The 189,888-nt window shown below is 48.4% G+C and carries 159 protein-coding genes, 1 tRNA gene and 1 rRNA gene (1 of these 161 cut by a window edge); 92 read left to right on the top strand and 69 right to left on the bottom strand.

Annotation, left to right across the window (positions count from 1 at the left end):
* Both BP71_RS27600 and BP71_RS27595 read right to left on the bottom strand, forming a co-directional pair.
* Nucleotides 1-68 (bottom strand): 16S ribosomal RNA (locus BP71_RS27600); the annotation flags it as partial.
* 268 nt (nucleotides 69-336) lie between these two features.
* Nucleotides 337-681 (bottom strand): hypothetical protein, encoded by a 345-nt coding sequence (locus tag BP71_RS27595; protein WP_496384798.1) that lies wholly within the window; start codon nucleotides 679-681, stop codon nucleotides 337-339.
* Between the two features lie 232 nt (nucleotides 682-913).
* Between BP71_RS27595 and BP71_RS27590 the strand changes: the two genes are divergently transcribed.
* Together BP71_RS27590 and BP71_RS27585 are read left to right on the top strand one after the other, a co-directional pair.
* Entirely contained in the window at nucleotides 914-3,187 is a 2,274-nt protein-coding gene (locus BP71_RS27590) for an ATP-dependent helicase (protein WP_496384797.1), read from the top strand.
* Nucleotides 3,188-3,273: 86 nt separating this feature from the next.
* Nucleotides 3,274-4,770, top strand: coding sequence for a DUF4301 family protein (locus BP71_RS27585; protein ID WP_496384796.1), 1,497 nt, complete (start codon nucleotides 3,274-3,276; stop codon nucleotides 4,768-4,770).
* A gap of 72 nt (nucleotides 4,771-4,842) precedes the next feature.
* On the opposite strand, the gene BP71_RS27580 is transcribed toward BP71_RS27585, so the two are convergent.
* Both BP71_RS27580 and fcl read right to left on the bottom strand, forming a co-directional pair.
* Nucleotides 4,843-5,316, bottom strand: coding sequence for an Lrp/AsnC family transcriptional regulator (locus BP71_RS27580; RefSeq protein WP_015813234.1), 474 nt, complete (start codon nucleotides 5,314-5,316; stop codon nucleotides 4,843-4,845).
* A 186-nt stretch (nucleotides 5,317-5,502) separates the two neighbouring features.
* Nucleotides 5,503-6,444 carry a GDP-L-fucose synthase gene (gene fcl, locus BP71_RS27575; protein ID WP_496384795.1) on the bottom strand — a complete coding sequence of 314 codons (942 nt, stop codon included), beginning with the start codon at nucleotides 6,442-6,444 and terminating at the stop codon, nucleotides 5,503-5,505.
* A gap of 94 nt (nucleotides 6,445-6,538) precedes the next feature.
* On the opposite strand from fcl, the gene BP71_RS27570 reads away from it, so the two are divergent.
* Together BP71_RS27570 and BP71_RS27565 are read left to right on the top strand one after the other, a co-directional pair.
* Nucleotides 6,539-7,555, top strand: a complete 1,017-nt coding sequence (locus BP71_RS27570) for a toxin-antitoxin system YwqK family antitoxin (protein ID WP_496384794.1) — start codon at nucleotides 6,539-6,541, stop codon at nucleotides 7,553-7,555.
* An 85-nt stretch (nucleotides 7,556-7,640) separates the two neighbouring features.
* Nucleotides 7,641-9,341 carry a hypothetical protein gene (locus BP71_RS27565; protein ID WP_496384793.1) on the top strand — a complete coding sequence of 567 codons (1,701 nt, stop codon included), beginning with the start codon at nucleotides 7,641-7,643 and terminating at the stop codon, nucleotides 9,339-9,341.
* A 1-nt stretch (nucleotide 9,342) separates the two neighbouring features.
* Here the strand turns inward: BP71_RS27565 and BP71_RS27560 are convergent, their stop codons facing one another.
* Entirely contained in the window at nucleotides 9,343-10,617 is a 1,275-nt protein-coding gene (locus BP71_RS27560) for a D-alanyl-D-alanine carboxypeptidase/D-alanyl-D-alanine-endopeptidase (protein ID WP_496384792.1), read from the bottom strand.
* A gap of 115 nt (nucleotides 10,618-10,732) precedes the next feature.
* The gene (locus tag BP71_RS27555; RefSeq protein ID WP_496384791.1) at nucleotides 10,733-12,217 is read right to left on the bottom strand and encodes an ArnT family glycosyltransferase; all 1,485 of its coding nucleotides are present in this window, start codon (nucleotides 12,215-12,217) and stop codon (nucleotides 10,733-10,735) included.
* 156 nt (nucleotides 12,218-12,373) lie between these two features.
* Between BP71_RS27555 and BP71_RS27550 the strand changes: the two genes are divergently transcribed.
* The 3 genes from BP71_RS27550 to BP71_RS27540 are packed head-to-tail and all read left to right on the top strand — an operon-like array spanning nucleotide 12,374 to nucleotide 18,052.
* Nucleotides 12,374-14,293 carry a RecQ family ATP-dependent DNA helicase gene (locus BP71_RS27550; protein WP_496384790.1) on the top strand — a complete coding sequence of 640 codons (1,920 nt, stop codon included), beginning with the start codon at nucleotides 12,374-12,376 and terminating at the stop codon, nucleotides 14,291-14,293.
* Complete coding sequence (locus tag BP71_RS27545; protein WP_496384789.1) at nucleotides 14,290-15,720, top strand: DUF5723 family protein; 1,431 nt, start codon at nucleotides 14,290-14,292, stop codon at nucleotides 15,718-15,720. The genes BP71_RS27550 and BP71_RS27545 overlap by 4 nt, the downstream gene beginning before the upstream one ends.
* A gap of 1 nt (nucleotide 15,721) precedes the next feature.
* Nucleotides 15,722-18,052, top strand: coding sequence for a CehA/McbA family metallohydrolase (locus tag BP71_RS27540; protein ID WP_496384788.1), 2,331 nt, complete (start codon nucleotides 15,722-15,724; stop codon nucleotides 18,050-18,052).
* 3 nt (nucleotides 18,053-18,055) lie between these two features.
* On the opposite strand, the gene BP71_RS27535 is transcribed toward BP71_RS27540, so the two are convergent.
* The 8 genes from BP71_RS27535 to BP71_RS27500 all read right to left on the bottom strand — a co-directional run bounded on the left by BP71_RS27535 (nucleotide 18,056) and on the right by BP71_RS27500 (nucleotide 28,162).
* Entirely contained in the window at nucleotides 18,056-18,379 is a 324-nt protein-coding gene (locus tag BP71_RS27535; RefSeq protein WP_496384787.1) for a DUF6787 family protein, read from the bottom strand.
* Nucleotides 18,380-18,385: 6 nt separating this feature from the next.
* A complete protein-coding gene (locus BP71_RS27530) occupies nucleotides 18,386-19,117 on the bottom strand; it encodes an RluA family pseudouridine synthase (protein WP_496384786.1) in 732 nt (243 codons plus the stop codon).
* A gap of 27 nt (nucleotides 19,118-19,144) precedes the next feature.
* The gene (gene panB / locus BP71_RS27525; protein ID WP_496384785.1) at nucleotides 19,145-19,963 is read right to left on the bottom strand and encodes a 3-methyl-2-oxobutanoate hydroxymethyltransferase; all 819 of its coding nucleotides are present in this window, start codon (nucleotides 19,961-19,963) and stop codon (nucleotides 19,145-19,147) included.
* Nucleotides 19,964-20,193: 230 nt separating this feature from the next.
* Entirely contained in the window at nucleotides 20,194-21,534 is a 1,341-nt protein-coding gene (locus tag BP71_RS27520; RefSeq protein WP_496384784.1) for a murein hydrolase activator EnvC family protein, read from the bottom strand.
* A 64-nt stretch (nucleotides 21,535-21,598) separates the two neighbouring features.
* Nucleotides 21,599-22,444, bottom strand: a complete 846-nt coding sequence (gene lolB1 / locus BP71_RS27515) for a lipoprotein insertase outer membrane protein LolB1 (protein WP_496384783.1) — start codon at nucleotides 22,442-22,444, stop codon at nucleotides 21,599-21,601.
* Nucleotides 22,434-24,215, bottom strand: a complete 1,782-nt coding sequence (locus BP71_RS27510; protein ID WP_496384782.1) for a tetratricopeptide repeat protein — start codon at nucleotides 24,213-24,215, stop codon at nucleotides 22,434-22,436. Before BP71_RS27510 ends, lolB1 begins: the two co-directional genes overlap by 11 nt.
* 121 nt (nucleotides 24,216-24,336) lie before the next feature.
* Nucleotides 24,337-26,769, bottom strand: a complete 2,433-nt coding sequence (locus BP71_RS27505) for a TonB-dependent receptor plug domain-containing protein (RefSeq protein WP_496384781.1) — start codon at nucleotides 26,767-26,769, stop codon at nucleotides 24,337-24,339.
* A 58-nt stretch (nucleotides 26,770-26,827) separates the two neighbouring features.
* The gene (locus tag BP71_RS27500) at nucleotides 26,828-28,162 is read right to left on the bottom strand and encodes an APC family permease (RefSeq protein WP_496384780.1); all 1,335 of its coding nucleotides are present in this window, start codon (nucleotides 28,160-28,162) and stop codon (nucleotides 26,828-26,830) included.
* A 104-nt stretch (nucleotides 28,163-28,266) separates the two neighbouring features.
* Here BP71_RS27500 and BP71_RS27495 point away from each other — a divergent pair, with 104 nt between their 5' ends.
* From BP71_RS27495 to BP71_RS27475, 5 genes are all read left to right on the top strand, one after another.
* Nucleotides 28,267-29,391 carry a sensor histidine kinase gene (locus BP71_RS27495; protein ID WP_496384779.1) on the top strand — a complete coding sequence of 375 codons (1,125 nt, stop codon included), beginning with the start codon at nucleotides 28,267-28,269 and terminating at the stop codon, nucleotides 29,389-29,391.
* Nucleotides 29,388-30,083, top strand: coding sequence for a LytR/AlgR family response regulator transcription factor (locus tag BP71_RS27490; RefSeq protein WP_496384778.1), 696 nt, complete (start codon nucleotides 29,388-29,390; stop codon nucleotides 30,081-30,083). The genes BP71_RS27495 and BP71_RS27490 overlap by 4 nt, the downstream gene beginning before the upstream one ends.
* Before the next feature lie 124 nt (nucleotides 30,084-30,207).
* Nucleotides 30,208-30,924 (top strand): dioxygenase family protein, encoded by a 717-nt coding sequence (locus BP71_RS27485; RefSeq protein WP_496384777.1) that lies wholly within the window; start codon nucleotides 30,208-30,210, stop codon nucleotides 30,922-30,924.
* Nucleotides 30,925-31,013: 89 nt separating this feature from the next.
* Complete coding sequence (locus BP71_RS27480; protein WP_496384776.1) at nucleotides 31,014-31,541, top strand: hypothetical protein; 528 nt, start codon at nucleotides 31,014-31,016, stop codon at nucleotides 31,539-31,541.
* A 3-nt stretch (nucleotides 31,542-31,544) separates the two neighbouring features.
* Nucleotides 31,545-32,240: a pirin family protein gene (locus BP71_RS27475; protein WP_496384775.1), complete on the top strand. Its 696-nt coding sequence runs from the start codon at nucleotides 31,545-31,547 to the stop codon at nucleotides 32,238-32,240.
* 5 nt (nucleotides 32,241-32,245) lie between these two features.
* Here BP71_RS27475 and BP71_RS27470 read toward each other — a convergent pair whose 3' ends face one another.
* The 3 genes from BP71_RS27470 to atpD all read right to left on the bottom strand — a co-directional run bounded on the left by BP71_RS27470 (nucleotide 32,246) and on the right by atpD (nucleotide 34,819).
* Nucleotides 32,246-32,794, bottom strand: coding sequence for a type II toxin-antitoxin system VapC family toxin (locus BP71_RS27470; RefSeq protein ID WP_496384774.1), 549 nt, complete (start codon nucleotides 32,792-32,794; stop codon nucleotides 32,246-32,248).
* A gap of 165 nt (nucleotides 32,795-32,959) precedes the next feature.
* Nucleotides 32,960-33,202 carry an ATP synthase F1 subunit epsilon gene (gene atpC, locus BP71_RS27465; protein ID WP_496384773.1) on the bottom strand — a complete coding sequence of 81 codons (243 nt, stop codon included), beginning with the start codon at nucleotides 33,200-33,202 and terminating at the stop codon, nucleotides 32,960-32,962.
* Between the two features lie 102 nt (nucleotides 33,203-33,304).
* Nucleotides 33,305-34,819, bottom strand: coding sequence for a F0F1 ATP synthase subunit beta (gene atpD, locus BP71_RS27460; protein WP_496384772.1), 1,515 nt, complete (start codon nucleotides 34,817-34,819; stop codon nucleotides 33,305-33,307).
* A gap of 273 nt (nucleotides 34,820-35,092) precedes the next feature.
* Between atpD and BP71_RS27455 the strand changes: the two genes are divergently transcribed.
* The 6 genes from BP71_RS27455 (at nucleotide 35,093) to BP71_RS27430 (ending at nucleotide 41,584) form a co-directional block, all read left to right on the top strand.
* Nucleotides 35,093-37,753 carry a tetratricopeptide repeat protein gene (locus BP71_RS27455; protein ID WP_496384771.1) on the top strand — a complete coding sequence of 887 codons (2,661 nt, stop codon included), beginning with the start codon at nucleotides 35,093-35,095 and terminating at the stop codon, nucleotides 37,751-37,753.
* A 40-nt stretch (nucleotides 37,754-37,793) separates the two neighbouring features.
* Entirely contained in the window at nucleotides 37,794-38,249 is a 456-nt protein-coding gene (locus tag BP71_RS27450; protein WP_496384770.1) for a hypothetical protein, read from the top strand.
* A gap of 33 nt (nucleotides 38,250-38,282) precedes the next feature.
* Nucleotides 38,283-38,993 carry an ABC transporter ATP-binding protein gene (locus BP71_RS27445; RefSeq protein WP_496384769.1) on the top strand — a complete coding sequence of 237 codons (711 nt, stop codon included), beginning with the start codon at nucleotides 38,283-38,285 and terminating at the stop codon, nucleotides 38,991-38,993.
* A 209-nt stretch (nucleotides 38,994-39,202) separates the two neighbouring features.
* The gene (locus BP71_RS27440; protein ID WP_496384768.1) at nucleotides 39,203-39,925 is read left to right on the top strand and encodes an RluA family pseudouridine synthase; all 723 of its coding nucleotides are present in this window, start codon (nucleotides 39,203-39,205) and stop codon (nucleotides 39,923-39,925) included.
* Between the two features lie 73 nt (nucleotides 39,926-39,998).
* Entirely contained in the window at nucleotides 39,999-40,733 is a 735-nt protein-coding gene (locus tag BP71_RS27435; RefSeq protein WP_496384767.1) for a hypothetical protein, read from the top strand.
* Between the two features lie 56 nt (nucleotides 40,734-40,789).
* Nucleotides 40,790-41,584, top strand: a complete 795-nt coding sequence (locus BP71_RS27430) for a hypothetical protein (RefSeq protein WP_496384766.1) — start codon at nucleotides 40,790-40,792, stop codon at nucleotides 41,582-41,584.
* A 69-nt stretch (nucleotides 41,585-41,653) separates the two neighbouring features.
* Here BP71_RS27430 and BP71_RS27425 read toward each other — a convergent pair whose 3' ends face one another.
* Together BP71_RS27425 and msrA are read right to left on the bottom strand one after the other, a co-directional pair.
* Entirely contained in the window at nucleotides 41,654-42,184 is a 531-nt protein-coding gene (locus BP71_RS27425; protein WP_496384765.1) for a hypothetical protein, read from the bottom strand.
* 140 nt (nucleotides 42,185-42,324) lie between these two features.
* On the bottom strand, nucleotides 42,325-42,918 hold the full coding sequence (msrA, locus tag BP71_RS27420; RefSeq protein WP_496384764.1) for a peptide-methionine (S)-S-oxide reductase MsrA: 594 nt from the start codon (nucleotides 42,916-42,918) through the stop codon (nucleotides 42,325-42,327).
* 245 nt (nucleotides 42,919-43,163) lie between these two features.
* Between msrA and BP71_RS27415 the strand changes: the two genes are divergently transcribed.
* A complete protein-coding gene (locus tag BP71_RS27415; protein ID WP_496384763.1) occupies nucleotides 43,164-43,709 on the top strand; it encodes a CopD family protein in 546 nt (181 codons plus the stop codon).
* Nucleotides 43,710-43,839: 130 nt separating this feature from the next.
* Here BP71_RS27415 and BP71_RS27410 read toward each other — a convergent pair whose 3' ends face one another.
* The 3 genes from BP71_RS27410 to BP71_RS27400 form a co-directional block, all read right to left on the bottom strand.
* A complete protein-coding gene (locus BP71_RS27410) occupies nucleotides 43,840-45,108 on the bottom strand; it encodes a M56 family metallopeptidase (RefSeq protein WP_496384762.1) in 1,269 nt (422 codons plus the stop codon).
* 5 nt (nucleotides 45,109-45,113) lie between these two features.
* Nucleotides 45,114-45,485 (bottom strand): BlaI/MecI/CopY family transcriptional regulator, encoded by a 372-nt coding sequence (locus BP71_RS27405; RefSeq protein WP_496384761.1) that lies wholly within the window; start codon nucleotides 45,483-45,485, stop codon nucleotides 45,114-45,116.
* Nucleotides 45,486-45,578: 93 nt separating this feature from the next.
* A complete protein-coding gene (locus BP71_RS27400; RefSeq protein ID WP_496384760.1) occupies nucleotides 45,579-46,817 on the bottom strand; it encodes a hypothetical protein in 1,239 nt (412 codons plus the stop codon).
* Nucleotides 46,818-47,005: 188 nt separating this feature from the next.
* Between BP71_RS27400 and BP71_RS27395 the strand changes: the two genes are divergently transcribed.
* Together BP71_RS27395 and BP71_RS27390 are read left to right on the top strand one after the other, a co-directional pair.
* Nucleotides 47,006-47,332: a hypothetical protein gene (locus BP71_RS27395; RefSeq protein WP_496384759.1), complete on the top strand. Its 327-nt coding sequence runs from the start codon at nucleotides 47,006-47,008 to the stop codon at nucleotides 47,330-47,332.
* Entirely contained in the window at nucleotides 47,329-47,988 is a 660-nt protein-coding gene (locus tag BP71_RS27390; protein ID WP_496384758.1) for an ATP-binding cassette domain-containing protein, read from the top strand. The genes BP71_RS27395 and BP71_RS27390 overlap by 4 nt, the downstream gene beginning before the upstream one ends.
* A gap of 100 nt (nucleotides 47,989-48,088) precedes the next feature.
* Here the strand turns inward: BP71_RS27390 and BP71_RS27385 are convergent, their stop codons facing one another.
* Together BP71_RS27385 and BP71_RS27380 are read right to left on the bottom strand one after the other, a co-directional pair.
* Nucleotides 48,089-48,757 (bottom strand): FAD-binding oxidoreductase, encoded by a 669-nt coding sequence (locus BP71_RS27385; protein ID WP_496384757.1) that lies wholly within the window; start codon nucleotides 48,755-48,757, stop codon nucleotides 48,089-48,091.
* A 64-nt stretch (nucleotides 48,758-48,821) separates the two neighbouring features.
* Nucleotides 48,822-49,427, bottom strand: coding sequence for a Crp/Fnr family transcriptional regulator (locus BP71_RS27380; RefSeq protein WP_496384756.1), 606 nt, complete (start codon nucleotides 49,425-49,427; stop codon nucleotides 48,822-48,824).
* 152 nt (nucleotides 49,428-49,579) lie between these two features.
* Here BP71_RS27380 and BP71_RS27375 point away from each other — a divergent pair, with 152 nt between their 5' ends.
* A complete protein-coding gene (locus tag BP71_RS27375; protein ID WP_496384754.1) occupies nucleotides 49,580-50,155 on the top strand; it encodes a hypothetical protein in 576 nt (191 codons plus the stop codon).
* A 119-nt stretch (nucleotides 50,156-50,274) separates the two neighbouring features.
* Here BP71_RS27375 and BP71_RS27370 read toward each other — a convergent pair whose 3' ends face one another.
* The 3 genes from BP71_RS27370 to BP71_RS27360 form a co-directional block, all read right to left on the bottom strand.
* Nucleotides 50,275-51,399 carry a T9SS type A sorting domain-containing protein gene (locus BP71_RS27370; RefSeq protein ID WP_496384753.1) on the bottom strand — a complete coding sequence of 375 codons (1,125 nt, stop codon included), beginning with the start codon at nucleotides 51,397-51,399 and terminating at the stop codon, nucleotides 50,275-50,277.
* Nucleotides 51,400-52,089: 690 nt separating this feature from the next.
* Nucleotides 52,090-52,467: a pentapeptide repeat-containing protein gene (locus BP71_RS27365; RefSeq protein WP_496384752.1), complete on the bottom strand. Its 378-nt coding sequence runs from the start codon at nucleotides 52,465-52,467 to the stop codon at nucleotides 52,090-52,092.
* 174 nt (nucleotides 52,468-52,641) lie between these two features.
* Nucleotides 52,642-53,526, bottom strand: a complete 885-nt coding sequence (locus tag BP71_RS27360) for a hypothetical protein (protein ID WP_496384751.1) — start codon at nucleotides 53,524-53,526, stop codon at nucleotides 52,642-52,644.
* Between the two features lie 116 nt (nucleotides 53,527-53,642).
* Here BP71_RS27360 and BP71_RS27355 point away from each other — a divergent pair, with 116 nt between their 5' ends.
* The gene (locus BP71_RS27355; RefSeq protein WP_496384750.1) at nucleotides 53,643-53,957 is read left to right on the top strand and encodes a hypothetical protein; all 315 of its coding nucleotides are present in this window, start codon (nucleotides 53,643-53,645) and stop codon (nucleotides 53,955-53,957) included.
* 385 nt (nucleotides 53,958-54,342) lie between these two features.
* On the opposite strand, the gene BP71_RS27350 is transcribed toward BP71_RS27355, so the two are convergent.
* The 3 genes from BP71_RS27350 to hpt form a co-directional block, all read right to left on the bottom strand.
* Nucleotides 54,343-54,426 (bottom strand) — tRNA-Leu (locus tag BP71_RS27350).
* Nucleotides 54,427-54,511: 85 nt separating this feature from the next.
* The gene (locus tag BP71_RS27345; protein WP_496384749.1) at nucleotides 54,512-55,912 is read right to left on the bottom strand and encodes an MBL fold metallo-hydrolase RNA specificity domain-containing protein; all 1,401 of its coding nucleotides are present in this window, start codon (nucleotides 55,910-55,912) and stop codon (nucleotides 54,512-54,514) included.
* Between the two features lie 40 nt (nucleotides 55,913-55,952).
* Nucleotides 55,953-56,480 (bottom strand): hypoxanthine phosphoribosyltransferase, encoded by a 528-nt coding sequence (hpt, locus tag BP71_RS27340; protein ID WP_496384748.1) that lies wholly within the window; start codon nucleotides 56,478-56,480, stop codon nucleotides 55,953-55,955.
* A 174-nt stretch (nucleotides 56,481-56,654) separates the two neighbouring features.
* Between hpt and BP71_RS27335 the strand changes: the two genes are divergently transcribed.
* Nucleotides 56,655-57,881 (top strand): tetratricopeptide repeat protein, encoded by a 1,227-nt coding sequence (locus BP71_RS27335; protein WP_496384747.1) that lies wholly within the window; start codon nucleotides 56,655-56,657, stop codon nucleotides 57,879-57,881.
* Between the two features lie 102 nt (nucleotides 57,882-57,983).
* On the opposite strand, the gene BP71_RS27330 is transcribed toward BP71_RS27335, so the two are convergent.
* The 4 genes from BP71_RS27330 to prmA all read right to left on the bottom strand — a co-directional run bounded on the left by BP71_RS27330 (nucleotide 57,984) and on the right by prmA (nucleotide 65,824).
* Nucleotides 57,984-59,345 (bottom strand): dipeptidase, encoded by a 1,362-nt coding sequence (locus BP71_RS27330; RefSeq protein WP_496384746.1) that lies wholly within the window; start codon nucleotides 59,343-59,345, stop codon nucleotides 57,984-57,986.
* 112 nt (nucleotides 59,346-59,457) lie between these two features.
* Nucleotides 59,458-60,108, bottom strand: coding sequence for a glycerol-3-phosphate 1-O-acyltransferase PlsY (gene plsY / locus BP71_RS27325; RefSeq protein WP_496384744.1), 651 nt, complete (start codon nucleotides 60,106-60,108; stop codon nucleotides 59,458-59,460).
* A 154-nt stretch (nucleotides 60,109-60,262) separates the two neighbouring features.
* Nucleotides 60,263-64,945, bottom strand: coding sequence for a hypothetical protein (locus tag BP71_RS27320; protein WP_496384743.1), 4,683 nt, complete (start codon nucleotides 64,943-64,945; stop codon nucleotides 60,263-60,265).
* 42 nt (nucleotides 64,946-64,987) lie between these two features.
* A complete protein-coding gene (gene prmA / locus BP71_RS27315; protein ID WP_496384742.1) occupies nucleotides 64,988-65,824 on the bottom strand; it encodes a 50S ribosomal protein L11 methyltransferase in 837 nt (278 codons plus the stop codon).
* Nucleotides 65,825-66,208: 384 nt separating this feature from the next.
* On the opposite strand from prmA, the gene BP71_RS27310 reads away from it, so the two are divergent.
* Nucleotides 66,209-66,358 carry a hypothetical protein gene (locus BP71_RS27310; protein WP_496384741.1) on the top strand — a complete coding sequence of 50 codons (150 nt, stop codon included), beginning with the start codon at nucleotides 66,209-66,211 and terminating at the stop codon, nucleotides 66,356-66,358.
* A gap of 78 nt (nucleotides 66,359-66,436) precedes the next feature.
* Here the strand turns inward: BP71_RS27310 and BP71_RS27305 are convergent, their stop codons facing one another.
* Nucleotides 66,437-68,251 (bottom strand): glycosyltransferase, encoded by a 1,815-nt coding sequence (locus tag BP71_RS27305; RefSeq protein WP_496384740.1) that lies wholly within the window; start codon nucleotides 68,249-68,251, stop codon nucleotides 66,437-66,439.
* Between the two features lie 331 nt (nucleotides 68,252-68,582).
* Here BP71_RS27305 and BP71_RS27300 point away from each other — a divergent pair, with 331 nt between their 5' ends.
* Both BP71_RS27300 and BP71_RS27295 read left to right on the top strand, forming a co-directional pair.
* Nucleotides 68,583-70,151 carry a glycoside hydrolase family 10-like protein gene (locus tag BP71_RS27300; RefSeq protein WP_496384739.1) on the top strand — a complete coding sequence of 523 codons (1,569 nt, stop codon included), beginning with the start codon at nucleotides 68,583-68,585 and terminating at the stop codon, nucleotides 70,149-70,151.
* A gap of 2 nt (nucleotides 70,152-70,153) precedes the next feature.
* Nucleotides 70,154-71,371, top strand: a complete 1,218-nt coding sequence (locus tag BP71_RS27295; RefSeq protein WP_496384738.1) for an NADH-quinone oxidoreductase subunit D — start codon at nucleotides 70,154-70,156, stop codon at nucleotides 71,369-71,371.
* A gap of 73 nt (nucleotides 71,372-71,444) precedes the next feature.
* On the opposite strand, the gene BP71_RS27290 is transcribed toward BP71_RS27295, so the two are convergent.
* Both BP71_RS27290 and BP71_RS27285 read right to left on the bottom strand, forming a co-directional pair.
* Complete coding sequence (locus BP71_RS27290) at nucleotides 71,445-72,455, bottom strand: aspartate-semialdehyde dehydrogenase (protein WP_496384737.1); 1,011 nt, start codon at nucleotides 72,453-72,455, stop codon at nucleotides 71,445-71,447.
* A gap of 178 nt (nucleotides 72,456-72,633) precedes the next feature.
* Nucleotides 72,634-73,227 (bottom strand): 5-formyltetrahydrofolate cyclo-ligase, encoded by a 594-nt coding sequence (locus tag BP71_RS27285; RefSeq protein ID WP_496384736.1) that lies wholly within the window; start codon nucleotides 73,225-73,227, stop codon nucleotides 72,634-72,636.
* 115 nt (nucleotides 73,228-73,342) lie between these two features.
* On the opposite strand from BP71_RS27285, the gene BP71_RS27280 reads away from it, so the two are divergent.
* From BP71_RS27280 to BP71_RS27265, 4 genes are all read left to right on the top strand, one after another.
* Nucleotides 73,343-74,554, top strand: a complete 1,212-nt coding sequence (locus BP71_RS27280; RefSeq protein WP_496384735.1) for an NADP-dependent isocitrate dehydrogenase — start codon at nucleotides 73,343-73,345, stop codon at nucleotides 74,552-74,554.
* 114 nt (nucleotides 74,555-74,668) lie between these two features.
* The gene (locus BP71_RS27275; RefSeq protein WP_496384734.1) at nucleotides 74,669-75,916 is read left to right on the top strand and encodes a BamA/TamA family outer membrane protein; all 1,248 of its coding nucleotides are present in this window, start codon (nucleotides 74,669-74,671) and stop codon (nucleotides 75,914-75,916) included.
* 73 nt (nucleotides 75,917-75,989) lie between these two features.
* On the top strand, nucleotides 75,990-76,202 hold the full coding sequence (locus BP71_RS27270; protein ID WP_496384807.1) for a type II toxin-antitoxin system RelE family toxin: 213 nt from the start codon (nucleotides 75,990-75,992) through the stop codon (nucleotides 76,200-76,202).
* Entirely contained in the window at nucleotides 76,199-76,408 is a 210-nt protein-coding gene (locus BP71_RS27265) for a prevent-host-death family protein (protein WP_496384733.1), read from the top strand. The genes BP71_RS27270 and BP71_RS27265 overlap by 4 nt, the downstream gene beginning before the upstream one ends.
* Before the next feature lie 16 nt (nucleotides 76,409-76,424).
* On the opposite strand, the gene BP71_RS27260 is transcribed toward BP71_RS27265, so the two are convergent.
* Nucleotides 76,425-77,951, bottom strand: a complete 1,527-nt coding sequence (locus BP71_RS27260; RefSeq protein WP_496384732.1) for an RtcB family protein — start codon at nucleotides 77,949-77,951, stop codon at nucleotides 76,425-76,427.
* Between the two features lie 182 nt (nucleotides 77,952-78,133).
* Between BP71_RS27260 and BP71_RS27255 the strand changes: the two genes are divergently transcribed.
* Nucleotides 78,134-79,360, top strand: coding sequence for a pyridoxal phosphate-dependent aminotransferase (locus BP71_RS27255; protein ID WP_496384730.1), 1,227 nt, complete (start codon nucleotides 78,134-78,136; stop codon nucleotides 79,358-79,360).
* 140 nt (nucleotides 79,361-79,500) lie between these two features.
* Nucleotides 79,501-80,577 carry a 2Fe-2S iron-sulfur cluster-binding protein gene (locus BP71_RS27250; RefSeq protein ID WP_496384729.1) on the top strand — a complete coding sequence of 359 codons (1,077 nt, stop codon included), beginning with the start codon at nucleotides 79,501-79,503 and terminating at the stop codon, nucleotides 80,575-80,577.
* A gap of 61 nt (nucleotides 80,578-80,638) precedes the next feature.
* Here BP71_RS27250 and BP71_RS27245 read toward each other — a convergent pair whose 3' ends face one another.
* The 9 genes from BP71_RS27245 to lipB all read right to left on the bottom strand — a co-directional run bounded on the left by BP71_RS27245 (nucleotide 80,639) and on the right by lipB (nucleotide 91,644).
* Nucleotides 80,639-82,510, bottom strand: a complete 1,872-nt coding sequence (locus tag BP71_RS27245) for a M56 family metallopeptidase (RefSeq protein ID WP_496384728.1) — start codon at nucleotides 82,508-82,510, stop codon at nucleotides 80,639-80,641.
* Between the two features lie 2 nt (nucleotides 82,511-82,512).
* Nucleotides 82,513-82,887, bottom strand: a complete 375-nt coding sequence (locus tag BP71_RS27240) for a BlaI/MecI/CopY family transcriptional regulator (protein WP_496384727.1) — start codon at nucleotides 82,885-82,887, stop codon at nucleotides 82,513-82,515.
* A 187-nt stretch (nucleotides 82,888-83,074) separates the two neighbouring features.
* Nucleotides 83,075-84,199: a DNA polymerase III subunit beta gene (dnaN, locus tag BP71_RS27235; protein WP_496384726.1), complete on the bottom strand. Its 1,125-nt coding sequence runs from the start codon at nucleotides 84,197-84,199 to the stop codon at nucleotides 83,075-83,077.
* Nucleotides 84,200-84,305: 106 nt separating this feature from the next.
* A complete protein-coding gene (gldG, locus tag BP71_RS27230; protein WP_496384725.1) occupies nucleotides 84,306-85,958 on the bottom strand; it encodes a gliding motility-associated ABC transporter substrate-binding protein GldG in 1,653 nt (550 codons plus the stop codon).
* Between the two features lie 145 nt (nucleotides 85,959-86,103).
* Nucleotides 86,104-87,000, bottom strand: coding sequence for a 3-keto-disaccharide hydrolase (locus BP71_RS27225; RefSeq protein ID WP_496384724.1), 897 nt, complete (start codon nucleotides 86,998-87,000; stop codon nucleotides 86,104-86,106).
* A gap of 225 nt (nucleotides 87,001-87,225) precedes the next feature.
* Nucleotides 87,226-89,613: a ribonuclease R gene (gene rnr, locus BP71_RS27220; protein WP_496384723.1), complete on the bottom strand. Its 2,388-nt coding sequence runs from the start codon at nucleotides 89,611-89,613 to the stop codon at nucleotides 87,226-87,228.
* A gap of 76 nt (nucleotides 89,614-89,689) precedes the next feature.
* Nucleotides 89,690-90,424: a 3'-5' exonuclease gene (locus BP71_RS27215; protein ID WP_496384722.1), complete on the bottom strand. Its 735-nt coding sequence runs from the start codon at nucleotides 90,422-90,424 to the stop codon at nucleotides 89,690-89,692.
* An 84-nt stretch (nucleotides 90,425-90,508) separates the two neighbouring features.
* Nucleotides 90,509-90,922, bottom strand: coding sequence for a hypothetical protein (locus tag BP71_RS27210; RefSeq protein WP_496384721.1), 414 nt, complete (start codon nucleotides 90,920-90,922; stop codon nucleotides 90,509-90,511).
* Entirely contained in the window at nucleotides 90,919-91,644 is a 726-nt protein-coding gene (gene lipB, locus BP71_RS27205; RefSeq protein ID WP_496384720.1) for a lipoyl(octanoyl) transferase LipB, read from the bottom strand. The genes BP71_RS27210 and lipB overlap by 4 nt, the downstream gene beginning before the upstream one ends.
* A 162-nt stretch (nucleotides 91,645-91,806) precedes the next feature.
* On the opposite strand from lipB, the gene BP71_RS27200 reads away from it, so the two are divergent.
* From BP71_RS27200 to BP71_RS27140, 13 genes are all read left to right on the top strand, one after another.
* Nucleotides 91,807-92,166, top strand: coding sequence for a YraN family protein (locus tag BP71_RS27200; protein ID WP_496384719.1), 360 nt, complete (start codon nucleotides 91,807-91,809; stop codon nucleotides 92,164-92,166).
* 80 nt (nucleotides 92,167-92,246) lie between these two features.
* Nucleotides 92,247-93,107: a sugar phosphate isomerase/epimerase family protein gene (locus BP71_RS27195; RefSeq protein ID WP_496384718.1), complete on the top strand. Its 861-nt coding sequence runs from the start codon at nucleotides 92,247-92,249 to the stop codon at nucleotides 93,105-93,107.
* A gap of 46 nt (nucleotides 93,108-93,153) precedes the next feature.
* A complete protein-coding gene (locus BP71_RS27190; protein ID WP_496384717.1) occupies nucleotides 93,154-96,063 on the top strand; it encodes a PVC-type heme-binding CxxCH protein in 2,910 nt (969 codons plus the stop codon).
* A gap of 271 nt (nucleotides 96,064-96,334) precedes the next feature.
* Nucleotides 96,335-96,916, top strand: coding sequence for an RNA polymerase sigma factor (locus tag BP71_RS27185; RefSeq protein ID WP_496384716.1), 582 nt, complete (start codon nucleotides 96,335-96,337; stop codon nucleotides 96,914-96,916).
* Between the two features lie 171 nt (nucleotides 96,917-97,087).
* Nucleotides 97,088-98,140 (top strand): FecR family protein, encoded by a 1,053-nt coding sequence (locus BP71_RS27180; protein ID WP_496384715.1) that lies wholly within the window; start codon nucleotides 97,088-97,090, stop codon nucleotides 98,138-98,140.
* Between the two features lie 225 nt (nucleotides 98,141-98,365).
* On the top strand, nucleotides 98,366-101,746 hold the full coding sequence (locus tag BP71_RS27175) for a TonB-dependent receptor (RefSeq protein WP_496384714.1): 3,381 nt from the start codon (nucleotides 98,366-98,368) through the stop codon (nucleotides 101,744-101,746).
* Nucleotides 101,747-101,776: 30 nt separating this feature from the next.
* Nucleotides 101,777-103,345, top strand: a complete 1,569-nt coding sequence (locus BP71_RS27170; RefSeq protein ID WP_496384713.1) for a RagB/SusD family nutrient uptake outer membrane protein — start codon at nucleotides 101,777-101,779, stop codon at nucleotides 103,343-103,345.
* A gap of 277 nt (nucleotides 103,346-103,622) precedes the next feature.
* Nucleotides 103,623-106,376, top strand: a complete 2,754-nt coding sequence (locus BP71_RS27165) for a DUF1553 domain-containing protein (protein ID WP_496384712.1) — start codon at nucleotides 103,623-103,625, stop codon at nucleotides 106,374-106,376.
* A gap of 44 nt (nucleotides 106,377-106,420) precedes the next feature.
* Nucleotides 106,421-107,902, top strand: a complete 1,482-nt coding sequence (locus tag BP71_RS27160; RefSeq protein WP_496384711.1) for a DUF1501 domain-containing protein — start codon at nucleotides 106,421-106,423, stop codon at nucleotides 107,900-107,902.
* A gap of 31 nt (nucleotides 107,903-107,933) precedes the next feature.
* The gene (rhaM, locus tag BP71_RS27155) at nucleotides 107,934-108,254 is read left to right on the top strand and encodes an L-rhamnose mutarotase (protein WP_496384710.1); all 321 of its coding nucleotides are present in this window, start codon (nucleotides 107,934-107,936) and stop codon (nucleotides 108,252-108,254) included.
* Nucleotides 108,255-108,301: 47 nt separating this feature from the next.
* Entirely contained in the window at nucleotides 108,302-109,807 is a 1,506-nt protein-coding gene (locus BP71_RS27150) for a c-type cytochrome domain-containing protein (RefSeq protein WP_496384709.1), read from the top strand.
* A gap of 122 nt (nucleotides 109,808-109,929) precedes the next feature.
* Nucleotides 109,930-110,853, top strand: coding sequence for a sugar phosphate isomerase/epimerase family protein (locus BP71_RS27145; RefSeq protein ID WP_496384708.1), 924 nt, complete (start codon nucleotides 109,930-109,932; stop codon nucleotides 110,851-110,853).
* A gap of 69 nt (nucleotides 110,854-110,922) precedes the next feature.
* Nucleotides 110,923-111,369 (top strand): barstar family protein, encoded by a 447-nt coding sequence (locus tag BP71_RS27140; protein WP_496384707.1) that lies wholly within the window; start codon nucleotides 110,923-110,925, stop codon nucleotides 111,367-111,369.
* Between the two features lie 79 nt (nucleotides 111,370-111,448).
* Here the strand turns inward: BP71_RS27140 and pnuC are convergent, their stop codons facing one another.
* On the bottom strand, nucleotides 111,449-112,063 hold the full coding sequence (gene pnuC / locus BP71_RS27135) for a nicotinamide riboside transporter PnuC (protein ID WP_496384706.1): 615 nt from the start codon (nucleotides 112,061-112,063) through the stop codon (nucleotides 111,449-111,451).
* Between the two features lie 206 nt (nucleotides 112,064-112,269).
* On the opposite strand from pnuC, the gene mfd reads away from it, so the two are divergent.
* Together mfd and BP71_RS27125 are read left to right on the top strand one after the other, a co-directional pair.
* On the top strand, nucleotides 112,270-115,617 hold the full coding sequence (gene mfd / locus BP71_RS27130) for a transcription-repair coupling factor (protein ID WP_496384705.1): 3,348 nt from the start codon (nucleotides 112,270-112,272) through the stop codon (nucleotides 115,615-115,617).
* A gap of 122 nt (nucleotides 115,618-115,739) precedes the next feature.
* Entirely contained in the window at nucleotides 115,740-116,999 is a 1,260-nt protein-coding gene (locus BP71_RS27125; protein WP_496384704.1) for an SUMF1/EgtB/PvdO family nonheme iron enzyme, read from the top strand.
* A 55-nt stretch (nucleotides 117,000-117,054) separates the two neighbouring features.
* Here BP71_RS27125 and BP71_RS27120 read toward each other — a convergent pair whose 3' ends face one another.
* A complete protein-coding gene (locus tag BP71_RS27120; RefSeq protein WP_496384703.1) occupies nucleotides 117,055-117,747 on the bottom strand; it encodes a ComF family protein in 693 nt (230 codons plus the stop codon).
* A gap of 72 nt (nucleotides 117,748-117,819) precedes the next feature.
* Between BP71_RS27120 and BP71_RS27115 the strand changes: the two genes are divergently transcribed.
* Nucleotides 117,820-119,181: a dihydroorotase gene (locus tag BP71_RS27115; protein WP_496384702.1), complete on the top strand. Its 1,362-nt coding sequence runs from the start codon at nucleotides 117,820-117,822 to the stop codon at nucleotides 119,179-119,181.
* On the opposite strand, the gene BP71_RS27110 is transcribed toward BP71_RS27115, so the two are convergent.
* From BP71_RS27110 to BP71_RS27100, 3 genes are all read right to left on the bottom strand, one after another.
* Nucleotides 119,164-119,589, bottom strand: a complete 426-nt coding sequence (locus BP71_RS27110; RefSeq protein ID WP_496384700.1) for a (deoxy)nucleoside triphosphate pyrophosphohydrolase — start codon at nucleotides 119,587-119,589, stop codon at nucleotides 119,164-119,166. The two genes, BP71_RS27115 and BP71_RS27110, sit on opposite strands and share 18 nt — an antisense overlap.
* Before the next feature lie 87 nt (nucleotides 119,590-119,676).
* Nucleotides 119,677-120,702, bottom strand: a complete 1,026-nt coding sequence (ruvB, locus tag BP71_RS27105) for a Holliday junction branch migration DNA helicase RuvB (protein ID WP_496384699.1) — start codon at nucleotides 120,700-120,702, stop codon at nucleotides 119,677-119,679.
* 101 nt (nucleotides 120,703-120,803) lie between these two features.
* The gene (locus BP71_RS27100; RefSeq protein WP_496384698.1) at nucleotides 120,804-123,629 is read right to left on the bottom strand and encodes a PKD domain-containing protein; all 2,826 of its coding nucleotides are present in this window, start codon (nucleotides 123,627-123,629) and stop codon (nucleotides 120,804-120,806) included.
* Nucleotides 123,630-123,901: 272 nt separating this feature from the next.
* Between BP71_RS27100 and BP71_RS27095 the strand changes: the two genes are divergently transcribed.
* From BP71_RS27095 to BP71_RS27085, 3 genes are all read left to right on the top strand, one after another.
* Nucleotides 123,902-124,933 carry a PorP/SprF family type IX secretion system membrane protein gene (locus BP71_RS27095; RefSeq protein WP_496384697.1) on the top strand — a complete coding sequence of 344 codons (1,032 nt, stop codon included), beginning with the start codon at nucleotides 123,902-123,904 and terminating at the stop codon, nucleotides 124,931-124,933.
* A gap of 100 nt (nucleotides 124,934-125,033) precedes the next feature.
* Complete coding sequence (locus tag BP71_RS27090) at nucleotides 125,034-125,822, top strand: NIPSNAP family protein (RefSeq protein WP_496384696.1); 789 nt, start codon at nucleotides 125,034-125,036, stop codon at nucleotides 125,820-125,822.
* Nucleotides 125,823-125,915: 93 nt separating this feature from the next.
* Entirely contained in the window at nucleotides 125,916-126,926 is a 1,011-nt protein-coding gene (locus tag BP71_RS27085) for a zinc-binding dehydrogenase (RefSeq protein WP_496384695.1), read from the top strand.
* 2 nt (nucleotides 126,927-126,928) lie between these two features.
* On the opposite strand, the gene murQ is transcribed toward BP71_RS27085, so the two are convergent.
* A complete protein-coding gene (gene murQ / locus BP71_RS27080) occupies nucleotides 126,929-127,732 on the bottom strand; it encodes an N-acetylmuramic acid 6-phosphate etherase (protein WP_496384694.1) in 804 nt (267 codons plus the stop codon).
* A 328-nt stretch (nucleotides 127,733-128,060) separates the two neighbouring features.
* On the opposite strand from murQ, the gene ilvD reads away from it, so the two are divergent.
* The 16 genes from ilvD (at nucleotide 128,061) to BP71_RS27000 (ending at nucleotide 144,243) form a co-directional block, all read left to right on the top strand.
* Entirely contained in the window at nucleotides 128,061-129,746 is a 1,686-nt protein-coding gene (gene ilvD / locus BP71_RS27075; RefSeq protein ID WP_496384693.1) for a dihydroxy-acid dehydratase, read from the top strand.
* A gap of 12 nt (nucleotides 129,747-129,758) precedes the next feature.
* Complete coding sequence (locus BP71_RS27070; protein ID WP_496384692.1) at nucleotides 129,759-129,971, top strand: hypothetical protein; 213 nt, start codon at nucleotides 129,759-129,761, stop codon at nucleotides 129,969-129,971.
* Nucleotides 129,971-130,141: a hypothetical protein gene (locus tag BP71_RS27065; protein ID WP_496384691.1), complete on the top strand. Its 171-nt coding sequence runs from the start codon at nucleotides 129,971-129,973 to the stop codon at nucleotides 130,139-130,141. The genes BP71_RS27070 and BP71_RS27065 overlap by 1 nt, the downstream gene beginning before the upstream one ends.
* A gap of 14 nt (nucleotides 130,142-130,155) precedes the next feature.
* On the top strand, nucleotides 130,156-131,916 hold the full coding sequence (gene ilvB, locus BP71_RS27060; protein WP_496384690.1) for a biosynthetic-type acetolactate synthase large subunit: 1,761 nt from the start codon (nucleotides 130,156-130,158) through the stop codon (nucleotides 131,914-131,916).
* A gap of 19 nt (nucleotides 131,917-131,935) precedes the next feature.
* A complete protein-coding gene (ilvN, locus tag BP71_RS27055; RefSeq protein WP_106595787.1) occupies nucleotides 131,936-132,469 on the top strand; it encodes an acetolactate synthase small subunit in 534 nt (177 codons plus the stop codon).
* Nucleotides 132,470-132,533: 64 nt separating this feature from the next.
* Nucleotides 132,534-133,580: a ketol-acid reductoisomerase gene (ilvC, locus tag BP71_RS27050; protein WP_496384689.1), complete on the top strand. Its 1,047-nt coding sequence runs from the start codon at nucleotides 132,534-132,536 to the stop codon at nucleotides 133,578-133,580.
* A gap of 101 nt (nucleotides 133,581-133,681) precedes the next feature.
* Nucleotides 133,682-134,938, top strand: coding sequence for a threonine ammonia-lyase IlvA (gene ilvA, locus BP71_RS27045; RefSeq protein WP_496384688.1), 1,257 nt, complete (start codon nucleotides 133,682-133,684; stop codon nucleotides 134,936-134,938).
* 78 nt (nucleotides 134,939-135,016) lie between these two features.
* Complete coding sequence (locus BP71_RS27040; protein WP_496384687.1) at nucleotides 135,017-136,123, top strand: hypothetical protein; 1,107 nt, start codon at nucleotides 135,017-135,019, stop codon at nucleotides 136,121-136,123.
* 14 nt (nucleotides 136,124-136,137) lie between these two features.
* Nucleotides 136,138-136,986: an AraC family transcriptional regulator gene (locus BP71_RS27035; protein ID WP_496384686.1), complete on the top strand. Its 849-nt coding sequence runs from the start codon at nucleotides 136,138-136,140 to the stop codon at nucleotides 136,984-136,986.
* 149 nt (nucleotides 136,987-137,135) lie between these two features.
* Nucleotides 137,136-137,405, top strand: a complete 270-nt coding sequence (locus BP71_RS27030; RefSeq protein WP_496384685.1) for a nucleotidyltransferase family protein — start codon at nucleotides 137,136-137,138, stop codon at nucleotides 137,403-137,405.
* Between the two features lie 201 nt (nucleotides 137,406-137,606).
* On the top strand, nucleotides 137,607-139,010 hold the full coding sequence (gene leuC / locus BP71_RS27025) for a 3-isopropylmalate dehydratase large subunit (protein ID WP_342086845.1): 1,404 nt from the start codon (nucleotides 137,607-137,609) through the stop codon (nucleotides 139,008-139,010).
* Between the two features lie 143 nt (nucleotides 139,011-139,153).
* Complete coding sequence (locus tag BP71_RS27020; protein WP_496384684.1) at nucleotides 139,154-139,447, top strand: four helix bundle protein; 294 nt, start codon at nucleotides 139,154-139,156, stop codon at nucleotides 139,445-139,447.
* A 12-nt stretch (nucleotides 139,448-139,459) separates the two neighbouring features.
* Nucleotides 139,460-140,056 carry a 3-isopropylmalate dehydratase small subunit gene (leuD, locus tag BP71_RS27015; protein ID WP_496384682.1) on the top strand — a complete coding sequence of 199 codons (597 nt, stop codon included), beginning with the start codon at nucleotides 139,460-139,462 and terminating at the stop codon, nucleotides 140,054-140,056.
* An 81-nt stretch (nucleotides 140,057-140,137) separates the two neighbouring features.
* Complete coding sequence (locus BP71_RS27010; protein ID WP_496384681.1) at nucleotides 140,138-141,706, top strand: hydroxymethylglutaryl-CoA lyase-like TIM-barrel protein; 1,569 nt, start codon at nucleotides 140,138-140,140, stop codon at nucleotides 141,704-141,706.
* Nucleotides 141,707-141,756: 50 nt separating this feature from the next.
* A complete protein-coding gene (leuB, locus tag BP71_RS27005) occupies nucleotides 141,757-142,827 on the top strand; it encodes a 3-isopropylmalate dehydrogenase (RefSeq protein ID WP_496384680.1) in 1,071 nt (356 codons plus the stop codon).
* A gap of 261 nt (nucleotides 142,828-143,088) precedes the next feature.
* Nucleotides 143,089-144,243 carry a 2-isopropylmalate synthase gene (locus BP71_RS27000; RefSeq protein ID WP_496384679.1) on the top strand — a complete coding sequence of 385 codons (1,155 nt, stop codon included), beginning with the start codon at nucleotides 143,089-143,091 and terminating at the stop codon, nucleotides 144,241-144,243.
* Nucleotides 144,244-144,384: 141 nt separating this feature from the next.
* Here the strand turns inward: BP71_RS27000 and purU are convergent, their stop codons facing one another.
* A complete protein-coding gene (gene purU, locus BP71_RS26995) occupies nucleotides 144,385-145,218 on the bottom strand; it encodes a formyltetrahydrofolate deformylase (RefSeq protein ID WP_496384678.1) in 834 nt (277 codons plus the stop codon).
* 164 nt (nucleotides 145,219-145,382) lie between these two features.
* Between purU and BP71_RS26990 the strand changes: the two genes are divergently transcribed.
* Nucleotides 145,383-145,868, top strand: a complete 486-nt coding sequence (locus BP71_RS26990; RefSeq protein ID WP_496384676.1) for a GAF domain-containing protein — start codon at nucleotides 145,383-145,385, stop codon at nucleotides 145,866-145,868.
* 62 nt (nucleotides 145,869-145,930) lie between these two features.
* On the opposite strand, the gene BP71_RS26985 is transcribed toward BP71_RS26990, so the two are convergent.
* The gene (locus BP71_RS26985; RefSeq protein ID WP_295929327.1) at nucleotides 145,931-146,227 is read right to left on the bottom strand and encodes a muconolactone Delta-isomerase family protein; all 297 of its coding nucleotides are present in this window, start codon (nucleotides 146,225-146,227) and stop codon (nucleotides 145,931-145,933) included.
* A gap of 271 nt (nucleotides 146,228-146,498) precedes the next feature.
* Here BP71_RS26985 and BP71_RS26980 point away from each other — a divergent pair, with 271 nt between their 5' ends.
* The 6 genes from BP71_RS26980 (at nucleotide 146,499) to BP71_RS26955 (ending at nucleotide 152,459) form a co-directional block, all read left to right on the top strand.
* A complete protein-coding gene (locus BP71_RS26980) occupies nucleotides 146,499-147,068 on the top strand; it encodes an RNA polymerase sigma factor (protein ID WP_496384675.1) in 570 nt (189 codons plus the stop codon).
* The gene (locus BP71_RS26975) at nucleotides 147,037-148,548 is read left to right on the top strand and encodes an outer membrane beta-barrel protein (protein ID WP_496384806.1); all 1,512 of its coding nucleotides are present in this window, start codon (nucleotides 147,037-147,039) and stop codon (nucleotides 148,546-148,548) included. Before BP71_RS26980 ends, BP71_RS26975 begins: the two co-directional genes overlap by 32 nt.
* Before the next feature lie 125 nt (nucleotides 148,549-148,673).
* Nucleotides 148,674-149,906, top strand: a complete 1,233-nt coding sequence (locus tag BP71_RS26970; RefSeq protein ID WP_496384674.1) for a serpin family protein — start codon at nucleotides 148,674-148,676, stop codon at nucleotides 149,904-149,906.
* A 195-nt stretch (nucleotides 149,907-150,101) separates the two neighbouring features.
* The gene (locus tag BP71_RS26965; RefSeq protein WP_496384673.1) at nucleotides 150,102-151,394 is read left to right on the top strand and encodes an LVIVD repeat-containing protein; all 1,293 of its coding nucleotides are present in this window, start codon (nucleotides 150,102-150,104) and stop codon (nucleotides 151,392-151,394) included.
* A 1-nt stretch (nucleotide 151,395) separates the two neighbouring features.
* Nucleotides 151,396-151,974: a hypothetical protein gene (locus BP71_RS26960; protein WP_496384672.1), complete on the top strand. Its 579-nt coding sequence runs from the start codon at nucleotides 151,396-151,398 to the stop codon at nucleotides 151,972-151,974.
* A 14-nt stretch (nucleotides 151,975-151,988) separates the two neighbouring features.
* Nucleotides 151,989-152,459, top strand: a complete 471-nt coding sequence (locus tag BP71_RS26955; protein WP_496384671.1) for an META domain-containing protein — start codon at nucleotides 151,989-151,991, stop codon at nucleotides 152,457-152,459.
* 23 nt (nucleotides 152,460-152,482) lie between these two features.
* Here the strand turns inward: BP71_RS26955 and BP71_RS26950 are convergent, their stop codons facing one another.
* Nucleotides 152,483-153,604, bottom strand: coding sequence for a glycosyltransferase family protein (locus BP71_RS26950; protein ID WP_496384670.1), 1,122 nt, complete (start codon nucleotides 153,602-153,604; stop codon nucleotides 152,483-152,485).
* Between the two features lie 2 nt (nucleotides 153,605-153,606).
* Entirely contained in the window at nucleotides 153,607-154,473 is an 867-nt protein-coding gene (locus BP71_RS26945) for a UDP-2,3-diacylglucosamine diphosphatase (RefSeq protein ID WP_496384669.1), read from the bottom strand.
* Between the two features lie 166 nt (nucleotides 154,474-154,639).
* Between BP71_RS26945 and BP71_RS26940 the strand changes: the two genes are divergently transcribed.
* The 5 genes from BP71_RS26940 (at nucleotide 154,640) to BP71_RS26920 (ending at nucleotide 160,269) form a co-directional block, all read left to right on the top strand.
* Nucleotides 154,640-156,103: an energy transducer TonB gene (locus BP71_RS26940; protein WP_496384668.1), complete on the top strand. Its 1,464-nt coding sequence runs from the start codon at nucleotides 154,640-154,642 to the stop codon at nucleotides 156,101-156,103.
* Nucleotides 156,104-156,239: 136 nt separating this feature from the next.
* A complete protein-coding gene (locus BP71_RS26935; RefSeq protein WP_496384667.1) occupies nucleotides 156,240-157,103 on the top strand; it encodes an SPFH domain-containing protein in 864 nt (287 codons plus the stop codon).
* Nucleotide 157,104: 1 nt separating this feature from the next.
* Nucleotides 157,105-157,287 carry a type II toxin-antitoxin system antitoxin gene (locus BP71_RS26930; RefSeq protein WP_496384666.1) on the top strand — a complete coding sequence of 61 codons (183 nt, stop codon included), beginning with the start codon at nucleotides 157,105-157,107 and terminating at the stop codon, nucleotides 157,285-157,287.
* Nucleotides 157,288-157,342: 55 nt separating this feature from the next.
* The gene (locus BP71_RS26925) at nucleotides 157,343-159,523 is read left to right on the top strand and encodes a S9 family peptidase (protein WP_496384665.1); all 2,181 of its coding nucleotides are present in this window, start codon (nucleotides 157,343-157,345) and stop codon (nucleotides 159,521-159,523) included.
* Nucleotides 159,523-160,269: a hypothetical protein gene (locus BP71_RS26920; RefSeq protein WP_496384664.1), complete on the top strand. Its 747-nt coding sequence runs from the start codon at nucleotides 159,523-159,525 to the stop codon at nucleotides 160,267-160,269. The genes BP71_RS26925 and BP71_RS26920 overlap by 1 nt, the downstream gene beginning before the upstream one ends.
* Nucleotides 160,270-160,628: 359 nt before the next feature.
* Here the strand turns inward: BP71_RS26920 and BP71_RS26915 are convergent, their stop codons facing one another.
* The 3 genes from BP71_RS26915 to BP71_RS26905 form a co-directional block, all read right to left on the bottom strand.
* Nucleotides 160,629-162,149 (bottom strand): M28 family peptidase, encoded by a 1,521-nt coding sequence (locus tag BP71_RS26915; protein WP_496384663.1) that lies wholly within the window; start codon nucleotides 162,147-162,149, stop codon nucleotides 160,629-160,631.
* A 91-nt stretch (nucleotides 162,150-162,240) separates the two neighbouring features.
* Nucleotides 162,241-163,224, bottom strand: coding sequence for a porphobilinogen synthase (gene hemB / locus BP71_RS26910; protein ID WP_496384662.1), 984 nt, complete (start codon nucleotides 163,222-163,224; stop codon nucleotides 162,241-162,243).
* Between the two features lie 144 nt (nucleotides 163,225-163,368).
* Nucleotides 163,369-164,055: a response regulator transcription factor gene (locus BP71_RS26905; RefSeq protein ID WP_496384661.1), complete on the bottom strand. Its 687-nt coding sequence runs from the start codon at nucleotides 164,053-164,055 to the stop codon at nucleotides 163,369-163,371.
* Nucleotides 164,056-164,225: 170 nt separating this feature from the next.
* Here BP71_RS26905 and BP71_RS26900 point away from each other — a divergent pair, with 170 nt between their 5' ends.
* From BP71_RS26900 to BP71_RS26885, 4 genes are all read left to right on the top strand, one after another.
* Nucleotides 164,226-165,245, top strand: coding sequence for an alpha/beta hydrolase (locus tag BP71_RS26900; RefSeq protein ID WP_496384660.1), 1,020 nt, complete (start codon nucleotides 164,226-164,228; stop codon nucleotides 165,243-165,245).
* A gap of 115 nt (nucleotides 165,246-165,360) precedes the next feature.
* Nucleotides 165,361-166,185 carry an enoyl-ACP reductase FabI gene (locus tag BP71_RS26895; RefSeq protein ID WP_295929348.1) on the top strand — a complete coding sequence of 275 codons (825 nt, stop codon included), beginning with the start codon at nucleotides 165,361-165,363 and terminating at the stop codon, nucleotides 166,183-166,185.
* A gap of 142 nt (nucleotides 166,186-166,327) precedes the next feature.
* On the top strand, nucleotides 166,328-167,140 hold the full coding sequence (locus BP71_RS26890; protein ID WP_496384659.1) for a hypothetical protein: 813 nt from the start codon (nucleotides 166,328-166,330) through the stop codon (nucleotides 167,138-167,140).
* A gap of 22 nt (nucleotides 167,141-167,162) precedes the next feature.
* Entirely contained in the window at nucleotides 167,163-167,312 is a 150-nt protein-coding gene (locus BP71_RS26885) for a hypothetical protein (protein WP_496384658.1), read from the top strand.
* 167 nt (nucleotides 167,313-167,479) lie between these two features.
* On the opposite strand, the gene BP71_RS26880 is transcribed toward BP71_RS26885, so the two are convergent.
* Nucleotides 167,480-169,021 (bottom strand): YifB family Mg chelatase-like AAA ATPase, encoded by a 1,542-nt coding sequence (locus BP71_RS26880; RefSeq protein WP_496384657.1) that lies wholly within the window; start codon nucleotides 169,019-169,021, stop codon nucleotides 167,480-167,482.
* 135 nt (nucleotides 169,022-169,156) lie between these two features.
* Here BP71_RS26880 and BP71_RS26875 point away from each other — a divergent pair, with 135 nt between their 5' ends.
* From BP71_RS26875 to BP71_RS26865, 3 genes are all read left to right on the top strand, one after another.
* The gene (locus tag BP71_RS26875; RefSeq protein WP_496384656.1) at nucleotides 169,157-170,167 is read left to right on the top strand and encodes an N-acetylmuramoyl-L-alanine amidase family protein; all 1,011 of its coding nucleotides are present in this window, start codon (nucleotides 169,157-169,159) and stop codon (nucleotides 170,165-170,167) included.
* Between the two features lie 121 nt (nucleotides 170,168-170,288).
* Complete coding sequence (locus BP71_RS26870) at nucleotides 170,289-170,624, top strand: PadR family transcriptional regulator (RefSeq protein ID WP_496384655.1); 336 nt, start codon at nucleotides 170,289-170,291, stop codon at nucleotides 170,622-170,624.
* Nucleotides 170,621-173,278, top strand: a complete 2,658-nt coding sequence (locus BP71_RS26865; protein WP_496384654.1) for an ABC transporter permease — start codon at nucleotides 170,621-170,623, stop codon at nucleotides 173,276-173,278. The genes BP71_RS26870 and BP71_RS26865 overlap by 4 nt, the downstream gene beginning before the upstream one ends.
* 14 nt (nucleotides 173,279-173,292) lie before the next feature.
* Here BP71_RS26865 and BP71_RS26860 read toward each other — a convergent pair whose 3' ends face one another.
* Together BP71_RS26860 and BP71_RS26855 are read right to left on the bottom strand one after the other, a co-directional pair.
* Complete coding sequence (locus tag BP71_RS26860; RefSeq protein ID WP_496384653.1) at nucleotides 173,293-174,141, bottom strand: TIGR01459 family HAD-type hydrolase; 849 nt, start codon at nucleotides 174,139-174,141, stop codon at nucleotides 173,293-173,295.
* Between the two features lie 41 nt (nucleotides 174,142-174,182).
* Nucleotides 174,183-175,223 (bottom strand): aminoglycoside phosphotransferase/kinase family protein, encoded by a 1,041-nt coding sequence (locus BP71_RS26855; protein ID WP_496384652.1) that lies wholly within the window; start codon nucleotides 175,221-175,223, stop codon nucleotides 174,183-174,185.
* A 135-nt stretch (nucleotides 175,224-175,358) separates the two neighbouring features.
* Here BP71_RS26855 and BP71_RS26850 point away from each other — a divergent pair, with 135 nt between their 5' ends.
* Nucleotides 175,359-176,363, top strand: coding sequence for a 1-acyl-sn-glycerol-3-phosphate acyltransferase (locus tag BP71_RS26850; protein ID WP_496384651.1), 1,005 nt, complete (start codon nucleotides 175,359-175,361; stop codon nucleotides 176,361-176,363).
* A 154-nt stretch (nucleotides 176,364-176,517) separates the two neighbouring features.
* On the opposite strand, the gene BP71_RS26845 is transcribed toward BP71_RS26850, so the two are convergent.
* Nucleotides 176,518-177,576: a VOC family protein gene (locus BP71_RS26845; RefSeq protein ID WP_496384650.1), complete on the bottom strand. Its 1,059-nt coding sequence runs from the start codon at nucleotides 177,574-177,576 to the stop codon at nucleotides 176,518-176,520.
* Between the two features lie 277 nt (nucleotides 177,577-177,853).
* On the opposite strand from BP71_RS26845, the gene aroB reads away from it, so the two are divergent.
* Nucleotides 177,854-178,888, top strand: a complete 1,035-nt coding sequence (gene aroB, locus BP71_RS26840) for a 3-dehydroquinate synthase (RefSeq protein WP_496384649.1) — start codon at nucleotides 177,854-177,856, stop codon at nucleotides 178,886-178,888.
* 86 nt (nucleotides 178,889-178,974) lie between these two features.
* Complete coding sequence (locus tag BP71_RS26835) at nucleotides 178,975-179,550, top strand: DUF4136 domain-containing protein (RefSeq protein ID WP_250767548.1); 576 nt, start codon at nucleotides 178,975-178,977, stop codon at nucleotides 179,548-179,550.
* Between the two features lie 165 nt (nucleotides 179,551-179,715).
* On the opposite strand, the gene BP71_RS26830 is transcribed toward BP71_RS26835, so the two are convergent.
* The 4 genes from BP71_RS26830 to BP71_RS26815 form a co-directional block, all read right to left on the bottom strand.
* Nucleotides 179,716-180,600, bottom strand: a complete 885-nt coding sequence (locus tag BP71_RS26830) for an NAD(P)-dependent oxidoreductase (protein WP_496384648.1) — start codon at nucleotides 180,598-180,600, stop codon at nucleotides 179,716-179,718.
* A gap of 24 nt (nucleotides 180,601-180,624) precedes the next feature.
* Nucleotides 180,625-182,238, bottom strand: a complete 1,614-nt coding sequence (locus tag BP71_RS26825; protein ID WP_496384647.1) for an acyl-CoA carboxylase subunit beta — start codon at nucleotides 182,236-182,238, stop codon at nucleotides 180,625-180,627.
* A gap of 113 nt (nucleotides 182,239-182,351) precedes the next feature.
* Nucleotides 182,352-183,317, bottom strand: coding sequence for an MlaD family protein (locus BP71_RS26820; protein WP_496384646.1), 966 nt, complete (start codon nucleotides 183,315-183,317; stop codon nucleotides 182,352-182,354).
* A 145-nt stretch (nucleotides 183,318-183,462) separates the two neighbouring features.
* Complete coding sequence (locus BP71_RS26815; RefSeq protein ID WP_496384645.1) at nucleotides 183,463-184,260, bottom strand: N-acetylmuramoyl-L-alanine amidase family protein; 798 nt, start codon at nucleotides 184,258-184,260, stop codon at nucleotides 183,463-183,465.
* A 74-nt stretch (nucleotides 184,261-184,334) separates the two neighbouring features.
* Between BP71_RS26815 and BP71_RS26810 the strand changes: the two genes are divergently transcribed.
* A complete protein-coding gene (locus BP71_RS26810; protein WP_496384644.1) occupies nucleotides 184,335-187,244 on the top strand; it encodes a putative LPS assembly protein LptD in 2,910 nt (969 codons plus the stop codon).
* A 74-nt stretch (nucleotides 187,245-187,318) separates the two neighbouring features.
* Here BP71_RS26810 and BP71_RS26805 read toward each other — a convergent pair whose 3' ends face one another.
* Nucleotides 187,319-187,714: a DUF1573 domain-containing protein gene (locus tag BP71_RS26805; protein ID WP_496384643.1), complete on the bottom strand. Its 396-nt coding sequence runs from the start codon at nucleotides 187,712-187,714 to the stop codon at nucleotides 187,319-187,321.
* Nucleotides 187,715-187,922: 208 nt separating this feature from the next.
* Here BP71_RS26805 and BP71_RS26800 point away from each other — a divergent pair, with 208 nt between their 5' ends.
* A protein-coding gene (locus BP71_RS26800; RefSeq protein ID WP_496384642.1) for an alpha-ketoacid dehydrogenase subunit alpha/beta crosses the window boundary here: on the top strand, nucleotides 187,923-189,888 show its 5' portion. 449 nt of this gene lie beyond the right edge of the window; only the first 1,966 of its 2,415 coding nucleotides appear in the window; the start codon lies at nucleotides 187,923-187,925; its stop codon lies beyond the right edge, outside the window.

Genomic DNA, 189,888 nt, shown 5'->3' with positions numbered 1-189,888 from the left:
CCCTCGCCTTGCATGTATTAAGCCTGCCGCTAGCGTTCATCCTGAGCCAGGATCAAACTCTCCATTGTAAATTTTGTTGCGATGTAACCTCCGAAGAAGCTCATCAATGTTTCTAACGAACCTATCTTCTTGCTCTCTTCATCATGTCAAAGAACGTTGCTCTGAATCTTTCAGAACTCGTGGTTGCGCCGTCTGCGCTACCGTTGTTCCCGATTGGGAGTGCAAAAGTGGCAGGTTTATTTTTAACATGCAAGCGCCCGCCACAAATATTTTTCCAACTTTTTTCAATAAATACCCTAACCAATTGACAAACAAATTGCTACAACAAAGAAATTTTTAAAGATTTTTGAAATATTCGATCACATGCATTTTCAAAAGGGCTTCCTGCTTCAAAACATCGCCTGGAGGCAGTGCGCGATCGAGCTTGTAATGCGGCCAGCCATCATTATCGGTGTATTCAAGACTATAGTAGGAAGACAAACTTAATACCTTACATATACCTATATGCATGAGATCTTGCTTTTGTTCTTTGGTGAACCGTTTGGCCCCCTGCCCCAATTCCTGGACCCCGATCAGGAAAAGGACTCCATTCAGGTCTCCCGGTTTTTTGCCGATCCGTGTTTCGAGGTTATCAAGCAAATGCTCCCATTGTGTTTCCAAGGGCTGGTCTTCAATATTCATTGTACTCATCGTAGCTTTCATCGGGCAACACCCGCGACATTATGTATGTTGTAGAAGATTAAAATTGTTGCTAGTTAACCAACAAGTCGGTCCTATTGTTCTGATCCGGGAATAATATTTGCGATCGCAACTTATTCATGGGCGCTGTAGATTACGGGGAATGCTTTTGATCCTTTTTTCTAACTTTGGCTTTTGCTATATATGAATAAGAAAATTGGAAAAGCATAAAATTTTGAGCCAAGACGATTATCTCTCGACCTTGAACGAGCCTCAGCGTGAGGCAGTGCTGCATGGAAGCGGGCCCCTGATGATTATTGCAGGAGCGGGTTCGGGGAAAACGAGGGTTTTGACCTATCGCATAGCGCGCCTGATAGAGACCGGTGTGGATCCTTTCCGGATTCTGTCACTGACATTTACCAATAAGGCATCCGGGGAAATGCGGAACCGGATTGAAGGCGCGGTCGGGACCGAAGCCCGTAATATATGGATGGGTACCTTCCACTCCGTATTTGCCAAAATACTCCGGATCGAAGCCCGATACCTTGGCTATACCAGCGATTTCTCTATATATGATACAGACGATTCGAAATCGTTGTTGAGAAGCATCATCAAGGAATTTAATCTTGACGATAAGGTCTACAAGGCAAATGTCGTATTCAACAGAATATCCGGTGCCAAAAACCGCCTTATTTCTGCGGAAGATTATATGAACAACGCGGTGATCCAGGCTGACGACGATGCTGCGAAGATGAAAGAGATCGGTCGGATCTATAAAACCTATGCAACCCGCTGCTTTCAGGCGAATGCAATGGATTTTGATGATCTTCTTTTTAATACGAATGTTCTTTTTCGGGATTTTCCGGACGTATTGTATAAGTACCAGCACAAGTTTCAACACGTGATGGTCGATGAGTTCCAGGATACCAACGTCTCCCAGTACCTCATTACGAGAAAACTATCGGCCGTTCACCGCAATATCGTGGTTGTTGGCGACGACGCTCAGAGCATTTACGCCTTCCGCGGGGCGAACATCGAGAATATTCTCAATTTCGAAAAGGATTTCCCTGATGTTCGGGTGATCAAGCTGGAACAGAATTACCGGTCGACGGGCACGATCGTCAATGCAGCCAATTCGGTGATTGCCCGGAACAAGTCGCAGCTGGAAAAGACCACCTTTACATCCAATGAAGAAGGATCACTAATCGATGTGATCAAGGCGAATTCTGACAACGAGGAAGGGAGGCTTGTAGCTACTGCCATTTTTGAAGAAAAGATGCAAAAAGCTCTCCGGAATGAGAATTTTGCCATTTTGTATCGTACCAATGCGCAATCCCGCTCTTTTGAGGAAGCCTTACGCAAGCTGGGTATTAAGTATCGCATTATCGGAGGCCAGTCTTTTTACCAAAGGAAGGAAATCAAAGATCTGCTTGCATATCTCCGGTTTACAGTAAATCAACGGGATGAAGAAGCATTCAAGCGTATTATTAATTTGCCTAAAAGAGGTATCGGTGATACAACGGTTGCAAAAATCGCTGTTACGGCTTCCGAAAATAATGTGGCGATCTGGGATGTGGTGGCAAATATCGGGCATTACGCGACGGGCCGGACAATTGCGCCGATAGAACAATTTGGAACACTGATCAAGAGCTTTAAAATACTGGTTGAAGAAGGAAAAGACGCGTACGAGATTTCTTCCCACATTGCCAAGGCATCCGGCATCCTGCGCGAGCTGTATGAAGACAAAACCGTAGAAGGCTTGTCGCGCTACGAGAACGTACAGGAGTTGCTCAACGGGATCAAGGAATTTGTCGACAGCGACGAGAGTGAGGACAAGACATTAAGTGCCTTTCTCCAGTCGGTTTCGCTGCTGACGAATGCGGATGAGCCGGACGATAATAATGATCATGACCGGGTGACCATGATGACGATCCACTCAGCCAAGGGGCTGGAATTCCGGAATGTATTCATCGTGGGGTTGGAAGAAGACCTGTTCCCAAGCCAGATGATGCTGGAAAGCCGGCAGGATCTGGAAGAAGAACGGAGGCTTTTTTATGTAGCGATTACGCGCGCTGAGAAGAAGCTTTCATTTTCGTATGCTGAAAGCAGGTATCAATGGGGCCGCATCAAAATGTGTGAGCCAAGCCGCTTTCTCCTCGAAGTCGATCAGCGTTTTTTGAATGTGAATAAAATGGTGCAAAGTGCTCTTGAGCGCGATTCAACTCCGCTTGTGACATCTTTCGCCAGAAACCTCGTACAACGCAAAACAGCAGAAGCCAGGCCGGTCGTGAGCGCCGCCGCCAGTGCACACGTACCGACTACCGACTTCGTGCCAAGTGATACATTCGGTCTTGTAGAAGGCGACAAGGTAGAGCATTTGAAATTTGGCTTCGGGGTCGTGACTAAAATGGACGTCAATGGCACTGACCGGAAGGCCACGGTTAAGTTTGATCTGGTGGGAGAAAAAACGTTGCTGTTGAGTTTTGCGAAGCTCAGGATCTTGAAATAAATTGAAAGAAATGGTTATAGTATGTTAATTTCAAGCTTTTTTATAATAAATCTTACCCTAAGCTTCACTGATTAAAACTATAAATTATGTTCATTGAAAAAGATATTCAACAAATAGAGGAACGCGGCAGCGATTTAAGCACCGTAGAAGGGCAAGTTCGTTATTTTGAAAAAGGGTTTCCTTTTTTGCAACTTTCCAAAGCCGCGACAGTGGGCGATGGTATTATCAGACTGACTGAAACTCAGATAGCACAGGTAATCAGTGAATTCGATAAGAGTGCTTCCGAAGGGGAAATAGCACTTTTGAAGTTTGTACCCGCATCCGGTGCGGCCACGCGGATGTTCAAATCACTTTTTAGCTTTTTACAAGAGGATAAAAAGGATAAATCGGTGGCAGAGTTTTTCGAGAAGCTGAAAGATTTTGCGTTCTACGATGATCTTAAGGCCGCATTGGCAACGGATGGCCATAGCATAGAGTCGGCCGACGAGAAAACGATCGTGTCCTACTTCCTCACAGCCAAAGGGCTGGGATATGGGGAATTGCCAAAAGGTCTCCTGAAATTTCACGGTTATACCGACCGTTCGCGAACGCCTTTGGAGGAGCATCTCGTAGAAGGGGCCAAATATGCCAACGCCGGGAGCAATGTGCAGATCCATTTCACGGTTTCACCCGAACATCGCGATAAGTTTGAAAAACTGGTGGTAGAGGTGCTGCCAAGCTATCAGAGCGAATACGGCGTACGTTATATTGTTTCTTTTTCGGAGCAGAAGAGCTCTACCGATACGATTGCCGTGAATCTGGATAATACCCCGTTCCGCGAGAAAGACGATTCGCTACTATTCCGTCCGGCAGGCCATGGGGCTCTACTTGAGAATCTTGGGCAGCTCGATGCAGACATTATTTTCATTAAAAACATCGATAATGTAGTACCTGACCGCATTAAAGCAGACACTATTACCTATAAAAAGGCATTGGCGGGAATTGTACTGCAGTGCCAAAAGAAAATTTTTGGCTATCTCGACCACCTCAGCGGACCGGCAGATGCGGCATTGCTTTCGGAAATCGACGCATTTTTCAGAAATGAACTTTGTGTAGTCCCTCCTGCCACATTCGATTCGTGGACCAATGAAGAGAAGCAACGATATTTTGCGGGTAAACTCGATAGACCTTTGCGAGCTTGTGGGATGGTAAAAAACCAGGGCGAACCTGGCGGCGGGCCATTTTGGGCAGAGAATGCGGACGGCTCTTCGTCCCTTCAGATTGTAGAATCGGCCCAGGTCGATGTCGACAATGCCGAACAGAACAGCATTTTCAAGAATTCAACACATTTCAATCCGGTAGACCTGGTGTGTGCCGTGAAAAATAAAAACGGGGAATTGTACGACCTTAAAAAATTCAGGGATCCGCTGACGGGTTTTATTACGGGCAAATCCAAAGACGGTAAAGAATTGAAGGCCCAGGAGCTGCCCGGCTTGTGGAATGGATCAATGGCCGACTGGAATACGCTTTTCGTGGAAGTACCGCTGATTACTTTCAATCCGGTGAAGACAGTTAATGATCTGCTTCGGGAGCAGCATCAGTAATAGTTTTGGTAACCAAATAAAAAACGGTCGGAAGCAATTCCGACCGTTTTTTATTCTAATGGCTTGTTCAAATCACGGTATCGGTAAAACTTTGCTTTCTTTGAAGGTAGACAGGATCACCATTGTTTGGGTACTTGCAACTTCTTCGATTTCGTTGATTTTTTCGAGCATCAACTTCTGATATGTGCTGATATCTTTTGATATTACTCTCAAAAGGAAATCGCCTGTTCCCGTAATGTGGTGGCATTCAATAACCTCTGGGATGGCGTGAATTTTCTCGACGAATGATTCAGTTACTGCCTTGCGGTGCCCAACGAGTGAAATCTGTACAAAAGTACTAACACCCAGTCCCACCTTTTCAGGTTCCAGCTGTGCATGATAGCTTTTGATGATCCCCGACTGTTCGAGTTTCTTGACGCGTTCCAAGGTCGGAGCCGGTGAAAGCCCTATTTCTTTGGATAATTGTGCGTTGGTTATTTTAGCGTTCGTTTGTAGGATCTCCAGTACTTTGCGGTCTATCTGGTCTAACTTAATAATGGCCGACATTTCTCTATGACTAAGGTTTATATGACATCCCCATTTCGGGGGCGCTGCAAAACTAATTAGTTTCCCGAAGATTCTTGTAATATTATACTGAAAATTTGTCTAAAAAAAGAATTATAGTAGGTGAAATATGATTTTAGTGTGGAATTATTAGGCTGTGCTTTTTGTAACCTATTGGAATAAGTTGGGTTACACGGCGTAAGTTTCGATTTTTTGGAGGAAATCCTGATAGGTACGGGTAATTCCTTCTTCCAGCTCAATGGTATGGTTCCAGCCCAGCGCATGCAGCTTGCTTACATCCATTAATTTCCTCGGTGTACCGTCTGGTTTGTCGGTATTCCAGTGAATCCGGCCCGTGTAGCCTGTTACTTTTTGAATCATTTCGGCCAGGTGTTTGATCGTTACGTCTGTTCCTACTCCGATATTCAGGAAACCCGCCTCGTTGTAATTCTGCATGAGGAAGTAGCAAGCGTCGGCCAGGTCATCGGCGTGTAAAAATTCACGGAGCGGAGACCCTGTCCCCCATAGTTCAACAACCGGCTTACCCTCCTCCCTCGCTTCATGGAATTTCCGGATCATTGCCGGCAAAACGTGTGATTTATTGAGATCATAATTATCATTCGGGCCGTATAAATTGGTAGGCATTACCGAAATGAAATTACAGCCATATTGTGACCGATAGGCCTCACACATCTTGATACCGGCGATTTTGGCAATAGCGTATGGCTCATTGGTAGGTTCCAGCAGCCCGGTCAGCAATGCATCTTCATGCAGGGGTTGCGGAGCCATTTTAGGATAGATACAGCTTGATCCAAGGAACATCAGTTTTTTGGCACCTGTGCGGTAGGCGCTGTCGATTACATTATTCTGGATCAGTAGGTTATCATGCAGGAACTCCGCACGATAAATATTGTTCGCCATAATGCCACCTACTTTGGCAGCCGCTAGAAATATATATTCCGGACGCTCCGCTTCGAAAAAAGCACTGACATCGGCTTGGTTACGAAGGTCGAGCTCGGAAGACTTTCTGAGAATGAAATTATTGAAACCTTCCTTTTCCAATTTCCTGAGAATAGCAGATCCTACCATCCCTCTATGTCCGGCAATATAAATTTTAGCGTTTTTTTCCACGGTGTTTTTTAAATTTGTGTATTGGAAATCAATATAGAAAAAACCAATTCGTTACAAAAGTAACAATCTTGCCCTGAAGAAAAATCCAATATTCATGCAAAGAATAGCGCTGGTCTGTGGCTTTTTTACTATCTGTCTGACGACACCCGTCTGGGCCCAACAGGGGCAACAGGATACTTCTACGCCTTCATGGCTGCCCAAAGAGCAGGTCAAAAAGGACACGGCAACGCGTTCCAAGGACCTAAAATCCTTCGTTTCCGGCCTTGATCCGGTGGTAGGTACTTCATTGCCAGGGGGTAAGGGAAAGTCCACGAACCTGTCCACATTGTTCGGAGAAACGATCCCTGATCTGGGTTTGAAGGTCAAGGAATACAAGAGCCAGAAGAAAGACCGCAAGGCGCGGAAGGAAAAATCCAAACTGGCCAAAGTACAATATCAGGGTATCCCGATGCAAAGTATGTCAGTCAAATACGGCAGTGGCGACCGGGCGACCGTTGAGCTTTTCCACGTGTTGAAGGAGTACAAGCCGATCGATCCCTATGCCCGGGCGACAGAAACACGCTGGTACGATAAGAAGGGAAAGAAGCTCAGCTCGGCGGTTATCAAGGAAAAGACACAAGCATTACCGCTGCACGGTTCATACAAAAAGTATAGTGGAGAAAATCTGATTGAAGAAGGTTTTTATTATATGGGCGTCAAAGACGGCCGTTGGGTTAAATACGATACCAAATACAATCTGATTGATAAGGCCATCTGGAACCGCGGTTTCCCGGCAGATTCCCGCATTACCTATTATGACTCTGCGCACACGCAGGTGAGGGAAGTAATGCCGGTTGCATTTGGAGAAGTAGAAGGCGAATACCTGCAATTTTATAAGGAGGGCCAGCTTGCCGTTGATGGTAAATATGATTCGGGCAAAAAAATAGGTCGCTGGGTGGAATATTACCAGTTCCGTCGCCAGCGCAAAAAAGAGATCCAATATCCGAAAACTGCCTGGGACGAAGAGTTTGAACCCTTCGTGTTGCGCGAATGGGACGAAAAAGGCAAGCTTCTGTACGACTACACTAAAGACCCCAGAGCCTCCGCTGAAGAGGAGACAACCGAAAATTAGGTTTCCCTATGGTTGAAAATCACAGTGCAGGTGCTTAATTAGCATGCCGGTAGGGCCCGAACCTGTCCGTTGGTAATCATCATCTATGTATTTGTCTTTCCTCCGTTTCGTCAGGGAAAAAAGCTGGCTTGCATTGTTATTATGTCTTGTACCCGTGCTGATCTACATCTGGGTATTTAAAGTCATTGCATTGAATGTCAATTATGTAGCTTTCGACGACATTGTCATCCTGGGTATAATTCCGGAGTTTGAAAAGGCTTCACTGGCAGAGAAATGGAAGCTTTTGACTACGCTTTTCCCGGAACATCGTCTGGTTTTCTCGCGGTCGGTGATCTTGCTTCTTCATAAGGCTTTCGGGACGGTGAACCTCGTGTGGCCGATGATCATCGCCAACACATGCTGGGCGCTTTGTACGCTGGTATTTTACCGTGCATTCCGTAAACTGAGCATTTCGACCTGGTACTTTGTGCCCGTCATATGGCTCTGGTTCAATATGCAGTCGTTCGAGAACATCTTCTGGGGCGTGAGTTCGCTGTGCAATTTCGGTGTGATCCTGTTTGTACTGCGCGCGCTCTATTTTGCGGTTTACCGCCCCGGGCGGCTTGCATTGTCGCTTGTCTTCGCTGTACTGGCTACCTTCACATACGGAAATGGATTGATGGTATTCCCGGTAATCGGATTGATCTTCCTCCTTGGCGGATACCGGAAGCAATTCTTTATAACGCTGGTAACGACGCTGGTCGTAGCGGTTGTTTATTTTATCGACTTCACGCCCATTACACAGAACCTCGATTTCTCGAACCCCACACAGGTGCGGGAAGGCTTTTTCGGTTTCTTCGGTTTCATCGGTTCCTGGGCTACGCTGACGGCGTACGGCACACCATCGTTCAGACTTTATACCGCCGTTGCAATGGGAATGCTGATGATCGCCACTTTGCTGCTCCTGTACCGAAAACAGTACACGCAGTTGTGGAATTCGACGTGGTTAAAAATGCCGTACCGCAACAATATGGCGCTTTTTGCGCTAGGCATCGCCATTTTTACCGGCATTACAGCCCTCGCGCTCACTTACAAACGTATTCCGACCGATACTTTTGAAGGTATGTTCAAAGGACGCTACCGGATGTACTCTGCCTTGTGGTGTATTGCATTGTATTTGGCATTTCTTGCTATTGTTCGGAATGAGGTCAGAAAAAAACTGGCTCCGGTTGCATTGATTGCAGCAGTGGTGATGAACCTGACAATCCTGCATAGCAACTTTGCGGATGCGGTAAATAACAGGCGGGTAGCCATCGCACAGGAATTCAACGCCCGTTACAATGCGGACTGGCTGGGGATCCGCATGTTTTCAATGAACCAGCAGCATTTTGAAAAAATACGATCGTATTATCGGTCCGAAGATCCCGTTGCAGAAAACTGGCAGCCCCGGAATGCCGGTGATTCTATTAAATGTGATAGTATTTATGTGCCGGACGAGATCGCATTAATTAGTAATCACATCGTGGTGGGGTTTCAGCAGGACTTTTTCAACGCGGAAAAAGATTATTCTGATGGAGGTTATGTAATTATGAAGTCTGCGGATCACGTGTATGTGTCACCGCCCAACCAAACTGCGGTGCCGCTGCGGACAACGCTCCGGCGGTTCATGTATTTTAATAGGGGTATACATGCAGGATTTCACACAGCCACGGTGGAGCCAGGTACCTACCGAATTTATCTCCTGATACGGAAAAAAGGCCGTAATCGTATTTACTGCACCGGCAAGACCTGGGAAGAAAAGGACTAGCTCAGAATTTGTTGTGCACACTAGTCAGGATGCGTTCGACTTCCTTGCGTACGTCTGCTGTTGGTTTTGTGAAATTGTTATTCATGAAGCTGAAAACAAGGACTTTACCTTTTTTCGTGATCATATAACCACTCAGATTGTAGACGTTGCTGAGGCTTCCGGTTTTCGCGAAAATAAATGGGGGTTCTTCCTTAAAAACATTTTTCAATGTACCGGTCTTGCCGCCTGCCGGTAATATTTTGAACAATCTTTCCCGCGGCACTTTCTGATGGATTTTTTGAAGTAATGCTACCATTGTTCGTGGAGTGAACAAATTGTAACGACTCAGTCCCGATCCATCCTTCCAAACCGGTTTGTCGGGCAAATCGGCCATGTAATGCTCGATAGCGTGTGTAATGGCCTTTTCTGTATTCAAAGGAAGCTTGTTGGCAGTAGCATAGAGAAGCATCAGCTGTTCTGCAAGCATATTGTCGCTGACTTGCATCATGCGCGCATACAACGAATCCGACGGAATACTGTTGACGCGTTGCAGTTCGATTTCAAGGGGAATATTAATGAGTTTGATCTCCTTTTTGAGCGTATCGCTGAGCAGCTGGAGCATTACAGGGTCGGTCATATGAACCGGCACATCCTGCATAAGACTTTTTGAACCGGATAATTTGGGATAATGGAAGATGTTTTGAAACTCCTCCCGCTCCACTCCCGTAACTGCGCTATCCGGGATCATCGATTTTTGCCAGAGCCGGGGGCTGGCATTGTATGAGCCCGATCCATTGCCGTTAAAACGCACAATATTACCATACACCGGCATAGCGGTCACTTCGGGTTGGTAGTAATCATTATAATCACTCCACGCCCATCCTGCGCCGAACCGTTTGTTTTCGAAATGGTAAGGTGTATAAAAGATCTGGTCTTTCCGGCTTTTCAGAAAATCGAAGACCTTGCTATGCGGCAGGTCTGGGTGGAGCAGCGACGGGTCGCCTGTTCCGCGGATGATCAGCAGCTCCCCCCATTCAAGATATTCCAGACCCGGTATGGAGTCGCCCAATGCCGATAATCCGGCGTAAAAGCTGAATAGTTTGGTATTAGAGGCGGGGGTAAAATATTTGTTATCCTGATAAGACGCCAATGATTTCTGTTCATTCAATCGCGCAATGGAAACGCCGGTATGTTGCTGACTTAAAACCGGTGACCGATTTATTTCGCGTTTCAGATAATGGGATGCCGAACAGCCTGACAATGCAATAATACTGATGAAGAAGAGCAGCGTGCGCATGGAAACGGGTTAAATTGAACTCTCAAAACAAAGGTAATATTTTCGTCGTATCGGCAAAGACAGCGCCCGGATTGGTTTCGGGCAATTTTCGAAAGATCAATGATCACGCGATCAATCACTTGGCGCGACCGGTTTTCCGGATCACCAGAAAATACTTGCCGGCCAAAGGTACCAGACTGTCCCGGCGCAGGTCGAATTGCGGCAGGCATGCCGAATCGGCAAAAACATACCGGGCTGAGTCGACCTGTGTAGTGAGGGACAGATGATGATACCGCTGAAAATTAGCGTGAATATCGGCGTGCTGGTATAAATCATGACAAATTCCGATTGTGGAGGCTTCCGGAACGAGCGCACCCAGTTTTTTCGCATTGGAAACCATCACATCGGGTTGAATGACGGTTAACTTTTTGGCAGTGGCACCCCAGGAGCCCAGTGTGCCGAGGCATAACAACGCGATGGCAGCTTCTTTTTTCAGGAACATGAGCGAATGCACCCTTTGTACCAGAAGCAATGCAATTAGCAATGCAACAAACGGAAGCGCCGGTAGAAGATAATGTGGATATTGCTTTACACTCACGAGCATAGGCGCAATACCCGAAAAGGCAACTACCGCAATGATACGGCTGTTTTTGGAGATGACATTGTCATATGTGATTTTCAATTTGAGGCCAAATGCAAGGGCATATACAGCCGCGAGTGCAAAAAAATGTGGATACAGATTTCGCATCAGCTCAATCACGAGCGTAAAATGGGCGGCCCAGCCAGTACCCGTTCTTTCCCGTTTTTGCAGGAGTGCCAGCAGCACCTGCCCATTGAAATAAGTGGCCATGAATTCGCGTGCCGAGGAGCTGACGAGTACGGCAGCGCCGCCCGCGGTCAGGGTAATGACCATGATCCCGGAAGCTTTCCAGGCTTTCTTTAAATCACGAGAAGGGTAAAAAATCGCGAAAATCATCGAAAATGCCAGCGGGTAGAGTCCCACGGGCCCTTTGGTCAGAAATGCGAGTCCCACAGCGATTCCTCCCCAAAACGGCCAGAGGTAACTGCGGACCGAAAATTTCTCTTCTTTCAGAAAAGCCAGCTGGCAGTAGCAGGAAACCAGACAGAACAGGCCCATGGTGCTGTCCAGAAAGTTGTTGGGAATGCTATACCAAACCGTAACCATACCATACCAGCACAGTACCGGTAACCAGCCAAGCGAAAGATACTCGTTTTCCGGGCCGAGGAATTTTCGCCAGAGTTGCGCGATCAGCAGAATATAACCGATCAGGATAAGGAGATTATACCCGTTTTCGACTGCCGGCGTGTCTCCCACAACCCTGAACAACAATGCCTGCAAGCCAAATTGTAACGGCGGATGGCCCGAGAAAAACCCCGCATTATCATAAGGGAGCCAAAATGAGTTGGCAAAAAACGGCCGCCAGAAAGAGCCGATTCCTTCAGACATATTCCTGGAAATAGCAGCATAGGTAACGCCGTCCATGAACATCGTATCGTCAACCGAGCGTGGCAGGAAAGTAATCAGGACGAAACTCAGGGTAAATAACCAGGGTAACCAATGAAGGTATTTGTCGCTTTTGCTAGTACTTGTTGTCGCCATGCGGAGTGAATTTGCCGCCAATTAACGGTTTTTATGTTTTGAAGAATGATCCACCGCGCTTTCTTTTTTATTTAACGTGCGCCAACCGGCTTTCGATAACGCATCTAATGCAATTACTTTGTACATCTATATGACCACACCGCAAACAGCATTCTGATGACTGATATCCGGTCTGTACTGAAACAATATTGGGGTTATGACGCATTCAGGCCTTTTCAGGAGGACGCCATTAAAGCGGTCCTGAGTGGCCTGGATACGCTGGTTCTGCTCCCGACCGGCGGAGGTAAGTCCATTTGCTTTCAGGTTCCGGTAATGGCCTCCGAAGGCGTCTGCATCGTGGTGACCCCGCTCGTTGCATTGATGAAAGACCAGGTCGAGCAGCTGAAACGCAGGGACATTCCCGCCGCGGCGATCCATTCAGGGATGAGCAAAACGGAGATAGACATCACGCTCGATAATTGCATTCACGGAAATACCAAATTTCTCTACGTGTCACCAGAGCGCTTACGCACGGATATCATGATCGCACGCGCAAAGCAGATGAAGGTTTGTTTGCTTGCGATCGACGAGGCACATTGCATTTCGGCATGGGGTTACGATTTCAGACCCTCCTATCTGCAGATCGCCGATTTCCGCAAGCTTTTGCCTAAGATACCCATAATGGCACTTACGGCAACCGCTACCGAAGAAGTAAGGGCGGATATCCTGGACAAGCTTGAAATGCGTAATGCGAGGGTTTTCAAGCAGTCGTTTGCCCGGGCCAACCTCTCCTATTCCGCATTTGCTGAGGAGAGCAAGGACCGAAAGTTACTGCAGATTCTTCGCAATGTATCGGGAACGGCCATCGTATACGTTCGCACCCGCAAGCGGACCCGCGACCTGGCCGACTGGCTGGCGCGACAGGGGATTTCGGCTACCAGCTACCATGCGGGGCTGCCATTTAAAGACCGGTCGGAGCGGCAAACTGCATGGATACAGAATCGCGTTCGGACCGTCGTCGCAACCAATGCGTTCGGGATGGGGATCGACAAACCTGATGTGCGTGCCGTCATCCATTTTGATCTGCCCGATAACCTGGAAGCATATTATCAGGAGGCAGGCCGGGCCGGGCGCGACGAAAAAAAAGCCTATGCCGTCGCCTTATTCAACAAGATCGATCTGAAAGAGCTTACGGACAGCATCGAAAGAAAGTATCCTCCGGCGGAAATGCTTCGTCGCGTTTACCAGGCGTTGGCGAACTATTACAAGATTGCCATCGGAGCCGGGGAGTTATCGGGATTTGACTTTGATATACAGGAGTTTACCGGCATTTTCGGACTGCCGGTGAATGAGACGCACTATGCTCTCAAACTGCTGGAAGAAGAGGGTTTTATACAACTCAGCGAACAATTTAATGATCTTTCGAAGATCCATTTCCTTGTCGATAACCGTCAATTGTACGATTTCCAGATACGCTATCAGGAGATCGATTCGTTTATCAAACTAATCCTGAGAATGTATGGCGGCGAATTATTCACTGACTACGTACGTATTTCCGAGACGGAACTCTCGCAAATTTTCTTTGCAAGTGTATCCGAGATCGAACGAAAGCTTCGGTTTCTGGCCGAACGGGAGGTCATCGACTACGAGCCCAGAAGGGATAAACCCCAGCTCACTTTTCTAACCCCGAGATATGATTCTTCTCTACTGCCGCTGAATGTTTTTGAAATACAAAAGAAAAAGGACCGGGACCTGCAGAAGGCGCAGGCGGTGATCCGTTATGCCTCTCATACCAAACGATGCAGGACATTGCTGCTACTGGAGTATTTTCACGAATTCGATGCGGACGAATGCGGAGTGTGTGATATATGTATACAAAACAGGAAGAATGAAGGCACGGTAGAAGCCGGTTTGGCCGACCAGATCACCTATTATCTGAATCAGGAAGGTCCGGTGCTGCCGACGCAACTCGGTCGCATGTTTGAAAATGTGCCCGGAGACGATTTTTTGAAAGCATTACAAGCATTAATCAACGAGGAGGCAATCCATTACAATGAAGCCGGGTTGCTGGCCTTGACTAACAAAACTCAACTTTGAAAACCTCTTTTTTTACCACAGCACTATTGATCCTGATTGCCGTTCAATGCGGCTTTGCCCAACAGATTCCCGGCCTCGAACTCAGTAACTACGGAGGATTGTACCGTGCAACTTATAATCCTTCGGTGATCGGGGGACCCAGGCATAAATGGCAAGTCAATGTCCTCACGCTCGGGGGGAGTATCAAATACCGCTATTTCCGGTTTATCGGTGAAAATTCCTTTTTGTATCCGTTGCTCGCTGCGCATTCAACCAAGGAGCTTTACGGCCGGTCGCGCACAATGGGCTCACTTACGGATAAGGGTCCGATCTCGGTCGTAGGTGAAATCCGCTGGCCTTCGGCGATGTTCGCGCTGGGGAAGTACCACGGGATTGCGGTGCAGTTGCGTACGAGGGGTTTTGTGCAGGGAAAGAATATCCCCGGTATGATTGACGATATGTATGTGAAAAGGCTGGATACAGGCAGCTTACCAGCGGTTCAGAACGAGGAATGGGGAAATTTCAGCCTCGTGCAGCAGAGCTTTTCGGATATCAGTTTCTCCTACGGCGCCCAGCTTCTGGACATAGAAGGGCATAAATTCCGGGTAGGTGTAACAGTAAAAAGGGTATTTGGAGCAAGAATCGCCTATGTGGTTGGTAATGCAGACCGTTTCAGTATCGCTCCGGCTAACGGTGACCCTGAGATCAGCGAGCTGCAAATCAATAATCTCTCCTATGAAAGCGGATATAGTACGCCTAACCGCAAAATGAGCATTGGTAACCTGATGAGTTCCGACAAATATGGTTCTGGCTGGGGTTACGACCTCGGGGTTTCCTATGAATTAGGGTCTGTGTGGAGTGGTCGCAAGGAGGTTTATAACGATAGTCCCGATTACCTGGTGCGGCTTGGCGCGTCGCTGACCGACATTGGCTCGATCAAATACAAAACTACGGACTCGAAACTAGTCCGGGGAAGCGAGAGCGATGTGGTAATCAGACAGAAGGAGCTCGAAACGATCAGCGACCGCGGTGCAGAAGGTTTTATGGGCCTTTTCCCGGGCGATAGCAGTGCCGCATTTGGGCAAAGCGTGAAACTGCCGCAAATGATACACCTCGAGGCGGACATCCAGGTTTTTAACGGCTTCTTTTTGAACCTGACACAGCGGAGCCGCTTCAAAAGTCGCAGCGGCAACCCATTAGATATCTACCAACCTAATACTTTTATGATTACGCCACGCTTTGAGGAAGAAGATTCCGGACTATCATTTCCGATATCTTTCATCAAGGGCAATAGTCGGCCGTCTATTGGCCTGGCAGGTCACTTCGGGCCTGTTTTCCTTGGACTCAGTAATGTGAATGGGCTGATGAAAAGCGGAGGCGCACGTGGGAGCATGATGTACATCGGCTTTACAGCGTGGAAAGCAAACCGGAAAAAAGACAAGGATTGATATGAAAACGACGTCTGCCCTATTCCTTTTAGCAGTTTTCTTTCCAATGATGCTGCTTGGGCAGCACGACCAACACAGCCGGCATGCAGCTGTTACGGGCATTGATCCCCAGCCTTTACTGGCCCAGGCTAAGCGCTTGCAGGAGGCTCTGACGTTTTCAGGCAATGCATTGCAGCCCAGGGACGTGGAGCGTCTGAAAGAAATCGGAAACGGGCCTTTTTCCGACAAAACCGTAGCCGGGATTCAGGCCATTCTCGATCCGTATTGCCTCAATGTAGTCCATATTAATCCGGAAGGAAGGGTCAGCGTTGAGAGGGGTGGCGCTCAGGCAAGTCTTATTCAAGGTGGATGGACATCTTTTCTGGTCAAAGTGCATAATGAGGCCGGCATTACTGCACGCCTCGAAGCAGCTAGTCCCAATGCTGCAAAGCCCTATCACTCTCCTTCTTTTGAATCGAAAGTAAAAAATGAACACGAACTGACTCCGGGACAGGTCGCCAACCGTTTTCTGGATATCCAGATTTACACAGGCAGGCCTTTGCAAGCCAATTTATCGGGTTTGAAACTCGAATATGCAATGGTGCAGATTTATTGCAAGGATTCCGGAAAGCGCGAGGCTGAAATTGCATATAATGTTGGGCAAGGTTCGCAGGATATCGGATTCAGAAATTCCACGCACATTTTGTTTGATGTAAAGCCAGCCGTAAAAGTAAAATTGAACGTGCAGGACGACGACGGGCAGCCGGCAATGGCTTCTTTTCTGATCACTGATGGGCAAGAACATGCATCGGGAAAATTCAAAGGTGTTCACCCGCTGCCATCGCGCAGGGTAGCGGCGACGGACGAGTACCCGGACTTTTTCTTCCAGCCCCAGATTTACCGCCAAAACGGGGAGCATATCATGCTTCCAGCGGGCAAATACAATGTGACCTTTACCCGGGGACCCGAGTACATTCCGCAAACTAAGGAAATTGTTATATCAAAAGGCCGTGAGTCAGTAGAAGTGTCATTTCGCTTGAAACGATGGATACAACTGACGAAGCTCGGCTGGTTCAGCGCAGATCACCATATCCACGCGGCAGGCTGTAGCCATTATGATAGTCCGACAGAAGGCGTGGATCCCAAAGACATGTTTCGGCAGGTACTGGGTGAAGATTTGAATATGGCCGCTAACCTCGCCTGGGGACCCAGCTGGTATCATCAGAAGACTTTTTTTACGGGAAAGGACCATCCATTGTCAGCAACGAAGAATATTATGCGCAACGACGTGGAAGTTTCGGGATTTCCTTCGTCGCACGCCGGGCATATTGTGCTTTTACGTATCCGGGAGGACGACTATCCCGGGACAACGCTGATTGAGCAGTGGCCAAGCTGGACCGCCCCTGTGCTCTCGTGGGCTAAGTCACAAGGTGGCGTCGTAGGTTATGCACATTCCGGCTGGGGTCTGCAGCCGATGGAGCCTACTGACCAGTTACCGAATTACGTAACACCTAAAATGGACGGGATTGGTGCTAATGAGTACGTTGTAACAGTCACGCAAGGCCTGGTCGACTTTTTCAGTGCGGGCGATACACCGGCGCCCTGGGAGCTTAATATGTATTATCATACGTTGAATTGCGGTTTCAGGACGAGGTTGAGCGGGGAGACCGATTTCCCGTGTATTACGGACGCCCGTGTGGGACAGGCGCGAAGCTATTTCAAACCACAAAAACAACTGGATTATGACGGCTATGTCGAGGCGATCCGGAAAGGCCGGAGCTACGTTTCGGACGGGAAGTCGCATATTATGGATTTCACCGTCAATGGCTTGGAAGCAGGTACGGAGGACAGCGAGGTAAGCCTTAAATCATCGGGAAATGTTTCAATCAGCGCGAAGGTAGCGGCATATCTTCCTGAAAAGCAGGACAGTATCGGAGAAAAAATCGTCCGGACACCTATTGATGTAACACCTTTTTGGGACATCGAACGCGCACGCGTAGGAAAATCCAGAACCGTGAAAATAGAGCTGATAGTCAATGGCGTGCCGGTGGATGCAACCGAAATTAAGGCCGACGGGCAGCTGAGTGAAGTGAAATTTTCCCCGAAAATCGCTGCATCGGGCTGGATAGCATTAAGAATTTACCCCAGCTCGCATTCCAATCCTGTTTTTGTAAAAGTTGAAGACAAGCCGGTGTTGCAGAAGCGAAGTGCGGAATGGTGTCTCGCGGCGCTGGAGCAGTGCTGGAAGATGAAGGAACCGAATATCAGGGCCGGGGAACGAAAAGCGGCGTCGGCCGCATATGACAAAGCCAGAGCTGTATACCGGGGATTGATTGAATCGGCGGGAAAGTAGCTGTTAATCGGGATTAGTTTCGGTGCCCTTGGGACGAAACAGCGCCCCTATCCGGCTGAACATTCTTTTTTCGAACTCCCAAAAAAATTTGAATTTGCCCCAAACCCAGCCCCAGGCCAGCAGTATCACCTGGTACAATGGCAGGATAATCAAAATATTGAATGCCCAGCGTATCCAGCCGGGTGAATCTGCCGTCAGTCCGGCCAGATCGAACAACCATCGTTTCACATACAAGACCGAAAAACCGGTACACGCAAAAACTAACAGAATGACGAGGACATCCCATCCGGTTCTGACGTTCCAGCGCTGTTTCAGTTTTTCGATCATCAGGCATTATTCGTGGAAAAAATCGAGGTGCTCGGGCTTGACAACTTCTTTGTCTAAAGTTAAAAATTCTTCCCAAAAAGGGTCATTGGGTACACCTGCACGGCAAATCAGCGGCTCTTTCTTAACGGGGTGCTCAAAATAAAGTCTGCGGGCATGCAGGTTAATGCTTCCGTCGGCGTTGCCTTTGGGATAGCCGTATTTGACATCGCCGCGAATCGGGCAATTCATCGATGCCAGCTGAACCCGGATCTGATGAGGTCTGCCTGTAACCGGCATTACTTCCAGCAAATGAAATTTATTGACTTCACCCAGCCACCGGTACGATAGTTCGGCGCGTTGTGAACCGGGCACTTCTTCGTCGTGCGCCGTAGTGATATTGCGGGCTTCATTTTTGATCAGCCAGTGTACCAGTTTGCCTTTCTTTTCTGCGGGTTTGTTTTTGACAACCGCCCAGTAGGTTTTTTGAACGTCGCGTTTGCGGAATATCTCGTTCATACGTTCCAGTGCCTTCGAAGTTCGTGCAAAAACGACTAGCCCGCTTACAGGACGATCGAGTCGGTGGACTGTACCGAGAAATACAGCACCCGGCTTATTATAGGTCTCTTTGATATAATCTTTGACCATGTCCAGCAGGCAGGTATCGCCGGTGACGTCGGCTTGAACCAGAATGCCAGGCTCTTTATTGACGATGATCAGGTGATTATCCTCGTAGACAACCCGAAATGGTTTTTTAGCCATATTGATAGTTTAATACTTTTTAAAAGGTTAATATGATTCCTGATCGTTCGGGAATGATTTTCCTTTTACATCTTTGATATAATTTGAAATAGCATCGGTCATGACCCCGTTCAGATCGGCATAATGGCGCAGGAAACGGGGTTTGAACGCCTTATTGATACCCAATAGGTCGTGAAGGACGAGGATTTGCCCGTCGGCGTGAGGTCCCGCTCCTATCCCTATGGTTGGAATCTGGATGCTTTCGGAAACCTGTTTGGTCAATTTCGAAGGAATTTTTTCGAGAACAATCGAAAAACAGCCTATTTCTTCCAGCAGTTTAGCATCTTCCAGCAGCTTCTGCGCTTCGGTTTCCTGCTTGGCCCGCACGGTGTACGTACCGAATTTGTAAATTGATTGTGGTGTAAGACCCAAATGACCCATGACAGGCACTCCCGCGCTCAGAATACGGGTGACAGAGTCCTTGATTTCGAGCCCGCCTTCCAGCTTTACGGCATGGGCACCCGACTCTTTCATGATCCGGATCGCCGAATTCAATGCTTCCCGCGAATTGCCCTGGTAGGAACCAAAAGGAAGGTCTACTACCACCAGCGCTCTTTTCACAGCCCTTACCACCGACGATGCGTGGTAAATCATCTGATCGATGGTGATCGGTAATGTCGTTTCATGCCCGGCCATGACGTTCGAGGCAGAATCCCCTACCAGGATCAGTTCTACCCCGGCGGCGTCCACGATTCCGGCCATGGAATAGTCGTACGCGGTAAGGCAGGATATTTTTTCCCCACGGTTTTTCATTTCCTGAATAACATGGGTTGTAATGCGCTTGATATCAGCAGTATGTACAGACATGGTGGTTATCGGGTATTGGTACTAAATATCTGACCGGTTGGAAAGTCAGGTGTTGTTGTTTGTGGTCAAGTGTGGTCGTATCTAGTGGCATTGTTGAGAGGAGAACATGGCCGGCTTGATTATTAGTTTCCTTGATATAACTGCAATTTCCGACAGGATCTGACCATGCATGACTATTCCCGACTATAATTGACCCTCTTCCCAACTTTGCACATCGAGACAGAACTGTATCACCTGTTTATCAGCCAGTTCTCCGGGTTCAGTCGGGAGGTGTTTTTCCAGATCTGGAATTGCAATTCAGAGGTTCCGTCGCTGTCGGTGGCCACCCGGCCGATATTTTCACGGGCTTTTACTTTCTGACCTGCACGAACCGCAACGCCGGTCATCTTCGCGTAGATCGTCATGTAATTACCGTGCTGAATAGCTACAACGCTACCCATTCCGGGCAGTTCGGTCACATCCAGTACCAAACCGTCGTAAACAGACCGTACAGCCTCTCCTGCTGTGGTCTGAATGTCGATACCAAGATTATCTACCATCACACCCTTCAGAACAGCATGTGGTCGCTGCCCGAAATGGCTGGAAACAAATCCCTTAACAGGCCACGGCAAACGGTTTTGAGACGCCGTGAAAGACGACGCCAAAGTCGTTTCCTCTTCACTCATACCACTGGAAACTACCGGCTCTTCCTCCTCCTTGGGGGTTTCTGCGATGGTGGCCTCCCCTTTCTTTTCGCGTTCTGCGTTCTCACGTGCAATGCGCTCTCGTTCTGCTTTGCGGCGCGCCTCTCTTTCCTCGCGTTCTCTGCGCTCTCTTTCAAGACGTTCCTTGCGCTCGCGTTCTGCGATCCGCCGGATGCTCGATTCCAAAAGGTCGGTAGCACGCTTATTCTCAGCAATCTGCTTCCGCAGCTCTACTTCTTTTTGCGATAGCTCCTGGATCACCTCATTCTGTTTGACTTTCAGGCCTTCCAGCTTGGTGTTTTCAGTCAACCGGGTATCCAGTACGGTTTTTTGTTGATTCTTTTTGGATGTAATTCGTTGTCGTTCAGCCATTACCTGTTTTTGCAGAACATCAATTTCCTGCGCCCTTCCCTGCCGGGCCTCTGTATATTGTTTCAGGTATTTATATCGCAGCACAAACTGATTAAAAGTACCCGCGGAAAACAAAAATACCAGTTGATTAAAATAAGCGTTTCGTTTGGAGGCCTCATAAATCATATGGCCATATTCTTCTTTGAGTACCGCGAGGCTGCTGTCCAGAGACTGGCGTCTCTTTTCGAGCACTTTTAATTCCCTGTCGAGTATTTCGAGATCGTCGGTCAGCAGGTCGATCTGCTTTTTATAGGTGTTGATTTGCTGGTTGAGCGCTTTGAGCTGCCCGAGGTTGACGTTCTTCTGGGAAGAAGTCTGTTTTAGAATGTTCTGTATTTCCCTTATTTTTCCCTGGTTTTCGGCTTTTTCGCGTTCCAGCTGCTCACGGGTTTTTTGCGCAAATGCACCTGCACATGCGCAGAGCACGAATGTAAGCACTAACCAAAAGCGACGTCTACCAGGGGTATGAAAGGGCATAATGTTGATTCTTGCGGCCAAAATACATGTCACGGCGGGCAAAGTTAAGCAGACTTTCTGTATTTTACCTTTTGCGCTTGTACCCTGATGGCACATTAAAGGGAAAACCAGGGCTTTGGTTAACCAATTCGACCTTGCTGTGTTTGAGACGCATGGTCGTTTCTTTCATTTGCTGGTCTTTGGAGAGTACGTTCAGGTTGATCAGGCTTGTAAACGGAAACAAATACGTTCCTACTTCTCTGAAATCCTCATAATCCAGTGTAAAGGTATTTTGTGTAGGAATCTCGGTTGCTTTCAGGCGGGATAGCTTTTGCGTACTTTCTGCTATATAATTATCCACTTCCAGTCTTTCGACGAGCTGTTTGAGGATATAAAAATCATTTTCCTTCACAAACTGTCCATTCTCTTCCATTTCAAAAGGCATATTACCGATGATGACCGATTGCAGCAGGTTAAAATTAAGATCGAAATTGTATTGTTTGCTCAGTTGCTCATAGTTGAATACAAAGTAATCGCGATGGATTTTATCCATAAAAACAATGGAATCCCTTGTAATGATGCCGCGTGCTACTTCCAGCCCCACGCCTGTCACGGAAAGCCAGATGATGCTGTCCTTTTTCATCCGGATATTGACGTTGGTATTGTCAAAATCCTGGGATTTACTTTTGAATGAAAACTTGGATTTAGCCGTCAGATAACTGAAATCCACCGAATTGACCTTTACGGGAGCGACGGTTTCCGAGGTTTCCGGGCTTATCGTCGTGGTATCTTTCAGTGGGGGGGCTGCGGTGATGACCGTTGTGTCCGTGGCCTGGTCTTGAGAAATGGTTTTCGAAGTACGTTGTTTATGACAAGCTGTAAACCATAATAAACTCATGGTAAGCAGCCCGAAAGTAATTTTATTGCTCATGTAATGCACCTGTTGCTATTTTTTTGTCAAGAAGTTCGGTGGTCTCGCCCATTCTTTTGGCTTTTTTCCATTGCGCCACCGCATTGTCCCGTTCGCCTAATTTGAACAGAACATCCCCATAATGCTCAACAATCGTGCCACTGACGCTGCTGCTGTCCAGCATCGCCTTTTCGAGGTACTCCTTGGCTTTTTTGTAGTCTTTCCGGATATACAACACCCATGCATAGGTATCCAGGTAAGTAGGATTGTTCTGGTGCTGCTGAACCAGTCTTTCCGACATTTTGAGTGCCAGATCCAGCTTTTCCTTTCTCAGCGACAGGAAATAGCTGTAATTGTTGAGGACGTGGTCATTGTCGGGATTGACCTTCAGGGCCATTTCGTAGGCAGAGTCGGATTTTACGTGCTCTCCTAAGCCATTATAGGCGTCGCCGAGTTGTGGAAGGATGTAGGGAGCCAGTTCGCCTTTGTCTCCCATGATTTTCTGGGCTTCCTCTAATGCGGAGATGGCCGGTTTGTAATTTTTCTTCATCAGGTTAGCCGTTCCATTGAAATACCAGAACATTCCCTGGTTAGGAAATATCTCCAGCGCCTTCTCCGAATGTACGAGCATGCTATCGGCCTGATTCAATTGGCCATCCAGTTGTAAAATGGCGCCCCAAACCTGAAACACGGAAGCGTCGAGGCTGGCGGCTTTGAGATACATATCACGGGCTTCGGCCTTCTTGCCCTGACGCATGAGGAGATCGCCATAGATGACGATGGCTTTGGATTCGCCTGGGTGTGTTTCGGTCAATTGCTTGGCCAAGACTACCGCCTCACTCATTTCTGTATCCGTTTTCAGCATCGTGAGGTAGCCGGTTAATACCCTTATTTTAGGGTCGGCATCTAGATTGGGGTTGGCAAAAACAAGTTTCAGTTCCTGATTGCATTTTTGCACATCACCGTTGCGGCGGTATATATCGGCAAGCAAAACATGGGCCTGGGCCTCATCCGGATTAATTTTGAGCGCTTCCTCTAACGGTGCCACAGCCTCTACAATCCGGTCGTTCGCAATCAGCATTTCTGCCAGCTCTACGCGGTAGCCCACTTCGCCCGGTTCGGCGGCAATCAGTTTTTTCGCCTCATTTAACGCTTTGTCGAGGTTATTTTGGCGAAGGTAAAGCTGTTGCTTCTGATGGGTTATTTCTTCTGTAACACCCATTGATTTTTCAAGCGTGTTGTAGGTTTCAATGGCCTTATCGAACTGGTCATTGAAAACGTATACTGCCGCCAGTTCTATACCATACTGGATATTCTCAGGGTTTTTAGCTACCAAAGATTCATAAATCTGCGCCGCTTCGGCGTATTTTCTCCGTTTGGCATATAACTCAGCAAGCAGCTGGGCATAATAAATGTTTTCTTTGTCGAGATCATAAGCCTTTTTTGATGCAGCGATAGCGTCGTCAAATTTTTCGAGTTTGACAAGCGCGGTGGCGACCATATAATGGCTTGCGGCGTCCTGAGGATTGGCTTGCGCCAGTTTTTCGAACACTGGTAACGCACGGTCGGGCTCGTCCTTCATCATATACTTCATCCCCTCCGCGGCCATGGACTCGCCTTCCAGCCTCATACCTACATTCTCGCCTTTCTCGGGTTGTTTTTCACGATCTTTACGACGTTGCGCATGGGCCGACGTCAATACCGAAGTGACCGAAATCAGGCAAACAAGAAGGGTCAGTTTTAAATATGCGGTCCTCATATATTCAGCGTTCGCCATCAGATCGTGCGACATGACCGGCTATTTCAGTGTAAATAACAAAGTTACCAAAATTTGTCTGTAAGATGGGGGCAAATCCTTAGGCAAATAAGATTACTAACGTGGAAATGTATATAATCTTATGCCAGGAAGCCCCTCAGCGAACGGAATACGCAGATTTTCCAAATCCGGGAACACCTGTGCCGGTCAGGACTTCGGCCCGGATGTCTATGGAGCCGGGAGCGTCGGAGTTGTAATATTTCAAACGGGCTTTGCCGTCCGGTCCGGTTTTTAGCATCGGGGCCCAGAAAATAGTTGAACGGTAATCGGGAACCGCCGGAGCTTCGCCGGAGATGTATTTAGGTGCATAAAATGCTTTGGGAATGTTAAAACCGGCTATTTTGGTGACGAGAACGCCCGGTACGATGTCCTGCGAATAGTCATAATTCGCATTACCCCTTTTGGTCAGGACCGAAATTACCCCGTTTCCTCCCCTGCTTCCGTAAATCGCGGCCGACGCTCCCTTAAGAACGTCGATAGACTCTACATCATAAACGTTCAGAGAAGTGATCAATGCTTTGTCGACCGGCATGCCATCCAGTACGAACAGCGGCTCTCCCCGGTTGCCGCGGATAGACACGCTCGCATTCATTCCCGCTCCTGTTACCAGCACGCCTGCCACGCGCCCAGCAAGCATATCGAGCACGCTCATATTCCCTGAGGCCATCTGAGGCGTCACTTTGAGCGTCGCATCTGCCGAATTGTACAGTTTCCGGGAATCCCGCGGGACTTCCTTTTTTGCCTTAATGGTAACTTCCTTTAAAAGACGCTCCCGGCTTTCGCGGATTTTTTTGGCTATTTCCTGATCCTGCTCGGCACGTTTCAGAAAATCGGCCAGTTGTTGTGCGTTGATAGTCATCGGTTTGAAAGGGATCTTTACTACCGATGCCTTTGGGACGTCAAACGGATTGATGATGAACGAGAGGCTTTGATTGCCCTTTTTATTCATTCCCTGCAGGCGGAGCTGAAGGGAGTCGCTAAAAGCCAGATTATATATTGTAAAATGCCCGTTTTCGTCCGCTTCCGAGGTCATAAATGTACTTAGGCTGTCATTGCTCAGGAAAAGGGATAATGCAGTTTTTTCGATGGGTTTTTTATTATTCTTCCGCACTTCACCTTTCAGCGTTACGCCTTGCTCGATAAATCTCGCCGGTGCCGGGATCGAATCCTGTAAGACATCCTCCCAGCGGAAACGCGTCCAGCCCTGCGTCATCATGAGGTAGTCGAGACGGATTTTCCTTTCTGAATAGGCCGGGTCAAAATAATAGGAAGGTTGTTCTATAAATCCCTTTAAATCAGATGACAGCAGGAGATAGGAAACAATATTCTGCTCATGTGGCTGTTGCAGGATTTGTCCGGCGTCGGTTACCGCTACGGAAAGGTTGGCTTCTACGGGCTTGCCGGCGGAATCAGTGACGGATACTTCTACTTCGGCAAGTTCGCGTGGCTTATAGTCGGGTTTCGACGGATTGATTTGCACGCGTAAGCTGTGGGAATGATTAATGAAGACCAGTCTTTCGCATACGGGCTTGTTCTGATCATTGAAGAGTGTTAAATGGGTGATGCCATCGGGTAATTCGGCGGTAGGTAGCTGCATGATCAACCCCCTACTGCCGATTTTGCCCCTTGCCACGAAAGCGATGATACCCCGCGCGTGGCCAACGATGTGGATCGGAATTTCGGTTTTACCGGGAATTCTTGCGTAAGCGATAACCCGCATTTTGGACGAGCTGGAGAGATTGTCTACCAGCATGGTGTACCCGGCTTCCTGCACTTTCGGAAAGTCAAAACTGGTCACTTTTCCGTCTTTTTCCTTCAAAAATGCCCGGAAGGATTCTCCCGCCTTAGGTTCAAACTGAAAGCGCCCCATGCCCAGGTGTTCGCTTTTGAAAGAGGCGACCGTATCCTTGTCCTGATTGAGTATAAAGCCCGTCACGTCCTGCCCTGTGCCGGCTGCGCTAACCGCTTTGAAGGCAACCCGGGTATTGATTCCTGCGACGAGTTGGCCGCCTTCCGGGAAAAACTGCAGGTCGGTTGATCCTGTCTGGGAGCCTGGTGAGCTACTTTCTTGATAATCAAAAATATAAATATCTTTCTGAAAGAAAAATGCTTCCTGGAAGTTGCGCATCCAGTTGGTATATGCCCGGATGGTGTACGCGCCGGGCGCAATGGAGTCGGTCAGGACAAATTCACCATGGCCGTTACCCCCGTTCATATGAACGCGGCGGAGCCCCGCATTTTTGCCGGAGCGTTGCTCAATGAGGTCCACGTACAGCAGATTACTGGCGCTATCGGCCAAATGGAGCGATCCTTCCGTGAGGTAGGCCTTAAACCAAAGGGTATCACCGGTGACGTAGTAAGGTTTGTCGAGATGAAGATATGCCTTTTCGGCTGGTAAAATTTGTCGGTAGTGTAGTAATTTGCTGGAAATGAACTGGGTGAAATCTTCTTCTGAGGCATGAAATGCCAATGTGGTAAATAGTAAGAGGGGAATGAGGCAGTAGTTGATGAAGTTTTTTTTCCTCAGCATATTGATGAGTAGTTTAATTTTATATGCAATTTAATTAAAAAAGAATTGCCGTGTAGTTTTACTGATTGAGCTTTCTCACGAGCAGAAATGCGGGGTAGCTGATAATCAGGAAAAGCAAGGCATACTTGCTTCCCGACAGATCCTGTACCACCGCACCAATCAGGAAAGCGATGGATAGTATGAGCATTAATATGGGTAGTACAGGGTACGCCGGAACTTTCCAGGGGCGGGGCAGGAGGGGCTCTTTCCGTCTCAGGGCGAGCAGCGATGCAAAACCGGAAGTATATCCGAGTACGAAAAAGAAAGTCGCGATATCGGAAAGTTTTTCGCAGGCATCTTTTCCAATGAGGATCAGGGCAATAGCGACGGAAGATGTCACGAGCATGGCCACGGCCGGTGTGCCGCCTTTGTTGACGGTCACGCCGGATTTAAGGAAAAGGCCATCACGGCTCATCGAGTACAATACCCGCGGATTGAACAGCAGCTGGGCGTTGACGATCCCAAGAATGGAAATCATCAGGAAAAGCGTCACGATTTTTCCGGACCCGTCGCCGAAAATCAACCTTATTGCATCGGCGGCCGCGAGCTTAGAGTGGGCTAACTGATCCATGGGCAAAACATACAGAATGGCCATGTTGCAGAGCATATATATGGCGATGATTACCAGAACGCCACCGATCATGGATTTAGGCAGGTTTTTAGACGGATCGCGATCCTCTTCCGAAAAATATGCCGCGGTGTGCCAGCCGTCATAGGTGTAGAAGATAGCTTGCAGGGAAAAGACTACGGGGGCAATCCAGGAGCCGGTTTCGATAATTTTGCTCGTGGTAATCCGGGCCTCCTCGGCACTCACTTCATCGCCATAGAGATAGCAAATGCCAACAAACAGGAAAAGACCGACTCCTTTCAGCAGGCTCATGATGTTTTGGAAACTACTCGCCAATGCGAGCCCGATCCAGTGGATCGCTGTCAGTACCAGCAATATTGCGGCGGCTACATAAGGCTCATAGCCGTTCAGGGAAGGGATCAGAAGGGCCAAATATTCGCTCATGGTGTATACGCCAAAACCCAGCGCAGAACAGGTACCCAGCCAGCTGTTGATACCCACGACAAATCCGGCGTAGTTCCCGAACGCGCGCTGCGCATATACGTACCATGCGCCTGCCCGCGGAACCGAGGTCCCCAGCTCAATGGTACAGAGAGTGCCGAGGAATGCGTACAGGCTTACAGCGACCCATAAGGCCATGATCAGCCATGCATCTCCCAACTGAGCGGCAATAGGGCCAGGTTTTCGTAAAATGCCGGTTCCAATAGTGCCGCCGACCGTAACGGCAATGCCGAAGCCGACGCCCAGAATTTTAAAAAGTTCGTTTCGGGTAGCAGGTTGCTGCATAGGAAGTGAAAATGTGCTTTTCGAAAATAGGAAAGTTTTTCTGAATGTAACTCCTATATTCGTCATCAAATACTTGCGTACCCACAATCTGCTTTACAACGACCATGTTTCGGGCTAAGAACCTTTGGATCATTCACTTGCTGGGCTGGGTGTTGTTTATGAGCTTGCCGCTGACCATCGTGTCGAGGGAGGCCAGCGCCGGCTTTGAGGTTCTTGTGCTGCGTTCCTGGTCATTCTGGCTCTTCTTTCTGATCTACTCGGCGCTGTTCTACGTCAATTTGCTGGTACTGATACCACAATTGTTTCTGAAACAGCGATATGTGTTGTACGGAGGTATTTTTATTGCATTGTTTGCGCTTACGTTCTTTTTTCAGCCTTTTGAGAAGTTGATATTCAGGAAGTTCCATCAGGGGCAAATGCAGGAGCGCGAACTCCCGCCGACTCCTCCGTTCGGAATGGAGCGTGGAGACCGGCCTCCGATACCTCCACCACCCATTTTCGACCGATCGCAAAGCCGCAGGGAGGCACCGCACCGCGCAGTGGATTTTGTGAGCCTTACGCTGTTTATTGTCGTGTGGGTGATCGCAATGGCCATACGTATTTCCGAACAATGGAGGCAATCCGAGCGCCGTGCGATCCTCTCGGAAGCAGAAAAAGCACACGCGGAGCTCTCTTTTTTCAAAGCGCAGATCAATCCTCATTTTCTTTTCAATACGCTGAACAATATTTATGCTTTGGCGGTCAGCAACAGTGGCCATACTGCGCCAAGTATCCTGAAATTGTCACAGATGATGCGTTATATTACCGAGGAGGCAATGGAAAATTATGTTCCGTTGGAAGATGAGCTTGCCTGCCTTGAAAATTATGTTGAATTGCAAAAGCTGAGGCTGAATGCGAAAACAACACTTGATTTTGAGCTAAAAGGAAACCCGGAAGGGATTAAAATCGCACCATTGATCCTGATGACTTTTGTGGAGAATGCGTTTAAATATGGTGTAAGCAATCACCGGGAGTCCGTGATCCGCATTGTGGTGAAAGTGGTTGAAAAGGAGATATTGTTTTTTTGCCAGAACAGGATCATCGAACGAAGAACGGATGAGGAGCGCACCGGTGTAGGTATCGTGAATACGCAAAAGCGCCTGGATTTTCTTTATACGGGGCTTTACAACCTCGATATCCGGAACGATGGGGAGACATTTACCGTGAATTTAAAGCTGACAGGACAATGAAATGTGTCGTGATCGATGACGAGCCGCTGGCATTGCGTATCCTGGAAAAATACATCGGATCGTATCCTGTGCTGGAATTGCGGGGTATTTTCGATGATGCGGTGGAAGGTGGCCGTTTCCTGAAATCCAATCCGGTGGACCTGCTTTTTATTGATATCAATATGCCCGATTTGTCGGGCCTGGAACTGGTTTCCCGGCTGGAAATACGTCCGATGGTCATTTTCACGACGGCATATAAAAAATTTGCTTACGAAGGGTTCGAACTGGAGGCCCTGGATTATCTCCTGAAACCGATCACGATTGAACGTTTCGAAAAGGCGGTGCAAAAAGCAACCGAACGATTTGAATTAAAAAAGGTGAAGCAGGGTGAGGGTGCTGAGTCTATCGTGGTGCGTTCGGAATATAAGGCCATTAAAATTGCGTTGAATGATATTGCCTTTATCGAAGGGATGGAGGATTATATCAAAATCCATCTATTGGGTTCCAGACACCCCGTCCTGACGCTCATGTCGCTGAAAGGTATCCTTGAAAATCTGCCGGATCATGGATTTAGCCGTATACACCGGAGCTATATCGTTCCCAATGCGCAGGTTAAATCCATTCAGAATAAGAAGGTTATGCTACTTTCGGGGGTAGAGCTACCGGTCAGTGACAGCTATCTGGATTTCATTGAAAAGTGGAAAAGCCAATAGTTTTTCCAATGGTTCGGCCCATTCACCGGTAAAACCGGGCCATTGACCGATACATTGGCGGCACTGCGCAACAAAGAAGATGAGGAATACGATAATGTATTTAAACTCACAGAACTGTTGCATTATGGAACGCAAGGAATTTTTAAAAAGGGGATTTTCAGCATTGGGCCTGGCGACGATCGTACCGATGATCAGCTGCTCGAACGACAGCGTGGACCCCGTCGAAACCTCAACTGATACAACCGGCTCTACCTCCGGTACTTGTACTACCACAGCATCCGAAACAGAAGGTCCGTTTCCAACCAAATCGCCTGCGAGCCTGGTTACAAACGACATCACTTCGGACAGACAGGGGACAAAACTGACGGTCAAGATTACGATTCAAAACAAAAACAATAGCTGTGCCACATTGGCGGGGGCTTTGGTGGATATCTGGCATTGCGATGCGGCCGGAAACTACTCCGAATATGGCGGTACCGGCATGCAGTCTACCAACTACACGGCGGTGCACTTCCTGCGGGGCAGGCAAACAACCGATGCCAACGGTCTCGTCACATTCACGAGCATTTATCCAGGCTGGTACTCGGGCCGTGCACCGCACATTCATGTACACGTATATAATGCGAGCGGGAAATCGCTGCTCGTCACCCAGATCGCATTTCCGGAAGACGTCAGTAAAGTGGTATATGCGCAGGGGGTGTATGCAAGCCATGGACAAGCGGATACGACCAACGCAAAGGATAATGTATTCGGAGACGGCGTTTCTACCGAAATGTCAACAGTCACGGGCAGCGCTTCCGCAGGGTATGAATTGACGCACACGATTGTTGTAAGTGCGTAAACAAGTTTGTATCGGCTTTCGGCCATCGATTTGTTCTAAGCGTTTTTATGACATTAAGAGAACGACGACAGCCGACTTGCGCCATAACTATGAAAATGATCCGACTTTGTTATCGCAAAATCATTGATGCTGAATCCCGCAAAGCTTGGGATAAGGCGGTGTTTGATGATACGCATATGGAATTTTACATGCAGGCGCAGCGGATGGATCCGGACGGGAAATATCCGACTTTTCAGGAGCTGTCGGAGCATATTCCGCGGGCTGACCAACTGCATTACCTGACGAGTACGGCTGCCATGGGTTATATACAACAGCTTGGAGATGTGATTCCGGACATAGCGAATGCTTACGGCAAGTTATGCCTGCCATTCAAAAATTTCAGATTTGAGATCATCCAATCGCATATCGAAAATAAGTCGCATCATCGTGTGGCGATCTGGTTTTATAGCGAACCGCTTATATGGCTAGAAACGGTCGGGGAGAGGCTCCTGGTTTCGTACCAGACGACGGATGACGTCTCCAATGGAAAGGAGCTGGAAACGGACATGATACTACTAATTCCCTTTTTAAGCATTTCCCATTTTACTTTTCGGGAAAACCCACCCGACAAAGCTTAACCTATGCTGACACAGACAGATGCGCGGATCTACCTCGCCGGATTGCGGGGCCAGTTTCAGACGGGAGGTTTCCGTAGTTTCAGGACCTTCAATTTCGAGGAATACAATGCAGTCGGGCGGGAGCCGTTTGGAGGCCTGCTGGCATTCAACGATGAGACTTTGTTACCTGAATGTGAAAACACTTTTGGGACGGATACAGCCTGTCAGGTGATATTGCTGCCGATGATCGGAGCCATTGAGGTAACAGGTGCGGGTCGGGAACCAGAGTTTGCCAACTCCGGCGAAGTTTTATCCCTGTTTTTAAATCCGGGCGAGACATTCCGGATTGGCAATCCCTATGCGGGGGAGGCGGTTAACTATTTGCAGATCAGGATCAGGGACGAAAGAAATATACGCGCCCCATATGTCAATGCTTCATTTGATCTTTCTGTTCATAATACGCTGCTGCCCCTGCCTGGGATTCCCGGAAACCCCGCTCATTTTTTCATCGGAAAGTACGGAGGCCGGCAAGAAGGCATTTTTACAAGTGGGGCCGCCGGATGCAGCGCATTTGTCTTCGTGATCGAGGGAGCGTTTGAAGTACAGGATCGCCTGCTCGAAAAACACGATGGCCTTGCCTTGCACCACACACGGGAAATCGAATTTGAAGCGCTTTCAAATGATGCGATTATTCTGTTTTTCAGCTTAACAAAAATATGATTTTGCTAAGACTGATATCGCACGAATACTTGTTCTTTCACTATTTCAAATTGCTTGTCTGTGGAAAGTAGAGGTGTGCTGAGGAACATGGCGGTGGCTGCGACGACGGCGTGAGTTAATTTCAGGTTATACTGTCGTTGGATATAGATGGTGAGCTCCTTAATGGCGGAATCAGCATCCACAATAGTGCATTCGGCAAGGAACATTTCGACCCAACGCTGTTCGTCTTCAGATATATCCGAGCAGGCCCTCAATTCGAGTTCGCTCAAAAAAGACAGGTAAACCTCCGTGTCCTGTAATAATTTGCCCAGGTCGGAGTCTCCTTGAAAAAGGAGGATAGCGATATTGGTATCAATCAGGATTTTGCTTCCGTTCATCCCACATTCGATTCTTTGTTCCCCAGGGTTCTGATTTTGATTCAGCACTCCCACATATTTCCTCGCATTGAGCCTTTTTCCCTTGTCAGCTGATCGAGAAGCAGGAAAGAGTTTGGCCCAGTCGGCAGCTGGGAAAATATCAGCAAAGCTTTGCCCTCTTTTTAGTGTCAGCGTCATGGTATTTCTGAAATTTTGACACGAACCTAACGATAAGAAGATGTTCAGAACCGTTGTAATGATCCCGGAATCTCATTTGGTTATTTCACGGCGGAGCGGACCTTCGGTCATTAAAAAAGCGGATACCGTTTTCACAGCATCCGCTTTTTGCAATAGTTATATTTCTTAAAGAACGGCTTCGGCGAGAACCAATACCTTGTTGTTCAGTACTTCCACAACACCACCATCGATCAGGTAGTTTTGTTTGGTTGCACCGGTATCGACAACCACGTCGCCTTTGCCCAGCGTGCTTACCAACGGCGCATGACGGTTCAAGACCTGAAACTGTCCTTCGGTACCCGGTAATGTAACGGCAGTTGCCTCTCCGGCAAATACCTTTTTATCTGGGGTAATGATTTCTAAATGCATGATTCGAAGTTTATGAGTCTATGAGTTTATAAGTCCATGAGTTTAAGGGTGTTTGAACCGCGCGGCGGCCGCTCATAAACTTTGAACTTTAAACTCCACAACTTATCTGCTTGCTTCCGCCAGCATTTTTTCTCCTTTTGCCTGAGCGTCTTCGATGGTTCCAACCAGGTTGAAAGCCATTTCAGGAAGATGGTCATAAGCACCATCCATGATCAGGTTAAATCCTTTGATCGTATCGTTGATGTCAACCAAAGTTCCTTTCAAACCGGTGAACTGTTCAGCAACGAAGAAAGGCTGTGACAGGAAGCGTTCTACACGACGAGCGCGGGATACAACCAGCTTGTCTTCATCGGAAAGTTCTTCCATCCCAAGGATCGCGATGATGTCCTGCAATTCTTTGTAACGCTGAAGAATGTTTTTCACGCGCTGTGCACAGTCGTAATGCGCTGCACCGAGTGTTTCTGCATTCAGGATACGTGAAGCGGAGTCAAGTGGATCCACCGCAGGATAGATACCTTTTTCAGATACCTTACGGCTCAATACCGTAGTGGCGTCCAAGTGAGCAAAAGTGGTTGCAGGTGCAGGGTCAGTCAAGTCATCCGCAGGTACGTAAACCGCCTGTACGGAAGTGATTGAACCGCGTTTGGTAGAGGTAATGCGCTCCTGCATCTGACCCATTTCAGTGGCCAGCGTAGGCTGGTAACCTACCGCAGATGGCATACGTCCCAAAAGAGCGGATACCTCAGAACCTGCCTGGGTGAAACGGAAAATGTTATCGATAAAGAAAAGAATGTCGCGGCCTTGTCCTTCGCCCTCTCCGTCACGGAAATACTCGGCCATCGTCAAACCTGACAAAGCCACACGCGCACGTGCGCCAGGAGGCTCGTTCATCTGGCCGAACACGAATGTTGCCTGCGAATCTTTCAGTGTATTGTAATCTACTTTCGAGATATCCCAGCCGCCTTCTTCCATGCTGTGCTTGAATTCCTCGCCATATTTGATGATACCCGCTTCGATCATCTCACGCATCAGGTCATTACCTTCACGTGTACGCTCACCCACACCGGCGAATACCGAAAGACCGGAATATGCTTTTGCGATGTTGTTGATCAATTCCTGGATCAATACGGTTTTACCTACACCCGCACCACCGAACAAACCGATCTTACCACCTTTTACATAAGGAGCAAGGAGGTCGATTACCTTGATACCCGTGAAAAGTACTTCGGTGGCAGTTGCCAGCTCTTCGAATTTCGGAGCTGAGCGGTGAATGGAAATACCGTTTGAAGTATCAAGGGGTTTAAGACCGTCAATCGCTTCACCGATTACGTTGAAGAGACGTCCTTTGATACCTTCGCCGATTGGCATTTTGATAGGTGAGCCAAGCGGAGTAACCTTCATGCCGCGTTGCATACCTTCTGTACTATCCATCGCGATAGTACGGATACGATCTTCACCAAGGTGCTGCTGACATTCAAGAACAACTTTCTGACCGTTTGGTTTGATGACTTCCAACGCATCCAGGATCGACGGGATAAGTCCGCTGTCCTCGAATGATACGTCTACAACCGGGCCAATTACCTGCGTAATTTTTCCTACGTTTGCTGCGTTTGCCATTATATAATTTTGATTATCTCGGATGAGGTTTTTTTCAGACCGCAAAAGTAGGAGATAATTTGGTCAGTACCAATAGTTGACAAAGTGAATTATTGGATATTTTTTAGAAAATCGCCCATTTTTTCCGAAAACTGTGTTTAATATTCCCGGAAATTGGATTGCAAGGCTATTTGGAGGGAACTTTTTGTGAATATTTTGACAATAACAGGTTCGGCAATCCATCTAATTCCAATCTTCGCGTCGCAAACAGCGCAATAGTTTTAAATAAAACCTATGAATGAATTTTTCTTCTGGAAGGTGTGGTCGGCGTCCGAACGGCGAATGACGCTTGCGGCACTCCTGGCCCTCTCTCTTGCATTGCTATTTTTTGTCATTTATTGTCTCGATCCGCTCGGTAATGTCGTGCGGTGGAATGTAGTAAGTGAGCTTTCGGAGGTCAATGCGGTGGTGGATATCTTGCAACTGGGGCAATGGCAATACGGGATCACCACTCCCTCACATCTGGTGACGGAAACCTTTATGTCGTCCGTGATGGAGATCAACCCGCTTATGGTGAACTTGTTCTGGGCGGGAGCTTTGATTGGCCTGTCGCTGATCCTGGCTGCTCTGACAACCATTCCGAGGTTCTGGTACCTGGCAGGCATGGTACTCTTTATTTTGTTCCTTGCATTTGCCCGTCTCGAAATGCTTCATGTTTTCGGGGCCGAGAACAGGGTTTTGTTTCTGGCAGCAACGGTGTTGTATGGGGGTATTACCTATTACTTTCATGCATTCCGGCCCGATCTGGGGATCAGTGTGCGCATTTTGGGTGTGTCCGCGGTTTCCCTGATTATGGTTTTACTGGTGGTATCCGGAAGTACCGTGTCGTTACCTGCCTTTACTGCGGCAGTATATTCCTTCCCGATCTGGCTGGCAATTACCGTCGTTTTTCTATTGGTTTCCGCAACTGAAATTATGGCCGGACTGGTTTGGCTGAGCACCAGCGGACAAGCGGGTAGAGGACGGTCCGGACTGGTGCAATTCGTTGTTGTAAGTGTGCTATACCTTTTATTATTGTTGCTTATCTACCTTCAGAATACCAGGCAGATAGACTGGAACATGACATTGATCAGCCCGGTGTTTCTGGCGCTTGCCTCCGGTATATTAGGAATATGGGGATTTAAAAGGCGGGCGGATTCGACGGAGGGAGTTATGCCGTTTCGTAGCGCGGGTTTCTGGTTCTATCTGGGCCTTTTTATCGTGGCAGCTTCTTTTGCAGCATTTGTTGCGGGTACTGCCAACGATCCTGTTTTGGAAACGCTCGAAGATGTGACTGTACAGGGGCAGCTGGCAATGGGTCTGCTGTTCCTGTTTTATGTATTGGTCAATTTTTATGAGGTATTTCAACAGAAACTGGCTGTTTATAAAGTACTATACAAACCGCTCCGTTTTGGGTTGACGCAAACCAGGCTATTCGGTTTCGCGGGTGTGGTAGTCTTATTCTCGATTCAGAGACTGCTGCCTGTCAACCAGGCCATCGCGGGATATTTCAACGGACTGGGGGACCTCCACAGTGAAACACAGGAGTTTGCCCTGGCGGAACAGTACTATAAGCTGGCACTGCAACAGGAATTTCAGAACCATAAATCGAATTATGCATTGGCCTCGCTCGCATTGAAACAGGGGGACCGGAACGCGGCGGCATTCTATTTCAGGCAGGCATTGCTGAAAAACCCTTCCCCGCAGGCGTATGCAGGGCTGGGTGCCATACTGACACAGGAAAACCTCTTTTTTGACGCCGTCTACAGTCTGCAGGAGGGTATCCGCCGTTTTCCCCGCAATGGTGAGCTTCTTAACAATCTGGGCATGCTGTATTCCAGGACCAATGTTGCAGATTCGGCTTACTATTACCTGGAAAGGGCGAAGGCTGGTGCGACCCGGCCTGAAATCCCTGCCACGAACCTGCTGGCCATTCTGGCTAAAAGTACAGACGCAGGCCTGCTCGACTCGCTCGCAACGGATACCGAAAAGCAAACCTATCTTTCATGGCAGGCGAACTGGTTGGCGGTGCAAAATCTGAGGCAGCACTTTTCCAAAGAGGCTTTTGACAAACAGGTTGTTCCAACGGACTCTCTGCTGAGTGTCTCGTCTTTCTCCTATTTGCTCAACTATGCGACGAACCAGGCGCGCCATGACAGCACTCCTGCCGCTCTGCTGCCGAAACTGGCAGCAAAGAACCCGGTATTGTCGCAGGATTTATCTTTGGCAGCGTTGTACGCAGAATTTTATAGTGGCAATAAGCTGAAAGCACTGGAAACATTGTCGGGGTGGGCAGCAGAAGAGGGAGAAAAAAGCGATTTATATCACAAAATATTAGGACATTGGCTTTTGCAGCTAGGCCTGTATGATAAGGCCATAGAATCTTTGTCTGTCGTGGAAGGTATTGAAGGAACGATAGGTATGGCCGTCGCCAATGCGTTATCCGACAAAAAGGAAGTGGCCGTGGTAATGCTCGACAAGATCCAGAGCCAGGAGAAAAGCGAGGCGATCGAGCAGCTGAAACAGACGTTGTTTTCGGGGGTAAAACCTAAATCCAGTTCTGATTCGCTATTTTCAATGGTTTCAAAAACACCTTCGGAAGCAAATTTCGAAAGGGCGTTGAATGCAAATCCATTCGATGCGCGGATTGTGTCGGCGGCTTCGGAATTTTACAGAGGGAAAAAGCAGGTTAAACAGGCTTACAAAAAGGTTCTGGACGCATTGCGCTACAATGAATATGCGTCCGAACTTTGGGAGCAATATGCTTTTCTAAGCCTGGAACAAGGGTTGCTGGGACAGGCGGCCGAGGGCGAAGAAAAGGTAAAACAATACGCATTACCTGCCGGTTATCAGCGATTTCTGGCGCGCTATCAGCCGATGCGGGCACTTATCGAAAAACAAAGGGCGGAATTTTGATGATTTAATATTTTAGCCATCTCAAAATTATACTTCATCAATGACGGCTTTGTCCTGGAAATCCAATTTCAATGAAACGGAATGCCGGATTTTCCGGGGTAAAGTCATTGCCGGCATTTTGAAAACATCCTTTTGGAAAAATGACGGCCAAGGCGAACTTGACGGCCATATGCTCAGGTTTAAAACCAAAGGTCTTTTCAAACGGCACACAGAAATACGCGACATTGAAGGTGCCAGGATCCTTGGGAGCATCGATTACAACCTTTTAGGAAGTTCCGCCCGGATCGTTTACAATGAAATGCATTACCAATGGCGGTTCGAGTCGTGGATACGACGAAAGTGGCTTGTAAGTAATGGAAAAGAGGAGGTTTTGTTTGAGCCCACCGGATTCTGGAAAAGAGAAGGGCGCTTCACTAATGAAGAGATACCGCCGCCGATCATCCTGGCTTCATTCTTTGTGCAAGCTTATTTTAGAAAAATTTCCGCTGCATCGTGAACATTCACATTCCCAACCGAAAAACTTCTCTTCATGAAAATCATAGAAACCACTGAAATCGCCAAGCGCTACGTTATGGGCAGTGAGATTATCCAGGCACTCAAATCCGTAACGATTTCGGTTAATAAAGGGGAGTATGTAGCCTTCATGGGGCCGTCAGGCTCAGGAAAATCCACAATGATGAACATCATCGGCTGCCTGGATACACCTACCACGGGCAGATATATCCTGAACAACAAGGATGTGAGTGATATGACGGAGAATGAGCTGGCAGAGATCCGTAACAAGGAGATCGGGTTCGTATTCCAGACTTTCAACCTGCTGCCCAGAATGTCGTCGCTGGATAATGTTGCATTGCCACTCATTTATGCGGGATTGAGCAAGTCGGACCGGACGGAAAAAGCGATGCTGTCGCTTAAAAACGTAGGACTTGAAAACCGGGCGGGCCACAAGCCCAACGAACTTTCGGGCGGGCAACGCCAGCGGGTTGCGATTGCGCGTGCGCTCGTGAACGACCCGAGTATTTTGCTGGCAGATGAGCCGACAGGTAACCTGGATTCTAAAACTTCCTACGAGATCATGGATCTGTTCGATCAGTTGTACAGTAAGGGAAATACGATCGTGATGGTGACCCATGAAGAGGACATCGCGCACTATGCGCACCGGATCGTGCGTCTGCGGGACGGGCTGGTCGAGTCCGACACGATCAACCCGAATCCTACGAAGGTGAGCGCATTGGTTTGATGTCGGTGGATTGATTCATACTAGCGTGTCGTTTATCATGGACACGATCGCGGGTTGATAGTTGAAATGGTCAAATTGGCAGAGCGTAAAGAAGTTTACAGAAACAAATAGTATAGTTATCTTTGTTGCGGATAGAGGCCAACGGCCGAGCTAATCCGGATGAATGGCCGAATGAGGCGCATCATCCGGATTATTTTTATGGAAACATTATGAAAATCAATTTTAAAGACATCATACTATTTGAGGACGAAGACTTTTTGCTGGTCAATAAGCCACCTCACCTGGCTACGCTCGACGAACGTACGGCAGACCGGGGAGGGAGCGTGCTAAGACTTGCAAAGGAGTACAATCCCGAGCTACAGGCGGCACACCGGTTGGACAAAGAAACTTCGGGTGCATTGGCATTTGCGAAAAATCCTGCGGCTTACCGGCACCTGGCCATGCAGTTCGAGCATAGGGAAGTGACAAAACGGTACCACGCTGTTGCAAATGGGATCCATGACCTGGAAAATATTTCAGTATACCTGCCGATTTTGCCACTAAAAAATGGCACAGCCGTAAAGATCGACAGGGCGGAGGGAAAAGAAGCGGAAACAATTTTTAATACGCTTCAGGTTTACCGGGGTTACACTTTAGTGGAATGTATCCCCATAACCGGGCGCATGCACCAGATCAGAATCCACCTGTCGTGCCTGAAAGCGCCTATCGTCTGTGATCCGCAGTATGGAGGGAAGGAAATTTATCTGTCTAGCCTGAAACGGAAGTTTAATTTGAAAAAAGATACGGAAGAACAGCCTCTTATTCAGCGTGTTGCGCTGCACGCGCGGTCGCTTTCATTTGCAGTAATGAACGGAGATCCTATACGTATTGAGGCTCCCTATCCGAAGGATTTTGAAGTATTGGTGAGGCAGCTCAGCAAGTTTGGTGTGTGATAGCATGGTTTTTGATATTGTTTAAAGTTACATACGTTTAACCTGAACTTTTTCATTTCAAACACCTGAAACTATGCGGATACACGCATTACCAAAACAGTCGGCACTCGTACCGGTTGTCCTGGCCTTAGTACTGGCCCAGGCGGCACTGGCGCAAACCGGCCGCAAAAATGATGTCATCATCAAAAGGGACAGCTCACGGATTCAGGCGCTGATCACGCAAATGAGCTATGAAAAGATCAATTATCGGGATTTGGGAACGCCCGACAGCGCAAAAACCTACATTTACCTGGATCAGGTAGCGAGAGTCCTGCTGAAAAATGGCAAGACGATCAACGTCAAGGATTCCATTCCCGCAACACACCTGCCGCCCGACAGCGTGGGTCAATATGCGGACCTGAACAACCTGCCGGCGGATCCATTTGAAAAGAGCATTGTGATGGCCAACTCCGACCAGTTGCGGGACAAATATAAATATCATCAAGACAGGTCGATAGACGGCAAGCAGGGTGCCATCGTTTTCACTTCGGTTGCAGTAGCTACATTGGTTGCCGGTATTATAGTAGCATCCACGGGCGATAGCCCGGATAACACGACAATCGGGACATCGCTTGCCATCGCGGGGCCGGTGGTTGGTGTTACACTGGGATTGATCGGATTTAAAAACTACAAACTGCATAGACGGAAAGCAGAAAAGATAAAGGGAGAACTGGAGAGAAGAAACCAATCTCTCACCACGCTAAGAATTACGCCGCACATCGATCCGTTCAATAAGTCGGCACAGCTGGGGCTGAGGTTGTCGTTCTGATTGCGGTAAATTGATTACTTTCATGGGGTTAAATAGTCAGAACAACTCCTTCCCAAATGAAAGTAATTTTACCAAAGCTGAAAAATCAGCTTCTAGCCATGTTAATGCTATTATTGGTTACAAATGCGTATGCGCAAACGCCGCGTAAGGCCGACGTGATATTGCTTCGTGACGAGTCCAAACTGGAAGTTTTAATTCAGGAAGTGGATGATCAAGTTGTTAAATACAAGAAAATCAGCGACCCGGAAGGGCCGCTTTTTTCCGTTAAAAAGAGCGAGATCACATCGATCCGCTACGGGAACGGTGAGGTAGAAACGTTCGAGGCTACATTGGAAGTCCAGAATTACTATTCACCCACCAAGCCGTCACCCGCAACCTCGCAGGAGCCTAAGCCTGCCCGAAAAGTGACCAGCGGACCGGTGAAGCCTTCGGTACAATTTGCAGAAGACGTGCGGAGTTCGTCACCCGAGCATTTGCGCAGCATGTACAAGTACTATAAAACGCGCTCGAAAACCGGGATGATCATGGGAATTGTAGGTACCTCGGTGGGCGTTATTGTGGCAGGTATCGGCACCGGCATTGTAGTCAGCGCGATGGACGACAATGGGAATTATAAAAGCTATCAGGATGAATTGAGGGCTCGTAAAGGGGCTTATATGATGCTCGGAGGCTTTGCAGGAGCGGCTACATTCGGTACCGTTGGTTTCGTGAAAGCCGGTAAAAACGGTTCCAAAGCGAGCCGTATCCGCCGGGAGCTGACCCGTCGCGGAGAGCCCCTGACATTTAGCATCAGACCATCTTTCAATCCAATGTTATGTAGCGGAAACCTGACGTTAGCAGTCCGGTTCTGACAAGTTGAAACATAAAAAAGCGGACGTCGTATAACTCGACGCCCGCTTTTTTGAATGTTTTGGAATTTCTTAGAATTTGAATGCGATACCAGCTTTCAATGGTGAAGCATTGTAACCTACTTCTGCAAATACACCCATATTAGGCTTGAAATAATAACGGGCACCTGCAAATACACCAAAGAAAACTCCGCTTCCATAACCGTCGTTATAAGAACCTGACCAGCCATCGGGATCGCTGAATGAGGAAACACGGTAGCCGAGAGCAGGACCAGCGTACAAATCAAGATTGTCAAGTTTCAGGAAGTGCTTGCCATAGTGGTAAGAACCTCTTGCTGCAATTGTAAAGAAATTATATCTCCATTTGTAACCGACATAACCGTAGTTCCAGGTCGTAAAGTCAGCCTGACCACCCACGCTGATGAAGTCGTGGATACCACCTTCGAAAGAAGCACCTACACCGACGCCGCCGCCGCCGTAAGTACCACCGAGGTTGATACCTGCATTTAATAATTTATCTCCTTTTTCAAATTGGGCGAAAGCCTTTTCGGATGCTGCGGTAAAAAATGCGGCAACGACGATCATGAATAGAGTCTTTTTCATCGTAATAGATTAGTTATTGTGAAATAATAATGGCACAAATTAAAGCCTTTATTTCAATGCTTCAAAACTTGTGCCATTTATAGTTATTATCCGGGTACAACCATTTTATATGTGGCCCGGGTATCTTTATTTAATCCAAATCAGATGTGCTTGCGGAGCTTGTCCTTAAACACCTTTTTAAATTTATCCAGTTTGGGGGCGATCACGAACGCACAATATCCCTGCTCGGGATTGTTGGCAAAATAATTCTGGTGATAGTCCTCGGCCGGGTAAAACTTCTGAGCCTTGGTGATTTCGGTTACAATCGGGCTAGCATAAGCGCCCGATTTGTCCAGTTCGGCTTTGGCGGTTTCAGCCAGTTGCTTTTGCGCATCATTGTGATAGAAAACCACCGAGCGGTACTGGGTGCCGACATCATTGCCCTGGCGGTTCAGCGTGGTTGGGTCGTGGCTGCGGAAAAACGCTTCCAGAAGATCCGCGTAGCTGATCACTTTGGGGTCGTAGGTTACTTCCACACATTCGGCGTGGCCGGTGTTACCTGTGCAGACCGCTTTGTAGTTGGGGTTCGGGTCATGACCGCCCGAATAGCCGGAAACCACCTTTTTGACCCCGTCCAGGGATTCCATTACGGCTTCCGTACACCAGAAACACCCTGTCCCAAATGTTGCGATTTCAGTGTTCGCAGTATCGACATTAGATTCGTCCAATGCAGTTGAGGCTGTTTCTTTGTCCATTTTGCTCTTGTGTTTTTTGTCCGACTGTGCGCATGATATCACGACCATGCAACACAAAAATATAAACGTGAAAATAGGGATGGTGGTTCTCATCGTGACGATACGGGTTATTGGCTGTTTCGGTAACGATTACAATGCGAAGAAAGTTTTATCACTGTATTCGTATAATATTTACGAAATTTGAAAACCAAAAGATCGGAAACACTTCTTTAAAATTGACTGGCTGCCAGTCATTTGATTGACCCATGACTTACCTTCATTTCAAGGCCCTTCATATCATTTTCGTAGTCAGCTGGTTTGCGGGGCTCTTTTATATGCCGAGGTTGTTTGTGTACCACACAGAAGCCAACGACAAACCGAGCCCGGAGCGGGAAATCCTGATCGCACAGTTTACTAAAATGGAAAAGCTGCTCTTCAATGCGATCATGACGCCGGCGTGCTGGCTTGCCTTGTTATGCGGCTCCGCAATGCTTTACATCACGCCGGGATGGCTGGATCAGGGGTGGATGAAGCTGAAACTGGTTTTCGTGCTGGGACTGTTGGCCTACCATTCGTTTACGCGGAAGATCCTGTTGGAATTGCGGCAAGGCAAATTCAGGTTTAGTTCCTTTCAATTGAGGCTCTTCAACGAGGTGGCGACCATTTTTCTTTTCTCGATCGTTTTCCTGGTCGTTTTGAAAAACACGGTCGATTGGCTCTGGGGCGTACTGGGATTGATCGCGTTTGCGATCGTGATCATGACTGCGGTGAGGTTTGCCAAACGCATGCGGGAGAAGAAATCAGCTAGCTAATCTGTTTGACAACTAATCGCAAAGCCCTCCGGAACGGATTGTTCAGAGGGCTTCACGGAGATTTAACTCAGCATAAACATTACTAATATTTCGTTTTGTAACTAAATATTAGTTGATTCGGCAAAAAAATTTAGCGCTTTTTGTATTCATAAAACACATGGCCGGCAGACAGGACCTCATCCGCCGCGTAATGCTGCCATGCCCCGATTTCGCCGGTTTCGGATTGTTCTATCTGTAATTCGATCAGCGAAGGCCGAGCATTTTGATTGTCGCAATAAAGCTTGACCTCATTGCCGAGGCTATTGTTTTTCCAGGTACCTGTCAAATGCGCTGTGTTGCTGTCGTCATGCATTTCAAAATGGCCGTCAGCCCGGAGTTCCAGTTTGGAAAGACAGACTTTTACATCCCCGGAGCGCTCGGGAAAGTCACGAGGTGTTTTTCCGTCATTGTCATTCACGGTAATGCGGTTCATGTTCTCCCAGATACCTACGAGGTTCTTGTCGAGATACTGGGTCAGGGCGGCTTGCTGATCCAGTGCCTTTTCGCATGAAATGAACAGGAGCATCAGGGTTGCCAGTGGGACAACTGCGAGAAAGCGCAGCCGATGCGCGGCTTTGGTTGGTGTTTGATGTAACATCATAATACGAGATTTGATTTGACCATAAGAGAAATATTGAAGGGCTGAGATTTGCGCAGAAGAGGCCATGTCCACCAGCAGGTGTGTATAGCGAAATGTCCCGGCCTGGCCAGCGGCATGGGCATCGGCAATGAATTCATGATTCATCGCCACCGATTCCCGCCAGAACCGCATCAGTGGATTAAACCAGAATAATGCGCTAAGCACCCTGACCAGCAGCCAGTCGGCGGTGTGCCTTTGGCGACAATGCACGAGCTCATGCGCTACACAGATGCGCAGGGAAGCATGATCCGTTTGACGACGGCTGAGAAAAATGTAATGTAAGAAAGAAGAGGTTTGCACTTCGTCATCGACCATTACAATGAATGCATTCCCGACTTTCCTGGCCGGATATTTCCGGATCAAACGGGTGACAGAATAGATGTCGGCTACCAATTTGAACAAATGAAAACCGGCAACGGCGACGTAAATGACCCACAGGATATTTGATATGTACGCCCATTGAAATCCGGAGGAGTGGATTGTCGTATGTAGGGTAGCGGGAGTATGGCTTTCAAGATCACGCATAAGAATCCGCGCCTGAGACCAGTCGTTCGCGAAAAGAGAAAAAGGCAATATCGGGGCCACCATGCTGAAAAGCATAGCAAACAGAAGATAAAATCGGTTTGCTAAGAGAAAAGTGGTGTTTTGAAAACCAATCCTATACAATCCGATGAACGCGATCAGACAGAGATTGGCTTCAAAGAGGTAGGTGCCGGCCATGCAACTCAGGGTTTTTTAGGGTAGTAAGAGTCAATTAATTGCTTCAATTCGTCGACTTCATCGGCCTGTAATACATTTTCCTGTACCATAAACGACACGATATTCTTCGGGGAGCCCTGGAAGTAATGCTTGACCAGGTTGGAGAAAGATTTTTTCGCGTATTCCTCTTTGCTGATGGTAGGGAAGTAGACGTGCGTCTTACCGTAAGCTTTATGATCGATAAAACCTTTTTTTTCGAGAAGCCTGACAATCGAGGAAACAGTGGTATAAGGCGGCTTCGGCTCGGACATTCTTTCGATGATGTCATGCACCACGCCTTCGTTCAGATCCCACAGAATCCGCATGACATTTTCTTCGGAGTGATTTAGTTGTTCCATGTCTCAAAGTTATAACTAAAATTTAGTTATCAAACTATTTTTTAGTTAAAATTGAAGCCGGAAAATGTCTTTGCAACTGCGTTTAAGCCAGTACTAAAACGCAAAACCCAAGGCAAACCTGGAAGAGAATTGTCGTTGAGATAGCCGCAAAGGATAAGTCAGATCCATTGAAAACTGATTGAAACTGACCGCGGTATCGATATAAATATTTCGGAACAGGCGCTGCTGGAAGCCCACCGAAGCGGATGCAGCCCAATAGCGTTCATTCACGTCGTTGTGCCAGTTCCGGGTGATCCCTCTGGTATGGAAATTCGAAATTTCGGCGGCAGTGTAGAAGCCGGATAGGTTGTTGCCAGACTTGCCGAGGCGGATCTGCCGCTTTTGAAGAAAGTAATATCGCCCCTGCAATCCTACTTTCAAAGAAAAACCCTTGAAGGCTGCCTTGTCCCGATTGTATAGTTCGCCGTTGACATTGATGTCCAGAGAAAAAGGGCTATTTCCGAACCTGGCTTCCCGCGCAATGCCTGCCCGGAGCATTTGTTGCCCGACGCCAAGGCTCAACTCGGGAAATCGTAGTTTCCATTGGTTTTGTTTTTCTTCATCACAGAGCAGTACCTCGCAGAATTGGGCCGGTGTAGCCGTCCGCCAGTCGCCTAGTGCAAGCCCGACGGTCATCTGGGTTGAGAATACGAAATATTGGCGTGGAGAGCCGTCGTAGTTTTCCACACTGAATTTTCTTTTCGCGGTGTTGTCGACATAGTAAGCACCCACGGAGATATCAATATGACCGAGGTTGGAAAAGCGGCTTTGAAAGCCGGGTACCAGGCCGATAATGCGCCGGACCGGGCTGTCGGGGATGGCATTACCGAATAACATAAGCGGTTGTTCATAAGACCCGGCGAGATAGGCGCCGCTGAAGTTGTTGGCATTGAGCCCATGGCGAATTCGTTGATTCATCGTGTAGTACCACCGGACTTTGCCTCCAGCCCAATAGTTGCCGTTCCGCATTTTCGTAAACGTATTGGCGTACATACCATCCATGGCATCATTGGTTTTGACAAAAAAAGCAGCTTCCAATGATAGCACTGGCAGAAGCTTGTATTCATAACCTGCAGCAATCCCGATTCCGCGAACATCCGAAGTCGTGTACCCCGCCTTGACAATGTGCCTCGTGGGTACGCGCGTCATAAAAAATTGCCCGTATCTGTCTATGAATTTTTGTCGGACCGTCAGTGTATCCGGCTCTTCGCTGTAAGTAATGCTAAGTGTGTCCTGGCCGATAACCGGCAGACCATACGTTAGTATCAGCGACAGTAGTAGAAGGTATCTCATTGAGGAAAGACGGTAGTAAACGGCCGGTGATACAAAGAGGCATGTTTTTGTTGAAATGGTTGTATGAAAAGTGAGAAATAGAAAAGCGTTCATGGTGTGGGAGCGTGGTGTTAAAAAACCTTAACCGGGTACCAATTGGAATTCGCCCGGCTATTTTAGCGTAGGCCTATGCATAAATACATCGCGGGATGAAGATCAAAATACAATTATTAGCCACCTTTTACAGCTCCTTCGGTTTTTACCTGTGGGTTATTCCACTTGTTGCGTGGCTTGCCCTCGGTGCTCCTGTGGGCCGGAATCTCTATGTATTACTGCCGGCGTTGGTGCTCTACAAATTGTTTTTACAAGGCGTTACCGTATACATTCTCCAGCGGAGGTATGCATATCGGTTTTTCTTTTATGCCAATGCAAATCTCTCGCGTACAATCCTGTTTGGAGTGGCGTTTGTGGTCGATTTTGCAGCATTTTTTTTGTCGGTCAGCTTTATTCAGCTAGCTAGCGACCTTTGGAAATGAAAAACCGCACGCTCGAAGCTGACAGTATGTGGCTGGAATACGGTGGCAGGAAAATCCTGCAAAGTATTTACTTAAAAATGGAAGCCGGCCAGGTAACTGGGTTACTCGGCCGTAATGGCACCGGCAAGACCAGTCTGATGCGGATGATCTTCGGCACGCTGCGGGGGCAAAGCCAGTCTGTGAGGATCGATGGTGAATTCGTTTCGCATCCTTACCGGCAATCCGGATTGATCAGCTACTTGCCCCAGCATCATTTTTTGCCGCCGGACTTGAAGGTGAGTGAGGTATGTAAGTTATACCGGGTTGATTTTGAAGCCTTATGTCGCCATTTTGATAGCCTGGAAAGGTATCATCAGACTCGTGTAAAAGACCTCTCGGCGGGTAATGCACGGCTGATCGGTACCTTGTTGGTCCTGCTGTTACCGGTTGCTTTCACATTGCTTGATGAGCCCTTTGCAGCACTTTCGCCGATCAGCGTGGAGCAAATGAGCAAGGTAATCACGGAACAGAAGGCGCGAAAGGGCATTCTCATTTCCGATCACGCCTACGAATATGTATTGGACCTGGCCGATGAAACTTATCTGATTGTCCCGGTGGGAAGGAGTATCCTGTTGAAAAACGTGCGTTCCGAACTTGCAGAGTTTGGCTACATCTGAGACTCCTGATTGTGACGCATTCTTTTGAGCGTTTCTATTATGGCATTTGGGGATCTTTTGCATAACTCTCCGATCAGCACCGATACGTTGTGAGAGCGGCTTATTTTTCAAAAACCAATGCATCAGCCTTCGCTCCCAGCTCCTCCAACGCATTTAGGATGGCTTCCGTAAAAGCATCCGGGCCGCAGACGTAGAAAGGTTGGTCGAAATCCGTGATGTGCTTTTGCAGGAAATCCTTGTCGATGCGCCCGTGGTAGTAGCCTTCCGCGTTTGCTCCTGAAATTAGGTTGAAGAAATGGTCACCGAGCATTTGTGCGAGTTCTTCCTGGAGGATAATATCGGCGGTGGTGCGATTGGAGAAAAATAGCTGGTTGTTTCCGAGTTGTCCTTTTGTGTATAAATCCCGGAAAATGGCTAAAAATGGTGTGATGCCCGCTCCTCCGGCCAGAAATACGCCCTTGCCTTTGTATTCAATGGCTCCCCAGGCATCGCTGATCTCGAAGCTGTCGCCCGGCTGGACTTTCGTCAATGCGTTCGTCACCCCATCGTGATCGGTGTAGGACTTGATGGTGAATTCCAGTGTGTCGGCGGAAGGTAGCGACGTGAATGTAAACGGCCGTTTTTCAGTCACCCACTCATTTGTCAGAATCGAAAAATCCGTGGCCTGGCCGGGTGTGTATGTAAAACCCTCCGGTTTCTCGACGGTGTAGGAATTTACATTGTGCGTAACCGGCTTTTTGGCTAGCAGCTTGACAGGATAATCGGCCATGATCTCAGATTTGGAAAAAGGATAATATTAAGCAACTGCAAAATACACACTACCGCGAATGCAATCAAGAGCGATTTTTATCCATTTGAACCGTTTTCAGGCAGCGGCTGAAAGTGGCGGGCGTGGTCCCGAGATAAGTGGCAATGTAATGGTCGGGAATGCGGCGGAAGAGCGATGATGGCTGGTTTACATAGTGCGCAATGCGTTCTTCGACAGACAAGTATTTGAACACCTTAACCTTATCCGTAAAATTGATCAGATGCTGTTCGAGTAATTTCACTGCAAGCTTACCCATATAGGCGTCTTCCTCCACAAGTTTGCGGTAAGATTCATAGGAAATCGCATAAACGGTAGTGTCTTCCAGCGTTTCCAAAACTTCATTTGAAAGTTTTTGCAATAGAAAACTTTCGGCAATGCAAACGATATCTCCTTCTGAAACCAGCAGCGAAGTAATATCCTCGGATCCGCGCAGATAATACGTGCGCATAACGCCCTTTTCGATAAAATAAAGCGATGGGCTTATCTGGCCCAAATCAACCAGCACCCTGCCTTTCGGGATCGTAAATCTTCTCAGGTTCTGTTGGAATTTCTCCTTGATTTCATCCGAAAGCATGAATTTGGAAGCTTCCAGCAGATGGTGTAATGGCTTTATTTCTTCGGAGAGCTTCATGGCGATATCGAAATGGGAATGATAAAGGGTAGAGGCAATTGTTGTACGACAATGTAAAATCTTGTCGTACAACAATTTAAACTGATGTCTGCTGACAAGATATAAAATATTGGGTTTGAAGTTACTTTGAATGTATCAAAATCCTGCTAATCATGAACTTCCCGCTAATGAAAGCCGCCGCTCTGTTTGGAATGATCCATTGCATAATGCCGCTCGCACAGGCCCAGGACAAAGGTAAAGGTGAATTAAGTGCTACCGTGGGAATTTATCCGGTGGAAGATATTGTGACGGCAACTTTTTTGGTGATCCTGGGCGACCTGTTCGATGCGCATGAGGGAAGGGACCCCAGCAATCCGGTCTTTTTTCTTACTTATAAATACCACGTATCTGAGCGATTTGCAATAGGGGGGACGACCGGGTACAATCATGATTCGAAATCATGGGACCACTACAATTATGACGGATGGAGGCAGCGGACTTTAACCTCGGCCGTGGAGGGTACGATGTATTGGGCCAAGCGTCCGGGATTTGATTTTTACTCGACTGCCGGTGCGGGGCTCTTTTTTAGAGAAAGAGCTTATTATGAAACACAGAAAAAAACCGATGCGGGGCCTGCCATGTACATAGCACCGGTTGGGATGCGGTTTGGCAAGGATTTTGGCTGTTTTATGGAAATGGGGTACGGATACAAAGGCATTTTGAATGCGGGACTGAATTTTCGTTTTTGATAAGTCCGGAGAACGTCGATTTGTTTACAGGCTATTCCAAAAATGGAAATTCCAGACGGCTGTATGCCGTCCGGAATTAATAAACACATATTTATCAATTTGCAAACTATTTTTATTTCTCACTTTGCGATCACAACTTCATGCCTGCTGTAAGAACCATCGTCAAACAATACACGCACAATATAGGTACCTTGGCCATATGAAGAGACATCGATAGCCTCAGCGTTATCGGGGCCTTTTTTATAAACCACCCTGCCTACGGCATCGAAAATTTCGATCGACTTAATTTTCAGATCTTGCGGAGGCTTAACGGTCAGGATATTTTGCACGGGATTCGGATAAACGATGACCGGCATAACTTCGAACATCAGGCTGCGTATTGCGCTGTACGCGTCAGAACCGTCCAGGTCGACCATATGGAGGCGATAAAGATTAGCTCCTCTAAAAGGAACGTTATCGGCTACTTCGTAATTTGTGATCTGTTTTTCACCTCCGTTTGCATTTACTCTGGTGACGTTGTTCCAATTTTTGCCGTCTACGCTTTTTTGAACTTCAAAATATGCCGCATTGATCTCTTCGGAGGTGGACCAGGATAACTGTGCCGAGTGGCCTTCTTTTTTTGCATCAAAATTGACCAGCTTGACGGGCAATGTGATTCCGACTACCGAAGTACCGGCAGATCCTCCCGCTGATATCGGACGACGTTTGGGATCAGCTACGTTTGTCCAGTTACTACCTTCCTTGTTTAGGGCCAGTCGGGGATAAAACTTCGTGCTTTGAGAAACCGGCCCTGAAAAATTAATGGTAAATGTCGCCAAAGTCGTGAAATCATTAACATTGATGTCCTGTTGCCCAGCTTGCCCGGGTGGTGCTGACCGGGCGAGGGTCAAACCCAGCTCCGTTTTGCCTTGTGATGGATTGCCGGGAACTCCTAACTGAACGCCCACCTGACTCATAGCGTTAGCCGGGTTGCCGGATCCGGACCCGCCGATGATTGAAATGCCGGCAGGGAGTTCAAAATCCAATCTGATGTTTATGGCTTGCCAGTTGTCGTTTTCCGGTCCGTCATACAATGTGCCAGTGGCAGCGCCTTTTGCGGCCAGATCGAATTTCCAGGACAAGCCGTCCGCGCTTACTTCTTTATTTTGGAAGTCGATATCTATGGTTTGAGATCTCGCTTCTTTTACGAGAATGCCAAAAGCCAGAAAGGCGATGACATATTTATGTTTAGCCAAAAATTTCATATCGTAATTGATTTAGAATTTAAAACACTGTTGCTGTCTGGCATTTTGTGATTGTGAACAATGCGTATTAGTAGCTGCGGCTGAGCAAAAAGAAGTCAACATTACATTCCCCTGATCGGCTCATTGCGCCTGGTGGAATGAGTTCGCCGGTATGGTTCCAGCGACCTACAACAAATATGGATTGGTGCGGTTGAGGTTTGAAATAGAATAGAACTGCACCTGTTTCGTCATAGCTTTCGACAGTTCTATACCAAGCAGATAGGAAATTTTCTTGTATAATGTGTGCTCATAAAATGATGTTTTTTTAAACGTTCCTTATCTTATTGTTCAGGTAATCTTGCTTTTGAAAGCGCTCTCTTCTTGCGGGAGCAAATCGTGGTAGTGCGATTTCAATAATCAGGAGTCATCTCGTTTACTTAAAAACCAGCTTTTCAGAGCGATGGTCATCAATGCGGTACCGAACACTATATGATCATCTTCATAGCTTCGCTTACGGCGGAGGATTAATAGACCGAAATATGAATTGAAGCAATGAACTCACCGCAAATTGATGAGCAAGCAGACAGCATGGGTGGACGATCGGTCAAATCCGGATTGTCTAACATGGGGAAGGCAGCCGAAGAGATAAGCCGGAAGATGAAGGACTTGCAAATTCCGTCGAAGAGAGGGTTTAAGGAAGGTATTGTTGCGTTAGCTTTTGCCAACCAGCAACCCTGAGATCAATATGCCATTGATTTTCAACCCATCAATATTACAGCCCGACAGTTCCACTCCACTCAGATCGCAATCAACAAACTTGCTCTTATGCAGATCGCAATGATCGAAATGCAGCGGGCGTTGCTCGGCATTCGGGTCGTACATAGGGTGGTCGGGCGGGCATACCCCTATGTTTGTGAACATCGCCCCGCCCAGTTGCGCCCCTTCAATACGGAGGTCGCTCAGATTAGCGTCCACAATCGATACATTACTCATATTCACGTCGTTGAAAGTGGAATTGGAAAGCATGACACAATGGGCGCTAATGACTACGCATTCGCTATCGAGCTGAATTTCCTTTACATTTTCCATGAGACCGATGGTTTTTGGGTGAATGATCTGCTAACTGACCAGTGCTTGGCTTTGGCGGTTGGCAAATGTAAAAGTAGCCGCGTTACAAGCAAGCTGAAAGGGGCAGAAGAGACGAATTTGGCGTGTGATCAGGACAAAGTTTCGGTTTCTGCAGGTTCGTTCTCGAACCGGGGTTTAATCAAAACCAGCATGAAAAGTGCGATGCCTAATGCAAATCCTACGAACGTCCAGGCCATTTTTGTGACCGTTTCGGGTTTCAACAGGCTCCTTTTGGGGTTGCAGGATCATGAAATCATTGTTGACCCGTTTTTTCAATGCGTACTGGACTGCTATACGGAAATGCGCGCGATCATCCGATGCGGGCTTATGTTCGAAATGATCCAGTTTATAAAAGTCGTAAACCCGCATTTTTCCCACACATTCATCAAAAAACTTTCTTATACGTCTTTCCTTGACCTGTTGGCTGTTCAGGTTGCTGATCCGTTTATGAAACTTCACGCCGTACCAATACAGCGGTGTCATGGTAATAAACTGGTCTTTGTGAGTTAAAATAGGATTTACAAAGTAAATATCAATGTCAAGGTTCTGATTGTACCTGCCGTTTTTCGTAAGCGCATAATGTACTCCGCCAATGAATTTGTGGACCGCAAATTCATTGATCCGGTAATACCGAACGCGCTCGTATTTACGGATTTCCTTTACGTTTTTTATTTCGAGCAATTTGCCTGTGGAGGTCGTCAGCAAATATTGAGAAGGGATTAGCATCGCTGCCATTGAAACCCAGGCAATACCCTGCATTTGCCAGCTCCCTTTGTCTTTTCCCGCTTTGAATTCGAGCCTGTCGAACCGTGGTTTTAGCAATAGCAGAATAGGTATCCAAGGGAAAATGGCCGGAATCCAGTAGTGCCATATATCTTCACTCAATTCGATAATAGGGTATTTATCCAGAAAGAGCCACCAACGTATGAAACCGAGAAAAAGTAGCGTCCCCCACGCTACAATGGAAAAGGGAAGCAGAATGTGCTGGAGTTTTGAAAGGTAGTTTGGATTGAGCTTCATTGGGCAATAAAAGCTTTAAGAATAATACGTTTTACTCTCGTTCGGAGGTTCTCTTATATTTGTCGAACGATAGATGACCTCATTCAAAAAGCTGTTTTACTATTCTGGTTGGGTTTGTGTGTCTGGCATCCAAGATCAGTACAAGCAACACGGTGTATGTAAAAATTTCGGCACGCAAACCCAGCGCTATTACTGCAATCCGGAAGACGGGCGAACTCGCTGAATATAATTTCCTGAATCGTGATTATTATGAGGCCGTCACATATTGGGACGCTGGTCTGCATTGGTTTGTCAACTACAACAAACAGCACAAGGCCCTGCTGACTAGCGGGGACGCGTTTAGCCGTTGGCCTTATTTTATAATGGCGATGCACACAAGCTCCGCGAAGATGAAGAAGTATGGCAAGACGTTGCGCAGCCTGGCAAAGTAGGTGCTTGGGCCTGTAAAAATAAATTTCACGGATTAAAGCCAAAATTGTGGATGCAGCGAGCCCAACCAGTGCATTACCGGTCGATATGGCAACTTCTGCTATAAGCCAATTTGGAGGGCATGTATAATCTGAAAAACTAGTCCGTTGAGAACAAGAAATAATACTGGGATTATGCCCAGAGAATTCTCTCATTCATTGTTTAGTCGTCAAAAAGGTGAGTCGCCAAAGTTGAATCCGATTCAGTAAGGTAGCTAAATGGAGTATCAAAGCTGACAAATTATTCGGCTTTGCTGTCCCTTTCCATCCCATAAGTATGTGATTTTTTTGTCCCGCTATTTGTCCCGAAAAGCAAAAACGCCGTTCCTGATATCAGAACAGCGTTTTGTGCCGAAGGCGGGACTCGAACCCGCACAGGATTGCTCCCTCACGCCCCTGAAACGTGCGTGTCTACCAGTTTCACCACTTCGGCTTGAAATTCGGTGGGCAAAGATAGTAATCTTGTTTTGGACTTTACAAGCGTTTCCGGTGTCGGTCGGAGAAAAAATCCGAAAAATTTAAATTTTTACACCTTCGTACAGCGCCGGAATGTGGATTTTTCGATAACCGGCCTTTTCCAGCTTCAATTTGAATGCAATCTGTGTCTCATATTCACCGTGGACCAGAAATACTTCCTTCACGCGGTCGGGCGTCTGGCAGGAAAGGAAATCCAGCATCTCGTTGTAATCGCCATGGCCGGAGAATGAATCCATACTTTCGACCCGACATTTCACGTCGAAGCGCTCGCCGAAAATATTCACTTGCCTGTCGCCGCGCTTCAATGCGCCTGCAAGCGTGTTCGCTGAGGCGTAACCCACGAGCAGGATCGTGGAGTTCGGGTCGCCGATGTTATTCTTGATGTGGTGCTTGATCCGCCCTGCTTCGGCCATTCCGGAGGCAGAAATTATGATGCAGGGCTCTTTGCGGTCGTTGAGCGCGATGGATTGCTGCACGTCGGATATATAATTGAGATAAGGAAAGGCAAATGCATCGCCATCCTTTTCGATGTAATCAAGGATCTCAGGGTTGAAGCATTCATCGTGCTCCTTCATAATGGCCGTGGCCCGGATTGCGAGCGGACTATCGATGTACACCGGGATCTGCGGAAGCTGTCCGGAGCTCGAAAGCTGGTCGAGGGCGTAAATGAGCTCTTGCGTGCGGTCGATCGCAAAAGCGGGGATGATGAGCTTACCACGTCGACGGACGCACGTTTCCTGCACGATGCGCAGCAAATGTGCGTGCATATCGATCTCCTTTTCATGCAGGCGGTCTCCGTAGGTGGATTCACAGATGATGTAATCCGCTTGTGGAAATACCTCTGGCTTGCGGAGAATGCGGTCTTCGGGGCGACCGATATCGCCGGTAAAAGTGACCTGTTTGAATGTGCCGCCATCGGGAATGCTCAAATGTACGGCGGCGCTGCCGAGCAAATGGGCGGCGTCGGTCAATATCACCGACACTTCGTTGTTTTCGCCCAAAAAGAACGTCTGTCCGTAACGCACCGTTTTGAAAAGATTCAATGCGTGTGCCGCATCCTCGGCATTATACAATTCTTCGAGCAATGGGCGGCCCTGCTTTTTACGACGGTTATTAATGCGTTCGAGGTCTTTTTCCTGGATATGAGCGCTGTCAAGCAGCATTATCCGGCAGAGGTCGGCCGTTGCGGCGGTACAGTAAATCGGCCCTTTGAAACCCTTGCGAACGAGGCGGGGGAGGAGGCCCGAGTGATCGATGTGCGCGTGAGAGAGGATTACATAATCGACTTCGGAGGGTTTGAATCCGAATTCCTGATTGAACTCATCGGTCTGGATGCCCTGGAAGAGCCCGCAATCGAGTAATATTTTAGTTCCTTTTTCGGTGGTAATGAGGTGCTTGCTTCCGGTAACGGTGCGTGCGGCGCCAAAAAATTGGATCAGCATGATTGTTGGGTTGTGGAGTTGTTGAATAAAGAAGATGCGGTCAGGCGAGTACGTAGAGGGAGTCGAGGTTGCGGCCGATCCCATCATAGTCGAGCCCGTACCCGACGACAAATTTGTTGTCGATCTCAAAACCGACGTAACGCATATCCACCGGCGTTTTCAATGCTTCCGGCTTGTGTAATAATGTGGCAATTTCGACAGATCTGGGACCCATTGACCTCACTTTGGTGATCAGCTGAGACATTGTAAGCCCTGTATCGACGATATCTTCGATGATAATCACATCCCGGCCCTCGATATTTTCCTCCATGCCGATGATCTCCCGCACAGCCCCGGTGGAAGTCGTTTGAACGTAAGAGGAAACTCGAATGAAATTGATTTCGCAGGAGAGCGAAACTCTTTTGACGAGCTCGCCGGCAAAGAGAAAAGCGCCGTTCAGGACAACAATAAAAACCGGGCAGGAGCCCATATAGTCGGTAGTGATGCCGGCGGCTAACTCGCCAATGCGTTTTTCGATGGTTTCGCGCGAAATAAAAGGGACAAATGTTTTATCCAGAATGTTAATCATAATTTTGAAGTGCGAATCAAATTCCCTTGCAAGACTGCCTTTGGTTCCCGGGAAGCCGGCCGCCGGGACTCGTCAAATACTCTGAGGATCAATATTAACTCTTTTTTCAAAAACCCGGCCGATGACAAACGCAAAATATAAATCGGGCGTTAATAGGACAGATTTACCCCTGCTATGAAAAGGTCAGTTGTTAACATTATCATATTCTGCTGTTTAACTGTAATTACCAGCCACATTGCCATTGCCCAATTGTATTCTTCGGCCGAGCTGGACAAGAATTACGATATGGTCCTCAAAAATCCCAGTGTACAGATCGAGTCGACCGAGGCGATCAACAAGTTGTACAATTATCAGTTTTACGAGGCGGATGCAGAATTCCGGTGGCTCAAATACCGGTATCCCAAGCATCCTATGCCTCATTTCCTGATGGGCCTGGCTGAATGGTGGAAGATCGTGCCCAACACTGAGAATGAATCGTACGATAAAACTTTTCTCGCTCAAATGGATTCGACCATTACACTGGCCGAGGAGCTTTATGATAACGAAAAGAATAAAATTGAACCTGCATTCTTCCTCGCGGCTGCCTATGCATTTAAAGGCCGGCTGTATGCGGAGCGTGAGAGTTGGGCGAAAGCTGCATTTGCAGGCAAGAAGTCGTTAAAATATTTCGAGCAATGCAAGGGTAACGGTGACCTTTCACCGGAATTGCTCTTTGGCGACGGCCTTTATAATTACTATGCCGAATGGGTACCTAAAGAATATCCGATCCTGAAACCTATCCTGGCTCTTTTCCCCAAGGGCAACAAAAAACTCGGCGAACAGCAGCTTGAAAAGGTAGGAAACAATGCATTTTACACCCGCGTAGAGGCCCGTTACTTTCTTTTGCAGATTTACAGCATGGAAAATGAGTACAGCAAGGCCTACGAAATGGCCAAGTACATGTGGCAGACCTTCCCGAATAACCCCTATTTCGAACGCTACTTTTGCCGGACGGCATTTGTCACGGGCAAAATGGCCGAAGCAGAGCAGGCCGCCCAGAACATCATTACAAAAATTGGACAGGGAATGCCAGGCTACGAGGGCGTGAGCGGGCGCAATGCAGCTTATGTACTGGCCTATTACAATATGAATTACCACCGTAACTACGAGGCTGCCGGTGAGTATTACAAGAAGGCTATCGACTACTCTACGCAAACCAATTCCTTGAACGCTGGTTATTATGTTTCCTCGTTGTTAGGATTAGGCAAAATCGCGGAGCATAAAAAGGATTATGATGAGGCACTGAAATACTATAAACTAGCCGATGACCGTGCCGATAAAAAGTCCAGCCAGGATAAGGAAGCGAAGGCTGCGATCGCGAATTTGAAGAAGATGAAGCGAGAGCAGCGGAGAAGGCGGTAGAGTGGCGTCCTCGTAAATGCTTCGACCGCAAATGCTTCGACTTCGCTCAGCATGACATAGCGTTGTCACCCTGAGCGAAGAAGGGCTTTGTAAGATGACACCTTATCGTTTCAACTCCGCATAATGCTTGAAAAACAGCGGAATAGTCTCAATTCCTTTGTAATAGTTGAACAATCCATAGCTCTCATTCGGCGAATGCAGCGCGTCGATATCTAGCCCAAAGCCCATTAGAATGCTTTTGCAGCCCAATTCCTGCTCGAAAAGCGCCACGATGGGAATACTGCCGCCTCCCCGGGTAGGGATGGGTTTCTTACCAAAAGATTCTTCCATGGCCAGTTCGGCTGCACGGTACTCGACCGAGTCCGTTGGGGTTACATAGGGCAGCCCTCCGTGGTGAGGCACTACTTTCACCTTGACCGAAGCCGGTGCAATAGATTCGAAATGTTTGGTGAAGAGTTCACAGATCTCGTCGTCCGTCTGATGGGGAACCAGGCGCATAGAGATTTTCGCACTCGCTTTGGATGGAAGCACCGTTTTAGCGCCTTCGCCAATGTAACCACCCCAAATGCCGTTTACGTCGAGGGTAGGGCGGACGGAAGTGCGCTCAATGGTCGTGTAACCCGTTTCTCCTGCGACGTCGTCGATGGCCAGGTCCCTTTTATATTCATCGAGGTCGAACGGAGCCGCATTCAATGCTGTGCGTTGTTCGGTAGTCAGTTCTTCTACTTTGTCGTAGAAGCCTGGAATGGTAATGTGGCCATTTTCGTCTTTCAGCGAAGCGATCATCTCACACAATACATTAATCGGGTTCGCGACGCCGCCGCCATACACGCCTGAATGCAGGTCGCGGTTGGCGCCTACCACCTCCACCTCGACGTAGGTAAGTCCACGCAGCCCCGTTTCGATGGAGGGCACATCGTTGGCAATGATGCTGGTATCGGAAATCAGGATCGTATCGCATTGCAACATTTCCTTATATTCGCGGACAAATGTCCCCAGATTCGACGACCCGATTTCTTCCTCGCCTTCGATCATAACCTTTACATTACAAGCGAGTGTACCCGTTGCGAGCATAATTTCGAGGGCTTTTATATGCATATAGAATTGCCCTTTGTCGTCACATGCGCCACGCGCGTAAATGCGGTCGTTCTTGATGACAGGCTCGAACGGGGGAGAGTTCCAGAGTTCGTAGGGATCGGCAGGCTGAACGTCGTAATGGCCGTACACCAGCACGGTCGGCAATGCGGGATCGATTATTTTTTCACCATAAACGACGGGGTGGCCAGCGGTTTCATAGATTTCAGCCTTGTCCGCACCTGCTTCTGCGATACGGTCGCGGACATATTCCGCAGCTTTGAGCATGTCGGGTTTGAACTTTGAATCGGCGCTTACAGACGGAATCCTTAGTAAATCGAGTAGTTCGTTCAGGAAACGGTCGCGGTTTTTTTCAATATATTCCTGCATTGTTTGTTGTTGTTTTTAGTCGGATCAATTTATGAAACGGCCGTCAATTTAAAAAAATAACCCCTAAGGTTGCGCCTTAGGGGTTCGGATTAACGGGGTTAGATTAGTCTTGTTAACTTCTGGCCTTCGATTTCGCGAAAATGTTCACGCGGTTTTCGTTGCCGTTGAGCAGGCGTACGATGTTTTTCTGGTGCGTAAAAACGACGAGAACAAACATCACAAAGCCAAAAACAACCAGCAATGGCTCAGGATGCCCGAAAGCGCCCGTCCACGAAAGTACCGGAAATGCCAATGTCGCGAGGATCGAGCTCAGCGACACGTATTGAGATGCAATTAGTGTCAGAATAAATATAGTAATGCAGACGGACGCCAGCTCGGGATGGATGGCGAGTACCATTCCAAGGAGTGTGGCAATTCCTTTACCGCCTTTAAAGTGCACAAATATGGGAAAGATATGGCCTATGATCGCGATGATACCAAAGATGATCTTGTACATCAGCAACTCGGTTTCACCGATCTCGTTCATGTAAAAAAGCATGGAAGCAAGGCAGGTGGCCGTCCAGCCTTTGAGTACATCGATGAGCATTACAACAGTGCCAGCGCGTTTGCCTAAAACCCTGAATGTGTTGGTGGCACCCGCATTACCGCTGCCGTGTTTCCTGACGTCGATTCCAAAATATCCAATGCCGTACCAAACAGAACTTGGGATGGAACCCAGCAGATAAGCAGCAACAATCGCAACTATTAATAAGGCAACACTCATTTTGTACTATTCAAAGATAAATTTAAATTACAAAAAGCTTTTCTCAAAAATACGATAGTTGGAGGATTTTACAAGCAAAAGTGACGCGAAACTATAATTCTGTATACAGATTTTCAAAAATTAGCAGAAACTATTGTAAATGCTACTAGCCGCATCAGAATCCTTCTGTGGGTTCCGCTTTTTTCTTCTTTTCTTCACTGGCAGAGGGAGCCGCTTTCTTCTTCGCAGTGGCTTTGACGAGCTTGGCTTTCTTAAGGGCAGGCTGATAAAAATCATCAAAGCGGTTAACAAACATATCCTTCTCTTCAGTTCCAATGTTCACCAGGGTCATGTCTTTGGACTTCACGTTTTTCGACTTTGCTGTGATCTCATCGTTAAAATCCAGCAGTGATGAAACGACACCGAGTTCGCCTGCTTTATAATCAAAATAATACCAGATATCGGGGGAAGCTTCCAGGTAGAGGCTGAATTCATCACCTTCCACACCCCTGCGGAGTTCGAGGACACCGGTCATCTGCGCATTGATGTTGTTTCGGCCAAAATGGGCTACGCCGATCGGCCCCTGTGAATAGTACGCATTATGTGCGGGAGACCAGTGGAGATTGACGTTGGACAGTACCATCGGTACATCCAGTGCCGGCGATGCTTCAAATATTGGCTTGTAGCCAGCGGCTGTCAGTTTCACATATGCATCCGTTGCTTTCGGGCCGATCAATGCGGAAAGCTTCCGGTTCAGTTGCTCGGCATCGTCGTCGGCTGCCGTGCTGTTTTGCTCTGCGAGGTTGGTTTCAACGATTTTAGCTGCCAGTGATGGTGCTATCGGCTCCAAAGCAGGCATTTTCATCAAAAGCATTGTATTGAAACGGAATTTCGAGCTATCGACCTGCACTTCGGCGCTGCCTACGGTTTGCAACCAGTCGGCGGCGGTCAGTTTGAATGGCCCGGCGAATGTCGCGAGTCCGGTTTTGTCGTCGAATGTCAGTGCATTGCCTTCGTCGATCAGTCCGTCGGGACCCGGCGGCGGATTAACGCGGAATGCCTTGCTGTCTTCGTCGTAGCTCAGATTACCCTGTGCCTGGTAAATATCTTCGTCCCCATCCGAATCCTTGGGCGAAAGGAAGCTCATATACATTCCTTTGGCCTCGTTGTAATGCAAGCCCACTGAAAGCGGGATTTCGTGCTCATTTTTGAGGTCTTTATTGATTTTAATAGAAACCGATTCCCCGGGAGAATCCTGATACACGATCCATGAGCTCTGGAAATCCTTTCTAAACTTGATTACCGGCTTCACAAAACCATCCAGTTTCAGCGACGGCTCGTACGCAACGAGGTTGATACCTCCTTTGTACTGGATGCGTGGCGAAAGGAACAGGTTTTCTGTCTCTTTGATATCGGCCCTCGCGGTTGTGTAATATTTGATTCCGGCTGCGGGCTTGTCCTTCGCTTTGGTCCGCTTTCCTTCTTCGCCTGCTCCGACTTCCACGAGTTCGAAGTTCTGCATTTTAATGTTGAATGTATCCTTTCGGGCGGTAATGTACTGGTAGGTAGCTGAGCCCTCGAAATGGTTGCGGGAATCGATGCGGATATCGGCGTCACGCAGATGGTGCGAGACATTCAGGGTATCGATTTCTATACGTGCTTTTTTCAGCGGCACAATCTTACCCTTGCTATCCACGGCCACCATACCGCCGTCGGGGATAATTTTCACGTCGGCAGTTTGAATGTACGGTACACCTTTGATATTCAGTGTTACCTTTTGAATGTCGTAAATCGCTTCCGAGCCGTTGAATGTAAGCCCTTCCTGATCGGGGTCGGTGGAGGTGTAGGACGAGGTTTCGCCAAGTCCTTTCATCAGGATCGTTTTCTTCGTCATATCCCATTTTGCGCTCCCGATCAGCGTCTGGTAGGACGCGGTGGGGATTTGCATGCCCGAAGAATCATTGCCGAAACCCGATTCGTCGGTCACAAAATTGGCGATACCTGTTTTAAAGTTAAAATCGACATTCACATTGTTGCCGGTCAGCAGCTTTTTAGTCGACTTCACATCGCCGCTATTGATTGCAAATGCGGATTTATTGGCCAGAAAACCATCCTTGTTGAACTTAATATCGGGTGAAGAAAGCTCGGAATCGGCCCGTTTCAACTTGCCATTACCATACAGCCCTGTTGAGCGGAGCAGCAAACTGCCTTCGAGATTAGTCGTACCCTGGTGGAAGGAGAAAGATTTGCCTTGGGTGTTGATAAACATGCTATCGGCATTAGGATACCATTTCAACGCATAATCTTTCAAAACCACACTTGGAAAATAGCCTTTGCCGATGGTAGCTTCTTTAATACTTGCCACGTCGCCGGTTGCCATCAGCGAATCGGAGGTTAGGAGGATGTTCTTGGCAGTCATCGACGCCGAAAGGTATTTCAGAATGGCTTTGGAATGCAAACCGCTGTTATCCATTGTCAGCGTGTCAGTAAACTTTGCCAGTGCTTTCCCTTCGTATAGCTTAATATCCGTCACCGGGGGTTTGTATTCGAAGCCAAGCGAGTTATCGGGCATGCTTTTCAGGATCGTTTGAATAGGCGGAATAATGCCATTGGAATTAAATGTACCATCGAAAATGACATCCCGCTGGTCCAGACCATCCATATCGATCTTTGGGATTTTAAAAAACACTTCCCGCGGGTACAGCACCGTTCCTCGCTCGGGTTGGTCGAAATACACGATCATACCATCCGGAACGACAAGCCTGGGCGATTTCTTAATGCCTTTCTGAATCCCCGACTTGTTTTTCGGATCACTGAGATAGAATGTACCTCCTTTTTCGTACTTCACATGACCTCCGACTTCGCCTTTCTGGCCTTTGGCAAACTTGTCGCGCGGCGTAAATGTGATCGAATCGGATGGGGCTACATTCACAAAGAACTGGTTGTAGTCAAACTTGATGTTTTGACCACGGAACTGGTAATTGGAAGCCACCATCTGCCCATTCAGCGTGAAATTGCGGTTTTTGCCGATGAACAACTTTTTGTCTGAGGGAATGGCATAGATTTTCAACGAGTCGCTGACGATGAAACGGGAGACGCCAAGGACGGTCAGCATCGTATCGGGCAGGTAAATCGTTGCATTAGCCACCTCTTCGTTGGCTGCAAACTGGCCGCTGACCTGGAAGTTGTCATAATCGGCTTTGTCCAGATTGGCGAGAACATAGAGTACCCCTTTTTTACTCAATGCATACTCATCGGTAGCTTTGTTATAGATAAAGTATTCATCAAGGGTCAGCCGTTGCAATGCATTGCGGATGATCGTCGGATTCTGCTTGAACTGAGTGGCCAGTTCTTCCGGCAAAAATGACGTCTTTTTGGTAGTTTGGGCATAGCTCGCAGCCATAATCAGCGGCTGAAAGCCAAATTCCTTGCTGATCTCCCTGAAACGCTCTTTTTTGAAATAGTCGAACGATTCGAGGCGGACGGGTACATCCTGCTTTCCATTGATGCGCAGGAATTCGACCTTGTCGTTCGGGAACCTCCAGCGCATGGCCTGTGCCCAGATGTTCATTTTGTGATAGGAATCGCGGTAGGGTAGCGGCCCGTAGTCGGTTTTGTCCATCCGGCCGAGTTTCACAAGTCCTTCGTCGTCATTGTATTTAAAGGTAACGCCCTGGTGAATCAGCGAATCTCCACCCAGCGGCATCGAGTACAATGCAAATGTGGCTGTGAAAACGGAATCTTTCAATGCAAATCTTTTGCTTCGAACCGTGAATGCGGGTTTCTCCTGGTATTTGACTTTGATGGTTGAATATTTGTCGTTCAGCGCGGAGCTGTAACGGTCGAGGCCGATGAGCGAATAACCACCCTGGTAATCGATATTCTTGCGGATCTCTTTCAGTTTCGCGTCGATATCGTTGGAAGCGAAACGGGGGTACAATGCGGGTTGGCCCTTGATACGTTTGATGCCCCGGTATTCCAGCGAACCTTTGATCGTTGCCGCCAGGTAAGTCTCGGAATGTAAAGTAGCGTTTTCAGCGAGGAGTTTGGGGTGATTAATATTGAATGAATAGCTGTCCAGATCCGCGTAAATGCTCGAATCCCCGGCTGTCTGCCAGGTAAACTTCCCGTTTTTACCTACAAAAACGCCATCACGCAGCGACACACTCCCATTCGTCGGGCCAAAGACGACGGAATCACCGCCTGCTACCATCGCAAAAGTGGCATTTTCCAGGTCCATCAATGCGCCTGCAAGAACAGGCAGTGGATTGGACTTCGGGGCGATTACGAAATTTGAATCTACCGGCGTGTTCCAGCTGTCGTTGGCAATTTCCGTCTCTTTGGTGACGGCAGAGTCACTTTTTGTATCAAACCGGTATTTGAAGTTTCCGCCCAGCAGGTAGAGAGTATTGTAATTGCTTGCGTACAACTTGTTGCTTTCGGCAATCGGAAGGGCAGTTTGAAGCACTTTTTGAAAAGTCTTGCCGTCATATTTTTCGCCCGAACTAGCTGCGACATCCAGGAACCCGTCGAGCTTTTCCGGTGACCGCCTGGCAACAGATTGCGTATTGCGGATCAGCAATGCGAGCACGGAGCCCGCCTTCTGGCCTTTGGCAATCTGCGTTTTGATAATCCCGATGAATTTCGCCTGCTGGGATGGATTTACCGCCGACATCCAGACGCTGTCGAGCTGGGCTGTGGACCGGATAAATTGCGGATTCCTGGTTCCGTCCATCAGTTTCCGTAGCTGCACCATAAACTGCCCGGGCTCGTCCGCCAGTTTGAGGTTCTGGGCAGTCGCATTTTTTCCGATAAAAATCAGCAGGTAAAGCAGTAGAGCAAAGCGAAATATTTTCATGGGTTGTAGCTGTCAGCGTTCAGCAATTAGCTATGGACTTAATTATTGGTTCTTTTCAAAAACAACGGTTGCCCATTGGTTCCGTGTATTGGACCTGAGTTTTTTCAAACCGTTTTCCAATGCACATTTTTCAATATCAGCCTGGTCGGTTTCATAAAATCCGCTGGTAACAAGCCAGCCGCCAGGTTCCAGGTGCGCCACGTACGTCGGGATTTCCGCCAGCAGGATGTTCCGGTTGATATTCGCCAGTACACCTCCGAAAAGTTTCCCTTCCGGTACATGCTGGATCGTTCCCTGGAACACTTCCGAATCGGCCGGAAGCGCATTCATTGTGAAATTCTCGCGGGTATTTTCCACGGCCCATTCGTCGATATCGAAACCCAGCAGCCGTGTTGCTCCTAATTTATAGGCCAGAATCGCCAGAATTCCCGTTCCGCAGCCGACATCCATGATCGAAAGACCCACGTGAGGCAGGTTAAGTTGCTCGTTCATCACCAGCCACGTGGTTTCGTGATGCCCGGTGCCAAACGACATTTTGGGTTGTATCAGCAAATCATATTTAAAAGAGGGATCGGGCTCATGAAAAGTTGCCCGTACACGTACCTGGTCACCTACCTCGATCGGCTCGTAGCTTTTTTCCCACTCCTCGTTCCAGTTTCTCCTTTCTAACGATTTCCAGGTTGCCGCTATTGTCGTTAATTCCAGGTATTTGGCCTTTAAATCATGGATAGCATCAGCATTGAAATCGTCTTCCTGAATGTAAGCCAGCAAACCCTCGTCGGTCTCTACAAACGACTCAAATCCGGCCTCTCCCAGTTCTGCCATCAATATTTCCGAAAATTCGGGATTCACTTTCAAATCAAGCTCTATGTAATTCATTGTAATAATTATGGATAAAAATTCGTCAAGTGAAGGTGTTGAAAAATTTCAGGAATGCAAGGGCACAGGGATTGTGTGAATCTAATTTGGTGACTTGTATCCCTCAACTAATACCGGTTATTTTAAATTGCATTTTAAAATAACGGGATTATTTTAAATGTTCAATCGATTACTTGGACCTGAAATTACGACGCTAGTGCCGGACACACCTGCAATAGCTTTGTTTGAGTCCCCGTCAAGCGGGAAAAATGACGCTGGTCAAAAAGCTTCTGACTAAATTCCCTCATCCAGGTAATTACGTGGATCAGGAATCCGATCTTAATCGATTGGGATGCGGAACTTTACCTTCAGGAACCGGACGAATCGACCATTATACTAGACGAAATGCAGAGAATGCCTTCGCTTCTTTCTCTTTTGAGTTCCTTAATTGATAGAAAGCGCGTTCCAGGCAGGTTTGTTCTCCCAGGCTCCGCGTCTCCCGGTCTATTGAAAAACAGTTCGAAAACACTCGCTGGTCGCATATCTCCACTTTGACCGGGCACTTAACAAGGCTATTGAAACAGAAAAAGCCATCAACATGGCTGTTAATGGCTTTCTAGTTTATGATTTACGTCACGGTTTGCGCCTCTTGGCAGCCAGATCATGCGCGGTATCATAATAAGACCGCAAATTCATCCAATCAAACACATCGGAAATGTTTTCAACGCGGTTACGTTGCATGATGCGATCGCGGCGCTGCATTCTCACGAATTTGAACAGGATATCGGCGAGCTGGTCGGCGGCCTGGGAGAAGTTCTGGGATTTGCGGTTGATGACGTAAATTCCCCGGTTTTCGTAATCCCGCATGATTTGCATAATGTAATCGCCAAACCCGGAAAGGTCGCTGGTCACGGTCGGAACGCCCCGTACCACGCATTCCAGAGGAGTGTAACCCCATGGTTCGTAATAGCTCGGGAAAACGCCCAGGTGGCATCCGCGGACGAATTGTCCGTAATCGAGGCCGAACAGCGGGTTGGTGGATGATATGAAATCCGGGTGATAGACGATCTTGACGCGATCACGCTCGTTGTTGACGAGGTTGGCCCGTTTGCAAAAATCGGTAATGCCGTCTTCCTCTTTCAGGTCGTGTGTTACAAACGCCGGGAGCTTATCGGTTTTCCAGCTTTGGATAGTCCTTCTCAAACGGAGCCGCCAATATTCATCCACAAACTCGTTCAGATCTGGCATTTTATGATCGGCGCCCGCGGCGGTTGCCAGGAAAAGCTTTTCTCCGACTTCCTTTTCGATAGCCGTACAGGTTTCCTGCAACTCGTTCAGCACGGCACGCGACTGTAATACATCGGGATTGACCGAATAGTAAGGTTGTTTGGTCACAATAAACATCACCACCGTCATATCCATATTAGCCTGCACCATTTTCCAGTTCAGCCGCGCCAGGGCTTCCAGGGTGAGGTCGTAACCTTTGTTGCTATACTCGTATCGACCGGACGTAAAAAAGTACAAGGTCTTATCCAGATCGAATGAGTAGCTGGGAAAGAAATGCCCCAGGACAAATTCGTGGATACGTTCTTTGTGTTTTAAGTGCAGGTTCTGGAATTCATGGACAGCCTGGAAGCGGACGACATTCAGTCCGTTCGGAGTGACGAGGTCGGGCATACGGCCTAAGAATACTTCACATTCGCGTGCTGTCACGTCGCTTACCGTGGTCAGTACATGGGCACTTAATGCAGCCTGCCGCTCGACGGAGCACTGCGCAAGGATTCCATAATTTTTGGCTTCCTGTTCCCAGTCGAAGAATGGCAGCTTGTTGTAGAAACCGGAAACGTTCTGCGCCAGGTAGCGCCCCAGCATGGTCGCGTGGGTCGTAAACGTGGTCGCGATTTTTACGTTTTCGCGTTTCAGTTCAGGCAACCCGCTGCTGGCCATCCATTCATGAAATTGCGCGAAAATTTCTTCCCGCTTTGCATTCTCGTCCGCATATTCTTTCAAAAAAATGCGAACAAGCTCACCAAAGCAAAGTGTTTGATTGACAAGTGGTTCAACATTAATCGTCGGAATGCGGTTGCGCTCCCAGAGACTGAATTTGATCGCGTCGAGCTGGGGGGCAATGCTGTCCAGATCAAACAGGACCACGCGCGGCTTGCCCGTTACGAGCCAATAGCCGTAGTGCACACCGTAACCGATCTCCCGCATTCTTTTTACGATCCTGCCGGCGGGGGAGTCGTCGAGGTCGTGGATTACTTCAAATTCGGAAGACGCCTTTTTTTCAAAATAAGGACCGAGCAAAAAGTAGTTTTCATCCCACTTTTCGACCATGGCAGGCACCTTTGTCCTTATGACAGTATATATCCCTCCAACTTGATTACAAACCTCCCATGCAATTTCGAACAGGACGTTTTTCTTAGTGGTTTTGACAAATGGTTCCAATATAGGGTACAGTTTTAAGCGTTACTAGGGCATTTCAGAAAAAGGACGCTGCTCCGGTTATGTCACAAAAATCCTTGTTATTGCACAATAAATATGCAGAAAAATAATTCACAATTACAATAGTTGAATGTTTGTTGGCCTGGCCGCTGCACCTGTTTAAAACATCATTCCAGCGTCAAAATATAACTAAGTCAAGAAAGCGGCAGGCGTGCAGATTTTGATACCCACATCCAAATCAAACCGTTATTGCGCGAATTTAAGACGGTTGTCGGCTAACTTTGTTCCAAAATACGTTACTTTGGTTGGATTAACATTTTGCATTGGTCAGATAGTGAAAAAAATTAAAATTGTTGCGCTTTCCTTTACTGTGATCATGTTTTTGCTGGAAAGTTGCATGGCACAGACCGCTGAAACGGAGACAGATCTGCCCCCTAAAAGAGAATTCAGAGCGGTATGGATAGCCACTGTCGACAACATTGATTGGCCAAGCAGCAAAAATCTACCTCCGGAAGACCAGCAGGAGGAGTTCTCTTCCCTGCTCGATTTTCACAAACGGGTAGGTATGAATGCGGTGTTTGTACAGGTTCGTGCGGCCGGGGATGCATTCTACGCGAAGAGCCCCGAACCGTGGTCGGAATGGCTGACGGGCCAGCAAGGCCGGAAGCCCGACCCCATGTGGGACCCGCTCGATTTCATGATCGCCGAAGCCCATAAGCGTGGCCTGGAGTTTCATGCGTGGCTGAACCTTAACCGGCTTGTACATAAGTCTTCCAAAAGTGTTTCTTCTGAGAATATCAGTCGCATTCACCCCGAATGGATCCTGAGTTATGACGGTTACAAACTGTTTGATTTTGGCATTCCCGAAGTGCGGAAATTCATAACCGATATGACTGTCAATGTCGCCAAGAATTACGACGTCGACGGAATCCATTTCGACGACTACTTTTATCCTTATGCAGCGCCTGGACAGGTAATCCAGGATGATGCGACTTTCCGGAAATATTCCGATGGCTACACCAACAAGGCCGATTGGCGGCGACATAATGTAGATTTGCTCGTAAAGCAGATCCATGAAGCGCTGCAGGCACTGAATCCACGCCTTAAATTCGGAATAAGCCCCTTTGGCGTGTGGAGAAATAAGGATCGCGATGCGGAGGGTTCCAAAACTTTCGGGGCATTGGCGTCTTATGACGACCTTTTTGCTGACAGCCGCAAATGGGTCAAGGAAGGCTGGGTCGATTACATTGCTCCGCAGGTTTACTTTTCATCGGGTTTTTCGCGGGTACCTTATAAGAATCTGGTCGATTGGTGGACAGAAAATCGTTTTGACCGTCACCTCTATATTGGAATGGGCGCTTACCGTGTAGGTTATAAAGATAGGGATGCACATTGGTCGAACCCGGCTGAAATACCTAATCAGGTCCGATACTTCCGCGAAAGCGAAACGGACGGAGCGATTTTTTTCAGCTCCCGCTCATTGCGGGGCAATAGCCTGGGTTTTGTGGACTCGTTGCGCAGGGATTTTTTCAAGTATCCGGCACTTGTGCCTACTATGCCCTGGAAAGACCGCGTTCCGCCACTGGCGCCCAAAAGTTTGAAAGCGACCCTGCTCTCACGCGGCATCGAGCTCACCTGGGAACAACCGGATGCCGCTGCGGACGGCGACAAGGCCTGGTATTATGTGATTTACCGCTTTCCGCCAGATGAAAAGGCCACTGCGCATGACCCGCGACGGATACTGGGTATGTGTTACGAGGGAGAAAAGTTTGTGGATATGACTGCGGAATCGGGTAAAAGATATGTATATTATGTTACAGCAGTTGATCGCCTGCATAACGAAGGTCGACCCATCGGCCCTTTACGTGTGGAAGTCCACGATCAGAAGCTAGTCAGGTTTTAGGTATGAGCAATTCTATCCAATACGATTATAAGCCCGAGCATTTCATTGCCTCGGTACCTACTAAATACCATTCTGAGAATCTTCGGACCGAGGAAATGGTGTTGAATATGGGTCCGCAGCATCCGTCTACGCACGGCGTCTTGCGGCTGGAAGTCGTGACCGACGGCGAGGTGGTGATCGACGTAGTGCCGCATGTAGGTTACCTGCACCGTTGTTTTGAAAAACATGCCGAATCATTGCCCTTTAACCAGATCATTCCCTACGTGGACCGGATGGATTACGTTGCGGCGATGAACTCTGAGCATGCCTATGTAATGGGTGTGGAAAGAATGCTGGGGATTGAAAATGATATCCCCAAACGTATTGAATACATTCGTGTGATGGTGGCAGAGCTAAACCGGCTGGCATCGCATTTCGTCGCTCTGGGTACGTACGCGATGGACATAGGCGCATATACGCCCTTCCTGTGGATGATGCGTGATCGCGAGCAGATCCTGCGCCTGCTCGAATGGACATGCGGCGCGCGGATGCTATACAATTATATATGGATAGGCGGGCTGTTTTACGACCTGCCCGTCGGTTTTGAGGAGCGGTGTACGGAATTCATTAAATATCTGAAACCTAAGCTGATCGAATTGCAACAGCTAGTAGTGGATAATAAGATCTTTATTCAAAGAACTGCCAATGTGGGCGTGCTGCCATTGCCGGTTGCCATTAATTACGGCTGTACCGGGCCGATGCTCCGCGGTTCGGGCCTGCGGTACGATTTGCGCAAGGTAGATGGGTATTCGGTGTATCCGGAACTGGATTTTGAGATACCCATTGGCGAAGGGAAATTAGGCACGGTAGGAGACTGCTGGGACCGGACGTGGGTACGTGTGGCGGAATGCTGGGAGTCGGTGAAAATCATCGAGCAATGCCTGGTGCAATTGAAAGGCGATTACAAAAGAACCCGTGATTTTGACCCACAGGCTATCGTACCAAAGAAGATCCGGCCGAAAGCGATGGATTTTTACGTGCGTGCCGAAAACCCGAAAGGCGAACTGGGCTTTTTCTTCCGCACTGACGGCCGTTCGGACGTCCCGGTACGATGTAAGGCGCGGGCATGCTCGTTCAATAACCTTTCGGTGATCGGGGAAATTTCAAAAGGGGCATTACTCGCCGATCTGGTAGCTGTTATCGGGTCTATTGACGTGGTAATGGGTGAAGTCGACAGATAATCAATATAAATCAGTGTATAAATGAAAAGAGCCGCATGTATCGGCTCTTTTCATTTAAATAACTCCTGAAAACTTACGCTTCGGCAGCTACACCTACCAGGTCGTGTTTCGCCAAAAACTCAGCGATTTGAACGGCGTTGGTAGCAGCTCCTTTGCGAAGGTTATCAGCTACGATCCACAGGTTCAGTGTCTTAGGCTGAGATTCGTCGCGACGGATACGGCCTACGAAAGTCTCGTCTTTGCCGTGAGCCGTCAATGGCATTGGGTACAATGCATTTTTCGGATCGTCCTGAACGATAACGCCTTCGGTTTCAGCAAGGATCTGGCGTACTTCGTCCAGGTCATACTCGTTCTCGAACTCGATGTTAACAGCCTCGGAATGACCGCCGATCGTAGGAATACGAACAGTAGTAGCGGTAACTGCAATGCTATCGTCGCTCATGATCTTCTTCGTTTCGTTCGTCATCTTCATTTCCTCTTTGGTATAACCATTATCGAGAAACACGTCGATGTGTGGAAGCACATTCAGGTCGATCTGGTGCGGGTATACTTTGCCTTTGCTGTGATCGCCGGCACGTTCCGAGAACAGTTGGTCAACGGCAGCCTTACCGGTTCCGGTTACGGATTGGTAAGTGGAAACAACCACACGTTTGATTTTATATTTTTTGTGCAAGGGATTCAGAACCACTACCATTTGAATGGTGGAGCAGTTCGGATTTGCGATAATCTTATCTTCTTTAGTCAATTCGCTTGCATTGATTTCCGGAACAACCAGTTTTTTGGTCGGGTCCATGCGCCATGCGGACGAATTATCCACCACGGTAATACCTGCTTCCGCGAATTTCGGTGCAAGGGCCAATGAAGTGCCGCCGCCAGCCGAGAAGATCGCAATCTCAGGTTTGGCAGCAATCGCATCCTCGAAGCCGATCACCTTTATCTGTTTACCCTTGAATGTAACTTCCTTACCGACAGACCTTTCAGATGCGACGGCTAATAGCTCCGTCACCGGGAAATTACGCTCTTCGAGCACTTTGAGGATTTCGCCGCCCACCAGACCGGTAGCGCCTACTACTGCGATTTTCATTCTTGCATTAAGATTAAAAATGGATAGAATATGATTTACTCCTTGTAAACAGCGTACGCCGCCGTTGCGAAAAGTGCCGCAAATTTACGCAGTTTTTTAGAATGATAGGAAAATTTGCCTGTTTAATGCATTAAAATTCAGGAAGGAACGGCCAAAGCCCACATTTCAGACAAGTTTACTAGGCTTTTGGACTTCTGAAATCACATAGCTTTTCAGGTGTAATGCACGCATCGAGTGGAATATCAAACTCATCAATATCCACTATTTCATTCACTTCCTCGAACAATGAAAGGCCCATTCTGATGCAATCGGGGCGGGTTTGGGATAGAAACCGGTCATAATAACCTCCGCCATAACCGACGCGGTATCCTTTACGGTCAAACGCCAGGAGGGGGACCAGGACAATGTCTATTTCTTCCGGCTGGATTTTTTGCGAAGTCAACGGATCAGGCTCCGGGATCCGCCATTGGTTTGTGATCAAATGCGTGTAGGGTGTGACAAGGAAATGCTCCATTTCGCGTGTACCGGGGATAATGTAAGGCGCGGCAATGCGCATTGAGGGGAAGGAAACGCGGAGTGACTCGATAATGTAAAAGGTGTGGATTTCTCGCGAACCTAGCTGCGGCAGAAATGTATGAAGTGTTTTGAACTGATTATTCTGAACAAATTTTTCGACTTCCTGCGCGATCAGGGCATTTTTTTTGATCAGCCATTGTTCGTCGGCGTCCTTTCTTTTTTGTAAAAATTCCTTTCGTAGTGCATCCTTTTTCATCCGGTACTATCGTCTTTTTGGGTATGTAAGTGGAGGAAATTTCGCCTTTTTATTCTATTGTTCGTACTTTCACGGTCTGATTTCAAAATCTTTAACTATTGTATAGAATTAAGACATGAGCAAAATTAAAGTTGACAATCCCGTCGTAGAACTGGATGGCGATGAAATGACCCGCATTATCTGGAAGTTTATCAAGGAAAAGCTCATCCTCCCTTACATCGACGTAGATATCAAATACTACGATTTGGGTGTTGAGTACCGCGACGAAACCAACGACCAGGTAACTATTGATGCAGCCAACGCCATTAAAGAATACGGTGTGGGTATCAAATGCGCAACAATCACTCCTGATGAAGACCGCGTAAAAGAATTCAACCTGAAGCAAATGTGGAAATCGCCTAACGGAACCATCCGTAACATCCTCGATGGTACTGTGTTCCGTGAGCCGATCGTGATGCAAAACGTTCCAAGATTAGTTACCAACTGGACTGCACCTATCATCGTAGGACGTCACGCATTTGGCGACCAATATCGCGCTACGGATTTCGTCGTACCCGGAAAAGGCAAACTGACGATCAAATTCGAAGGTGAGGACGGGCAAGTGATCGAGCACGAGGTGTACCAATTCAAAGGTCCCGGTGTAGCAATGGCTATGTACAACATCGACGAGTCGATCCGTGGCTTTGCACGTTCATGCTTCAATGTAGCATTGGATAAAGGATGGCCTCTCTACCTTTCTACCAAAAATACAATCCTTAAGAAATACGACGGACGCTTCAAGGATATTTTCCAGGAAGTATACGAGCAGGAATACAAAGGAAAAGTTCATTACGAGCACCGTCTGATCGACGATATGGTTGCTTCTGCATTGAAATGGGAAGGTAACTTTGTATGGGCGTGTAAAAACTACGATGGTGACGTTCAGTCGGATACTGTTGCACAAGGCTTCGGTTCGCTGGGTCTGATGACGTCCGTACTGGTAACGCCTGATGGCAAAACCATGGAAGCGGAAGCTGCACACGGAACCGTGACCCGTCACTACCGCGAGCACCAGAAAGGTAAGCCAACTTCGACCAATCCAATTGCGTCCATTTTCGCATGGACTCGCGGATTGGCGTTCCGTGGCAAACTAGACGGCAACCAGCCACTGATCGATTTCGCTAACGCACTTGAAAAAGTGTGTATCGAAACGGTTGAAAGCGGGCAGATGACCAAGGATTTGGCAGTCGGCATCTATGGAAACGATGTGAAACACGGTGAGCATTACCTGTACACAGAGGAATTCCTGGAAGCTATCGATACAAACCTGAAGGCTGCATTAGCATAAAAGCCATATTTCATAGTATAAAGCCACTGGTTTCGCAAGAAGCCGGTGGCTTTTTTTGTGGCAGGTATTATTTTATTATATATTACTAGGAATGTGCCTAATAAACCCGACCCAGTGATTAAGACTTTTTACATAGTGAGCCTTTTAATCGTACTGACCATGAATGGTTTGAAGGGTATGAACTATGTTTCGGGAAACGCGCTGATGCGTGCGGACACGGTTTCCGGAGAGGATTCTGTTCGTAAAGCGGTTCAAAAGGACCTGATTGACATTTTCAGGCAGTGGAAAACGAAAGATAAGTCCGACTCGGCGGTTCGGGTGCCCAAAATTAGGTCGGGGAAGCCGATATTTTCTTTAGTACCGGCTGGGGGGTACACGCTTTCATCGGGTCTGACCGGATCGCTCAATGCGAATATCGCCTTTTACACCAGCAGCCCCAAAACGACCAATATTTCCAGCATTACGACCAATTTTATCTACACCGAATACAAGCAGATGACCATCCCGGTGCAGGCAAACATCTGGTCTCGAAATAATAATTACAACTTTCTCGTCGATTGGCGGTTTTTCAAATATCCTCAGGACACATACGGCCTGGGGTCGGATAGCAGATTAAGCGAAGCGACGCGGCTTGAATACAAACACATCCGGCTCCACCAGTCAGTGCTGAAGCGGATCGGAAAGTCCTTTTTTGTAGGTGTTGGATTCGCTTATGACAAGCGCTGGCAAATCAAGCAGGTCAATAAAGAAGAACAGAACAAGGATGTCGATGCATATGGGCTGGGTCATAAGTCATCTTCGACAGGGCCGCTCATGACGGTGGCTTATGATAGCAGAACAAACTCTATTAATCCCTTAAAAGGGTTTTATACCAATGTCCAGTTCAGGCCGAATATGACCGCACTGGGGAGTACCAATAACTGGCAGTCGGTGGTAATTGATGTACGCAGGTATTTCAACTTACCCTATGGCAGCCAGAACACCCTTGCATTCTGGAATTACAACTGGCTCACCATCGGGAAGCCACCCTATCTCGACCTTCCCGCTACCGGCTGGGATCCTACCAATAACATTGGTCGTGGCTACATTCAGGGTCGCTTCCGCAGTACCAATCTCCTTTATTTTGAATCCGAATATCGATTTGCATTAACCAAAAACGGTCTTTTCGGCGGTGTACTTTTTGCGAATGCGCAGAGCGTTTCGGACTGGCCTTCTAAAAGCTTTCGCAAGATTGCCCCTGCGGGAGGGCTGGGAATTCGAATAAAGGTCAATAAGACTTCCGGAGCGAATATTGGTATTGACTACGGGTTTGGAATGGATGGCTCACGGGGGTTGTTTGTGAATTTGGGAGAGGTGTTTTAACTTTATAAACACACTATGCTTCCATATGTACAGGCTGATTTTCACGGATCGGGCATTGAAGGGCCTGTAAGTTATTCCCCGAAAAGATGCTGCGAAACTTATCAAGCACCTCGAAGAGCTGGCTGCCTCTCCGCTTACAAAAAGTAATGTTAAATGTCTGAAAAATCACCCACTTGCCATTTTTCGTTTAAGAGTAGGTGATTACAGAATTCTCTTTAACAAATACGTTGAAATTGAGATCGTCGAAGTGATAGATGTTGGCCACCGAAAAGATATATACGAATGAACCTACATGCGCAAATCATTGAGGAAGACGGCAAGCCGAAGTTTGCATTGCTCCCAATCGAGGAATATGAAAATATAATTAATGAATTTTCAGACTTCGATACTGTAGAGGATCTGGCGGACTACCTGAAGGCAGTGAAAATCAATGCTGAAAATAAGAACTGGCATAGCCTGAACGATGTTAAAACACAGCTGGGAATTGATTGATTTTAGCTTAACAACATCAATCCTCCCGCCCTTCTTTCCTATTCGCGTCGGCCATCCGTACGATCCTAGGCGAGAACTTCGCCAGCACTGTCACCAAGTCGGTTTGGGCAGCAATCACGTCGTCAATGTTCTTGTAAACCATTGGAGATTCATCGAGGTCCCCTCCAATCAGTTGAATACCATTGTCTTGCAAAATTTTGTTCATCTGACTCCGGGTAGTTGTGGTAAACGCTTTCGTGCGCGACATGACGCGTCCTGCGCCATGCGACGCGGAGTTTAGAGAGGTTGCATTACCTTTTCCCCGGATCACATAACCCGGTTGGCTCATAGAACCGGGAATGATGCCGAGCTCATCGGAATTGGCAGGGGTGGCGCCTTTGCGGTGGACGATTACCTCGCGGCCGTCAGCCAGCTTTTCTTTCCAGGCGAAATTATGGTGGTTTTCGATGATTTTGAGCGGTTTTTCGCCGAGCGATTTCGCCATTTTGTTATGGATTTCATGATGGTTCGCCGACGCATAATCGCCGGCAAGGTTCATCGCAATCCAATAGGCCTGGCCTTCCTCGCTATTGAGGTCGAGCCAGGCGAGGTGGGCTGCCTGCTTAGGCAGTACTGTTCGTTGCATCGCCAGTTTAGAATAGTAGTTGGCAATGTTTCCGCCAAAGCCGCGGGAGCCGGAATGTGAGAGTAATGAGAGATATTCGCCTTGTGGTAAATTCAAGAGCGAATCATTTTCAAATACTTCTACAACACCCCATTCTACAAAGTGGTTACCGGTTCCGGACGTGCCGAGTTGCCGGTATGCTTTATCTTTGAGCCCCCGGATGATTTTGGTCGCTTCCCACTCCGGCTGGTCCATTACGCTTTCATCGTATTTTCTAGCCATTTCGCCACCCATCCCGAATTTTGTGTTTTCGATCAGGATCTTTTTCAGGAAATGTGGTTCGCGTTTGAGGTAGTCAGTCGGAATGTCGAAAACGGACATACACATCCGGCACGCTATGTCGACGCCTACGGCGTAAGGAATCACTTTGTCGGATTCCGTGGCGAGTACGCCGCCGATGGGCAGGCCGTAACCCTGATGTGCGTCTGGCATTAATGCGCCAGCGACCGAAATGGGTAAGCTAACGGCCGTTTCCATTTGTAGTAGTGCACCTTCTTCGATGTGCTCTTTGCCAAAAACGGCGTAATGCAGTTTATCGTCCCGAAGGTTGAAAGTGTTTTTTTGTTGAGGCTCCTTTTCTTCCAAAGTCAGTACTGCCTCCTCATTGAGAAGCAACTCCTTGCCATGGTCCGTCAATGTGATTTCGGTCCCGCTCCTTTTGAGGTCATAAACCATCTGGGCCAGGTTAGTCACCTTATTTTTAGAAAAGGCATATTTTTTCGGAGCATTGAGCATTTTGACGAGCATCAGAAAGACCTTCTCCTTCGGATATTTCGCACGCTCGTGCAAGCCGTTCGCTACGCGCAGGAATGCTGAATGCAGATTTTCAGGCACATTGGCCAAGAAAATGATTTCTTCAATGGTGATGGGTGTATCCATGGACAAATATCGTTGTTAGGCCTGCGATTTCAAGCGCATACGACTCGCCGTATGCTAACTGATGCGAGGCCAATAAATCTTTCATTGCATAATACAATACAACTCCTAAAAAACCCGTACCTTTGCGGGCAATTTGTTGATACAGTTCGCAGTACCTTCTTTAACTAAATTAAAACGTTGCAATGTCCGCAGTAGCAGAGCAAACCCAGGTGGAGCCCCGGTTGGCCGACCGCATCAACGCCCTCGAAGAATCTTCGACGCTGGCGATGACCAAAATGGCCCGTGAATTGGCCGCCCAGGGCCACAAAGTGATCAGTCTGAGCGTAGGAGAGCCAGACTTCAAGACGCCCGCACACATTTGCGAGGCTGCCAAAAAGGCCATCGACGATGGTTTTCATGGTTATTCACCGGTAGCAGGTTATCCTGATCTGCGAAAGGCCATTGCTGACAAGTTAAAGCGCGACAATAATATAGATTGGAAGCCAGAAAATATCGTGGTTTCGACTGGTGCCAAGCATTCACTGGCTAATGTGATCCAGGTGCTGATCAATCCAGGTGATGAAGTAGTGATTTTTGCACCTTATTGGGTGAGCTATTCCGAAATGGTGAAACTGGCGGAAGGCAAGTCGGTGATCGTGGATGGCGCATTTGAAAATGACTTCAAAGTTACTGCTGTCCAGTTGGAAGCAGCGATCACACCACGGACGAAAATCGTGATGTACGCATCGCCGAACAACCCGACAGGCGCTGTTTATTCCGAAAAAGAATTAAGAGAAATCGCGGCCGTGCTGGAAAAGCATGAGGATATTTATGTTCTGGCTGACGAAATCTACGAATATATCAATTTTACGGATGAGGGCCATTTCAGCATCGGGTCAATTCCCGCGTTGAAAGACCGTGTTATTACTGTGAACGGTGTCGCGAAAGGGTATGCTATGACTGGCTGGCGTATCGGGTTCATCGCAGCGGCCAAATGGATCGCCGAAGGTGTTGAGAAATTGCAGGGACAGGTTACTTCGGGAACCAACTCCATCGCACAGAAAGCGGCAACAGCGGCATTCAACGGACCTAAGGAACCCTCTATTGAAATGGCGAAGGCTTATCACCGCCGCCGAGACCTGGTGGTAGGCTTGTTGAAAGAAATTCCCGGTTTCAAAGTAAATGTACCTCAGGGTGCATTCTACGCATTTCCGGATGTGAGCTACTATTTCGGGAAGTCGGACGGAGAGACTGATATCAAAGACTCGGACGATTTCGCAAACTGGTTGCTGAACAAATCATACGTTTCAACGGTAGCAGGTTCCGGTTTCGGAGCGCCTAACTGCATCCGGATCTCCACTGCGGCTGCGGATGAAGCGTTGCAGGAGGCGGTACAGCGTATCAAAGATGCGGTAGCTACTTTAAAATAATCGAAAATGAAATCATAAAGGCCTCATGGGTGTTACCTGTGAGGCTTTTGTGTTGAAAATTGAATAAGTACTTGTATCTGCACACCATCATACTAAAATAAAAAGGCCGGCAACCAACTGCCGATAGCCGACCGCCAACAATGAGCAAATATTATTTTTTAAAAGTCAAAGAAGTAGAGAAAGAGACCGAGGAAGCCGCGACAATCCATTTCTGGCATCCCATCAATGAAGTAGTGCAATACCGGCCGGGACAATTCCTGACATTGTTGTTGCCTTTTGAAGACAAAAAGATCCGGAGATCGTACTCAATGTCGAGCTCGCCCTATACGGATGTGGCGTTGGCCATTACGATTAAACGCGTTCCGGGAGGCTATGCTTCCAATCTGCTGCTCGACACGATCAAGGAAGGGGATGTATTGGAAACCTTAGAGCCAATGGGCCATTTCTTTCCGAAACAGGCAGATGATCAGATTCGCCAGGTCGTGTTCATCGGTGCAGGAAGTGGCATTACGCCGTTGTTTTCGATTTTGAAGTCCATTTTAATGGTAGAACCCGAAAGCGAGGTTTTCCTGATTTATGGAAGCCGGAAAGAGGATACCATTATTTTCAGGGACAAAATTGTGGCTTTGGAAAAGAAATACGGGAGTCGCTTTAAAGTCGTTCATACTTTAAGCCAGCCAGAGGAAGGTTGGGTAGGTGAAACAGGCAGATTGAATAAAAGCCATGTGCTGAAAATGATCGAAAAGCTCCCTGCCCTGAATAAAAAGGAGGCGGAGTACTTTATTTGCGGGCCGGAAGATATGATGGAGGAGACGCATAGGGCACTTTCGATCCTGGCGGTGCCCGACGGTAAAATCAGGAAAGAGAGCTTTGTCACGGCCACATCTGCGAAACCAGGGGAGGTAACAGTGGAAACGGAAGGAGAAGATGACGATTCGCCAAAAACGCGCGAGATCACATTGTTTTATGAAGGAGCTGAATATAAGCTGTCTGTAAAACCGCATGAGACTGTGCTTGAGGCGGCATTGAATATGGACATTGATCTGCCTTACTCCTGTCAGGCGGGCATGTGTACGGCGTGTATGGGCAGATGTACGTCGGGTAAGGTACAGATGGATGAGGAAGACGCGCTTTCGGAGGCGGAAGTACGCGAAGGATTCATTCTCACCTGCGTGACGCACCCCATGAGCGATGACGTGGTGATTGAAGTTGAATAGGACCCGATCTTGATATATTATATACCAAAACGGGCAGCGATATCATCGCTGCCCGTTTGTTTTACTCGTCTTTTTTAGGTGGCAACGGCGGTTTGGGCGCCGGGGCCGGTTTGGCTGGTAGAGCAGGCACCGCTTTTGCTGGCGGTGGAGGTGTACCCACACGTATGCGTCCTGACCGGGCTACACGTGCCACACGCGGGCGCTCATCAATACCTCGCATTTTCTGGTAGCTCAATGTTTCCAGTCCGATATTCTTGCCGAGTTCACTGATCTTGTAGTGTACCTCTTCGATTTCCCGATCCAGCTTACGTACCGGCTCTTCGGCTCTGAATGCTTCTTTTTTTGCATTTGCGATTTGATTATTCAAATCTGAAATGACCTGTTCCTGTGCTTTGATCTGCTGCTCGAAATCTGCCAGTTGCTTGTCCAGATCTGCCTCGCTGAGCTTCGAATCCTTGGCATCCTGATTAAATATGACGGACCGTTTTTCCATTAAATCCATTCTCAATTCCGCCGCGCGTTGTTTTTTCCACTCAATTTTCTGGATTTCACGTTCAAACCGCTCCGTCTCAAAGCTCTGCTTTTCTTTTTCCAGATTTAACTCTTCCAGCCGTTGATGCAGCGGTTTCAATTCTTCATGCATTGCCCTGATTTTCCGGCTGAGCTCCCAGGTCTTTCGATCCAGCGTGTCATTGCCAGGTTCCTCAAAATGTATTTCAATTTCTCTGATGTCGGTATCGACTTCTGCCAGCCGTGCTTCTATATTTTCGTTAATATCCTCTTCGATAGCTACTTCGGCCATCTCCTCCATTTCTTGTTCTCTGCGGATCTGCGTTTTGGCGGGCTTCCGCTTTTTATCGACCATATGCTTTGCCGCTTTTTTCTCCTTGTCCTTTTCGACTTTCTGAGCCACTGCATAGGCTGAAATACCAATCACCAATCCAATCGCGAAAATCATCGCAGGTAAGCTTGAAAACGTCCGGGCTGGTTTTGGGTTTAGCCCCAGAACGCGCTGCACACGGTGCAGCAATAATGGTTTCCTGGACGCGAAAGCCATCGCCAATCCCGGAGCAGCCTGCCATTCAGCTACTTTCACAAGGGCATGAGCCAGCGACATTTTGTCTCCGCATACCGCCAGGGCAATGTCATCACAGCAATGCTCACGTTCCGCGCGGACTTTTTCAGACAGCCACCAGATGGCCGGATGGAAGAAAAATATTACCTCCACGAACGATTGCAGCATGTTGATCAGATAGTCGTTTCTCCGTATATGTGCCAGCTCATGTGCGAGGATCGCTTCGACCTGGGCGGTCGAAAATCCTGAGAGCAGGCCAATCGGGATGAGTACCACCGGACTAAATGCACCGATGACCATGGGTGTCAGCACTTTGGCCGTTTCACGGAATTCAACTGCTTTGGAAATATTCATTTTAGCGATGATCACTCCAAACCTCGCCCGCCATTCTTTGTCCATCACGACTTTGGCATTCAGGCGGAGCTGCTCAGTAAATATCCAGCCACCGGCAAACCGTAGCAACAGAATACCGGAACCGATGAGCCAGCAAATGACCAACTCATGTAAATGGGCCGTCAGCCACATTTGTATTTTAAATGTAATGGGAAGGTCCCGTGAAACTTGCTCCCATGTGCGGGATGCGGATAATGCAGAGTAGCTTGCCAGATACTTGGCATTTGAAATGGCGGTAATGGTTTTAGGGTAGTAATATATGAATGTTGCGGCCGAGGCGACGAACTGCGCGAATAGGAAGCCTACGCCAGTCAGGTAGCGGGTGTTGGCCGATTTTTTTCGCAGTAGATAGAAAACTGCGACGGCAATCAGCATCAGCAGTGTACCCTGCCAGATAGAATGGATGAGTGTCCAGCCAAGGGCGGAGACAGCTGGTCCGGGCAATAGATCAGAGAATAATTTCATGGCTAACGATTATTTTCCAGGTTATTTAATAACGCACGAATTTCATCCAATTCCTCCTTCGAGGTCGAGTGATTCCCCAGTGCCTGCATGACCATCTGCGCGGCGGAACCCTGAAATAGTGTTTCCACCATTTTACCTACAAGATTTTGTTGTGTTTCTTCCTGGCCGAGAAGCGCCACGTAAATGTGCGATCGTCCTTGCTCCGTGCGGTAGAGCAACCCCTTGTCGTGCATGATCTGCATAAGTTTCAAGGTCGTGGTATAACCCACATCCTTGGTTTCGGAAAGGGCATCATGCACGGCACGTACGGTACTTGGACCTGCCTGCCACAGGTAGTTCAGGATTTCCAGTTCAGAGTCGGTGGGCTTGATATACATGGTGATTTTAATTACGATAATCTTCGTACCAAATGTCTACGAAAAAAATCGTACATGCAAGCCTTTACTACGATTTTTTTCGTAATAACATGAAAATATCGAATAACTGGTTGTTTATGAGTGTTTTGGTAATAAAAAAGTCCGGCATTGCGGCCGGACCTAGAAATGTATTTTGCTGAATGATCTGCTAAACGTAGGTGTTCAGCATCACTGGCATCACGAGCATCAGGATGTCTTCGTTTTCCTCCTGATCTACCGGAATGATGAGCCCGGCACGGTTTGGAGCGGAAAGTTCGAAGGTAATGGTCTTGCTGGAAAGATTGCCTAGCACCTCAATCAGGAACTTCGCATTGAACCCGATCTCCATATCGTCGCCATTATATTCGCACATCAGGCGCTCATTGGCTTCATTGGAGTAATCGAGGTCTTCCGCAGAGATAACCAGATCGTTCAGCGCCATTTTCAGGCGAACCTGGTGTGTCGTTCTGTTGGAGTAAATGGAGATACGTCTCAGAGAGCTGAGGATTTCCATTCTGTTTATCGTAAGCGTGTTCGGATTATTAGTCGGGATCGCGTTTTCATAGTCGGGAAAACGCTCGTCGATCAACCGACAGATCATGCGAATGTTACCAAAGCTGAAAAATGCATTAGAAGAGGTGAACTCCGCCTTTACCGGCACGTCTTCAGATGGAAGACAGGATTTCAGCAAGTTCAGTGCCTTCCGCTGGATGATCATCGACGTATCGATGTCCGATTTGATATCGGTGCGGCGATAGCGAACGAGGCGGTGACCGTCGGTTGCTACAAATGTTGCACTCTCTGCACCCATTTGCACGAAAACCCCTGTCATAGCCGGGCGAAGATCGTCAGTACTGGTGGCGAAAAGCGTATTGGATATGGCAGCCCCCAAAGATGACGAAGAAAAATCGACAGACTGGCCCCGGTTTACAACCGGTGTCTTTGGAAAGTCGATTGGGTTTTCTCCCGAAAGTTTATAGCGTCCGTTGTCGGAGATAATTTCAGTACCAAATGTTTCACCATTCACCTGTAGTGTAATGGGTTGCTCGGGCAGTCCGCGCAGGGTATCGAGCAATAATTTGGCCGGAATGGCAATTGCGCCTTTTTCGGATGATTCCACTTCAATTTCCGTAATCATAACGGTTTGAAGGTCGGATGCAGTAACGGTCAGCGAATTTCCTTCGAGTGTGAGAAGGAAATTTTCTAGGATTGGGACAATTGGGTTCGTTGAAACGACACCGTTTATAGCCGATAGCTGTTTGAGTAGAACTGATGACGAAACGACAAACTTCATAATTCGTGACGTAAGTGTTTAGTTGATAGATTTATATAAGGAAGATTCCGGAAAATCATTTTGTAGGGAACAAAAGTATGAAAAATTACCATAGCCCCGGCCGGTCTCACCCAAATTTTCGGGTTCTTAGAAAATATCTGATGGCTCCGAAAATACCAATTAGTACTACGGGAAGCAGCAGATTCAACGCCTGCCAGAACTTCCTGTTTTCCTGAATCTCGATTTTGTCCAAAGCCCTTATCGAGATTTGCTTGCCGCGTGCATTGATGAGACCGTTGGCGTCGGTCATATAATCGACCACATGTAACACGAAATCCTTGTTTCCGAATGTCTGTTTCGTTACCCGATCATAGCCAAGCGGTAATGGGGCATTCCTTTTATAATCATAGTCGTTGACGATCAGGTCGCCGTCGGAGCAAATAATGACTTTTCCGGCGTTACCGCTCGCCTTGAACTTCGCTGCCCGCGGATCGCCCGGCAGAATGCGGTTTTGAAAAAGCGAGTTGAATGTTCCCTCCAATAATATGCCGGCAAGTTTCACACCCGACCGGTATTCCGATGGTTCCGGATCTTTACGTGCCTCATTATAACCTACGAGCGCGGGTGTGTTCAGGACCTGCGTGTAGGGCGAGGACATTAACAGCGGTGTTTTTGCAATGCCTCCCGCGCCGCCGACGGTGTCGATCGAGCTCAGAAATCTTGTATATACGGCGTTTAGATTCCGCGTAGTGGTATGTTTTCCAAAATTGTTCAAAAGCGGGAAAAATCGCCATGGCATTGGCCTTATTTCCGGATTGTCACCGACATTACCGACATTCAGCAGGATTTGCGCACAATTGAGATCTTTAACCAGATTCGTATTCAGCCTGATACCCCATTTGAAAAACAAATCGCCGAGATTGAGATCAAGCGGTTGGGCATAGCTGCCGTCCAGGCTCACGCTATCCACGCGTGCGCCGTCCACGAAAAAAAGTGCTTTACCGCCTCCCACTACATACTGATCCAGCTTGTATTTGTCTTCTTCCGAAAACGCGCTGTCGGGTTTCATAATGATCAGTGCGTCCAGCCCTTCATACGATTCAGGATTGTTCATGTCCAGAAACACGTCATAGCTCTGCTGAATGGTCGCGATAATATCGCTGAGGCGGGCGGGCGGTATTTTGGTATGGCTTACGACAAAGCCGACCTTTTTCCGCTCGGGATTCGCGAGTACACGAATGGCCGAGGCCAATTCAAATTCAACACCTTCGTAAGACTGGTTCAGCTGTTCTTCCGGGGAGCTTGTTTTATTGCCTTTCAGCAACTGAACGGGTACCGAGAGCGTATCTGTCTGCACGATCACACCTGGAAAAATGATTTTTTCGGTACGCTTACCATCCTCATTCGCGAAAACGTTGGTCGGGTTCAAACCCCGGTCGATAAGGTTCACGTACTGTTTCTGACGCTGCTCCTCGCTGGTGGCGTCCGAAGGATCGGAGTAGTTGACGATCAGATGCCCGTTGGCATAGGACTTGAATTCCTCCAAAGTCTCCCGCGTGGCGCTTTCGAGGCGTTCGAAGCCGGCGGGAAAGTCCCCGAAAAGGTACACATTCACGATCACGTCCTTTTCCAGGCTTCCCAAAAGCTGTTTGGTTGCTTCGGAAATGCTGTAACGCTTGTCCTCGGTAAGGTCCCACCTGAAAAAAAACGACGAAGCCAGCCAATTGACCCCGGCCAGGACAACCACTAGCATTACAAACCGGGTAATGGTATTTTTCATTAGCACAAAGGCTATCGGGAGATTTTTAAACAAAAAATGGACGATTCAGACGTTTGGGGCGCGCCGCCAGGCGTTTGAATGTCCATTCTTGCAAAAATATAAAAAACCGAAAATCAATGAGGTTTTATTGTTCCTTCATCTCAGGTTATTTCTTTTTATAGGTACAGGCCGAATTGTCGGACGCCACGTAATACGACTTGTAGTTCGTGGCTTTGGGATCCATGCAGCCTTTCAGATTGAGCAGTTCGATATTGCGGAAATCGATAGGGTGGCTTTCGGCTTGCAATGCAATATACCCGCTACCGAGTCTGGTACCGTCTTTTTTGATCCATTCGGCCTCATTGCCGACTTTGCCGTCCTTGAAAGTATGGTTTTTACCCACATAACCACCTCCAACACGCGGATTGGTATAAACAAGCACAGTGTCCCGCTCGATCAGGTGATAAATGATCGAATCGCCGAGGACGATCGCCTCCGCGGTCACCCATTGGTCGCCATTGTAGGTTTTCGAAGTTGAATTAATGCAATGCGCTTCGGCCAGTTTGCCGTCGATATCGACGATCGTCCCTGGCGTGCAGAGGTTGCCGGTATTGCGTTCGCCGGCGTTCAGGCCACCGAGGTATTGCATTTCAAGGGAAATCGGGAAATCCTGGTCCAATCCCAGGCTTGCTGCAGGTTGCGAATGCAACATAATGCCGCTGTTGCGCACATTCCAGGAAGCTCCGCCGGGCACCTGGTTACCGGTGAAGCGATATTGTAAACGGATCTTGTAGTGCGAATAGGGCTTATTATAATACATATGGCCATATTCCATAGTGAACTTATCATACTCCTTATAGTTCACCCTGATCATATTATCCTCGACGAGGAAGGTATTTTTATAATTGTCGTTGACCTTATGGCCTGCAATTTTCACGTCCCAGCCGGTTAGGTCCTTACCATTGAAGAGGGATTGCCAGTCTTCTGTGTCGGCTGCTTTTTGGGCTTTGGTTGTCAGGGATAATAGGGAGATGAGGAACAACAGGAAAGTTTTAGGAGCCATGGAGCAAGTTTTTGCAGGTAATACCATTTGATAAGCGAAATAGGGGATATGGACAACAATTGGAAGGTACATCAGGCAGTTTTCTACCTTCGGGACGGTGCCTTAATTATAACAGAAGACCAGGATACATGTAAAGTAGCCTGGATAGAAGGAACGCAGCCACTCGCCGAGCGTGTCGATGATCTGAAACGGCGAGTAATTGCAGCAAGTTTAGTCCAAAATTAACTACCGCCTCCGCCGCTTCGGTTTCGGCGAACTGTCTCCGCTTCCGCCACCACCACTCCTTTTCACCCTGCCTGAGCCACGTGGCTCTTTTGGCTTGCGGTCGCGCGGCCTTCTGTCATTGTCCCGACTAAACCCGGGTCGGCTGAATTCGCTTCTTCGACCCGGCTTTGTTCCTGCAAGGTACAGATCCATGCTCCGGCGTGCCAGGTTGGTATCCTTTACCTTCACTTTTACGGCATCTCCAAAAGTGTATATCTTTTTGGTATTCTGTCCGATAATGCGGTAGTTATCCTTATCGAGCTCATAAAAATCATCGCCTAGGTCGGTCATCCGGATCAATCCCTCGGAAGCTGTTTCTGTGATCTCCACGAAAATGCCGAATTCAGTCACGCCGGTAATGATGCCGTCAAACTCCTTGTCGCGGTCCATCATGCTCATAAACTCGACCTGCTTGTATTTGATCGACGCCCGTTCAGCCTCGGCAGCAAGTCGTTCACGTTCGGATGAATGCTTCGACGCCTGTTCGTAGGCCTCCTTATCCACGTTGCCACCACCGTCGAGATAATGTTGTAACAGCCTGTGCGCCATTACATCAGGGTAGCGGCGGATCGGTGAGGTGAAGTGCGAATAACGGCGGAATGCCAGTCCAAAGTGACCGATGTCCTCGGTACTGTACCGTGCTTTCGCCATTGTGCGAACGGCCAGGGATTCGATCAGGTTTTGCTCCGGCTTACCTTCTACCTTCGCAAGCATGGCATTCATGGATTTTGCGATTTTGCTTTCCTCTTCCAGTTCCAGTTTGAGGCCGAGTTTGGCCACAAAATTCGCGAACGTCTGCAAGCGGTCGGGGTCGGGTGCCTCGTGGATGCGGTACACCATCGTGTTTTTCACCTCGCCTTTTGAAAGCGAAAACACATATTCTGCCACTCGTTTGTTAGCCAAAAGCATAAATTCCTCAATCAGCTTGTTCGAATCGTGCCTTTCTTTCTGGTAAATGCCCAGCGGCTTACCTTCGGGGTCCAGGCGGAAACGTACTTCCGGTGTTTCGAAGTTGATAGCGCCTTTTTTGAAGCGCTCTTTCCGGAAAACTTTGGCCAGGGTATTCAGCGTAGTAAGTTCTTTGGGAAAATCGCCTTCACCGGAATCCAACACGGCTTGCGCCTCCTCATAGCTAAAACGCCGGTCGGAGTGGATCACGGTTCGGCCGAACCATTCTTTTAATACCTTGCCTTTTGAGTTGATCTCAAAAATGGCGGAAAATGCGAGGCGGTCTTCATTAGGACGTAGTGAACAGAGGTTATTCGAAAGTTTCTCCGGAAGCATCGGTACTGTCCTGTCGACCAGATAAACAGAAGTCGCGCGGCGATAGGCTTCTTTTTCGAGCTCTGTTCCGGGCAACACGTAATGTGAAACGTCCGCGATGTGCACGCCTACCTCTACTACATCCTCGCCGAGGTATCGGACCGATAACGCGTCGTCAAAATCCTTGGCGTCTACGGGGTCGATCGTGAAAGTCAGTATGTCACGGATGTCACGACGTTTGGCGATGTCTTTTTTGGCAATCTTGTCCGGAATTTTTTGTGCTTCTGCCTCTACAATTTCAGGGAAATGATACGGCAGACCAAATTCGGCCAGGATCGCGTGCATTTCGACATCGTTATTGCCAGCCTGGCCCAGTACGGAAACAATCTCGCCTTCTGCCTGGCTTCGCCGGGTGGGCCATTCTGTCACTTTTACGATGACCTTATCGCCGTGGCGGGCTTCGCCGATTTCGTCCGGTTCGAGGAAAATCGGGTCAAAAAGCTTCTTGTTATCAGGCTGTACCACAGCGAAACGAGGATTCACTTCAATGATACCGACAATTTCGGCACCGGACCGCTGTACGATCTCTGTAACCCGGCCTTCGGTTCTGTTTTTGCCCGAATCATTCCTGGACTTTGAATTCCGGCTGTTTCTCGAAAGAGGCTGCACTTGCACGATATCCCCGTCCCAGGCGCCATTCAGCAGTTCCGAGTCGACATAAATATCATCGTCGCGACCATCTATGACCACAAACGCAAAGCCCTTATTAACTCTGTCGACGCGACCTGTCAGGCCTTTTGGTGCAGCCTTCTGAAGAACAGCTGCATAGGTGCCGTTTTTGTTATAAATCAATCCGCCGTCCTGTTCAAGTTCATGCAGGATTTCGTTGAAAAGCAGCCTGACCTTCTTGTCGTGTACTCCAAAATGGTCGTGAACATCGAACGGACGAAATGAATGTTCGCTGTTCAGATCAAAAAATGCGGCGATATCCGCCTTTAAATTATCTATATAAGAAACGATATGATGAGGCGTCACAGCCTCTCTTTTTTCCGGATGGAGTTTCTTTTTGTTTTTCTTTTCTCTCATGTATTCTATAAATAGCTATTTGTTCCGCCAAATGCGAAACTTCACCCCGACGGCCGAAAGCCGGCAGCCGGAGTCATCATTCAACCCTCACGATGTTTTCGGGAGGTACCTGATCGAGGCCATTCAGACGCAGGTAAAGCTGCGCCAGAACGACCACGTCTTCTCTGCAATATCGGGAAATTTTAGCCAGATCATTTTCCTCGTAATAAACCTTTGTCACCTCGCTTCCGCTCATTTCGTTTTTGCTTCCGGGAATGTCAAAAACAGCGGCGAGCAAATCAAGGGATGTGAAGCTTTTGTAATCCCCGAATTTCCAGAGATCCATGGTGTCCTGGTGGAGAAGTTCCCAGGGCTTTTTGCCTGTAATCTGTAACGCTTTGGGGATTTCGATTTGGTGGATCAGCATCCGCCTGCAGATAAACGGAAAATCAAATTCTTTGCCATTGTGGGCGCAAAGGATCAGCTGTTCAGCCGGGTATTTTTCAATCAAAGCTTTGAATTGCAGCAGCAATAGCGCTTCATCGTCTCCGGAGAAGCTACTTACCTTAAACGCAATTTCATCCTTTTCGTTCCAATAGTATCCACCGAATGCCATGCAGATGATCTTGCCAAACTCTGCATAGATCGCGCCGCGGTCATAGAAATAGTCGGCGCTGTTTGTAACATCGTCTCCCTTTTTCAGGCTGAGCGCCTTTTTGTCCCAGAGCTTTTGCATACGCTCGGGAAGCAGGTCGTACGACTTTTGTGCGCAAACGGTTTCAATGTCGAGCAGCAGGAAGTTCTTGGTTCGCTTTTTGAAATCTTCTATCATAAGTGTGTGAAGTTTAGAGTGATGGTTCTCAATATTATGTAAAATATTGAAACCCGCAATGCGGCACCTCACACAAAATGATAGTTACTCGTGCAATACGCCTTCCAACCCCGGCGGATCGATCGTCATCATATTTTCCTCCACAATGCTGTCGGGCACGAAAATGAATTTTTTGTCGTAGATCTGACTGCCGATAAAGTAGCTGACCCAAAACTCGTTGTTCAGATGAAAAACGTCTGGCATGATCGGCTCTACAACGACATGCTCACCCGCGGGGATTTCCGGAAAGAAATGCCTTAATGTTGAAGTGCGTTGTTCGGTACTTGTCCCCGATTCGCTGTTGCTGTACCCTTTTGAAGTCACAAAGACGCTGGTGATCGCCTCGTCGTTACGGTTGATCACGATCACGTTCCACTCTTCGGCATTCAACTCGTTGACATTCCGTACGATCGCCACCTGTATTCCCTTGACGGGATGAAAAATAATATCTTTCTTCATGAATCTGCTTGCAATTCCATACTGAACAAATGTGCCAGATGGTTTCTTAATTTATTTGAAACTTCCTCTAAATCCACCTCGTGTCCCAGTTCGGCCGCCAGTGAAGTCACAGCTTTGTCATCGATACCACATGGAATGATATTTCCGAAATAGGAGAGATCCGTGTTCACATTCAATGCAAAACCGTGCATCGTGACCCATCTGCTGGCCTTGACGCCCAGTGCACAGATCTTCCTGGGATTTTTCTGTTCATCAAAATCGAGCCATACGCCTGTGAGGCCTGTAATGCGGCCGGTTTCCAGCCCGTAGTCGGCCAGGGTAAGGATAATGGCTTCTTCGAGCGTCCGCATGTAAATGTGGATATCCGTGAAGAAGTTGTCGAGATCGAGGATCGGGTATCCCACCAGCTGGCCGGGACCATGATAAGTAATGTCGCCTCCGCGATTGATTTTGTAATATTTGGCTTGTTTTGCGGCCAGATCGTCCTCATCCAGCAGCAAATGATCGGCTTTCCCGCTCTTCCCGAGCGTATATACATGTGGGTGCTGGCAGAAAAGCAGGAAATTGGGCGTCAGCTGCTGATTTTCTACCTCTAGTCCCCGGTTCTGTGTTTTAACCGAAATCGTTTCCGCAAAAATTTTTTCCTGGTAATCCCAGGCCTCCTGGTAGTCGATCAATCCCAGGTTGCGGAAAAGTACTTTTTTATTGATCAGGGCATTCATGGAAGCATTGTCAAAATTTTTTCAGGATAAACCGTGACTTTCTGAAAAGTCCTGCGTCTAATGCATAGTCCGATATATCTTCAATCTTAACACAAATGTATCGGGTAATTGTTCGGAAAGCTTGTTATACGAACAAACTCATGTTATTAGAGCGAATAATTTATGGCCCAACACAACGAAACAGGCCGCTGGGGGGAAAGTAAAGCAGCATCCTTCCTGACTGAAAAAGGATTTCAGATCATGGCAAAAAACTACCGCAACTTCCATTCGGAGATCGACTTGATCGTGGAGAAGGACCAAATGTTGATTTTTGTGGAGGTAAAAACGCGAACGGGAACCGCATTCGGGATGCCCGAAGAATTTGTAAATGCATCCAAAGCTAAACTGGTCATGCGGGCGGCAGAGAACTATATTTTCGACGTCGATTGGCAATTCGATGTCCGTTTCGACATCGTTTCCATCCTCGTCCTCCCTGACGGCTCCACCGAAATCCGTCATATCGAAGACGCATTCAGCCGTTAGCTTCGCTCAACGGCATAAGTAGAAACCAAATCACAGCAGATTTTGAAGATATTCTTTAAGTGTTTCAAAATCTGGGTATCATGAGAGAAGATTGGATACTGAACCGACGGGAGATGATCAGGAGTTCTGCTTTGCTGCTGGCATCGGCGACATTACCCCGATTGGCTCCCAAATTTCAGCTGGGCGCCTGTGATTGGTCAGTAGGCCGAACCCTCAATCCGGAGGCATTTGACCGGGCGAAACAGATCGGATTGCAGGGCATTCAGGTGAGCTACAATACCGGAAAGAACGAAAAAGGCCTTGCTGTACCGGAAACCTTGCAGAGCATCCGGGATGCATCTGCGCGGACGGGCGTAAAAGTATCGAGTCTGGCGATCGGCGAGCTGAACCGGGTGCCCTACAAATCACAACCGAAAACCGAAGAATGGGTCTGGAACAGCGTGGATGCGGCAGGGGCCCTTGGGGTGAAAGTAATTTTGCTGGCTTTTTTCTCCGAAGGTGACCTTCGCAATGATGACGCCGGAAAAAAAGCGGTGATAGGACGTTTAAAAAAAGTAGCGCCTCATGCCGAAAAACAGGGCATTACATTGGGCATCGAATCCTGGCTCAGTGCTCAGGAGCATCTCGACATTATCCAGGCCGTAGGCTCGCCAGCCGTGAAGGTGTATTACGATTTTAGGAACTCAACCGACGCCGGCCATGACATTTTCAAAGAAATCCCGATGCTGGGGAAGGATATGATCTGCGAGATCCATATGAAGGAAAACGGACAGCGGTTAGGCGAAGGACCGTTGGATTGGCCGCGTGTCGCGAAAGCAGTGAAGGATATTGGTTATGAGGGCTGGATGCAGATCGAGGGTGCCACACCGCAAGGTGCCGACATTGTCGAATGCTATCAGCATAACCGCAGGTATCTCGAAGGGCTGTTTTCATTTAAATAACCATACTCATTAGGCCGTAACCGGCCCGTTGATCTGCATTCCACTTATGCATCATTCCATTAATGTATTGTCTTTCAGTCGTACTGCCTATCTGGCTGGCACGCTGATCCTTGGCGCGTTCGCATTCCTGGCCGTTCCTTCTTCAACAGAACAGCCCCGGAAATCTTCCATCACACCCGCGATCGCAGAAGACTCCTCGCGCTTGTATGTGCCCGATGACCTGGAAGCAACACTGTGGGCCGAGGCGCCGATGTTTTACAACCCTACCAACATGGATATCGATGCCAAAGGCCGGGTTTGGATCACTGAGGCTGTCAATTACCGCGACTTCAATACCAAGCCGGGCGAACGCCTCAGTCACAAACAAAAAGGTGACCGGGTGATGATTCTGGAAGACAAGGATGGCGATGGCAAGGCCGAATCTTCCAAAGTGTATGTCGAAGATTCACTCCTGACAGCGCCCCTGGGCATCGCCGTAATAGGAAATAAAACGATCGTCTCCTGCGCACCTAACCTGCTCGTGTACACGGACGCGGATGGAGACGACAAGCCCGAGAAGCGCGAAGTATTCCTGACCGGTTTCGGTGGTTTCGATCACGATCATTCCCTGCATTCAATGATCGTTGGCCCGGATGGCCGTTATTATTTCAACACCGGTAATGCAGGGCCGCATCGGGTCACCGATAAGAGTGGCTGGACATTACGTAGCGGTAGTCTCTACACCGGTGGCACACCCTACAATAAGAAGAATGAAGGAAACCAGAAATCGGACGATGGTCGTATTTGGGTAGGCGGGCTTGCACTGCGCATTAACCCGGACGGGACCGGTCTGAAAGTCCTCGGACATAATTTTCGGAATAGCTACGAGGTCTGTCTGGACAGCTACGGCAATATGTGGCAGAATGATAATGATGACCAGGTAATTACCTGCCGGGTTTCCTTTTTGCAGGAAAACGGCAATGCCGGTTATTTTTCGGCAGACGGTACGCGTTACTGGCAGGCCGATCGCCGCCCGGGGCAGGATATGTTTACAACGCATTGGCATCAAGAAGACCCGGGCGTAATGCCTGCGGGGGATAACTCCGGTGCCGGCTCACCAACAGGGATTGTGTTTTATGAAGGGGATGAACTGGGGAAGAACTATCGTGGCACGTTGCTGAGCTGTGAGGCCGGGAGAAATGTAGTCTTTGCTTACCAACCTCAAAAAAAGGGTGCGGGCTTTGCATTGCAACGCCGCGACCTCATCAGCTCGTTTCCAAATGTTTCGGAGCGTTACGAATGGTACGAAACAGACCAGGATTACCGCAAATGGTTCCGGCCGTCCGATGTGGCAGTGGGCCCCGACGGAGCCATTTACATCGCCGACTGGTATGATCCTGTCGTGGGCGGGCATGCGATGAAGGACAAAAAGGGGTATGGTCGCATTTATCGCATTACTCCGAAAGGCAAAAAACTCACTACACCCCAACTGGATTTCAAAACCGCCGCAGGACTTATCAATGCATTGAAAAACCCTGCGATCAATGTCCGTGCACTGGCTTTTGAGGGATTGAAGGCAAAGGGCAATGAAGCGGTGCCCAACGTAAAAGCACTGATTGCCTCGGAAAACCCTTATCACCGGGCCCGTGCGATTTGGTTATTGGCGCAAATGGGTGAAAAAGGCAAAGCAGAAGTCGTTCAAATGCTTTTATCACCCGATGCCTTACACCGGCTTACTGCATTCCGCGCATTGAAATCCATTGGAAACGAGGGACCCTATCTGGAAAGAATGTCCAAAGATCCCGATGCGGCCGTTCGCCGGGAGGTGGGTATTGCATTGCGCGATGTGCCTTATGATCAGTCATTTGCAAGTACATCCAATTTGATCAAAGCCTATGATGGCAAAGATCCCTGGATGTTGGAAGCGATTGGGACAGCTGCCGATGGTAAGGAGGACAAAGTCTACATGTACGTACGCGAGGCATTTAAAGCGGATCCACCGAACTGGACACCGCAGCGGGCGAATCTGGCGTGGCGCCTGCATCCGTCTTTCGCTGTGGAAGAGCTGAAAGCCCGTGCGGGATCAGCCAAAGTGTCCGCGCCCGAGCGCCGGAAGGCATTGACGGCCATTGGTTTTATCAAAGACAAAAAAGCCGTGGAAGCGATGATCGCATTGTCCAAATCGCCGTTGCCGGACGTGGCGTCCCAGGCCTCCTACTGGATCAATTTCCGCAAAGGCAACGATTGGGCCGACCTTATGGACTGGGATCAGGCCACGGCGCAGGTCATGACACCCGCCTACAAGCACATGCTCGATCTGAAAAAGACGGTAGCCGATAAAAACCAACCCATCGCGCACCGCATTGAAACCGCCCAAAAAATGGCCGTGGACAAAGACGGGGGCAATATCCTGGTGGATATGCGCGTGCAAGGGCAGCTTCCCGATACGATAGCCCGTTCTGTCAGTGACATTATATTTAAAAATCCCGATCAGAATGTCCGCGTTGTCGCCAGCCAGTTCTTCCCCAGAAATGGAAAGGTTTTGAAAACGGATTTTATCTCAAGAATGAATGCTGATCCGGTTCACGGTGAGAAGATTTTCTCAACAACTTGCGCCGCGTGCCACAAGCATGGCAAGACAGGTGCCGAAATCGGGCCGGATCTGACAACTATTCACAAAAAGTTTGATAAAGCAGGTTTGCTGGATGCGATCGTCAATCCCTCGGCCAGTATGGTTTTCGGTTATGAAAGCTACACTATCGTTACCCAAAAGGGCGAAACCTACTTCGGTTTTCTCATGAGCGACGGGGCGAATGTAGTGTTGAAAGATGCGGCAGGACAACAGCACACCATCAAGGCGAATCAAATTAAGTCCCGCGAAAAAATGCCATCCTCGCTCATGCCTGAACCGACAGCGCTGGGCCTCAACGAGCAGGATCTGGCTGATTTGACGGGGTACCTGTTGAATTTTAAGTGAAATCTATTGCGTAAGCGTGCAAGCTGTTAATGTCCTCCAGAGCGCGATCGAAGGATAGTTGCACGATGCAAATGCAACACAAAATAAGCCATTCAGTGCCGGGCGGCCCAACTATTACCACAACCCGACGGATTTCCAATCGTCAGTCGGCCCTGCCGCGCATTATCAGTCGGTTTTCCAGGTCGTGAAAATCCTATAACTGGATAATAAAAATAATTAATATAACTTTGCCAGATTCCTATTTCTCTGATCCCTAACAAACCAAGCTGTAATGGTGGATAACGACAAAGCCGACCACCTTCTCCTGGCATTGCAAAATGGCGATGCGGATGCTTTTACGGCCATTTACAAGTCATATTGGTACGAAATGTTCCTCGTTGCCTATCGTAAGCTTCACAACAAGGAAGCAGCGGAAGAGATCGTACAGGACATCTTCCTGAGGCTCTGGCGGGAAAGGGAAACGTTACGCATTCAGAATCTGAACTACTACCTCTTCTCGGCGGTACGATACGAGGTTATCGATCATATCCGCGCCAAAGGCCCGACGATCGAATATCTCGATTGCTATGAATCCTCTCATGTCCAGGATTTAAATACTGAAAATCAATTGGCGCTCGACGAATTGTTGCGCGTTCTGGATGAAAGCCTCCATGTTTTGCCCGAGAAAACGCAAGAGATTTTTCGCCTTCACAAATTAGAATACTGGCCTGTCGCACGCATTGCGAAACACTTCGGCCTGTCGGAAAAAGCGGTGGAATACCATCTGACAAAGTCGGTCCGGCTGGTCAGGCAGCATCTCAAAGAGGTAATGGTGCTGCTGTTGGCACAGTTTGCGGCTTCGGGCCTGTTCTGACGCCCTCCACTTTCCATTCTGGCATTATTCAAAGAAGTTTTCAGCCCCTCCGCAGACTTTGATGGGATTATTCAAATATTTTTTAAAATCTATTTAGGGGTTTAAGGTGTTTTTCCGGCTTACCATGAGAAGACCCTGGTCTGTTTTACCTGATTTTGAAACCACGCATCAATGAACCATAACGAATGGCAGGCTCTGCTCTTGAAATACCGGGAAGGGAAATGCACCAAAGAAGAAATTTTGAAGATCCATTTGTGGTACGAAGGCATGAATGCCGACGTGCTCGCAGCTCTTGGCGACCAGGAACGGGCGGAAATGGAGGACCGGATGCTTCGTAACCTAAGGCCTGAAACGGCTGGGATCGAATACGCGGAGCCTTTCACACACCGGAAATGGTGGCAGAGGGTGACGGTGCATGTCGCCGCCGCCGCGGTGGTGCTGATGGCGGTCGGTTACTGGACGTTGCTGGGAAAAAAGGGTATTCAGCCCGATGTAAGGCAGGAAAAAATGTTTGTACAAGCTCCCCAGGGGCAGCTAATGACCGAAGCGAATCAAACCGGATTGCCTAAAAAAGTTACGCTGAGCGATCAAAGTATTGTAATCCTGGAACCGGGTAGTACCATCATTTATCCGGCGGCATTCAAAGGCGATAAACGCACGGTACAGCTCATAGGCGACGCTTTTTTTGAGATTACCCGCAACCCCGACCAGCCTTTCCTCGTGTACAGTGGCAAAATTATCACCCGCGTGCTGGGAACCAGTTTCAGGATCAAAACCAACAATAAGGATAAAGCCCTGGAAGTGGAAGTAGTAACCGGAAAAGTGTCTGTGTTTGAAAACCGGGAGGCATTCAGCGAAAGTGATTCTCTTGAAAGTCTGGACAATGGTGTCGTGCTGACGCCTAATCAGCGGGTTACCTATTTTGCGGAGAGCAGACACCTGATGACGGGCCTGGTACCCGAGCCGGTGAAGGCGATTACAACAGCAGATGAAACGAGTCTGATTTTTAACGACGAAAAACTGGAAAAGATAGCTGCCAGCCTGGAAGAGGCCTACGGCATTGAGATCGTATTCGCGAACGATCAGGTGGCGCATTGCACGTTTACCGGCGACCTGGCTGAAATGCCGCTGTACGACAAGCTCGCCCTGGTTTGTAAATCCAACGGAGCTAATTACGAAGTGAAAGGAACACGTATTCTCATCAATGGTCACGGCTGTGACTGAGTTTTTTAAACCTAAACCCTGAGCTATGACACTATAAACCTACCCGACCGATCTAAAAACAAAGAAACCGATAGTGTACCACCACTACCGGCTTCGGTAAAATGCCCGCTCACGAGATCCTGGACAGACGGTGAGCAGACAGGTGTCCTGTTTTTCACAAATAGAACCTTCAAAAATATGCAAAAAAACATACAGTTAAAATGGTGTGCATCACTATGCATGGTCATGAAAATAACATTTGCCCAAATCCTTTTTGCAGTGATTTTCACGACGCTCACCTACGCTGCGAGCGAAGGGAGGGCGCAGGAAGTCATGGAGAGAATGGTGACGATCCATGCACAGAATGCAGAGCTGCGAAATGTCCTGCGTGACATCGAGGAGCAGGCTGACGTGAAGTTCGCGTACAGCCAGAGAAATATCCGGGCCGAGCGGACTGTGGATGTCCATATCAACCGGCAAAAATTGTCGACAGCATTGAATACACTGCTCGATCCCCTGCACATCGCCTATGAGCTTACTTCAGGCCGGATTCTCTTGACCGCCGAAACGGGCGCCATTCCCGAAACGCAACAGCCCGAGCCATCCGCGCCTGAAAATGTGGCTGTCGCTGCGGCGATCAGGGGGAAAGTGGTAGACGAAAACAATGCGGGCCTCCCCGGCGTGAGCGTGATCATTAAAGGAACGCAGAAAGGCACGACAACGGATCAGGAGGGTACATTTGCGATCGATGTGGAGCAGAGCGGCGCGGTACTGGTTTTCAGTTTTGTAGGTTACAAGCCGCAGGAAGTGGCGGTGGGTAGCCAGACTACCTTGTCGGTAACGATGCAACCCGACAATCAGTCGCTGGAAGAAGTAGTGGTGGTAGGCTATGGTTCCGTGAAAAAAAGTGACCTTACGGGCTCTGTATCAAGTATTAAAAGCGATGCGATCCGGGAAATGCCGGTGACGTCGGTAGATCAGGCAATTCAATCGCGTGCACCGGGTGTGCAGGTGACCCAGACGTCCGGGGCTCCGGGTGGCGGCATTTCGATCCGCGTCCGCGGCGCCAACTCGATCAATAGTGGAAGTGAGCCACTGTATGTAATCGATGGCTTTCCCATTTACCCCGATAATGGTGCATTGGGCACCAGTGCCAACCGTCAGCCCACCAATGCGATGGCGACGATCAACCCTAACGAAATCGAATCCATCGAAATACTGAAAGATGCGTCCGCGACCTCCATTTACGGATCGCGTGGGGCCAACGGGGTGATTCTGATCACGACCAAGAGAGGCAAAGAAGGCCAGAGCCGGGTGGATTATGACGGTTCCTATTCTTTCCAAACCATCGCACGGGAAGTAGATGTACTGAACGGAAGCGACTATGCCCGTTACATCAACATGCTGGAACGCAGCCAGGGAGGCAGCCCACGCTATACCGATGCGCAGATCGCGCAGATCGGGGCCGGAACCAACTGGTGGGATGTAGTTTCGCGTACAGGCAGGCTCTCCAACCATCAGCTGTCTTTCACGGGTGGAACGAAAGGGATGCGCTATGCATTTGTGGGTAATTATCTGGATAACAAGGGGATTATTAAAAATACGGATTTCAACCGCTATGGTTTCCGGATGAATCTTGACAATGACTTCCTGAAAGGCAAGGCGACGCTGAGCAATAGCTGGTCGTTCAATCGCTCAGGCAGCAGCAATGTGCCTACCGACAGGGGCGGTCCCGGCGGGATTGTGATCTCCGCATTGGGCCTCGATCCGACCGGCCCGGTGTATGACCAGAATGGACAGTATCAGTACGCAAGCTATGATCAGCGCTTCCTCACTAACCCGCTCGCTGAGGCCGTGGAGGGGTATGACCGTGATAACACCAACCGGCTTTTCGGGACTTCTGCATTAACGGTGAATATTCTGGAAGGACTGAAATTCAGAACGAGCCTGGGGCTCGATATTGTGAACGCACGCAGGACTACTTTTTACAATAACTACACTTACCTGGGCCGGCAGAATGGCCGGGAGTTGCAGAAAGCAAACCGAAGTTCCAACAACGTTCTCAATGAGAATATTTTAACTTACAACAAGGAGATCGCGAAAGGGCATTATCTGGATGTGACGCTGGGGTATACCTATCAGAAGGAGATCAACTATTTCGAATCCAATGCTACCCGCGGATTGCCTTCCGACGATGTGGATGCGGTGAATATGGAAAACGGCAGTCGTCCGCTTGTACCGGCATCCGGACGCATCGAATGGGAGCTTATGTCGATGTTGGGGCGGATTAATTACAACTTCAAGGATCGCTATCTGCTTACCGTAACGCTCCGCCGCGATGGCTCCTCCAAATTTGGCCCCAATAATAAATGGGCGACATTCCCGTCCGCTGCAGTCGGCTGGCGTATTGTGAATGAGGAATTCTTCAAGAATTCGGGACTGGTCAATGTCTTTGACGATCTCAAGATCCGCGCAAGCTATGGCCTTACCGGTAATTCGCAGATTCCCGTATACCGTTCAGTCGCTGGTTTGGAGCCTTACAATTATGTTTTCGGCGGCACACCTGCATTGGTTTCAGGCTATGGACCCAACCGTATTTCCAATTCCGATCTGAAATGGGAAAGCACCTCGATGCTCAATGTCGGGCTGGACTTTGCATTGTTCAACAACCGGCTCAATCTGACGATCGATGCATTCAAAAACAAAACGAGAGATCTGCTTCTCGACGTTTCGATCCCGCAAAGTACAGGTTTCAGCACTATTATGCTCAACTCAGGATCGCTTAGTAACAAAGGACTGGAGTTTGCTGCGAATTACAAACTGGTAAGTACCAATGCGCTCACCTGGGATGTAAGCGGTAATGTTTCGATGTTGCGTAACAAGATTCTGGATCTGGGTAAAAGTACGCCGTTCTTTTCCAACAGTACCAGCGGTCACCTGGGTGTGTTGGGCAGTTGGGTGGAAGCAGGCAATCCCATCGGTGTGTGGAGAGGCTACAATTATGTCGGATTGTTCCAGTCGGACGAGGAGGGAAAAAGTTATTCTGCGAAAGCGGGCTATCCCAAATATGAGGACGTGAACAGCGATGGGAAATATACGACTGACGATTTCCGCATTATCGGAGACCCGAATCCCAAATTCACCTGGGGCTTCAATTCAAGTGTGAAATACAAAGGGTTCGACCTGTCGATCTTTTTCAGGGGTGTGCATGGGAACAAGGTCAGGAATCTGCAGCAATCCGAAATGGGCGATGGCGTTCAGAAAATCAACCAGATCGCCAACATCCTGACCGACTCGTGGACGCCGGAGAATCCGAACGCACCCCGTCCGGTGATCGATGGCCGTCGGGATTTCATTGCTTTCCGCAGGTCTTCATTCTTCATTCAGGATGCTTCATTCGTTCGTTTACAGAACCTTTCGCTCGGGTACACGCTGCCTGTCAAGAGCGCCTACATCCGCAATGCACGTGTGTATGTGAGTGGGCAAAACCTGTTTCTGATCACTAAATACAAAGGTTTTGACCCCGAGGTAAATAATCAGGGCCAGGATAACCTCAACCGCGGCGATGACTACGACGCCTACCCGCGTGCCCGTATGTTTACGTTGGGCGTAAACCTCGGTATTTAATTTGTCATTCATAAAGTAAATCAGACTATTATGAAAAAATCATTGCTATATAAAACCAGACTGGCGTGCCTTTCCGCAATGCTGTTCACCCTTGCAGGATGCTCCGATTTAGAGGAGAAACCCGACTTTATCAATCCTGACACCTTTTACAAGTCGGCGAGCGAGCTTACACTGGGCGTCAATGCGATTTACGATGACCTGAATTCCCAATACTCAGGCTACTTCTACGATCGTTATGTATTTGAATGTCTGATCGGTTACCAGGTGGGATGGGAGAAAGGGCCGCTGCAATACAACCTGGGCAATGTGAACCCGGCCGATGAATATATCGAGGCCTACTGGGGTATTTGCTACCGCTCGATCAACCGGGCGAATGCGATCATCGAAACCGCCGACGCAATGAAAGACCCTACGAACGAAGCATTGATCAAGAGACTGAAGGGCGAAGCGCAGTTCCTGCGGGCATTCTACTATTACAGCCTGCTGAGCTACTTCGACAATGTGCCACTGACAGTCAAATCGACGCAAAACATCGCTGAACTACCGTCTAACAGCGGAGGAAAAGCAGCGGTGATCGCACAGATTTATGCTGATACCAAGGCGGCGGTGGAGGTATTGCCTGCCAATTACAGCGGCGCTGATCTGGGCCGTGCGACTAAATGGGCTGCGAAATCTATCCTGATGAAAACGCAGCTCTGGGACGAGAAGTGGGCGGATGCGAAGGCGACAGCGGAAGACATCATCAATAATAGCGGCCTGACATTATTCGAAGATTTCTCTCACAATTTTGATCTTAACCACGAAAATATGGGTGAGAGGATTTTTGAGGCGCAGGTTTCAGCAACAGCCAATCCCAGTGAATATAATGTACATTCGATGCATTTCAATCCGGAGGACTTTCCCAGTGAACTTGGCGGGTCGGGATGGAGTTGGCTGAGCGCCACCCAGGAATTCCGTGCGGCATATGATCCCAAGGATAAGCGTATAGAGGGTACTTTTATCGAGAGTTACCCGACGGGTCGTTTTGGGAAGATCAATGGAGCCTTCCCTATTGTACACTGGAGTCCGAAGGCTGATTATAACCTTTCGCGGTTCGGGGGTGTCGTCAAATCTGATGCCAATCCCAAAGACCCGGCGCAGATGATTTTTGGCAAAGCCTGGGCGGCCAAGATCGTGGAGCTGGACCGCAGCAACGCGGCAACGGAGAAAAACACCATTTACATCCGATTGTCAGACATCCTGTTGGGGCATTCCGAAGCCTGTAATGAGAGCGGGCAGGGCGACGCGTTTGCCTCGGTGAATAAGGTACGGACACGTGCAGGGCTGAGTGCACTGAAAGGATTGAACCAGTCGTCGTTGCGCGATGCAATCATTCATGAGCGTATGCAGGAGTTTGTTTTTGAGCAGGTAATGTACCCCGAACTCCGCCGGAAAAGCAAACCGGGTGGAGTGCAGGACTATCTCGGAAAGGAGATCAAACATTTCGCGGAAAAATATAATCTGGACCGCGCGCCCAAAGCTCGCGACTATGTGCTTCCGCTTCCGTTGAAGGAACTTCTGGGTAATTCCAACGTAAAGCAAAACCCGGTTTGGGAATAGCGGACATCATGCAGTACGGTGTCGCACCATTAGGGTATTTTTAAATAAATTAATCCTTTGTAACAGAGTGACAGCAGGATAAACGAAGTGTACTCCTGGCTCAAAAAGGAAAGCTGGAAACGTGCGACACCGTACATTGGCGGATGAATTTTTTTAAAAACTTCATTTATCATAAATGATATTTTGGAATTTTTTATAAACTAATGTTTAGTATAAATAAACATGTTCATACATTTGTACAATTTGGAAGTGAAAACATCATATAAGGTTCGAATCAATGCGCAGTAAATTTTTGATCGGTTTAGTTGTGGTAGCGTTGCCGGTGGTGTACTATTCCTGGTTCGGATTGCCCTGGCAAAATAAGATTGATTACAATGCCCAGGTCAAGCCGATCCTGAACAAGCATTGCATGGGCTGCCACGGTGGAGTGAAAAAGGCGGGGGATGTCAGCTTTCTGTTCGAACACGAAATGCTGGAACCCGGTAAGTCCGGTAAGATTCCGGTCGTGCGGGGCGATGCGGGTGCCAGTGAGATGATCCGTCGCATCCTGACAGACGATCCCGATGAAAAAATGCCAAAAAACGGCACGCCGCTCAATAAGGAGGAGATTGGGATTTTAAAACAATGGATCAACGAGGGCGCGGAATGGGAAACACATTGGGCATACAAAAAGATTGAAAAGCCGGATGTTCCGTCGTTAAATGGATTCAGTAATCTCTTCGGGCTATTGAATAGAGACGATAAGAAGTGGGCGAAAAATGAGATTGACCATTTCGTAGCGGTAAAGCTCAAAGAAAAGGGACTGTCGGTTTCACCCGAAGCAGACCGCGCCACCTTGTTCAGAAGGGTCAGTCTGGACATTACGGGCCTGCCGCCTACCGAAAAGGAGGTGCAGGACTTCCAAAACGACAAATCACCGGATGCCTACGAGAAAGTGGTGGATAAGCTTCTGAAATCCCCGGGCTATGGGGAGAGGTGGACCTCTATGTGGATGGATCTGGCACGATATGCTGATACCAAAGGCTACGAAAGCGACGGAGGGCGCACGATGTGGCGTTACCGCGATTATGTAGTAAAATCTTTTAATGAGGACAAGCCGTTCGACCGGTTTACGATCGAACAGCTGGCGGGTGATCTGCTTCCGGAAGGAAAAGACGGTTTTCCGAAGGAGGAGAATGTCATTGCGACTGGTTTTCATCGTAATACCATGACCAACAATGAGGGAGGGACTGATGACGAAGAGTTTCGTACTGCAGCATTGATCGACCGGGTCAACACGACCTGGGAAGTATGGCAGGGTACTACATTCGGCTGCATTCAATGCCATAGCCACCCCTACGACCCGATTCCACACGAAGATTATTATAAGTACGCGGCCTTTTTCAATAATTCGCGGGATGAAGATGTATGGGATGAGTGGCCGAAGTTGCGGTTTTACAAAGGGGAGGATTCGGCCCGGGTGGAGCGTGTGAAAGAGTGGGTCAGGAAATATAATCCGAAGGAACTGGAAGAAAAAACGCAGTTCATGCGGGTGATGGAACCGAAGATCAACGCCCACAACTTCGTGAAGGGCGATCAATCGACAGTATTACAGATTTCTTATTATGGCGTAAAGAATCAGGGCAATGCCCGCATACCGCAGGTTAATCTTTCGGGTGTTGACAATGTATTGATGAATGTGGGTACCAGGGCTGAAAATGCTGCACTGACCCTGCGCCTCGATAAGCTTGATGGTCCGGTTATTTCGACTATCAAACTACCGGTTCGGGATAGCGTGCTTATTGCCCCGATCACGAAGACGACCGGAAAACATGATGTATACCTATCACTAAACAGTCCGAAATCACCCGACGAATGGGTGCGAATCAGCTGGGTATCCTTTCAGCCGGGATTGCCGGGAGCAGGGCAGCCGGGGTATGATCGGATCGTCGCCGATTATGCAACAGCACTGACCCGCCCCACCGAAAGTATGCCGGTTGTGTGGGAAGGGAAAGGAGATTTTGCCAGGAAGACCAATGTATTCGTAAGGGGTAACTGGATGGTAAAAGGCCCGGAGGTAAAACCAGATGTACCCAAACTGCTGGCTCCATTGCCTGCAAACGCTTCCCGCAACCGGCTTGGGCTGGCACAATGGATGGTAAGCCGCGACAATGCATTGACAGGCAGAGTGATTGTGAATCGTTTTTGGGAACAACTTTTCGGGAGGGGTATAGTGGAAACTGTCGAGGATTTTGGCTCTCAAGGGGCTGAACCCTCGCATCCGGAGCTGCTCGACTGGCTGGCATCATCTTTCGTAGACGATTACCATTGGAGCGTGAAAAAACTACTGAAAACCATTGTCATGTCGGCCACCTACCGCCAGAATTCGCGTTCTGACGAAAACCGGAAAGAAAAGGATCCGTATAACGTTTGGCTCTCACGCGGGCCACGCGTACGCCTCAGCGCAGAACAGGTACGCGATCAGGCGCTCGCTTGCAGTGGATTGATTTCCAATAAAATGTATGGCCCGAGCGTCATGCCGCCTCAGCCGGACAAGATCTGGCAATCACCCTACAGTGGTGAGAGCTGGGTGGTGAGCGAGGGGGAAGACCGCTACCGAAGGGGAGTGTACACTTATTGGAAAAGAACAGCCCCTTATCCATCGATGACGACGTTCGACGCGCCAAGCCGGGAATTCTGCCAGTCGCGGCGAATCATTACCAACACGCCTCTGCAGGCATTGGTAACGCTTAACGATCCGGTTTACCTGGAAGCGGCTGAAAAACTGGCTTCAAAAATGAAAACGAGGGGCAAGACACCAGAGCAACAATTAAAAGAGGGGTATCGTCTGCTCACATTTAAGCCTATTGAACAGAAAAGCCTGAATGTACTGATGAAGATCTACCGCGAAGCATTGGCTGAATACAAAAAAAAGCCGTCGGAAGTGGACAGTATCCTCTTATATGGCAAGGAAAAATCCCCGGAGCTGGCCGCATTGACCGTCTCCGCGAACGTTCTCCTGAATCTTGACAACGTAGTTACAAAAGAATAAACACATTCATTAACCAAGGCCGGAAGGCCTTGGACCTTGGATATATGGAAAAGTTACTGAAAGAACTACAACATGCGGACCTGCACCGTCAGACACGGAGGCATTTTCTCCAGTCGGCAGGTTTCGGGCTCGGTGCGTTGGGACTAGGTGCAATGCTTGGCTCGTGCGGCTCATCGAAGGCCAGCGAGGCGACAGGTGCTTCAGATGCTATGGCAGCTGCGGGTATTCCGCAGTTTGCACCGAAAGCCAAACGCGTTATATATATTCACATGGCAGGTGCGCCTTCGCAGCTGGAACTATTTGACTATAAACCTGAACTGGAAAAATACCACGGTAAGGATTGTCCGGCGGAGTTTCTGGAAGGTAAAAAGTTTGCATTCATCCAGGGGGTGCCCAAAATGTTGGGCCCCCAGGGGAAATTCAAACAGTATGGCCAATCTGGTGCCTGGCTTTCGGACTATCTGCCCTACTTGCAGACTGTTGCTGACGAGATCACTTTCCTGAAAGCCATGCACACCGACCAGTTTAACCACGCACCTGCGCAACTGCTCCTGCATACGGGTAGCGCACGCCTGGGGCGGCCGAGTTTGGGTGCTTGGGCAGTGTACGGGTTGGGCTCGGAAAATCGTAATCTGCCGGGCTTCATAGTGCTCGCTTCCGGCGGCCGCCAGCCCGACGCGGGCAAAAGTGTGTATGGCAGTGGCTTCTTGCCTTCAGTCTACCAGGGCGTGCAATGCCGTACCGGAGGAGATCCGGTATTATACGTGACCGATCCGAACGGAATGAACCGGAATATCCGGAAGCAGACCATTGACGCCATCAACGAGATCAACCGCCAAACCTACGAGGATGTGCAGGACCCGGAGATCCTGACCCGGATCAGTCAGTACGAAATGGCATTCCGCATGCAGATGTCGGTGCCGGAGGTAATGGATGTCTCGAAGGAGCCACAATTTATTCTGGATATGTATGGGGTAAAACCGGGCGAAGGAACCTTTGGTATGAACTGTCTGCTGGCCCGTAAGCTCATCGAGAACGACGTGCGCTTCGTACAGCTGTTCGATTGGGGTTGGGACGGACATGGTACCACTGCTTCGGATAACATTGAAGGCGGTTTGAGAAATAAATGTCAGATTTCAGACAAGCCCATTGCTGCTTTGATCCAGGATCTGAAAATGCGCGGATTGCTGGAAGAAACACTCGTGGTATTCGGGGCGGAATTTGGCCGGACACCTATGCAGGAGAACCGCAATGGCGTAGTAATGCCCTACATGGGCCGCGATCATCACCTCGAAGCTTACACCATGTGGATGGCCGGGGGCGGTGTAAAGCGGGGACATAGCCATGGCGAAACCGACGAACTGGGGTACTATGGTGTGAAAGACCGCGTGCATGTGCACGATTTGCAGGCGACGATCCTGCATTTGATGGGTTTTGACCATGAAAAATTTACCTACCCGTTCCAGGGCAGGAATTTCAGGCTGACAGACACAGAAGGTAAGGTCGTAAAGCAGGTAATCGCTTAAAGCAATTTTTTAGCAGTATTTAATCCAAATCATGGCGCAGGAAACAGTAAAGGCATTCCGGATGCAGCTCAAACCCGGATTTGAAGCAGAATACAAAAAGAGACACGATGAAATATGGCCCGAACTGAGCCAACTTCTCAAAGAAGCTGGAATTGTCGAATACTACATCTTTCTCGACGAAGCAACGCTCGCTCTTTTTGCGTTTCAGAAAGTGGGAAGCAACGACACCACGGCCAGTCTGCCCGCTCTGCCTATCATGAAAAAATGGTGGGACCACATGGCCGACATCATGGAAGTAAACTCTGACAATTCGCCGGTGGCTATTTCATGTCCCGAGGTTTTCAGATTGTAATGCATTGATTTTGAATAGATCCTAATCCCTAAATATTGATTTCCGGTATGCTCATTCCTCTTCTTCAGGCGTCGCTCTGGGCGCTTTTTATCGGGCGGTTCCACCCGGTGCTGGTGCATTTACCCATTGGTTTTCTGTTGATTGCAGCCATTATTGAAATAGGCCGAAGGACAGGCAAAATTTCGGTGAGCGAATCTACGGTGGTATTTGTACTGTTCTGGTCGGCGGTGAGCGCTACTTTTGCCTGTACCGCAGGTTATCTGCTGTCATTGGGGGGAGGGTACGACGAGGATCTGCTGGGTGCGCATATGTGGAAAGGCATTGGCGTAGCCGTATTTGCCTGGGTTGCATGGCTTGTCAAATCGGATAGGCTCGCCGGGAAAATTTCTTTTGGTAAGGCAGTCTACCTGCCCGCATTCGCAGTGGCCGTGGTGCTGACCATGACCGCGGGCCATGATGGCGGCTCCCTTACCCACGGCGACGGTTACCTCACGCAATATACTCCCGAACCTTTCCGCAGTCTGGCCGGAATGGATCCTATCGAAGAAAAAGCGAAAGAAATCAAGCCTATTACCGACGTGCAGCAGGCTGTGGTTTACAAAGATATCGTACAACCGATCCTCGAAGCGCGCTGTACGCAATGCCACAATGCCAGCAAGAAAAAAGGTGACCTGCGCATGGATGAGCTCGCATTGCTGATGAAAGGTGGTGAAAACGGTCCTGCGCTGGTTCCGGGCAAAGGCGCGGAAAGCGATATGATCAAACGCTGTCTGCTCGATGAGAGCGATGACAACCATATGCCTCCTAAAGGTAAACCGCAGTTGAGCACCGAGCAGATCGCATTGCTCTCATGGTGGATCGATCAGGGGGCGCCTGCTGACAAAAAAGTATCGGAAATGACTGTGAGCGATCAGGTGAAACCTGCGCTGGCATCACTGGGTGGCGGTTCAGCGACCGGAGGATCCGGTAAAGCCAAACAGAAGGAATCCGCGATCGCGACATTGAAAGTATCTCCTGCGAAAGAAGCAGATATCCAGGCATTGCGCAAAGCGGGGTTGATCGTCAATACATTATCACAAGACCAGAACCTGCTGGAAGTGAGTGCCGTAAATGCGCCGCAGTTCAGTGATAAGGACATTGCATTGCTTTTGCCTGTCGCCGAGCAGGTAACCTGGCTGAAATTGGGCGGTACCAAAATCACTGACGGCGCATTGAAGGAAATAGCGAAGCTGAAAAACCTTACCAAACTGCACCTTGAACACACGGACATTACCGACCAGGGTATCGCGCAGATCAAAAGCCTGCCGCATTTGGAATACCTAAATATAATCGACACTAAAATCGGCGATGCAGGATTGAAAAATGTTGCAGCACTGAAAGGCTTGCGCTCGATCTACGTCTGGCAGTCGGCCGTCACAGACAGCGCCGTAGCACAAACAGCCAGGCAGAATGCAGGACTCCAAATCGTAAACGGATTCAGTGAAGCCGAAGTAGCACAATTCCTGAAAGCCGGCGACAGCACTGCCACCAAGCCGGTTGCGACAAAGAAATAGCCAAGTGTGGTCAGGAATAATTAAGTGTTGTCAGGAATAGTCATTAATTGGCTTTACCACAATACCTGAGCCAATGACAATTCCTGACAAAATATTCACTCATTCACTCATTTAAAATTAAAATGACCCGCCGGGATTTCATTAATACCGCCACAGCCGCCACCGGTGCGCTGACAGCATTAGAGAGCGTGGCCGACGCTGAGGCAGCACCGGCTCGTTTCGAAAATAAGCTTTCATTGAAAGTACTGGGAACGAATTGGGGTTTCCAGGGTACTACCGACCAGTTTTGCGCAGCCGTCAAGAAAGAAGGCTACGACGGTATCGAAATGTGGTGGCAAGGATCAAGAGACAAGCAGAAAGAACTGTTTGATGCATTGAAAAAGCATGATCTCGAAGTAGGTTTTCTCTGTGGCTCGGGCGAGCGGGATCATAAGGCACATTTGAATGCATTTAAATCCCAGATCGACGCCGCTACCACACAATGGCCCGTGAAGCCGCTTTACATCAACTGCCACAGTGGCCGCGACCATTTTACTTACGAGCAAAACAAGGCGTTTATAGATCATACCACGGAAGCGACCTCAAAAAGCGGTATCCCCATTTATCATGAAACCCACCGCGGCAGGATGCTCTTTGCCGCACATATTGCACGTAACTTCATTGAGAAAAACCCCGCGTTGCGGCTTACACTCGACATTTCGCATTGGTGCAACGTACATGAAAGCCTTTTGCAGGATCAGGAGGAAACCGTAAAACTCGCGCTCTCGCGCGTAGGGCATATACACTCGCGTATCGGGCATGAGGAAGGGCCGCAGGTGAACGACCCCCGCGCGCCTGAATGGGAGGCTGCGGTGAAAGCACATCTGGCCTGGTGGGATACAGTGGTGGAATACAAAATCAAGAGCGGTGAAACACTCACCATTCTGACTGAGTTTGGCCCGCCGAATTATCTGCCAACAGTGCCATTTACACATCAACCTCTTGCGGATCAATGGGGTATCAACGTGCATATGATGCATTTGTTAAGAAAGCGGTATTTGAAATAAAAGACAGGGTTCACGCTGGTTTTACACTTCCATTTTTCTCTAATTTGTGGAGTTAAAACAAACTGCATTATGAAGAACACACACTTCCTGCTGGCCCGGGAAGAATCCGATGTCCGAAAAACATTCTTGGGCGAGTTTATTGCCCATATCAATGGGAGCAAGGCGATGTCCCTGAAAGAATTTCACGACGAGATAGCCAACGCGATGCACTTCCCCGACTATTCCGGGAAAAACCTAGACGCGCTCGATGAGATGCTGAACGATCTGGAATGGATCGACGAGAAGAAAGTGATCATTTATATCGATCATTCGGCGGACTGGCTTTCAAAGGAAAAGGGCGACGAGAAGATTCTTACCATCATTGATATTTTTGACGCGACCGCCGAAGACTGGAAATGGCTCGATGAAGAGGAAGAAGGTGTGGCAAAAAAGGAACTACAGATCGTTTTCCAGGACTCGGACCGCATCCGTACGCTGCTCGAAGACCAGGAAATCCCATTCGATACGCTGGATTGAAAGATGTCAACCTGTGGGTCAGGTATGGTCAACATGGTCAGGTATAGTGAGGTTTTGGTGGAGATTTTGAACAAACCATTCATGACCACAAATGACTCTTAACATCGTGCCGCCACCGAACGTAGCCGATGACTGCCAGAATAAGGAACACCGCGTACAAAATGGCGGTGAGGTGCAGGTCTTTGTAAAAATACATGACCACGTAGGCAGCATCAGCGATGATCCAGATGATCCAGTTTTCGAGGTATTTTCTCGCCATCATCCATTGGCCGATCAGGCTGGCCACGGTTAGTGCGGAATCCGCGTAGGTGAGGCTTGCATTGGTAAATCTGCCGAGCAGAAAGCCCCAGGAAAGGGTTACAGCCACGAAAATCAACCCAAAGATCGGGTAAAGCCTGGCCGGCGTAAAGGTAACCTGAACGCCATCATGATTTTGTCCGCCGAATTTCCACATCCACCAGCCGTAAATGCTCGTCAGGAAATAATAGGCCTGAAGGCCCATATCCGCATACAACCGCACCTGCCAGAAGACAATCCCATAAAGCACCGCGTTGATAATGCCAAAAAACCAGCCCAGGACATTCTGCCTGGTGTTGAGATAAACACAGACAGCCCCGGTGATGAAACCCAGGATTTCGAGTGGAGTGGTCAGCAGGCCAGCGAGGGAAATGGATTGATTAAGCCAGTCGGTCATAGGAGAGAATATTCTGAAAAGGTAAAAATAAAATGATATCCGTGATTTTTGCGCACATTGATTTCAGGCTATTTTTGTAACCTGGTTCAGCGGAGCAACAAAATTCGTTGGGCCGTTGTTATCTGTTTTGCCGGTCGGGAAAATTTCCGAAACGGCTTTTTGCGTTTAAATTCACTGCGGCCGCGGCCGCACAGCATTGATAATAATTGGAAGTTAAAGACTTATTAACACTATACGGAGGCGACAGTTACCTGGACGTGCTGAGTGCACAGATCGCCTCGAAGGATGCCGAAGCGGCCCACGTGCAGATCAAGGGATTGGTAGGTAGCCTCGACGCCGTGATCGCCGCGGCGGTACAACAACGGAAAAAGGCGCCGGCACTCTATATTCTGAGTGATCGGGAGGAAGCAGCCTATTTTCAGAATGATCTTCAAAACCTGCTTGGATCTACGGAAGTCCTATTTTATCCAACTTCCTACAAAAGGCCTTACCACTACGAAGAGGTAGACAATGCCAATGTACTAATGCGGGGCGAAATCCTGAACAAGCTCAGCGCCGGTCGGTCGACGCCCATGCAGATTGTCAGTTATCCCGAGGCATTGTTTGAGAAAGTTATCAACAAACGGTCGTTGCGCGCGAACACTTTTTCCGTGAAGGTGGGGGAAAAGCTTGATCCCGCGTTCCTGACGGAGTTTCTGAACAGTTATGGCTTTGAAATTACCGACTTTGTGTTCGAGGCTGGACAGTTTTCCGTGCGCGGGGGTATTCTCGACGTATTTTCGTTCGCGAATGAGCATCCGTTCCGGATCGAGCTTTTCGGCGATGAAGTAGAGAGTATTCGTTCGTTCGACCCGGATACCCAGCTGTCTATTGAGAGTGCAAAACAAATTAATATCGTCCCTGACATCCAGCAGAAGCTGTCGCACGAAACCCGTGAATCCTTTCTCAATTTCTTTCCTGAGGAAACGATCTTATGGTTCAAGGATGCGGAACTGACACTCGAAGTGATTGAAAAGTGTTTTGAAAGGGCAGAAAAAGCGCTGGAAGAGGTAACCAGCGGGGGCGTGCAAATCGTATCGAATCCGCAGGATCTGTTTGAAACGCGCCGCGGTTTCCTGAACCAGATCAAGAAATTTAAAACTGTCGAATTTGGTAAGAAATCCTATTTCAAAACGGAAAGTAAACTACCTTATTCGTCCAAACCGCAGCCTTCCTTCAATAAAGACTTCAAAAGACTGCTCGATGATTTATCCGAAAATCAATCGAAAGGCTTCGTCAACATCATCGTAGCCGAACAACCCAAGCAGCTCGACAGGCTGGAAAGGATTTTCGAGGACCTCGACCCTTTCGTGAAGTTTCAGCCTATGCACATCTCGCTCCGGGAAGGGTTTGTGGACGAAAACCTCAAAGTAGCCTGCTACACCGATCACCAGATTTTCGCCCGTTTTCACAAATATCGGTTGAAGGAGAAATTCAGCAAGTCCAAGGCAATGACCTTGAAAGAGCTGAAATCATTGCAGGTAGGCGATTTTGTGACGCACGTCGATTACGGGATTGGCCGGTTTGCCGGAATGGAGCGGAAGGATGTGAATGGCAAGGAGCAGGAAGCGGTCCGGCTGATTTACCGGGATAATGATTTGCTGTATGTGAGTGTACATAACCTGCACAAGATTGCCAAGTACACCGGTAAAGAAGGTACACCTCCGGCTATGAGCAAGTTGGGGTCGGGTGAATGGGAGGCCAAGAAATCGAAGGTCAAAAAGCAACTGAAAGATATTGCGCATGAACTGATCGCTTTGTACGCCAAGCGCAGGCAGGCACCTGGTTTCCCGTTTTCTCAGGACAATTACCTGCAAGTGGAGCTCGAATCATCCTTTATTTATGAAGATACACCGGATCAGGCCACGGCGACGTCCAATGTCAAAGAGGATATGGAAAAGGCGCATCCGATGGACCGGCTGGTGTGTGGTGATGTAGGGTTTGGTAAAACAGAAATTGCGATCCGGGCTGCATTCAAGGCGGTATGCGACAGCAAGCAGGTGGCGGTACTCGTGCCGACTACCATTCTCGCGATGCAGCATTTTAAGACTTTCAGCGATCGTCTGGCTGATTTTCCCGCTCGTGTGGGTTATATCAACCGTTTTAAGTCGACGAAGGAGATCAAAGAGACATTAAAAGACGCGGAGGAAGGGAAGATCGATATTCTGATCGGCACCCACCGTATTCTGAATAAGGATGTGAAGTTTAAGGATCTTGGCCTGCTCGTCGTGGATGAGGAACAAAAATTTGGTGTAAAGGCGAAGGATAGGCTGAAAGAAATGCGTGTGAACGTGGATGTGCTGACCCTTACGGCGACACCGATCCCGAGGACGCTGCATTTCTCCCTGATGGGCGCCAGGGATCTTTCGGTGATTGCAACACCACCGCCGAACCGTCAGCCTGTTACGACTGAAGTACATACGTTCAGTGAAGAATTCATCCGTGACGCGATCAGCTTTGAAGTGCAACGTGGCGGGCAGGTTTTCTTCGTCCATAACCGTGTGAACGATATCGAATCTATTGCAAATATCATCTTGCGGCTCGTTCCTGAAGTACGCATCGGCGTGGCCCACGGGCAAATGGAGGGCGACAAGCTTGAAAAGGTAATGATGAACTTCATCGACGGCGATTATGATGTTCTGGTGTCGACGAATATCATCGAATCGGGAATCGATATCGCGAATGCGAATACGATCATCATCAATTCTGCACATATGTTCGGGTTGTCCGACCTGCATCAGATGCGCGGGCGTGTGGGGCGTTCAAACCGCAAGGCGTTCTGCTATCTGCTTACCCCATCTGTTTCGACATTGGCAAGCGATTCACGGAAACGTTTACAGACGTTAGAAGAGTTTTCCGACCTGGGTGACGGGTTCAAGGTGGCCATGCGCGACCTGGACATTAGGGGCGCAGGTAACTTGCTGGGTGCAGAACAGAGCGGATTCGTAAATGATCTTGGTTACGAGCTCTACCATAAAATGCTTGACGAGGCGGTGCAGGAGCTGAAAAGCAACGAATTTAAGGACCTGTTTGAAGGGGTTTTCAGTCTGCCTAAAAAGCTGGTGCCGGACACACAGATCGAGACCGATTTTGCGACGCTGATCCCGGACGATTATGTCAAAAATATTTCAGAACGGCTGTCGTTATATACCCGCCTCGATAACATCGGGACAGAAAAGGAGTTGGATGAATTTGAGAAGGAAATCGTCGATCGCTTCGGCCCTATACCGTCAGAGGTTCAGGATTTGCTAAAAACGGTGCGTTTACGCTGGGAGGCAGAGGCTTTGCAGCTTGAAAAACTGACTTTGAAAAGCAATACGATGAAAGGCTACTTCGTTACTTCGCAGAATGACGAATTCTTTCAGTCGGCGAAGTTTGGGCAGGTGATCGATTACATTAAAAAACACCCCCGACGGATTTCACTTAAAGACCAGAAAGGCAAGCTGATATTGATTTGTGAGGATGTAAAAACGATTGATCAGGCACGCCAGGTTTTGATGGAGATGACCCAATAGGAGAATGGCACCATTGACCTGATAATTGATTTTTTTAAAAAATACCGATTGATTTCATACATTTGCGGTTTCGCATACTATCAAATACCAAACACTTAAGTCACTTTAAAGCAATGATTTGCATGCAAAAGATGGGTACCCGGTCGATCGTGTTGATTCTGATTGTGTTATTGGCGGCTACTGCGTGTAGTAAAAAGAAGCCAACCAGCTTGAAACCTGGTAAAACAAGTTCTAAAACGGGCTTGGCTTACAATGGCAAAGACGGGTTTGAAGTAAAGCAATACAAGGCTTTGCCTGCCGGTCCTGACCTTGTATACATCGAAGGAGGACGTTTTACGATGGGATCACTGGAAGAGGATGTGATGACCAGAAGGGACAATCCGAAAAGAACCGTCAGCATCCAGTCTTTTTACATGGACCAGACGGAAGTGGCTAACGTCCACTATCTCGAATACCTGAATGCAGTCCAGAGAGATTCTTCCGAAGAGTTTTACAGCAAGGCACTCCCTGATACGAATGTTTGGTTTAATGAACTGTCATTCAATGACTCATATGTGACTATGTACTTGCGTCACCCCGGTTTTCGTCTCTACCCTGTTGTAGGGGTGTCATGGGTTCAGGCTAATGACTACTGCGCATGGCGTACCGCGGCTGTAAGCCAGGCCAACAACACAGCTGGTGCAGCTGCTTCGAGTGGCAAGAAGAAAAGAGGATTCTCTTTTGGCAAGAAGAAGAAAGCAGAAGGCGAGGCGGTAGCTGCTGCGGAAGCACCTGCTCCTCAGCTAAGAATCGAAAGTGGTTACGTAATGCCTCCATACCGACTGCCGACAGAAGCAGAATTCGAGTATGCAGCGATGGCGATGATCGGAACTCAGTATTCGGATGAGAACCAGGCTAACTCAAGAATTTATCCATGGGATGGTTCCACAATGCGTCAGCCTCGTGGCCGCAAGCAGGGAACGATGTTGGCAAACTTTAAACGCGGTCCTGGTGACTATGCAGGTATTGCAGGGAAATCCAATGATGGCGCGATCATCACACAGGAAATCCGTTCATACCCCGCTAACGACAACGGACTGTATGATATGGCCGGAAACGTAAGTGAATGGGTATATGACGTATACCGTCCGCTTTCCAACAGCGATGTAAATGACCTTAACTCTTTCCGTCGTGACGGATATCAGGATGAGGCTAAGAATTACGATACGAAGAACAGTAACTCAATGGTTGACGACAAACTGCGAGTTTATAAAGGTGGTTCATGGTCGGACGTCGCTTACTGGTTATCCCCAGGAACACGTCGCTACATGGATCAGGATTCTGCGACAGCAATGGTTGGTTTCCGTTGCGCAATGATCGCTACCGGAAGCCACAAAGAATAGCATTGACATTATTAATGCCAAAGGCCATCATGATCGTCATGGTGGCCTTTTTAATTTAATGCTGGGCTAATGCGATAGTAAGAATATGAAAACGTCTGCAACCGCCCGTCATCAATGTTCGTGCACACTCCTCGAGGGTAGCGCCGGTGGTGAGGACGTCATCGATAAGGATGATGCTTGCTGGTGAAAAACCCTGTTCGACAGTAAAAACCCCTTTTACATTCTCCCTGCGTTCGAATTTGCTTTTGCCGGTCTGGGTAGCCGTGTGCCGGATCCTTTCCAGCATAGTTCCAGACCATGGAATACCCGTTGCATTCGAAAGTCCCTCCGCCAGCAGATCGCTTTGGTTATAACCGCGAAGTTTCTTTTTTTTCCGGTGCAAAGGCACACTTAGGATGATTTCCGCATCAGGAAGGTGTCCGGAGGCCATTAATTCTTGTCCGAACATGTATCCGAGCAATATTCCGACTTCCCTGCCACCCTTGTACTTCAGGGCATGCAACAACTTCTGAACTTTGCTTCTTTTGGTAAAAAGCAGAAAGCAGTACGTTGAGATCACCTCGGGCAGGTTTACAAACTTGAATTGCAACGACTCGCCATTGAGCATCTCATAGCCCGCCCGTGGCAAGGAAATACGGCACACGGTGCAGATTGTTTTTTCGTTCCCCTCCAGAACCTGATCGCAGCTTTCGCAGCACCGTGGAAAGATGAGATCGGCAAAGTCGCGGAGGAATTGTTTCACATTCATTTTATAAATTTTCAATGGGTGAATTTCAACCGGTCTGAATACCTTTGCACGACAAAAATCAAATCGCCGCACATGACAACACTGATCGTAAATGCACAGGTCGTAAATGAAAACCAGGTTCAGTATTTAGACGTGATAATTGAAAATGGTCACATTAAAAAAATCGGGAAGGATTTGCAGCACTTGGCAGCGGACAGGATTGTTGACGCAAAAGGACTTTACCTGATGCCCGGGGTGATTGATGACCAGGTGCATTTCCGGGAGCCGGGGCTTACACATAAAGCTAATATCTACACCGAATCGAAAGCTGCTGTTGCGGGTGGAGTGACTTCTTTCATGGAGATGCCTAATACGGTACCCAATACGCTTACACAGCAGTTGCTGGAAGATAAATACCAGATTGCCGCCAATACCTCTCTGGCTAATTACTCCTTCTTCATGGGCGCCTCCAACGACAATTACGAAGAGGTAATGCTTACGGATCCTACACAGGTTTGTGGGATCAAGATATTCATGGGATCGTCGACCGGGAATATGTTGGTCGATGCACCCGAGGTGCTTGAAAAGATATTTGCGAATGCTCCCTGCATTATCGCGACACATTGCGAAGATGAGCCAACCGTAAAGTCCAGAATGGCTTATTTCAAAGAAAAGTATGGAGACAATGTACCTTACGATATTCATGCATTGATCAGAAATGAGGAAGCTTGCCTGACATCGTCTTCATTTGCAAGCGCACTGGCTCACAAGCATGGCACGCGGCTGCATATCCTGCATATTTCCACCGGAGACGAAGTACATTTGTTTGAAGTAGGTACCCGGAGCAATGGAAAGATCTTGCTGGCGGATGGCAAACCGAAGCTGGTCACCGCTGAGGCCTGTGTACACCACTTGTGGTTTGATGCGGAGGATTACCGAACGCTTGGCAACAAAATCAAATGTAACCCGGCCATTAAGGCACCTCATCATAAAGAGGCGATCTTACAAGCGGTTCTTGACAACCGTATCGACGTAATCGCGACTGATCACGCGCCTCATACCATCGAAGAAAAGGCGCAGCATTACTGGCAGGCACCGTCGGGGCTACCGTTGGTGCAGCATACCTTGAACGTCATGCTGGAATTGAGCCGTAATGGCAAGATTTCGATAGAGCGCGTTGTTGAAAAAATGAGCCATGCCGTGGCTGATTGCTTTGATATCAGAGATCGGGGATATATCCGGGAAGGCTATTGGGCCGATCTGATCCTGGTGGACCTGAACGCAACTACGGTGGTAAGCCCTGAGAATGTCTATTCCAAATGCGGCTGGTCGCCTTTTGAAGGTACGGAGTTCCATTCACAGATTACCCATACATTCGTATCGGGGCACTTGGTTTATGAGAACGGGCAATTCGATGAAACCGTGAAAGGAAAGCGGTTATTGTTTAGTCGCTAGGTAGTCGTAATAAAAGCGGATCACGTTCAGGTCTGCTTCTGTCCAGTCGAGCGATGGGAGATCGGCGGGATCCAGCCACAGGATTTGTTCGTGTTCGGTGAGCGTGAAATCTATCGTATCGACCTTGCATATAAATGGCACAAGGATAATTTCGCGCCAACCCTGGTCTTTTGAGGTTTCAGGAAGCTTGTGGATGATTTCGACGGTCACGTTGAGCTCTTCCATGATTTCGCGGAACAATGCCTGCTCATCTGTTTCGCCTTTTTCGAGTTTTCCGCCTGGAAATTCCCATTGGAGGGGGAAGGATAGTGCCGCGCTCCGCTGCCCGGCGAGTACTTTTCCATCATGTTCTATCACAGCACAAGGCACTCTCACAACTAACTTTTCGGAAACCAGTACTTCGATCATAGAGGCGGTTACACTAATTTACCGCAAAATTACTATTTCTATTCCTATTTTGTATCCAATTGTTAAAACTTCTTAAAAAGTTAAAGTTCAGAATAATTCGCCTGAACGGTGCCGCGGCAAAATGCCTAAATGTTTGAAGGCCTTCTCAGTAACTTCGCGCCCCCGGGAGGTGCGTTTCATGTAGCCTTCCTGGATCAGAAAGGGTTCGTAGACTTCTTCGATGGTTTCCGCTTCCTCTCCGCAGGCTGTCGCGATGGTCGACAAACCGACCGGGCCACCTTTGAATTTCTGTATGATGGTACTGAGAATCCGGTTATCCATTTCGTCCAGGCCATTCTGATCTACATCGAGTGCCTGTAACGCCATTTCGGCAATGGCTACATTGATTTGTCCATTTCCCTTCACCTGCGCAAAATCCCGGGTACGGCGTAGCAGGTTATTGGCAATGCGGGGCGTTCCCCGGCTTCTTCTCGCGATTTCGTAAGCTGCATCTTCTTCCAGCGGCGTTCCCAGTATCGCGGCTGAGCGTTTGAGAATGGATGACAGCAGTAGTGCATCATAATATTCCAGCCTGGCATTGATCCCGAATCTTGCACGTAAGGGAGAGGTAAGCATTCCTGCGCGTGTCGTCGCACCGATCAATGTAAATGGGTTCAGCCCGATTTGAATGCTTCGTGCATTGGGACCACTGTCGAGCATAATGTCGATTTTGTAATCCTCCATAGCCGAATAAAGATATTCTTCAACGACCGGATTCAGCCGGTGTATTTCATCGATAAACAACACATCGTGCTCCTGCAGATTGGTAAGTAATCCGGCGAGGTCGCTGGGCTTATCCAGCACGGGGCCGGAGGTGATCTTGATACCCGAACCCAATTCGTTTGCAATAATGTTGGAAAGGGTGGTTTTACCCAAACCCGGCGGGCCGTGTAGTAAGACGTGGTCCAGTGCATCCCCCCGCTGGCGGGCTGCCTGTACGAAAATTTTCAGGTTTTCAAGAATTTTATCCTGTCCGGTAAAGTCTTCGAAAGACAATGGCCGCAAGGCGCGTTCAATGTCTTTATCCGTATTAGAAAGGTTCTCTTTATCTCCGGACAGATAATCCTGGCGCATAGTCGGTTGAATAGACAGTGAAAACCAGCCGCCCATGGTGAGGGGCAGCTGGTTGTTATTATTTAACCAAAAATAATCGTTTTAATTAGCAAAAGGAAGGACTATCGGATGATCATCACCGAGCCACGCTTCACGACCGGCGCCCGTTCGGGATAGTAGAGTGCCTCATAGGATAGTACGTAGGGATAGCTTCCCGGCTGCACCTTGAGTCCTTTGTAGGTGCCATCCCACCGGCCCTCGATATCTGTTGTGGCGTAGATCACCTCTCCCCAGCGGTTGTAAATCCGCATCGAGAACTTCGTGTAGTAGGCTCCGAATATTTCGAGTATTTCATTATGACCTTCTCCGTCGGGGGTAAATGCATCGGGGATAAAGAAGCGGGGCTCGCATTTATCCTCAACCTTGGTAGATTGTTCGGTTACGCAACCTTCTTTATTGGTAGCCCTCACAATGTAGGTACCCTCCTGGTTCACCGTAACCGTTCGGGTTGTGTCACCTGAATGTGGCCAGAGATAGGAGTAAGGGCCTTGTCCCGCAGCATCCAGTATCACGGATTGGCCATCGGGGATACATATCGCATTTTCAGGAGCGAGGTTCAGGATGGGTGATGGCAACTCGCCAACTGTTAACGTGTCCGAATTATAGCAATCGTTGCGATCTTTTACCACCACGAAATAGGATCCGGGCTGGCTGATAGTCACCTCACGGGTGTCTTCACCTGTACTCCATTTGTATTCGATCCAGCGGTCGCTGCCCACACGGAGGACAATGGAGCTGTCCCGGCATAATGTTGTGTCAGGGCCAATAGAAAAGGCTGGTGGTTTGCGCAATGTAATTTCAATGGTGTCAGCCGCATAGCAATCTCCTTGCGGGCCGTTGAAAGCGATGGCTATGTAACGTCCGGTGGCGGTGGCATTATAGGTTTTTCCACGTCCGACAACCCTTCCGCGGTTAATCCACGCGTATACTTCCGCCTTAACTTTCATATCCAGAGGCACATAGGCGCCGCAGGTGTCTTTGTCGGGGCCCAGATCGATGTTCGAAGGTGTTTCGTAGATCGTAATTTCCTGTACAATGGTAGTATCCGTACATTTATTAGTAGCCCGCATTGCGACTTTGTAGATACCTGGTTCTGTATACGTGTAAGTCGCCTGCTGCTGCTTAGAAGGTGCTGTAAAAGACCCATTTCCGAGAAAATCCCATGAATACTGATCTTCGATAGGGTCGCACATCGGGCTGGCCTGGAATGTGGTCGGTTCATTGGTACAGAAACCATCTGCTTCAAATCCGGGCCCCTGAGACTCCTGGGTGAAGTCCTGAACCATATTGGGAAGCCCTAACTGGCTGTTCTTACCACCCAGATTGACCCCGTCTCGTTCATAGTCAACGCCGGTCAGCGAATTTCCTTCCGGCTCCCCTATGACAGCCAAATATTCACTCCCCTGGATGGCCATATAAATCCTTCCATCGGGCCCGAACTGTAATGCTCCGTATTTCTGAGTTGAAGAACTGTCAATGGTGATGGCGGTCTCGGTCAGCAGACTATCAGGCAAAGTCAGATCGTATTGTTTCAGATACGATTTCGTGCCATTTTCTCCCTGGAACGATACGTACATTTTCTCTCCGCTTGGAGAAAACTCAATTCCGTAGGCAATAGGTGGTGCAGGGCCGAGATCCATCGTTTTGTCGTAAGTCAATGTGCCGGTGGAGTCGTTGAAGCTGAATAATTCGACGTAGTTTCGGGCCGGGCCGGGGATGACGACCGCAAGCCTGCGCTGACCGGTGGTGCTGTCTGGCGATGAGAACTTCATGTAGCCTTCGGCCTTGTGCAGGCTGTCATGCGCCATCCCGAGTTCAGGCGCATTCACTTCCACGAGCCCGCCTTCGGTCGCGTGGAAAATGCGGAATTTGTTGGTGCCATAATCGTGGGAAACTACCCAGTAAGTGCTGTCGCGATCATTACGCACAGAAGCAATACGCTCTGTTGTAGGTTGCTGCAATGTGGTATTTTGCTCGATGATCGCTCCTAAGCCATTGTTTCTCCGCATATCTACCACGCTGACAGTCAGTAGTTTTTCTCCGTTGATATCCGAGGTTGTGAACACATTATACAGATATTCACAGCCCTTACAGGTCGGTTGCGGAACGATCAGAACAGATTGCGTAGAGTTCGGGCTCCCTTTCATCGGGACGCACGTTCCCGTAAAACAGGGCATAACATCCCCGTTTTTGTTCCAGATCGTAATTCCGTCGGAATAGAAGAGCAGCTGACCTTTCGTGTTGGAGATGGACGAGGTTCCTTCGGGTGTATTCAGCTTTCCATCCGTGAGCGGTGTGGGCGGGCTATTCGAGAAATCCAGACCTGCATTGCCTCCGAAATACCACTTGGCGCCTTCCTGATTGGTGGGCTCCATACAGATCTTAACATTGATACGGTCCTGGATCTTACAGCCATTGGGAAGGATTACTTCTACTGAATAGCATCCGGAACTGTCGACCTTCAACGTTTGGGTTGTATCGCCTTTGGGGTACCACACGTATCGGGCACCATCCGGTGCTCCATTGGGATATGGGTCAAGAATGAGTGTATCACCTTTGCAGATCGTTGTATCGGTTTTCCACTGCTGGAACTGAGGGGGCAATTCTCCGATATGAACTACTTTTGAGACCAGTTCCGTGGATCCGCTTTTCAATGTACGGGTAAGGGTGACGTTGTAGGAGCCGGGAGCCATGTAGGAGTGCTGAGGGTTACGCCGGGTGTCGGTAGCACCGCCTTCCCCGAAGTTCCATCGCCATGCGGTGGCCGTTGAAAGTGTATCTCTGAAAGAAGTGGAATCAGCTTCGCAATCGGGGTTCTGCATACATTGCCCCTGTACCAGAAAAGGCGTTTGAGCTTGTGCAAATGCGGCAGATAGCAGCAAGAGCAAGGACAGAATGTAAAAAAAGTGCTGGTACCTATTATAAAATCGCCCCATGTTTCGTTACTTGTTCAAACACCCCTAGCCATCTCTTGGAATATTCAGATTACCCGACAATACTAACGAAAATAAAATGTTAAAATTTTGTGCGGGATTGTCGTGAAAACCACTCTAATTTGAATATTAATACGCAATTTGAGGATATTTTGTGAAATTAATCAGGTAAATTTTTTGTGCCGGAAAAGGGAATACTCTTCAGAAACCGGCAAGCCGATAAATCTATGATCAAGCGTTTACTTACTCTCTTCATACTGACACTGCTTTGCCTGAAAGGTTGGAGCCAGGATCCGCAATTTTCGCAGTTTTATGCGAATCCGTTATATCTGAATCCGGCTCTGGCCGGAGGTGCCCTTGCGCCCCGTGCTACCATCAATTACCGCAACCAATGGCCTTCACTCTCAGCGAATTTTGTGACCACCTCGATTGGTGCGGACATGTTTTTACCTAATCTGAACAGTGGCGTAGGGGTTTTGGTTACCATGGACAGCCAGGGACTGGGAAATCTCAAATCGACTGAGGCGGCATTGCAATATTCCTATCAGATACAATTTAATGAGCTCACATCGCTTCGTCTGGGAATCCAGGGAGGGATTGCTTCGAGAACGCTGGATTACTTCGGCCTTACGTTTGGTGATCAGTATAATAACGGCGGATTAACCGGGCAGCCATCAGAGGACCCGTTTGCCAAGGGTGGCCCCAACGTGTTCTATGCCGATTTTGGTGCCGGTGCGATGCTTTATTCGGATTGGTACTGGGCAGGCGTTTCCGCCCATCACCTGAACCGGCCCGACCAGGCTTTTTCTGATCTTTCACAGGCCCGTTTGCCGGTAAAGGCAAGTTTACAGGCCGGGTTACGCATTCCTTTTGCCGGATATACTTTTCTGGGAGATGAAATTGACAAGGAAAAGACGATTTCTCCCGCCATTATGTATAAAAAACAAGGCAAGTATGACCAATTCGATGCAGGAATGTATGTGACTATTGAGCCGCTTGTGATCGGGGCATGGTACCGGGGTATTCCGTTTAAAAAATATGCGCAGAATATCAATAACCATGAATCCCTGATTTTTCTTGCGGGATATCGTCAGGATAAGTTCTCGATCGGATACAGCTACGACCTAACCATCTCTACGTTAGGCGCAGGAAGTGGCGGGGCTCATGAAATATCCCTTTCATACATATTCGCTCCCCTGGAATCCAAGCCAAGACGTTCCAAAAGCAGCAAGCGGCAGCTCTCCTGCCCGAAATTCTGACGTTCTAAGAAAAAAATTAGTAGCAGCGGGCAATAGGGTAAACTTTGTCAGAGGGAGTCTTTTCTGGTGGTTATCCACTATTAAAAAGACATCCCAATATATGTCCAGCTTCCGAACCTTTACTTTACTTAGCGTTCTAACACTCCTGACAACCGCATTGAGCGCTGTTGCAGCACCTCCCAAGCGGGAATTTTACGAGATTAAAATCTACCATCTTAAGAATGCGGAACAGGAATCCCGTGTCGAGGTATTTCTGAAAGATGCATACATCCCGGCGGCACATCGCGCGGGCATCAAAGACGTAGGTGTTTTCAAGCCGGTTGCTTCTGACACAATGGCCGGCAAGTTAATTTACGTGCTGACACCTCTGAAGTCACTGGACCTGTTACTGTCGTTGCCCAAAACGCTGGATAAGGATCAGGCCTATGTGTCGGCAGGAAAAGACTACATCGATGCGAACTACAAAAATCCGCCTTACGCCCGTTTCGAATCCATCATCTTGCAGGCGTTTACAGAAATGCCGGTTCATTCAAAGCCTAATCTCGATGGCCCGAAAAGTCAGCGCGTTTACGAGTTGAGAAGTTATGAGGGCCACACGGAGAAGATTTATCAGAACAAAGTAAAAATGTTCAACGCGGGTGGTGAGGTCCCGCTGTTCGTGCGGTTGGGCTTCAATGCTGTTTTCTATGGTGAAGTCATATCCGGCAGCCACATGCCAAACCTGATGTATATGACGACATTTGCGGACAAAGCGTCACGGGATGCGCATTGGAAATCCTTCACGGAAGATGCGGAATGGAACAAACTGAAGGTGAATCCGGAATATCAGAACAACGTATCAAAAAACACCAGCTTCTTCTTGTATCCCACCGAATATTCGGATATATAGCATCTGAAACGGTTCAAATCATTCTGAAATGATGAATTGGGCAAGATCCGTTTTGGACAGGCTGATTCGTCATTTTTTGTTTAAATCAATATTATGAAAGCTGCAATATTAAAGAACCTTCATGAGCCTTTGGTGATTGAAGAAATGCAAAAGCCCAATCCCGGCCCCGGTGAAGTACTTGTTGAGGTGAAGGCAGCATCGCTCAACCACCGGGACGTATGGATTCAGAAAGGACTTTATCCCAGAATAACAACACCTATTATTCCCGGCTCGGATGGGGCAGGTGTTGTGACAGAGGTAGGTGACGGGGTGGCGAAAAGCTGGATTGGAAAAGAAGTCATCATCAACCCGTCTCAAAATTGGGGTGATAACCCTGATTTTTATGCAGAAGATCACAAAATCCTGGGCCTTCCCGATAATGGTACATTTGCCGGTTATGTGAAAACGGAAGCGAGGTACCTCGCAGAGAAACCAGCACATTTGTCGTTTGAAGAGGCAGCTGCGCTTCCGATGGGCGGTCTCACAGCCTGGCGCTCGCTGGTGACACGCTGCCGGTTCAGGCAAGGTGACCGGGTACTGGTGACTGGCGCAGGTGGCGGAGTGGCATTATTCGCAATCCAGTTTGCAATCGCGGCAGGAGCAGAGGTATGGGTCACTTCCGGCTCGGACCAAAAAATTCAGAAAGCCATTGAAATGGGAGCCAAAGGAGGCATCAACTACAAAAACCCTACCTGGTTCCGCGACCTGCTTGTGAAGGCGCGTGGGCCAAAGACCGGATATTTCAATGTGATTATCGACAGCGCAGGCGGTCCCGGATTTGCAAAACTGATCGATATTGCCGCGCCGGGTGCCCGCATTTGTTTCTATGGCGGTGGAACGGGCAACATTACCGACATTGTTCCGGCGAAAGTATTTTTCAAACAGCTCAATATATATGGCAGCACAATGGGTACCGAGCAGGAGTTCGCCGATATGGTGCAGTTTGTCAGTGAAAAGCGGATCGTGCCCATAATTGATAAAATATTACCGCTGGAAGAAGCCGAGCAGGCGCTCCGTTATATGGACTCCGGCCAGCAATTCGGCAAGATCGTACTTTCAGTATAAGGCTATTTCCGGATCGATTCGATCGCGGCGCGGACGCTTCCATGCTCATCGAGCAGCGATTGTGCCTCGTCGGGCGAGATATTCAGTTCATCAATGATCATATTCAACGCCCTGTTGACCAGTTTTTCATTGGTGAGCTGCATGTCCACCATTTTGTTTCCCTTCACCTTCCCCAGGCGGATCATGACCGAAGTAGAAATCATATTAAGGGCCAGTTTCTGAGCTGTACCGGATTTCATTCTCGTGCTCCCGGTCAAAAATTCGGGGCCAACCACTATTTCCACGGGATATTCGCAGGCTTTGGCCACTGCCGAGCCGTCGTTGCACACCACGCAGCCGGTCAGCAAACCCGCACCGCGCGCTTCATTCAAACCGCCGATCACGTAAGGCGTGCGGCCTGAGGCAGCTATTCCTATTAATGTATCATTTTCGTTGGGCGCGTAAGCCGCAAGATCTTTCCACGCCTGGTTCCAATCGTCCTCGGCGTTTTCAACAGCCTTGCGAATGGCCGTGTCGCCTCCGGCGATAATTCCGACCACCAGATCGAACGGAACGCCAAATGTAGGCGGGCATTCCGACGCGTCCACGACACCCAACCTACCGCTGGTTCCGGCACCGATGTAAAACAACCGGCCGCCATTCTTCATCCTCGGGACGATCTGCTCTACGAGCGCTTCGATCTGCGGGATCGATTTCCGGACGGCATGAGGCACAGTCTGATCTTCGGCATTGATGGAAGTCAGCAGGTCGTGAACACTCATTTTTTCAAGATCATTATAGTTCGAAGACGATTCGGTTGTCAGCATTGCGGTTCGTGGTTTTTGGAATTCAAAATTAAATGTTTTCCGATAACGATCCTGCACCGGGAAGAAATTTGGTATTTATCATAGATTTATAACAAAAAATCCTCTCAATGTTTGGAAAATAAAAAGATAGCCTCCTAATTTGTAACACCAAGTTAAAAACGGCGAAATTTCGCTAGACTTAAATGTTACGCTAAAATGAAATCAACAATTATCGTCCCGGTCCTAATTATCGTCACGCCAAAAGCGTGAGTGGGATGATAACACATATCTGGCACCTCACTCACACCAAAGAGTGGGGTGTTTTTATTTTAAATACAATCATTCACCAATGGCGACAGAATTAAACAGATTTTCGAAGACCCTGACCCAGGAAGTTACCAATCCGGCCGCACAGGCAATGCTTTATGGTATTGGTTTGAAAGAAGAAGACTTTGTTAAACCACAGATCGGGATTGCCAGCACAGGTTACGAGGGTAACCCCTGCAACATGCACCTGAACGGCTTGTCGGTGTACGTGAAGCAAGGCGTAACTGCCAATGACATGGTGGGTTTGATCTTCAATACGATCGGAGTTTCGGACGGTATGACCAACGGTAACGACGGTATGCGTTACTCGCTTCCGAGCCGTGACATTATCGCCGATTCGATCGAAACAGTCGTTGCTGCGCAGTGGTACGACGGCGTGATCGCGGTGGTGGGTTGTGATAAAAACATGCCTGGTGCTATTATGGCGATGGCGCGCCTGGATCGTCCCGCGATCATGGTTTACGGCGGTACCATCCGCTCGGGACATTATAAAGGACAAAAACTCGACATCGTTTCGGCATTCGAAGCGTTGGGTAAGAAATTTGCGAATAACATTTCTGACGAAGATTATAAAGGAGTAATTCAAAATTCAATTCCCGGCCAGGGAGCTTGCGGCGGTATGTATACTGCCAACACCATGGCTTCTTCGATCGAAGCAATGGGACTGAGCCTGCCGTTCAGCAGCTCTTACCCGGCTACGCACGAAGGCAAGCAGGAAGAATGCAAGAAGATTGGCGCTACCATGAAGAACTTGCTCGAACTGAACATTACGCCGAAAGATATTATTACCAAAAAATCGCTGGAAAACGCATTGACAGTGGTAATGGCGCTCGGCGGCTCAACCAATGCGGCATTGCATTACCTCGCGATCGCACGTGCGGCCGACATTCCGCTGACTTTGGACGATATTCAGGTGATTTCAGACCGGACACCGTTTATAGCGGATTTGAAGCCTAGCGGTAAATATTTCATGGAAGACATCCTGGAAATCGGCGGTGTTCCTGCGGTAACCAAATATTTGTATTCCAAAGGCCTGATCCACGGAGACTGCATTACTGTAACTGGTAAGACGGTAGCAGAAAACCTTGCGGAAGCTCCTGATTTGAACTTCGAGACCCAGAAAATGGTGTTCCCGATTGAAACACCTATCAAGCAATCCGGCCACATTCAGGTACTTTACGGTAACCTGGCGCCAGATGGGGCGGTTGCTAAAATTACCGGTAAGGAAGGTCTGACATTCGATGGCGAAGCGAAAGTGTGCGAGCATGAATCGGAGATCATTGAAATGCTTTCCAAAGGCGAAATTAAGGCAGGTCACGTGGTGGTGATCCGTAATGCAGGTCCAAAAGGCGGTCCGGGCATGTCGGAAATGCTGAAACCAACTTCTGCCGTAATGGGCGCAGGCCTGGGCGACAAGATCGCGCTGATCACCGACGGTAGATTCTCGGGAGGTACCCACGGTTTCGTGGTAGGACACATTACCCCGGAAGCATTTGACGGCGGCCCGATTGCCCTCGTGAAAGACGGCGACCGCATCAGCATCGATGCCAACACCCGCGTACTGACCCTGCACATTTCCGATGAAGAAATGGCAACCCGCAAAGCAGCCTGGGTACAACCCGCGCCGCGCTTTACAAAAGGTATGCTGGGAAGATATATCAGAACCGTGAAATCAGCCAGCGAAGGTTGCGTGACTGACGAAGCGTAAAATTAAAGCATTATGTCGGAGGGGAAATTCAAACTGGATAGAACAGCCTTCCATGCCGGAACGCATTCGGAAACCGAAAAGTATTATGCCCAAAGTCAACCCAAAAGCCTGAAAGAAAGGCTGGAAGTTGCGCAGTACCTCAATAGCATAGCTTTTCAGTTTGATTTGCAAAACCCGCCCAGAATGGATAGAAGTGTTTTTTCAATGAGGAAACATCCGATGTAATGGGAAATATTTTCAATGATGATTTTCAGGATTTCTTGAAGTCATTCAACGAATGTGAAGTGGAATATATCCTGGTCGGCGGTTACTCTGTGATCTTGCATGGTTACTCCCGGACAACCGGCGACATGGATATATGGGTTAGAAAAACGAGTGAAAATTCATCCGACTAAACAATACAGAGGTCATGGGATTTAATGAAAATCAAACTGCAACAATTCAGGCTTCGGAACCGGTGGTTTCGGTGGCCAAGCCGGAGTTGATCAATGGGTCGCATGCGGTGATCCAGTCACTGATCGCGGAAGGGGTGAAAACCATTTTCGGCTATCCGGGCGGCGCGATTATGCCGGTGTATGATGCGATCTATGACTATCAGGATCAGGTCAACCACATTCTCGTGCGCCACGAACAAGGTGCTGCACACGCGGCAGAAGGGTTTGCACGCATTACGGGAGAAGTGGGTGTTTGTCTGGTAACATCAGGCCCTGGCGCTACCAACCTTGTAACGGGTATCGCCGACGCGATCATCGATTCTACGCCGATGGTCTGCATTATCGGTCAGGTTGCTTCGCATCTGCTGGGTACCGACGCATTCCAGGAAACGGATGTGATGGGGATCACCATTCCGATCACCAAATGGAATTACCAGGTCACCAATGCCGATGAGATACCCGAGATCATTGCAAAAGCATTTTATATAGCAAAATCAGGCCGTCCGGGTCCTGTTTTGATCGATATCACCAAGGATGCGCAGCAGAAGCTGATGACGAAGCCTTTTGTACATAAAAAGGTGGAAACATTGCTGAGCTATCACCCGCGCCTTGCTCCGAAAGAAGACCAGCTCGCGGCCGCTGCGAAGCTGATCAACCAGGCGAAACGTCCGTTCCTTTTTGTAGGCCACGGCGTACAGATTTCCGGTGCGGAGCAGGAGCTGATCAAATTCCTTGAAAAAACAGATATTCCGGCTGCTTCGACATTGCTCGGATTATCTTCGATTTCAGTCGACCACCCTAATTACGTAGGCTGGCTGGGAATGCACGGTAACTATGGTACCAACGTGCTGACCAACCAATGCGACCTTATTATCGCCGTTGGAATGCGTTTCGACGACCGCGTAACCGGTGATCTGAGCCGTTATGCGAAACAGGCGAAGGTCGTTCACATTGAAATTGACCCTGCCGAGATCGACAAGATCGTGAAAGCGGACGCGCCGGTTGTTGGAGATGCTAAAATCGCTTTGGAATTGCTGCTCCCACTCGTGAACCAGAATAGCCACGAAGCGTGGAATGCGGAGTTCAAAAAGTACGACACGATCGAAGACCAGAAAATCACCCAGCCGGAACTGGCCCCTACGACCGAAAAGATCAAAATGGCAGAGGTAATCCGCACACTTTCTGATAAAACAAAAGGTGAGGCGGTGATTGTAGCAGATGTGGGCCAGCACCAGATGATGGCTGCGCGTTACTATCAGTTCAAAAAGCCAAGTTCTTTCATTACTTCGGGCGGTTTGGGAACAATGGGTTACGCATTGCCGGCATCGTTCGGAGCGAAAGTGGGTGCGCCCGACCGTGAAGTGGTGGCCATTATCGGTGACGGATGTTTCCAGATGACGATCCAGGAGCTTGGTACCATCGCTCAAAGCGGTTTGCCGGTAAAGATCATCATCCTGAACAACAACTTCCTCGGAATGGTACGCCAGTGGCAACAGCTTTTCCACCAGAAACGCTATTCGTTCGTGGAGCTGCAAAACCCTGATTTTATCACCATTGCCAAAGGTTTCGGAATCGATGGCCATACCTGCGGAAAGCGCGAAGACCTGCATGCGTCGCTGGACAAAATGCTGGCTTCCGACAAGCCTTACCTGCTGGAAGTGTTGGTAGAAAAAGAGGAAAACGTATTCCCGATGGTGCCAACAGGGGCTTGCGTAGCGGATATTCGTTTGGAATAATATAAAAGAGGAAGATATTATGACATCATACACCATTTGTGTTTTTACTGAAAACACGATAGGCATTCTTAACAAGATCACGACGATTTTCACCCGGAGACGGATCAATATCGACAGTCTGACCGTTTCGGAAACCGAGCGTAAGGGTATTTCCCGGTTTACGATCGTCATCCGTCACGAGTCGCGCGACGCGGTGGAGAAACTGGTCCGCCAGATCCGGAAGATCATCGAAGTGCTCGCTGTTTTCGGGTATCTCAATGAGGATATCGCGTACAACGAGATCGCATTGTTCAAGGTTTCTACGCCAATCGGCGCTAAGCCGCTCGATATCGAGACGATCAACAAGACTTACAAGGCTTGGGTTGTGTACTGGCACCTCACGTACGTGATCATCCAGAAGACCGGTACGGAAGAAGAGATCTTTGAATTTTTCGACTATATCAAACCCCACGAAATCCTTGAATTTGTGAGATCGGGAAGGGTTGCGGTAAGCAAATCGCCTCAGACTCTGGTAGATTATCTGCCGGAAGCCGAGTGGGAGTATTACCAATAGTCTATAAAGTTTTAGTAGTATTGCTGTTTAATTCGTAGTAAATCAATAATCCAATCAATAATCAATGGCAAAATTAAATTTCGGCGGGGTCGAAGAAGAAGTAGTAACCCGTGAAGAATTTCCACTTGAAAAAGCACGTGAAGTACTTTCTACTGAAACTATCGCTGTAATTGGTTACGGCGTACAAGGCCCAGGCCAAAGCTTGAACATGCGTGACAACGGTTTCAATGTAATCGTTGGTCAGCGTAAAGGTGGTAAGTCTTGGGACAAAGCCGTTGCTGACGGATGGGTACCAGGCGAGACGCTTTTCGACATCGAAGAGGCGCTTGCAAAAGGAACTATCATTTGCTATCTTCTTTCTGACGCTGCTCAGATCGAACTTTGGCCGACTGTTAAAAAACACCTTACTGCCGGAAAATCACTGTATTTCTCACACGGCTTCGGTGTAACTTATAAAGATCAGACCGGTATCATTCCTCCTGCTGACGTAGACGTATACCTCGTTGCTCCAAAAGGATCGGGAACATCGTTGCGCCGTCTGTTCGTAGAAGGAAAAGGCTTGAACTCTTCTTTCGCGGTATTCCAGGATGCAACTGGCAAAGCGCGTGAAAAATGTATCGCAATGGGTATCGGTGTAGGTTCAGGCTACCTGTTCGAAACCGATTTCTACCGTGAAGTAACATCTGACCTTACAGGTGAGCGTGGTACTTTGATGGGTGCTATCCAGGGTATTTTCGCTGCACAATACGAAGTGTTGCGTTCAAATGGCCATACACCATCAGAAGCATTCAACGAAACTGTTGAAGAATTGACTCAATCGTTGATGCCATTGGTTGCTGAAAACGGTATGGACTGGATGTATGCTAACTGCTCTACTACTGCGCAGCGTGGTGCTTTGGACTGGTGGAAACCTTTCCGTGATGCTACCAAGCCTGTTTTCGAACAACTTTACAATTCTGTAAAAAGCGGCGAGCAAGCTACAATCTCCATCACCCGCAACTCACAACCTGATTACCGCGTGAAACTGGAAGCTGAATTGGCTGAGCTCCGCGAATCAGAAATGTGGCAAGCTGGTACGACTGTACGTGGTCTGCGTCCAGAGCGTAACTAATTTGCACTTACTTTCGACTTCCCGGGTTCTCCAAAACCTGGGAAGTCCGATAAAAATACCGGGCTTTACGATCCATCGTAAAGCTCTTTTCTTTCATACTCATGAGCACTTCACATTCCGTTCCGACTCTCGATAACATATTCCTCGCCGCCGAACGCCTCCGCGGCGTGATTAACCACACACCAATCTTTTATAATGCACACCTGTCGGAGCAGTATGGTGCGAACATTTACCTGAAAAGAGAGGATTTGCAGACTGTGCGTTCCTACAAGATCCGCGGCGCCTACAACAAAATGGCTAGTATGACGCCGGAGGCCCTCGCGGGCGGGGTGGTATGTGCGAGCGCAGGCAACCATGCGCAGGGCGTCGCATATGCGTGCCGCAAAATGGAGGTGAAGGGAGCGATTTTCATGCCTACTACCACCCCGGCGCAAAAGGTGAAACAAGTACGGTTGTTCGGTCAGGAATGGATCGAAATACATTTGGTAGGCGACACTTACGACGATGCTTACCACGCCTCGATGGCCTACCGCGAGAGTACTAATGCTGTTTTTGTGCATCCATTCGACGATTTGCAGGTGATTGAAGGCCAGGGAACGGTGGGCCTTGAAATTTTCAAAGATGCAGATTTCAAGATCGACTACCTGTTGATGGCCATTGGCGGAGGCGGACTGGCGTCGGGCATTTCAACCGTTTTTAAACAACTTTCTCCCAAAACCCAGCTTATAGGTGTCGAGCCGGAAGGCTCGCCCACGATGCACCGCTCGATCCAGGAAGGGCATGTGGTGACGCTGGATAATATCGATAAATTCGTCGACGGAGCGGCTGTGAAGCGTGCGGGTGACATTACTTTCGAGGTTTGCAGCAAGAGTTTAAACCAGATCCTGCTGGTGCCGGAAGGAAAGGTGTGCTCGTCGATCCTGCAACTTTACAACGAAGAGGCGATTGTAGCCGAACCGGCTGGTGCATTGACGGTGGCTGCATTGGACCTGATCCGCGAGGATATCAAAGGTAAAAACGTGGTCGTGCTCATCAGCGGAGGCAACAACGACATTACACGCACAGAGGAAATAAAGGAGCGGTCACTCCTTTATGAAGGTTTAAAGCATTACTTTATCATCCGCTTCCCGCAACGTTCAGGGGCATTCCGAGAGTTTTTGAATGTACTCGGCCCGAATGACGACATTGCGCGTTTTGAATATGTCAAGAAAACCAACCGCGAGCAAGGTCCTGCATTGGTAGGCATTGAACTGAAAAACCGGGAAGACTTCGCCCCGCTGATCGAGCGAATGGATGCTAACCGGGTGGTTTATGAGTATCTCAATGATCAGCCGGACTTGTTTCAGTTTATGGTTTAAATATTAGGGGTATTTTTTATGAGCTCGGGTTTACGACGAGGATTGCATTGTTTACTTATCGGCACGCTGGTTATTTTGATGGCCGTTTCTCGCAGTTTTGGGCAGGGAAAGCTGCTGGATAGCTATATCGTTTCGCCCAAAGGTGACACGGTCAGGGGATCTGTTCGTTATGACGGCTGGGGTACCAGCCCGATGACCATCGATTTCGCAAAAGAGAAGGAGGGTGGAATCGAAAAGGTGGGTCCGGACATGGCGGCCAAGTTTTACATTGCGCCGCTCAACGAGCATTATGTCAGCAAAAGGATTGGGATACTGGACATCGATTTGAGCAAAACCTACGAGCTGGCACCGTCTTTCGAGGCTAAGGACTCGATAACTGTTTATTTACGCGAAATAACCTCAGGTTCGAAAGCGACCCTACTGGAATACCTGGATCCGACCGAACAGTCGCATTTCTTTCTGGAAAAGGACGGGAAGCTGACGGAACTGTTCAATTATCCTTTTTACAGACTAACCGGCGGGAAAAAGTACCTTATTCAATACGACGAGTATGTGCGCCAGTTACCGGTATTGCTGAGCGATGGTGCCGACAATGGCCCTGTTCGTGGCTATTCTGCAAAAGAATTGGGACGCTATGTCGACCGGTACAATGGGGTGAATACCTCGGGAAAGCAGAACAAAGGCCCTGCTGCCGAGTCGGAAATGGAGATAGACGCGTATGTGATGGGGGGTATCGAAGCCTGGGAGGAAACCGATGTTAACCTGGGAACAACACCGACATTCGGGGTGGGGGTGCGTGTAAACCTGCCGAGAAGATTTCACAACCGCTATTTCAAAATACTGTTTGCGACGATACCGGGCGTTTCTGTGAGCAAGGTATACAATTACATCCCGGACGAAAAAATCAGTTTAAACACCTTGGAGGTTGGGGCAGGAACTTACATGGGTTCTGGTGATTTTCGGCCTAACATTGGTTTTGAGTACAGCTTTCCCTTGGATAGCTGGCGAACTTCCATTTTGGGGCCGCATGTTGGGGTTTCTTTTCGGAGACAATTCAGCCTCGAAGTCTCCCATTTCGCGAATTTATCATCATTGGTTTCAGACGAGGTTGCGTTTTTCAACCGCCCACGCATCAGTTTGAACTACTATCTGAATTTGAACAAACTTTTTAAAAGCGGGAAATAGCCCTCCGTCCTCCAATGCTCCGCGTACCATCCGATATCAGCTCCCAGGAGTTCGAGTCCCTGAAAATTCAGGACATGACTTTCGTGGCCTATCGGAATGAGGTGTATCCTTCCAAATATGATGTCTTTTTCGAGGAGCATGCGGTGATAGTGGTGCTGGAAGGCGAAAAGAAATTCACCAGCCCGACGCAGGAAGTGCATGTGGAAAAGGGCGATATCCTGTTCATTCAGAGGGGTTTTTACCTGATGTCTGAATCCATACACGAATCCTATAAAAGTCTTGTATTCTTCTTCGATGAAAAACTCCTGAAGGAATTCGTTGGGCTGCATCCCGAGCTTTTCGATGCACAAACTAATGCAGGGACGGTCGAATACCCGATTCTGCTTTTGAAGTCGGATGACAACTTCGAGAAATTCATTCAATCCGTATTCCCCTATTTCCGCTCGCGGACGGAGTTGAAAAACCACTTTTTGCGCCTCAAATTCCAGGAGCTGCTGCTGCATTTGATGGAACTGGATAATTCAAACCAGCTGCGGGGTATTTTGTACAGTCTATATAAAGGCGAAAAGGTCGATCTTTCGTTTTTAATGAACAGTTACTACCTGAAACCGCTTACATTGAACGAACTGGCCAGGCTGTCAGGCCGCAGCCTTTCGGCATTCAAGCGTGATTTTCAAGATGAGTTCAATACTTCGCCGGCATTATGGCTGAAAAACAAGCGACTGGATTACGCGGATTTTTTGCTGAGGAATAGTACGAAGAACGTTTCAGAAATCAGTACGGAGATTGGTTACGAGAGCGTCTCGCATTTTATCAAGACCTATAAGGAGAAGTACGGAACGACGCCGAAGCGACAGGGGTGAATATTTGACCTACAATGATATGAAGCTACCTAAACATGTACTTATAAGGAATTGATACAGGCAGGGGAGAAATTGCATCCGGCCGTTCCATTACATTGGATGAGTTCAAAAAGAGAACGCTGAGAGCGGATGGGCAGTCACGAGGTATAATGGATAAGCTAAGAAAATCAAAGCAAGGTCTATTTTCGCGTTACGCGCTTAAATCAATGGCTCTTTTCGGCTCCTATGCAAGGAATGAAGCCCGTCCTGACAGCGACGTTGACATTGTTGTCGAGTTTACCAGTCCAGTAGGTTTTGAGTTTGTTGACTTGGCGATAGAATTGGAGAGAATCCTGGGACCAAACGTTGACCTTGTAAGCAGGCGCGGTATTAAACCTAGTATGTTGCCTTTTATCGAGAAGGATGAGCTCATTGTTTGATACTGGGCAGACTCCAATAAAGATTTCCGCTCAAACCATTCCTTCAAACCAAAATCACTATTTTTTGAACTGTTATCGTTATACATATTCCTTTAAATATGCGGTAATTTGTAGTGTCGGTTCTCCTTTTGAGAAAAGCATTGAGTATCAGCTCTTTCTTGGAAGCCAGAACGACAAGGCGAAATTCTAATTTTAATCAAAATGAGTAATCAAGCGAGTACCCTTTTCGACAAAGTGTGGGATGCCCACGTTGTCCGTAAAATTGAGGACGGCCCCGATGTTTTCTTCATCGACCGCCATTTTATCCACGAAGTAACAAGCCCAGTTGCTTTCCTAGGACTCGAAACCAGAGGCATTGGTGTAATGTACCCCGAGCGCACTTTCGCAACGGCGGACCACAACACACCGACCATCAACCAGCACCTTCCGGTAGCCGATCCGCTTTCTGCCAACCAGCTGAAAGCCCTCGAATCGAATGCGGCGAAATACGGCATTTCGCACTGGGGTTTGGGACATGCCCGCAATGGTATTGTGCACGTGGTTGGACCCGAAAATGGTATTACGCTTCCGGGCATGACCATCGTTTGTGGTGATTCCCACACTTCTACCCACGGTGCATTCGGCGCGATCGCGTTCGGTATCGGTACTTCGGAGGTGGAAATGGTGCTTTCGTCGCAATGCATTATGCAGCCTAAGCCTAAGAAAATGCGTGTAAATGTAAATGGCACGCTGGGCAAAGGTGTAACGCCGAAAGACGTGACGCTTTACGTTATCTCGAAACTGACAACTGCCGGCGCAACAGGTTACTTCGTTGAATATGCAGGTGATGTGTTCGAAAATATGTCGATGGAAGGCCGTATGACCGTCTGCAACATGAGTATCGAAATGGGTGCACGCGGTGGTATGATCGCTCCCGATGAAACTACATTTGCCTACATCAATGGCCGCGAGCAAGCTCCGAAAGGCGAGAAGTGGGACAAAGCATTAGCTTATTGGAAAACATTGAAAACAGACGAAGGCGCTGTTTTTGACAAAGAATATAACTTCGATGCAGCCGATATCGAGCCGATGATCACTTACGGTACCAACCCGGGAATGGGACAAGGTATCAGCAAAGCGATCCCAACTTCGGATCAGGTGGAAGGTGGCAAAGCTACTTATGACAAGTCGCTGAATTACATGGGTTTCCATGAGAACGAGAGCATGCTAGGCAAGAAAATCGACTACGTTTTCATCGGTAGCTGCACCAATGGCCGTATCGAGGACTTCCGCGCATTCGCTTCTATCGTGAAAGGCCGCAAAAAGGCGGATAATGTAACGGCTTGGATCGTTCCGGGCTCGCATATTGTGGAGGCACAGATCAAGGAAGAAGGTATTTTGGATATTCTGACAGAAGCTGGTTTCGAGCTGCGTCAGCCGGGCTGCTCGGCTTGTCTGGCGATGAACGACGACAAGATCCCCGCCGGCAAATACGCGGTAAGTACTTCCAACCGTAACTTCGAAGGTCGCCAGGGCCCGGGTGCACGCACGTTGCTTGCGAGCCCGCTCGTGGCAGCCGCAGCAGCGGTAACGGGCGTCGTCACGGATCCGCGGACGTTGCTTTGAAGGGGCCTTACGCAATAGGCTATAAGCTTTAAGCTATTTGGATCACACACTTGTTTATGAGAGATTTCAGGAAGTATGAAGTATGGCGGATAAGCCAGAATTTGTTCTTGATGTTTACGCCTTGACGCACAGGTTTCCGCAGCATGAGACTTTATGGCATCACTTCTCAAATAAGAAGAGCCTCTGTATCAATTCCAACGAACATTGCAGAGGGCTGCGGCAGAACAACAGATTCGGAATTCGCAAGGTTTATACACATTTCATTAGGCTCCGGCCATGAAGTTGAATATCTCTTACAGCTCTCAAAGGATTTGAAATACCTTTCAGAAATTGATTATTCGTCACTGAATGAAAGAGTTAATCTTATCAAGAGAATGCTGTATCACCTGGAAAAAAGCATTACAAAAAAGGCCGTAAGCTTTAAGCTTACGGCATAAAGCATTATAAAAATGGCTTACGATAAATTCACCATACTGAAAAGCTCGGCAGTTCCTTTGCCGATTGAAAACGTAGATACCGACCAGATTATCCCTGCGCGCTTCCTGAAAGCGACCAAGCGGGAAGGTTTTGGCGACAACCTGTTCCGCGACTGGCGGTACAATGGCGACGACACGCCAAAGCAGGATTTCGTATTGAATAACCCGATTTATTCCGGAAAAATCCTCGTAGGAGGCCACAACTTCGGCAGCGGTTCCAGCCGTGAGCACGCTGCGTGGGCGATCTACGATTACGGTTTCCGTTGCGTGGTTTCCAGCTTCTTTGCGGATATTTTTAAAGGTAACTCTCTGAATATCGGTATTTTGCCTGTACAGGTCAGTCCTGAATTCCTGGACAAGATATTTCAGGCTATCGAAGCGGATCCCAAAGCCGAATTGGAAGTAAATCTTCCAGCGCAGACGATCACGATCGTGTCAACAGGTGAGAAAGAATCTTTCGATATCAATGGTTATAAAAAACATAACCTGACAAACGGATTCGATGATATTGATTATCTGCAGGCTATGAAAGGAGAGATCAAGGAATTTGAAGGAGAGAGAATATTTTAATGGACTGTCGGCCATCGGCTATCGGCTGTCGAACTCGTTTTCGATAGCCGACTACCGACTGCCGACGGCCGACAGCCACTCATGAACAGCCGCTATATTGAAATAATGGACACGACACTCCGCGATGGTGAACAAACCAGCGGGGTGTCGTTTTCCGCATCAGAAAAACTGACCATCGCCCAGATCCTTTTGCAGGAAGTGAAGGTAGACCGCATTGAAGTAGCCTCGGCACGGGTGTCGGAGGGTGAGTTTCAGGCAGTTAAGAAAATCACCGACTGGGGTGGTAAAAATGGTTTTCTGGATAAAATTGAAGTACTCACGTTTGTCGACGGCGATGCGTCCATCAACTGGATGGTGCAATCCGGCGCGAAAGTGATGAACCTCCTCACAAAAGGGTCTCTGAACCATTTGACCCACCAGCTAAAAAAATCGCCGCAGGAGCATTTCGAGGACATTCGTAATGTGATTGAACTCGCAGAGCTGAAAGGCATTCAATGCAATGTGTACCTGGAAGACTGGAGTAACGGGATGCGTAGTTCAAAGGATTATGTTTTTGAATCGCTCGACTTTCTGGCAACCATGCCTGTCAAACGTATCCTGTTACCTGACACCCTCGGTATTCTCACGCCTTTTGAGTCCTACACGTTTGTGAAGGAGATTGTGGATCGATACCCGAAACAACATTTCGAATTTCACGCGCATAATGACTATGACCTGAGCGTGGCAAATGTAGTAGAAGCACTTCGTGCGGGCGCGCATGGGCTGCACCTGACCGTAAATGGCATGGGCGAGCGCACGGGAAATGCGCCGCTGGCAAGTACGATCGCGGTATTGAACGACCTCGTGCCTGAATGCACAACGTCGGTGAACGAGAAGTCGCTGTACTCGATCAGTAAGCTCGTCGAGACTTTCTCGGGTATTCGCATTCCTTCTAATAAGCCCATTGTAGGGGAAAGTGTTTTTACCCAAACTGCTGGAATTCATGCAGATGGTGATAAAAAGAATAACCTGTATTTCAGCAAACTGATGCCTGAGCGTTTCGGTCGTCAGCGTTTGTATGCATTGGGGAAAACTTCCGGGAAAGCAAATATTGAAAACAACCTGCGCGACCTGGGTATTTCGCTTTCTGATGCCGACCTCAAAAAAGTAACGCAGCGGATCATCGAACTCGGTGATCGTAAGGAGGCGGTAACACCAGAGGATTTGCCGTATATCATTTCCGATATCCTCGACAGCGATGCGATCGAGGAGAAGGTAGTGATCACCAATTATGTATTGACGCATTCCAAAAATCTGAAACCTTCTGCCACGTTGCAGATCCGTTTTGGCGAAGAGGTTTTTGAGGAAAATGCGCAGGGTGACGGACAGTATGATGCATTTATGAATGCATTGAAGAAAATTTACATTAAAAAAGGCATCAGCCTGCCCATGCTGACCGATTATGCCGTTCGGATTCCTCCGGGTGGCAGGACCGACGCATTGTGCGAAACGATCATTACCTGGGAAATCAATGGGAAGGATGTTAAAACGCGAGGTCTGGATTCAGACCAGACGTTCTCTGCGATCATGGCAACGCAGAAAATGCTGAACCTGATCGGCGTCCCTGAAAACAGGATTACACCCGAACCATTAGCTGATGCATTGTCGTAAGACAATGCATTTATTATTCATATTTTACTGATTATCAATTAAACCGATTAATGAAAAAGCATATCCTTATCGTTCCGGGTGACGGAATCGGCCAAGAAGTTACAGAAGTAGGAAAGGCAGTATTGGTTAAAATCGCAGAGAAATTCGGTCATGAATTCACTTACGACGAAGCGTTGATGGGCCACGTTGCCATCGAAGCCACCGGTAACCCGCTTCCCGACGAGACGCTTGAAAAGATGCGCAATTCAGACGCGATCCTTTTCGGCGCCGTTGGCCACCCCAAATATGACAATGATCCTACTGCCAAAGTTCGTCCGGAGCAAGGTCTGCTGAAAATGCGGAAGGAGCTGGGTCTGTATGCTAACCTGCGTCCGATCAAGTTGTTCGATGAGCTACTAGGTGCATCTTCTATCCGTCCCGAGATCCTGAAAGGTTCTGATATCCTTTTCTTCCGGGAGCTGACAGGCGACATTTATTTTGGTGAAAAAGGCCGCAAAAACGATAACAATACTGCTTTTGACATCGCTGAATATAGTCGGTATGAAGTGGAACGGATCGGTCGCAGGGCATTTGAAGCAGCTCGTACGCGCGGCAAGCGTCTTTGCTCGGTGGATAAGGCAAACGTTCTTGAGACCAGTCGTCTATGGCGTGAGGTCATTCAGGCATTGGCCCCTGAGTATCCCGATGTGACGGTTGAGCACCAGTTTGTGGATTCGGCTGCGATGATGTTGATCAAAGATCCACGTCGTTTCGACGTGGTAGTAACTGCCAACCTGTTCGGTGATATTCTGACAGACGAGGCCAGCCAGATCGCGGGGTCGATGGGAATGCTTGCTTCGGCATCTGTTGGAGACAGCACAGGAGTTTATGAGCCAATTCATGGCTCTGCGCACGACATTACAGGTAAGGGTATCGCAAACCCCTTGGCATCAGTACTTTCGGCTGCATTGCTGCTCGATATTTCATTTGGTTTGAAAGAAGAATCGGATGCGATTATTTCGGCGGTTGACCAATTACTGAAAGATGGTTTCAGAACAAAGGATATTGCCGATGCTTCGACTCCGGCGGACAAGATTCTGAACACCCAGGCGGCCGGTGCAGAGCTTTTGAAAAGAATTTAAAAAAAATCAAAGTTTTGCCAAACAATATTTGTTGCAATCAAAACTTGTGCTTTCTTTGCAGAAGAAACTCGCGGCCAGCGAAATTTCGCAACTCAAATATGAATCAGCAAAATAACCTCAATCTCATTCTCCAACAGCTACCGTGAGACCGGGAAAGGTTATGTTTTGATAAGTTACAAACCCTTTCCCTGACACGGAAAGGGTTTTATATTGCTTGAAATATTGTTAAATTCGTGTCCCATAAAAAATTAATACCCACCAATGAGTAATCGAGTTCAGATCTTCGACACTACTTTACGAGACGGCGAGCAGGTACCGGGCAGCCAATTGACCACCGAGGAAAAGATTGTTGTTGCCACGCAACTCGAGAAACTGGGGGTAGATATTGTTGAAGCCGGCTTCCCGGTTTCAAGTCCCGGCGATTTTCGTTCTGTGGTAGAGATTTCCAAAGCGGTTCGTGAACCGATCATCTGTGCGCTTTCACGGGCGGTACAAGGCGATATCGATGCGGCGGCGGATGCATTGCAGTATGCGAAACGGGCGCGAATCCACACCGGGATCGGCTCTTCAGATATTCACATCCAGCATAAGTTCAATACTACTCGTGAGAAAATCATCGAAAGAGCGATTGCGGCTACGAAATATGCTAAAAGCAAGGTAGAGGACGTAGAATTTTACTGCGAAGATGCCGGTCGTGCCGACCTTGTTTTCCTTTCGCAATTGGTAGAGGCGGTGATCGGAGCCGGTGCAACGGTGGTTAACATCCCCGACACGACAGGCTATTGCTTGCCCGACGAGTACGGAAACAAAATCAAATATATTTTCGAACACGTTTCGAACATTCATAAAGCGACTATCTCTATCCACTGCCATAACGACCTCGGCTTGGCTACTGCGAATTCTATCGCGGGTATCAACCAGGGCGCACGCCAGGTGGAGGTAACGATCAATGGTATCGGCGAGCGCGCCGGTAATACTTCATTGGAAGAGGTGGTGATGGCTTTGAACGTGCATAAAGAACTGGGTCTGGAAACGGGCATCAATACGCAGTACATTTATCCGACCAGCCAGCTGGTTTCGAAAATGATGCGCATGCCCGTGCAGGCGAACAAGGCGATTGTTGGGCGTAATGCATTCGCCCATTCGTCAGGTATTCACCAGGACGGCTTCCTGAAAAACAATCTCAATTACGAGATCATGAATCCACAGGATGTGGGTGTGGATAAGTCGGATATCGTGCTGACAGCACGCAGCGGCCGTCACGCATTGAAGCACCGCCTGGAATTATTAGGGTTCAGCTTCGAAAAGGCGACACTGGATGAATTGTACACGAGGTTCTTGGAAGTGGCCGATGTGAAGAAAGAAGTAAACGACGGGGATTTGGTTGAACTGGTGCGTACAGCGGAAACAGTTTAATTAGAATATTATTAGAATTAGTTAACAGCTTGAATCTGAATTTGATGTTTTAAAGAATTTTTTGTAAGATTACATATTCAATAACATCCATCAGATTGCAAAAAGCCCTCGGTGATTCTGACTAAGGGCTTTTTCTTTGTTTTACAGGATAATGGTACGGTTGTTATGAATAAAAACACGATCGTTAAAGACCAGTTTTAAAGCCTTCGAAAGCACTGCTTTTTCAGTATCTCTTCCCAATGTCGCCATATCCGCTGCGGTCAGCGTGTGGTCCACACCTTTTACGTCCTGCGCGATAATAGGCCCCTCATCCAGATCGTTATTGACAAAATGCGCGGTAGCACCTATGATTTTCACTCCACGCTCGTAAGCCTGCCGGTAAGGGTTTGCCCCGATAAAAGCCGGAAGAAAGGAATGATGGATATTGACGATCCGGTTTGGAAAACGATCGACAAACTGGGGCGTGACAACACGCATGTATTTGGCAAGGACCAGGTAATCAGGACGGTAAATTTCGAGCGTCCTTAAAATAGCATCTTCATGTTCTTCACGCGATTTGTTTTCATGCGAAATAAAATGAAAAGGAATCCCGAATTTCCCAACCAATGGTTGTAGTGTATTGTAATTGCTGATAACGGCCATGATGGTTGCATCCAGTTCGTTGAATGCGTATCTAATCAATAATTCCCCCAGACAATGGTGTTCCTTGGTTACCAGGAGTACAATGTCTTTACTCTTTTTGGGGTTGATACGAAGGTTAAGGCCGGCCGGCAGTTCGGATTGTAATGCGTTCAGGAGCTCAGGAATATCCGTATCCCCTTCAAATTCGGTTCTCATAAAAAAGTAACGGGAAGGGCTAACATATTCGTCATTGCTGATGATATTCTGATTGTGGGCAAATAGAATGCGGGTAACATGGTAGATCAAACCCTTGTGGTCTGGTCCATCCATTAACAAAATGTGTCTCTGACTCATGAAGGCCTGATTAATCAGTTTAAGAAAATGGGTTTCTTAATGCGGATCAAATATAATGAGTTCGGGCAACAGCCTTTACTAAATACTGCCTTGTTTTGGGTTTGAGTTGTAACAATTCGAAGGATATCTGTGTTAATTGGGTCACCGACAATTACTCCTGAGTTATGGCAGAAACATTATCGATACCGATGGACACAGACAGGTTTACTGTCTATAGCACACTTTTTCCGCAAATTGAAGCTCTGATTAGCGAGGAAAGTGACCTTACAGCCAACCTGGCCAACATCACCGCTGCGTTAAAGGAGGCATTCGGTTTTTTCTGGGTGGGTTTTTACTTCGTGAAGGAAGGCCAGCTTGTACTGGGACCTTTTCAGGGGCCCATTGCATGTACACGAATTCCCTTCCACAAGGGTGTATGTGGAGCTTGTTATACTCGCGCTGAAACGATTGTTGTGCCCGATGTAGACCAGTTCCCGGGACATATCGCATGCAGTTCCGCTTCGAGATCTGAGATCGTAGTGCCGGTGTTTCATCGAAATGGCACCGTAGCGATGGTATTGGATGTGGACAGTGATCAGCTCGACGATTTCAGTGAAGCAGATCGGGAAGGACTTGAGAAAATTACCGGCCTCATTACCAGGAAGCTTTAATTATCCCTAAATAAAAAACCTCGCCTGCAGAAAGGCGAGGTAACGAAGTATCTGAAATGATATCAGTTTAATGAAAACATGGGCAACCGGAGTGCGACAACATTATTAAACATCAGTTTCGATATTTTAGGATCCATGTAATCGATCAGCGGGAATTCTGAAACGAGGGACATTACTTCAAATTCACTTTCCGCTCTCACCACGCACCAGAGTCTGGAGTAATCATCGGACAAAGCGTAGGACATCAATCTTCCCTGCTCCATCAGTTCATTAATCTTTTTTCTCTGAGCAGGTATTTTTGCTGTGAAATCTTCCGACATGACAGCCGGAAGCTGGATTTCAACCATATATTGGCTCATGGGCGATAGAAGTTTGGGTTACAAAAATACCTTCACGTATAAAATGTACTAATTAAAGGATATGACTAACCGATTAGTTCCTTAATGTAATGTACCGAACATTTGGCAATAGTTTTTACGACGTTCCAACCATTTTGATAATGAGCGTGTCAGGCCTAATACGACGAGCTGCGAAGCAGGAGTCGGATCATAACGCAACAGTAATCGACTATCTTATGGGTAGAGGTGCTGATTTTACTTACAAACCGAACGAAGCACCCCTAACCTTCGGATGACGTTTAACGAACAGGAATTGGTGAAAGGCTGCAAGCAGCGCAACCGGATCGCCCAGAAACAGCTATATGATGTTTTTGGGGGTAAGTTGTTCGCTATTTGCCTCAGGTACACCAAAAACCGCGCGGATGCGGAGGATGTATTGCAGGACGCTTTCATCAAGATTTATGAAAATATTGATTCTTTCAGAGCCGACAGCCCGCTCGAATACTGGATGCGTTCGGTGGTAGTAAATACCGCTCTGAATCATTTACGGCAACAGAAGTATCTGAAAGAACTGGATGATATAGATATACACCACAATGGCATCGCAGACAGAGAGTTTACGCTAGGTAATTTTCAGATGCAACAGTTAATGGAGCTGATCCACGAGCTGCCGCCGGGCTGCCAGACGATCTTCAATCTGTATGCTATTGAAGGTTATCAACACAATGAGATCGCCCAGATGTTGGGTATCTCCGAAGGGACTTCCAAGTCACAGTATTCGCGGGCGAGGAGTTTGCTTCAACAAAAATTGGAAAAGGAAAAAAGATTTGATGATGGATCCGTCCGACATAAACAGTTTTGAAAATCAGTGGAAAAAGGCCTTTCAGGAGGCTTCCGAAGCTCCCCCGCCATCCGTATGGGAGGGTATAGAAGCGCGCCTTGACAGGGAAGAAGGGAAGGTTGTTCCGCTTTGGTGGCAGTCTGCCAGAATATGGTACGTGGCCGCATCGATAGCAGCTCTGCTAATAGTGGGAGCCGGTGTCTGGTATTCTCGTCCGGATGCTGACACAGAGCAGGTTATTGCAAATAGTCCGGTGAAAAATACGAATGCACAAGAAAAGGGGCTTGCAGGGAATGAACCGGTAGAAAAAGGAGAAACCGGAGTTGCAAAATCAAGTTTACCAGCCGGCCAGAATGGGTTGTCGAAGCAAGCGGAGCCCTCAGGGAGCGATATTAACAGCGCATCACCAGAAGTTGCAGTGGCCGCATTGGATAAACAAAAGAGGAAAGAGGGAAGGATTAGACAATCCCACGTTGCGAGCGGGGTTGCTGCGGATTTTTATCAAAAGCCGACTGCGCCCGTTATTAATAGTGGAGTAGCAAAGACCGGGAGTTTAACTACTTTACCTGAAAATGTGATTGTAAGCGACGCTGTACCAAATCAGCAATTGGCTGTGACTATCCAGAAAAGCCAGCCGGTTCAGGCGCTCAACGCACTGCCTTATAATGATCTCGATGTACATGTTCAGAAGCGTTACGTTTTCTTCCGTCCTGAAATACGGATAGAGGAGCCGGTTAAGCTTCCCAAGAAGAGAGAATATTGGGCGGGTGTAGGTATTATGCCCGCATCCTTCAACCCCGACGTGAAATTGAAAGAAGCACCGATGGTATTTTCCAGCCAGAGTGTAGCCAACAAGCGTTCGGTGTCCGGGAATAGCGAGTCAGGGATTTCTTATGCCCTACAGACGCAGGGCGGCATGAGGCTATCGAAGCATTGGTCGGTGGAGGCTGGTTTGAGCTACCTGCAGGGTAATTCGGATTATCAGGGAGGCGGATATGTTTATAATGCATATAACAGTGTGTCGGCCAATGTGCTGGAAAACGCCCTGGCTGGCTTGTCCTCGCCGTCTGCCAGTCCTTCGTTTGCGGATAAGACTTCAAATTTTGACAATGGGGCCTTATATATTGATGTCGCTAAAAAAGTAAGCAACAACTATCAGTATTTGCAATTGCCGGTTCAGGCTGGTTTTACCTTGAACCCTGACAAGCGATTTAACTATTCTTTGCTTGGCGGTATGATGGCCAATTTCTTTTTGACAAATGAATTGGAATCAGCATCTGGTGAGATGATCAAAACTACGGCAGACGATGAAATTTACCGTAGTATGAACTGGGCCGCGACAACCGGTTTGAGATTCAATTACAAGCTTTCGTCCAAATGGGCGGCTAATTTGACCGGTTCTTATCAACGGGCCATCTCTTCTGGTTTCAAATCAAATCAAAGTCTCGAATCACATCCCTATTTATATGGGGTATCGTGGGCTGTTCGATATTCTTTTTGATTTAATTCAAAAAGAATTCCAACCAATGGCCGTGTAATTGAATCTTCGGATTGTGGGTTGAATGTGGGGAATCCGGTTGCTGAATAAAATGCCGGAAAACAAAAGTACTCTTGCATCTATTAGCCATGAAAATTTCCAAAGGATCAATCATCACTTTTACGCTGGCCGCCACCGTCATGCTGGGCTGCTCCAGCGATGGCAATGTTGGTCCCGGTAACGAAGTTAACCCGGTAGAAATACCCGCAGCAGTATCGAACGGGACAACTTCCTTTGCGTTTGATTTTATTCACGCACTGCAGAAAACACAACCGGCCGGAGAGAATTTATTTGTTTCTCCGCTGAGTCTACACATGGCATTGGGAATGCTTTTGAATGGTGCGGAAAAAGAAACCGCGGCGGAAATCCGCAAGACTCTTAAAATGGATGAAGTTGAGCTATCTGAATTGAATGCGGCCTATCAGACATTAATTAAAGACTTGCCTGTGGCGGATTCAAAAGTGAGTCTTGGTCTGGCCAATTCACTTTGGCATCGGAACGATTTTACGGTCGAAAATGACTTTCAATCTGTTCTGAAAGATTCATTTGAATCAGATATCACCGGGTTACCTTTCGATAATGCTGCCAAAGATCGTATTAACAACTGGGCGAGTGATAAGACGAAAGGGAAGATCAAGAAAGTGATCGATCAGATTAGCAACGATCAGGTAATGTTCCTGATGAATGCGTTGTATTTTAAAGGAGATTGGAAATATCAGTTTGATTCGAAGAAGACGCTGGATACGCCATTTAAGCTTGAAAGCGGGCAAAACAAGAATGTGAAAATGATGTTCGCGACCTCCGATTTCAAAGTTGGTTCAGGCGGCAATTATGATGCCATACAGCTGCCTTATGCGAATGGGCAATTCAATATGACATTACTGATTCCAAGAGGACAAAGTTCGGTGGATGAAGTTATAAATTCTCTCTCCGGGCCGGGATGGGCTCAGCTGGCTGGCGGAATGAAGGGGCGAGAAGTAACTGTTGGTCTTCCCAGATTTACCCTGGACTACTCGGGTAAATTGAATGAGACTCTAAAAGGAATGGGGATTCAAAGAGCATTTGACGAGCAGGCGCAATTAGGTAAGATAAATAAAAACGCCGCTATACACGTGGATTTTGTGAAACAGGACGCGTTCCTGGGAATCGACGAGCAGGGAACGGAAGCAGCCGCGGTGACTACGATCGGAGTCGTTCTCACTTCCGCCCCGCAGGATCCACCCCGGTATGTCTGTGACAGGCCATTTGCGCTGGTGATCAGCGAAAATACTTCGAATACGATTCTCTTTATGGGCAGGATCAAGAATCCTGAAACAAAATAAAAAACCGGCCTTTCGGCCAACGAAAATATCAAAGATAAAAAATACCGGTTCGCCGGTATTTTCGGGGTGCGTTATCGTCCGATGGCTTTGCTTTCGGACGATTTTGTTTTGTGTTCCAACTAATTACGTAAAGCCAGTGTCCTGCATTTACCGAAGTAGAAATGTGATTTTTACGAGCCTCTAAAACCTGACTTTATGAAAACTAAACTTTTACTATTGATCGTCCTGGCGTGGACATGCTGGTCATGTAACGACCAATGTAAGGAAACACGCGTGGTGCGCCGGTTTAGCAATGTGACACATTCACTGATGGAGCTCAGAACAATGGTCAAGGCAGAATCGCCGAGAACATTGGAACAACCTGGAAAAATGTACGTAAAAGGAAGGTATTTGTATGTCAATGAGATAAAAAAAGGTATTCACATCATCGACAACAGTAACCCGGCAAGTCCTCGGTTTGTTGCTTTTATTAACATTCCTGGTAACGGTGATATAGCTGTTCGCGACAACATTCTTTATGCCGATAGTTTCTCCGATCTCGTTGCGATGGATATCAGCGATCCGGCCGCGACCAAAGAAGTGGGCAGAGTAAAGAATGTGTTTAAAACTGGCCTTTTCGATGGAGGTTCCTGGTCGCTCAACGAGTCGGTTGGCTCTATCAACGATACGAATGTAGAATGGGTAACAGAAACGGTGACAGTAAATTGTGAGGATAATGTTACCCCCAACTGGTGGTGGGGAGGTGGTATCTGGGCAATGGCTGATAGGGCATTTTTGAGTGGCTCCTCATCGGCTTCTCCGCAGTCGGCCGGAGGCACAAACGGGCAGGCAGGGTCGATGGCCCGCTTTGCATTAGACCGGAATTACCTTTACACAGTTGGACAAAACCAGCTCCACCTTTTTAATATTGCCAAACCTTCTCAACCTGTCGACTTTGCCACGGTGAATCTTGGTTGGGGAATCGAAACGATCTTCCCTTACGAAAATAAGCTTTTTATCGGTTCTTCCACCGGGATGTTCATCTATGACAATACCAATCCCGCAGAGCCTAAGCAGCTTTCCACATTCCAGCACGGCCGTGCCTGCGACCCCGTAGTGGTGCAGGGGGATATTGCGTATGTTACCCTCCGTACAGGTACTGCATGTGCCGGCACACAAAACCAACTCGACCTGGTCGATGTGAGCTCGCCCGAATCGCCTCAGCTGATCAAAAGCTATCAGATGGAGAATCCGCACGGATTGAGTATCGACTTTCCTACGCTGTATCTCTGCGAGGGTGAGCATGGACTGAAGGTTTTTGATGTGGCTGACAAATTTTCGGTTGATAAATATCAGCTCGCGCATTTCAAAGATATGGACGCCTATGATGTCATTTCGCTTGGAAAAACACTGCTACTGATCGGCAAGGATGGTTTTTATCAATATGACTGTACCAATCCGAAGGACTTGAAATTACTGAGCAAAATCCCGGTTGGAAAAGCGATTTGATATGAAGAAGATCGTATACCTGTTATTCCTGCTGGCTGCAACGGTTTCGCATGCACAGCAAGCCCGGCGTGTAAAGTTTGTCAATCACACGGAATTCGGGGGATTGTTCGGAAGGGTGAAGTATGTCAATCCCTATTCAGGGAATCAGGAACAGGTCGACAGCAAAACCAGCCTCACTGTTCAGACATTCAATGGTGTTCAATTGAACGGAAAGTTCTCCGCAGGCGCGACACTGGGAATGGACTGGTACAAGTCAGCGTTGTTGAACCCGGTTGCAGCCGGACTAAGGTATGACTTCCTGGGTAGGAAAAATGTCCAGCTCTTTGGGACCGCCGATGCGGGCTATGCATTTGCCTGGTTTCACGACGATTCGGAGGGCTTCGATACGAAAGGGGGCCTCATGCTAAATCCCGGCGTAGGAATGAGAGTTGGAAAGGCTGGATCAGCTGCATTTACACTTACCGCCTCCTATAAAAGGCAGGAGGCTCACGTCAAGAAAATGCCACTGGGAGATCAGAAGGAGCGGTTTGAAGATCGCGTCTATAACAGACTAGCTTTGAGATTAGGGATCAGTTTTTAAATAGATGATTAGCCATGAAAAAAATAGCTTCTTCCATTGCATTCTCGGTGTTACTGATATCCACAGCATTTCAATGCGGAGATGATGTGAATTGTTGCGATTTACCGCCATGCTCGGAGATTGCCTCTTTAAACGGCACCTGGCGCCTTCAACACTTCCAGAATATATCGACGGGCGCTATTGACGCCGACCCGGGAGTAGAGGGAAAAAGTGTTGTTTACACGTTCCAGGACAATCAGGCACAGGGAACGGTCACCGGACACACTTTCGTGAACACCGTCAGCGGCGGCTACACGTTAGGCCCGGAATGTTCGATCAAAATCAAAGCTTTTGGCGGAAGCAAAGTTGGTGAGCCCGAATGGAGCGGAAAGGCGTGGTTTCCGTCGGACTCGGCGTCATCGGGGTTTTACTCGGTTTCTGGCGACAAGCTGATTATCCGGTTTAGTAAGAATCCGGAGCAATTTGTGTTCAAAAAGGAAAAATAGGGAAGGTGATCAGACGGTGGGAGCTATACCTCCGGTTGTACCTTCCTTCCGATTTGTACCGATCTTTCGAATTCACTGACCTCTTTGACAAACATTGCTTGTCCGCGATGATACCATGCCCGGAATTTTTCTGACTGATCGACGTGCTTAGGGAGGTAGTCGAAAATTACGGAGAGGTCAAACGTCCGGGACGTGACGCCCGCTCCTGAAATAACGCCGTCAATGGCATTGCATTCCTGCTCAAAGTGATTAGGGACTGGAACCAGCATAACGGGTTTGCCCAGGTACATGGCCTCGCAAACCGATTCAAACCCCGCTGTTGTCACCAGTGCACGGCATGTGGCGAGCATTCTCAGGTATTTTTCACTATTGATCTGATGGAAAGTCAGCGTATCGTCAAATGCAAATTCCTCCGAAGCATCTGGATTATCCCAGAAAGAATGCAGCTGAACATCCCTGTGGTTCAGATGCCATTCGATGATCTGCTTGCTCAAACTGTGATGTGTCATGTAAATCAGAATGAATTCACCCTTTTGGGGAATCAACCGTGTTACATCTTTTCTGAGAAGAGGTGGTACTACGGTTATTTTCAGGTCAGGAACAGATGCGATTTCCCGGAATGACAAAGCCAGCCGTTTGGTGGCCAGCCACGAAGTGGATTTAGAATTGAGATTGATCAGGAACTGACTGAGCCGGCTGTTTTCAGGAAAGATAAACTTGGGATGCAGCAAAAGATACTGATGTGCAATGCATATCATCGGGATTCCGGATCTGTAAATGAGATTGTATAGTCCGCCGTAAGTGTCATAAAAGCTGATGATCAGATCGGGATTGATCTGACGAACAGTCTGATGAATGCTATGCAGGCTTTTTAAGTATTTCGGCAAATGTGCAATGTGAGTGGCAATCGTGCGACCGACGTTCATCCCCCCTCCCTGCGCTTGATAAATGATATTCGGAGCTTCAAAATGATGGACAGGTGCAAAGATCTGCTCCTGGAAAAATGAAGGGATATTCCGGCCCGGAGATGTTCCTACCATCGCCCCTACAACCTTATGTCCTGCACCGCGCAGGATCTGACCGAGTGAAATGGCTTGTGTCAGGTGCCCCCGGCCTTCTCCCTGAACCAGAAAAAGGATTCTCATAATTATAGATAGCGCTGGTTTCTCCCGGTGAGAAACCCGGTGAAAGCCACCTGCTTCTCCATCCCAGGAAAATTGTCAACGACTGTTTTAGTACTTGTTTTCTTAGCCGGCTTTTGGACGATTGTTTGCTGATCATAATAGAGCAAGCTCCATTGACCGTCAAAGTCTTCCACCAAGGCACTCAGAGTCTCCACCCAGTCTCCCGAATTCATATAGGTAATACCGTCGATGTTACGGATAGCGGGGTGATGGATATGCCCGCAGATCACTCCATCGCAGTTGCGGGAGCGCGCAAGCTCCGTTAGTTTCTCTTCAAAGTCTGTCATGTAGTTGACAGCCATTTTAACAGATTGCTTTACCCTTTGGGAGAGCGAATAGTAAGACAGCCCTCGCCATTCGCGATATCTATTGTAAAATTTATTGACCCAAAGCAGGAATGTGTAGCCAATATCGCCCAGGTAGGCCAGCCATTTGAGGTGTGTTGTAATCGAATCGAAGACATCGCCATGGGTAACATAAAACCGTTGTGGCCCTGATGTGAGAATATAGTCTTTTCGGATCTGAAAGTGTTTTCCAAGGCGTAGCGGGATGATCTGATCCAGGAAATCATCGTGGTTCCCACGGATGTAAATCACTTTCGTTTTATTTTCCTCTATCATTTTCAGGACGCGTTTGAAAAAAAGCGTATGTTTTCGTTTCCAAACGCCGTATTTTTTCAGTTGCCACGCATCGATGATATCGCCATTCAGGATCAGCTTTTTGCAGGTGTAGCTTTTCAGAAAATTGGTGACTTCTTCTGCCTTCGATCCGCCTGCCCCCAAGTGGATGTCCGAAATGATAATTGTCCGAAAGTGAGTTGTATCTCCCATGATACAAATTTTCTCATTTCGTATTAACTGGATATTATTCTCAGGTTATCAGTAAGTTAAGTTTCGATCATAAACTAATGCTACGAATTAATTTCAGAGGTAACCAGCGGTAGATATGCGCGAAAAACGTCATATTTACTTTTTGTTGTTACTAACTCATCAACCTATGAAAAGACTCCTTACCCTTCTGTTGTTTTGTGGTACGCCGGTTTTAGCTCAAAAGAACTATTTGCCGCACGAAGTCGAAAAAGCGGCCGAGCCGGCAGGTGGCTTGGTAACCCTCAATCAATTCATCAGTTCCAATCTCCGGATTCCGTTTCAGACGGCGGTGAAGGGAGTGAACGGGAGGGTTTATTTGAAGGGAGTCGTGGAGCCTGATGGCCGCATGAGTCAGATCGAAGTTACAAGAGGGCTGGATACATTGTGTAATGCGGAGGCAGTGCGGGTGCTAGCCATGTACAGGGCGTGGAAACCTGCGCTGTTAAAAGGGAGCAAAGTGAGGCAGGTAGTTTTCTATCCCGTGACGTTTAAGGCCGCAGCGCAGAGTAGCTACGACAGTACCAGAAGTCTGTTCGTGGATTACTATGATCAGAATTTCGAGCCTGCACCGGATCCGGCCGTGGCTCAATACCGTCGTATCTTACCTGTTAACAACCAGGGATTTGTTGCCGGCGATGTAGGATATGAAGAGTCCAGAAATAAAAAGTGGCGAAAATTGGGCGAAGCGAATTTTGTCAGAAAGGAGGTGAAATTTAAATCGAGGTACGTAAATCCGAAAGGAGACTCGCTCATTGCCTATCACATTTCTGCCCGGGATTTCAATGAAGCCAGTCACGCGACAGAAGCCACTTTTCACCAGGATGGAAGAATACTTTCCTACACGGAATATGAATTGCATGGTAAAGCCTCCCTCACCAAGGATTATGACCTGAACGGGATGGTGAGAAGGCAGCAGCTTTTCACAGATTCACTGGTTACAGACGTTCTTTGGGACGAAAACGGCCAGATCCGAAGCCATATGGAAATTCCCATTGTGAAGGCAGGGGAACGCGGAGAACCGTTTTTGCTGAACTCATGGGGGACCGACGGCACGCAATGGACGAAAGATGGGAATGGCTATTGGCGATCAGTCGGAGAAACACCGGATGGTGCCCCGCTTTTTGAGCAGGGCAAGGTCGTCAATGGCTTGAAAGATGGTAAATGGACCGGGAAACTGGCCGACAGCACACTTTTTTATGAGGAGGTGTATGATGGGGGGCTCATGAGCAGCGGATTTTCTTTTCCGTTCGGGGAGAAAGTCTCTTATACCAAGGCTACGATCAATCCGGTCTTCAAAGGCGGGATCAGCGAGTTTTACAAGTTCCTTGCGATGAATATCAGATATCCTGGCGAAGCCGCGAGAAGAGGGGCGTCAGGAAGGGTCATGCTTTCGTTTGTGGTGTGTGAAGATGGTTCGATGTGTGACTATAAAGTAGAAAGCAGTGTCGGATTTGGCCTGGATGACGAGGCGCTGCGGGTGGTGAAAATGATGAATGGGAAGTGGGAGCCGGGTGTCATGCGGGGCCGGAAAGTGAGGGTCAAGTACAATGTTCCCGTTAATTTCCAACTCCAGGGCAGCTACGCCAGGTAATATTGTCCATTCAAGCCACTCATCCTGTCCCGGAGCCGTCAGTCGGCTCCGGGACTTTTTTATCCAAATTAAGAAGGATAGTTGATTGTGATTCGATAATATTGTGATATCATTTTAATATCAAATTCCGAAAGCTATGATTGAAAAAGAATTACGCTCCATGTCTGGCTATCTGCTATTTGTGATTGGCCTGGTGATGTTGTTTGGTGGGTTTGTGACTATTGTCACAGGCGGCGACCCGCTTGCCGGAGGCATTATTTCCGCAATCGGTTTCATTATCCTGATCGGGTTGACGGTGATCAACCCCAACGAGGCTGTCGTAACGACATTTTTCGGCGACTATATGGGGACTATGAAGCAGAATGGCTTGCGTTGGGTAAACCCCTTGTTCAGGAGAAAAAAAATCAGTTTGCGCGCCCGCAACCTCAATGGGCAGAAATTGAAAGTGAACGACAAGCTGGGTAACCCGATAGAAATTGCTGCGGTAGTTGTTTGGCGGGTGGGCGACACAGCCAAATCATCATTCGAAGTGGATGACTACGTTAAATATGTGGAAATACAGTCGGAAGCGGCGGTGCGGCATTTGGCGGGTATCTATGCCTACGATTCTATGGAGGATGAGGAAGCCAATACTCAGGAAGTAACTTTGCGCGACGGCAGCGGTAAGATCAACGAAATGCTGGAAGCTGAGCTGACTGAGCGGCTGAGCAGGGCAGGTATCGACGTGTTGGAATCGAGGATCAGCCACCTTGCCTACGCACCGGAGATTGCCGGCGCCATGTTACAGCGTCAGCAAGCATCAGCAGTGGTTGCAGCCCGGAGACAGATCGTAAATGGGGCAGTGGGAATGGTGGATATGGCATTGGCAATGCTTTCTGAAAAAGGAATCGTGCAGTTGGACGAAGAGCGGAAGGCGGCGATGGTGAGTAACTTGCTGGTAGTTTTGTGTGGTGAAAAAGCGGCGACACCCATTCTGAACGCCGGTACCTTGTATCCATAATATGGCGGAGAAAAAAGCATTTGTATTGCGGATCAATCCTGATATGCTTAGGGAACTGGAAACCTGGGCACAGCAGGATTTTCGCAGTTTGAACGGTCAGATCGAATATTTGCTCAGCGAGGCATTGAAAAAACAAAGGCGCTCAAAATCAAAGGGAAGCAATGGAGACGATGTAAAAGAATAATTAAAATGTTAAAATTGCACTCATATAGTTGTCGTACTAATTTTCCAAGGCTCATATGAAGCAAATATTCAGGACACTTTCATTAACAATCTTATCGTTTCAGCTTTTTGCGCAAATTCCCGACACTTTCCAATGGCTGCCCGATGGCAGTGGCTACCGGGATTTAAGCGACGGGCAGATCGTCGAAGTGACACTTCCGGCTAATCAGGAAAAAATAATCGTTTCCGAAGCGCAATTAACACCGTCTGGTTCAGCCGCGTTACCTGTCCGCAGCTACTCGATTAATAAGGCTGGTGATAAGGTTTTGATTTACACCAACACCAAAAAAGTGTGGCGCTATGACACCCGTGGAAATTACTGGGTGCTGGACCTCGCCTCAAAATCGCTGAAACAATTGGGAAAGGGCTTGCCCGAATCATCGCTGATGTTCGCGAAATTTTCACCGGACGGTAAAAAAGTAGCCTACGTGAGCAGGCATAACGTGTATGTGGAGGATGTTCAGACCAATGCTGTCAAACAACTTACCACAGATGGTACCGATCGCGTGATCAATGGCACTTTTGACTGGGTCTACGAGGAAGAATTCGACTGCCGTGATGGTTTCCGTTGGAGCGAGGATAGCAAATCCATCGCCTACTGGCAGCTCGATGCGCGCAAAATCCGTAACTTCCTGATGATCAATACCACAGATTCCATTTACTCCTTCAATGTTCCGGTGGAGTATCCGAAAGTTGGCGAAACGCCTTCTCCCTACAAGATTGGAGTAGTGGATATCGCTTCGGCCCAAACCAAATGGATGAATATTCCGGGTGACCCGCAGAATACCTATGTGCCGCGAATGGAGTGGTCGGGCATGCCTAATGAGCTCGTGATCCAGCAGCTGAACCGCAAGCAGAACGAAAGCACATTGTTTTATATCAATGCCACAGACGGAAGTGCCAAACCATTCTATACCGAAAAGGACGAGGCGTGGATCGACATTAAAAGCCGCTGGGAAAACGACCCGATGGGTTGGGACTGGATCAATGGCGGCAAGGAATTCCTGTGGGTAAGTGAAAAAGATGGCTGGCGTCACACTTATCGCGTGAGCCGCGACGGCAAAAAAGAAACGCTGATCACCGCAGGTAATTTTGATATGATCAACCCGGTGCGGATCGATGAAAAGAATAATACCTATTACTTCATGGCCTCGCCCGATAATGCTACGCAGAGCTATTTGTACAAAACTTCTCTGGACGGCAAAGGCACGCCGGTACGTATTACCCCTGTCGATCAGGCTGGAACGCATGCTTACGACATTTCGCCGCTCGCTAAATTTGGTCGTCATCAGTTCTCGAACGCCAAAACATCGCCTTTGGTAGAATGGATTTCGTTCCCTAAACATGTTTCGATAGATCCCAACAATTCCATCGCACAGTCAAAAGACAAGGTCAATTCGTCAAAAGCGGATATCGAGTTTTTCAAGGTTAAGACCGAAGAGGGCGTGGAAATCGACGCGTGGATGGTAAAACCTACCAATTTTGACGCAAACAAGAAGTATCCGATTGTGTTCATGGTTTACGGCGAAGCTGCGGGAAGTACTGTAAAAGACGTCTGGGGAACCGGCAGGAACCGTTTGTATGCAGGCAGTATGGCTGATGACGGGTACATTTACGCTTCCATCGACAACCGTGGAACGCCTTCTCCCAAAGGAGCTAAATGGCGTAAGGCGATTTACCGCAACATTGGCCGCATCAATATCAAGGATATGGACGGCGCTGCTACTGCCATGTTCAAACAATTTGCATTCATCGACACCAGCCGCGTTGCGGTACACGGATGGAGTGGCGGCGGTTCGTCAACATTGAACCTGCTTTTCCAATATCCGCAGCATTTCAAAACCGGTATTGCTGTCGCAGCGGTGGCCAATCAACTTACTTACGATAACATCTATCAGGAGCGTTATATGGGTATTCCGCAAGAAAACCGCGAAGATTTCATCAAAGGGTCGCCGATTACCCATGCGAAAAATTTACGGGGTAATCTGTTGTACATCCATGGGACCGGCGATGATAACGTGCATTACCAGAATGCGGAAATGTTGGTCAACGAGCTGATCAAAGCCAACAAGGTATTCCAGTTTATGCCTTATCCAAACCGCACGCATAGCATTTCAGAAGGTGAAGGTACCTCACGGCATTTACAGTCACTGTTTACAGATTATTTGAGAAAGAACTGCCCTCCGGGAGCGAAATAATGCTGGGAAAGATATTACGCGCAATAGGCCTGGCGGGACTGATCCCGCTTGGCTGCCTTGGGCAGCTGAGCGAGGGTACGAAGGCCGGGATTAACACGGGCACAGGGCTCAACGCTCCGAAATCTGGCGTTTTTTGGACGTCGCCGGCGGAGCAGCCCGGCGTGGTCGGCGATTTCTATATTGATTCACTTTGGCATGATGGCGATGTAAAACTGATGAAGCCGGTCTCGCAAATAGGCGGGCATGAATCGGACTCGATTGCGGGCATCAGCATTCGCTACAATATTCTCAATGAGGAGCTGGAAGTGCTGGCCGATAAGGCGAAGAAGGACATTCGTGTGATTCGCGGGAGTCAGATCAAAAGTTTCACGACTCATTATGGCCTGGGAGATGTAAGGTATGTAAACCTGGCGATTTATGACCCGAAAGGCGGGTCAAAGGGTTTCGGAGCGGTACTTGCCTCAGGTAGGATTACGTTTGTGAAAGTGTATAAGCCAAAAATCAACAAGCCGAACTACAACCCCGCCTTTGGCACGGGCGAAAAGAACACGGTTGTTCGTCTGTCGACAAATTATTACCTGCTTTCAGGTTCAGGAGTGCAAAAAGTCAGTTTGAGCAAAAAGAGCATTCTGCCGCTGATGACTGACAAGAAACAGGAAGTGGATCGCTATTTAAAGGAACACGATCCGGACCTTAAAGACGAAACGCAGGTAGCAAGCCTTATCCAATATTACAATTCAAAATAGCAAAAACTGAGAATGCTGATCTATCAAAAATGTCAGAAGGATTGTTAGTGCCAGACCCGCTTGGAAGTTCGTTGAAAATGCATTGCAATGTCAATGGATTTGAGTATGGTTGGCATGAGATTATGTTGCGGGAGTTAACGATTCGGGTGATATAGTCAAAGCCCAGTTGTTTAAACGACAACTATCAGAAGCAATAACTCAAGAATCGATTACCCTAGATGAGTATGAAGCTCTAACCGGAGAAGACTTCGATACTCAGGAAGATTTAACAAAATGGCTGAAAAGTATTTGGAAATTGCTCTATGGAGACGACTCATTCATGTGATCAAATCTGAAGCAATTTCCAAGACTTTCAACGGCTACTTCCCATACAGCTTTTTAGCCGCCGACTCATATTTGTCACCTGCGCTCCATTGTGGTGCGGTTTTACGGTCGGCGATGAGCCGTGTAGCATAAGTGTAGGCCTGACTGAATTTGAGCAGATAGTTGAAATCGATGGTTTCGGGATTGTCACTTACCTGGTGATAGTTTTTCATGATATCTCCATTAAATTCCTTGAAACCAGGCGTGAAAGTCGGTGCAGGAACGCCTTCTTTGGCGAAACTCACATTATCCGATCGGTCGAAAAGGCCTTGCTCCGGGGAAGGATCGGCGAAAACACCCAGGCCAAACGCCTTACAAGCTGCTTCGATCTCCGCACGCGCCCCGGTACGGTCGAGACCCATTACCGAAACGATGGTAGTATCGTTATATCCCGCGCCGTCGGAATTCATATTGAAAATGCATTTGTTCAAAGGCATGATCGGATGTGACGCGTAATATTTGCTGCCTAGCAAGCCTACTTCCTCGCCGGTCAATGCTACGAGAACAATCGAACGTTTTGGTGGATTTTTGGCCAATGCTTCGGCCGCGGTGAGCAAGGCAGTTGCACCAAACGCATTGTCGCGCGCGCCATTGAAAATACTGTCCTCGGGTGTATACGTCTGCCCGCCTTGCTTGCCTACGCCCACGTGGTCGTAATGCGCGGAAAGCAGGATGTATTCTTCTTTCAATTTGGCGTCGGTACCCGCGATGTAGCCGGCCACATTATAGCTGTAAACAGGCTTGGCAACTCTTCCAGAAGTTCTAAAAGTAACCTCTTTTACGGCACGCAATGCACGAGCGAATTTGGCTTCCTTGCCGTTCACCCAGGCATGTGGGATCGATTTGGCAGCTGAACCCTCCGCCAGCGATATTTTTTCTCCTGCAAAAAACTTGCTTACGGTATTCCAGGGAATAGGCGCATTGAAAAGCTCTATAACGGCAATAGCGCCCTTGTTCTGGGCAATTTTGCGCTTTTCGGTCGAAGTAGCGATGATTTCGGAGGGCGTCTGGGTTTCCGGAGTGCCGCTTTCTACCAGTACAATTTTGCCTTTTACGTCCAGGCCTTTGTAATCATCCCAATTCTTGGCTGTATTTTCCAGCCCGAAACTGGCATAAATGAGCGGCGCCTTCAAATCCACGGCGTCGCCGCTCATAAGGATCCAGTCGGTGCCGCTTTTCATTATCTCGGCATCCGCGGCGATCTCACCGGCGCCATTAGCTCCCATTTTTTCGAACGGTACCCGCTGGAAATAGCTGGATGTACCGCTTTCGGTATTGCCTGGAACGGGTACGACGCCCATTTTACGGAATTGCTCGGCGATGTAGCGGGCCGCTATGAAGTTCCCCTGCTCGCCGGTACGTCTGCCCAAGAGCTCGTCACCGGCCAGGAAGCGCATATGGGCTTCGGTTTCCGACTTTTTGATCTGGAATTCAGGAAGTGAAGAGGTCTTTTTCTGGGCGTTGGCTTGGAGGGTAAGCACCAACCCCAGCGGGAGCAGAAGCAAAGGTAGTTTCATGACTGTTTTTGTGATGATTTTAAAAAAGGGAATGTGAAGATGTAAGATAATCAGACATCTTCACATTGCATATTGCAGAAATTGGAAATCGTTACCGCTTGTTAAGTATCACTGCCGCCTCCTTCGCGAAATAGGTCAGGATGCATTTGGCACCTGCGCGACGGATACTCGTAAGTACTTCCATCATCGCCCGGTCGCCATCGAGCCAGCCATTCAATGCGGCAGCCTTGATCATGGCATATTCTCCTGAAACATTATAGGCGGCGATCGGAATATCAAAATTTTCATCCAGCAAGCGGATAATATCAAGGTATGACAATGCGGGTTTGACCATCAGCATATCGGCGCCTTCTTCAAAGTCGAGCTGTGCTTCCAGAAGCGCCTCGCGTTTGTTGGCAGGATTCATCTGGTAGGTTTTTTTATCTCCGAATTTCGGGGCCGATTCCAACGCATCCCGGAACGGGCCATAAAATGCGCTCGCATATTTGGCCGAATAAGACATAATACTCACATCTGTGAATCCGTGCGCATCGAGGTGCCTGCGGATGTAGCCCACGCGCCCGTCCATCATATCGCTCGGGCCGAGGATATCGGCACCTGCCTTTGCCTGGGCCAGGGACATACTGCCGAGGATTTCAAGCGTCGCGTCGTTCAGGATTTTACCGTTTTCGACCAGGCCGTCGTGCCCGTCCGAACTGTACGGGTCCATCGCCACGTCCGTCATGATAACGAGTTCGGGAAACTGTTCCTTTATGGCCGTGATGGCTTTCAGATAAAAGGTATCCTCGCGGTAGCTCTCCGAGGCGAGCCGGTCTTTTTTGCTTTCGGGATAGTTCGGAAAAAGGTCGATGGCCCGGATACCCAGGTCAGTGACGATTTTGAGCTCTTCCAGCAGATTGTCAAGGGAATAGCGATAAATGCCGGGCATCGACTTGACTTCTGTTTGCTGCCGGGTACCTTCAACTACAAACATCGGGTAAATAAAATCGGATACCTGCAATGTGGTCTCCTGAACCAGGTCTCTGACACCGGCGGACTTTCTATTGCGTCTGGGACGACGTGATAACTGAATCATAATGGGCAGTCGGCGATCGGCTTTCGGCCGTCGGCTTTTTATGGAAGCTTATTGAAGTACTTCAGCAAAACCAAGCAAAGAACCACAGAGTTTCCCAAACCGCCCCTTTTTAGAACAACCAATCTCCATTCCTCCTTACTTCCTTCAACCCACCATCAGCTTAAAACCCTCACCATGGAGGTTCATGATCTGGATGGATGGATCTTCGCGCAGGTATTTGCGGAGTTTGGTAATGTAAACGTCCATACTTCGGGCATTGAAATAGGAATCATCTCCCCAAATGGTTTTGAGGGCGAAGCTGCGGCTAATGGGTTGGTTGAGGTTCTGGCAGAAAAGCTTCAGTAATTCGGATTCCTTACTAGTCAGGCGGGCTGATTTGTCGTTGTTGGCCAACTGCTGGTGGCTGTAATCGAAAGTATATTGACCAATCTTAAAAATATTGGTTTCCTCAGGCTGATCGGTTTGCCGTTTGTAGCGCCTCAGAATGGCCTCAATCCGCATCAAAAGCTCCTCCCGGTCGAATGGCTTGGTCACATAATCATCGGCACCCACCCGGAATCCCTGCATGGTATCCTCTTTCATCGATTTGGCCGTGAGGAAAATGATGGGTACGTCCCTGCCGCTCATTCTGACTTCCTTGGCCAGAGAGAACCCATCCTTTTTGGGCATCATCACATCGAATATGCATAAATCATATTCTTTGTCCACAAAATGCTGCCATCCCTTCTGTCCATCAGTAGCAAGGTCAGTAGGAAAGCCTTTATCTGTCAGATATTCCTGAAGAAGCATTCCCAGATTGGCGTCATCTTCAACAAGTAAGAGGTTGGGCATTGGAAAATAATGGGTCGGTTAGGTTTGCAAGATATTCATTATGCAACCGGGTGAATGATGCAGGAATAACAGAAATTCAGAAAAATTGCTGAATGGTTACATCGTGCGTAAATTAACCCGATAAAACTAGCGATCTTTCGTATCTCTGAAACCTTCATAACTCATAAAAAATGTTAAAATTCATTCTCTGGGTTGCCGCGATCCTTGTGATCCTTGGTATCGTCTTTATATCGGGCCCCAAAGTGCCGGAAGCGCGTCTTACGCCGGTTCTGCCCACCGTTACCAGCGATCTGACGAAGCTGGAAGAAGAGATTAACAGAACTGAAAAGTCTACGCCGCTGCTGAAACCCGATAATGAGGCACGTATTGTCTGGGCTAATGACAGCTTAAAGCAAAAAACTACATACAGCATTGTATACATCCATGGCTTTGGTGCGAGCTGGGCGGAGGGCGACCCGATCCACAAAGACCTCGCCCGAAAGTACGGAGCCAATCTCTACCTCTCACGTATGCACGATGCCGGTATCGCCGATACGAATGCGTTCGATGACCTTACCCCCGCGAATTTTCTGGCGGGAGCAAAAAGGGCATTGGCCATTGGAAAGGTGCTGGGCGACAGTGTGATCGTGATAGGAACGTCGGCGGGAGGCTTGTTGTCGGTGTATCTTGCGGCCACGCATCCCGAAATCAAGGGACTGGTGCTTTACTCCCCATGTATGGCCATTGCAAACCCTGCAATGAAACTGGTTACGGGCCCGTGGGGGCAGCAAATCATGCATAAAGCAATGGGTACGCACAATATGGGAAAAGATTCCATTCCCGAACAGGCCCAGTTCTGGCTGCAGGGATATCATACCAACGGGCTGACCACATTGCAACAGATGATCGATGCTATTGCACGACCTGAGATTTATGCCGAGGTGAAAATACCCGTTTTTGTAGGTTACTATTATAAAAATGACAAAGAACAGGACAAGGTGGTTTCGGTGAAGGCGATCCGCGAGATGTTTGCAGGCTTGGGCACACCGGCCGAAATGAAGGAAGAAAAGGCATTTCCTGAAAGCGGCGACCATGTAATCGGTTCACACTTACGCTCGAAGGATGTAAAAGGGGTGTACGAAGCAACAGACCGATTTTTTCAGGAAAAGCTGCATTTGAAACCAGTAGAAAAGCTTGCGGTTCAGCCTTGACCTAATACGTGAACGATGCCCGGAAGGTATATCATGTGGTTTAACCCGCTAAAAATGCTTTACTTTGCCGGCTGAAACGGACATATCCTAATTAATCTACAATAGAAGGAAAAACATGGCTTACGGTTTATTAAAAGGAAAAAGGGGAATCATATCGGGCGCTTTGGACGAAAATTCCATCGCATGGAAAATTGCGCTGAAAGCAAAGGAAGAAGGTGCTACGTTTGTTTTGACCAACGCGCCTATCGCGATGCGCATGGGTGCTATCAACGACCTGGCCAAGCAATGCGAAGCAGAGATTATCCCCGCTGATGCCACTTCCCTGGAAGATATCGAAAACCTTTTCACCAAATCGACCGAGATCCTGGGTGGTAAGATCGACTTCGTACTGCATTCGATCGGCATGTCGCTCAATGTGCGTAAGGGAAAATCTTACGGCGATCTGAACTACGACTGGTTTCAGAAAGGCGTGGACATCTCCGCGCTTTCGCTGCACAAATTTTTGCAGGTGGCCGAAAAACTCGACGCGATCAACGATTGGGGATCGGTTGTGGCATTATCCTACATCGCGGCCCAAAGAACTTATTCGTTTTACAGTGACATGGCGGAAGCGAAAGCCATGCTGGAAAGCATCGCACGCAGCTATGGCTACCGCTACGGAAAAGCTAAAAATGTACGTGTGAATACGATCTCTCAATCACCCACCAAAACGAAGGCGGGATCAGGCATTGAAGGATTTGACGCATTCTATGATTTTGCGGAAAAAATGAGCCCGCTAGGGAATGCATCGGCAGATGATTGTGCAAATTATGCGATCACGCTCTTCTCTGACCTGACGCGTTTCGTAACGATGCAGAACCTGTATCACGACGGTGGTTATTCTTCAACTGGTATTTCCGAAGAGCTGGTAACCATGATCCAGCAACAGCACCAGCAATAATATATATTTCCATATATAGAAAACCCTTCAAGGCACGCGTTTTGAAGGGTTTTCTTTTTGTATTAAAATAAATGCGCTGAGCATCCGTTTCGCGTTGTGTAATATTTGTGAACCAATTAGTTTCGCCAAATAATTTCAATGTATGAATCACCAGACCAATCACCCCCCTTTCAGCAAACTCAGGGAGCAGGTAAGCCGCCTGTTGCTCGCAGCCATGTTCCTCACTGTGTTTTCATGTGGAAGCGAAAAGGAGGCCGCTGAGGCCGTTCCGGATCCGCCGCTCTACACGCTGGTGTTTCTGGATAAAACACAAAGTGTGCACGTCGACAAGCAATATGTCAACCAGAAATACCGGCAGGCACTGACAGACATCGTTGAGAACAATATGAAGAACAAGGGCGATAAACTGGAAGTATACTTTATCCATGAAAATACGTCCAAGGCAAAGGCGCTCTCGCTGACAGTTCGCAGCGAAAAAGACAATCTTGAAGGTGTCAATGCAACTGACCGTGAGGGGATCGAGACGGCTTTTCAGCTGGCATTGCAGAAAGAAAAGGGCATTTACCTTCGTCAGCTGCTGACAAAACTTAATCAGCAGAACACAGGCTCGTCTAATCTGTCGACCGATATCTGGGCGAGTCTGCCCGTTATCGCCAAGGCGGGCGAAAGCGGTTCGGATGTAAAAGTGTATTATTTCAGTGATATGGTGGAAAGTGTAAAAGGTGCCGACCGTCGCGATTTTCACACCAATCCGCCTAAAAGTGACGCGGAAGCCGAGACCGACGCAAAAACAGATATTAAAAAACTGGAACGTTACGCGATCGGGTCTCCGCAGGTCACGATTGTATCGCCATTCGAGCCTACTGCTTCAAGTAAGGAAAACAATCCACATGTGACGCATTACTGGCAGACATTGTTCCAGGAACTGGGTGGGGTAAGTGTAGAAGAGCTTTAAGTATTACATTTATAGATTTTGAATGACTTTCAGAGGCTTTCAGATTCTCCTTGTCGTCGAAAATGGCGCGAATGGGAATCTGGAAGCCTTCGACGACGAAGCTCTTTACATCGCCGGCGGCAGATTTAAGGATCAGCTGATATTCCTTGCCGATCAGGTGACATTGTTGTAGAATTCCAGTCGTTTTTCCCTTTCTCAATCAGGCGCGACCTTTACCTCCTCCATGGGAAGATATGCGTCCGGCACATTCATGATTTCGGGAAAAATACGGTTACTCATGTCAAAAGTGGCGTTTCCAAATTAATAAAGTTTAGAGGTAAATAATAGGCCAGGAATGCTTTACCCAGCCCAGTTCTCCCGATCCAGACTCCGGTATTGAATCGCCTCTGCAAGGTGTTCGACCTTGATTTCGTCACTATCGGCCAGGTCGGCGATGGTGCGGGAAACTTTGAGAATGCGGTCGTAGGCCCTGGCCGATAAGCCGAGTCGTTCCATGGCTTTGCGCAGCAACATTTTGCCCGCATCACCGATCTCGCAAATCTGCTTTACCATTTCGGGAGTCATCATGGCATTGGAATAGATTTCCTTGTAATCCCTGAACCGGTCGGTCTGACGCTGACGTGCACAGATCACCCGTTCGCGGATCTGGCTGCTACTTTCCGATTTGCGGGTGGAAGATATCTGATCGAAAGACACCGGTGTTACTTCTACGTGCAGGTCAATACGGTCGAGCAACGGACCGCTGATTTTGTTGAGGTACTTCTGAACGACGCCCGGTCCGCAGACGCAATTCTTTTCGGGGTGATTATAGTAGCCGCACGGACAAGGATTCATACTCGCGATCAGCATAAAATTAGCGGGGAACTCTACCGACATTTTAGCCCGCGAAATGCTTACTTTCCTTTCTTCCAATGGCTGGCGCATTACTTCGAGGACCGTTCTTTTGAACTCCGGAAGCTCATCCAGAAAGAGGACTCCGTGGTGGGAAAGAGAAATTTCTCCGGGCTGCGGGTAGCTTCCGCCCCCCACTAGTGCTACGTCGCTGATGGAATGGTGTGGCGAACGGAATGGCCTGCGAGAAACCAATGTGGCCTGCTTACCCAGCTTACCCGCCACAGAATGAATTTTGGTTGTTTCCAATGCTTCGGGCAGGCTCAACGGCGGCAATATGCCCGGTATACGCTTGGCCAGCATTGTTTTTCCGGCTCCCGGCGGGCCAATCATAATGGCATTGTGGCCGCCCGCTGCCGCGATTTCCAGTGCCCGTTTGATGTTTTCCTGGCCCTGCACGTGTTCGAAATCGGCCTCATACTCGTTCTGAGTAGAGAAAAACAGATCGCGCGTGTCCACACGAAGCGGCTCGATATCCCGGGTGCCTTTGAAGAAGTCGATGGCGTCGCTTAATGTTTCGACGGGGATGATGTCGATATTGTTGACAATGGCGGCTTCATGCGCATTTTCGGAAGGGAGGACGATTCCTTTGAAACCCTGTTTCCGGACTTCGATGGCAATGGGCAGTACACCCCTGATGGGCCGCAGGATGCCGTCGAGCGACAATTCTCCCAGGATAATGTAGTCCTCGGTATTTCGCAGGCAGGTCAGCTGGTCCGAGCATTGTAAAGTGCACAATGCAATGGCGAGGTCGTAGGCCGAACCTTCCTTGCGGATATCTGCCGGTGCAAGGTTGACGACCAGCTTTTGCCGGGGCATCTTATAGCCGAAATGTTTGAGAGAGGCTTCAACGCGCTGTTGGCTTTCCTTTACCGCACTGTCGGCAAGACCAACCATGTAGAAACCGAGACCCTGGCCGACGTTTACTTCAATGGTAATGACAGTGGCGTCCACGCCAAACACGGCACTTCCATAGGTTTTGGCAAGCATAAGTGTGTGTTTTGAGTAAATAGAAAGATTTCCGGCAAAAATAGCAGAAAAAGGATAAACTGACCAATATTCTGAAATAGCTTGCTGATCAATGGATTGATGTCTATTTTGAAGTCTGGTAGTCCTTATATTCCTATGACCCGTTTTATCCTGACCCTTTTGCTTTCCGTGGCCTTATTCACCACGGGTGTATGCCAAAACAAACGCCGCCCGCTTAAAGGCAAGACCATTTGCATTGATCCGGGTCACGGCGGGACCGCACAGACCGACAGCTACCGGGTCGGCCCCGCGGGAGAACGCGAAGAGTGGATCAACCTGCGTGTGGGATTGCTCTTGCAGAAAATGCTGGAAAAAAAAGGTGCAAAAGTGCTGATCACACGGACAGAAGATAAGCAAGTGCCACTACCAGACCGCGCGAAATTGGCTGTGGACCATAAAGCCGACCTGTTTGTCTCGATCCACCATAATGCAACCGCAGATTCATCAGTCAATTTCCCGATCATCTATTTTCATGGAAATATGTCGGAGAATGTCGCGAGTGTGGACTTTGGTAAAGAGCTTGCAACGAGGTTGGCGAAATCTCTTCACCGCCCTAATACGCCGGTCTCGCTCGTATCGGATTTTACGATTTTCGCGGACGCGGGCGCATCTGTGCTACGTAATACGTACGGAATCCCGGCGGTGCTCGCAGAAGCGTCTTTTTTTACCAATCCTTCGGAAGAGCAGCGGTTGAAACAGCCCGACCACAATATTCAGGAAGCGACGGCCTATACAGAAGCGATCATCGCGTTCTTTGCCAAACCGGTTGCCGCTATTGTTGCTAAAAATTCAAAGGTGCCCGTTATTCCTGCTTTTAAGGTTTTCCAGGAAGCGGAGCGCATGACGCCCATTGCCCGACGTTGGCGGCAGGATTTTGAAGAGGGCAAAGTATTTATGATGAAGAAGGATACCGCACTGCTCAGGGAATCCTATGAACTTTTCACGCGCTCGGCGCGCTCATTTCCGGATTCTTATGTGGCCGGGCAATGCCATCAGAGCCGGTGCGTGCTGCTGAGGAAGCTGGGCAAGGCGGTGCAGGCCGGGCAGGAAGACCAGCGTTTTCGCGAATATTATGTGCAGGTCTCCGGACAGCCCATTGTGCGTTAATGAACTTGCTTGGCCGTTTCTGAACAAAAAATCAAATTTCATTATATGTAATTAATTGATATATAAATATCTTTCAGCTTGGCATGATTATTTTATCTACAAAAGTGAAATATATAAACTAATGAAGCGCAATTATCTCGGGGAATTTGAAGAGCTGGTGCTACTGACCGTTGCCGTGCTGAAAGACAAAGCCTATGGCGTAGCGATTGCTGATGAATTGCAGGCTCAGACGGGTCGTTCGGCCAATATCAGTGCCGTGCATGCGGCATTGCACCGCTTGGAGGAAAAAGGAATGCTCGCCTCGCATTTGGGCGATGCAACGGCCGAGCGCGGGGGCAGGCGGAAACGTCTTTTTGTGGTAACAGTCCTGGGTAGCACCACGTTATCGGAAATCAAAGAAATGCGAAACAGGCTTTGGGATGCCATAGCTCCCGGTGCATTAATCCCCGCTATATGAGCCCCTCCTATCCTCCACGTTGGGCCGATGGCCTGCTTCGGTTGCTATGCACGCCACATTTGCTCGAAGAGATCCAGGGCGATCTTTATGAGCGCTACTATGACGATCTGGCCGCATTAGGCCGGAAAGAGGCGGGTCGGCGGTATACCTGGAATGTGATCGGCTTTATCCGCCTGCGCTTCGGCTTTGATCGTGCTGGCTGGTCGAATGTATTGAAGAATCGTACTGAATCGAATTCCACAACCAGATATGCGGCTATGCTTGACAACTATTTCAAAATCTCCTTGCGTAATTTGTGGCGCAATCGCACGACCAGCGCGGTCAGTATCCTTGGATTATCCGTTGGTCTGGCAAGCGGGCTGGTCATTTTCCTGCTGGTTGGCTACCTGTTCAGTTTCAATCGTTATCATGCCAAGGCGGACCGTATTTATTGGGTTGTTACCGACATCCTGAAAGATAAATCGCAGCCTACGGATGTCACACCCAGGCCTTTGGGGCAGGTTTTGAGGGACCAATATCCGTTCGTGGAAAGTGCTGTGCGGCTGAATAACCTTTTCGGAACGGTGATCGGAGTTCCTGATGGGAAGGGAAGTATGGCCAAAAAATTTGAAGAATCCCGTAATATCTGTTTTACCGAACCCGAATATTTTAAGGTTTTTGATTCCCGATGGGTATCCGGCAATCTCCAAAACGCTTTGAGCGCGCCAAATACCGTGGTATTATCACGGGAATACGCACGCAAATATTTTGGAACAGAACAGGTGAACGGCAGGATATTGCGTTTGGACAATAAGACTGATTTAACTGTAACGGGGGTCATTGAAAACCCGCCTTCCAACACGCAACTACGCTATGACATACTGATTTCCTATGCAACTCTACCTGGTCTTCGGGGTGAGCCCGATATGATGCAAACGTGGGGCCCGCCTACCACGATGTGCTGGGTCGCGTTGAAAGAGGGGGCAAGTCTATCACAGCTCGAAAGTAGCCTCACAGCTATCACACGTAAGCATTACAGCACTAAGGAAGCCGGGTTATATCGGTTCAGGACGATCCCGCTGGGCGAGATGTTCCATACACCCGGCTATGGCCCGGCACCCCGTCCGATCCTGTATGCGCTGATCGTGGTCGGGATATTTCTGGTGATAGCGGCCTGCGTGAACTTTGTGAACCTTTCCACCGCTCAGGCGATCCGAAGGGCGAAGGAAGTAGGTGTGCGCAAAACCATGGGCAGTTCGCGGAGGCAACTGATTAGCCAGTTTATGCTGGAAACTGCATTGCTTTGCGGTACTGCATTCGTAATCGCATTGGTGCTCACGCAATTAAACCTTCCGATGTTGAACGGGGCTCTGTGGATGCTGCGGGCTGATATTTCAGTCCTGGATCTATTAAATTCTAAGGCATTGCTTTGGTTTGGCGGCCTGGTGCTCGGGGTCATTTTGCTCGCGGGGCTTTACCCGTCGGCGATATTGGCCCGGTTCAATCCGGTTGTTGCATTGAAAGGTAAGCCCGGGAATCAAAAGACAGGAAGGTTTTCGGTCCGGAAAAGCCTGGTCGTTGTGCAGTTTTTTATTACGCAGCTTTTCATTATCGGGGTTGTCGTAATGTCAGCTCAGGTACAGCATTTGAAAACAGCTAATCCTGGATTTGATAAAGACACTATCCTAATGGTGAATGTCCCCGGCGGCAGCGGGGTGAGGCAAAATACCTGGGTCAATGAGCTGAATATGATGCCTGGCGTGCGCTCGGTGTCGCTCGGGGCCGAACCACCCATGTCGCAAATGGATACGGACGAGTCATTTGTATTCAACCATCGGGCCGAGAAAGAGGTGTTCCAGGTCCGCGTGCGCATTGGGGATAGCCATTATCTTCCTGTTTTCGGGTTGAAATTACTCGCCGGACGCAATTTCGAATCAACGGATACTTCACGACGGGAGGCGTTGGTAAATGAGGCGATGCTCCGACAGCTGGGAATCAGCAATCCTGCGGATATTCTGGATAAAAGCATTCGCCTGTGGGACCGAGAGCGCAACATTGTCGGGGTTGTCCGGAATTTCAATCTCGATCCGCTGACTGCCGCTACGCAACCGGCCGCTATTGTGAACGAAGCGACTGCCTATACGATGGCGGCCGTAAAGCTGCAAACCGGAGATATGCATACGGTATTGCCCCACATTGAAAAGGCCTGGAACAAAATGTTCCCGGAGGCCGTATACAACGCGGCCTTTCTGAACGACAAAATCAGCGACTTTTACGCGACAGAACATATCCTGCTCGGGTTGATCCAGGTATTTTCGATAATCGCGGTATTGATCGGGTGCCTGGGTTTGTACGGTCTTGTTACATTTATGGCCGAATCACGCTCGAAAGAGATCGGTGTGCGTAAAGTACTGGGTGCGACGCAACAGCAGGTGTTATGGATTTTCGGAAAAGAATTCAGCCGGCTGTTGATTACAGGTTTCGTTTTTGCGGCTCCTCTGGGCTGGTTTATCATGAAAAACTGGCTGCAAAGATATGCCTGGAAAATCGATCTCGGCTGGTGGATTTTCGCATTGACCGCCGGCCTCGTCGCCCTGGTTACCGGCCTTACAATTTCCTTTCAATCCATCCGCGCAGCACGAACGAATCCGGTTACCAGCCTGCGCAGTGAATGAGTTGAGGTACCTGCCTATTCAACCACGGCGGACACGCAAATGTAGGTAGGGATAATGCCCGTGGCGCGTATCCTTACCTCCGCATCTTCCGCCTGCGTGTTACCTGTCAAAACCAAGGCTGTATCGAGTCCGAACTTGTTGCCGCCGAGGATGTCGGTATGTAGGGTGTCACCTACCATCAAAATGTCCTTTTTGCTCACATTAGGATAGTTTTTGATGTGCTGATAGGCAAAAATAAACATCTGGGGGTCGGGTTTTCCAAAGCGGATGAACTGCCGGCCGATCGTATCCTCGATCATCTTCGCCAGTGCCCCTACCGCAATGGATAAGCGGCTCTTGGATGCCGGATAAGTCTTGTCGGTATTGGCAACGATCACCGGGATGTTGCGCTTCCGGAGCAGGTTCAGGGTTTTGGTCAGATCTGTATTCCAGTCGAAGCCCTCATCGTCCAGAAACACCAGCGCGTTGATATCATTCACTGCATTGAGGTCGAGCTGCCGGATGGAAAGTGTCTTAATGTCGGATGTTTCAATGTAATGCGCCGAGTTTTCGGTACCCAGATAAGCAACAACCCCTTTCCTTACTTTCAGGTCAAGGTACTCGCGGGCCAGCATCCCTGATGATATGATCCGGTCGGGCGTGACGTCGTGGATACCGAGGTTCACATAGCTCTGGGCCAGTTGTTCAGGGCTGCGGGAGGCATCGTTGGTCACTACATAAAAGTCCTTGCCATGGTCCCGCAGGTACGCAAATGTATTTTCAATACCCGGAATGAGGCCATTGTACGTTTTCAGCACGCCGAATGCGTCAAAGAAGATGACTTCGTATTTCGAGATGACGGACTTAAAATTATCGAGGATCATACAGTTGGTGTCTTGGAGTGAACTGGGTAAAAGAGGGAAACCTATATTTTCAAAGCACGAAGTATCTTGTCGGCATCGAAACCTTCAATGGACGGGAAATACAGTTCATAAGCTTCGCGCTGCAATTTTGTGCAATACGAGCGGTGGAAGAAGTATTTACCATATTTGATTACATAATTCAGGATAAAAAAGCGGTAAGCTTCCTTCATGAACAGCACTTCCTTTTCGGTCAATGGATACACTTTATGATATTCCTGGAGAAAGATGATAAACCGGTCTTCCATCAATGGTCCGATGAGGTAACTGAACACTGTCCGGTCACCGACATTGGAGCAAACCCGGCTGAAAAAATAGAAATCCATCACGCGCGACGAAACCCGGAACCAGTCATAATCCCATCGTGAAAACAATTTCATATCGTCGGTTACGGAGAAATTCCCGATGTTCCAGTCCACAAAAACGGGCATCAGGTCAAAAGAGCTGACGTTGAGGCGCTGGATATTCTTCATGAAAATATCGCATTGTTTTTTGAGAATACTGATATAGCCCCGGTGCTCGTACTGGCCGGTATCGGTTTCCAGGATATCGAGTAAATGCTGGATATCGGTCCGAAGGTTTTTGGACGATTTCGGGATCGACCGGCTAGCGCGGAAACACGCCTGGTGGAATTTGGCGGACTCGGTGCCGAGCTTGCGGATATGCTCTTCATCCAGCCGCCGCGGCATCCGGTTCATAGCCCGGATCGGGTTATAAAAAACCACCCACGTGTCTACAAAGTCTTCCTGGTACCGATAAGTATAGACCTGGTTGTTTTTGACAAGTGATTTGGCCAGGACATTCTCGAAAGGGTATAACAAGTTATTGGAAAGGGCCTGGATGATCCGGTGGTCCTCCTTAAAGTGTTCATATTTACCGAAGTACGAAAGCTTGGCCACCACCTTGTCGTCGTTATCCAGCGTGACGCGGAAAACGTGATTGGTCGAAACTTTGGCACTGATATCCTCCACAAATTTGACGCCGATCGAATTATCGAACCCTGCCCAGGCTTTCCGGATAATTTCGGGATAATCTTTTAAACGCATTCCTGATCTCGCATTAGGCTTTACGGATGTCGATATAACGCTCCGGAGAGTTATTAAATGGCTCCAAAGGTAGCAAACTAGCCGGAGCAGAATAGCTTGACCGTAAGGATTGAATAAAAAAATAATCCCATAATTTTGCAAAAACTTACTTTTCAGATCTTGTTTTACTATTTCTCGCGTTTCCTGGTTCGTCTGGCGCTGCCCATTTATTTAAGAAAGCTTTGCGTCGCCAACTTTGACAAATTACCGAAAGGGACACCTTTACTCCTCGCCTCCAATCACCCCGATTCTTTCTTCGATGCCGTCGTGATCGGCTCGGTGCTGGAACAACCCATTCACACGCTCACGCGGGGAGATGTTTTCAGAAAAAAAGCTGCGGCTTTCTGGCTGCGACAAATTAATCTGATACCGGTTTTTCGCGGTTCAGAAGGTAGGCAATATGTTAAAAATCACGATGTTACTTCGCAAGAAAGTCACGATGCCCTGAAACAGGGCGATGCCGTGGTGGTATTTTCCGAAGGTATTTGTGTAAATGAATGGAGGCTGCGCCCGCTCGGGAAAGGTACCGCCCGGATGGCGTATAAAATCTGGTATGGCGACGATGCCCTGCAAAGCATGAAGGTGATCCCGACCGGTCTGAACTACGAAAACTTCCGCGGCCCGGGTAAACGCGTTTCGCTGAACTTCGGCGAGGCCATTGCCGCGGAAGACATTCAAATCAGCCCGCAGGAATACGAAAAGTGGCTCCGGGAATTCAACGAAATCCTCGACCGTAAAATGAACGCGGAGATTCTGACTATTCCCGACGACCTACCCAGGGCAGAGCGCGAGCAGCAGCTGAATGCATTTTTCGATCAATGTGCAACCAGGAAGAAGAAAACCAACCCGCTGTTCGCCGTCATCGGCTGGGTCGGCCGGACCATTCACTGGCCGTTATATTCCTTTTTCGAAAAAAAGGCAGCCAAACTCACTGCGGGCTCGGTTTTTTACGATTCCGTGCTGTTTGGCATGCTCATGTACCTGTATCCGGTAATCATCGGACTCATTTCCATTATAGTAGCCGCATTCGCAGGCTGGGCAGTTGGATTGGGTTTGTTTGCCAGCTTGCCGCTGCTGGCCTGGGTGGGGAGTAAGTATTAAAGAAACAAGCTATTTGGCGACGATGTTAAGGATTAATTCAGGGATCGGATAACGCTTGGTTCTATTGCCCTAGCAATCATTAGCCATGTAATTTTGCATTTGACTTACAAATTTACATGGTTAATGATTGTACTAAGGCAAGGAAAGATTTGTACTATTTGTCTTTCACCTTTCCCAGCCCCATTGCCTTCAACATCCAGTTCGGCAAAGGCTTCCTGAGCCCGCGTTTTTGCAGATCCATAAACCAGCCGAGCTTTTTCAGAATGGGTACTTTATGTGTTTCCACGAGTTCTATCAGTGTTCCGTCCGGATCTTCGAGGTACGCGAAACGACCCGCGGCATTCTCCATACCAAATGAACTCTCGCTGTCGACGGTGAATGGGTAACCTTGCGCCTGGAGTTTAGTTTTCAAAGTGTCCATATCCAGCGTGTCGAAGCAAAGGTGAATGTAACCGCAATCGCCCCAGTAGCGGTTTTCGAATATCTTTTTAGGCGTGCGGTCGTGGGCTTGTACGAGTTCGATCTGCACGTCTCCCAGCAGGCGGCTGAATGCACCGTCAGGGGTGAAGTTTTTGCGGAGGAGCATTCTGCGGAAGCGCTGACCGGGAATGGAAGCGGGCAGGTCTTCGAAAACGCCGGTTTTATCATATACCACATTGAGCGGTTGCAGCAGGTTTTGGTAGAAAACAGCTGCCTTATCGATATCGGAAACACCGATCACGACGCCGGCCACGCCGCCGACGTTTTTGCCTTTAGTTTGGAACCAGGTAGCGTCACTGGTGATCTGAAACAGGTTGCCGTAAGGGTCGGTTCCCCAGAAGCCCTCTCCTTCGGGAAGCTGCACGAGCGGCCCGGTGGCTTCTTTGGAATGGCTCTTGACCCATTCATGTGCCTTTTTTACATCGGGTGCCTTGAAACGGATCGCGTTAATGCCCAGATCTCCTATTTCGGGTTTGAAATTGGCGGGTTGCGAAGTACGGCTGGTGAACGACCATATTTCCAGCCCGCCGCCGCCGGCCATATTGATGGCAAGCAGGGCGTGCCGCGATTGTACTTTTCCACCGGTATAGGGTGTCATCAGCGGGGCTTCCGCTTTTTCATCAAAGACGGGGACGTCGAAACCCAGCACCTGCCGGTACCATTTCCAGGTATCGGGTACATTCTGGCAACCAATTCCTACCTGTTGAATTCCAGAGATCAGCGGAGCACTCATTTGTTGAGATTGTATTAAGATAAAGGTGGATAACTTTAAGAAGCGGCAATTTTACAAAATAAATAGCAAACCAACCGTTGCACAGGCATTTGAACCGGAAATGTGAACCGGTGAAAAAATTCTCGGGATACAAAATCTAAATGATTATTTGATAAGCATAATAATTCTTATCTTTAAAATGGTTTTTCAAAATTTTATTTTAGAAAGCTGGAAATCAACGCATCCATTTGGTTGCACTCATCGTATGTGTGATGAGCCCGTCTCAATGATAGTCTAAATGAATCAGTCAGTAGTAATTGCGCCGATAAGCGAGAGCTTACCGGATTTTTTGAGTTCATCGCAGTATTCAAAAGTTATAGTAGTAGCCGATAGCAATACAAAAAGGCATTGTTATCCTCTTTTAAAGGCCATTTTACCAAAACATAATGTAGTAACCGTTCCGAGTGGCGAGGCACACAAGACATTGGCAACCTGTGAAAAGATCTGGGAAGCTATGACCAGGGAAGAGCTGGACAGACATGCGCTGGTCATCAATGTGGGGGGAGGAGTGATAGGGGATATGGGCGGCTTTTGCGCGGCGGTTTACAAACGTGGAATAGATTTTATACAAGTCCCGACGACTTTGCTTTCACAGGTCGATGCGAGTGTAGGTGGAAAATTGGGGATTGATTTCCAGGGTTTTAAGAACCATCTTGGTGTTTTCAACATTCCGAAAAGTGTGCTCATCGATCCGGTTTTTTTAAAGACATTGCCGGAACGAGAAATACGATCGGGATTTGCAGAAATTATCAAGCATTGCCTGATCGCTGATGGTGCTAAGTGGGAGGAAATCAGGCAGAAAGATTTTGAAAATCAGAACTGGCAGGATCTCATCGCTCATTCTGTGAAAATCAAGCAGCAGGTGGTGAATCAGGATCCGACGGAAAAGGGGTTACGGAAGATATTGAACTTCGGGCACACCCTCGGACATGCGGTCGAGACGTGTTTCTTGAACAAAGCAGCCAATCAACGGCTTTTCCACGGAGAGGCGATCGCGGTGGGTATGATTATGGAAGCGTACCTGTCGTTCGAACGGAAAATGATCGATCAGCAGATGCTGACTGATATTGAAGAGTTCTTGTTCGCGACTTATGGCAAGGTGAAGATCAAACCCGAAGATGTGGAAGAGATCATTGGCTTGACAAGACAGGACAAGAAGAACAGAGGAAAGGAAATCAGGTTTTCATTGCTGAAAGGAGCCGGGCAATGTGCCTTTGATATCGTAGTAACGGCATCCGAAATGCGTAAATCAATAGCTTATTATTTGGGATAGGTTTTCAGGCAGCATAAGCTATTGGTAGTGTAAGGAGCGTATTCGATACTTCTTGATATATTTTTATTCACAACCTGACAAATTAAATGCTTATGCTGAGGTCTATTTCAATTTATGCCGCTTTACTTCTTGTAATCGTGATTGCAGGGTGCTCCAGTGGCCGGAAAGTGTTTGTGGAGCATGATTACAGCTACGAAACCAACTTTAAAGATTACTCTTCCTATACGTTTCTGGAATGTGAGAGGGATACCAATAATCTTTGCACAGAAATTTATGAGGCGATTCGTCGTCAGATGCAGGTAAGAGGCTACAAACTGACCGCGGAGAAGCCTACCCTGCTGGTCAATTATGGTATTTTCTATGATAACCTGCGTTATCAGGGATACATGCAGCCGGTGATCAAGAACTGGGTGGACACGGAGAATGAGGGATTCCGCTACGAGCCGATCAAATATGCACTTGACAAAGGTACGTTGATCGTCTCGCTGATCGACGCAGAGAGCGATCAGGTGGTGTGGAGAGGGTATGCGTCCGGGATTTTCAAAGGAACGGAAGGGTCTAATAACCATTACCGTAGTGTAGTAAGGCGCATTTTTGACCAGTATCCGCTTTTCGCGAAGGGGTATGACCCACGGAGATATAGCGAACAGGTTGGGCGATAATAAGCATAAGTCATACCGGTGTTATTCATTGTCAACGCGCACTGGCTACGGCAGTTGGTGATAACACCAACTATGGCTCAATGAGCTATTCAAACTACTGGCCCGGAAATCATCCCATGCGGATGGCTTCCGGGCTTTTTTATTTCAAACACGCCTGGTTAAGTACTACTTTGTAAGCCCGGCGTCGTCGGAGGCGCCCAGTGCCAAAGCGCCCCAATCGAGATTTTCGCGGCCTTTGGCAAGCCCGGAAATGAACCGGTTTTTGATAATATCGGCGAAAGGCATTGGTGCGTTCACATCCAAGGCGGTTTGAAGGGTCAGGTTAATGTCTTTCAGGCCGAGCGGAAAACGGAATGCAACCGGCTCGTATGCATGCTGGGCAACGATCTTGCCATAATTTTGAAAAATAGGTGCTGCGAACAGCGTCGAGGTCAGCATTTCATAGATGCTCTGGCGGGAGATCCCGTTCTTTTCAGCCATTGTGAATGCCTCTCCCATCATCTCAAGGCTACAAGCAATCATGAAGTTGCCCGCAAGCTTGATCACGTTGGCGGCACCGGGGTCGTCTCCAAAATCAAAAACACCTTTTACAAAACTTTGCACGACAGGTTTCACGCGCTCTTTGGCCAATGCATTTCCGGAGAGGCATATATTCCCGATTTTAGCCCTCACGGCCTCGGGTCTCGCGAAGATAGGAGCCGCCACATAGTGTGCACCATACCAGTCATGTATCTGACTAAGCTGACGGGACGTTTCGGGGGAAATAGTGCTCATCGAAATATGTACGCCATCCTTTCCGAGCTTTTCTACCAGTTCCATGGAGAAAATTTCCTCCACGGCGGCATCGTCAGCCAGGACTGAGAATACCATTCCGCCAGGTATAATGGCCTCTATCGGCTCTTCCACGACCGTCGCTCCCAGTTTCAATAGAGGCTCTGCTTTTGAGGCGGTACGGTTCCATACGATCAGTTCAAAGCCGGCTTCAATCAGGGCCTCGGCAATGGGCATGCCGAGGTTTCCAAGACCGAGAAATGCAATTTTTTCAGACATACTCAAAGGTTTAGATTTTAAAAATCAGACTTGAATGACACCTACACTGAATGGTTTTTCAATGGGCGCCTGGTCCGCTGCGCGGATCCCTTCGGAAATGATCCGACGTGTTTCCACGGGGTCGATAATACCATCTACCCAAAGCCGCGCAGCGGCATAATACGGTGATAATTCCAGATTGTAGCGGTCGGTGATTTGGTTCAATAATTCTTTTTCGGCTTCCGGCGTGATAGTTTCACCTTTGGCTTTCAGGGTAGCAGTTTGAACTTGCAAAAGCGTCCGGGCAGCGGTTGCACCGCTCATGACCGCCATTTGTGCAGTCGGCCAGGCGAATATCAATCTGGGATCATAAGCTTTGCCGCACATTGCATAATTGCCCGCGCCGTAAGAATTTCCGATAATGAATGTAAACTTCGGTACCACCGAGTTGGCCACCGCATTGACCATCTTGGCACCGTCTTTAATAATGCCTCCCTGCTCTGCCCGGCTGCCAACCATGAAGCCGGTCACATCATGGAAAAATACGAGCGGGATCTTTTTCTGGTTGCAGTTCATAATGAAGCGGGCGGCTTTGTCCGCGGCTTCGGCGTAAATTACTCCGCCCATCTGCATTTCGCCTTTTCCCGATTTTACCATTTTACGCTGATTGGCTACGATGCCTACGGCCCAGCCGTCAATGCGGGCATAGGCACAGATCAGCGTTTTCCCGTAGTCGGGCTTGTACTCGTCCAGTTCTGACTTATCTGTAATGCATTCGAGAATGGGTAGAACGTCGTACGGTTTGAGTCGGTCGGCGGGCAAAAGGGAATAGATTTCTTCTGCCGCGCGATCGGGATTTTGTGCTGTTTTCCGATCGAAGCCTGCGGAGAGCGGTTTACCTATTTTGTCGATATGCCTTTTGATCGCATCCAGGCAGGATTTATCATCGGGAAATTTGTTGTCCGTCACGCCGGATATTTCGCAATGCATGGCGGCCCCCCCGAGCGATTCAGCATCGATATCTTCACCAATGGACGATTTGACCAGATAAGGTCCTGCAAGGAATACCGAGCCGGTCCCCTCGACAATGAACGCCTCGTCTGACATGATGGGCAGGTAGGCACCGCCCGCCACGCAAGCGCCCATAATGGCTGAAATCTGCACAATGCCCATCGCTGACATTTGTGCATTGTTCCTGAAAATACGCCCGAAATGCTCTTTGTCTGCAAAGACTTCCGCCTGCATGGGCAGGAACACTCCCGCGCTATCGACGAGATAAATAACAGGCAACCGGTTTTCCATTGCTATTTCCTGTGCCCGTAAGTTCTTTTTCGCGGCAATCGGAAACCAGGCTCCCGCCTTAACAGTCGCATCATTGGCGATAATCATGCATTGTTTGCCCGAAACATAGCCCATGCCGGCGATCACCCCACCCGAGGGGCACCCTCCTTCTTCTTCGTACATGCCATCGCCACCGAATGCGCCAATTTCAAGAAAGTAGGAACCTGGATCGGTGAGATAGCTTATCCGTTCGCGTGCTGTGAGTTTGCCTTTCTGGTGTTGTGCTTCTATTTTTTTTGTTCCTCCACCCAGTTTGACCTGCTCGTATTTCTGGTTCAGGATCCGGATGAGGTGTGGTAGACTTTCCTGGCTGGTCATGATGATGAAGAATGGTGTGAGTAATAAAATGGGCTTATTTCAAAAGTAAAAAGTCGTTCACCGGTAAGCAAACGACTTTGATATTATAATTCGAAAAATGAGCGGCCTGCGCCTTACTTAGCGGTGGTAGCTGTATCCAGTGGTGATTCCGAAGGCCCTTTATCTTTCTTGCCAAATACCGACACATTAATGTAGCGCCTCGGATGCTCCCGGAAATTGGTGAGCAGCTTGTTCATACTGATCATCGTGCGGTTGAGGTTGTTATACAAAGCCTCGTCTTTTACGAGCTTGCCAGCGGTTCCTTTGCCGGATTCTACGCCGGCAAGTAATGTATGCAACTCATTGATGGCACTTCTGGCAGCCTGAACCGTTTCTCCCAGTCGCAGCGCATTCAGGGAGTCCGCCAGCGTACCGGTTTTCGCCAGTAACGGTTTCAGTTCTTTTTCTGTCTCCACCAGCGAGGCCGAAAGTTTATTCAGGTTGCCGGTCAATGCAAGGAGGTTGGTCCTGTTTTCATTGAGCAAGCCTTGGAGGTTGCTACCCGTCTGATTGTAATTTCTGAGCACCTGGTTCAGAATAAGTCCCGTTTCCTGGAAGCCGCCGACGACGAGGTCAAGGTTTTTGATGAGCGAATCGGCATGTGAAACCAACGGCAAAGCTTTTTCCTGCAATACCGCTGAAATACCTGACTCTTTTTTGGAGACAAGCGTGTCACCGTCCTTCATCGGGGAGCCATTTCCCATGGTCAGATGGATCACTTTCCCGCCGAGCAGCCCGCCGTCTGCCAGTACCGCTGCTGTTCCCTGCGGAACTGCAATGCCCTTTTGCACGTCGATGGTTACCAGCAGCATGTTCTGACGGTTTTGGAGCAATTTGATTTCTTGCACGCGCCCAACGTTCAGGCCATTCAAAAGCACGGGATTAGACGCGGTCAGACCGTCGATATTGTCGTAAAGGACGTGGTACTTATAGGTTCTGGAAAAAACGTCGGAGCCTTTGAGGATGTGGAAGCCGAAATAGAGCATGACAATGGCAAGTAGTGCCATAATTCCGACTTTTGCTTCTCTTGATAATTTCATGGACTAAACATTTGACCTGCATGGTTGACTGGCAGGCGTAAGTGGTATCAAACTTTCAATAATGTCTTGCTAGCAGGTTTTCGGGGTTTAACACCAAAGTATCAAAAATTGTTTTGACAAATCAAAGCATTATGTGATCGGTTACTTAGCGGTCCATGTCTTTCTTGTAGGCCATAAAAGCCTGGTGAATGCACTTGGCGACCTCTTCCTGGCCGTCTTCCGAGCTCAGGTACTCTTCTTCATCTGGAGAGGAAAGGAAGCCTGTTTCGATCAGCACGCTGGGCATCGCACATCTCCAGAGTACCAGAAATCCAGCTTGTTTCACCCCACGGCTTTCACGTTCGGAAATCGACTGGAATTTTTTCTCGATCTGATCGGCCAGTCGAAGGCTGCTTGAAATAAATGCACTCTGGTAGTTGGCCAGCATAATGTGGGCCAGGGGTGAGTTGGGGTCGAAGCCCTTATATTTTTGTTTGTAGTTCGTTTCCTGCAAAATAACCGAGTTTTCGCGTTTCGCTACTTCGAGGTTGCCTTCTGTTTTGTGTAAACCCATCACATAGGTCTCGGTGCCATGCACGGTCCGTGACCGGGGGGTGGCATTGCAATGGATGGAAATGAAAAGATCCGCGTTGTTACGGTTGGCGAATGCCGAACGCTCGCCTAATTCTATGAATACATCTGTCGAGCGCGTATATAGTACCTTGACATCCGGCGTCTCTTCCTTGATCTTCTTTCCCAGGCCTAGCGCAACCGCCAATGCCACGTCTTTTTCCTTTGTGTATTTGCCTCTGGTTCCAGGGTCTTTGCCTCCGTGTCCTGCGTCAATGACTACTGTATTAACTTTGCTGCCCGATTTCGTAGTGGCCGGTTCCTGCTGAAAAACAAACGCTACGCTCGCCAGCAGAAAACTTGCTACAATTACTAATTTAAGAAGTTTTAACATTATTTTTTAATTGGGGCGTTACTCGAACGAGGTTTCTCTGCTAATTTTGAAATTCGTATGCAAAAATACTCTATTTGTTAGAACTGAAAAGAAAGGCGATTATTATATCGTCGGTAGTTGCGGCGTTTCTCTTGTTCAGCACTGTGGCATGTGTGCAGCAACGATCCAAGGGGTCCGGGAAAAATCAGAGTAAGCTCAAAAGTTCTGCTTCTGCGAAACAATCAGCGGATTCCCTTCTTACAGTGCAAAAACGAGCCGGCGCAGATACATCTGCCGCAGGCCGGTCCGGTGTGCCTGGGACAGTGGCAAAGGGCGATACGACGCTGGCGGGCAAAGGACTGGCAGCCGATTCCACGGCGACAGATTCCCTCTCAAATCCCGACGACCTTCAGAACACCGTCGAATATACGGCCGAGGACTCGACAATCATGGACGCAGTTCTCAAGCAGGTGCATTTGTATGGGAATGCGGAGGTCAATTACGGTACGATCAATCTCAAAGCGAGCTATATCAGGCTGAATTGGGTTACCAATGAAGTTTACGCCGTAGGTACCTATGATTCTACTGCGAAAAAGATGGCTGGCGAACCCATTTTCCAGGATGGTCCGGAGACTTATAATACCAAGGAAATTCGCTATAATTTCAAATCCAAAAAGGCGCTGATCCAGGGCATTGTGACCCAGGAAGGCGATGGGAACATACGCGGGGAGAAAGTGAAAAAGGATGCCGACGGCAACTTCTACATCAGGCATTCGATATATACGACCTGTAACCTTACCCATCCGCATTATTACATCAATGCGCCAAAAATCAAGATGGTGAATAAGAAGCAGGTCATTTCGGGGCCGTTCAACCTCGTGATCAGCGACGTGCCCTTGCCTATTGCATTACCTTTCGGTTTTTTCCCTTTTCCTAAAAAGAAAGAAAACGGCACGAGCGGCGTCATTTTCCCCACCTATGGGGAGGAGCCGAACGGACGTGGTTTTTACCTCCGGGAAGGCGGATACTATTTTGCCATCAGTGAGTATATCAACGCCACTGTGACCGGGCAGATTTATTCCAATGGGAGCTGGGGTTTGGGTGTTACATCGGCCTATATTAAACGTTACCAATATTCGGGTAACCTCTCACTCCGGTTCAATAAGAACAAATCAAGTGATGAGGTCGATAAGCTGTTTAAACGTGGAGCAACAAACGATTTTGCCATTCTGTGGTCTCACGCACCGAAGGCGCGAGGCAACTCCACATTCTCCGCAAACGTTAACATAAGCAGCAACAGTTACAATCAGCTTCAGGAATTCGATGTAACGAAATATACCTCGAACGTTGCCAGTTCATCTGTCCAATATAACCGCACATTCGGACAATACATGAGGGCCGCTGCCAGCTTGCGTGTGAACCAGAACTTCGGCCAGAAAGTGCCGGGTAAGGAGCTCAGGCAGAATGGGAAAACCAATGCCTCGACCGATTTTAGTTTTGGGGTGAATCAGATCGCTCCCTTTGCAATGAAGGGAGGACGTGGCCGATGGTATGAAAGTTTCAGGTTAGGGATGGATTTCAGTGGGAATTACACTCTTACCAACTCCCTGACCGCCGTTGATACCTCTTACAGCCGGCTCGGGTTTGTACTGACAAACAATGTGGATACAAGTCGCGTAAATAAGACGAAAGTAGTGCCTTTCAATCTGAACAACCTTCCGGACATGTTGAAGGATGCCCAGTTTACAGGCCGGTACAGTATCCCTATTTCACTGCCTAATTTCAAGCTTTTGCGCTTTGTGAACGTCACGCCAAGTGTGTCGTTGTCCGGAGAAGTGTTTACCAAACAGTATAAGTATACCTGGTTGGGCGCGGATAGTATCCGGATCGATACGGTTAAAAAAGTGGGGACGGAATACTCCTACAATTTCGGGGCAGGAATGAACACCCGTTTCTACGGAACTTTTTTCTTTGGAGGAAAGCGGCTGGAGGCGATCCGGCATACGGTAATTCCTTCGGTGTCATTCACTTACACGCCTGATTTTACCGGGGAGGCATTTGGTTTCTACGACCGGTTCCAGATCGTGGACCGGACAGGGAATGTTCGTGATCTTTCGCTTTCGCGATTCCGGGGAATAGGTTCAGGTTTGGGTAACGGACGAGCGTCGAGCGTGATCTCATTCAGTTTGAACAACTCGTTCGAAATGAAGCTGAAGACCAAGAGCGATACGGCGGCTGCCCAGTTTGAAAAAGTGTCGTTGCTGGATAACCTCAGCCTGGGCGGAAGCTACAACCTGCTGGCGGATTCACTGAACCTGTCCAATATTACGGTCAACGCCAACGCGAGGATAGGGCGCAACCTGAACCTGAACTTTAACATGAACCTCGACCCCTATACCTACCAGGCAAATCCGAATATTGTAGGCAATCAGGTGGGGACGAAGGTCAACAGATATGCGATTACCAGCGGCCAGGGATTAGCCAATTTGCAAAACCTGGGTTTTACATTGGGCACCAGTTTTTCTCCAAAAGGTAGTTCGTCCAATAACAATAATAACGCGAATACCAAACCCAATCCGAACGATCCGAACGCGGCCACCAAGGAGGAAGTGAAGGAATTTGTCAAACAGAACCCGGACCTTTATGTGGATTTCAATATACCCTGGAACCTTTCGCTGAACTACAACTTCGGCTTAACGAAACCCGGATTATCAAAAGCAACGCTTATTCAGGCGGTGCAGGCGACGGGTGACCTGAGCTTGTCCAAGAACTTTAAGATCAGCGTCAGCAGCGGTTTTGATTTCACGGCATTTCAACCTACTATCACCCAGCTCACATTGTACAGGGACCTGCATTGCTGGGACATGAGTTTCAGCTGGACGCCTTTCGCGGGCAGCGCTTCCCGTGTGAGCAATTACAGCTTTACGTTGAAAGTGAAGTCGGCGATCCTGCAAGACCTGAAAGTGACACGCCGTCGGTCATTCTACGACAGATCGGCTTATTGATCTTTTAACGACATCAACAAAAATGGCCGCCCCATCCGGAACGGCCATTTTTGTTGATGTCGAGAAGCTGATGCTTACTTAGACGCAGGTTTAGCAGCCTTTGGAACCACCTCTCCATTCAGGTAAAGAGTGATCGAACCGCCTTCGGTGTTGCTGAAAACAGTTACAGGCTTGTTGAACGGACCTGCCGCAGCAGCATTAAAAGTAGCTTTTACGGTTCCGGTTTTACCAGGAAGAACAGGATCTTTCGACCATACGGGCGTGGTACATCCGCAGGAAACAGTTACGTTAGAAAGAATCACCGGGTCAGTACCTGTGTTGGTAAATGTGAATTCATGGGTAACAGGAGTTCCTTGTGGTACTTTACCGAATTTGTGTGTTTCTTCTTTGAATTTCAAAACACCTTTCTGAGCGAAACTTACAGTGGTCAGGCCGAGCATTAGAATCAGCGCTGAAAAGAATACTTTCATAGTCGTGACTATACTTTAAGTGGTGAAAACTTGATTGTTAAACAAGATTAATGCTAAAAAGTTAAATATAACAATCATTAACCAATATTAACAATGGATTTTCAAAAGTGCGGGCAGACCGCCGGGGGTATTATTTTCCTGCATAATTTTGGCTTGCATTCAAAAAAACGTAATTTAACTTACGGATTAAAACCCGTGATTTTCGCTTATGCTTCAAAATGATAGTTTGACCGGTTCCAGTGTTTTAAGTAAAGAAGATATTATCGACGACTACCGCCTCGCATGTGAAAGTCGTCAGGTAAGCTTGCTGGGGAGGAAGGATACAATGGGAGGCCGTTCGAAATTCGGTATTTTTGGAGATGGTAAAGAAGTAGCTCAGATTGCACTTTCGAAAGTTTTCAGGCCTGGTGATTTTCGCTCCGGATATTATCGGGACCAGACCATCGAAGCTGCTGTCGGGAACCTCTCCTGGCAGCAATTTTTTGCCCAAATGTATGCTCACGCAGATCTGGAACACGAACCCAACACTGGGGGAAGATCCATGAATGGACACTTTTCAACTCGCTGGGTCGACGAGAATGGGCAGTGGCTGGATCAGACAAAATTGTATAATTCCGTTTGTGATATTTCTTCTACCGCAGGACAGATTCCACGAGCGGTGGGGCTGGCCTATGCCTCCAAGCTGTACCGGGAAAATCCTGACCTGCACGACATGACTCGCTTCTCCCGTGAGGGCGATGAGGTGGTATTTGCGACCATCGGCGATGCATCTACTTCACAGGGGATGTTCTGGGAGGCCATGAATGCAAGCGGAGTATTGCAGATCCCAATGATAGTCTCGGTTTGGGATGACGGATATGGTATCTCGGTACCTGTGGAATATCAAACGACCAAATCGAGCATTTCGAAAGCACTTGCCGGGTTGCAGCGCAATGAGGATGGTGACGGTATCGAGATTATGGCTGTCAATGGCTGGGATTATCCGGCGTTGGTAGAAACATATCAGCGGGCAGCCAAAGTAAGCCGTGAGGAGCATGTGCCGGTGCTGGTACATGTTATGGAACTGACTCAACCACAGGGTCATTCAACTTCCGGGTCGCATGAACGCTACAAGTCGAAATCGAGACTGAACTGGGAGCATGAGCACGATTGTAATATCCGGTTCAGGGATTGGATATTGAGAAATGGCTATGCGACGGACGAAGAGCTCGAGCATATAGAAAAGGAAGCGAAAGAAACGGCGCACGCGGCGCGCAATCAAGCGTGGCAGGCATACCGTAAAGAGCTGGACAAAGAATATCTCGAAACGATTCAGCTTTTGCAGGATGCCGGAAAGGCGAGCTCTTTTTCAAACGATATCAGCAATGTTGTCCTTGAGCTTTCCAAAACTTACCTGCCTGTGCGCCGTGATATGCTGGCGAGCGTTCGGAAGGTTCTGCGGATCATCGGAAAAGAAGAAAATCCGTACAAACGCGAGATTCAGGAATTCCTGAAAGTGAATCTGGATGCCAACAAAGCACGTTTCAATTCGCATTTATATAGTGAAACGGCAGAATCTCCGATGCATGTCCAGGCGATTAACCCCATATTTTCCGAGGATAGCCCAACAGTGGACGGACGCGAGGTGATCCGTCAATATTTTGACGCGTTGTTTGAACGTGATAACAGAGTTGTTGCACTTGGCGAGGATATTGGCCGGATCGGTGATGTGAATCAGGGCTTTGCCGGACTACAGGATAAATTCGGGGAAATCAGGATCACTGACACCGGCATACGGGAAACAACGATCATTGGTCAGGGAATTGGCATGGCGATGCGGGGACTAAGGCCTATCGTTGAAATACAATACTTCGACTACATTTATTATGCACTAGCAACGCTGACCGACGACCTTGCGTCGCTGCGTTACAGGACGGCCGGCGGACAGAAGGCCCCTTTAATTATCAGGACAAGAGGGCATCGGCTGGAAGGAATATGGCATTCGGGATCCCCCATAGGAACGATGTTGAGCAGCTTGCGTGGATTACATGTGATTGTCCCCCGGAATTTTACGCAGGCTGCCGGATTTTATAATACACTGATGCAAGGAGACGATCCCGCATTGATCATAGAGCCACTGAATTCCTATCGTCAGAAAGAAATTCTGCCTGATAATGTGGGTGAATATTGCATCC

The sequence above is a fragment of the Dyadobacter ginsengisoli DSM 21015 genome, from assembly GCF_059568735.1.
Note: the sequence above shows the minus strand (reverse complement) of the source record. Positions and strands in the feature narration are given on the sequence as shown.

Excerpts from the sequence above, each read along its gene's own strand:
- BP71_RS27365 (WP_496384752.1), bottom strand. The coding sequence starts at position 52,467 with ATGGAAAATGTAAAGGAAATTCAGCTCGATAGCGAATGCGTAGTCATT.
- BP71_RS27580 (WP_015813234.1), bottom strand. The coding sequence starts at position 5,316 with ATGTCGGCCATTATTAAGTTAGACCAGATAGACCGCAAAGTACTGGAG.
- BP71_RS26815 (WP_496384645.1), bottom strand. The coding sequence starts at position 184,260 with ATGTTAAAACTTCTTAAATTAGTAATTGTAGCAAGTTTTCTGCTGGCG.
- BP71_RS26890 (WP_496384659.1), top strand. The coding sequence starts at position 166,328 with ATGAATCACCAGACCAATCACCCCCCTTTCAGCAAACTCAGGGAGCAG.
- BP71_RS27290 (WP_496384737.1), bottom strand. The coding sequence starts at position 72,455 with ATGAAAATCGCAGTAGTAGGCGCTACCGGTCTGGTGGGCGGCGAAATC.
- BP71_RS27000 (WP_496384679.1), top strand. The coding sequence starts at position 143,089 with ATGAGTAATCGAGTTCAGATCTTCGACACTACTTTACGAGACGGCGAG.
- lipB (WP_496384720.1), bottom strand. The coding sequence starts at position 91,644 with ATGAATGCCCTGATCAATAAAAAAGTACTTTTCCGCAACCTGGGATTG.
- BP71_RS27240 (WP_496384727.1), bottom strand. The coding sequence starts at position 82,887 with ATGTATATCAAGCCCACCGACTCTGAACTGGAAATCCTGAACTACCTG.
- BP71_RS27530 (WP_496384786.1), bottom strand. The coding sequence starts at position 19,117 with ATGGCTAAAAAACCATTTCGGGTTGTCTACGAGGATAATCACCTGATC.
- BP71_RS26895 (WP_295929348.1), top strand. The coding sequence starts at position 165,361 with ATGGCTTACGGTTTATTAAAAGGAAAAAGGGGAATCATATCGGGCGCT.
- BP71_RS27495 (WP_496384779.1), top strand. The coding sequence starts at position 28,267 with ATGTTTCGGGCTAAGAACCTTTGGATCATTCACTTGCTGGGCTGGGTG.
- BP71_RS27540 (WP_496384788.1), top strand. The coding sequence starts at position 15,722 with ATGAAAACGACGTCTGCCCTATTCCTTTTAGCAGTTTTCTTTCCAATG.
- BP71_RS27570 (WP_496384794.1), top strand. The coding sequence starts at position 6,539 with ATGCAAAGAATAGCGCTGGTCTGTGGCTTTTTTACTATCTGTCTGACG.
- BP71_RS26960 (WP_496384672.1), top strand. The coding sequence starts at position 151,396 with ATGAAGAAGATCGTATACCTGTTATTCCTGCTGGCTGCAACGGTTTCG.
- BP71_RS27115 (WP_496384702.1), top strand. The coding sequence starts at position 117,820 with ATGACAACACTGATCGTAAATGCACAGGTCGTAAATGAAAACCAGGTT.
- BP71_RS27595 (WP_496384798.1), bottom strand. The coding sequence starts at position 681 with ATGAATATTGAAGACCAGCCCTTGGAAACACAATGGGAGCATTTGCTT.
- BP71_RS27390 (WP_496384758.1), top strand. The coding sequence starts at position 47,329 with ATGAAAAACCGCACGCTCGAAGCTGACAGTATGTGGCTGGAATACGGT.
- BP71_RS27035 (WP_496384686.1), top strand. The coding sequence starts at position 136,138 with ATGCTCCGCGTACCATCCGATATCAGCTCCCAGGAGTTCGAGTCCCTG.
- BP71_RS27520 (WP_496384784.1), bottom strand. The coding sequence starts at position 21,534 with ATGCCCTTTCATACCCCTGGTAGACGTCGCTTTTGGTTAGTGCTTACA.
- BP71_RS27190 (WP_496384717.1), top strand. The coding sequence starts at position 93,154 with ATGCATCATTCCATTAATGTATTGTCTTTCAGTCGTACTGCCTATCTG.
- BP71_RS26955 (WP_496384671.1), top strand. The coding sequence starts at position 151,989 with ATGAAAAAAATAGCTTCTTCCATTGCATTCTCGGTGTTACTGATATCC.
- BP71_RS27410 (WP_496384762.1), bottom strand. The coding sequence starts at position 45,108 with ATGGCCGGCACCTACCTCTTTGAAGCCAATCTCTGTCTGATCGCGTTC.
- leuC (WP_342086845.1), top strand. The coding sequence starts at position 137,607 with ATGAGTAATCAAGCGAGTACCCTTTTCGACAAAGTGTGGGATGCCCAC.
- BP71_RS26835 (WP_250767548.1), top strand. The coding sequence starts at position 178,975 with ATGCTTATGCTGAGGTCTATTTCAATTTATGCCGCTTTACTTCTTGTA.
- BP71_RS27585 (WP_496384796.1), top strand. The coding sequence starts at position 3,274 with ATGTTCATTGAAAAAGATATTCAACAAATAGAGGAACGCGGCAGCGAT.
- BP71_RS26870 (WP_496384655.1), top strand. The coding sequence starts at position 170,289 with ATGAAGCGCAATTATCTCGGGGAATTTGAAGAGCTGGTGCTACTGACC.
- BP71_RS27535 (WP_496384787.1), bottom strand. The coding sequence starts at position 18,379 with ATGATCGAAAAACTGAAACAGCGCTGGAACGTCAGAACCGGATGGGAT.
- BP71_RS26845 (WP_496384650.1), bottom strand. The coding sequence starts at position 177,576 with ATGAGTGCTCCGCTGATCTCTGGAATTCAACAGGTAGGAATTGGTTGC.
- ruvB (WP_496384699.1), bottom strand. The coding sequence starts at position 120,702 with ATGCGCCAGGATTATCTGTCCGGAGATAAAGAGAACCTTTCTAATACG.
- BP71_RS26900 (WP_496384660.1), top strand. The coding sequence starts at position 164,226 with ATGTTAAAATTCATTCTCTGGGTTGCCGCGATCCTTGTGATCCTTGGT.
- BP71_RS27435 (WP_496384767.1), top strand. The coding sequence starts at position 39,999 with ATGCGGATACACGCATTACCAAAACAGTCGGCACTCGTACCGGTTGTC.
- BP71_RS27475 (WP_496384775.1), top strand. The coding sequence starts at position 31,545 with ATGCTGACACAGACAGATGCGCGGATCTACCTCGCCGGATTGCGGGGC.
- msrA (WP_496384764.1), bottom strand. The coding sequence starts at position 42,918 with ATGGACAAAGAAACAGCCTCAACTGCATTGGACGAATCTAATGTCGAT.
- BP71_RS26945 (WP_496384669.1), bottom strand. The coding sequence starts at position 154,473 with ATGGGAGATACAACTCACTTTCGGACAATTATCATTTCGGACATCCAC.
- gldG (WP_496384725.1), bottom strand. The coding sequence starts at position 85,958 with ATGAAAAATACCATTACCCGGTTTGTAATGCTAGTGGTTGTCCTGGCC.
- ilvA (WP_496384688.1), top strand. The coding sequence starts at position 133,682 with ATGAGCACTTCACATTCCGTTCCGACTCTCGATAACATATTCCTCGCC.
- BP71_RS26935 (WP_496384667.1), top strand. The coding sequence starts at position 156,240 with ATGATTGAAAAAGAATTACGCTCCATGTCTGGCTATCTGCTATTTGTG.
- BP71_RS27375 (WP_496384754.1), top strand. The coding sequence starts at position 49,580 with ATGAACTTCCCGCTAATGAAAGCCGCCGCTCTGTTTGGAATGATCCAT.
- BP71_RS27425 (WP_496384765.1), bottom strand. The coding sequence starts at position 42,184 with ATGAAAAAGACTCTATTCATGATCGTCGTTGCCGCATTTTTTACCGCA.
- BP71_RS27490 (WP_496384778.1), top strand. The coding sequence starts at position 29,388 with ATGAAATGTGTCGTGATCGATGACGAGCCGCTGGCATTGCGTATCCTG.
- BP71_RS27140 (WP_496384707.1), top strand. The coding sequence starts at position 110,923 with ATGAAGAACACACACTTCCTGCTGGCCCGGGAAGAATCCGATGTCCGA.
- BP71_RS27175 (WP_496384714.1), top strand. The coding sequence starts at position 98,366 with ATGAAAATAACATTTGCCCAAATCCTTTTTGCAGTGATTTTCACGACG.
- hemB (WP_496384662.1), bottom strand. The coding sequence starts at position 163,224 with ATGATTCAGTTATCACGTCGTCCCAGACGCAATAGAAAGTCCGCCGGT.
- BP71_RS26805 (WP_496384643.1), bottom strand. The coding sequence starts at position 187,714 with ATGAAAGTATTCTTTTCAGCGCTGATTCTAATGCTCGGCCTGACCACT.
- BP71_RS27260 (WP_496384732.1), bottom strand. The coding sequence starts at position 77,951 with ATGGATACACCCATCACCATTGAAGAAATCATTTTCTTGGCCAATGTG.
- BP71_RS27065 (WP_496384691.1), top strand. The coding sequence starts at position 129,971 with ATGGGAAATATTTTCAATGATGATTTTCAGGATTTCTTGAAGTCATTC.
- BP71_RS27430 (WP_496384766.1), top strand. The coding sequence starts at position 40,790 with ATGAAAGTAATTTTACCAAAGCTGAAAAATCAGCTTCTAGCCATGTTA.
- BP71_RS27370 (WP_496384753.1), bottom strand. The coding sequence starts at position 51,399 with ATGAAATTTTTGGCTAAACATAAATATGTCATCGCCTTTCTGGCTTTT.
- BP71_RS27505 (WP_496384781.1), bottom strand. The coding sequence starts at position 26,769 with ATGCTGAGGAAAAAAAACTTCATCAACTACTGCCTCATTCCCCTCTTA.
- BP71_RS27250 (WP_496384729.1), top strand. The coding sequence starts at position 79,501 with ATGAGCAAATATTATTTTTTAAAAGTCAAAGAAGTAGAGAAAGAGACC.
- BP71_RS27445 (WP_496384769.1), top strand. The coding sequence starts at position 38,283 with ATGAAAATCATAGAAACCACTGAAATCGCCAAGCGCTACGTTATGGGC.
- ilvB (WP_496384690.1), top strand. The coding sequence starts at position 130,156 with ATGGGATTTAATGAAAATCAAACTGCAACAATTCAGGCTTCGGAACCG.
- BP71_RS27110 (WP_496384700.1), bottom strand. The coding sequence starts at position 119,589 with ATGATCGAAGTACTGGTTTCCGAAAAGTTAGTTGTGAGAGTGCCTTGT.
- murQ (WP_496384694.1), bottom strand. The coding sequence starts at position 127,732 with ATGCTGACAACCGAATCGTCTTCGAACTATAATGATCTTGAAAAAATG.
- leuB (WP_496384680.1), top strand. The coding sequence starts at position 141,757 with ATGAAAAAGCATATCCTTATCGTTCCGGGTGACGGAATCGGCCAAGAA.
- BP71_RS27040 (WP_496384687.1), top strand. The coding sequence starts at position 135,017 with ATGGCCGTTTCTCGCAGTTTTGGGCAGGGAAAGCTGCTGGATAGCTAT.
- BP71_RS26905 (WP_496384661.1), bottom strand. The coding sequence starts at position 164,055 with ATGCCCAACCTCTTACTTGTTGAAGATGACGCCAATCTGGGAATGCTT.
- BP71_RS26865 (WP_496384654.1), top strand. The coding sequence starts at position 170,621 with ATGAGCCCCTCCTATCCTCCACGTTGGGCCGATGGCCTGCTTCGGTTG.
- BP71_RS27555 (WP_496384791.1), bottom strand. The coding sequence starts at position 12,217 with ATGGCGACAACAAGTACTAGCAAAAGCGACAAATACCTTCATTGGTTA.
- BP71_RS26885 (WP_496384658.1), top strand. The coding sequence starts at position 167,163 with ATGACTTTCAGAGGCTTTCAGATTCTCCTTGTCGTCGAAAATGGCGCG.
- BP71_RS27565 (WP_496384793.1), top strand. The coding sequence starts at position 7,641 with ATGTATTTGTCTTTCCTCCGTTTCGTCAGGGAAAAAAGCTGGCTTGCA.
- BP71_RS27385 (WP_496384757.1), bottom strand. The coding sequence starts at position 48,757 with ATGGCCGATTATCCTGTCAAGCTGCTAGCCAAAAAGCCGGTTACGCAC.
- BP71_RS26970 (WP_496384674.1), top strand. The coding sequence starts at position 148,674 with ATGAAAATTTCCAAAGGATCAATCATCACTTTTACGCTGGCCGCCACC.
- BP71_RS27165 (WP_496384712.1), top strand. The coding sequence starts at position 103,623 with ATGCGCAGTAAATTTTTGATCGGTTTAGTTGTGGTAGCGTTGCCGGTG.
- ilvN (WP_106595787.1), top strand. The coding sequence starts at position 131,936 with ATGACATCATACACCATTTGTGTTTTTACTGAAAACACGATAGGCATT.
- prmA (WP_496384742.1), bottom strand. The coding sequence starts at position 65,824 with ATGAATTACATAGAGCTTGATTTGAAAGTGAATCCCGAATTTTCGGAA.
- BP71_RS27470 (WP_496384774.1), bottom strand. The coding sequence starts at position 32,794 with ATGACGCTGACACTAAAAAGAGGGCAAAGCTTTGCTGATATTTTCCCA.
- BP71_RS27560 (WP_496384792.1), bottom strand. The coding sequence starts at position 10,617 with ATGCGCACGCTGCTCTTCTTCATCAGTATTATTGCATTGTCAGGCTGT.
- BP71_RS26965 (WP_496384673.1), top strand. The coding sequence starts at position 150,102 with ATGAAAACTAAACTTTTACTATTGATCGTCCTGGCGTGGACATGCTGG.
- BP71_RS27095 (WP_496384697.1), top strand. The coding sequence starts at position 123,902 with ATGATCAAGCGTTTACTTACTCTCTTCATACTGACACTGCTTTGCCTG.
- BP71_RS27215 (WP_496384722.1), bottom strand. The coding sequence starts at position 90,424 with ATGATAGAAGATTTCAAAAAGCGAACCAAGAACTTCCTGCTGCTCGAC.
- BP71_RS27380 (WP_496384756.1), bottom strand. The coding sequence starts at position 49,427 with ATGAAGCTCTCCGAAGAAATAAAGCCATTACACCATCTGCTGGAAGCT.
- BP71_RS27120 (WP_496384703.1), bottom strand. The coding sequence starts at position 117,747 with ATGAATGTGAAACAATTCCTCCGCGACTTTGCCGATCTCATCTTTCCA.
- BP71_RS27145 (WP_496384708.1), top strand. The coding sequence starts at position 109,930 with ATGACCCGCCGGGATTTCATTAATACCGCCACAGCCGCCACCGGTGCG.
- BP71_RS27485 (WP_496384777.1), top strand. The coding sequence starts at position 30,208 with ATGGAACGCAAGGAATTTTTAAAAAGGGGATTTTCAGCATTGGGCCTG.
- BP71_RS27500 (WP_496384780.1), bottom strand. The coding sequence starts at position 28,162 with ATGCAGCAACCTGCTACCCGAAACGAACTTTTTAAAATTCTGGGCGTC.
- panB (WP_496384785.1), bottom strand. The coding sequence starts at position 19,963 with ATGTCTGTACATACTGCTGATATCAAGCGCATTACAACCCATGTTATT.
- BP71_RS27070 (WP_496384692.1), top strand. The coding sequence starts at position 129,759 with ATGTCGGAGGGGAAATTCAAACTGGATAGAACAGCCTTCCATGCCGGA.
- BP71_RS26855 (WP_496384652.1), bottom strand. The coding sequence starts at position 175,223 with ATGCGTTTAAAAGATTATCCCGAAATTATCCGGAAAGCCTGGGCAGGG.
- BP71_RS27400 (WP_496384760.1), bottom strand. The coding sequence starts at position 46,817 with ATGAGATACCTTCTACTACTGTCGCTGATACTAACGTATGGTCTGCCG.
- atpC (WP_496384773.1), bottom strand. The coding sequence starts at position 33,202 with ATGCATTTAGAAATCATTACCCCAGATAAAAAGGTATTTGCCGGAGAG.
- BP71_RS26975 (WP_496384806.1), top strand. The coding sequence starts at position 147,037 with ATGATGGATCCGTCCGACATAAACAGTTTTGAAAATCAGTGGAAAAAG.
- BP71_RS26825 (WP_496384647.1), bottom strand. The coding sequence starts at position 182,238 with ATGACCAGCCAGGAAAGTCTACCACACCTCATCCGGATCCTGAACCAG.
- BP71_RS26860 (WP_496384653.1), bottom strand. The coding sequence starts at position 174,141 with ATGATCCTCGATAATTTTAAGTCCGTCATCTCGAAATACGAAGTCATC.
- rhaM (WP_496384710.1), top strand. The coding sequence starts at position 107,934 with ATGGCGCAGGAAACAGTAAAGGCATTCCGGATGCAGCTCAAACCCGGA.
- BP71_RS27440 (WP_496384768.1), top strand. The coding sequence starts at position 39,203 with ATGAAAATCAATTTTAAAGACATCATACTATTTGAGGACGAAGACTTT.
- BP71_RS26985 (WP_295929327.1), bottom strand. The coding sequence starts at position 146,227 with ATGAGCCAATATATGGTTGAAATCCAGCTTCCGGCTGTCATGTCGGAA.
- BP71_RS27255 (WP_496384730.1), top strand. The coding sequence starts at position 78,134 with ATGTCCGCAGTAGCAGAGCAAACCCAGGTGGAGCCCCGGTTGGCCGAC.
- BP71_RS26950 (WP_496384670.1), bottom strand. The coding sequence starts at position 153,604 with ATGAGAATCCTTTTTCTGGTTCAGGGAGAAGGCCGGGGGCACCTGACA.
- BP71_RS27320 (WP_496384743.1), bottom strand. The coding sequence starts at position 64,945 with ATGAAAATATTTCGCTTTGCTCTACTGCTTTACCTGCTGATTTTTATC.
- hpt (WP_496384748.1), bottom strand. The coding sequence starts at position 56,480 with ATGATTAACATTCTGGATAAAACATTTGTCCCTTTTATTTCGCGCGAA.
- BP71_RS27150 (WP_496384709.1), top strand. The coding sequence starts at position 108,302 with ATGCTCATTCCTCTTCTTCAGGCGTCGCTCTGGGCGCTTTTTATCGGG.
- BP71_RS26830 (WP_496384648.1), bottom strand. The coding sequence starts at position 180,600 with ATGTCTGAAAAAATTGCATTTCTCGGTCTTGGAAACCTCGGCATGCCC.
- BP71_RS27310 (WP_496384741.1), top strand. The coding sequence starts at position 66,209 with ATGCAGAGAATGCCTTCGCTTCTTTCTCTTTTGAGTTCCTTAATTGAT.
- BP71_RS27030 (WP_496384685.1), top strand. The coding sequence starts at position 137,136 with ATGGATAAGCTAAGAAAATCAAAGCAAGGTCTATTTTCGCGTTACGCG.
- BP71_RS26930 (WP_496384666.1), top strand. The coding sequence starts at position 157,105 with ATGGCGGAGAAAAAAGCATTTGTATTGCGGATCAATCCTGATATGCTT.
- BP71_RS27280 (WP_496384735.1), top strand. The coding sequence starts at position 73,343 with ATGAGCAAAATTAAAGTTGACAATCCCGTCGTAGAACTGGATGGCGAT.
- lolB1 (WP_496384783.1), bottom strand. The coding sequence starts at position 22,444 with ATGAGCAATAAAATTACTTTCGGGCTGCTTACCATGAGTTTATTATGG.
- BP71_RS27020 (WP_496384684.1), top strand. The coding sequence starts at position 139,154 with ATGAGACTTTATGGCATCACTTCTCAAATAAGAAGAGCCTCTGTATCA.
- BP71_RS27090 (WP_496384696.1), top strand. The coding sequence starts at position 125,034 with ATGTCCAGCTTCCGAACCTTTACTTTACTTAGCGTTCTAACACTCCTG.
- BP71_RS27285 (WP_496384736.1), bottom strand. The coding sequence starts at position 73,227 with ATGAAAAAGGATGCACTACGAAAGGAATTTTTACAAAAAAGAAAGGAC.
- aroB (WP_496384649.1), top strand. The coding sequence starts at position 177,854 with ATGAATCAGTCAGTAGTAATTGCGCCGATAAGCGAGAGCTTACCGGAT.
- BP71_RS27455 (WP_496384771.1), top strand. The coding sequence starts at position 35,093 with ATGAATGAATTTTTCTTCTGGAAGGTGTGGTCGGCGTCCGAACGGCGA.
- BP71_RS26925 (WP_496384665.1), top strand. The coding sequence starts at position 157,343 with ATGAAGCAAATATTCAGGACACTTTCATTAACAATCTTATCGTTTCAG.
- BP71_RS26820 (WP_496384646.1), bottom strand. The coding sequence starts at position 183,317 with ATGAAATTATCAAGAGAAGCAAAAGTCGGAATTATGGCACTACTTGCC.
- ilvC (WP_496384689.1), top strand. The coding sequence starts at position 132,534 with ATGGCAAAATTAAATTTCGGCGGGGTCGAAGAAGAAGTAGTAACCCGT.
- BP71_RS27405 (WP_496384761.1), bottom strand. The coding sequence starts at position 45,485 with ATGGAACAACTAAATCACTCCGAAGAAAATGTCATGCGGATTCTGTGG.
- BP71_RS26940 (WP_496384668.1), top strand. The coding sequence starts at position 154,640 with ATGAAAAGACTCCTTACCCTTCTGTTGTTTTGTGGTACGCCGGTTTTA.
- BP71_RS27210 (WP_496384721.1), bottom strand. The coding sequence starts at position 90,922 with ATGAAGAAAGATATTATTTTTCATCCCGTCAAGGGAATACAGGTGGCG.
- BP71_RS27200 (WP_496384719.1), top strand. The coding sequence starts at position 91,807 with ATGGCCCAACACAACGAAACAGGCCGCTGGGGGGAAAGTAAAGCAGCA.
- BP71_RS27480 (WP_496384776.1), top strand. The coding sequence starts at position 31,014 with ATGAAAATGATCCGACTTTGTTATCGCAAAATCATTGATGCTGAATCC.
- pnuC (WP_496384706.1), bottom strand. The coding sequence starts at position 112,063 with ATGACCGACTGGCTTAATCAATCCATTTCCCTCGCTGGCCTGCTGACC.
- BP71_RS27335 (WP_496384747.1), top strand. The coding sequence starts at position 56,655 with ATGAAAAGGTCAGTTGTTAACATTATCATATTCTGCTGTTTAACTGTA.
- rnr (WP_496384723.1), bottom strand. The coding sequence starts at position 89,613 with ATGAGAGAAAAGAAAAACAAAAAGAAACTCCATCCGGAAAAAAGAGAG.
- BP71_RS27180 (WP_496384715.1), top strand. The coding sequence starts at position 97,088 with ATGAACCATAACGAATGGCAGGCTCTGCTCTTGAAATACCGGGAAGGG.
- BP71_RS27185 (WP_496384716.1), top strand. The coding sequence starts at position 96,335 with ATGGTGGATAACGACAAAGCCGACCACCTTCTCCTGGCATTGCAAAAT.
- BP71_RS26875 (WP_496384656.1), top strand. The coding sequence starts at position 169,157 with ATGACCCGTTTTATCCTGACCCTTTTGCTTTCCGTGGCCTTATTCACC.
- BP71_RS27085 (WP_496384695.1), top strand. The coding sequence starts at position 125,916 with ATGAAAGCTGCAATATTAAAGAACCTTCATGAGCCTTTGGTGATTGAA.
- BP71_RS26980 (WP_496384675.1), top strand. The coding sequence starts at position 146,499 with ATGACGTTTAACGAACAGGAATTGGTGAAAGGCTGCAAGCAGCGCAAC.
- BP71_RS27195 (WP_496384718.1), top strand. The coding sequence starts at position 92,247 with ATGAGAGAAGATTGGATACTGAACCGACGGGAGATGATCAGGAGTTCT.
- BP71_RS27550 (WP_496384790.1), top strand. The coding sequence starts at position 12,374 with ATGACTGATATCCGGTCTGTACTGAAACAATATTGGGGTTATGACGCA.
- dnaN (WP_496384726.1), bottom strand. The coding sequence starts at position 84,199 with ATGAAGTTTGTCGTTTCGTCATCAGTTCTACTCAAACAGCTATCGGCT.
- BP71_RS27265 (WP_496384733.1), top strand. The coding sequence starts at position 76,199 with ATGAACCTACATGCGCAAATCATTGAGGAAGACGGCAAGCCGAAGTTT.
- BP71_RS27245 (WP_496384728.1), bottom strand. The coding sequence starts at position 82,510 with ATGAAATTATTCTCTGATCTATTGCCCGGACCAGCTGTCTCCGCCCTT.
- plsY (WP_496384744.1), bottom strand. The coding sequence starts at position 60,108 with ATGAGTGTTGCCTTATTAATAGTTGCGATTGTTGCTGCTTATCTGCTG.
- BP71_RS27170 (WP_496384713.1), top strand. The coding sequence starts at position 101,777 with ATGAAAAAATCATTGCTATATAAAACCAGACTGGCGTGCCTTTCCGCA.
- BP71_RS27225 (WP_496384724.1), bottom strand. The coding sequence starts at position 87,000 with ATGGCTCCTAAAACTTTCCTGTTGTTCCTCATCTCCCTATTATCCCTG.
- BP71_RS27125 (WP_496384704.1), top strand. The coding sequence starts at position 115,740 with ATGCAAAAGATGGGTACCCGGTCGATCGTGTTGATTCTGATTGTGTTA.
- atpD (WP_496384772.1), bottom strand. The coding sequence starts at position 34,819 with ATGGCAAACGCAGCAAACGTAGGAAAAATTACGCAGGTAATTGGCCCG.
- BP71_RS26880 (WP_496384657.1), bottom strand. The coding sequence starts at position 169,021 with ATGCTTGCCAAAACCTATGGAAGTGCCGTGTTTGGCGTGGACGCCACT.
- BP71_RS27160 (WP_496384711.1), top strand. The coding sequence starts at position 106,421 with ATGGAAAAGTTACTGAAAGAACTACAACATGCGGACCTGCACCGTCAG.
- BP71_RS27360 (WP_496384751.1), bottom strand. The coding sequence starts at position 53,526 with ATGAAGCTCAATCCAAACTACCTTTCAAAACTCCAGCACATTCTGCTT.
- ilvD (WP_496384693.1), top strand. The coding sequence starts at position 128,061 with ATGGCGACAGAATTAAACAGATTTTCGAAGACCCTGACCCAGGAAGTT.
- BP71_RS27395 (WP_496384759.1), top strand. The coding sequence starts at position 47,006 with ATGAAGATCAAAATACAATTATTAGCCACCTTTTACAGCTCCTTCGGT.
- BP71_RS27450 (WP_496384770.1), top strand. The coding sequence starts at position 37,794 with ATGACGGCTTTGTCCTGGAAATCCAATTTCAATGAAACGGAATGCCGG.
- BP71_RS27415 (WP_496384763.1), top strand. The coding sequence starts at position 43,164 with ATGACTTACCTTCATTTCAAGGCCCTTCATATCATTTTCGTAGTCAGC.
- BP71_RS27510 (WP_496384782.1), bottom strand. The coding sequence starts at position 24,215 with ATGTCGCACGATCTGATGGCGAACGCTGAATATATGAGGACCGCATAT.
- BP71_RS27010 (WP_496384681.1), top strand. The coding sequence starts at position 140,138 with ATGAACAGCCGCTATATTGAAATAATGGACACGACACTCCGCGATGGT.
- purU (WP_496384678.1), bottom strand. The coding sequence starts at position 145,218 with ATGAGTCAGAGACACATTTTGTTAATGGATGGACCAGACCACAAGGGT.
- BP71_RS27330 (WP_496384746.1), bottom strand. The coding sequence starts at position 59,345 with ATGCAGGAATATATTGAAAAAAACCGCGACCGTTTCCTGAACGAACTA.
- BP71_RS26920 (WP_496384664.1), top strand. The coding sequence starts at position 159,523 with ATGCTGGGAAAGATATTACGCGCAATAGGCCTGGCGGGACTGATCCCG.
- BP71_RS27345 (WP_496384749.1), bottom strand. The coding sequence starts at position 55,912 with ATGCTGATCCAATTTTTTGGCGCCGCACGCACCGTTACCGGAAGCAAG.
- BP71_RS26915 (WP_496384663.1), bottom strand. The coding sequence starts at position 162,149 with ATGAAACTACCTTTGCTTCTGCTCCCGCTGGGGTTGGTGCTTACCCTC.
- BP71_RS26990 (WP_496384676.1), top strand. The coding sequence starts at position 145,383 with ATGGCAGAAACATTATCGATACCGATGGACACAGACAGGTTTACTGTC.
- BP71_RS27295 (WP_496384738.1), top strand. The coding sequence starts at position 70,154 with ATGAGCAATTCTATCCAATACGATTATAAGCCCGAGCATTTCATTGCC.
- leuD (WP_496384682.1), top strand. The coding sequence starts at position 139,460 with ATGGCTTACGATAAATTCACCATACTGAAAAGCTCGGCAGTTCCTTTG.